General features: G+C 68.2%; 211 protein-coding genes, 1 pseudogene and 3 riboswitches (2 of these 215 only partly in view). Of the genes and pseudogenes, 126 read left to right on the plus strand and 86 right to left on the minus strand.

Annotated features, from left to right (window positions below; translation table 11 throughout):
* Both ACS5NL_RS00290 and ACS5NL_RS00295 read right to left on the minus strand, forming a co-directional pair.
* Nucleotides 1-440, minus strand: the beginning of a protein-coding gene (locus tag ACS5NL_RS00290) for a glutamine synthetase family protein (RefSeq protein WP_439351506.1). The gene continues 922 nt to the left of window position 1, outside the view; only the first 440 of its 1,362 coding nucleotides appear in the window; its start codon is at nt 438-440; its stop codon lies beyond the left edge, outside the window.
* A gap of 61 nt (nt 441-501) precedes the next feature.
* Complete coding sequence (locus ACS5NL_RS00295) at nt 502-1,302, minus strand: gamma-glutamyl-gamma-aminobutyrate hydrolase family protein (RefSeq protein WP_439351507.1); 801 nt, start codon at nt 1,300-1,302, stop codon at nt 502-504.
* Between the two features lie 114 nt (nt 1,303-1,416).
* Between ACS5NL_RS00295 and pdxR the strand changes: the two genes are divergently transcribed.
* Entirely contained in the window at nt 1,417-2,907 is a 1,491-nt protein-coding gene (gene pdxR / locus ACS5NL_RS00300; protein ID WP_439352031.1) for a MocR-like pyridoxine biosynthesis transcription factor PdxR, read from the plus strand.
* Nucleotides 2,908-2,916: 9 nt separating this feature from the next.
* On the opposite strand, the gene ACS5NL_RS00305 is transcribed toward pdxR, so the two are convergent.
* Nucleotides 2,917-3,717, minus strand: coding sequence for a helix-turn-helix transcriptional regulator (locus tag ACS5NL_RS00305; protein ID WP_439351509.1), 801 nt, complete (start codon nt 3,715-3,717; stop codon nt 2,917-2,919).
* Between the two features lie 126 nt (nt 3,718-3,843).
* On the opposite strand from ACS5NL_RS00305, the gene ACS5NL_RS00310 reads away from it, so the two are divergent.
* Together ACS5NL_RS00310 and ACS5NL_RS00315 are read left to right on the plus strand one after the other, a co-directional pair.
* Complete coding sequence (locus tag ACS5NL_RS00310) at nt 3,844-4,659, plus strand: carbon-nitrogen hydrolase family protein (RefSeq protein ID WP_439351511.1); 816 nt, start codon at nt 3,844-3,846, stop codon at nt 4,657-4,659.
* Between the two features lie 31 nt (nt 4,660-4,690).
* Nucleotides 4,691-6,019: an APC family permease gene (locus ACS5NL_RS00315; protein WP_439351513.1), complete on the plus strand. Its 1,329-nt coding sequence runs from the start codon at nt 4,691-4,693 to the stop codon at nt 6,017-6,019.
* Between the two features lie 53 nt (nt 6,020-6,072).
* On the opposite strand, the gene ACS5NL_RS00320 is transcribed toward ACS5NL_RS00315, so the two are convergent.
* The 3 genes from ACS5NL_RS00320 to ACS5NL_RS00330 all read right to left on the minus strand — a co-directional run bounded on the left by ACS5NL_RS00320 (nt 6,073) and on the right by ACS5NL_RS00330 (nt 9,416).
* Nucleotides 6,073-6,426: a hypothetical protein gene (locus tag ACS5NL_RS00320; protein ID WP_439351515.1), complete on the minus strand. Its 354-nt coding sequence runs from the start codon at nt 6,424-6,426 to the stop codon at nt 6,073-6,075.
* A gap of 208 nt (nt 6,427-6,634) precedes the next feature.
* On the minus strand, nt 6,635-8,035 hold the full coding sequence (locus ACS5NL_RS00325) for a sigma-54-dependent transcriptional regulator (protein ID WP_439351516.1): 1,401 nt from the start codon (nt 8,033-8,035) through the stop codon (nt 6,635-6,637).
* Between the two features lie 10 nt (nt 8,036-8,045).
* A complete protein-coding gene (locus ACS5NL_RS00330) occupies nt 8,046-9,416 on the minus strand; it encodes a sensor histidine kinase (RefSeq protein WP_439351518.1) in 1,371 nt (456 codons plus the stop codon).
* Between the two features lie 749 nt (nt 9,417-10,165).
* On the opposite strand from ACS5NL_RS00330, the gene ACS5NL_RS00335 reads away from it, so the two are divergent.
* On the plus strand, nt 10,166-10,447 hold the full coding sequence (locus ACS5NL_RS00335) for a PepSY domain-containing protein (RefSeq protein ID WP_439351520.1): 282 nt from the start codon (nt 10,166-10,168) through the stop codon (nt 10,445-10,447).
* A gap of 44 nt (nt 10,448-10,491) precedes the next feature.
* Nucleotides 10,492-11,154: a cytochrome b/b6 domain-containing protein gene (locus ACS5NL_RS00340; RefSeq protein WP_439351522.1), complete on the plus strand. Its 663-nt coding sequence runs from the start codon at nt 10,492-10,494 to the stop codon at nt 11,152-11,154.
* Between the two features lie 20 nt (nt 11,155-11,174).
* Here the strand turns inward: ACS5NL_RS00340 and ACS5NL_RS00345 are convergent, their stop codons facing one another.
* Both ACS5NL_RS00345 and speB read right to left on the minus strand, forming a co-directional pair.
* The gene (locus ACS5NL_RS00345) at nt 11,175-12,488 is read right to left on the minus strand and encodes an NAD(P)/FAD-dependent oxidoreductase (protein ID WP_439351524.1); all 1,314 of its coding nucleotides are present in this window, start codon (nt 12,486-12,488) and stop codon (nt 11,175-11,177) included.
* A 120-nt stretch (nt 12,489-12,608) separates the two neighbouring features.
* Nucleotides 12,609-13,526: an agmatinase gene (gene speB, locus ACS5NL_RS00350; RefSeq protein WP_439351526.1), complete on the minus strand. Its 918-nt coding sequence runs from the start codon at nt 13,524-13,526 to the stop codon at nt 12,609-12,611.
* Between the two features lie 172 nt (nt 13,527-13,698).
* Here speB and ACS5NL_RS00355 point away from each other — a divergent pair, with 172 nt between their 5' ends.
* The 3 genes from ACS5NL_RS00355 to gstA are packed head-to-tail and all read left to right on the plus strand — an operon-like array spanning nt 13,699 to nt 16,808.
* Nucleotides 13,699-14,340, plus strand: a complete 642-nt coding sequence (locus ACS5NL_RS00355) for a response regulator transcription factor (RefSeq protein WP_439351528.1) — start codon at nt 13,699-13,701, stop codon at nt 14,338-14,340.
* A gap of 6 nt (nt 14,341-14,346) precedes the next feature.
* Nucleotides 14,347-16,143 (plus strand): sensor histidine kinase, encoded by a 1,797-nt coding sequence (locus tag ACS5NL_RS00360; protein ID WP_439351530.1) that lies wholly within the window; start codon nt 14,347-14,349, stop codon nt 16,141-16,143.
* Between the two features lie 53 nt (nt 16,144-16,196).
* A complete protein-coding gene (gstA, locus tag ACS5NL_RS00365; RefSeq protein ID WP_439351532.1) occupies nt 16,197-16,808 on the plus strand; it encodes a glutathione transferase GstA in 612 nt (203 codons plus the stop codon).
* A gap of 103 nt (nt 16,809-16,911) precedes the next feature.
* Here the strand turns inward: gstA and ACS5NL_RS00370 are convergent, their stop codons facing one another.
* The 3 genes from ACS5NL_RS00370 to ACS5NL_RS00380 all read right to left on the minus strand — a co-directional run bounded on the left by ACS5NL_RS00370 (nt 16,912) and on the right by ACS5NL_RS00380 (nt 21,654).
* Nucleotides 16,912-18,489 carry an NHL repeat-containing protein gene (locus ACS5NL_RS00370; protein WP_439351534.1) on the minus strand — a complete coding sequence of 526 codons (1,578 nt, stop codon included), beginning with the start codon at nt 18,487-18,489 and terminating at the stop codon, nt 16,912-16,914.
* Nucleotides 18,490-18,661: 172 nt separating this feature from the next.
* Nucleotides 18,662-19,255 carry a hemerythrin domain-containing protein gene (locus ACS5NL_RS00375; protein ID WP_439351536.1) on the minus strand — a complete coding sequence of 198 codons (594 nt, stop codon included), beginning with the start codon at nt 19,253-19,255 and terminating at the stop codon, nt 18,662-18,664.
* A 104-nt stretch (nt 19,256-19,359) separates the two neighbouring features.
* On the minus strand, nt 19,360-21,654 hold the full coding sequence (locus ACS5NL_RS00380; RefSeq protein ID WP_439351538.1) for a heavy metal translocating P-type ATPase: 2,295 nt from the start codon (nt 21,652-21,654) through the stop codon (nt 19,360-19,362).
* A gap of 122 nt (nt 21,655-21,776) precedes the next feature.
* Between ACS5NL_RS00380 and ACS5NL_RS00385 the strand changes: the two genes are divergently transcribed.
* From ACS5NL_RS00385 to ACS5NL_RS00410, 6 genes are all read left to right on the plus strand, one after another.
* Nucleotides 21,777-21,977 carry a heavy-metal-associated domain-containing protein gene (locus tag ACS5NL_RS00385; RefSeq protein WP_439351540.1) on the plus strand — a complete coding sequence of 67 codons (201 nt, stop codon included), beginning with the start codon at nt 21,777-21,779 and terminating at the stop codon, nt 21,975-21,977.
* Nucleotides 21,974-22,411, plus strand: coding sequence for a Cu(I)-responsive transcriptional regulator (gene cueR / locus ACS5NL_RS00390; protein WP_439351542.1), 438 nt, complete (start codon nt 21,974-21,976; stop codon nt 22,409-22,411). The genes ACS5NL_RS00385 and cueR overlap by 4 nt, the downstream gene beginning before the upstream one ends.
* A gap of 164 nt (nt 22,412-22,575) precedes the next feature.
* Nucleotides 22,576-23,139 carry a Spy/CpxP family protein refolding chaperone gene (locus ACS5NL_RS00395; RefSeq protein WP_439351544.1) on the plus strand — a complete coding sequence of 188 codons (564 nt, stop codon included), beginning with the start codon at nt 22,576-22,578 and terminating at the stop codon, nt 23,137-23,139.
* A gap of 145 nt (nt 23,140-23,284) precedes the next feature.
* On the plus strand, nt 23,285-24,493 hold the full coding sequence (gene ubiM, locus ACS5NL_RS00400) for a 5-demethoxyubiquinol-8 5-hydroxylase UbiM (protein ID WP_439351546.1): 1,209 nt from the start codon (nt 23,285-23,287) through the stop codon (nt 24,491-24,493).
* Between the two features lie 223 nt (nt 24,494-24,716).
* Nucleotides 24,717-25,643: a histone deacetylase family protein gene (locus ACS5NL_RS00405; RefSeq protein WP_439351548.1), complete on the plus strand. Its 927-nt coding sequence runs from the start codon at nt 24,717-24,719 to the stop codon at nt 25,641-25,643.
* A 7-nt stretch (nt 25,644-25,650) separates the two neighbouring features.
* Nucleotides 25,651-28,329, plus strand: coding sequence for a bifunctional acetate--CoA ligase family protein/GNAT family N-acetyltransferase (locus ACS5NL_RS00410; RefSeq protein ID WP_439351549.1), 2,679 nt, complete (start codon nt 25,651-25,653; stop codon nt 28,327-28,329).
* A gap of 414 nt (nt 28,330-28,743) precedes the next feature.
* On the opposite strand, the gene ACS5NL_RS00415 is transcribed toward ACS5NL_RS00410, so the two are convergent.
* On the minus strand, nt 28,744-29,691 hold the full coding sequence (locus tag ACS5NL_RS00415; protein WP_439351551.1) for a prenyltransferase: 948 nt from the start codon (nt 29,689-29,691) through the stop codon (nt 28,744-28,746).
* A 121-nt stretch (nt 29,692-29,812) separates the two neighbouring features.
* Between ACS5NL_RS00415 and minC the strand changes: the two genes are divergently transcribed.
* The 8 genes from minC to infA all read left to right on the plus strand — a co-directional run bounded on the left by minC (nt 29,813) and on the right by infA (nt 35,522).
* Nucleotides 29,813-30,601 carry a septum site-determining protein MinC gene (gene minC / locus ACS5NL_RS00420; protein ID WP_439351553.1) on the plus strand — a complete coding sequence of 263 codons (789 nt, stop codon included), beginning with the start codon at nt 29,813-29,815 and terminating at the stop codon, nt 30,599-30,601.
* A gap of 19 nt (nt 30,602-30,620) precedes the next feature.
* A complete protein-coding gene (gene minD / locus ACS5NL_RS00425) occupies nt 30,621-31,436 on the plus strand; it encodes a septum site-determining protein MinD (protein ID WP_439351555.1) in 816 nt (271 codons plus the stop codon).
* Nucleotides 31,437-31,438: 2 nt separating this feature from the next.
* Entirely contained in the window at nt 31,439-31,699 is a 261-nt protein-coding gene (gene minE / locus ACS5NL_RS00430; protein WP_411366876.1) for a cell division topological specificity factor MinE, read from the plus strand.
* Between the two features lie 31 nt (nt 31,700-31,730).
* Nucleotides 31,731-32,171, plus strand: a complete 441-nt coding sequence (locus tag ACS5NL_RS00435; RefSeq protein ID WP_439351557.1) for an acyl-CoA thioesterase — start codon at nt 31,731-31,733, stop codon at nt 32,169-32,171.
* Nucleotides 32,172-32,275: 104 nt separating this feature from the next.
* Entirely contained in the window at nt 32,276-33,766 is a 1,491-nt protein-coding gene (locus ACS5NL_RS00440) for a M48 family metalloprotease (protein ID WP_439351559.1), read from the plus strand.
* A 4-nt stretch (nt 33,767-33,770) separates the two neighbouring features.
* Nucleotides 33,771-34,574: a hypothetical protein gene (locus tag ACS5NL_RS00445; RefSeq protein WP_439351561.1), complete on the plus strand. Its 804-nt coding sequence runs from the start codon at nt 33,771-33,773 to the stop codon at nt 34,572-34,574.
* Between the two features lie 376 nt (nt 34,575-34,950).
* Complete coding sequence (locus ACS5NL_RS00450) at nt 34,951-35,235, plus strand: hypothetical protein (protein WP_439351563.1); 285 nt, start codon at nt 34,951-34,953, stop codon at nt 35,233-35,235.
* Nucleotides 35,236-35,267: 32 nt separating this feature from the next.
* On the plus strand, nt 35,268-35,522 hold the full coding sequence (gene infA / locus ACS5NL_RS00455) for a translation initiation factor IF-1 (protein ID WP_204735405.1): 255 nt from the start codon (nt 35,268-35,270) through the stop codon (nt 35,520-35,522).
* Nucleotides 35,523-35,547: 25 nt separating this feature from the next.
* Here the strand turns inward: infA and ACS5NL_RS00460 are convergent, their stop codons facing one another.
* From ACS5NL_RS00460 to ACS5NL_RS00475, 4 genes are all read right to left on the minus strand, one after another.
* Nucleotides 35,548-36,351 (minus strand): SDR family NAD(P)-dependent oxidoreductase, encoded by an 804-nt coding sequence (locus tag ACS5NL_RS00460; RefSeq protein WP_439351565.1) that lies wholly within the window; start codon nt 36,349-36,351, stop codon nt 35,548-35,550.
* Between the two features lie 82 nt (nt 36,352-36,433).
* A complete protein-coding gene (locus tag ACS5NL_RS00465) occupies nt 36,434-37,465 on the minus strand; it encodes a patatin-like phospholipase family protein (protein ID WP_439351567.1) in 1,032 nt (343 codons plus the stop codon).
* A gap of 7 nt (nt 37,466-37,472) precedes the next feature.
* Entirely contained in the window at nt 37,473-38,570 is a 1,098-nt protein-coding gene (locus tag ACS5NL_RS00470) for a 3-deoxy-7-phosphoheptulonate synthase (RefSeq protein WP_439351569.1), read from the minus strand.
* A 113-nt stretch (nt 38,571-38,683) separates the two neighbouring features.
* Nucleotides 38,684-39,886, minus strand: a complete 1,203-nt coding sequence (locus ACS5NL_RS00475; protein ID WP_439351571.1) for a helix-turn-helix domain-containing protein — start codon at nt 39,884-39,886, stop codon at nt 38,684-38,686.
* Nucleotides 39,887-40,095: 209 nt separating this feature from the next.
* On the opposite strand from ACS5NL_RS00475, the gene ACS5NL_RS00480 reads away from it, so the two are divergent.
* Genes ACS5NL_RS00480 through ACS5NL_RS00490 form a run of 3 tightly spaced genes read left to right on the plus strand, consistent with a single transcriptional unit; the run spans nt 40,096 to nt 43,126 of the window.
* Nucleotides 40,096-41,763 carry a PQQ-dependent dehydrogenase, methanol/ethanol family gene (locus ACS5NL_RS00480; protein ID WP_439351573.1) on the plus strand — a complete coding sequence of 556 codons (1,668 nt, stop codon included), beginning with the start codon at nt 40,096-40,098 and terminating at the stop codon, nt 41,761-41,763.
* Nucleotides 41,764-41,765: 2 nt separating this feature from the next.
* Nucleotides 41,766-42,134 carry a c-type cytochrome gene (locus tag ACS5NL_RS00485; protein WP_439351575.1) on the plus strand — a complete coding sequence of 123 codons (369 nt, stop codon included), beginning with the start codon at nt 41,766-41,768 and terminating at the stop codon, nt 42,132-42,134.
* A complete protein-coding gene (locus ACS5NL_RS00490) occupies nt 42,131-43,126 on the plus strand; it encodes a substrate-binding periplasmic protein (protein ID WP_439351577.1) in 996 nt (331 codons plus the stop codon). The genes ACS5NL_RS00485 and ACS5NL_RS00490 overlap by 4 nt, the downstream gene beginning before the upstream one ends.
* Nucleotides 43,127-43,354: 228 nt before the next feature.
* Here ACS5NL_RS00490 and ACS5NL_RS00495 read toward each other — a convergent pair whose 3' ends face one another.
* The 3 genes from ACS5NL_RS00495 to ACS5NL_RS00505 are packed head-to-tail and all read right to left on the minus strand — an operon-like array spanning nt 43,355 to nt 46,796.
* Nucleotides 43,355-43,972 carry a 3'-5' exonuclease gene (locus ACS5NL_RS00495; protein WP_439351579.1) on the minus strand — a complete coding sequence of 206 codons (618 nt, stop codon included), beginning with the start codon at nt 43,970-43,972 and terminating at the stop codon, nt 43,355-43,357.
* On the minus strand, nt 43,969-46,107 hold the full coding sequence (locus ACS5NL_RS00500; protein ID WP_439351581.1) for an ATP-binding protein: 2,139 nt from the start codon (nt 46,105-46,107) through the stop codon (nt 43,969-43,971). Before ACS5NL_RS00500 ends, ACS5NL_RS00495 begins: the two co-directional genes overlap by 4 nt.
* Nucleotides 46,104-46,796 carry a response regulator transcription factor gene (locus tag ACS5NL_RS00505; RefSeq protein WP_439351583.1) on the minus strand — a complete coding sequence of 231 codons (693 nt, stop codon included), beginning with the start codon at nt 46,794-46,796 and terminating at the stop codon, nt 46,104-46,106. Before ACS5NL_RS00505 ends, ACS5NL_RS00500 begins: the two co-directional genes overlap by 4 nt.
* A gap of 164 nt (nt 46,797-46,960) precedes the next feature.
* Between ACS5NL_RS00505 and ACS5NL_RS00510 the strand changes: the two genes are divergently transcribed.
* The 10 genes from ACS5NL_RS00510 to ACS5NL_RS00555 all read left to right on the plus strand — a co-directional run bounded on the left by ACS5NL_RS00510 (nt 46,961) and on the right by ACS5NL_RS00555 (nt 56,945).
* Nucleotides 46,961-48,265: an SPFH domain-containing protein gene (locus ACS5NL_RS00510; protein ID WP_439351585.1), complete on the plus strand. Its 1,305-nt coding sequence runs from the start codon at nt 46,961-46,963 to the stop codon at nt 48,263-48,265.
* 1 nt (nt 48,266) lies between these two features.
* Nucleotides 48,267-49,793, plus strand: coding sequence for an SH3 domain-containing protein (locus ACS5NL_RS00515; protein WP_439351587.1), 1,527 nt, complete (start codon nt 48,267-48,269; stop codon nt 49,791-49,793).
* A 165-nt stretch (nt 49,794-49,958) separates the two neighbouring features.
* Nucleotides 49,959-50,059: riboswitch (guanidine-I (ykkC/yxkD leader) on the plus strand.
* Nucleotides 50,060-50,110: 51 nt separating this feature from the next.
* Nucleotides 50,111-51,154: an ABC transporter substrate-binding protein gene (locus ACS5NL_RS00520; RefSeq protein ID WP_439351589.1), complete on the plus strand. Its 1,044-nt coding sequence runs from the start codon at nt 50,111-50,113 to the stop codon at nt 51,152-51,154.
* A 15-nt stretch (nt 51,155-51,169) separates the two neighbouring features.
* Nucleotides 51,170-52,180: a fatty acid desaturase gene (locus ACS5NL_RS00525; RefSeq protein WP_439351591.1), complete on the plus strand. Its 1,011-nt coding sequence runs from the start codon at nt 51,170-51,172 to the stop codon at nt 52,178-52,180.
* Complete coding sequence (locus tag ACS5NL_RS00530) at nt 52,177-52,968, plus strand: SDR family NAD(P)-dependent oxidoreductase (protein ID WP_439351593.1); 792 nt, start codon at nt 52,177-52,179, stop codon at nt 52,966-52,968. Before ACS5NL_RS00525 ends, ACS5NL_RS00530 begins: the two co-directional genes overlap by 4 nt.
* A complete protein-coding gene (locus ACS5NL_RS00535) occupies nt 52,965-53,714 on the plus strand; it encodes an SDR family NAD(P)-dependent oxidoreductase (RefSeq protein ID WP_439351595.1) in 750 nt (249 codons plus the stop codon). The genes ACS5NL_RS00530 and ACS5NL_RS00535 overlap by 4 nt, the downstream gene beginning before the upstream one ends.
* Nucleotides 53,715-53,724: 10 nt before the next feature.
* Nucleotides 53,725-54,675, plus strand: coding sequence for a DMT family transporter (locus tag ACS5NL_RS00540; RefSeq protein ID WP_439351597.1), 951 nt, complete (start codon nt 53,725-53,727; stop codon nt 54,673-54,675).
* The gene (locus ACS5NL_RS00545) at nt 54,672-55,478 is read left to right on the plus strand and encodes a creatininase (RefSeq protein WP_439351599.1); all 807 of its coding nucleotides are present in this window, start codon (nt 54,672-54,674) and stop codon (nt 55,476-55,478) included. Before ACS5NL_RS00540 ends, ACS5NL_RS00545 begins: the two co-directional genes overlap by 4 nt.
* The gene (locus ACS5NL_RS00550) at nt 55,475-56,140 is read left to right on the plus strand and encodes a cysteine hydrolase family protein (RefSeq protein ID WP_439351601.1); all 666 of its coding nucleotides are present in this window, start codon (nt 55,475-55,477) and stop codon (nt 56,138-56,140) included. The genes ACS5NL_RS00545 and ACS5NL_RS00550 overlap by 4 nt, the downstream gene beginning before the upstream one ends.
* Before the next feature lie 61 nt (nt 56,141-56,201).
* Nucleotides 56,202-56,945 (plus strand): hypothetical protein, encoded by a 744-nt coding sequence (locus tag ACS5NL_RS00555; protein ID WP_439351603.1) that lies wholly within the window; start codon nt 56,202-56,204, stop codon nt 56,943-56,945.
* Nucleotides 56,946-57,018: 73 nt separating this feature from the next.
* Here ACS5NL_RS00555 and ACS5NL_RS00560 read toward each other — a convergent pair whose 3' ends face one another.
* The 6 genes from ACS5NL_RS00560 to ACS5NL_RS00585 all read right to left on the minus strand — a co-directional run bounded on the left by ACS5NL_RS00560 (nt 57,019) and on the right by ACS5NL_RS00585 (nt 64,807).
* Nucleotides 57,019-57,699, minus strand: coding sequence for a hypothetical protein (locus ACS5NL_RS00560; RefSeq protein ID WP_439351604.1), 681 nt, complete (start codon nt 57,697-57,699; stop codon nt 57,019-57,021).
* A gap of 63 nt (nt 57,700-57,762) precedes the next feature.
* Nucleotides 57,763-60,036 carry a hypothetical protein gene (locus tag ACS5NL_RS00565; protein ID WP_439351605.1) on the minus strand — a complete coding sequence of 758 codons (2,274 nt, stop codon included), beginning with the start codon at nt 60,034-60,036 and terminating at the stop codon, nt 57,763-57,765.
* A 123-nt stretch (nt 60,037-60,159) separates the two neighbouring features.
* Complete coding sequence (eutC, locus tag ACS5NL_RS00570) at nt 60,160-61,002, minus strand: ethanolamine ammonia-lyase subunit EutC (protein ID WP_439351607.1); 843 nt, start codon at nt 61,000-61,002, stop codon at nt 60,160-60,162.
* A gap of 61 nt (nt 61,003-61,063) precedes the next feature.
* A complete protein-coding gene (locus ACS5NL_RS00575; protein WP_439351608.1) occupies nt 61,064-62,476 on the minus strand; it encodes an ethanolamine ammonia-lyase subunit EutB in 1,413 nt (470 codons plus the stop codon).
* Nucleotides 62,477-62,488: 12 nt separating this feature from the next.
* Nucleotides 62,489-63,256, minus strand: a complete 768-nt coding sequence (locus ACS5NL_RS00580; RefSeq protein ID WP_439351610.1) for an SDR family NAD(P)-dependent oxidoreductase — start codon at nt 63,254-63,256, stop codon at nt 62,489-62,491.
* Between the two features lie 30 nt (nt 63,257-63,286).
* Nucleotides 63,287-64,807 carry an APC family permease gene (locus ACS5NL_RS00585; RefSeq protein ID WP_439351613.1) on the minus strand — a complete coding sequence of 507 codons (1,521 nt, stop codon included), beginning with the start codon at nt 64,805-64,807 and terminating at the stop codon, nt 63,287-63,289.
* 189 nt (nt 64,808-64,996) lie between these two features.
* Here ACS5NL_RS00585 and ACS5NL_RS00590 point away from each other — a divergent pair, with 189 nt between their 5' ends.
* A complete protein-coding gene (locus tag ACS5NL_RS00590; RefSeq protein ID WP_439351615.1) occupies nt 64,997-66,022 on the plus strand; it encodes a helix-turn-helix domain-containing protein in 1,026 nt (341 codons plus the stop codon).
* Between the two features lie 36 nt (nt 66,023-66,058).
* Here ACS5NL_RS00590 and tynA read toward each other — a convergent pair whose 3' ends face one another.
* Nucleotides 66,059-68,338 (minus strand): primary-amine oxidase, encoded by a 2,280-nt coding sequence (gene tynA, locus ACS5NL_RS00595; RefSeq protein WP_439351617.1) that lies wholly within the window; start codon nt 68,336-68,338, stop codon nt 66,059-66,061.
* A gap of 130 nt (nt 68,339-68,468) precedes the next feature.
* Between tynA and ACS5NL_RS00600 the strand changes: the two genes are divergently transcribed.
* Nucleotides 68,469-69,419: a helix-turn-helix domain-containing protein gene (locus ACS5NL_RS00600; RefSeq protein ID WP_439351619.1), complete on the plus strand. Its 951-nt coding sequence runs from the start codon at nt 68,469-68,471 to the stop codon at nt 69,417-69,419.
* A gap of 43 nt (nt 69,420-69,462) precedes the next feature.
* Here ACS5NL_RS00600 and ACS5NL_RS00605 read toward each other — a convergent pair whose 3' ends face one another.
* The gene (locus ACS5NL_RS00605; RefSeq protein WP_439351620.1) at nt 69,463-70,017 is read right to left on the minus strand and encodes a glycine zipper 2TM domain-containing protein; all 555 of its coding nucleotides are present in this window, start codon (nt 70,015-70,017) and stop codon (nt 69,463-69,465) included.
* A gap of 79 nt (nt 70,018-70,096) precedes the next feature.
* On the opposite strand from ACS5NL_RS00605, the gene ACS5NL_RS00610 reads away from it, so the two are divergent.
* Entirely contained in the window at nt 70,097-70,741 is a 645-nt protein-coding gene (locus ACS5NL_RS00610; protein ID WP_439351622.1) for a DUF6198 family protein, read from the plus strand.
* 18 nt (nt 70,742-70,759) lie between these two features.
* On the opposite strand, the gene ACS5NL_RS00615 is transcribed toward ACS5NL_RS00610, so the two are convergent.
* Nucleotides 70,760-70,969 (minus strand): hypothetical protein, encoded by a 210-nt coding sequence (locus ACS5NL_RS00615; RefSeq protein ID WP_439351624.1) that lies wholly within the window; start codon nt 70,967-70,969, stop codon nt 70,760-70,762.
* Between the two features lie 119 nt (nt 70,970-71,088).
* Between ACS5NL_RS00615 and ACS5NL_RS00620 the strand changes: the two genes are divergently transcribed.
* Entirely contained in the window at nt 71,089-71,802 is a 714-nt protein-coding gene (locus tag ACS5NL_RS00620) for an enoyl-CoA hydratase/isomerase family protein (protein ID WP_439351626.1), read from the plus strand.
* Between the two features lie 31 nt (nt 71,803-71,833).
* Here ACS5NL_RS00620 and ACS5NL_RS00625 read toward each other — a convergent pair whose 3' ends face one another.
* On the minus strand, nt 71,834-72,235 hold the full coding sequence (locus ACS5NL_RS00625; RefSeq protein WP_439351628.1) for an ankyrin repeat domain-containing protein: 402 nt from the start codon (nt 72,233-72,235) through the stop codon (nt 71,834-71,836).
* Nucleotides 72,236-72,579: 344 nt separating this feature from the next.
* Here ACS5NL_RS00625 and ACS5NL_RS00630 point away from each other — a divergent pair, with 344 nt between their 5' ends.
* The 9 genes from ACS5NL_RS00630 (at nt 72,580) to atzF (ending at nt 83,846) form a co-directional block, all read left to right on the plus strand.
* Entirely contained in the window at nt 72,580-73,293 is a 714-nt protein-coding gene (locus ACS5NL_RS00630; RefSeq protein WP_439351630.1) for a hypothetical protein, read from the plus strand.
* A 123-nt stretch (nt 73,294-73,416) separates the two neighbouring features.
* Nucleotides 73,417-73,818, plus strand: a complete 402-nt coding sequence (locus ACS5NL_RS00635; RefSeq protein ID WP_439351631.1) for a hypothetical protein — start codon at nt 73,417-73,419, stop codon at nt 73,816-73,818.
* A 12-nt stretch (nt 73,819-73,830) separates the two neighbouring features.
* Complete coding sequence (locus ACS5NL_RS00640) at nt 73,831-74,538, plus strand: hypothetical protein (protein WP_439351632.1); 708 nt, start codon at nt 73,831-73,833, stop codon at nt 74,536-74,538.
* 283 nt (nt 74,539-74,821) lie between these two features.
* A riboswitch (guanidine-I (ykkC/yxkD leader) is annotated at nt 74,822-74,923 on the plus strand.
* A 70-nt stretch (nt 74,924-74,993) separates the two neighbouring features.
* Entirely contained in the window at nt 74,994-75,842 is an 849-nt protein-coding gene (locus ACS5NL_RS00645; RefSeq protein ID WP_439351633.1) for an ABC transporter permease, read from the plus strand.
* A gap of 5 nt (nt 75,843-75,847) precedes the next feature.
* Complete coding sequence (locus tag ACS5NL_RS00650; RefSeq protein ID WP_411366928.1) at nt 75,848-76,708, plus strand: ABC transporter ATP-binding protein; 861 nt, start codon at nt 75,848-75,850, stop codon at nt 76,706-76,708.
* Nucleotides 76,709-76,883: 175 nt separating this feature from the next.
* Entirely contained in the window at nt 76,884-77,582 is a 699-nt protein-coding gene (locus ACS5NL_RS00655; RefSeq protein ID WP_439352032.1) for an urea amidolyase associated protein UAAP1, read from the plus strand.
* Nucleotides 77,583-77,596: 14 nt separating this feature from the next.
* On the plus strand, nt 77,597-78,265 hold the full coding sequence (locus ACS5NL_RS00660) for an urea amidolyase associated protein UAAP2 (protein WP_439351634.1): 669 nt from the start codon (nt 77,597-77,599) through the stop codon (nt 78,263-78,265).
* Between the two features lie 80 nt (nt 78,266-78,345).
* Nucleotides 78,346-81,984, plus strand: coding sequence for an urea carboxylase (gene uca, locus ACS5NL_RS00665; protein WP_439351635.1), 3,639 nt, complete (start codon nt 78,346-78,348; stop codon nt 81,982-81,984).
* A 26-nt stretch (nt 81,985-82,010) separates the two neighbouring features.
* Nucleotides 82,011-83,846, plus strand: a complete 1,836-nt coding sequence (gene atzF, locus ACS5NL_RS00670; protein WP_439351636.1) for an allophanate hydrolase — start codon at nt 82,011-82,013, stop codon at nt 83,844-83,846.
* 18 nt (nt 83,847-83,864) lie between these two features.
* Here atzF and ACS5NL_RS00675 read toward each other — a convergent pair whose 3' ends face one another.
* From ACS5NL_RS00675 to ACS5NL_RS00685, 3 genes are all read right to left on the minus strand, one after another.
* Complete coding sequence (locus ACS5NL_RS00675) at nt 83,865-84,605, minus strand: PaeR7I family type II restriction endonuclease (RefSeq protein WP_439351637.1); 741 nt, start codon at nt 84,603-84,605, stop codon at nt 83,865-83,867.
* 2 nt (nt 84,606-84,607) lie between these two features.
* The gene (locus tag ACS5NL_RS00680; RefSeq protein ID WP_439351638.1) at nt 84,608-86,338 is read right to left on the minus strand and encodes an Eco57I restriction-modification methylase domain-containing protein; all 1,731 of its coding nucleotides are present in this window, start codon (nt 86,336-86,338) and stop codon (nt 84,608-84,610) included.
* A gap of 183 nt (nt 86,339-86,521) precedes the next feature.
* On the minus strand, nt 86,522-87,490 hold the full coding sequence (locus ACS5NL_RS00685; RefSeq protein WP_439351639.1) for a helix-turn-helix transcriptional regulator: 969 nt from the start codon (nt 87,488-87,490) through the stop codon (nt 86,522-86,524).
* Between the two features lie 113 nt (nt 87,491-87,603).
* On the opposite strand from ACS5NL_RS00685, the gene ACS5NL_RS00690 reads away from it, so the two are divergent.
* The 6 genes from ACS5NL_RS00690 (at nt 87,604) to ACS5NL_RS00715 (ending at nt 91,615) form a co-directional block, all read left to right on the plus strand.
* Entirely contained in the window at nt 87,604-88,209 is a 606-nt protein-coding gene (locus ACS5NL_RS00690) for a glutathione S-transferase family protein (RefSeq protein ID WP_439351640.1), read from the plus strand.
* 94 nt (nt 88,210-88,303) lie between these two features.
* Nucleotides 88,304-89,179: an alpha/beta fold hydrolase gene (locus ACS5NL_RS00695; RefSeq protein WP_439351641.1), complete on the plus strand. Its 876-nt coding sequence runs from the start codon at nt 88,304-88,306 to the stop codon at nt 89,177-89,179.
* 18 nt (nt 89,180-89,197) lie between these two features.
* Nucleotides 89,198-89,815, plus strand: coding sequence for a YdeI/OmpD-associated family protein (locus ACS5NL_RS00700; protein ID WP_439351642.1), 618 nt, complete (start codon nt 89,198-89,200; stop codon nt 89,813-89,815).
* Between the two features lie 143 nt (nt 89,816-89,958).
* Complete coding sequence (locus ACS5NL_RS00705; RefSeq protein ID WP_439351643.1) at nt 89,959-90,471, plus strand: hypothetical protein; 513 nt, start codon at nt 89,959-89,961, stop codon at nt 90,469-90,471.
* 73 nt (nt 90,472-90,544) lie between these two features.
* A complete protein-coding gene (locus ACS5NL_RS00710) occupies nt 90,545-91,222 on the plus strand; it encodes a DUF3144 domain-containing protein (RefSeq protein ID WP_439351644.1) in 678 nt (225 codons plus the stop codon).
* Complete coding sequence (locus tag ACS5NL_RS00715; RefSeq protein ID WP_439351645.1) at nt 91,223-91,615, plus strand: hypothetical protein; 393 nt, start codon at nt 91,223-91,225, stop codon at nt 91,613-91,615. It abuts the gene before it with no gap.
* Here the strand turns inward: ACS5NL_RS00715 and ACS5NL_RS00720 are convergent.
* From ACS5NL_RS00720 to ACS5NL_RS00730, 3 genes are read right to left on the minus strand one after another with little or no spacing between them, the layout of a single operon-like run.
* On the minus strand, nt 91,612-92,319 hold the full coding sequence (locus tag ACS5NL_RS00720; RefSeq protein ID WP_439351646.1) for an ArsR/SmtB family transcription factor: 708 nt from the start codon (nt 92,317-92,319) through the stop codon (nt 91,612-91,614). The genes ACS5NL_RS00715 and ACS5NL_RS00720 overlap by 4 nt on opposite strands.
* A gap of 5 nt (nt 92,320-92,324) precedes the next feature.
* A complete protein-coding gene (locus tag ACS5NL_RS00725; RefSeq protein WP_439351647.1) occupies nt 92,325-92,669 on the minus strand; it encodes an antibiotic biosynthesis monooxygenase family protein in 345 nt (114 codons plus the stop codon).
* The gene (locus ACS5NL_RS00730) at nt 92,666-93,004 is read right to left on the minus strand and encodes an NIPSNAP family protein (RefSeq protein ID WP_439351648.1); all 339 of its coding nucleotides are present in this window, start codon (nt 93,002-93,004) and stop codon (nt 92,666-92,668) included. The genes ACS5NL_RS00725 and ACS5NL_RS00730 overlap by 4 nt, the downstream gene beginning before the upstream one ends.
* A 182-nt stretch (nt 93,005-93,186) precedes the next feature.
* Between ACS5NL_RS00730 and ACS5NL_RS00735 the strand changes: the two genes are divergently transcribed.
* From ACS5NL_RS00735 to ACS5NL_RS00745, 3 genes are all read left to right on the plus strand, one after another.
* Entirely contained in the window at nt 93,187-93,864 is a 678-nt protein-coding gene (locus ACS5NL_RS00735; protein WP_439351649.1) for a hypothetical protein, read from the plus strand.
* 56 nt (nt 93,865-93,920) lie between these two features.
* Nucleotides 93,921-94,622: a DUF4844 domain-containing protein gene (locus tag ACS5NL_RS00740; protein WP_439351650.1), complete on the plus strand. Its 702-nt coding sequence runs from the start codon at nt 93,921-93,923 to the stop codon at nt 94,620-94,622.
* A gap of 135 nt (nt 94,623-94,757) precedes the next feature.
* Nucleotides 94,758-95,735 carry a Bug family tripartite tricarboxylate transporter substrate binding protein gene (locus ACS5NL_RS00745; protein WP_439351651.1) on the plus strand — a complete coding sequence of 326 codons (978 nt, stop codon included), beginning with the start codon at nt 94,758-94,760 and terminating at the stop codon, nt 95,733-95,735.
* A 10-nt stretch (nt 95,736-95,745) separates the two neighbouring features.
* On the opposite strand, the gene ACS5NL_RS00750 is transcribed toward ACS5NL_RS00745, so the two are convergent.
* The 3 genes from ACS5NL_RS00750 to ACS5NL_RS00760 all read right to left on the minus strand — a co-directional run bounded on the left by ACS5NL_RS00750 (nt 95,746) and on the right by ACS5NL_RS00760 (nt 101,692).
* Entirely contained in the window at nt 95,746-97,125 is a 1,380-nt protein-coding gene (locus ACS5NL_RS00750; protein ID WP_439351652.1) for an SWIM zinc finger family protein, read from the minus strand.
* Between the two features lie 58 nt (nt 97,126-97,183).
* A complete protein-coding gene (locus ACS5NL_RS00755) occupies nt 97,184-99,688 on the minus strand; it encodes a hypothetical protein (RefSeq protein ID WP_439351653.1) in 2,505 nt (834 codons plus the stop codon).
* 93 nt (nt 99,689-99,781) lie between these two features.
* Nucleotides 99,782-101,692, minus strand: coding sequence for an FAD-dependent monooxygenase (locus tag ACS5NL_RS00760; protein ID WP_439351654.1), 1,911 nt, complete (start codon nt 101,690-101,692; stop codon nt 99,782-99,784).
* A 124-nt stretch (nt 101,693-101,816) separates the two neighbouring features.
* Here ACS5NL_RS00760 and ACS5NL_RS00765 point away from each other — a divergent pair, with 124 nt between their 5' ends.
* Nucleotides 101,817-102,236 (plus strand): MarR family winged helix-turn-helix transcriptional regulator, encoded by a 420-nt coding sequence (locus ACS5NL_RS00765; protein WP_439351655.1) that lies wholly within the window; start codon nt 101,817-101,819, stop codon nt 102,234-102,236.
* A 16-nt stretch (nt 102,237-102,252) separates the two neighbouring features.
* Here the strand turns inward: ACS5NL_RS00765 and ACS5NL_RS00770 are convergent, their stop codons facing one another.
* Together ACS5NL_RS00770 and rtcR are read right to left on the minus strand one after the other, a co-directional pair.
* Nucleotides 102,253-102,915, minus strand: coding sequence for an NAD(P)H-dependent oxidoreductase (locus ACS5NL_RS00770; RefSeq protein WP_439351656.1), 663 nt, complete (start codon nt 102,913-102,915; stop codon nt 102,253-102,255).
* Between the two features lie 180 nt (nt 102,916-103,095).
* Nucleotides 103,096-104,706 carry an RNA repair transcriptional activator RtcR gene (gene rtcR, locus ACS5NL_RS00775; RefSeq protein WP_439351657.1) on the minus strand — a complete coding sequence of 537 codons (1,611 nt, stop codon included), beginning with the start codon at nt 104,704-104,706 and terminating at the stop codon, nt 103,096-103,098.
* Nucleotides 104,707-105,410: 704 nt separating this feature from the next.
* Here rtcR and ACS5NL_RS00780 point away from each other — a divergent pair.
* The 5 genes from ACS5NL_RS00780 to ACS5NL_RS00800 all read left to right on the plus strand — a co-directional run bounded on the left by ACS5NL_RS00780 (nt 105,411) and on the right by ACS5NL_RS00800 (nt 111,460).
* Nucleotides 105,411-106,550 carry a slipin family protein gene (locus ACS5NL_RS00780; RefSeq protein ID WP_439351658.1) on the plus strand — a complete coding sequence of 380 codons (1,140 nt, stop codon included), beginning with the start codon at nt 105,411-105,413 and terminating at the stop codon, nt 106,548-106,550.
* A gap of 74 nt (nt 106,551-106,624) precedes the next feature.
* Entirely contained in the window at nt 106,625-107,848 is a 1,224-nt protein-coding gene (locus ACS5NL_RS00785) for an RtcB family protein (RefSeq protein ID WP_439351659.1), read from the plus strand.
* Nucleotides 107,849-107,866: 18 nt separating this feature from the next.
* Nucleotides 107,867-108,715 carry a nucleotidyltransferase domain-containing protein gene (locus ACS5NL_RS00790; RefSeq protein WP_439351660.1) on the plus strand — a complete coding sequence of 283 codons (849 nt, stop codon included), beginning with the start codon at nt 107,867-107,869 and terminating at the stop codon, nt 108,713-108,715.
* Complete coding sequence (gene rtcA / locus ACS5NL_RS00795; RefSeq protein WP_439351661.1) at nt 108,709-109,752, plus strand: RNA 3'-terminal phosphate cyclase; 1,044 nt, start codon at nt 108,709-108,711, stop codon at nt 109,750-109,752. The genes ACS5NL_RS00790 and rtcA overlap by 7 nt, the downstream gene beginning before the upstream one ends.
* Before the next feature lie 7 nt (nt 109,753-109,759).
* Entirely contained in the window at nt 109,760-111,460 is a 1,701-nt protein-coding gene (locus ACS5NL_RS00800) for an ABC1 kinase family protein (protein WP_439351662.1), read from the plus strand.
* Here ACS5NL_RS00800 and ACS5NL_RS00805 read toward each other — a convergent pair.
* On the minus strand, nt 111,457-111,681 hold the full coding sequence (locus tag ACS5NL_RS00805) for a 4Fe-4S binding protein (RefSeq protein WP_439351663.1): 225 nt from the start codon (nt 111,679-111,681) through the stop codon (nt 111,457-111,459). The two genes, ACS5NL_RS00800 and ACS5NL_RS00805, sit on opposite strands and share 4 nt — an antisense overlap.
* An 18-nt stretch (nt 111,682-111,699) precedes the next feature.
* Here ACS5NL_RS00805 and ACS5NL_RS00810 point away from each other — a divergent pair, with 18 nt between their 5' ends.
* Nucleotides 111,700-112,167 (plus strand): CoA-binding protein, encoded by a 468-nt coding sequence (locus ACS5NL_RS00810; protein WP_439351664.1) that lies wholly within the window; start codon nt 111,700-111,702, stop codon nt 112,165-112,167.
* 4 nt (nt 112,168-112,171) lie between these two features.
* Nucleotides 112,172-113,485, plus strand: a complete 1,314-nt coding sequence (locus tag ACS5NL_RS00815) for an O-acetylhomoserine aminocarboxypropyltransferase/cysteine synthase family protein (RefSeq protein ID WP_439351665.1) — start codon at nt 112,172-112,174, stop codon at nt 113,483-113,485.
* A 3-nt stretch (nt 113,486-113,488) separates the two neighbouring features.
* Here the strand turns inward: ACS5NL_RS00815 and ACS5NL_RS00820 are convergent, their stop codons facing one another.
* Nucleotides 113,489-114,205 (minus strand): NUDIX hydrolase, encoded by a 717-nt coding sequence (locus tag ACS5NL_RS00820; RefSeq protein ID WP_439351666.1) that lies wholly within the window; start codon nt 114,203-114,205, stop codon nt 113,489-113,491.
* Nucleotides 114,206-114,318: 113 nt separating this feature from the next.
* On the opposite strand from ACS5NL_RS00820, the gene ACS5NL_RS00825 reads away from it, so the two are divergent.
* From ACS5NL_RS00825 to ACS5NL_RS00855, 7 genes are read left to right on the plus strand one after another with little or no spacing between them, the layout of a single operon-like run.
* Nucleotides 114,319-115,182 carry a cysteine hydrolase family protein gene (locus ACS5NL_RS00825; protein ID WP_439351667.1) on the plus strand — a complete coding sequence of 288 codons (864 nt, stop codon included), beginning with the start codon at nt 114,319-114,321 and terminating at the stop codon, nt 115,180-115,182.
* 13 nt (nt 115,183-115,195) lie between these two features.
* A complete protein-coding gene (gene pncB / locus ACS5NL_RS00830; protein ID WP_439351668.1) occupies nt 115,196-116,392 on the plus strand; it encodes a nicotinate phosphoribosyltransferase in 1,197 nt (398 codons plus the stop codon).
* Nucleotides 116,389-118,089 carry an NAD+ synthase gene (locus tag ACS5NL_RS00835; protein ID WP_439351669.1) on the plus strand — a complete coding sequence of 567 codons (1,701 nt, stop codon included), beginning with the start codon at nt 116,389-116,391 and terminating at the stop codon, nt 118,087-118,089. Before pncB ends, ACS5NL_RS00835 begins: the two co-directional genes overlap by 4 nt.
* A 5-nt stretch (nt 118,090-118,094) precedes the next feature.
* A complete protein-coding gene (locus ACS5NL_RS00840; RefSeq protein WP_439351670.1) occupies nt 118,095-119,147 on the plus strand; it encodes a bifunctional nicotinamide-nucleotide adenylyltransferase/Nudix hydroxylase in 1,053 nt (350 codons plus the stop codon).
* A gap of 15 nt (nt 119,148-119,162) precedes the next feature.
* Nucleotides 119,163-119,783 carry a nicotinamide riboside transporter PnuC gene (gene pnuC, locus ACS5NL_RS00845; RefSeq protein ID WP_439351671.1) on the plus strand — a complete coding sequence of 207 codons (621 nt, stop codon included), beginning with the start codon at nt 119,163-119,165 and terminating at the stop codon, nt 119,781-119,783.
* Nucleotides 119,780-120,859: an AAA family ATPase gene (locus ACS5NL_RS00850; RefSeq protein WP_439351672.1), complete on the plus strand. Its 1,080-nt coding sequence runs from the start codon at nt 119,780-119,782 to the stop codon at nt 120,857-120,859. The genes pnuC and ACS5NL_RS00850 overlap by 4 nt, the downstream gene beginning before the upstream one ends.
* Nucleotides 120,856-121,719, plus strand: coding sequence for an ADP-ribosylglycohydrolase family protein (locus ACS5NL_RS00855; protein ID WP_439351673.1), 864 nt, complete (start codon nt 120,856-120,858; stop codon nt 121,717-121,719). The genes ACS5NL_RS00850 and ACS5NL_RS00855 overlap by 4 nt, the downstream gene beginning before the upstream one ends.
* 101 nt (nt 121,720-121,820) lie before the next feature.
* On the opposite strand, the gene rbp (ACS5NL_RS00860) is transcribed toward ACS5NL_RS00855, so the two are convergent.
* The 7 genes from rbp (ACS5NL_RS00860) to ACS5NL_RS00890 all read right to left on the minus strand — a co-directional run bounded on the left by rbp (ACS5NL_RS00860) (nt 121,821) and on the right by ACS5NL_RS00890 (nt 126,593).
* Entirely contained in the window at nt 121,821-122,117 is a 297-nt protein-coding gene (gene rbp / locus ACS5NL_RS00860) for an RNA-binding regulator (protein WP_439351674.1), read from the minus strand.
* A gap of 262 nt (nt 122,118-122,379) precedes the next feature.
* On the minus strand, nt 122,380-123,141 hold the full coding sequence (locus ACS5NL_RS00865) for an amino acid ABC transporter ATP-binding protein (protein WP_439351675.1): 762 nt from the start codon (nt 123,139-123,141) through the stop codon (nt 122,380-122,382).
* A complete protein-coding gene (locus tag ACS5NL_RS00870) occupies nt 123,128-123,778 on the minus strand; it encodes an amino acid ABC transporter permease (protein ID WP_439351676.1) in 651 nt (216 codons plus the stop codon). Before ACS5NL_RS00870 ends, ACS5NL_RS00865 begins: the two co-directional genes overlap by 14 nt.
* A complete protein-coding gene (locus tag ACS5NL_RS00875) occupies nt 123,771-124,448 on the minus strand; it encodes an amino acid ABC transporter permease (protein WP_439351677.1) in 678 nt (225 codons plus the stop codon). Before ACS5NL_RS00875 ends, ACS5NL_RS00870 begins: the two co-directional genes overlap by 8 nt.
* A gap of 107 nt (nt 124,449-124,555) precedes the next feature.
* The gene (locus tag ACS5NL_RS00880) at nt 124,556-125,350 is read right to left on the minus strand and encodes a transporter substrate-binding domain-containing protein (protein WP_439351678.1); all 795 of its coding nucleotides are present in this window, start codon (nt 125,348-125,350) and stop codon (nt 124,556-124,558) included.
* Nucleotides 125,347-126,072: a GntR family transcriptional regulator gene (locus ACS5NL_RS00885; RefSeq protein ID WP_439351679.1), complete on the minus strand. Its 726-nt coding sequence runs from the start codon at nt 126,070-126,072 to the stop codon at nt 125,347-125,349. The genes ACS5NL_RS00880 and ACS5NL_RS00885 overlap by 4 nt, the downstream gene beginning before the upstream one ends.
* Before the next feature lie 179 nt (nt 126,073-126,251).
* Entirely contained in the window at nt 126,252-126,593 is a 342-nt protein-coding gene (locus tag ACS5NL_RS00890; protein WP_439351680.1) for a thioredoxin domain-containing protein, read from the minus strand.
* A gap of 68 nt (nt 126,594-126,661) precedes the next feature.
* Here ACS5NL_RS00890 and ACS5NL_RS00895 point away from each other — a divergent pair, with 68 nt between their 5' ends.
* From ACS5NL_RS00895 to ACS5NL_RS00905, 3 genes are read left to right on the plus strand one after another with little or no spacing between them, the layout of a single operon-like run.
* Nucleotides 126,662-127,099 carry a PACE efflux transporter gene (locus tag ACS5NL_RS00895; protein ID WP_439351681.1) on the plus strand — a complete coding sequence of 146 codons (438 nt, stop codon included), beginning with the start codon at nt 126,662-126,664 and terminating at the stop codon, nt 127,097-127,099.
* Nucleotides 127,096-127,389, plus strand: a complete 294-nt coding sequence (locus tag ACS5NL_RS00900; protein ID WP_439351682.1) for an acylphosphatase — start codon at nt 127,096-127,098, stop codon at nt 127,387-127,389. Before ACS5NL_RS00895 ends, ACS5NL_RS00900 begins: the two co-directional genes overlap by 4 nt.
* Nucleotides 127,390-127,436: 47 nt before the next feature.
* On the plus strand, nt 127,437-128,222 hold the full coding sequence (locus tag ACS5NL_RS00905; RefSeq protein ID WP_439351683.1) for an NYN domain-containing protein: 786 nt from the start codon (nt 127,437-127,439) through the stop codon (nt 128,220-128,222).
* A 26-nt stretch (nt 128,223-128,248) separates the two neighbouring features.
* Here the strand turns inward: ACS5NL_RS00905 and gyrB are convergent, their stop codons facing one another.
* The 3 genes from gyrB to dnaA all read right to left on the minus strand — a co-directional run bounded on the left by gyrB (nt 128,249) and on the right by dnaA (nt 133,606).
* Nucleotides 128,249-130,876, minus strand: coding sequence for a DNA topoisomerase (ATP-hydrolyzing) subunit B (gene gyrB, locus ACS5NL_RS00910; RefSeq protein ID WP_439351684.1), 2,628 nt, complete (start codon nt 130,874-130,876; stop codon nt 128,249-128,251).
* An 81-nt stretch (nt 130,877-130,957) separates the two neighbouring features.
* Nucleotides 130,958-132,064 carry a DNA polymerase III subunit beta gene (gene dnaN / locus ACS5NL_RS00915; RefSeq protein WP_439351685.1) on the minus strand — a complete coding sequence of 369 codons (1,107 nt, stop codon included), beginning with the start codon at nt 132,062-132,064 and terminating at the stop codon, nt 130,958-130,960.
* Between the two features lie 132 nt (nt 132,065-132,196).
* On the minus strand, nt 132,197-133,606 hold the full coding sequence (gene dnaA, locus ACS5NL_RS00920) for a chromosomal replication initiator protein DnaA (RefSeq protein WP_439351686.1): 1,410 nt from the start codon (nt 133,604-133,606) through the stop codon (nt 132,197-132,199).
* A 279-nt stretch (nt 133,607-133,885) separates the two neighbouring features.
* Here dnaA and rpmH point away from each other — a divergent pair, with 279 nt between their 5' ends.
* From rpmH to ACS5NL_RS00955, 7 genes are all read left to right on the plus strand, one after another.
* Nucleotides 133,886-134,020 (plus strand): 50S ribosomal protein L34, encoded by a 135-nt coding sequence (rpmH, locus tag ACS5NL_RS00925; RefSeq protein ID WP_066096666.1) that lies wholly within the window; start codon nt 133,886-133,888, stop codon nt 134,018-134,020.
* Between the two features lie 71 nt (nt 134,021-134,091).
* Nucleotides 134,092-134,496, plus strand: a complete 405-nt coding sequence (locus ACS5NL_RS00930; RefSeq protein ID WP_439351687.1) for a ribonuclease P protein component — start codon at nt 134,092-134,094, stop codon at nt 134,494-134,496.
* Nucleotides 134,490-134,777, plus strand: a complete 288-nt coding sequence (yidD, locus tag ACS5NL_RS00935) for a membrane protein insertion efficiency factor YidD (RefSeq protein WP_439351688.1) — start codon at nt 134,490-134,492, stop codon at nt 134,775-134,777. The genes ACS5NL_RS00930 and yidD overlap by 7 nt, the downstream gene beginning before the upstream one ends.
* Complete coding sequence (yidC, locus tag ACS5NL_RS00940; RefSeq protein ID WP_439351689.1) at nt 134,774-136,462, plus strand: membrane protein insertase YidC; 1,689 nt, start codon at nt 134,774-134,776, stop codon at nt 136,460-136,462. Before yidD ends, yidC begins: the two co-directional genes overlap by 4 nt.
* A 173-nt stretch (nt 136,463-136,635) precedes the next feature.
* The gene (gene mnmE / locus ACS5NL_RS00945; RefSeq protein ID WP_439351690.1) at nt 136,636-138,057 is read left to right on the plus strand and encodes a tRNA uridine-5-carboxymethylaminomethyl(34) synthesis GTPase MnmE; all 1,422 of its coding nucleotides are present in this window, start codon (nt 136,636-136,638) and stop codon (nt 138,055-138,057) included.
* A 103-nt stretch (nt 138,058-138,160) separates the two neighbouring features.
* Nucleotides 138,161-138,652 carry a Crp/Fnr family transcriptional regulator gene (locus ACS5NL_RS00950; protein ID WP_439351691.1) on the plus strand — a complete coding sequence of 164 codons (492 nt, stop codon included), beginning with the start codon at nt 138,161-138,163 and terminating at the stop codon, nt 138,650-138,652.
* A 92-nt stretch (nt 138,653-138,744) separates the two neighbouring features.
* Nucleotides 138,745-139,398, plus strand: coding sequence for a hypothetical protein (locus ACS5NL_RS00955; protein WP_439351692.1), 654 nt, complete (start codon nt 138,745-138,747; stop codon nt 139,396-139,398).
* Between the two features lie 20 nt (nt 139,399-139,418).
* On the opposite strand, the gene ACS5NL_RS00960 is transcribed toward ACS5NL_RS00955, so the two are convergent.
* Complete coding sequence (locus ACS5NL_RS00960; protein ID WP_439351693.1) at nt 139,419-139,964, minus strand: adenine phosphoribosyltransferase; 546 nt, start codon at nt 139,962-139,964, stop codon at nt 139,419-139,421.
* Between the two features lie 37 nt (nt 139,965-140,001).
* Nucleotides 140,002-141,987, minus strand: coding sequence for a monovalent cation:proton antiporter family protein (locus ACS5NL_RS00965; protein ID WP_439351694.1), 1,986 nt, complete (start codon nt 141,985-141,987; stop codon nt 140,002-140,004).
* A gap of 79 nt (nt 141,988-142,066) precedes the next feature.
* Here ACS5NL_RS00965 and ACS5NL_RS00970 point away from each other — a divergent pair, with 79 nt between their 5' ends.
* From ACS5NL_RS00970 to ACS5NL_RS00985, 4 genes are read left to right on the plus strand one after another with little or no spacing between them, the layout of a single operon-like run.
* Nucleotides 142,067-143,065, plus strand: coding sequence for a KpsF/GutQ family sugar-phosphate isomerase (locus ACS5NL_RS00970; protein WP_439351695.1), 999 nt, complete (start codon nt 142,067-142,069; stop codon nt 143,063-143,065).
* A gap of 20 nt (nt 143,066-143,085) precedes the next feature.
* Nucleotides 143,086-143,652, plus strand: a complete 567-nt coding sequence (locus ACS5NL_RS00975; RefSeq protein ID WP_439351696.1) for a KdsC family phosphatase — start codon at nt 143,086-143,088, stop codon at nt 143,650-143,652.
* A gap of 2 nt (nt 143,653-143,654) precedes the next feature.
* Nucleotides 143,655-144,305 (plus strand): LPS export ABC transporter periplasmic protein LptC, encoded by a 651-nt coding sequence (gene lptC, locus ACS5NL_RS00980; protein WP_439352033.1) that lies wholly within the window; start codon nt 143,655-143,657, stop codon nt 144,303-144,305.
* Nucleotides 144,302-145,096: an SDR family oxidoreductase gene (locus ACS5NL_RS00985; protein WP_439351697.1), complete on the plus strand. Its 795-nt coding sequence runs from the start codon at nt 144,302-144,304 to the stop codon at nt 145,094-145,096. Before lptC ends, ACS5NL_RS00985 begins: the two co-directional genes overlap by 4 nt.
* A 99-nt stretch (nt 145,097-145,195) precedes the next feature.
* Here ACS5NL_RS00985 and rbp (ACS5NL_RS00990) read toward each other — a convergent pair whose 3' ends face one another.
* Entirely contained in the window at nt 145,196-145,594 is a 399-nt protein-coding gene (rbp, locus tag ACS5NL_RS00990; RefSeq protein ID WP_439351698.1) for an RNA-binding regulator, read from the minus strand.
* Between the two features lie 262 nt (nt 145,595-145,856).
* Nucleotides 145,857-145,927: riboswitch (SAM riboswitch) on the plus strand.
* 62 nt (nt 145,928-145,989) lie between these two features.
* On the opposite strand from rbp (ACS5NL_RS00990), the gene metX reads away from it, so the two are divergent.
* Together metX and metW are read left to right on the plus strand one after the other, a co-directional pair.
* Entirely contained in the window at nt 145,990-147,159 is a 1,170-nt protein-coding gene (gene metX, locus ACS5NL_RS00995) for a homoserine O-succinyltransferase MetX (RefSeq protein ID WP_439351699.1), read from the plus strand.
* The gene (metW, locus tag ACS5NL_RS01000) at nt 147,156-147,737 is read left to right on the plus strand and encodes a methionine biosynthesis protein MetW (RefSeq protein WP_439351700.1); all 582 of its coding nucleotides are present in this window, start codon (nt 147,156-147,158) and stop codon (nt 147,735-147,737) included. The genes metX and metW overlap by 4 nt, the downstream gene beginning before the upstream one ends.
* A gap of 31 nt (nt 147,738-147,768) precedes the next feature.
* Here metW and ACS5NL_RS01005 read toward each other — a convergent pair whose 3' ends face one another.
* Nucleotides 147,769-148,431, minus strand: a complete 663-nt coding sequence (locus ACS5NL_RS01005; protein WP_439351701.1) for a transglutaminase domain-containing protein — start codon at nt 148,429-148,431, stop codon at nt 147,769-147,771.
* A 224-nt stretch (nt 148,432-148,655) separates the two neighbouring features.
* Here ACS5NL_RS01005 and ACS5NL_RS01010 point away from each other — a divergent pair, with 224 nt between their 5' ends.
* The 10 genes from ACS5NL_RS01010 to ACS5NL_RS01055 all read left to right on the plus strand — a co-directional run bounded on the left by ACS5NL_RS01010 (nt 148,656) and on the right by ACS5NL_RS01055 (nt 161,104).
* Nucleotides 148,656-150,212, plus strand: coding sequence for a methyl-accepting chemotaxis protein (locus tag ACS5NL_RS01010; protein WP_439351702.1), 1,557 nt, complete (start codon nt 148,656-148,658; stop codon nt 150,210-150,212).
* A 42-nt stretch (nt 150,213-150,254) separates the two neighbouring features.
* A complete protein-coding gene (locus tag ACS5NL_RS01015; protein WP_439351703.1) occupies nt 150,255-151,997 on the plus strand; it encodes a methyl-accepting chemotaxis protein in 1,743 nt (580 codons plus the stop codon).
* A gap of 26 nt (nt 151,998-152,023) precedes the next feature.
* A complete protein-coding gene (locus ACS5NL_RS01020; RefSeq protein WP_439351704.1) occupies nt 152,024-152,560 on the plus strand; it encodes a chemotaxis protein CheW in 537 nt (178 codons plus the stop codon).
* Between the two features lie 180 nt (nt 152,561-152,740).
* Nucleotides 152,741-153,277, plus strand: coding sequence for a chemotaxis protein CheW (locus ACS5NL_RS01025; RefSeq protein WP_439351705.1), 537 nt, complete (start codon nt 152,741-152,743; stop codon nt 153,275-153,277).
* A 64-nt stretch (nt 153,278-153,341) separates the two neighbouring features.
* Nucleotides 153,342-153,800, plus strand: coding sequence for a cache domain-containing protein (locus tag ACS5NL_RS01030; RefSeq protein WP_439351706.1), 459 nt, complete (start codon nt 153,342-153,344; stop codon nt 153,798-153,800).
* 50 nt (nt 153,801-153,850) lie between these two features.
* Nucleotides 153,851-155,596 (plus strand): methyl-accepting chemotaxis protein, encoded by a 1,746-nt coding sequence (locus ACS5NL_RS01035; RefSeq protein WP_439351707.1) that lies wholly within the window; start codon nt 153,851-153,853, stop codon nt 155,594-155,596.
* Between the two features lie 22 nt (nt 155,597-155,618).
* On the plus strand, nt 155,619-157,046 hold the full coding sequence (locus tag ACS5NL_RS01040) for a methyl-accepting chemotaxis protein (protein ID WP_439351708.1): 1,428 nt from the start codon (nt 155,619-155,621) through the stop codon (nt 157,044-157,046).
* Nucleotides 157,047-157,107: 61 nt separating this feature from the next.
* Nucleotides 157,108-158,655, plus strand: a complete 1,548-nt coding sequence (locus ACS5NL_RS01045; RefSeq protein ID WP_439351709.1) for a methyl-accepting chemotaxis protein — start codon at nt 157,108-157,110, stop codon at nt 158,653-158,655.
* Nucleotides 158,656-158,745: 90 nt separating this feature from the next.
* A complete protein-coding gene (locus ACS5NL_RS01050; protein WP_439351710.1) occupies nt 158,746-160,248 on the plus strand; it encodes a M20/M25/M40 family metallo-hydrolase in 1,503 nt (500 codons plus the stop codon).
* A 4-nt stretch (nt 160,249-160,252) separates the two neighbouring features.
* Nucleotides 160,253-161,104 carry an alpha/beta hydrolase gene (locus ACS5NL_RS01055; RefSeq protein ID WP_439351711.1) on the plus strand — a complete coding sequence of 284 codons (852 nt, stop codon included), beginning with the start codon at nt 160,253-160,255 and terminating at the stop codon, nt 161,102-161,104.
* A gap of 15 nt (nt 161,105-161,119) precedes the next feature.
* Here the strand turns inward: ACS5NL_RS01055 and ACS5NL_RS01060 are convergent, their stop codons facing one another.
* Together ACS5NL_RS01060 and ACS5NL_RS01065 are read right to left on the minus strand one after the other, a co-directional pair.
* Nucleotides 161,120-161,638 carry a YidB family protein gene (locus tag ACS5NL_RS01060; RefSeq protein WP_439351712.1) on the minus strand — a complete coding sequence of 173 codons (519 nt, stop codon included), beginning with the start codon at nt 161,636-161,638 and terminating at the stop codon, nt 161,120-161,122.
* A 48-nt stretch (nt 161,639-161,686) separates the two neighbouring features.
* Nucleotides 161,687-162,862, minus strand: a complete 1,176-nt coding sequence (locus ACS5NL_RS01065) for an MFS transporter (protein WP_439351713.1) — start codon at nt 162,860-162,862, stop codon at nt 161,687-161,689.
* 145 nt (nt 162,863-163,007) lie between these two features.
* Between ACS5NL_RS01065 and ACS5NL_RS01070 the strand changes: the two genes are divergently transcribed.
* Complete coding sequence (locus ACS5NL_RS01070) at nt 163,008-163,523, plus strand: DUF4410 domain-containing protein (protein ID WP_439351714.1); 516 nt, start codon at nt 163,008-163,010, stop codon at nt 163,521-163,523.
* Between the two features lie 20 nt (nt 163,524-163,543).
* A complete protein-coding gene (locus ACS5NL_RS01075; protein WP_439351715.1) occupies nt 163,544-164,458 on the plus strand; it encodes an extracellular catalytic domain type 1 short-chain-length polyhydroxyalkanoate depolymerase in 915 nt (304 codons plus the stop codon).
* A gap of 9 nt (nt 164,459-164,467) precedes the next feature.
* On the opposite strand, the gene ACS5NL_RS01080 is transcribed toward ACS5NL_RS01075, so the two are convergent.
* Nucleotides 164,468-165,190 carry a 16S rRNA (uracil(1498)-N(3))-methyltransferase gene (locus ACS5NL_RS01080; RefSeq protein ID WP_439351716.1) on the minus strand — a complete coding sequence of 241 codons (723 nt, stop codon included), beginning with the start codon at nt 165,188-165,190 and terminating at the stop codon, nt 164,468-164,470.
* A 14-nt stretch (nt 165,191-165,204) separates the two neighbouring features.
* Complete coding sequence (locus tag ACS5NL_RS01085) at nt 165,205-166,296, minus strand: aminoglycoside phosphotransferase family protein (protein WP_439351717.1); 1,092 nt, start codon at nt 166,294-166,296, stop codon at nt 165,205-165,207.
* Nucleotides 166,297-166,485: 189 nt separating this feature from the next.
* Here ACS5NL_RS01085 and ACS5NL_RS01090 point away from each other — a divergent pair, with 189 nt between their 5' ends.
* Genes ACS5NL_RS01090 through rsmA form a run of 3 tightly spaced genes read left to right on the plus strand, consistent with a single transcriptional unit; the run spans nt 166,486 to nt 171,089 of the window.
* Nucleotides 166,486-168,933 (plus strand): LPS-assembly protein LptD, encoded by a 2,448-nt coding sequence (locus ACS5NL_RS01090; protein ID WP_439351718.1) that lies wholly within the window; start codon nt 166,486-166,488, stop codon nt 168,931-168,933.
* A complete protein-coding gene (locus tag ACS5NL_RS01095) occupies nt 168,926-170,302 on the plus strand; it encodes a peptidylprolyl isomerase (protein WP_439351719.1) in 1,377 nt (458 codons plus the stop codon). Before ACS5NL_RS01090 ends, ACS5NL_RS01095 begins: the two co-directional genes overlap by 8 nt.
* 22 nt (nt 170,303-170,324) lie before the next feature.
* Nucleotides 170,325-171,089 carry a 16S rRNA (adenine(1518)-N(6)/adenine(1519)-N(6))-dimethyltransferase RsmA gene (gene rsmA / locus ACS5NL_RS01100; protein WP_439351720.1) on the plus strand — a complete coding sequence of 255 codons (765 nt, stop codon included), beginning with the start codon at nt 170,325-170,327 and terminating at the stop codon, nt 171,087-171,089.
* Nucleotides 171,090-171,388: 299 nt separating this feature from the next.
* Here the strand turns inward: rsmA and ACS5NL_RS01105 are convergent.
* From ACS5NL_RS01105 to bfr, 5 genes and pseudogenes are all read right to left on the minus strand, one after another.
* Nucleotides 171,389-171,784, minus strand: a pseudogene (locus ACS5NL_RS01105) (barstar family protein); the annotation flags it as partial.
* A 59-nt stretch (nt 171,785-171,843) separates the two neighbouring features.
* The gene (locus ACS5NL_RS01110) at nt 171,844-172,278 is read right to left on the minus strand and encodes a guanyl-specific ribonuclease (RefSeq protein ID WP_439351721.1); all 435 of its coding nucleotides are present in this window, start codon (nt 172,276-172,278) and stop codon (nt 171,844-171,846) included.
* Between the two features lie 194 nt (nt 172,279-172,472).
* Entirely contained in the window at nt 172,473-174,788 is a 2,316-nt protein-coding gene (locus ACS5NL_RS01115; protein WP_439351722.1) for an NADP-dependent malic enzyme, read from the minus strand.
* A 202-nt stretch (nt 174,789-174,990) separates the two neighbouring features.
* Nucleotides 174,991-175,203, minus strand: a complete 213-nt coding sequence (locus ACS5NL_RS01120) for a (2Fe-2S)-binding protein (RefSeq protein WP_439351723.1) — start codon at nt 175,201-175,203, stop codon at nt 174,991-174,993.
* 114 nt (nt 175,204-175,317) lie between these two features.
* Nucleotides 175,318-175,794, minus strand: a complete 477-nt coding sequence (bfr, locus tag ACS5NL_RS01125) for a bacterioferritin (protein WP_439351724.1) — start codon at nt 175,792-175,794, stop codon at nt 175,318-175,320.
* Between the two features lie 222 nt (nt 175,795-176,016).
* Here bfr and ACS5NL_RS01130 point away from each other — a divergent pair, with 222 nt between their 5' ends.
* Both ACS5NL_RS01130 and ACS5NL_RS01135 read left to right on the plus strand, forming a co-directional pair.
* Nucleotides 176,017-176,346: a hypothetical protein gene (locus ACS5NL_RS01130; RefSeq protein WP_439351725.1), complete on the plus strand. Its 330-nt coding sequence runs from the start codon at nt 176,017-176,019 to the stop codon at nt 176,344-176,346.
* A 64-nt stretch (nt 176,347-176,410) separates the two neighbouring features.
* Nucleotides 176,411-176,848 carry a hypothetical protein gene (locus ACS5NL_RS01135; RefSeq protein WP_439351726.1) on the plus strand — a complete coding sequence of 146 codons (438 nt, stop codon included), beginning with the start codon at nt 176,411-176,413 and terminating at the stop codon, nt 176,846-176,848.
* A 15-nt stretch (nt 176,849-176,863) separates the two neighbouring features.
* On the opposite strand, the gene ACS5NL_RS01140 is transcribed toward ACS5NL_RS01135, so the two are convergent.
* The 8 genes from ACS5NL_RS01140 to ACS5NL_RS01175 form a co-directional block, all read right to left on the minus strand.
* Nucleotides 176,864-177,937 (minus strand): DUF1513 domain-containing protein, encoded by a 1,074-nt coding sequence (locus ACS5NL_RS01140; RefSeq protein WP_439351727.1) that lies wholly within the window; start codon nt 177,935-177,937, stop codon nt 176,864-176,866.
* Between the two features lie 139 nt (nt 177,938-178,076).
* Complete coding sequence (locus ACS5NL_RS01145; RefSeq protein ID WP_439351728.1) at nt 178,077-179,138, minus strand: imelysin family protein; 1,062 nt, start codon at nt 179,136-179,138, stop codon at nt 178,077-178,079.
* Between the two features lie 10 nt (nt 179,139-179,148).
* Nucleotides 179,149-180,615: a di-heme oxidoreductase family protein gene (locus tag ACS5NL_RS01150; protein WP_439351729.1), complete on the minus strand. Its 1,467-nt coding sequence runs from the start codon at nt 180,613-180,615 to the stop codon at nt 179,149-179,151.
* Nucleotides 180,616-180,776: 161 nt separating this feature from the next.
* Nucleotides 180,777-181,961 carry an imelysin family protein gene (locus tag ACS5NL_RS01155; protein WP_439351730.1) on the minus strand — a complete coding sequence of 395 codons (1,185 nt, stop codon included), beginning with the start codon at nt 181,959-181,961 and terminating at the stop codon, nt 180,777-180,779.
* A gap of 124 nt (nt 181,962-182,085) precedes the next feature.
* Entirely contained in the window at nt 182,086-183,048 is a 963-nt protein-coding gene (locus ACS5NL_RS01160; protein WP_439351731.1) for a 1-phosphofructokinase family hexose kinase, read from the minus strand.
* Nucleotides 183,049-183,093: 45 nt separating this feature from the next.
* Nucleotides 183,094-183,678, minus strand: coding sequence for an MOSC domain-containing protein (locus tag ACS5NL_RS01165; protein ID WP_439351732.1), 585 nt, complete (start codon nt 183,676-183,678; stop codon nt 183,094-183,096).
* Between the two features lie 10 nt (nt 183,679-183,688).
* Nucleotides 183,689-185,086: an aminopeptidase P N-terminal domain-containing protein gene (locus ACS5NL_RS01170; RefSeq protein ID WP_439351733.1), complete on the minus strand. Its 1,398-nt coding sequence runs from the start codon at nt 185,084-185,086 to the stop codon at nt 183,689-183,691.
* 58 nt (nt 185,087-185,144) lie between these two features.
* Nucleotides 185,145-186,086 (minus strand): hypothetical protein, encoded by a 942-nt coding sequence (locus tag ACS5NL_RS01175; RefSeq protein ID WP_439351734.1) that lies wholly within the window; start codon nt 186,084-186,086, stop codon nt 185,145-185,147.
* 262 nt (nt 186,087-186,348) lie between these two features.
* Between ACS5NL_RS01175 and ACS5NL_RS01180 the strand changes: the two genes are divergently transcribed.
* A complete protein-coding gene (locus tag ACS5NL_RS01180; RefSeq protein ID WP_439351735.1) occupies nt 186,349-186,552 on the plus strand; it encodes a hypothetical protein in 204 nt (67 codons plus the stop codon).
* A gap of 75 nt (nt 186,553-186,627) precedes the next feature.
* Here the strand turns inward: ACS5NL_RS01180 and ACS5NL_RS01185 are convergent, their stop codons facing one another.
* Nucleotides 186,628-187,329 carry a nucleotidyltransferase family protein gene (locus ACS5NL_RS01185; RefSeq protein ID WP_439351736.1) on the minus strand — a complete coding sequence of 234 codons (702 nt, stop codon included), beginning with the start codon at nt 187,327-187,329 and terminating at the stop codon, nt 186,628-186,630.
* 181 nt (nt 187,330-187,510) lie between these two features.
* On the opposite strand from ACS5NL_RS01185, the gene tkt reads away from it, so the two are divergent.
* Nucleotides 187,511-189,586, plus strand: a complete 2,076-nt coding sequence (gene tkt / locus ACS5NL_RS01190) for a transketolase (RefSeq protein WP_439351737.1) — start codon at nt 187,511-187,513, stop codon at nt 189,584-189,586.
* 42 nt (nt 189,587-189,628) lie between these two features.
* Nucleotides 189,629-190,627 carry a type I glyceraldehyde-3-phosphate dehydrogenase gene (gene gap, locus ACS5NL_RS01195; protein WP_439351738.1) on the plus strand — a complete coding sequence of 333 codons (999 nt, stop codon included), beginning with the start codon at nt 189,629-189,631 and terminating at the stop codon, nt 190,625-190,627.
* 160 nt (nt 190,628-190,787) lie between these two features.
* On the opposite strand, the gene ACS5NL_RS01200 is transcribed toward gap, so the two are convergent.
* From ACS5NL_RS01200 to ACS5NL_RS01210, 3 genes are read right to left on the minus strand one after another with little or no spacing between them, the layout of a single operon-like run.
* Complete coding sequence (locus ACS5NL_RS01200) at nt 190,788-191,486, minus strand: SPOR domain-containing protein (RefSeq protein ID WP_439351739.1); 699 nt, start codon at nt 191,484-191,486, stop codon at nt 190,788-190,790.
* Nucleotides 191,480-192,277 carry a biotin--[acetyl-CoA-carboxylase] ligase gene (locus ACS5NL_RS01205; RefSeq protein ID WP_439351740.1) on the minus strand — a complete coding sequence of 266 codons (798 nt, stop codon included), beginning with the start codon at nt 192,275-192,277 and terminating at the stop codon, nt 191,480-191,482. The genes ACS5NL_RS01200 and ACS5NL_RS01205 overlap by 7 nt, the downstream gene beginning before the upstream one ends.
* A complete protein-coding gene (locus tag ACS5NL_RS01210; RefSeq protein WP_439351741.1) occupies nt 192,274-192,771 on the minus strand; it encodes an SET domain-containing protein in 498 nt (165 codons plus the stop codon). Before ACS5NL_RS01210 ends, ACS5NL_RS01205 begins: the two co-directional genes overlap by 4 nt.
* Nucleotides 192,772-192,872: 101 nt before the next feature.
* Here ACS5NL_RS01210 and ACS5NL_RS01215 point away from each other — a divergent pair, with 101 nt between their 5' ends.
* Nucleotides 192,873-195,812 (plus strand): DNA topoisomerase III, encoded by a 2,940-nt coding sequence (locus tag ACS5NL_RS01215; RefSeq protein WP_439351742.1) that lies wholly within the window; start codon nt 192,873-192,875, stop codon nt 195,810-195,812.
* A 25-nt stretch (nt 195,813-195,837) separates the two neighbouring features.
* Nucleotides 195,838-196,488, plus strand: a complete 651-nt coding sequence (locus ACS5NL_RS01220) for a glutathione S-transferase family protein (protein ID WP_439351743.1) — start codon at nt 195,838-195,840, stop codon at nt 196,486-196,488.
* A 120-nt stretch (nt 196,489-196,608) separates the two neighbouring features.
* Here the strand turns inward: ACS5NL_RS01220 and ACS5NL_RS01225 are convergent, their stop codons facing one another.
* Genes ACS5NL_RS01225 through ACS5NL_RS01235 form a run of 3 tightly spaced genes read right to left on the minus strand, consistent with a single transcriptional unit; the run spans nt 196,609 to nt 199,232 of the window.
* A complete protein-coding gene (locus ACS5NL_RS01225; protein ID WP_439351744.1) occupies nt 196,609-198,078 on the minus strand; it encodes a sensor histidine kinase in 1,470 nt (489 codons plus the stop codon).
* 18 nt (nt 198,079-198,096) lie between these two features.
* Nucleotides 198,097-198,765, minus strand: a complete 669-nt coding sequence (locus ACS5NL_RS01230; protein ID WP_411367586.1) for a response regulator — start codon at nt 198,763-198,765, stop codon at nt 198,097-198,099.
* A gap of 44 nt (nt 198,766-198,809) precedes the next feature.
* On the minus strand, nt 198,810-199,232 hold the full coding sequence (locus ACS5NL_RS01235) for a MarR family winged helix-turn-helix transcriptional regulator (protein ID WP_439352034.1): 423 nt from the start codon (nt 199,230-199,232) through the stop codon (nt 198,810-198,812).
* Between the two features lie 206 nt (nt 199,233-199,438).
* On the opposite strand from ACS5NL_RS01235, the gene recA reads away from it, so the two are divergent.
* The gene (gene recA, locus ACS5NL_RS01240; RefSeq protein ID WP_439351745.1) at nt 199,439-200,536 is read left to right on the plus strand and encodes a recombinase RecA; all 1,098 of its coding nucleotides are present in this window, start codon (nt 199,439-199,441) and stop codon (nt 200,534-200,536) included.
* Nucleotides 200,537-200,544: 8 nt separating this feature from the next.
* Entirely contained in the window at nt 200,545-200,994 is a 450-nt protein-coding gene (gene recX, locus ACS5NL_RS01245) for a recombination regulator RecX (protein ID WP_439351746.1), read from the plus strand.
* Between the two features lie 11 nt (nt 200,995-201,005).
* Here the strand turns inward: recX and argC are convergent, their stop codons facing one another.
* On the minus strand, nt 201,006-201,929 hold the full coding sequence (argC, locus tag ACS5NL_RS01250; RefSeq protein ID WP_439351747.1) for an N-acetyl-gamma-glutamyl-phosphate reductase: 924 nt from the start codon (nt 201,927-201,929) through the stop codon (nt 201,006-201,008).
* A 186-nt stretch (nt 201,930-202,115) separates the two neighbouring features.
* Between argC and sucC the strand changes: the two genes are divergently transcribed.
* From sucC to tfpZ, 9 genes are all read left to right on the plus strand, one after another.
* Entirely contained in the window at nt 202,116-203,276 is a 1,161-nt protein-coding gene (gene sucC / locus ACS5NL_RS01255; RefSeq protein WP_439351748.1) for an ADP-forming succinate--CoA ligase subunit beta, read from the plus strand.
* Between the two features lie 16 nt (nt 203,277-203,292).
* On the plus strand, nt 203,293-204,186 hold the full coding sequence (gene sucD / locus ACS5NL_RS01260; protein ID WP_411367592.1) for a succinate--CoA ligase subunit alpha: 894 nt from the start codon (nt 203,293-203,295) through the stop codon (nt 204,184-204,186).
* A gap of 192 nt (nt 204,187-204,378) precedes the next feature.
* A complete protein-coding gene (locus ACS5NL_RS01265; protein ID WP_439351749.1) occupies nt 204,379-205,167 on the plus strand; it encodes a Stp1/IreP family PP2C-type Ser/Thr phosphatase in 789 nt (262 codons plus the stop codon).
* Nucleotides 205,168-205,206: 39 nt separating this feature from the next.
* Complete coding sequence (locus ACS5NL_RS01270) at nt 205,207-205,827, plus strand: FHA domain-containing protein (RefSeq protein ID WP_439351750.1); 621 nt, start codon at nt 205,207-205,209, stop codon at nt 205,825-205,827.
* A 55-nt stretch (nt 205,828-205,882) separates the two neighbouring features.
* Complete coding sequence (locus tag ACS5NL_RS01275) at nt 205,883-208,129, plus strand: CHASE2 domain-containing protein (RefSeq protein WP_439351751.1); 2,247 nt, start codon at nt 205,883-205,885, stop codon at nt 208,127-208,129.
* 38 nt (nt 208,130-208,167) lie between these two features.
* Nucleotides 208,168-208,971, plus strand: coding sequence for a 3',5'-cyclic-nucleotide phosphodiesterase (locus ACS5NL_RS01280; RefSeq protein ID WP_439351752.1), 804 nt, complete (start codon nt 208,168-208,170; stop codon nt 208,969-208,971).
* A gap of 184 nt (nt 208,972-209,155) precedes the next feature.
* Nucleotides 209,156-209,716, plus strand: coding sequence for a pilin (locus ACS5NL_RS01285; protein WP_439351753.1), 561 nt, complete (start codon nt 209,156-209,158; stop codon nt 209,714-209,716).
* A 404-nt stretch (nt 209,717-210,120) separates the two neighbouring features.
* Nucleotides 210,121-210,681, plus strand: coding sequence for a pilin (locus ACS5NL_RS01290; RefSeq protein WP_439351754.1), 561 nt, complete (start codon nt 210,121-210,123; stop codon nt 210,679-210,681).
* Between the two features lie 45 nt (nt 210,682-210,726).
* Entirely contained in the window at nt 210,727-211,518 is a 792-nt protein-coding gene (tfpZ, locus tag ACS5NL_RS01295; protein WP_439351755.1) for a TfpX/TfpZ family type IV pilin accessory protein, read from the plus strand.
* Nucleotides 211,519-211,526: 8 nt separating this feature from the next.
* Here the strand turns inward: tfpZ and moaC are convergent, their stop codons facing one another.
* Complete coding sequence (gene moaC, locus ACS5NL_RS01300; protein ID WP_439351756.1) at nt 211,527-212,030, minus strand: cyclic pyranopterin monophosphate synthase MoaC; 504 nt, start codon at nt 212,028-212,030, stop codon at nt 211,527-211,529.
* 61 nt (nt 212,031-212,091) lie between these two features.
* Here moaC and ACS5NL_RS01305 point away from each other — a divergent pair, with 61 nt between their 5' ends.
* Nucleotides 212,092-213,654 (plus strand): M48 family metalloprotease, encoded by a 1,563-nt coding sequence (locus ACS5NL_RS01305; RefSeq protein ID WP_439351757.1) that lies wholly within the window; start codon nt 212,092-212,094, stop codon nt 213,652-213,654.
* Here ACS5NL_RS01305 and ACS5NL_RS01310 read toward each other — a convergent pair.
* Nucleotides 213,637-213,987: a phage holin family protein gene (locus ACS5NL_RS01310; RefSeq protein WP_439351758.1), complete on the minus strand. Its 351-nt coding sequence runs from the start codon at nt 213,985-213,987 to the stop codon at nt 213,637-213,639. The genes ACS5NL_RS01305 and ACS5NL_RS01310 overlap by 18 nt on opposite strands.
* A 36-nt stretch (nt 213,988-214,023) precedes the next feature.
* Nucleotides 214,024-214,734 (minus strand): TerC family protein, encoded by a 711-nt coding sequence (locus tag ACS5NL_RS01315; RefSeq protein WP_439351759.1) that lies wholly within the window; start codon nt 214,732-214,734, stop codon nt 214,024-214,026.
* Nucleotides 214,735-215,065: 331 nt separating this feature from the next.
* Between ACS5NL_RS01315 and ACS5NL_RS01320 the strand changes: the two genes are divergently transcribed.
* Complete coding sequence (locus tag ACS5NL_RS01320; RefSeq protein ID WP_439351760.1) at nt 215,066-215,749, plus strand: TerC family protein; 684 nt, start codon at nt 215,066-215,068, stop codon at nt 215,747-215,749.
* A 45-nt stretch (nt 215,750-215,794) separates the two neighbouring features.
* Nucleotides 215,795-216,199, plus strand: a complete 405-nt coding sequence (locus ACS5NL_RS01325) for a DUF3717 domain-containing protein (protein WP_439351761.1) — start codon at nt 215,795-215,797, stop codon at nt 216,197-216,199.
* A 113-nt stretch (nt 216,200-216,312) separates the two neighbouring features.
* On the opposite strand, the gene ACS5NL_RS01330 is transcribed toward ACS5NL_RS01325, so the two are convergent.
* On the minus strand, nt 216,313-217,080 hold the full coding sequence (locus ACS5NL_RS01330) for an oxygen-binding di-iron domain-containing protein (protein WP_439351762.1): 768 nt from the start codon (nt 217,078-217,080) through the stop codon (nt 216,313-216,315).
* A gap of 265 nt (nt 217,081-217,345) precedes the next feature.
* A complete protein-coding gene (gene purB / locus ACS5NL_RS01335) occupies nt 217,346-218,761 on the minus strand; it encodes an adenylosuccinate lyase (RefSeq protein WP_439351763.1) in 1,416 nt (471 codons plus the stop codon).
* 114 nt (nt 218,762-218,875) lie between these two features.
* On the opposite strand from purB, the gene ACS5NL_RS01340 reads away from it, so the two are divergent.
* Together ACS5NL_RS01340 and ACS5NL_RS01345 are read left to right on the plus strand one after the other, a co-directional pair.
* Nucleotides 218,876-219,490, plus strand: coding sequence for a glutathione S-transferase N-terminal domain-containing protein (locus ACS5NL_RS01340; protein ID WP_439351764.1), 615 nt, complete (start codon nt 218,876-218,878; stop codon nt 219,488-219,490).
* A 104-nt stretch (nt 219,491-219,594) separates the two neighbouring features.
* Nucleotides 219,595-219,751 carry the beginning of a cyclic nucleotide-binding domain-containing protein gene (locus tag ACS5NL_RS01345; RefSeq protein ID WP_439351765.1) on the plus strand. It continues 1,043 nt past the right edge of the window, so the window shows 157 of its 1,200 coding nt (coding positions 1-157); it begins with the start codon at nt 219,595-219,597; its stop codon lies off the right edge, out of view.

Consider the following 219,751-nt stretch of genomic DNA (forward strand, 5'->3'; position numbering starts at 1 on the left):
AGGTAGAACTCCAGCTCGGGGGCGATCACCGGGTCCCAGCCCTCGGCGGCGTACAGGTCGCAGATGTGGCGCAGCACCGAGCGCGGCGCGAACGGCACCAGCTTGCCGTCGTGGTCGAAACAGTCGTGGATCACCTGCGCCGTCGGGTCGGTGGCCCAGGGCACGATGCGCACCGTGGCCGGGTCGGGGCGCAGCTGCATGTCGCGGTCGGTCGGCTCGATCACGTCGTAGTAAGGGCCGCTGGCCGGGAACTCGCCCGTCACGCCCATCGCCACGATGCCCTGCGGCAGGCGCATGCCGCGGTCTTCGGTGAACTTCTCGCGCGGCAGGATCTTGCCGCGGGCCACACCGGTCAGGTCGGGCACGAGGCACTCGACCTCGGTCACGCGGTGCTGGTTGAGCCACTGCTCCAGGTCGTTGAAGGTCTGTGGGCTGGTCATCGGCTGGTTCATAAAAAGTGTTGTCTCGTTATGGTGTCTGTGGCCTGGCCCTGTTGGCGGGTCAGGCCGGTGTGTGTCGCGACAGGTCGGCCGCCTGCAGGCGCAGGCTGCGCCGTTGGCGGCAGGCCTTGCCGAAGGCCTGGAAGATCGCGGTGTAGAACGGGTTTTCCCAGCAGCGCCACTCGGGGTGGAACTGCACGGCGTAGGCGAAGGTGCGGGCGCCCTGCACCGCCACCGCCTCGATCTGGCCGTCGGGCGCGTGGGCCAGTGCCTCCAGGCCGGGCGCGAGCCGGTTGATCCCCTGGCCGTGCAGCGAGTTGACCATCACCTCGGGGCCGCCGGCCCAGGTCTCGAACACGCTGCCCGGCGCCAGCCGGATCGGGTGGCTGGGCGCGTACTGCACGTCGAACGGCGCGGTCTTGGACTCGCGGTGGTCCATGCGGCCGGGCACCTCCTGCACCCGCTGGTGCAGCGTGCCGCCCAGGGCGACGTTGATCTCCTGGAAACCGCGGCAGATGCCCAGCAGCGGCACGCCTTCGTGCACACAGGCCTTGATCAGCGCCAGGGTGAGCGAGTCACGCACCGGGTCCAGCGGCAGGCTGGGATCGGCGACGTCTTCGTCGAAATGGGAAGGATGGACGTTGGACGGCGAGCCGGTCAGCATCACGCCGTCGACCAGCGGCAGCAGTTCCGGGATCTGCCCGGCGTCGGCCAGCGGAAACATCACCGGCTGGCACTCGGCGCCGACCTTGACCGCGCGGGCGTACTTGTCGCCCAGCAGCAGAAAAGGCATCTGGTGGCCGTGGTCCCCCATGAGGCGGTGGTCGGCCGGCAGCCAGACCATGCAAGGCGCAGTGTTCATGTAGCAACGCTCCTGACTTGATTGTGGCGAGGCAATTGGATCACAATCGGGGCCACTTAAGACAACCTCATGGTGCCATTTGACACCCGTCATGGCATCCTGTCCACCGTTCGCATGCTGTCCGAATTCCTCCTCGCCGAAATGCACCGCCTGGGCGCGCAGGATGCGCTGCCGCTGCACCGCCAGCTTTACGAGGCGCTGCGCCGCGCCATGCTCGACGGCAAGCTCGGCCCGGGCGAGCGCCTGCCCTCCAGCCGCGACCTGGCGCAGGACCTCGACCTGTCGCGCAACACGGTGGTCGCCGCCATCAACCAGCTCTCGGTCGAGGGCTACCTGGTCAGCCGGGTCGGCAGCGGCACCTATGTGAACGACAGCGTGCCGCGCAGCACGCCGGGCCGGCACCCGGGCGCCCAGGGCGCGCGCGCGCCGTCGGCCGCACCGCGCATGTCGGCCCGCGGCGAAGCGCTGGCCACCCGCTTCAGCGCCCAGGAGCTGGAGGTGCAGCCCTTCACGCCCGGCATCGCCGACTTCAGCGCCTTTCCGCTCACGCTCTGGCAGCGGCTGCAGAACAAACACTGGCGCATGACCTACCCGGACATGCTCGACTACGCGAGCTCGGGCGGCTATGCGCCGCTGCGCCGGGCGATCGCCGACTACCTGCGCGTGTTCCGCAGCGTGCAGCTCGACGCCGACCAGGTCATCGTCACCACCGGCACCCAGCAGTCGCTCGAACTCTGCGCCCGCCTGCTGGCCGACCACGGCGACACGGTCTGGGTCGAAGACCCGGCCTACTGGGGCGCGGTCAAGGCCTTCATGGCCAGCGGCCTGCACCTGCACCCGGTGCCGGTCGACGACGAGGGCATCCGGCCCAGCGCGGCCGACGACGCGAAGCCGCCGCGCCTGATCTATCTCACGCCCTCGCACCAGTACCCGACCGGCGCGGTGATGAGCCTGCCGCGGCGCCACCAGCTGCTCTCGACCGCCCGCGCGCACAACGCCTGGGTGCTCGAAGACGACTACGACAGCGAGTACCGCTTCTCCGGTCCGCCGATCAGCAGCCTCGAAGGCCTGGACAGCGACGGCCGCGTGCTCTACATGGGCACCTTCTCCAAGGTGCTCTACCCCGGCATCAAGCTGGGCTACCTGGTCGTGCCCAAGCCGCTGGTCGCGTCTTTCCGGCAGGCCCACTACGACCTCAACCGCCCGGGGCAGATGCCGCTGCAGGCCGCGCTGGCCGAGTTCATGGAAATGGGGCACTTCAGCAGCGCCCTGCGCCGCGCCCGCCAGAGCTACGGCGAGCGCCGCCAGTGCCTGCTCGAAGCGCTCAAACCGGTGCTCGCGGCACCCGGCAAGGATGGCCCTTTCATCAGCGGCGCCGAACAGGGGCTGCACCTCTGTTTGCGCCTGCCGCCGTCCGTGGACGACAAGGCGCTGGCGCAGCGCATCGCGCAGCAGGGGCTGATCGTGCGGCCGCTGTCGGCCTACTGCCTCGCGCGCCAGGACCTCAAGGGCCTGGTGATCGGCTACGGCTACGCACCGCTGGCCGGCATCGAACGCTGCGGCCCGATCCTGTCGGCCGCCGTGCGATCGCTGCCCAAGGGCTGAGGCACCGGCTCAGCGACCGGCCGCCGGCGCTTCGGCCCGGTGCGACATGAACAGCGCGAACAGCTCGCTCTGCGAGCCCACGTCCAGCTTGGCGTAGAGGTGCTTGCGGTGCACCTTCACCGTCTCGGCCGAGATGCCCAGGCGCTGCGCGATGCCCTTGGACGAATGCCCGCTGAGCATGAGGCGGGCGATCTCCAGCTCGCGGCTGGAGAGCGAGCTGTTGTTGAGCCGGAAGTCGCTGCGCGCGCCGGCCGGTGTGGCGGCCACCGGCGCGGGCGGCACCTCGCGCCGTTCGTGGCGCCAGCGCTGCGCCATCAGCGGCACCAGCCACTGGCTGACCATGGCCAGCAGGGCCAGGTCGGTGGCGGTGAAGCGGCGGTGCGCGCCCAGCGAGAGACACAGCATCGCGTCGCCGTCGACGGCGGCGTTGAACTGCACCTCGTCCTCGACGATGTTGAGGCGGAAATAGCGCTGGTAGTACTCGGTGCCCTTGAAGCGGTCGGGCGCGACGTCGTCGAGGTGGACCAGGCCGGTGCGCCGCGTCTCGCGCGCCGCGATCACGAACGGGTCAAGCAGGTACAGGCCCTGCAGGTAGTCCTCGAACAGGGTGTCGGGCGAGCCGTCGTCCTGCGCGATCTCGGCCAGCACCTGCGGCGCTCCGCTGGGCCCCAGGCGCAGCACCACCCAGCTGTCAAAGCGCACATACAGACCCAGCACCCGGGTCAGCCGCAGCCAGAAGTCGGGCTGGTCGAGCGCGACCAGCAGTCCCCCCATGGCGCGGTGCCATCCCACCTCGTCGAGCTTGACCACGCTGCATACCCCCAAATGGGTACCCCTTCGGGGGAATATTTCGAAAACTGGTGGCTCCCTACACTCTGCCGACCGGTGGCTGTCACGCTGCCGACATACAGGCCATCTTACTCAGGATCACCGCCCGTGAAGGTTCAACTCGCCCAGATTCCCGCCGACGACGGCGTCACCGCTCCCAACCTGCAGCGCGTGCTGTCGGTGATCGAACAGGCCGAGGCCGGCACCGACCTGATCGTGTTCCCCGAGACCTGCCTGATGGGCTTCCCGACCGCCGAGGAAGTGGCCGGCGTCGCCGAGCCCGACGACGGGCCGACGGTCCGCGCCATCCGCGCCGCGCTGCAGCGCAAGGGCCTGTCGGTCGCGGTCGGGTTCGCCGAGGCGCACGGTGGCCAGTGCTTCAACACCACCGCGCTGATCGCCCCCGAAGGCATCGTGCTCAAGTACCGCAAGACCCACCTCTGGGGCACCGACGTGGGCGTGTTCACACCGGGGGATCAACTGGTGACGGCGGTGTGGAACGGCGTGCGCGTGGGCATCCTGATCTGCTTTGACATCGAGTTCCCCGAGACCGCGCGCGCGCTGGCCGCGCAGGGCGCCGAACTGCTGATCGTCACCAACGGCAACATGGACCCCTACGGCCCGGTGCACCACCAGCTGATGACCGCGCGCGCCATCGAAAACCAGGTCTTCGCCGTCATGAGCAACCGCTGCGGCAGCGGGGGCGGGCTGGACTTCGCCGGCGGCAGCATGGCCATCGCCCCCGACGGCCAGGTGCTGGGTGCCCTGGCGCGCGAGGAGGGGCGGCTGACGGTCGACATCGACCTGCGCCGCATCGCCGCCAGCCGCAGCGACTACTGCTACCTGCGCCAGCGCCGCCTGCCGCTGACCGGCCAGGTGGTGGCCGGCGACGGCACGCTGACCGCGCACCAGATCCCCGTGTGATCCCTCCTTCCCCCACCAAGAAAGCACCCGCATGAGCAAACTCGACAGAACCCTGGGCCTGAGTTCGGTGGTCCTTTTCGGCCTCGCCTACATGACGCCGATCATCGTCCTGGGCACCTTCGGCATCATGGCCGACGCCACCCACGGGGTCACCGCCGGGGCCTACCTGCTGGCGCTGCTGGCCATGCTGCTCACCGCCTACAGCTACGGCGTGCTGGCGGCCGAGTTCCCCACCGCGGGCTCGGCCTACACCTACGCCCGCAAGTGCCTGAGCCCCAAGGCGGGCTTCATGGTCGGCTGGGCGGTGCTGCTGGACTACCTGTTCCTGCCCATGGTGATCTGGCTGTTCGGCGCGGTGTACCTCAACGGCGCCTTCCCCAGCGTGCCGATGGCGGTGTGGATCGTGGGCTTCATCGCCATCACCTCGGTCATCAACGTGGTCGGCATCCGCTTCGCCAACACGGTCAACTACCTGATGATGCTGGTGCAGCTGCTGGTGCTGGTGGCCTTCGTGGCGCTGGCCATCCACTACGTGATGGGCGACCCGAGCAAGCCGCTGTTCGACCTCGCGCCCTTCTACCAGCCCGGCGTCGCGCTCTCGCTGGTCACGGCCGGCGCGGCCATCGCCTGCTACTCGTTCCTCGGCTTCGACGCGGTGACCACGCTCACCGAAGAAACCGTCAACCCGACCAAGGTCATCCCGCGCGCCATCCTGCTGGTGACCCTGTTCGGCGGCGCCATCTTCGTCGCCACGGCCTACGTCGTGCAGCTGGCCCACCCGGGCTTCGCCTTCACCTCGGTCGACTCGGCGGCCAGCGAAATCGCCAAGAACATCGGCGGCGACCTGTTCGTGTCCATCTTCCTGATCGGCCTGATCATCGGCCAGTTCGCCTCCGGCCTGTCGGCCCAGGCCAGCGCCTCGCGCCTGCTCTACGCCATGGGCCGCGACGGCGTGTTGCCCAAGGGCTGGTTCGGCAAGCTGCACGCGAGCTTCCGCACCCCGGCCGGCAACATCCTGCTGTGCGGCCTGGTCGCGCTGCTGGCCCTGTTCATGGACGTGACGACCTCGGTCTCGTTCATCAACTTCGGCGCCTTCCTGGCCTTCACCAGCGTCAACCTGGCCGTGATCGCCCGCTTCTACTACCTGCGCCGCCAGGACCCCGCCCCCAACCAGTTCTTCAAGTACCTGCTGATCCCCGCGCTGGGCGCCGTGGCCGACCTGTGGCTGCTGGTCAGCCTGGACCGCCACGCGCTCTACCTGGGCCTGGGCTGGCTGGTGGTCGGCGCCGTGTACCTCGCGGTGCTCACGCGCGGCTTCCGGCAGGAACCGCCCGAGATGGACTTCTCGGAAGCGGCCTGACACCGGCCGGCGCTGCCGGGCCAGCACCGGCCCGGGCAGCGCCTGGCGGGCGATCAGGTGTGGTTGGCACCGTCGTCGCTGCCACGGCCACGGCCACCGCGGTCGTCACCGGCCGCGTCGTCGGCACCACGGCGGGCATGGTTGGCCCCATCGTCGCTGCCACGGCCACGGCCACCGCGGTCGTCACCGGCCGCGTCGTCGGCACCACGGCGGGCATGGTTGGCACCATCGTCGCTGCCACGGCCACGGCGCTGGTCGCCAGCGGCGTCGTCCGCGCCGCGCTTGGCCAGGTCGATGGTGAAGCCGGCGGAGGTGGACGACGGGGTTTGCGAAGAGGATGCGTGGGCGGCGAAACCGGCGGCGGCGAGCAGGGCGGCCAGCAGGACAGAAGTCGGACGTGCGTTCATGGTTTTCTCCTTGAGTGGGTGTGAAACATCTTGAAACGTGGGATTTTTTCCCACTAAACACACATAGCATCCTGCGTGCCAGCACCACCAATCAACTGTCAGATCGTTGATTTGAAAAGATTTTCATGAAATCTGCCGACCGGAGAGCGGGGCCGTGGATGCGGGGGAACTGGCCCGGACCGGGTCAGCCGCCCCACCCAACACCCGCTCAGGGCCGCAGCCCGAACTTGTCGATCCGGTAGCGCAGGGTGTCGCGCGAAATGCCGAGCGCGCGCGCCGCCTGGGTCACGTTCCAGCGGTTGCGTTCGAGTGCGCTGAGCAGCAGGCGCCGCTCGGTCTCGGGCAGGCTGGTCGGCAGGTTGTCGCCGGCCGGGAAGTCCAGCGCGCCGAAATCGGAGGCCGGCGCCACCGGCAGCGGCAGGTCCTCGACCTCGATCACCGGGTCGGCGCACAGGATCACGCACTGCTCGACCAGGTTGCCCAGCTCGCGCACATTGCCCGGCCAGCGGTGGCGCGACAGCGCTTCCAGCGCCTCGTCCGAGAACCGCAGCCCGCTCTTGCCGTAGCGGCGCGCCGAGCGCGCCAGGAAGGCCTGCGCCAGCAACGCCACGTCGCCGTCGCGCTCGCGCAGCGGCGGCAGCTCGATGCGCAGCATGCCCAGCCGGTAGAACAGGTCGCCGCGGAACTGGCCCGACTGCACCATGGCCTCCAGCGGCCGGTTGGTCGCGGCCAGCACACGCACGTCCACCTTCTGCTCGCGCACGCTGCCCAGCCGCCGCACCTGGTGGTCTTCCAGCAGCTTGAGCAGCTTGGCCTGGGTCGCCAGTTCGAGCTCGCCGACCTCGTCGAGGAACAGCGTGCCCCCGTCCGCCGCCTCGACCAGCCCGATGCGGCGTTCGCGCGCGTCGGTGAAGGCGCCGCGTTCGTGGCCGAACAGTTCGCTCTCGACCAGCTGCGCCGGCAGGCTGGCGCAGTTGATCTCGACAAAGGGTCCGCCCCGCCGCGGCCCCTCGAAATGCAGGGCGCGCGCCACCAGCTCCTTGCCGGTGCCGGTCTCGCCGCCGATCAGCACCGCCGGCGCGTGGCCCTCGTTCATGCGGGTCTCGGCGTCCACCAGCTGCTGCAGCCGTGCGCGCAGCTTGCGCATCGCGGCCGAGTCGCCCAGCAGCGCCGCCAGCCCCTGGGCCGCCGGTGCGTTCGAGGCACCACCGCCCGCCCGCAGGTGCCGCAGCTCCAGCGCCTGGCGCTGCTGCTGCACCGCGCGGTCGAGCACCTGCTTGAGCTGGTGCAGCGAGACCGGCTTGATGAGGTAGTCGAAGGCACCGGCCTTCATCGCTTCCACGGCGACCTGCTCGCTGCCATGGCCGGTGGCCATCACCACCGGCAGCTGCGGCTCGCGCTCGCGCATCAGCCGGAGCACCGACAGCCCGTCCTTGCCCGGCAGGTTGTGGTCCAGCACCACCGCATCGGGCCGCGCCGACTCCAGCGCCTCCAGCCCTTCCTCGCCGCTGGCCGCCGTCTGGCAGCTCAGGCCATGGCGCTCCAGGTACACCAGCATGTTGCGGGCGAGCACCGGCTCGTCTTCGACGATCAAAACGCTGTAACTCATCGGCGGGTTCTCATTCGGTCTCGGTGGATGTCGGCGGCCGCAGCGGCAGGGTCAGGATCGCCTGGGTGCCGGCACCCGGCGTGCTCTCCAGCCGCAGGCTGCCGCCCAGGCGCTCGACGGTGCGCCGCGCCAGCGGCAGGCCCACGCCGATGCCGGTGCGCTTGGTGGTGTGGAAGGGCGTGAACACCCGTGGCAGGTCGTCCGGCGCGATGCCGGTGCCGTTGTCGGCCACGGTGACCAGCAGGTGGCCGTTCTGCGGCCGCACCGACAGCCGCAGGCGTCCGCCGCGCGGCATCGCGTCCAGCGCGTTGGTGATCAGGTTGTCCAGCGCCTGCTCCAGCGCGGGCGCGTCGGCCCGGGCCTGCGGCAGGGCTGGCGGCCAGTCGCATTCCACCGTCACGCCCTGGCGGTCCATGCGGCCCGCGTGCACGCTGACCAGGTGGTTGAGCAGCGCATCGAGCTGCACCGGGCCCAGCGCCCGCCCGCCCTGCTGGGCATAGGCCAGCAGCTTGCCGATCCAGGCCTGCAGCCGGTCGACCTCGGACATGATGTCGCCGGCCAGCGCCCGTTCCGGCCCCATCGCGATCAGCTCGGCGCTGGAGCGGATCGCGCCCAGCGGATTGCGCAGCCCGTGCGCCACCGCCGAGGCCATGTCACCCACCGCGACCAGCGACTCGTTGGTGACGATGGTGCGCTGCTGCTGCGCGATCTGGCGGTCGGCCTGCATCACCAGCCAGACCATCGCCAGGTAGGTCACCAGCCCGCCCAGCAGGCAGGCCATCCAGACAAAACGCGTCATCTCGTGCACCGAGGTCAGCAGGTGCTCGGGCAGCATGTAGAGCTCGACCACGCCGACCACCTCGGTGCTGCTCTCGCGCACCGGGATGTAGACCTCGATCGCGTCGCGGGCGTTGTCGCGCAGGAAGGCGTGCTCCGGCTTGATGTAGGCCGCGGTTTCCAGCAATTCGCTCTCGACCGCCAGCGCCCCCTGCAGCGCCTCGTCCAGCTCGTGGTTGGCGCCGGCGTCGCCGCCGATGGCCTTGGCGTTGGTCGACCAGATGATCTGCCGCCGGGCATCGAACACGTTGGCGTGGCCCAGGCCGGGCATGCGCGCCAGCTCGACGAACAGCGACTCGATGCCGCTGGTGTCGTTGCGGTCGCGGAAGAAACGTTCGCCCTGGTGCATGCGCATCAGGCTGCCGACGAAGTCCTGCGCCAGCTCGGCGTTGTGGCGGATCATGCGTTCGGCCGCGTACTTGGACAGCAGCGTCGCGCTCACCAGTGCCGTCGCCACCACGCACAGCAGACTGATGGCCGCAAACCGGCGCGTCCAGTACATCGGCGTCCGGGAGAACGGGTTCTTCAGAAAAGGAAGTGCCATCGACGCTGCTCAGGCGGCCCAGGCAAGGGCCTGGGCTCGGGGCCATTCTAGGCAGGCACCGCCAGCGGGTCCCCGGGCCCCACGGCGCGGGTCATTTCCCCCACCCATTCCGTGACATGGGGCAATTGCCCCAGCCCTGCCGGGCGCCGGCCGGCAGGGCCGCATGCCCTGCGATCGGGAAAAGTCCAGGTAAATCATAGAGATGGAGCGCCTGTGGCGGTGAGGAACAGCGGTGGTGGCACAGCGATTGCAATTCCCGTTCCGCAAACGCACCCATCCAGACCCCCCATGGCACGGCACATCCCCTCGACAAGGCCCCAGGCAGGCGCTCCCGCGCGTGCCCCCGTCTTCCGTGCCGCGCCCTCGAACCTGCCAGCCCAGAAGGCCCCCGACGCCGCCACGATCCGTCGCTACCCGCGCGCCCCCGGCGTGCGCAGCGACAAAGAGACTGTCACACCCGTGCTGGCGCCGGCCCTGCATGTCCGCGACCTGCCCCCGCGCTGGTACGGCATTGGCGGCACGGGCTGAGCGCACCTGGCGGGGAAAGTGGGGCACTTCCCCCGCCCAGTGGGGGCATCGCCCCGGCGGGGCGCAGGCCGCGTCCCGGACGGCGTCCGGAATTCCTTTGAGATCAATGTGTTGCGTGATGGTCCTGGGCCCGCCAACGACTGGCACAGCGGTTGCAAAACCCTTGGGGTGACCGCCCTCGCGGCACGCATCGACCACACCTCATTCAAGGGAGTTTCACCATGAGCCACCGCACCACCCTCGTTCTCGCCGCCCTTCTGTCCGCCACGGGTGCCGCCATCGCCGGCCCGACCTGCACCGAGGAACCCCAGTCCAAATGGCTGAGCGAGGCCGAGATGACCAAACGCTTCCAGGCCCTGGGCTACAAGGACGACGTCAAGAAGCTGCACGTGTCCAAGGGCAAGTGCTGGGAAATCTACGGCACCGACAAGCAGGGCCGCAAGGTCGAGGTGTACTTCCACCCGGTCACCGGCGCCATTGCCGAAGAAAACGTCAAGAACTGAACGGCCCCGGCGGTGAAGCCGCCCCTTTCCACGGGAGTGCGACCATGACCACGAACCCCGAGCACAAAGTGCCTGTCTGGGACCTGTTTGTCCGGGTCTTCCACTGGTCGCTGGTGGCCTCGTTCGCCACCGCCTACTTCTCCACCGAGCACATCGACTGGGTGCACAAGGGCGCCGGCTACCTGGCGCTGGGGCTGATCGCGGCACGCGGCGTCTGGGGCTTCACCGCCCCCAGCCCGCACGCGCGTTTCGCCAGCTTCATGCCCACGCCGGCGCGGCTGTGGGCCTATCTGGGCCAACTCCGGCGAGGACGCGAGCCACGCCACCTCGGCCACAACCCGGCCGGCGCGGTGATGATCCTGTACCTGCTGGGGGCGACCCTGGTGATCGGCGTCACCGGCCACCTGATGACCACCGACGCCTTCTGGGGCGACGAGCTGGTGGAGACGCTGCACGTGACCACGGTGGACCTCACGCTGGTCGCCGTGATCTTGCACGTCAGCGCCAACCTCTACGAAAGCGTCCGGCACCGCGAGAACATGTTCAAGGCCATGCTCACCGGCCAGAAAAACGCGCCGGCCCAGCCGACCTCAAGCAGCGCCGCAAAAGACCGGGATTCGATGCTCGACGACTGGCCCGACTCCCAGCCCCCGGAACCGGCGCCGCGGCTCTCCCCGGCACCCGCGACCCGGCGTCCGCGCCCCTGAGCGCCGGGCGTTGACCGTACTCAACCGATCGCATCCTTCATCCGGTGCCACAGCATGCCCAGCGCCAGCGTGGGCGTGCGCAGCAGCGGACCGCCGGGAAAGCGGTGGTGCTTCAGGCGCGCGAACAGGTCGAACTGCCCGGCCTGCCCGGCCACCGCCTCGGCCACCATCTGCCCGGCCAGCCCGGTCAGCGCCACGCCGTGGCCGCTGAAGCCCTGCAGGTAATAGAGGTTGTCGCCCAGCCGCCCGAAATCGGGCGCGCGGTTCATGCTGATGTCGACGAAGCCGCCCCAGACGAACTCCACCGGCACGCCACGCAACGGCGGAAACACGTCGCCCATGCGCCGCGCCATCACGCCCTGCAGGTCCGGCGGCGTCATCGTCGTGTAGCTCACGCGGCCACCGAACAGCATGCGGTGGTCGGCGCTGAAGCGGAAGTAGTCGAGCACGAAGTTGTTGTCGCACACCGCCGTGTGGCCCGGAATCAGCCGTTCGCACAGGCCCGGGTCCAGCGGCGCCGTGCCGACGATGTAGGTGCCGACCGGCATGATGCGCGGCGCGATCTCGGGCGCGACCCGCGGGCCGAACTCGGGCAGCATGCAGTTGCCCGCCAGCACGCCGTAGCGCGCCGTGACCTGGCCCTTCGCTGTGCGCGCCACGAGCGTGTGGCCGCGGTCCAGCGCGGTCACCGGCGAATGTTCAAACATGCGCACGCCGGCCGCCTGCGCCGCGCGGGCCAGCCCCAGCGCGTACTTCAGCGGATGCAGATGGCCGGAGGTGTGCTCGCGGAACGCGGCGACGTAGCGCGGGCTGTCGACAAAGCGCGCCACATCCGCACCTTCGGCCCATTCGCAGGCCACACCACGGGCGTGGTGGTCGTCGCACTCGGCCCGCAGCGCCCGCGCCTTCTTCGGCGAGTCGGCGACGTAGGTGTAGCCGCGCTGCCAGTCGCAATGCATCCCGTGCACCGCGATGCGTTGCTCGATCAGGTTCACCGCCTCGACCGACAGGTCCCAGGCGCGCTGCGCGTCGGCCTGGCCGAGCTGGTCCTCGAACGGTCCCTGTCCGCTGGCGTAGCCGACGATGGCCTGGCCACCGTTGCGTCCGCTGGCGCCCGAGCCGATGCGGTCGGCCTCCAGCAGCACCACCTTCATGCCCCGCTGCGCCAGCTCCAGCGCCGCCGACAGGCCCGCGAAGCCGCCACCGACCACCAGCACGTCGGCCACCACCCCGCCCTGCAGCGGCGCGCAGGGCGCCGGCCGCTGCACGCTGGCCTCGTAATAGCTCTTCTGGTTGAGCGAGGTGTCGGAGTGCAGCAGCGAACGATGGAACATGGTCGGAGTGCCTGGGTCAAGAAGATCAGGGCACCCGTGGAACCGGCTTCGCCGGGCCACTGGGTGCGTCCCCTCTCCCGCAGGAGAGGGGGGTAGACGCGAAGCGGCGCAGGGGGGTGTTCACCTTTTCGCGACCTGGCCGCAGAGGTAGGTCCAGACGAAGGTGGCCGCCGCGTTGCTGGTCAGCTCGGCGTGGTCGTAGGCCGGCGCCACCTCGACGCAGTCCATGCCGACCCAGTGCAGGTCGGCCAGCTCCTCGATGAAGGTCAGCACCTGCGCGCTGGTCAGGCCGCCCGGCTCGGGCGTGCCGGTGCCGGGTGCGAACGCCGGGTCGAGCACGTCGATGTCCAGCGTGAGGTAACAGGGCCGGTCGCCGATGCGCTGGCGGATCGCCGCCAGCACCGGCACCAGCGCCGCGCCGTCCAGCCCGCGCAGCGCGCGCGCGGTGAAGATCTGCCCGCCCTGGTCGGCCACGTACTCGCGCGCCGCGCGTTCGCCGCTGGAGCGGATGCCGATCTGCACCGTGTGCTCGGCGCTGACCAGGCCTTCCTGGATCGCCTCGTAGGTCCAGGTGCCGTGGCCCGAGGGCTCGCCGAAGTGGTCGCTCCAGGTGTCGCAGTGGGCGTCGAAATGCACGCAGGCCAGGGCCTGGCCGTGGCGCGCCCTGGCGGCGCGCAGCAGCGACAGCGTGACCGAGTGGTCGCCGCCGAGGAACACGCAGTGGTGTTTCGCCATCAGCTCGGCCGCCTGCCGCTCGATGTGCGCGCGCACCTCGGGCAGCGGCGAGGCGTTGGGCAGGCGCATGTCCAGCGCGTCGCCCAGGCCGTCGACCGGCGAGACGTCGAAGAACGGGTGGAGGCCGTCGCACAGCATCAGGCTGGCGGCGCGGATCGCCTGCGGGCCGAAGCGGGCACCCGGCCGGTTGGTCACGACGCCGTCGTAGGGCACGCCGGCGATGGCAAACGGCTGGTCGGCCAGCGGTGCGCAGGCGAGGAAACGGTTGGTGTTGCTGGCAAAGGCGAAGTGACCGGTGGCCATGGTGTGACGCTCGAAAGGTGGGACGGGACCGGCCGAACCTTACGCGCAATCGGATCGGTCGATGAGACCACCTCGTGGGGGACCGGGGCGTCCATCGGCACCTCCGTCCGGTCCCCCAACCGGGGATTCCGGTGCGGCAGGACCGCGCGGATCGCCCTAAAATTGTTACGCCATGTACGACACCCGGTCTTCGCCGCTGCTCTCGCCCGACGCCGATGCGCGCGCGGTCGGCGTGCTGGTGGTCGACGACCACGACCTGATCCGGCTCGGACTGCGGGCGCTGATGGGCCAACGCGCCGACGTGCGCCTGCACGAGGCCCGCACGCTGCAGGAAGCGCTGGCGCTGTACCGCCGCGGCGACATCGACGTCGTGCTGCTGGACCTGCACCTGCCCGACGCCCATGGCCTGACCGGCCTGACCACCTTCCTGCAGCAGCATCCGCGCGCCCGGGTGGTGATCCTCTCGGGCGACAGCGACCCGCAGATGGCGCAGCGCGCGCTGGCGCAGGGCGCCAGCGCCTACCTGCCGAAGTCGGGCGACCTGCAGTGCGTGATGGACCACCTGCGCCTGGGCGGATCGCGCGGCCTGCCCCGCGACTTCGCCGACACCCTGCCGCCGCGCAGCGACGATCCCCGCTCGCAGCTGAGCCCGCGCCAGACCCAGGTGCTCGAATGGCTGCTGGCCGGGCACGCCAACCGAGACATCGCCGAACGCCTGCACATCAGCGAAGGCACGGTCAAGAACCACGTCTCGTCGCTGCTGCTGATCTTCGGCGTGCGCTCGCGGGCCGAGCTGATCAGCGTCCTTCGCTGAGCATCCATGACCGAACCCGCCGCCGCCCAGACCATCCAGGAACGGGTGATGCGCGAGCAGGTCGCCGCGCTGTACGCCACCACCAGCAGCGCCACAGCCGCCGACGTGGTGGTCTCCTGGGCCGCCGGCCTGCTGTTCTGGTGGCAGGGCCACAACACCATGGCCCTGGTGTGGCTGGGCCTGCACACCACGCAGTTGCTGCGTTATCCGTACCAGATGGCCTATTTCAAGGACCCCCAGGCGGGTGAACACAGCCCGCTGTGGGCGCGCCGGCACCGCACCGAAATGCTCTGGTACAGCGGCACCTGGGGCCTGGCGCCCTGGCTGATCCTGCCGGGCGCGGACACCTCGATGACGGCGGTGCTGGTGCTGATCGTGCTGGGCGTGACCAGCACCGGCATCCCCGCCGTGGCACCGCGCTGGGCCTCGGTGATGTGCTTCGCGCTGCCGATGGTGCTGAGCCTGTCGGCCGCGCTGCTGTGGCAGGGGGACATGGTGCACGTGTTCCTGGCCCTGAGCTGCCTGGTCTATCTCGGCGTCACGCTGCACATCGCCCGCAGCCAGCACGCGCTGCTGGCGCAGACCCTGCAATCGCGCTTCGAGAAGGAAGCGCTGGCCACCGAGCTGGAGCAGCAGGTCCGTCTGACGCGCCAGGCCAGCGAGGAGAAGACCCGTTTCCTGGCCGCGGCCAGCCACGACCTGCGCCAGCCGCTGCACGCGATCGGCCTGTTCGGTGCGTCGCTGGAGCGGGAACTGCGGGGCCATCCGACCCATCCGCAAGCCGTCTTCCTGCAGGAAGCGGTGCGCTCGGTCCACACCTCCCTGGGCGCCATGCTCGACATCTCGCGCCTGGACGCCGGCGTGGTCGCGCCGGTGCGGCAGCCGGTGGCGCTGCAGGACATCTTCCTGTCGCTGCAGCGGACCTTCGGACAACGCGCCGACGGGAAGGGGCTGACGCTGCGCATCCGCTCCAGCCCGCTGCGGGTGAACACCGATCCCCAGATGCTCGAACGCCTGCTGGGCAACCTGGTGGAGAACGCGATCAAGTACACCATCGACGGCGGTGTGCTGCTGCGCGCGCGCGAACGCGGCCAGCAGGTCTGGATCGATGTCGCCGACACCGGCATCGGCATCGACCCGGCGCTGCACGAGCAGGTGTTCCACGAGTTCTACCAGGTCGACAACCCGGCGCGCGACCGCAACCTGGGCCTGGGCATCGGCCTGTCGATCGTGCGGCGCCTGTCCCGGCTGCTGGACCATCCGGTGAGCCTGCGCTCGCAGCCCGGCAAGGGCAGCCGCTTCCGCCTGACCTTGCCCAAAGCCCCGGCCGTGCAGGCGACCGCCAGTCCGCCGGCGGTCGAGCCGGTCGCCGCACCGGCCATGCCGCGGCGCGTGCTGCTGATCGACGACGAGGCCATCGTGGCCCAGGGCCTGATGGCGCTGATGAAGACCTGGCAGATCGAACTGCTGGCGGCGGCCGACGAGGCCGAGGCGCAGGCCGCCATCGGCCGGGCCCGCGCCGATGGCCGGGCGATCGACGTGATCCTGTCGGATGTGCGCCTGGGCCAGGGCGTGGACGGGCTGTCGCTCTCGCGCCGGCTGCAGGCGGCGATGGACCCGAGACCTTCGCTGCTGATGATCACCGGCGAGACCGCACCAGACCGGTTGCGCGAACTGGAGGGTGCCGGCGTGCCGCTGCTGTTCAAGCCCGTCGATCCGGAGCACCTGCGCCGCGCCCTTGCACAGGCCGTGACGGCCCGGCCACAAGCCCCGGCGCCAGCAGAGCCTGCGGCCGCGCTCTAACATGCGCAGGCCGGCCGCCAACGGGGCGGCCGCGTTCCCTTCCGGAGACCCCCATGCTCAAGCTCTACTACTCGCCCGGCGCCTGCTCGCTCTCGCCCCACATCGTGCTGCACGAGTCCGGCCTGCCCTTCGAAGCCGTTCCCGCCCCGACCAAGACCCACCAGCTGCCCGACGGCACCGACTACTACACCATCAACCCGCTGGGTTACGTGCCGCTGCTGGTGATGCAGGATGGCCAGAAGCTGCGCGAAGGCCCGGCCATCGTCCAGTACATCGCCGACCAGGTGCCCGAGAAGAACCTCGCACCCGCCTACGGCACGCTGGGCCGCTACCGCCTGATGGAGTGGCTGACCTTCATCGGCACCGAGGTGCACAAGGGCTTCTCGCCGCTGTTCAACCCGGCCATGCCCGACGACGCCAAGGCGATCGCCAAAGAGCGTCTGCAAAGCCGCCTGAAGTGGGTCGACGGCGAACTCGCCGGCAAGCAGTACCTGCTGGGTGACACGTTCAGCGTGGCCGATGCCTACCTGTTCACCGTGACCAACTGGGCCGCCTTCGTCGCCGTGGACATCAGCGGCCTCGCGAACCTCAATGCCTACCGCGCCCGCGTCGGCGCGCGCCCCGCCGTGCAGGCTGCCCTGAAGGCCGAAGGCCTCGCCAAGTAAGCGTTGCCCCCACGCTCCGCCGCTGCGCGGGTCGCTGCCCCCCGAGGGGGCGCGAATTCAGCCCGGGGCGGCCCGGCGCTGAATTCCTCCCCTCCCACAGGGCTCAGCGGTTGAGCACCGTGACCGTGGTGCCCAGCGTGGTGCCATTGGCGGTGGCCTTGATGGTCACCGCGGTGTTGCGGCGCACGGCCAGTGTCGTGACCGTGAAGCTGGCGCTGGTCGCGCCGGCTGGCACCACCACCGTCGCCGGCACCTTGGCCGCGCTGGTGTTGCTGCTGCTGAGCTTCACGGTGACGCCCGCGGCGCTCGACACGTTCACCGTCGCGGTGGCGCTGCTGCTCTCCCACACCGGAGCGGTCACCAAAAGGGCGCTGGGCCTGGCAGGCGCCAGGACCGGCCCTGCAAAGTGCAGCAGGGGCGCGGGCGTGCCGCTGAGCACATTGGCCTCACCGGTCACGTGCACACCACCGTCGCTGGCCACCTCCAGATCGCTGCCGTTCGACGAAGCACCGGTGTAGAGGGTGCCTTCGAGCACACCGGCGCCGGTGTACTTGAGGGTCGCCATGCTCTGGCGGTAGTTCACCGTGCCGGTGGTGCTGGTCACGGGCTCGGCAGCGCGGCCGGTGAGGAACACCGAGCCGTCGATGCCCAGTGCCACCGCCGACGGGCTGCCCATCACGAAGTGCGGCACACCGAAGTCGGCCGACCACAGCGTCGCGCCAGCCGCGCTGAGCTTGACGGTGCGCCAGTTGGGCGTGATCACGGTGGCGCTGATGCCGCCGCTGCTGGGCAGATTGAACGAGCCGGTCATCACCAGGTTGCCGGTCGCATCCACCGCCGCGCGCAACGCGCTGCCGCTGGTGCTGACCGTGGTGCGCCAGAGTTCGTTGAAGGCCGGGCCGTACTTGATCGCCAGCAGGCCGCTGCCACCGCCCACGGCATACACCTCGCCGCTGCGGCCCGCCGCCAGACTCAGGCCCGCGGTGCCGGTGTTGATCACGGCCAGCGGATTGCCCAGCGCGTCGAACGCCGCCACGATGGCCTGGCCGGCGCTGTTGGAGCCGGTCACCACGGGCTGGCCCGCGCTGTTGATCACCAGCGAATCCAGGCCATTGGTCGTGGTGGCGCCGTAGCTGCGCACCCACTGGCGCACGCCGCTGGCGCTGTACTTGACCAGCTGCAGTTCGGGCCCGGTGGCGGCCGTGCCGGCCTGCACCAGGGCATAGACGTTGCCACCCGCGTCCAGCGCCAGTTCGCGCACCCGGGCCGGCGCGGTGGTCACGGCGTCCTGCCACAGCGTGTTGCCGGCCGCATCAAGCTTGGCGACCAGGGTGCCCAGCGGCAGGCCCGCCGCATCGAGCACCGCGCCACCGAGCACGATGTTGCCGGCCGCGTCGGTGACGACGTCGAACGCCCGGCTGGCCACGCCGGCACCGGTCAGGCTGCGTTGCCACAACGGCGTGCCCTGAGGACCGAGCTTGTGGACCGTGACGGGCTGGCCGATCAGGGTCGCGGCCACCACGCTGTTGCGGCCACTGTCCACGGCCAGCGCCGGGGCCACGACCTGGGCCGCGATGCTGGCGCTCCAGTCGGGCGAGAGCTGGGCCTGGGCCAGCGAAGGCAGCACAAAGGCTGCGGCGAGCGGAGCACAGCGAAGGCCCCGGATGACGGTCTGAAACATGAACGTGTCCCCCTGAAAAGATGCCGGTCGCCGACCGGCTACCGAGCGAAATCACCCAACCCGGGCGCACCGGCGGGGGATATCACCCAATCCAGCCCCGCCGATCCGCCGCACCGCACCCGCAATCACGGGTGGTGGCGTTTCCGGAGCATCTTTCAGGCCACGCCCGGCGTCACTGCCCCAGGCCGATGGGCGCCGGCGCCTTCATCACGATGCGCGTGAACAGGCGGTCGAACTGCGGATCGCGCGGGATGCGGCCGTTGAGCGGGTCCTGGTTGGTGGCAAAGGCCGCGTTCAGGGCGTGCCAGTCGTTCTCGGTCAGGTGGCGCTCGGCCTCGGGCAGGATGATGGTTTCTTCCAGCCGCATGTGTTCCTGGTAGAACTCGATGTAGCGCGTGACCTCGTCGATGAAGGCCTGGCGCCGTCCCTCGCCGAGCAGCTCCCAGCCCAGCAGCATGTGCATCAGCTCACGCACCCGCGGCTCGCCGCGCATGTGGTCGCGTTCCAGCTGGTCGATCGTCGCCATCGTGTGCGGCGCGGCCTTGACCACGCGCGGGAACAGCAGGTCCGACTCCTTGGGGTGGTGGTGCTTCTCGGGAAACTCGTCGATGTAGAACAGCATCGCCCGCAACACGTCGAAGAACCGCGCCGAGTCGTCCTGGCCACCGACCTCGGGCCCGCGCCGCACCAGCTGCATCAGCGACTGCAGCATGGCTGCCAGGGTGGCGTGTTCTTCGCGAATGACGCGCAGGGCTTCGTGGGTCATGGTGTTGTCTCCGGCAATGCGTGACCGACCGGGTGGTCGGCGAATGGTTCCGGGAATATGGCCGAGCACGGTCCATGGGGCTTTGACACAGGTCAAGCGCGCTGTCAGCGCCCCGGCTTCCAGCGCTTGAGCAGCAGCGCGTTGCTCATCACGCTGACCGAACTCATCGCCATCGCCGCGCCCGCCAGCACCGGGCTGAGGTAGCCCATCGCGGCCAGCGGAATGCCGGCCGCGTTGTAGGCGAAGGCCCAGAACAGGTTCTGCCGGATCTTGCTGACGGTGCGGCGCGAGATGTCCAGCGCCGCCTCCACCAGCAAGGGGTCGCCGCGCATCAGCGTGATGCCGGCGGCGTGCATGGCCACATCGGAGCCGCCTTCGCGCCCGCCCATCGCGATGCCCACATCGGCCGCGGCCAGCGCCGGCGCGTCGTTGACGCCGTCGCCGACCATGGCGACCGTGTGTGAGGATTCCGCACCAGAGGCTTCGCGCAGCCGCCGCACCACCGCCGCCTTGTCCCCCGGCAGCACCTCGGCGATCACCGCGCCGCCCTCGACATCCATGCCCAGCTGGCGCGCCATCGCTTCGGCCGCGCCACGGTTGTCGCCAGACACCATGAACAGGCGCAGGCCACGCTGCTTCAGCCGCGCCAGCGCCTCGCGCGTCCCCGGCTTGGCTTCGTCGCCGAACGCGAACAGCGCCAGCGGGGTCCAGGGCTGCCCCTCGCCCGCGCGGCTGGCCAGCAGCGACACGGTCGAGCCCTCGGCCTGCTGGCGTTGCACCGACAGCGACAGCGGCCCCAACGCCGCCAGCGGCAGGCCCAGCTCGTCCATCCAGCGCAGACTGCCCAGCGCCAGGGTCACGCCCCGCACCGTGCCCAACGTGCCCTTGCCGGTCACGGCCTGCACGTCCTGCGCCGCGTCGGCCGAGACCACGATGCCCTTCGAACGCGCTGCATCGAGCACCGCGATCGCCAGCGGGTGCGCGCTCTGCGCCTGCAGCGCCGCCGCGGCGCCCAGCACCGCCTGTTCGTCCGCCCCCGCGACCGCCTCCACCAGCCGCAGCCGGGGGTGGCCGATGGTCAGCGTGCCGGTCTTGTCGAAGGCCACGGTGTCGACCTTGTGCGCGACCTCCAGCGCCTCGGCGTCCTTGATCAGAATGCCGTGCTGCGCGGCCACGCCGGTGCCCGCCATGATGGCGGCCGGCGTCGCCAGGCCCAGCGCGCAGGGACAGGCGATCACCAGCACCGCCACCGCATGCAGCAGGGCCACTTCCATCGCCGCGCCCTTCCACAGCCAGATGCCCAGCGTGAACAGCGCGATCACCAGCACCACCGGCACGAACACCGCCGCCACCTGGTCGACCAGCCGCTGCACCGGCGCCTTGCCGGCCTGCGCGTCCTGCACCAGCGCGATGATGTGCGCGAGCACGCTCTGCGCCCCGACCGCCTTCACGCGGATCTCGATCGAGCCCTCGCCATTGAGCGAGCCGCCGGTGATGCGGTCGCCGGGCCGCTTGGGCACCGGCATCGCCTCGCCGGTCAGCATGGATTCGTCGGCCTGCGTCTCGCCCAGCATCACTTCGCCATCGGCCGGAAAGCGCTCGCCGGGCAGCACCCGCACGATGTCGCCCGCCAGCAGCTCGTCGGCCGGCACGTCGCTCATCTCGGTGCGCTTCACGCCATCGGGCACCAGGTGCGCGCGCTCGGGCCGCAGTGCGTGCAGGGCGCGGATCGCGTCGGTGGTCTGGCGCTTGGCCCGCGCCTCCAGCCACTTGCCCAGCAGCACCAGCGTGATCACCACCGCCGAGCCTTCGTAGTAGAGGTGCACCATCTCGCCCGGTTCGGCCTTCAGCCAGAGCCAGGTCGACAGCGCCCAGCCGGCCGTCGTGCCGATCGCCACCAGCAGCTCCATGTTGCCGGTCAGCGCCTTGAGCGCGTGCCAGCCGGCCTTGTAGAAGCGCGCGCCGAGCCAGAACTGCACCGGCGTCGCGAGCAGGAACTGCGCCCAGGCCGGCAGCATCCAGTGCTTGCCCAGCAGGTCGCCGATCATCGGCAGGGCCAGCGGCGCCGACAGCAGCGCCCCGAACACCACCGGCAGCGCGTCGACCGGAACCCCCAGCCAGCGCTCCTCGCTCACGTGGTCCATCGCATCCACCGCACGCGGCTCGTAGCCCGCGTCGCGCACCGCGCGCTTGAGCAGGGCCAGCGTGTCGGCGTCCTGCGCACCGGCCAGCGTGACGCGCGCCGATTCGGTCGCCAGGTTCACCGTCGCCTCGCGCACCCCGGGCTGCTTCTTCAGCACCTTCTCCACCCGCGTCACGCAGGAGGCGCAGGTCATTCCCCCGATGCCCAGGTCGATCTGCCGGCTGTTGTCGTTCACTTCAATCGTCGCGGTGTTCATGGGGAGAGAATAAGCTTTACCCCCATGGGAAGGTCAAGCCACAAGGTGTAATCGGGGCATCGCTTGACCTTCACACCATGTCAAGGTGCAAGATAGCGGCATCGTTTTTCAGGAGAACTTCCATGAGCCAGCAAAGCTTCACCGTGCAGGGCATGACCTGTGGCCACTGCGAACGCGCCGTGCAAACCGCCATCAAGACCCTGGACCCGCAGGCCGAGGTCAAGATCGACCGCGCGCAGAACCTGGTCGAGGTGAACACCAGCCAGCCGCGCGAGGCGGTAGCGGCAGCGATCAGTGAAGAGGGTTATCAGGTCGCGGCATGACCAGCGACACCGAGGCCGGGCTGGACACGGTCGACAGCTGGCCCGTCAACATCGGCACCGCCGCCCGGCTCTCGGGCATCTCGCCAAAGATGCTGCGCCACTACGAGTCGCTGGGCTTGCTGGGCGAGGTCTCGCGCACCGACAGCAACTACCGCCAGTACAGCCTGCCCGACGTGCACACGCTGCGTTTCATCCGCCGCGCCCGCGACATGGGCTTCGGCCTGGACGCGATCACCGAACTGGTCGGCCTCTGGCACAACCGGCGCCGCAGCAGCGCCAGCGTCAAGCGCATCGCCCAGAAACACCACGACGACCTCGGCCAGCGCATCGAAGCCCTGCAGGCCATGCAGCGCAGCCTGCACACCCTGCTGTGCCACTGCCCGGGCAACGACCGTCCCGACTGCCCGATCCTGGACGATCTGGCCCATCCTTGACCGGCATCAAACGCTGCGCTCCCTGGTCGACCGGTACCGGAACAAATCTTTACCAGACAGCATCACAAAGGCAGAAGACGGTACACACGGGGGTATGACACTTGAACCCAAGGCACCCTGGCATACCGCCCCGGTGTCCACCCCCAACCTCAAGGAGCAGCAGCATGAAACCCATCGTCAAACGCAGCCTCATCGTCGCCGCCATCCTGGCCGGCATCGCCGGTGTCTCGGCCACCGCCATCGCCCAGGGCGCCGGCCCGCAGGCCAGTGCCAACGGCCCGCGCGCCGAAGAAATGCAGAAGCGCCACACCGACCACCAGGCCAAGCTCAAGGCCGCCCTGAAGATCACCGCCGCGCAGGAAGCGGCCTGGAAGACCTTCGACGCCGCCACCACCCCCAACCCGGCGGCCATGCCGGCACCGGTGGCCCGCGAAGACTGGGCCAAGCTGACCACGCCGCAGCGCATGGAAAAGATGCAGGCCTTCCACGCCGAGCGCGACGCCGTGATGACCAAGCGCATGGACGCGGTCAAGACCTTCTACGCCGCGCTCACCCCCGAGCAGCAGAAGGTGTTCGACGCCCAGTCCTTCGGTCCGTTCGAAGGCCGTGGCATGCATGGCGGCCGCCATGGCGAACGCGGCGGACACCGCGGCATGGGTCCGATGGACGGCGCCGACGGCCACATGGGTGGCAAAGCCTGCGACGGCCCTGGCGCCAAGAAAGGCTGACCGCCTGCCCCCCTTTTTTCACTGAAGGTTCTCCTCCTCCCTCACAGCCCCGGTTCGCCGGGGCTTTTTTTGTGCCCGCACCCGGCGCCCGGCGCTTGACCTGAGTCAAGCCTGGCCGGGTGACCGGCGCTTAAGCTGCGCCGCCATGGAACTCGACCTCATCATCGTGGGCGCCGGGCCGGCTGGCCTGAGCCTGGCCCGGGCCTTGCGCGGCAGCGGCCTCAATGTCACCCTGCTGGAGCAGCAGAGCCTGGCCGCGGTGCAGAACCCGACCTTCGACGGCCGCGAAATCGCCCTCACGCAGCACAGCGCCGAGCTCATGCGCCAGCTCGGCCTCTGGCCCCTGCTGGGCGAAGCGAACATCGCACCGCTCAAGGACGCCCTGGTGCTCGACGGCGGCGTCGGCAGCACGCAGTCGCGCATGCGCATCAGCCACCACCTCAGCCCCAAGCCGGAGCTGGGCTTCCTGGTCGCCAACCACCACATCCGCCGCGCCGCCCACGAAGCGGCGATGGGCGAAGGCGACGGACCGGCCCCGACACTGCGCTGCGGCGAACAGGTCACCGGCATCCGCACCGATGCGCAGTCGGCGCGCCTGACCCTGGCCAGTGGCGAGACCCTGCAGGCCCGCCTGGTGGTGGCCGCCGACAGCCGCCACTCCAGCACCCGCCGCGCCATGGGCATCGCCGCCGACATGCACGACTACGGCCGCACCATGCTGGTCTGCAACATGACCCACCCGCAACCGCACGAAGAGACGGCCTGGGAGTGGTTCGACCACGGCCAGACCCTGGCCCTGCTGCCGATGAACCCGGACCCGGCCAGCGGCCTGCCGCGCTCCTCGGTCGTGCTGACCCTGCCGCACCAGGACATCCAGCCCCTACTAGACATGGACGAAACCGCCTTCAACCGGGCCATGACCAGCCGCTTCGGCGGCCAGCTCGGCGACATGCGCCTGACCAGCACCCGCCACGCCTACCCGCTGGTCGGTGTCTGGGCGCGCCGCCTGGTGGCGCAGCGCTTTGCCGCCGTGGGCGATGCGGCCGTGGGCATGCACCCGGTCACCGCGCACGGCTTCAACCTCGGCCTGCGCAGCATCGACACCCTGTCCAGGGCCCTGATCCAGGCCCACCAGGGCGGCCAGGACATCGCCTCGCCGCAACTGCTGGAGCGCTACCACCAGACCCACCAGCGCGCCGCCCGCGGCCTCTACATGGCCACCCACGCGGTCGCCACGCTCTACACGCGCGAACACGTGCCCGCGCGCTGGCTGCGCCGCGGCATGGTGGAACTGGGCGAACGTTTCACGCCCTTCAAGCGGGCGGTGGCGGCGTCCCTCACGGGATTGGGCTGACCCCCCCGCGCCGCCTGCGGCGTCACCCCCCAGGGGGCAACGCGTGTGGCCCGGCTGAGCCGGTTCCACCGCGTTCTGTACACAGGAACCAAGGGGTTCCTGCTTGTGCTTGTTGCGTTGCATCAAGGCAGCTGTCAGGCTTCGGGACTAGATTGACGGAAGTCAATCTGCACGGGTGCGCAGTCACCCGGCAGGCATTCGCCGCCCGAGGAGACCTTAAAAGATGCTGTCCGCCTTCATCACCCACGCCGATTGCGCCCGCCACGACATGGGCCCGCACCACCCCGAATGCCCGGAGCGCCTGGGCGCCATCAACGACTACCTGCTGGTCAAGGGCCTGCTCGACTGCATGGTGCCCTACGACGCGCCGCTGGCCACCGAAGACCAGCTCGGCCGCGCCCACGCCTCGCTCTACGTGCGCGAGATCTTCGACGCCTCGCCCAAGGAAGGCCTGCACGCCGTCGACCCGGACACCAACATGTGCCCGCACACCCTGCAGGCCGCGCTGCGCGCCGCCGGTGCCGCGGTGCAGGCGACCGACCTGGTGCTGGCCGGCGAGGTGCCGACCGCCTTCTGCTCGATCCGCCCGCCCGGCCACCACGCCGAACGCTCGGCCGCGATGGGCTTCTGTTTCTTCAACAACATCGCCGTCGGCATCCGCCACGCGCTGGACGTGCACAACCTCGAACGGGTCGCGCTGATCGACTTCGACGTCCACCACGGCAACGGCAGCGAAGACATCTTCCGCGGCGACGACCGGGTGCTGATGTGCTCGATCTTCGAGAAGGGCCTCTATCCCTTCAACGGCGAGAACGCCACCGGCCCGAACATGGTCAACGTCGGCCTGCCCAGCCGCTCGGGCAGCGACGCCTTCCGCGCCGCCGTGTCGGAGCAATGGATCCCCGCGCTCGACGCCTTCCAGCCCCAGCTGATTTACATCTCGGCCGGCTTCGACGCCCACCGCGAAGACGACATGGGCAACCTCGGCCTGGTCGAGGCCGACTACGCCTGGGTCACCCAGCAACTGCTGGGTGTGGCCAACCGGCACTGCAAAGGCCGGGTGATTTCCTGCCTGGAGGGCGGCTACGTGCTCAGCCCGCTGGCCCGCAGCGTGGGGGCCCATGTCAGGGTCCTCATCGGGGCCGATTGAAAGATATATGGACAAACACTACCTCACCCCGCTGTTCCAGCCCGAATCCATCGCCGTCTTCGCCGGCAACCACGAAGACCCGGCCAGCCAGATTGCCCACGCGCGCACCCTCTGCGCCGCGCTCACCGGGCAGCGTTTCTCCGGCACCCTCACCTTCCTCGACATCCACACCAGCGGCACGCTGGCCGATCTGGCCCAGACCCGGGCCGACCTGGCCATCATCGCGCTGCCGCCGGGCGAGGCCCTGGCCGCGCTGGAAGTCGCCGGCCGCATCAAGTGCAAGGCCGCGCTGGTGGTCGGCAGCGGCGCCAATGCCGATGTGGCGGCCGACATGCACCAGGTCGCGCGCCGCCACGGCATGCACCTGCTCGGCCCCAACAGCCTGGGCTTCCAGCGCCCGCGCATCGGCCTGAACGCCAGCGTCGCCGGCCCCATGACCACGGTCGGCCCGCTGGCCCTGGTCTCGCAGTCGGGCGCGCTGACCTCGTCCATCCTCGACTGGGCGAGCCAGAACGGGGTCGGCTTCTCGACCGTCGTCTCGCTCGGCCCCAAGACCTCGGTCGACATTGCCCAGGTGCTCGATTTCCTGGCCTCCGATGCGCAAACACACAGCATCGTCGTCTATCTGGAAGGCATCTCCAACGCCCGCCGCTTCATGAGCGCGCTGCGCGCGGCCGCCAACGCCAAGCCGGTGGTGGTGCTCAAGGCCGGCCGCAAGCCCGCCGGCAACGAGGCCGCGCAGACCCACAGCGGCGCCATCGTCGGCAGCGACGACGTGTTCGACGCCGCCCTGCGCCGCGCCGGTGCGGTGCGGGTACGTTCCTTTGTCGAGCTGTTCTCGGCCGCCAAGTGCCTCGCCTCGCGCTACCGCCCGGTCGGCAAGCGCCTGGCCGTCGTCACCAATGGCGGCGGCCCGGGCGTGCTCGCAGCCGACTGGATCAGCGAGATCGCGCTGCAACTGGGCAAGCTGGCGCCCGAAGTCCTGGCCGGTCTCAAGCCCAAGCTGCCGCCGCTGGCCTCGCTCAACGACCTGATCGACGTGTCGGAAGAAGCGACCGCCGAACACTACCGCGCCGCCATCGATGCGGCCGGCCACGACCGATCGATCGACGGCGTGCTGGTGGTGCATTCGCCCAAGGCCGGCGTCGATGCCACCGACATCGCCCGCGTGATGGCCGAGGCCAAGGCGCGCATGAACAAGCCGCTGCTGTGCTGCTGGATGGGCGACGCCTCGGTGACCGAAGCGCGCGAGGTGCTGGGCAAGGCCGCGATCCCGAGCTTCCGCACGCCCGAGGCCGCCGTCGGCGCGTTCGGCAACATCGCCAGCTTCTACCAGAACCAGCAGCTGCTGCAGCAGACGCCGCCGCCGCTCTCGACCCTGGCCAACCCGGACATCGAAGGCGCGCGCCTGATCATCGAGAACGTGCTGACCGAGCGCCGCAAGGTGCTGACCGAGATGGAATCCAAGGCCCTGCTCTCGGCCTTCCACATCCCGGTCACGCAGACCATCCTGGCGCGTTCGGCCAACGAGGCCATGATGATCGCGACCCAGCTTGGCTACCCGGTGGCGCTCAAGATCGACTCGCCCGACATCAGCCACAAGAGCGACGTCAACGGCGTGGCGCTCAACGTGATGAACGCGACCGCCGTGCGCGACGTCTACAACACCATGATCCAGGCCGTGGCCAAGCTGCAGCCCGGCGCCAAGATCAACGGCGTGACGATCCAGAAGATGGCCCAGAGCAAGCGTGGGCGCGAGCTCTGCATCGGCCTGGTGACCGACGACCCCTTCGGCCCGGTGATCGCCTTCGGCGCCGGCGGCACCATGATCGAGCTGATCGGCGACCGCGCGATGGAGCTGCCGCCGCTCAACCAGTTCCTGGCCCGCCGCCTGATCGAGCGTTCGCGCGTGGCCGACACGCTGGGCGAATGGCGCGGTGCCTCGGCCGTCGACATGGACATGCTCGAACACGTGTTGCTGCGCGTCTCGGAAATGGTCTGCGAGCTGCCCCAGCTGCGCGAGATGGACATCAATCCCATCATCGTGGACGAGAACGGCGCGGTGGCCGTGGACGCCCGCATCGTGATCGAGAGCGCGCCCGCCACGGCCCGCAACTACGCCCACCTGGCCATCCTGCCCTACCCGGCGCGCTACGAGCAAGTCTGGCCGCTGCGCGGCGGTGGCGAATACACGATCCGCCCGATCCACCCGGATGACGCCCAGATGCTGCAGGACCTGGTGCAGGGCCTGTCGGCCGAGAGCCGTTACTACCGTTTTGTCTCCAGCATGACCGAGCTGCCGCCGTCCATGCTCTCGCGCCTGACCCTGATCGACTACGACCGCGAGATGGCCCTGGTGGCCATCCACCGCGAGCGCAAGGCCGGCGAAGACGGCGAAATGGTCGAAACGGAGCGCATCGTCGGCGTTTCTCGCTACATCACCAATCCGGACAAGTCCAGCTGCGAGTTCTCGCTGGTGGTGGCCGACGACTTCAACGGCAAGGGCCTGGGCTCGCGCCTGATGCTCAGCATCATGGAAGAGGCCCGGGACAAGGGATTGGCCGAGATCGAGGGCCTGGTGCTGGCCAACAACCCCGGCATGCTCAAGCTGATGAAGGGACTGGGCTTCCACATCAAGTCTTTCGCCGAAGACCCGGACTTCAAGCTCGTGACCCACACGCTGTAAAGCCCCCTGGGCCGCTGCACGTCGTCCCCCTGTCCTGCGGGAGGGAAACGCGGCCTGCGGCCCGGCAAAGCCGTTTTCGCGGCCATTCCGGACCAGACTTTCCGGGCAGTCCCCACTTTTTCCCCGCCAAAGAGCGCCACGGACCTTCCGCTGGCGCTCTTTTTTTTATCCCCTCTCTATGTCTTCTATATCTCTATTTCAAATTGGTAGCAGTAGTAGAAGGCGCGGTTTTTTGTGGACAAGCCACTTTTCCTCAGGAAAATCATGTACTTGAATGGTCCTGAACCCTGTTTGAAGTACCCGGGTCCCAAACGCCCCGGCGCTGAACAACTTGGGATTCCGTTCCCGTCCTGTGGATAAGTAGTGGCTTGTTAAAAAGTTATCAACAGAGTTGTTGAAAAATGCCTGTGCTGGTCACCGCTGCCAGCCCATCCAGGCAAAACCTGCCGCCATGCCCAGGCCGTGCAGCAGGGTGGCGGCGACCGTGGCGGCCAGGGCGGGACGCAATTGACCCGTGGCTTGCCGGTGGCGGAACAGCCAGAACGAAGCAAACAGCGACAGCGGCAGCGAGACCAGACCCCACAGCGCCGGCATGGGCACCACCAGCCGCCACACCGACGCCACCAGCCAGCCGTGGGCACCCAGGGTCAGCGCGGTGTAGAGCGCCCAAGCGCCGGTCGGGCCCAGCTTCACCGCCAGCGTGCGCTTGCCGACCCGGGCGTCGGCCGGGGCGTCGGGCACGCCGTTGATCAGCAGCAGCGCGGCCACCATGGCGGCGAAGTTCAGCGCCACGCTGGCCGGAACCACGACAAACTGGCGCCGCTGCACGTGGTCGGCGCCCACCACCACCAGAAACCAGGCCAGCGCCACCGCCAGTTCGCCCAGTCCGCGCGCCATCAGCTGGAGCGGCGGCGCCGAATAGGCCCAGACCAGCAGCAGGCCGGCCAGCCCCAGTCCGATCACCCCGCCGCCCGCCGCCACCGCCAGCAGCAGTCCGCCGGGCACCAGCACCAGCAGCAGCGCCCTGGCCAGGTTGGCCGTCTCGCGTTCGCTCACGGTGCCGTTCTGGATCAGGCGCGAACCGCCGGTGAAGGGGTAGAGGCCGCCGGTGTTGCCGGCGTCGGCCCCGCTGCGGGCGTCGTGCACATCGTTGAGCACATTCCCGGCCGCGTGGGCCAGCACCGCCAGCAGCGTGGCGCCCAGGGCCAGCACCGCGTCGACGCCGCATCCGCCGGCCGCTGCGGTCGCCGTGCCCAGCGCACAGGCCACGACGGTCAGCAGCAGGAAGGCCGGCCGCGTCATGCGCCACCACAGTCCGGGCTGCCACCGGACCGAACGGTGGGGAGTATTTCTGGTGTCCATGGGCGCAGTGTGCCCGACACATGTGGACACCGCCTGCACCCCTTGCCGCAGCGGTCGGCTGGTACACTGCCCGCCGACCCGGCCGGAGCCTTTCCGGCCCTGCCCGTTCCCCGCCGGATTCATGTCCACCGTCCTCAGCGCCAGCGCCCCGACCACGTTTGAAATCAAGAGCGCCCACCTGCCGCTGGTGGCCCTGCTGCTCAAATCCGCCGACCTCGCCCGCCTGGGCCAGGAGCTGACCCAGCGCTACGGCGACATTCCCGACTTTTTCGACCACGACCCGCTGCTGGTCGACCTCACCCCGCTGCAATCCGGCGCCGAAGCCGGCAGCCTGGTGGACTTTCCCGCGCTGGTGTCCCTGCTGCGCCAGTTCCGGCTGCAGCCGGTGGCCGTGCGTGGCGGCGACGACGCCCAGATGGCGGCCGCCGAGCTGGCCGGCCTGATGCGCGCCGACGACGCCACCGTGCAGCGCAGCGCCGCCGCGGCCACGCCAGCGCCGCAGGCGCCGGCACCAGCCCAGACGCCAGTTGCCGCACCCGCTCCTGCCGCGACGCCGGCCGCCACGGGCGCCCTGGTGGTCGACAAGCCGCTGCGCTCGGGCCAGCAGGTCTACGCCCGCGGCCGCGACCTGGTCGTGATGGCGATGGTCAACCCCGGCGCCGAAGTGATCGCCGACGGCCACATCCACATCTACGCCCCGTTGCGCGGCAAGGCCATTGCCGGCGCCCGCGGCAACGCCGACGCCCGCATCTTCGCGATGTCCATGGACCCCGAGCTGATCTCGATCGCCGGCATCTACCGCACCAGCGAGAACCCGCTGCCGGCGGACGTGCTGGGCAAGCCGGCACAGGTGCGCCTGGTGTCCGGCCCGGATGGCGACAAACTCGTCATCGACCCCCTGAATCCCTGAAACTGAAGGAACCTGTCTCATGACCAAGATCGTTGTCGTCACCTCCGGCAAGGGCGGCGTGGGCAAAACCACGACCAGCGCCAGCTTTGCCTCCGGCCTCGCGCTGCGCGGCCACAAGACCGCCGTCATCGACTTCGACGTCGGCCTGCGCAACCTGGACCTGATCATGGGCTGCGAACGCCGTGTGGTCTATGACCTGATCAACGTGATCCACGGCGAGGCCAACCTCAACCAGGCGCTGATCAAGGACAAGGTCTGCGACAACCTGTTCGTGCTGGCCGCCAGCCAGACGCGCGACAAGGACGCGCTCACGCAGGACGGCGTCGAGAAGGTGCTGAACGACCTGTCGGCGATGGGCTTCGAATACATCGTCTGCGACTCGCCCGCCGGCATCGAAACCGGCGCGCTGATGGCCATGCACTTCGCCGACGAGGCGCTGATCGTGACCAATCCCGAGGTCTCTTCGGTGCGCGACTCCGACCGCATCCTGGGCATGCTGGGCAGCAAGACCCGCCGCGCGATCGAAGGCAAGGAGGCCATCAAGGAGCACCTGCTGATCACGCGCTACAACCCCACCCGCGTGGCCGACGGCCAGATGCTCTCGCTCGAAGACATCCAGGACATCCTGCGCATCAAGCTGATCGGCGTGATCCCCGAGAGCGAGAACGTGCTGACCGCCTCCAACCAGGGCACGCCCGCGATCCACCTCAAGGGCACCGACGTGGCCGAGGCCTACAGCGACGTGATCGACCGCTTCCTGGGCGCCGAGAAGCCGCTGCGCTTCATCGACGCCGAGAAGCCGGGCTTCTTCAAGCGCCTGTTCGGGAGCAAATGAGCATGTCGTTCCTGTCCTTCTTTCTGGGTGAGAAAAAGAAGACCGCCAGTGTTGCCAAGGAGCGGCTGCAGATCATCCTCGCGCACGAGCGCAGCGGCCGCAACGCCGCCGAGCCCGACTACCTGCCGGCCCTGCAGCGCGAGCTGGTGGCCGTGATCGGCAAGTACATCAAGATCAATCCGGACGACATCAAGGTCCAGCTGGAACGCCAGGACGATCTGGAAGTGCTGGAAGTCAAGATCGAGCTGCCCGACCGCAAGTGAACCCCGGGGCCGTCAAGGCCCCGTTTTCCGCATGGCCCGCATCCGCTTCGAGCTGCCCGAGCGCTTCGCTTTCGCGACGCAGATCCAGATCTACATCAGCCACGTCAACCAGGGCGGTCACCTGGACAACGCCCAGCTGCTGACCCTGGTGTCCGAGGCGCGGGTGCGTTTCTTCAAGTCGCTGGGCCACCGCGAGTCCGACGTCGCCGGCTGCCCCATCGTGGTGGGCGACCTGGTGGCGCAGTACAAGTCCGAAGGTTTCCATGGCGAAACCATGCGGGTGCGCATGGTCCCGCAGGACTTCAACCGCTACGGTTTCGACCTCGTCTACTGCATGGACTGCGTGGACACCGGCCGCGAGGTGGCGCGCGGCAAGATCGGCATCGTCTTCATCGACCGCGCGGCGCGCAAGCCGGCGCCAGTGCCACCGTTGTTCCTGGCACAGCTGAACGCCCTCATCCCTGTGCACTGAGACACGCTGCCGGTCCATGGTGCGGCCCGCGGTGGCGCGGCGCCGGGTGGCCTGACTATCATCCCCGGGAGTTGGGCGGCACCGGCGCCGCGCAGGAGTCCCGCATGTTCCGAACCCTCGCTTCTTCCCTGGCACTGACCGCCGCCTTGCTGGCCGGTTGCGGCAGCACCGTCGTCAATCCGGTCACCGGCCGCAGCGAGCGCACGGTGATGGACGAACCCACCGAACTGGCCGAGGGCAAGAAGGCCCACGAAGAGGTGCTCAAGGAATACGGTGCCTACCCCGATCCGAAGCTGCAGGCTTACGTCAACGAGATCGGCCAGAAGCTGGCGAAGCAGTCGCACCGGGCGAACATCCCCTGGACCTTCACCGTGCTCGACAGCCCCGAGGTCAATGCCTTCGCCCTGCCCGGTGGTTATGTCTACATCACGCGCGGCATCCTGGCCTACATGGACAGCGAGGCCGACATGGCCGGCGTGATCGGGCACGAGATCGGGCACGTCACCGCCCGCCACGGCGCCCAGCGCGCCACGCGCCAGCAGGCCGCGGGCCTGGGCGTGCTGGCCGCGACCGTGCTGGGGGCGGTGCTGGAGAGCAAGGCCGGCCTCTCGGGCGGCACCGAGATGTTCGGCCAGGCGGCGCAGGGCATGGCGGCCGGCTATGTGGCGAAGTACAGCCGCGAGCAGGAACTGCAGGCCGACACGCTGGGCGCCGAGTACCTGGCGCGCAGCCAGTACGACCCGCACAACATGGTCGACGTGATCCGCGTGCTCAAGCTGCAGGAGGCGTTCGCGGCCGATGAGGCGAAGGCCCGGGGCCTGCCGGCGCCGGAGGGGGCGAACTGGCTGTCGTCCCACCCGAGCAACGACCAGCGCCTGCAGCAGATCAGCCAGAACGCCGCGAAGTACCAGGGCAGCTACGCCTCGGACGGCGCGCAGCGCTTCCTGTCGGTGATCCAGGGCATGCGTTTCGGCGAAAGCCCCGAGCAGGGCCTGACGCGGGGCCAGAACTTCTACCACCCAGGCCTGGGCATTGCGTTGACCGCCCCGGCCGGCTGGCGCATCGAGAACGACGCCGAGGCCGTGAGTTTCGTGGCACCGCAAGGCGATGCGGCGCTGCGGGTGCTGGCGGTGCCACGCAGTGCCGGCACCGACCACGACGCGATCATCCGCGAGGGCCTCAAACCCAGCGAGGGCAAGGTCACGCGCGGCAGCATCAACGGTTTTGCCGCCAGCCACTTCGTGGGCGCACGCAAGAACGACAACGGCCAGACCCAGGCGCTGGAAGTGACCCTGGTCACCGGCCCGAAGCAGAACGCCTACCTGATGGCCTACCTCTCGGCCGATGCCGCCGCGCGCAACCGCGCCATGCCCGGCCTGATGGCCACCGAAAAATCCTTCCGTGCGATGACGGCGGCCGACCAGCAGGCCGCGCGGCCGTGGCAGATCCGCACGGCGCCCTTCCCGCGCGGGGGTTATGCCGAACTGGCGCGCCAGTCGGCGGTGTCCGACCGGCAGCTGCAGTTGCTCAACGGGACCTATGGGCGCCAGGACCCGCCGGTCGGCCAGATGGTCAAGACGGTGTTGGAGCAGTGAAGCCGTGAAGCACTCGATGATCGACCCGCAGGAACCTGGCTTCCCCCAGGACGGACCCGATCCCTACCTCTTCATGCAGCCCACCCCGCGCGCGCCGGCGGACGGGCCGCTGTTCCGCGCACGGCCCAAGGAAGGCATGAGCGGTCTGACGATCGGCCTGATCGTTGCGGCGGTGGTGATCGGCCTGTTCGCCGCCGGTCAGTGGGTGTGGGTGCGGGTGCACCAGGCGTCCCGCGCCGAACGCGAAGCGGCCCGGCCGCCGGTCCCGCTGCCGGTCCCCGTGAAGGTGCCCGAGCCGCCCGCGCCGGAAGGCGTGCGGCGCTGCGCGAACGCGGTCGGCGAGGTCACCTACACCGACCAGCCCTGCCCCAAGGGCACGCGGGAGAGCCGGGTGGACACGGCCGAGGCGCTCAAGGTCGGCGACGACCCGGGCAGCGTCACCCTTTACCGCTGCAAGGGCGCGGGCCAGTTCTGGTCCATCGTGCATTGCCAGCACCGCGGCGGTTTCGTGGTGAGCATGCACACCGTGCCGGCCAACCTGTCGCTGGCGGACCAGATCGCCTTTGCGCAGAACCGCGAGGCCCAGACCCGTCCGGGCCGGTCGGCGCCACGGGTGGTGGCGGTGGGCCCGCCCGCACCGCTCAACGCGGTCCAGCAGAAGGCGCACGACTGCCAGCGGCTGGAGCAGCAGGTTGCCGCGCTGGACACCTATGCGCGCCATGCCCTCTCGCCCGGTGAACAGGACCGGGTGCGCGGCGAACGCCAGGGCTACCGCGACCAGCAGTTCCGGCTGCGCTGCGGCCGTTGAGCCCGCCCAACCGCCGGCTGGCACAATTTTCCACATCGTGGTACATTAATAGCTTCGCCTTGGGCGACAGATCCGTTGCCGGTGCTCACGCCGTCACACACAACCCCGGCAGAGGGTGGGTCGGTCCAGCCCCTCCATCGCGAGCCCAGCCTCTCCCGCTGTTCCAGCGGCTGTCCGGCGGGGCAACCACTTTCCCTGCTGTCACACCGGACCCCTGCCGTGGGCTGGTTCCGACAAACCCCTGGGACGCCAGATGCGTCCGGGTGGCATTGATCGGTGCAGTCGGGCACCCCGGCAACTGGGGCTGCCAACGTGTTAGTCGGGCCTTGACGGGTCCGCGGTTCCGGCCGCGTTCCCTGGCCCATCGAGTTTCTAGATGATCCAGACGTTTTCCCTGTCCCCTGCACCGCAGCGGACCCTTTCTCTGACCGCTCCCCTGACCCTGGGGCGCTACCGCATCAGCGCCAGCCCGCGGGCCATGGCCGATGGCCGTTTTGCCGCCTTCGTGTCGATCGCCAGCGGCACCGGCAGTGCCTGCACCGACCGCGTGATGCGCTTTACCGAAGATTTCCCCACCCACGACGCCGCGGCGCGCTACGCCATGGCCCAGGGCATCGACTGGGTGCGCGACGCCGCGCGCGAGTCGCAATACCCGAACTGAACCGCATTCATTGACTCCAGGAGAACCACACCATGGCCAAGGAAGAACTGATCGACATGATGGGCATCGTCAACGAAGTGTTGCCCGACACCCGTTTTCGCGTCACGCTGGACAACGGTCACCAGCTGATTGCCTACTCCGCCGGCAAGATGAAGAAGAACCACATCCGCATCCTCGCGGGTGACCGGGTTTCGCTTGAACTCTCGCCCTACGACCTGACCAAGGGCCGCATCAACTTCCGCCACATCGAGGGCCGCGGCCCGATGACACCGCGCAAGCCGCGCTGAGCGGCCTTGCGCGACGGCCGCGGGCTCACATGCCCATGCCGCCGTCCACCGGCAGCCCCGCGCCCGTGATGAAGCGCGCGGCGTCGGAACACAGGAAGACCACCGCGTCGGCCATGTCGGCCACCGTGCCCAGGCGCCCCAGCGGCGTCTGCGCGACGATGGCACCGACCGCGGCCTCCGGCGTCGGGAACAGGCCGGCGCTGACAACGTCGGCCGCGAGCTTCATGCCCATGTCGGTCGGCACCAGACCCGGGTAGACACAGTTCACCCGCACCCCGTAGCCCAGCTGGCCCGCCTCCATCGCGGCCACGCGGGTCAGCCGGTCGACCGCCGACTTGGTGGCCGAATAACCGGCGATCGCCGGGAAGGCGATGGTGGCCGCGACCGAGGCCACATTGACCACCGCCCCGCCCTGGCCGGCCAGCCCGCCCGGGCGCATCGTGCGGAACGCGTGCTTGAGGCCCAGCGCCGTGCCGACGATGTTGACGTCCAGCATGCGCCGCAGGGCGTCCACTTCGATCTCCGAGACCAGCGCCGTCTCCTCGACCCCGGCGTTGTTGATCAGGATGTCGAAGCCACCGAAGACCGTGTGCGTGGCGGACACGGCGGCCAGCCAGCAGGCCTCGTCGGTCACGTCCAGCTGCACGAAGGCGGCCCTGGCCCCGGTGGCGGCCAGCGCCTTCGCGGTCTCTCGGCCGGTGTCCTCGAGGATGTCGCCGATCATCACGGCCGCGCCGGCCGAAGCCAGCGCCTGCGCCATGCCGGCGCCCAGCCCGCGCGCGCCGCCCGTGACCAGGGCCGTGCGGCCTCGCAGAATCTCGGAAGTCATTGTTGTCATCCTCCTTGGTTGATGACCGCGCGAACGGGTGTCCGACAGACCGGTCCCGCCGCCATTTTGCCGCGCCAGGTGCTCAGTAGAAAAGCGCCGCGAGGTCCACCGTGCTGTGGTGGCCGACCGCCCCATGGTGCCGGTCCAGCCACTGCCGGCCCTGTCCGCGCCCGAGTTCGAACAACATCTCGAAGAACTTCTGGCTGGCGGCGGCCTTGGTGTCGGTGCCGAGTTCGCCAAGTGTGACATCGGGTTCGATGGCGTGGAAGCGTGTCTGCGCCAGACGCCGCTCCAGCGGACCGCGGCGCCACCAGCCGATGTGGCCGATGCGCTCGCGCAGGTGGGCGAACATGCGCATCTCGCGCAGGAAGGTGGCGTTGAACGCCAGCTCCTGCATGCGGTGCTCGATGTCCTGTGCCGATTGCGGTGTGGCGGCGTAGCGCAGTGGCGTGAGCATCACCAGCAAGGTGTCGCGCGTGGCGGTTTCCAGCAGCAGGGGATAGACTGCGGGGTTGGCCGCGTAGCCGCCGTCCCAGTGTGGCTGGCCGTCGATCAGCACGCTGCGGTGCAGGCGCGGCAGGCAGGCCGAGGCCAGCACCGCGTCCAGCGACAGCTCGGCGTTGCGGAACAGGCGCAGCTTGCCGGTGTTGGCTTCCGTGGTGGCGATGAACAGCCGCACCGGCGAGCGGTGGCGCAGGCCTTCGACGTCCAGCTGCTCGCGCAGCACGTCGCGCAACGGGTTGAGGTCGAAGGGGTTGAGCTGCTCGGGCGAAAAATAGTGGGTCCACTGCAGCATCAGGCGCATGGCCGGCGCGAGCTGGTAGCCCGAGCCGTCGGCGCGCGGCACCGCCACCTCGAAGGGCAGGCTGCTGGCGATGGCGGTCCAGAAGCGGCGCAGGGCCGTGCGCGCACCTTCGCGGCCACCGTCCATCAGGCCCTGGGCCAGCACCACCGCGTTCATGGCGCCGGCGCTGGTGCCGCTGACGCCGTCGAAGGCGACCCGCCCGTCCTCCAGCAGCGCGTCGAGCACACCCCAGGTGAAGGCCCCGTGCGCGCCGCCGCCCTGCAGCGCCAGGTTGAGCGCCGGGGTGGCGGCTTGCCAGGGCAGGCGCATGGGAGCCTCAGCCGGCGCGGCGCTGCCCCACCGCGGCCGCGAGCGTTTCCAGCACCGGCACGGTCTGGTCCCAGCCGATGCAGGCGTCGGTCACGCTCACGCCGTGCTGCAGCGGCTGACCGGCCACGATGTCCTGCCGGCCCTCTTCAAGGTGGCTCTCGATCATCACGCCGGTGATGCGCGCATCGCCCGCGGCGATCTGCTGCGCCACCTCGGCGGCGACCTCGATCTGCTTGCGGTGCTGCTTGCTGCTGTTGGCGTGCGAGACGTCGATCATCACCTGCTCGCGCAGGCCGGCGGCCTGCAGCAGCTTGCATGCGGCGCTGACGTCGTCGGCGCTGTAGTTGGGTGCCTTGCCGCCGCGCAGGATCACGTGGCAGTCCTGGTTGCCGCGGGTCTCGAAGATCGCGGCCTGGCCCATCTTGGTCATCCCCATGAAGGCGTGCGAAGCCTGGGCGGCCTGGATCGCGTCGCTGGCCACCTTGAGGCCGCCGTCGGTGCCGTTCTTGAAGCCGACCGGGCAGGACAGGCCCGAAGCGAGCTGGCGGTGGCTCTGGCTCTCGGTGGTGCGGGCACCGATCGCGCCCCAGCTCACGAGGTCGCTGATGAACTGCGGGCTCAGCAGGTCCAGGAACTCGGTGCCGACCGGCAGGCCGACGGCCAGCACGTCCAGCAGCAGCTGGCGCGCCATTTCCAGACCCTCGTTGATCGCGAAGCTGCCGTCCAGGTGCGGGTCGTTGATGTAGCCCTTCCAGCCCACGGTCGTGCGTGGCTTCTCGAAGTACACGCGCATCACGACCAGCAGCTCGTCCTGCAGCGCGTCGGCCTGCGCCTTCAGGCGCCGCGCGTAGTCCATGGCCTGGTCGTGGTCGTGGATCGAGCAGGGGCCAACGACGACGATCAGCCGGTCATCCTGCCCGTGCAGCACCCGCGAGAGCGCGGCCCGGCTGGATTCGACCAGCGCCTGGGCGGCCGGCGGCGTGGGCAGCCACTCCTGCAGCAGCGCGGGCGTGATCAGCGGACGCACCGCGCCGATGCGCAGGTCGTCGACGCGGGTGGTGTCGTGGGTGGAGAGGGTGGGGGTGGTGGGGACGTGGGCGCTCATGCGCCGATTGTCGCCGCGGAGCGTGAGGGTCCGCGATCCGGCGCCGGGCAGCCCCAAGCCGGATCAGCCCCCTCGGGGGGCAGCGACCCGCACAGCGGCGGAGCGTGGGGGTCCTACTTCTTCAGATGGCGGTACACGAGGCCACGCGAGACACCGAGCTGGCGGGCCGTGCGCGCGACGTTGCCGCCGTTGGCCTGCAGCGTGTCTTCGACCAGGCGCTGCTGGGTGGCGGCGAGCGAGGTCGCTTCGGGCGGTGCGGGCGGATCGGGTTCGACCGGTGGGGCCTCTTCCGGGACCAGCGCCGGCTCGGGGGCGGGCGACCAGGCGACCGCGTGCTGCATGTCGATGCCGTCGCGCAGGCCCAGCGAGGCGCGCACCCAGATGCCCAGGCCGTTGGGCAGCTGCATGCGTTGCGCCTCCGGCTGACCGCAGAGTCCGAGCAGGCGCCGCAGGTCGGTGCCGAACAGCTCGCCGACCGGGTCGCCGCAGCGTTGCGCCGGCTGGCCCAGCAGGCTGCGGCCGGTCGCGTTGATCCACACCACATGGCCCTCGCCGTCGATGCCGGCCAGGCCTTCCATCGGCGTGCCCAGCAGCGCGGGCGCGGCCTGGAAGTGCAGCACCAGGTGCTGGTCCGACTGCGCCTGCAGCAGGCGGTTCTCGATCGAGGTCGCGTAGACGCCGACCACGGCGGCGGCATCGAAGCCGAAGCCACGCGCCTCGGTCGAGACGTCGAGCACGCCGACCAGCCGGCCGTGCACGTCGCGGATCGGCGCGGCCGCGCAGCGCAGGCCGCCGAACAGGTCGTAGAAGTGTTCGCAGCCCTGCACGGTGCAGGCCATGCCGGTCTGCACCACGATGCCCGGCGCGGTGGTGCCCAGCACGCCCTCGGCCAGGTTCACGCCCACGCGCGTCGCTGCGTCGAGCACCTTCTGCTGCGGGTCGCCCGTGCCGCGGGAGACGTGCACGATCACGCCCGCCGCGTCGGTCAGCATCAGGCGGCTGGAGGTGCCGGCCAGCGTCGCCTCGAGCTGCTGCAGGTCACCGTGCGCGGCGTCGAGCAGGCGGCGGTTGCGCGCCAGCGCCGCGCTCAGCGCGCTGCGGTGGACCGGGTCCAGCGCCGGCATCTTGTGCGCCGTGTGGCCCTGTGCGCGGCTGCGGCCCCAGGAGCGGATCACCGCCTCGCTGACCAGCCCGGCGGGGTGTGCCTGCTCCTCGAAGAAACGCTGGCGCGCCAGTGCCGCCCGCTGTTCGGGCGTCTGGAAGAAGGGCTGCGCGGGCAGGTCCTGGGTGGACAGGTTGCGGATCGGGGATCGCATGGGGACGCGTTGAAAAGAACCCGCAGCTTCGGCAGTGCCACCTTCGGCAACAAGCGGGAAAACCCGAGAGGCTGTCGCGCCCGGGTGTTCCACCGCAGAACACTTTTCCCACCGGGAAAACCCGGGCGTGATCGACGGCGCGCGAATTCCCACAATGAAAAAGGCAGGAGACCACAACGAGGGTTCCCCTCACACACAGGAGACAAGACATGAACAAGACCTCCCTCTGGCTGGGCGGCGCGGCGCTGTCGCTGCTGCTCGGCGGCGCGCAGGCGCAGACGCTGGACGACCTCAAGCGCGACAACGCGACCCCCGGCGACGTGCTCACCTACGGCATGGGCTACAACAACCAGCGCTACAGCCCGCTCAAGCAGATCAACGCGAAGAACGCCGGCAAGCTGCGCCCGGTCTGGGCCTACAGCCTGAACAACCCGCAGGGCCAGGAGTCGCAGCCCATCGTGCACAACGGCGTGATGTACGTGACCACGCACAACGCGACCATCGCGCTCGACCCCGCCACCGGCAAGCAGATCTGGAAGCAGGACATCGAGCTGCCGCAGGACGTGTTCAAGATGGCCTGCTGCGGCATCCTCAACCGCGGCGCCGCGATCTACGACGGCAAGCTGTTCCGCGCCACGCTGGACGCGCACCTGATCGCGATGGACGCCAAGACCGGCAAGCAGCTGTGGAAGAGCAAGGCCGCCGACTACGCCAACGGCCAGGCCATGACCAGCGCGCCGCTGATCGCCAACGGCGTCGTGATCACCGGCATCGCCGGCGGCGAATACGGCACGCGCGGCTTCATCGACGGCTGGGACCCGGCCACCGGCAAGCACCTGTGGAAGTTCTACACCACGGCCGCGCCCGGCGAGAAGGGTGGCGACACCTGGTCGGGCGACTCGCACGCCAAGGGCGGCGCACCGACCTGGCTGACCGGCGCCTACGACCCCGACCTCGACATCGTCTACTGGGGCACCGGCAACGGCGGTCCGTGGAACCCGAACGCGCGCCAGGGCGACAACCTCTACATCGCCTCGGTCGTGGCGATCCGGCCCAAGACCGGTGAACTCGTGTGGCACTACCAGTTCAGCCCCAACGATCCCTACGACTACGACGCCACCGAAGTGGGCATGCTGGTCGACATGAAGATCGGCGGCAAGGACCGCAAGGTGCTGGCGCAGGCCAACCGCAACGGCTTCTTCTACGTGCTCGACCGCGCCAACGGCGAACTGCTCGCGGCCAACCCGTACGTGAAGGTCAACTGGGCCGACCGCATCGACCTCAAGACCGGCCGTCCGGTGCACAGCGAGACCGACAAGAAGGCGCGCGCCGGCGAAGACGTCGAGATCTTCCCCAGCGTGCTCGGCGGCAAGAACTGGACCCCGATGTCGTGGAACCCGGCCACGGGTCTGGCCTACGCCAACACGCTCAACATCAGCTGGCCCTACCAGCTGGCCAAGCCCGAATACAAGAAGGGCGAGTGGTACCTGGGTGTCAACTTCCGCGGTGTGAACATGCCCAAGAACGAGCCGCACGGCTACCTCAGCGCGATCGACCCGCTGACCGGCAAGAGCAAGTGGCAGCTGGCCTGGCCGGGCCAGCCGAGCATGGCCGGCACGCTCTCGACCGCCGGCGACCTGGTCTTTACCGGCGCGGCCACCGGCGAGTTCATCGCCGTCGACGCGGTCAAGGGCAAGAAGCTCTACGAGTTCCAGACCAGCAGCGGCATCATCGGCCTGCCGGTGACCTTCGAGCACAAGGGCAAGCAGTACGTGACCATCGTCTCGGGTGCCGGCGGCGTCTGGGCGCTGATGGGCGACGAGCGCATGTCGCAGGTCCCTGCTGGTGGTTCCGTCTGGACGTTTGCACTGGAGTGAGCATGCGTTGGAGAGAACCTCTGGTGTGCGCGCTGGCCCTCACGGGGGCGGCGCTCGCACAGTCCAACACGGTGCCGGCCGAAGCGGTGCCGGTGCCCATGCCGCTGCCCGTGCCCTTCACCGCCGAGGCGGTGGAGAAGGGGCGCGAGCAGTTCCACCGCACCTGCGCCCAGTGCCACGGCCGCAACATGGTCAACGCCGGCACGACGGTGTACGACCTGCGCAAGTTCCCGACCGAGCAGCGCGAGCGTTTCTACAACTCGGTGACCAACGGCAAGGGCAACATGCCCTCGTTCAAGGGCGCGCTGGAGCCGGAGACGATCGAGATGCTGTGGAACTACGTCGCGACAAGAGGAGGGAAGGAACTGTGAATACCCCCCGCGCCGCCTTCGGCGTCACCCCCCTGAAGGGGGGCAGCGCCAGCGGCCCGGCGAAGCCGGTTCCGCGACGCTTCTCGACGCAGGCCCTCCGTTCAGGCGTTGCCTTCGCGTTGTCGGTGGTGTGTGCGCTGGCGAGTGCCGAGCCGCTGACCGTCTGCATGGCCGAGGACAACCCGCCGTTCTCGATGGCGCGCAAGGGCCAGGTCACGGGCTTTGATGTGAAGGTCGCCGAGGCGGTGGCGCGCGAGCTGGGGCGGGAGCTGAAGCTGGTGCCGTTCGAGCCCGAGGTCGAGAAGGAGTCGATGCTGACCCACGAGGTCAACGCGATGCTCTCGGCCGGTCTGTGCGAGCTGGCGAGCGGTTTTCCGCTGCTGGCCTCCGATCTCGGACCGCCGACGCGCGAGCGCTTCAAGACGCCGGACCATCCGGGCGCCAAGCCGCCGCGCGAGCGGCCCTGGATCACGCTGGGGACGCTGGTCTCCAGCCAGCCCTACCAGGGCACGGCGCTGGTGATCGTGCAGCGCGCCGGCGAACCGACGGTGTCGTCGCTGGGCGGGCTCAGGGGCCGCAAGATCGGTGCGGTGGCGGGCACGCTCGAAGGCACGCTGGTGGCGATGTACGGGGGCGGTGCGCTGGCGAAGGACATGGTGTCGCTGGGGCAGCGCGAGGATGTCTGGGCGGCGCTGGAGGGGGGCCGCGTCGACGCAGTGATGGTGCCGTCGGCGGCGTTCGACGCCTACCGGGTGCGCAAGCCGGGCACGGCCTTGCAGGCGGGGCCGGCGAAGCCACTGGGGATCAATCTGGGATGGGTGGCGCTGTCGTCGAAGACCGATCTGCTGGCGGTGGTGGACCGGGTGGTGGCGCGCGTGTCGGCTTCGGGCGAGCTGCCGCTGTGGGCGCGGGAGGCGGGGCTGTCGTGGCAGGCGCCTTCTTTGCCCGCGGTGACCGGGTCTTTGTCTTTGGCTGGCTTGCTTCGGGACTGAACCTCTTTCGTGTCCTTCTGGGTGCAGACCTCGCGCCAGGGTGATGTCGCCGCCCGCAGACTCCGGCCCACCTCGCACGCGCGCTGACCTGTTCGCCGCCCCTGTTTCGTGAACACCGGGTGGGAGCGCCCAACTCTGTGGCATGCGCGAATGGGGCCTGCGCCTTCGGACAGCGCCATCACCCTGTGAGCAACAGATGGCTCACCCACAAAAGCCACGAACGAACCATCAGGCGAGAGCTGCCACCTGACGCGCAAAGAACTTCGGCAGCGAAGCCTTGGTGCAAGACTGCAAGGCACAGAGAAACGCGTGGTCGGGACGCGCGACACCGTGCTTGAGCAGCAGGTCGTGCCGGATGCGACCCAGCAACTCCGTCGCCATCTCCGCATCCGCCAGCGCCCGGTGCGCCTTGCCGGTGCGCGGCAGGCCGAACCAGTCCACCAGCGAGCCCAGCTTGTGGCTCGGCGCCTCCGGATACAGCCGGCGCGACAGCAACACCGTGCAGGCAAACGGTTGCTTCGCCGGCAGGCCGCACAACGCCAACTCCGCCTGCCAGTAGCGGCGGTCGAACGACGCGTTGTGCGCCACCATCGGCGCATCGCCCACGAAGCGGGCGGCTTCGGCCATCACCTGTGCCGCCGGGGGCGCGGCCTGCACCATCGCGTTCGTGATGCCCGTCAGCTGCGTGATGAAGGCCGGGATGTAGGCGCCCGCGTTCATCAGGCTCTGGTAGCGGTCGACCACGCGGCCGCCTTCCGTCATGACGATGGCGACCTCGGTTGCGCGGTCGCCCATGCCGGGCGAGGTGCCCGTGGTTTCGAAGTCGATGACGGCAATGCGGCTCATGCGTGGGTTCTGGAGGTGGCGCGCGGCATGCGCAGCAGGAAGGCGACACCGCCCTCGGTGTTGGTGGCCATGATGGTGCCACCCATCTTGGCCATGTAGGTGCGCGCGACGAACAGGCCCTGGCCGCGGCCCTCGCCCTGCGCGCCGGCCGCGCCATCGCTCACGCCGTATTCGAAGATCTTGTCCAGCAGGTCGTCGGCAATCGCCGGGCCGGTGTTGTGGATGCGCAGCGTGGCCATGGTTTCATCGGCCGACAGTGTCAGCGTGATCGCCGAGCCTTCGGGGCGGTAGCGGTCGGCGTTGCGCAGCACGTGGGTCACCACGTCTTCCAGCGAATGCTCGTCGGCCTGCACCCAGACCGGCGCGGTGGCCCGCGTGAAGACCACGTTCGCGATGCCCGCGTAGGGCGCGTTCTCGGCCACGTGCTGCAGGAAGTTGTCGAGGTCCAGCGCGTCCACCTCGACGGTGGCCGAGGTGATGGCTTCGCTGGGCGAGGCGGTGCCGTAGAGCACCCGCACCGCCTGCTGCATGCGGTGCACATAGCGGTGGCTGGGGTCCTGCGGCTGGCCGTGCAGCACCATCAGCGACTGCAGCGGCGACATGATTTCGTGACCCACGGCGTGCCACATGTCGCGCTCCTGCTCGTTGCGCAGGTGTTCGCGCCGCACGCCCTCCTTCACCCGCTGCAGCAGTGCCGCGAGCGAGCTGGCCAGGATGCCCATCTCGTCGCGGCCGCCGAGGTCGCTCACGTCCAGCTCCCCCAGCCGCCGCTCGACCTGCGGGTCCTGCATGTTGTAGTTCAGCGCCGCCGCGCGTTTGGTCAGCAGCGCCACCGGCCGGATCAGGCCCAGCTCGATGATCAGCCAGGCCAGGAAGATCGCGGCCAGCATCGCGCCCACGTACCAGCTCATGCGGGTCGCGGTCGCGCTCAGCTGCCGGTCCACGCTGGCGAGGTCGCCGGTCAGTGTGAGCCGGTAGCGGCCGCTGGAGCTGGTGAGGGTTTCGCTGGCCTGCACCTGGGTGCGGGTGTCGGCCGAGGGCAGGCGCAGGACCAGGCGCGTGAGCCAGGGTGCGGCGACCTCGTCGCCCTGTGCCCGTCCGCGCAGCTGGGTCACCAGCCGCGCCGCATCGCCGCCCAGGCGTTCGATGCGCAGCACCTCGCCGGCCGACAGCGTGGTGGCCAGGTGCTGCAGCGAAAACGGCTGTACCGCGCCGGTGCGCGCGCTGTCGAACTGCACCACACCCTCCGGCCCGACCCACTGCAGGCGCAGCGCGGTCCGGCCCAGATCGGCCGGCGGCCAGGTGCGCGCGCTGCCCGCGAACAGCGCCTGGCGCCAGGCCTCGATCGGCACCCGCAGCGACAGCAGCGAGCGGCGCGCGCAAGCGGGCAGTGTCTGGTCGGGCTGGGCGCATCCGGGTTCCTGCCACAGCCAGCCGCGGAAGTCGCGCACCGGCAGCGAACCCTTGACCAGGGCATTGCCTGCGCCAGCAAAGCCCGTCACGCGGCCGCGCAGGCCGCCATCGCCCAGGTCGGCGGGCGCATCGCCCGGGGCCTCGAAGGGCGCTACCCATTGTTCGGTGCCGGCGGCGGTCTGCGCCTGCACGACCGCGTGGCTCACCGGCGCCAGATCCAGCGTGCCCGGCTCGCGCGCCATGGCCGGCGGCAGCACCAGATCGGCCACCAGGTACACCACGCCACCGGCGTAGGCGCTGTTGCCCACGCCCACGCAGAGCTGCCCGCCGTCGTCGGGCCAGTGCACCGCGCAGCCGCTCATCTCCACCGCCTGCCGTGCCTTGAACGGGTCGGAGTAGTCCAGCGCCGAGAACGGCAGCACCACCGGCGCCAGGCCCTTGGCCGAGGGTGCGACGGCGTCGGCGTTGATCAGGGCGAGTTGCCCGGTCGGGTGGCGCAACTGCGCCGCCATGGTCGACAGGGTCTGCCGGAAGCCGGCCTCGTAGCGCTCGCGGCTGCGCTGCTTCTCTTCCGCCAGCAGGGTCAGTGCCAGCACCACCACGGCCAGGGCCAGCAGCAGGAACACGCCGTGGAACACGATGCGCCGCCGGAACGCCGACAGCGGCAGCCGCGGCAGCGTCAGCGCCGGCAGCGAAGGCAGGTCGAGGGGACCGAACTTCATCGGCTCCAGCGGAAGCCGCGCATGGGGACGTTTTCAATCGCGTCGAAGCTCGGGTCGAGATCGCGGAAGGCGTCGCGGATCGCACTCACGTGCTTGCGCACGTTGTCGCGGTTGCGTCCGCTCTTGACCACCTCGAACAGGTCCTCGTAGCTCACGGTCTGGCCCTTGTGCTGCACCAGCACCGCCAGGATGCGCTGCGCCGTCAGCGGCAGGTTGATGCGCTGTCCGCGCCAGGTCGGGCTGCGCTGCCACAGCGGGTCCAGGCTCAGTTCGTCGTCGGCCGCCGGCGCGGGTTCGGCGCCCTTCTGGGTGCGCGCGCTGCGCAGGATGTCGAGGAAGGTTTCGACGAATTCGGCCTCGTCGAAGCTGGTCTTCTGCAGGTAGTCCCAGGCGTCCAGCGCCTTCATGATGCTGCGGTAGATCGCGGCCGGCATGGCCGAGACCACCAGCACCGGCGTGCCCTGGTGCAGCTTGTTGATGGTGTTGATGATCGCCACGCCCGCGTGCCGCTCGCGGCCCAGCTCGATGTCCAGCACCACCAGGTCGTAGCGCTCGCGCGCCAGCGCGGCTTCGGCGCTGTCGCGGTCGAACCACTGGTGGATCTCCAGCTCGGGGCGGGCGGCCTGGATCCAGCCGGCCAGCTGGTTGCTGGTCGGGCGGTCGTCCTCGATGACGGCGACTTTTTGCATGGCGCCCATTATCGAAGGCCGGCCGGCGCGGGCCCTGTGAGTTTTTCTTCCGGGGCCGGCGGTGCTTCCGCCCGGCGACCGCATTGAGACTTCCGCGCCTTCCCGGAACGATGCAGGGCATGGCGAACCCGCGGTTGGGTTGGCCAAAACCCCCGGAGAAATCCATGCTGCTGCGTCTGAAGACCCTGACCCGTTCCACCCGCCTGGCCCTGGCCCAATGGCTGCGCCGCACCCCGTCTGCCGCGTCGGTGGCGGGCGATGACATGGCCGAGACCGGAGCCGTGTTCCGTGCGCCGGGCAAACCCTTTCCGTGGCGCCCGGTGGTGCTGACCCTGGGCACGGCCGCCATCGCCGCCGGTGCCGGCTACCTGCTGATCCAGCACCCGCCGGTGCAACCGCTGGAGCCTGGCCACCTGGCGGTGCGCACCAACCAGCTCACGGGCAGCACCAGCGTCTGGCGCGAAGGCCCGGTGTGGCGCGTGCCCGGCCTGCACGAGGTGAGCGTCTGGTCGCTCAAGGACCGCACCTGGGTCGCGGCATCGATGGCCACGGCCAAGGGCGCCTCACCGGCGCAGACGGTCGAGGGCCTGTCGATCGGCATGGACCTGCGGGTGCGCTACGCGATCGACCCGGCCCGCATCGGTGGCGCGAAGGCGCTGGCCCTGCCGGCCGACATCGACAGCCAGATCGTCGAACCCGCCGTGCAGGCCACGGTCTACAAGATCGTCGCCCGCCACACGGTGCGTGAGATCTTCTCGTCGCAGCGCGCCCAGATCGAGCAGGACATCGAGGCCCAGATCCGCGAGCGCCTGCAGGCCGACGGCCTGGTGCTGCGCTCGGTCCACATCGGCCAGATCGACCTGCCCGAGGACTACCGCAAGGGCATGGAGGTGCTGCTGACCGAAGGCCTGTCGGCCGAGAAGATGCGCTACACGCTGGAACTGCGCGAGAAGCAGGTCAAGGAAAGCACGCTGACCGCCGAGGCCGAGAAAGCCAAGCGCGAGGTCGCGGCCGAGGCCGCCGCGCGCGAACAGGTGATCGCCGCCAAGGCGCAGGAAGAGGCGATGAAGCACGTGCTGCCGCTCAAGCAGCGCCAGATCGAACAGCGCCAGCTCGAAGCCGAAGCCACCCGCGTGGCCCGCGTCAAGCAGGCCGAAGGCGAAGCCCAGGCCCGCCGCATCGAGGCCACCGGCGAAGCCGAAGCGCGCCAGAAGCTGGCCGACGCCGAGGCCTACCGCCTGCGCAACATCGGCAAGGCCAACGCCGAGCAGATGGCGATGGAGGGTGCGCTGATCACCAAGCACCCGCTGCTGATCCAGAAGACCATGGCCGACCGCCTGAGCGACAAGGTGCAGGTCATCATCGCGCCGCCCAACACCAACGGCTTCATCGGCAACAACCTGCTGGGCAACGTGGCCGCGGCCCCGCAGCAGACCAGCGACACCCACACCGACACCGCGGAGCAATGACATGAGCCGTTCGATCTCCCATCACTGGGCCCGCCACCTCTGGGCCGGCACGCTGGCCATCGCGCTGGTGGGCTGTGTCTACAGCGCCCGCGCCGCGACGGTGCCCGCCCCGGCCGCCGCGGTGGGCCTGGTGACGCGCGACAAGGTCGCCCTGCGCGCCGCGCCACGCGACAGCGCCGCCAGCCAAACCCTGCTCTGGCGTGGCGAGGCGCTGGAGATCCGCGGCAGCAAAGGCGACTTCCTGCAGGTCTGGGACCACCACCGCGAGCGCGGCGGCTATGTGCGCGCCACGCAGCTGATGCGCGTGTCTACCGACGCGGCCGAGACGCCCCAGCTGCTGGCCCTGATGGCTTTCGTGAGCGAACAGCCGGGCTCGGAACCGCTGGGGCTGGCGCTGGCCGCCGCCGCCATCCAGGCCCTGCCTGCCGCCGCGCTGCAGGGGCCGCAGGGCGCCGCCGTGATGGACGCGATCGGCCGCCAGGCCGAGCGGTTGGCCGAACGCGCCAGCAGCGGCACCGGCCGGACCGACGATCCGCTGCTGACCGCGCACCTGGACGTGGCACGCCGCCATGGTGTGCAGCTGGTGTCGCGCGAACAGGATGGCCGCATGACGGTCTGCTACGACGGCGATGCGTACCGCCGCCTGCTGGCCATGCCCGCCGCCAACGCCGAACAGAAGGCGCGCGCCGCAATGGCGCTCACGCGCAGCGAATGTCTGGAGGCCCCGGCCCGCGCCGCCGACCGCGAGGCGCTGGACGAAGGCCTGGCCGACCTGCTGGCCCGTGCCGACGTGCCCGCGCTGCCGGTCCACTGGCGCGCCCGCCTCGCCACGCGCCAGGCCGAGGTCTGGAGCCGCCTCGCCTTTGCCCGCGCCCAGCGCGCCAGCACCGACACCGCGCGCAGCGCCGCCCAGCGCGCGATCGACGCCATCGGCCGTGTCGACAAGACCGAGCTGGTCGACGACGACCTGAGCCGGTTCCACGCCGCCGCCGTGCGTGTGAACGCCGTGCGCTGGGCCGCTGCGCCCGCCGCGGCCCTGACCGGTCGCCTGGCCATCACCACCCGCCGCGCCGACGACGGCCAGAGCTGCGTGAGCCTGCGCGACCCGAAGGCCAAAGCCGATGCGCCCGCACTGGCCGAGCGCTGCAGCTGGGGTCAGGTCTGGGCCGCCTCGGCCGCGCCCAACCGCGAAGGCACGGCGCTGGCGCTGGCGGTGCAGCCGGTCGATGGCTGGCGCGAGCTCTGGGTGTTCCGCAAGGACGCCAGTGGTTGGAACGTGCAGGTGCTGCCGCCGGCCGCGCTGCAGCCGGGCACGGGTTACGCCGAGTTCGCGGGCTGGGAGCCGGGTGGCCAGCGCCTGCTGGTGGCGCGTGAAGCGATCGCCGAGGGCAAGACGATCCGCCGCTTCGAGGTGGTCAACGCTGCGACCCTCACGCCCGAACGCACGGCGCTGGACGCCGAAGCCCTCGGCCCGTTCAGCCGCTGGCCCGACCCGGCCTGGAAGCGCGACTCGCTGGCGCTGCGCTGAGCCGCGGCTGTGCACCACGAGCAGGCGCGTCGGTGCACAGGGCGGCACCTCCACCCCCCGGCGCGCCACCCTTTGGTGCAAAAGCGGGGGCCGGATGCCTGGCACGCTCCATGCAATGGAGGACATCAGCATGGAGAGCGGTCTGCACACGGTGTCAGCGCTCGTGCGTAGGTCCACTAGGGTTCCGTCTGCGGCAACGCAGGGTCTGGTCCGAGAGTGGACCGGCCTCATCGCAGGCTCCACGGAGGGACAAAAGCCCGGGAGAACGACGTCAGATCGGTTCTCCTGCGCCCGTCCTTCACCCATGGAGCTTCATCATGAAACTGGCTGGTCTGTTCTCTTCTCCCGCAGCGTCTTCCTCTTCTTCTTCCCTGCTCGGCCGGCTGTGCAAGCCCGCCGTCGGTGCGGCCCTGGCGCTGGCCACCGCGACCAGCTTCGCGGCCGGTCCCACCAACATGAAGATCGCCACCGTGGTGTGGATCGGCTACGGCCCGTTCTACGTCGCCGAGTCGCTGGACCTGTTCAAGAAATACAACCTCAAGGTCTCGCTGCAGGTCTTCACCGACCCCGCGCTGATCCCGCCCGCGATCTCCTCGGGCGCGGTCGATGGCGGCATGCTGACCTACGACCAGGTGGTCGGCCAGGTCGCCGCCGGCAAGAGCATGAAGGTGGTCATGCCGATCGACTATTCCAACGGCGGTGACGCCATCGTGGCCGACGGCACGGTCAAGACGGTCAAGGACTTCAAGGGCAAGAAGATCGGCTACAACCCGCTCTCACCCAGCGACTTCCTGCTGTCCTACGCGCTCAAGGTCAACGGCCTGACCGAGAAGGACATCAGCCCGGTCAGCATGACGCCCGAAGCGGTGCCGGCCGCGATGGCCTCGGGCCAGCTGCCCGTGGGCGTGACCTACGAACCCAGCCTGTCGCAGATCCTCGGCCAGGGCGGCGGCAAGAAGTTCAAGGTGGTGTTTTCCTCCAAGGACGCGCCCGGCCTGATCGCCGACGTGCTGGTGTTCGACGACAAGGCCATCAAGGCCAAGCCGACCGAGATCAGCGGCCTCATCAAGGCCTACCTGGACGGCATGGCCTACATGAAGTCCAAGCCCGACGACGCGGCCAAGATCATCGGCAAGTTCATGGGCGTCTCCGCCAAGGAAGCCAAGGAACAGATGGGCGGCGTGTACAACATCCCGCTGGCCGAGATGCCCAAGGCCTTCCTGCCAGCCAAGGAAACCACCTCCTACTACGCCAGCGGTGAAGTGATCGGCCAGCTGCTCAAGGCCAAGGGCCAGATCACGACCCTGCCGGCGCCCGAAGCCACCTTCGACGCGTCCATCGTCAAGACCCTGGCCAAGTAAGGCGGAAGGCGCGCCATGACCGCCCTGTTCCGGCACGCCGACGGCGTGCTGCCCAACACCGTCGCGCTGGGCGTGACGGTGCTCGGCTGGCCGGCCGGCATCTGGATGCTCGGCCAGCCGTTCTGGCTGCTCAATGTGGCCGGCGTGCTGCTGGTCATGCTGACGCTGACCTGGTCGGCCTACTTCATCCACGAGTTCGCCCACCAGGCCATCTTCAAGACGCCACAGGCCAACGAGCGCTGGGGCGTGGCCATGAGCTGGATCAACGGCAGCGCCTACGCCCGCTTCGCCGACCTGCGGCGCAAGCACATGCGCCACCACGTGGAGCGCGCCGACGTGCTGACCTTCGACTTCCAGGGCCTGCTGCGGCGGCGGCCGCTGCTGCGCCACGTGGTGCTGGCGCTGGAATGGCTGCACATCCCGGCGGTGGAGTTCCTGATGCGCGGCGTCGTGATGGCGCTGCCCTTCGTGGACGAACGCAAGCGCGACGCGCGCGGCCGCATCCTCGGCGTCGCCGCGGTGCGGCTCTGTGCCTGGGCGCTGCTGGCTTGGTGGTCGCCCAAGGCGCTGCTGCTGTACGCGCTGGCCTACCTGCTGTTCGTGCACCTGCTGCGTTTTGCCGACTGTTTCCAGCACACCTACGACACCTACCCCATCCTGGACGAGGCGCCGATCCCGCAGGACAAGGTCCGCGACCGCGCCTACGAGCAGGCCAACACCTACAGCGATGTGGTCGGGCTGGATGCCAGATGGCTCAACCTGGTGTGGCTCAACTTCGGCTTCCACAACGCCCACCACGAGCGGCCCGTGGCGCCCTGGTACCAGCTGCCCGCGCTGCACCGGCAGCTCTACGCAGACCGCAGTCCGCAGGTCGTGACGGTGGGCGAGTTGCTGGGCGCCTACCACCGCCACCGCGTCGCGCGCGTGCTGTCCGAGAACTACGGCGCCGTGCTGCCGCCGGGCGCCCCGCACCGCGCCGACGGCTTCATCGGTGCCGTGGGCGTGTCCTTCCTCACCGCGGTATGACGGTCCGCTACGGCCTCGAAGGCCGCACCGTGCTCATCACCGGCGCGGCCGGCGGCATCGGCCAGGCACTCGCGCGCGGCTTCGCGGCGCAGGGTGCGCGCCTGATGCTGCTGGACCGGGAGGCGGAGCCGCTGCAGCTTCTGGTGGATCGGCTGCGCGCGCAAGGCACCGATGCGCACGCGTTGGTCTGCCAGCTGGGCGACGATCCCAGCGTCACCGCCGCCGCGACGCAGGTGGACGCGCTCTGGGGCCGGCTGGACGTGCTGGTGCACAACGCCGGCACCGAATACCCGACGCCCATCGATGATGGTGCTGCCGACGCCAACGCGCGCTGGGCCGCCCTGCTGGACAACAACGTCAGCGGCATGTGGCGACTCACGCGCGCGCTGCTGCCGTTCCTGCCGCGCGGCGCCAGCGTGATCCAACAGTCCTCGATCTGGGGCCGCATCGGCGTGGCCGGCTTCTCGGCCTACAGCGCCAGCAAACACGCCGTGGTCGGCCTCACGCGCTCGCTCGCGCTCGAACTGGGCCCGCGCGGCGTCCGCGTCAACGCGGTCTGCCCCGGCTGGGTGCGCACGGCGGCGGCGATGCGTTCGCTCGCGGCGATGGCGCTGGAGCAGGGCAGGAGCGAAGCCGAGGTCGAGCGCGAGATCCTGTCGCGCCAGGCCGTGCCGGTCATGCTCACGCCCGAAGACCTCGCCGATACCTTCCTCTTCCTGGCCAGCGACGGTTCGGCCGCGCTCACCGGCCAGTGCCTTTCGCCCAGCCACGGCGAGGTGATGCTGTGACACCGATCCTTTCACTGCAGGGCCGCACGGCCCTGGTCACCGGCGCCGCCACCGGCATCGGCCGCGCGACGGCGCTGCTGTTCGCGCAGGCCGGTGCGCGCCTGATCGTCAACCACTGGCGGCAGGCCGACGAAGCGCAGGCGCTGGTGGCGCAGATCCGCGCCGACGGTGGTGACGCGCTGGCGCATGAGGCCGACGTCAGCGACGCCGCCGCGGTGCAGGCCATGGCCAACGCCGTGGGGCCGGTGGACGTGCTGGTCAACAACGCCGGCATCATCCAGGAGAAGGCCTTTCTGGAGACCACCGAGGCCGACTGGGATCGCATGCTGGGCGTGGACCTCAAGGCGGTGTTCCTGGTCTGCCGCGCCTTCATCCCCGGCATGCTCGACAAGGGCCAGGGCGCCATCGTTAACATCGCCTCCGACCTGGGCATCCTGGGCCGCGAGCGTTATGCGCCCTACTGCGCGGCCAAGGCCGGCGTGATCGGCCTGACCAGGTCGCTGGCGCGCGAGTTCGCGCCGCAGCAGATCCGCGTCAACGCCATCGCTCCCGGGCCGGTGGCGACCGCCATGGTCTCGCTCGAACACATGAGCGCCGAGTGGGTCGAGAAGGAACTCGCGATCCCGCAGCACCGGCTCGGTGCGCCGGAGGACATCGCCGCCACCGCGCTCTTTCTCGCCAGCGAGCTGTCGGGCTTCTACACCGGCCAGGTGCTGGGACCCAACGGCGGCTCGGTGATGCCCTGAACGCAGACCCATGAGCCTCCTGCCCGCGCACCCCACCGACCGCCTCGCCACCGGCGTGCTGCTGTTCTCGGCCTCGCTCTGGGGCCTGTCCTGGATCCCGCTCAAGGGGTTCGTCGCGCAGGGCCTGTCCGGCCCGCTGATTGCGCTGTGTGCCTACGGGTCGGTCGGCGTGCTGGCGGTGTGGCTGCTCTGGCGCGACCGTGCGGCCTGGCGCGCGCAGTGGGCGCTGGTGCTGGCGCTCACGCTGGTCGGTGGCTGGGCCAACACCTCGTTCGTCAACGCGCTGATGCTGGGCGACGTGGTGCGGGTGATGTTCCTGTTCTACCTGTCGCCGGTGTGGTCGGTGCTGGGCGGCTGGCTGTTTCTGAAGGAGCGCATCCCGCCGACACGCTGGGCCGCCGTGGCCGCGGCCGTCGTGGGCCTGTGGCTGGTGCTCGGCGGGCCGGGGCTGGGTGGTGCGTATGGGGGCAGTGGCGAGGCACTGGCCTTCGGCTGGGTCGACGCGCTCTCGCTCTCGGCCGGACTGGCCTTCGCGGCCAACAACGTGATCGCGCGCGCCGCCCACGCGGTGCCGCTGCGCACCAAGACCTTCTGTGTCTTCATCGGCTGCGGCCTGCTGTCGGCGCTGGCGAGTGGCCTGACGGGGCAGTCCCTGCCCGCGGTGTCGGGCTGGGTGGTGCTGGCGCTGCTGGCCTACGGTTTTGGCTGGATGCTGCTGGCGACCGTGACCTGGCAGTACGGCGTGAGCCATCTGGAGAGCAGCCGCGCCGGCGTGATCCTGCTGGCCGAGCTGGTGGTCTCGGTGGGCACGGCGCTTGCGTTCGGTGGCGAGAGTCTGACGCCCATGGGCTGGGCCGGCGGGGCGCTGATCGCCGTCGCCGCGCTGGCCGAAGCCCTGGCCAGCCCCGCACCCGACACACCGTCCGTTTCCGTTTCTGTCACCGGAGTCCGCACGCCATGACCGCCCCCGAACCCGTGTCCAGCACCGTCTGGATGAACCAGCTCTCCTGGGTCGACTACCAGCAGCGCATCCGCAACGACCACCCGCCCGTGCTGCTGCCGGTGGGCGCGCTGGAGCAGCACGGCCCGCACCTGCCGCTGGGCACCGACGGCCTGCTGGCCAGCGCCGTCGCGGCCGACACCGCGGCGCGCGTGGGCGGCCTGGTCGCACCGACGCTGAGCTACGGCTACAAGTCGCAGCCCAAGTGCGGCGGCGGCCAACACTTCTGCGGCACCACCAGCGTCGACGCCGCCACGCTGATTGGCCAGGTGCGCGACGCGGTGCGCGAGTTTGCGCGCCACGGCGTCGACAAGCTGGTCATCGTCAACGGCCACTACGAAAACCAGTGGTTCCTGATCGAAGGCATCGACCTCGGCCTGCGCGATGCGAAGGCCGCCGACCCGGCCTGTGCGCTGCAGGTGATGCGGCTGGAGTACTGGGACTTCATGACCCCCGAGACCCTGGGCGACGTGTTCCCCGACGGCTTCCCCGGCTTCGCGCTGGAGCACGCCGCCGTGCTGGAGACGTCCATGATGCTGCACCACCACCCCGCCCTGGTGCGCATGGACCTGCTGCCCGACGACGGCCCGGCCGACTTCCCGCCCTACGACATGTACCCGCCGCGCACCGACTGGGTGCCGCCCTCGGGTGTGCTGTCCTCGGCCAAAGGCTCGGATGCGGTCAAAGGCCAGCTGCTGTCCGACGAAGTGGCGCGCCGCATGGCCGAGGCCATCACCACCGGCTTCATCCGGCCTGCAGCATGAGCGAGTTGCCCCACTTCGACCCCGCGCTGACGGCGCTGATCGTCATCGACATGCAGCGCGACTTCTGCAGCCCCGGCGGCTACGCCCAGCAGGCCGGGCTGGACATCGCGCCCATGCAGGCCGTGGTGCCGCAGGTGCAGCGCCTGCTGGCCGCCGCGCGCGCCGCCGGCCTGATGGTGGTGCACACCCGCGAAGGCCATCTGCCCGACCTGTCGGACTGCCCGCCGGCCAAGCTCGCGCGCAGCGTCGCGGCCGGCGCCCCCATCGGCAGCGCCGGGCCGCTGGGCCGGTTGCTGGTGCGCGGCGAGCAGGGCCACGACTTCGTGCCCGCGCTGCGCCCGCTGGCCAGCGAACACGTGATCGACAAACCCGGCTACGGCGCCTTCCACAAGACCACGCTGGGCCCGGTGCTGGGCGCCTTCGGCATCCGCCAGCTCATCCTCTGCGGTGTCACGGCCGAAGTCTGCGTGCACTCGACCCTGCGCGAAGCGGTCGACCGCGGCTTCGTCTGCACCACCGTGGCCGACGCCACCGCCGCCAGCCAGCCCGGGCTGCACGCGCCCGCGATGGCGATGATCGGCGTCGAGGGCGGCATCTTCGGCCGCGTCTGCAGCACCGACGAAGTGGTCGAGGCGCTGCACCAGGCGCGGGCGGTCGCATGAGCGTCGCCGGGCCGCTCCCAAGGCGCTCAGCCCCGCAGTGCGCAGCACGGAGGGCAGTCCATTGAGCAGCGTTCCGGCGCGTTACCACGGCGTGTGGGCGCGCACCCTGCTGGAGACGCCCGAAGGCCGCGACACCACGACCTGGGTGCGCTGGCTGCAGACCGGCCTGTGGCACGGCGACCTGCGGGTGCCGGCCGACGCCGACCGCCAGGCGGCGGAGGGACGCGCACTGCAGCAGGGTTTTGCCGGCACCACGCGCATCGCCCGCCCCGACCCGGCCAGGCCCGAGGTCTGCACCTGGCAACGTTGCATCGATGTCCAGCCGCCGCGCAGCACGCCCGACGAAGGACACATGGTGTTCGAGACGCCGGAGCGCGTGATCGAGACCGGCATCCACGGCCGCTACCTCGAAGTCTGGGAGCGCCTGCCCGGTTCGCTGGGCCAGCGCATCGCGCTCGCGCGGCTGGGCGCCGATGGCCAGCCCACGGCCGAACGGCTGCTGGTCGCGGGCGAGTACCTGATGCACCACCGGCCGCGCAGCGCCGCCTGGCCCGCCGACCTGAAGCCCGACGAAACCCTGGCCGAGGTGGTGCGGCGGCACCCGGAACAGGCCCAGGCACTGCTCGATGTGGACGTCGCCTTCGGCCGCTTCGAGCATGGTGTCTGGACCGTGGAACGAGCGACCTTGCCTGCGCTCGAAGGGCAGGCCGTGCCCTGCGCGCTGCACCGCCTCGATGCCCTGCACGCCCGGGTGGACCGCGGTCTGCTGGCGGGAGAGTGGCAGGTCCTCGAGTGGAGCATGTGACGCTCTCCTGCCGCGCGGCGACCTGCAGGCTGCCCTGGCCGGTGGGGGCCGGGCGCTCCGCTGGGTCGGCAGGTCAGCGCATGTCGGCCGGCGTGGCCGAGAGCGAGAGCGCGAAACGGCCGTGCACCGGGCCGGGCGCTGCGCCGAGCTGGACCAGTGCAGCCTCCGACAGCTCCGCCGACGCCAGCGCATCCAGCGCCGCCGCGTCGTAGCCCGTCACCACCAGCACCCAGTCGGCCGCCTGGTCACCGCCGCGGATCTTCTGCTCGGTGGTCTGGGCGATGGCCGGGGTTTGATGCCGCAGCAGATGGGCGCCCGCGAGGCCGGGTTGCCCGACCCATTCGGCCATGCGCGCCGCCAGCGCCGCCTGCAGCGTGTCCGCGCGACCACTGGCGGGCGAGAGCCGCACGGTCAGCGCCTGCCGCGCCACGCTCGACCCCCGGCTCTCCAGCACATGGCACTGCGTGCGCACCATGTTGCGGTGGTGCGGCATCAGCTTCGTCGACCAGGGCGAGGGCCCGTTGAGCGACGCGAGGTAGGCGGGCGAGGAAACCACCGCGTGCGCCGTCAGCTCGTACATCACGAAGATGCCCTCGCCGCCGGTCGCGCTGGTCCAGCGCGTGGCGCGCAGGAAGCCGGGGATGCCCAGGCGCTCGGGGAAGTGTTCGTGCGAATGCCAGTGTTCGAACTCGACCCGCATCTCCGGGGCCATGTCCCACCACATCGCCAGGCAGGCGTTTCCAAGAACCGACATTCCCGATCTCCGGTGGTTGCGAAGACCGGAGAATGCCAGATCCGCCGCGGGCTGGCGCCCGGGTCAACGCGAAGGCCGTCCTTCGCGGTCGGGGTCGTGGGTCGTGAAGCCGGCCGAGGCCTCACCGGTGGTGCGACCATCGGTCACCACCAGCCGCGCCTCGTGCCGGCCCGGCTTGGGCGCGTTGATCCAGACCTCGCGGCCGCGACCGACGACCTTGCCGTCCAGCTGCCACTCGAAGTGTTCGTTGTCGATGCGTTCCCCGCTGGAGCTCTGGGCGCTGCCCCACAGCCGCATCGGTGCACCGGTCTCGACGCGGGCGCCGGCGACCGGGCTCATGACCGCCACGCTGGGCGCGCGCAGCGCCAGTTGCACCGGGTCCGAATCGCGCGAGGCGGTGTCGAAGCCGTCGTGCGCGAGCACGCGGAAGATCAGCTTGCCGCTGGGCAGGGCATCGGGTGCGAGCTGCAGCTTGCCGCCCTCGATGCCGACGGCCGCACCGTTCCACGAACGACCACCGTCCTTGCTGAACTGCACCGAGCAGCTCACCGGCGCGCCGTCTGCGCCCTCGCCCTCGACCTTCCACGCCAGCGTCACGCCGCGCGCGCTGGCCTTCACCGCGACCTCACCCAGCTTCAGCGGTCGCCGCGACGCCTGGCGTTCCCAGGCCACGGTGAGCGGACGGCGCAGCTTGCCGTCGGCATCGTCCAGCGCGCCGACGTGCACGATGCGCAGGGCCTCGCCGCGACCGACGTTGGGCACCATGGCCTGGAAGCCGAAGACTGCGGGCTCGCCGCCGCCGCATCCACCACCGCAGCCGCAACCGCCTTCACCGTGTGCATCGGCCGGGATGCGCATCACCGGCGCGCTGGCGAGCACCTCGCCGTTGGCCCCCAGCAGCTCGGCCACCATCTTCGTGGGCAGGCCGGTGGCGATGGTGGACTGGGCGTCGACGCGCATCACGTGCTGCATGGTGATCGAGGCGTCGCGCTCGAAGGTGCCGATCAGGGTGATGACGGGGCGCATGCGCAGCTCCTCGATGCGGTTCTTCCAGATTTCCCAAGGCTCGGGCGCCGGGTCGGGAATGTATTCCCAGGGCCAGAGCCAGGGGTCGACCAGCTCCGGAATGCGGATGCGCGGGTACACGGAGGTCGGCGCGAAGATCGCATTGTTGGTCAGGCGCTGGTGGGTGTAGATCGAGGTCCAGCGCGGACCGCAGTAGGACATGAAGTCCTTCTGGGCCGGCGGGTGGATGCCGCCGTCGTTGATGTCCAGTCCGTACTCGCCGATCGACGCGGTGGGCGTGGCGGCCGGGTCGTAGGGCTCGTAGGCCGGGTAGGCGGCGTTGCCGGGCGTGCCGCAGGGCGCGTGGGGCAGGCCGGCGAAGTGCCCGATCTCGTGCGCCATGGTCACGCCGTTGCCGACCCCGCCCGAGGTCACGCCGTTGCTCGCGCAGCCGATCACCGGACCCATGGGCACGCCGTTGGGCAGCAGGCCGTAGTAGACGACGTCGGTGCGGTTGCCGTCGTTGGCCTTGGCGGCCGCGAGCTGTCCGTTGAGCGTGAACCAGCCGGGTGAGCAGCCGCCGGGCGCGGTCGCCGCCCCGGTGAGCGGCACCGTGAGCGTCACGGTGCCGGCGCTGGAGAACACGCCGTCGGCCTGCACCGGGAACACGGTGTGGCACCAGGCGGCCGTGGTCTGCAGGTCGCCCACGGTCGGCGCGGCGATGTTGAGGTTGCCGTTGCCGGCCGCGTTGCTGCCGTTGTAGGCCACCATCAGGCCGCGCACGCGCAGGGTCTGCAGCAGCGACACGTCGGCCTGCACGGTCTCGCTGTCCACGATGGCCGAGGTGGCGTCGTTGCTGCGCCAGATGTTGGCCTTGAACGACATGAAGCCGGCCATGTCCTCGGCGGGCACGATGAAGTTGAGCGTGGCGGTGATGGTGCCGCGTTCGCTCGCGTAGTCGGGCAGCGTCTGGGCCGTCACCGTGCCGGGGGTCTGCGGCGTCAGCGTGCCGACATCGACCCACACCGGCAGCCACCGCTTGTTGCGCATGGCGCGGATCTCCAGGTTGCCGCTGAGGCTGACCGCGCCGCCCCAGCCGGCGCGCACGTACACCCGCACCCACGCGGTCTTGTGGGCCACCAGCTGCAGCGAGTTGTCCGGCCCGCGGTCGGCGGGATCGGTCAGGTGGCGGGAGGCGCGGAAGTACTGGATGCCCTGCGTGATCTCGATGCCGAGGATGTGCGGCCCGATCAGGTACTTCTCGTGCAGTTTCAAGGCCGTCAGGTCCGACAGCAAGGCCTTGTCGAGGACGCTGGAAATGTCGATGCCCATGGTGCTCTCCTGAAAGCGGCTGGATGCCGCGGAGAGGCCATGCTAGGAACGCAGGCGACAGCGCACATCAACAAAGCAAGGGACCCGGTCCTCCATGCAATGGAGGCGCAGGCAGGGCGTGGCTCAGTGCCCCAGCAGGAAGTTGTGCGACGGGTCGCCGCCGCCGGAGGGCAGTGCCGCGTGTTCGTCGTGGTCGTCTTTCAGGCCCACGCCGCTGATCTGGCCGGTGCGCGCCGCTCCCAGCAGGTGCACCAGCTTGGCCGCCGCGGCCTCGATCGCCAGGCCCGCGGGGCGCACGTTGGAGATGCAGTTGCGGCTGGCGTCGGTCAGGCCCGGTTGCGGCGCCCAGGTCAGGTACAGGCCCATGCTGTCGGGCGAGCTCAGGCCCGGGCGTTCGCCGATCAGCACCACCACGCAGCGCGCGTGCAGGCCCGCGCCGGTTTCGTCGCCCACGGCCACGCGCGCCTGCTCGACGATGGCGACCGGGCCAAGGGTCCACGGGGTCTTTTCGCTCTGCAGCCGCGCCAGCATGGCCGCGATCAGGGGCACGGCGTTCTGGTGGATCGCCAGCGCCGAGAGGCCGTCGCCGACGACGAAGGCGAGGTCGACTGGCGCGGCGGTCCGCTGCTGCAACCGCGCGCGCGACACCTCGTCCAACCGGCGCCCGAGGTCCGGCCGCTGCAGGTAGGTCGCGCGGTCGGCGGCGGCGCTGTGCAGGTGGACCACGTCCAGGCCGAGCGCCTGCACACCCGCCGCCACGCCGTGCGCGTCGAACGGCAGGTGGACCGCGTCGCGGGCCTGCGCGTGCGCGAGCTGGAAGGCCAGGTGCGGCGCGGTGGGCTGGCTGTGGCCGGCGCGGCCGAGCGCGATGCGGGCGTCGGTGAAGCGGCGCAGCGTGCCCCAGCCGGCGGGCGTGACGTGCGGCACTTCGTCGGTCGCGATCAGCGGTTTGGCGTGATCGTTCATTGGAGAACCTCCGCTCTTCGAGCTGCGGTGCGAGCTTGCTTGGGGCGGCCCGGCGCGGCGCTCATGCCGACTCCAGCCGCGCCAGCACCGGCGCGAAGGCCTCGGGCAGCGCGCGCGCCAGGCGCGAGCCTTCGCCCGCTTCGAACACGCCCATCTTTCGCAGCCAGGCCTCGAACTCGGGCGAGGCGCGCAGGCCCAGCAGGTCGCGCAGCACCATGGCGTCGTGGAACGAGGTGCTCTGGTAGTTCAGCATGATGTCGTCCGAGCCCGGAATGCCCATGATGAAGCTGCAGCCCGCCGCGCCCAGCAGCGTCATCAGCGCGTCCATGTCGTCGCTGTCGGCCTCGGCGTGGTTGGTGTAGCAGATGTCGCAGCCCATCGGCACGCCCAGCAGCTTGCCGCAGAAGTGGTCTTCCAGCCCGGCGCGGATGATCTGCTTGCCGTCGTACAAATACTCCGGCCCGATGAAGCCGACCACCGTGTTCACCAGCAGCGGCTTGAAGTGCCGCGCCACCGCGTAGGCCCGCGCCTCGATGGTCTGCTGGTCGCAGCCGTGGTTGGCGCCGGCCGAGAGCGCGCTGCCCTGGCCGGTCTCGAAATACATCACGTTGTCGCCGCGCTGGCCGTCTTCAAAAACGCTGCCGCGTTTCAGCGACAGCGCCGCCTCGCGCGCTTCACCGAGCACACCGAGGTCGATGCCGAAGCTCTTGTTGGTGCCCTCGGTGCCGCCGATGGACTGGAACACCAGGTCGACCGGCGCGCCGCGTTCGATCGCCTGGATCGTGTTGGTCACGTGGGTGAGCACGCAGCTCTGCGTCGGGATGCCGTAGCGGCTGATCACGCCGTCGAGCATCTGCAGCAGGCGCACCACCTGCGGCACGTTGTCGGTCGCGGGGTTGATGCCGATCACCGCGTCGCCGCTGCCGTGCAGCAGGCCGTCCAGCAGGCTGGCGGCGATGCCGGAGGCGGCGTCGGTCGGGTGGTTGGGCTGCAGGCGCGTGGCCATGCGGCCCTTAAGACCGATGGTGCCGCGAAAGCGCGTGACCACGCGGCACTTGCGCGCGATCAGCGCCAGGTCCTGCAGGCGGCAGATCTTGCTCACCGCCGCCACCATCTCGGGCGTGAGCCCGGGCGCGAGCGCGGCCAGGGTCTCGCCGGTGGCGGCGTCCGACAGCAGCCAGTTGCGGAAGTCGCCCACCGTGAGCTGGGCGACCGGCGCGAAGGCCGCGGCGTCGTGCGTGTCCACGATCAGCCGCGTCACCGCGTCGGTCTCGTAGGGCACCACCGCCTCGTTCAGGAACGTGCGCAGCGGCAGCTCGGCCAGCGCCATCTGCGCCGCCATGCGTTCGGCCGCGCTGTTGGCGGCCACGCCCGCCAGCCGGTCGCCCGAGCGCAGCGGCGTGGCGCGCGCCATCAGGTCGCGCAGGTCGACGAAGGTGTGGCGCTGGGCGTTGACGGTGTGGCTGTAGGTCATGGGTCCGTGGGGTCAGACGGCGGTGAAGCCATTGTCCACAAACAGGTGCGTGCCGTTGATGAAACTCGCCTCGTCGCTGGCCAGGAACAGCGCCGCCGCGGCGACCTCTTCCGGCTCGCAGATGCGCCCCTGCGCCACCGCCAGCGCCGCCTCGGACACGTCCACGCCCAGCTTCTGCAGCGCGTCCACCTCGCGCAGGCCGTGCGGCGTGCGCACGAAGCCGGGGCAGACCGCGTTGCAGCGGATGCCGCGGTCGCGGTACTCCACCGCGATGGCCCGCGCGAACATGTGGCAGGCGCCCTTGGTGGTGTCGTACAGCACCTCCATCGGCGTGCCCGCCACGGCCGAGATCGACGAGGTGCAGACGATGGCGCCCTTGCCGCGCGCCAGCATGCCCGGCAGCACCGCGCGCGTGACGAGGTACATGCTCTTGACGTTCACCGCCATCAGCCGGTCCCACTCTTCCTCGGTGGTGTCCAGGAAGGGTTTGACCACGATGCTGCCCGCGTGGTTGAACAGCACATCGATGCGGCCGTAGTGCTTGAGCACCTCGCCCACCGCGGCCTCCACCGGCGCGGACAACGACACATCGGCCACCACGGCCAGCGCATCACCACCCGCGTCGCGGATCGCCTGCACCGTGGCTTCCGCCGCTTCGGCGTGGATGTCGAGCACCGCCACGCAGGCGCCCTCGGCCGCGAACAGCCGGGACGCCGCGCCGCCGACGCCGGTGGCGCCGCCCGAGACCAGCGCCACCTTGCCCTTGAGGCGTTCTCCCATGACGTTCTCCCTGGGTCGGTGTGGTGCCGCTCAGGCGGCCGCGTCGAGCGCCTTTTCCGCGGCGGCGATCTGCGCCTGGCGCTTGGCGACTTCGTCGCCCACCGGCGGGCCCTTGAAGCGGCGGCGTTCGAAGCCGAACCAGACCACCGCGGTCAGTGCCAGGAAGGCCAGCGTGATCTTGAGCGCGGCGTCGTTGGGCGGCTGCACGCCCAGGTAGAAGATCAGCGCCACCGACAGGGCGACCAGCACCGCCACCACCCGGTAGGCCGGGCCCATGTCCCACGGACCCATCTTGGTCCAGCGGCCACCGTAGGCAAAGAAGCCGGCCACGATGGGCATGCCGTACGACAGGAACAGGAAGATCACCGTCACCGACACGATGGTGGTGTAGGCCGGGGTGTAGAGGGTGAACAGCACCGAGATGATGGCGGCGGTCCAGATCGCGGCCACCGGGGTGCGGAAGCCCGGGTGCACGCGCTTGAGCGCCGACGAGGCCGGCAGGCCGCCGTCGCGTGCGAAGGCAAAGATCATGCGCGAGGCCGAGGTGACCGTGGCCAGGCCGCAGATGAACTGGCTGATGAAGATGCCGATGTACAGCGTCTGCTTCAGGCCGCCGGGCAGCACCGCGTCCAGCGTGGTGAAGAACACGCCCCAGCCGCTGGCGGCGGCCTTGTCCATGTCGGGAATCGCCAGCACGAAGGCCACCAGCATCAGGTAGCCGAACAGGGCCGACCACAGCACCGACGAGATGATGCCCCGGGGCACGGCGCTGGCGGCGTTCTGCGTTTCTTCGGCGGTGTGGGCCGAGGCGTCGAAGCCGGTGATGGTGTAGATCGGCAGCAGCAGACCCAGGCCGAACAGCATCAGCATGCTGTCGGTCTGCGGCCACACGTCGCCACCCACCGGGCCGCTGTAGTTCTTGAAGGTCCACAGGCGCGAGAAGTCCCAGCTCGGGGCATAGGCCAGCAGCGCGATGGTGAGCACCACCGCCACGAGGAAGATCAGGTAGCCCGACAGGTCGGTCAGCTTGGCCGTGGCCTTGATGCCCACGTGGTTGACGATGGCCTGGATCGCGGTGATGCCGATCACGAACGCCGCCTGCAGACCGAAGCTGCCTTCCAGGCCCAGCGTGGTGCCGAAGGCGCCGAGGAAGAAGTTGTAGGTGCCGACGTTGATGGCACCCAGCACGGTGACCAGGCCCAGCAGGTTGAGCCAGGCGGTGAGCCAGCCGTAGCCGCGGCCGCCCAGGATCGAGCCCCAGTGGTAGAGACCGCCCGCGGTCGGGTAGGCCGAGCCGATCTGCGCCATGCACAGTGCGAACACGAAGCTCACCCCGCAGCCGAGCAGCCAGCCGATGCCGATGGACGCACCGCCCGCGCCGCTGATGCCCTGGCCCAGCGAGTTGATGCCGCCGGACAGGATGCAGATGATGGAAAACGAGATCGCGAAATTCTGGAAGCCCTTCATGTTGCGGGCCAGCTCCTGGGCGTAGCCCATGCTGTGGAGCACTTTCAGGTCTTCGTCGTGGTGCGCGTGGGTTTCACTGGACACAGGCTTCTCCTGGGAGTTGGGTACGGGCGCATTCCAGCACCCGCGGCGTTGCGCCGCTATCCCGTTTTGGCAAGCGCGTCCCGCGCGACCTGACGGCCGGTCATTGACGCGGCCGCCGCGCGGTTTCAGCATGCGGGGCCAGCGCCGCCTGTGGCACAGCGATTGCTTTTACCGCCCATGGTCCCTGCCATGCCCCCCATTCCGGTGCAGCGCGTTCCGCTGCCCGAGTCGGCGCTCGGCCGCGCGACGGTCGCGCGCTTTGGCGACATCGACGAACAGGCCGCGGCGCTGCAGGGCTGGAACCAGCGCTACCTGCAGCTCTCGCGCGGCCGTTTTGACGGCACCGTGCAGCGCCTGCAGCTCGACGGCGTCGGCCTGTTCATCGAAGACCTGCACCAGTCGGTGCACCAGACCGGCTGGGTGCGCGACGACGTGTTCGCCATCGGTGTGCCGCTCGCGCTCGAAGGCGATGCGCGCTTCTGCGGCAGCGCCGCCAGCGGCGACACCTTGCATGTGTTCTCGGGCCACGACGGCTTCGAGTTCCTCTCTCCGCAGCGCCACGTGATGATCGGCATCGAGATGGACCGCCCGCTGTTCGAGGCCCACGTTGCCCCCGCGGCCGGTGAACACGCCGCCGCCGACCGCGCGCGCCTGCACCACGCCGACCCCGCCGTGCTCGGCGAGCTGCGCCGCTTTCTCGTCGACCTGTTCCAGAGCGCCGGCCCGATCGTCGAAGACCGCGGCAGCCACGGCCACGCGCCGCTGCGCAAGCAGGTGCGCACCCAGCTGCTCGACCGCATCGCGCTGGCCATGGCGCCGCGCGAAGCCGCGTCGTCCGCACACGCCGCGCGCGCCACCTCCGGCCAGAGTGCCCTCGTGGTGCGCGCGACCGAATACGTGGCCCAACGCCTGGGCGATCCGCCCTCGGTCGGCGAGATGTGCGAGGCCCTGGGCGTGAGCCGGCGCACGCTGCAGAGCGCGTTCCAGATCACCTGGGGCATGGGGCCGCTGGCCTGGCTCACCACCATGCGGCTGAACGCCGTGCGCCGCCGCCTCAAGAGCGCCGGCTCGGTCACCGAGGCCGCCACCGAGTTCGGCTTCTGGCACTTCGGCCATTTCTCGGGCGACTACCAGGCCCTGTTCGGCGAGTGCCCCTCGCACACGCTGCGGCGGCACCGCGGCGCGGGCGAACACCCGGTCGGCCGGCTGGCCTGACCGGGCGCGCGGCCCTGCGGTCCCGGCCAGCCACCCTCAGGGCTTGCCCTTTTTCGGTGCCGGCACCAGACCCAGCGTCGGTGTCTCGTTGAAGAAGTTCCAGGGCTTGAGCAGCACGTTGACCCACTCGGTCGGCATGATCGGCCACTCCTCGGCACGCGCCACGTGCGTGGTGCCCGTGGTCAGCCAGACCACGTTGTCGGTGTTCTCGATCGGCTGGTCGTCGGCGCTGAACTGGCCCAGGCCGGTGTCCTTGTTCGAGCGGTTCGGGAAGCGGCCTTCCGGGAAGCGCTCGTCCGTGTGGTAGCGCGTGACCCAGATCTGCTTGTCCATGAAGTTCAGGCGGTTGTAGATCCACTCGTCCTTGCCGAAGTTGGCGCCCTTGGCCACCGGGTGCGTGCCGCCGGCGTAGGGGATCAGCTGGTAGGACACGGGGTTGCCCACCTTGTTGCTCTTGCCGCCGTTGCTCAGCAGGCGGATGGTGGCGGGGTCGAACTTCTGCGCCGCCTGCTTCTCGGTCGCCACCGTGCGCTGCGCCAGCTGCATGGTGCTGGTGCGCGGGCCGCCGGCCGTGTTGGGCAGCACCACCGGGTCCATCTCGGTCAGCGAGTTGGCCTCGCCGTCCACGTCCAGGTCGAGGCGGAAGTTGTAGATGTGCTGGTGCGTGGTGCCGACGATGTTGTGGTCGATCAGCGTGCCGTACTTCGTGTCTTCGGCGGCGCTCGCGTCCTTCATGGTGCGCGCTTTCACGCCCTTGACGGCCTCGATGCCGGTGGCGCCGGCGTTGATGCCGATGGTGCCGTTCTCGGCGAACACCCAGTCGAACATGTAGTCGTAGTTGCCCACGGTGCTGATCCAGCGCACCACCAGCTCGCGGCGTTCCACGCTCACGTTGGGCTTGCCCATTTCCTGGTGCTTGTATTCCGGGCCGGCGTAGCGCTCGAACACGGCAATGGCGTTGGGAATGGCCATCGGCGCGCCGGTGAAGTCGGCAATGGTGGCGTCCAGGTAGACCGCGTTCTCCGGCGCGTCCTTGCCCGGCTCGATGCTCGAGGTCAGCGTGCCCATGCCGTACTCGCCCGAGTCCAGGTAGGCCTTGAAGTACCAGCCCACGTCGGGGTCGCCGTAGGGCACGATCATGCCGCCCAGCGTGCCCTCGTACATCACCTTGCGCTTCGTGCCGTGGTCGTTGTAGGTCACGGTCGAGAGCGCGAGCCCGGTGCGCGAGTTCAGGCCGATGTGGAAGTCCCAGTTGCGCCAGTGCAGCGTGTTGCCGGTGATGGTGTAGTTCTTGCCCTCGGGTTCGGTGATGTGCAGCGGCTTGCGCGGCGCGCTGCCCTTGCCGGCGCTGCCGTCGTAGGGCGTGGCCTTCATGGGCACGGGGATCACGCCCGCGTCCTCGATCTTGATGACCTGCTTCTTCTCCAGGTCCACCACCGCCACCAGGTTCTCGATCGGGTGCGCCCAGTAGTTGTTGTCGCCCACGTCGAGGTAGCTCACCACCTTGAGCAGGCGCTCTTCCTGTTTCAGACCGTCCTTGCCGTCGAAGTAGCCCACGGTGAGCGGCGTGGCCACCACCTTCTTCACGTCGTTGATGCCGCGCAGCGCCAGCGCTTTCGCATACTCCGGGCTGGCCTCGATGGCGGCCTGCACCGCGCCGAAGTCGTCGATCAGCACCATGCCGTGCGCGCCCTCGACCGGCTGCCACTGCGTGAGCTTCTTCGTGGCCAGGTCCACCGTGCCCTCGATCAGCTTGCGGCCGTCGAGGATCACGAACGCCGCCTGGCGCGGCGCCTGCACCGGCTTGCCCTCCAGCGCGTGCGCCCACACCTGGTCCTTCGGCGGCGCCTTGAGCACGATCTCGGTGAAGCGGTGGCCGGGCTTGAACTGGCCCGAGGCCTTGAGCACCTCCAGCGTGGTCTTGATCTCGGCCGCCGTCAGCGGGTTCAGCGGGTTGGGCTTGCGCTCGACCACGAAGGTCTTGTCCAGGCCCGACTGGAACACCTGCTGGAAGAAGTCGTGCGACACATAGGGCTTGCCCTGGCGCATCACCACCGGCACGGCCAGGCGCAGCGGCGCGCCGTTGACCTGCGCCGTCGGCGCGCCGGGCTTGACCCGCACCAGGGTGCTGTTGCGCGAGACGGTGAACAGCTGGGCGTAGGCGTCCCAGTGCACCGTGGCGTTGGCGTCTTTGGCGGCTTTTTTCAGCGGCACCATCCGGGCGCTGCCGCCGTGGGCCAGGGCCGGTGGCGCCCACAGCGTGGTGGTCGCCAGGGCAATGGCACTCAGTGCCAGGGGAAGGGAGCGGGTGGTCATGGTGGGGTTCCTCGGAAGCGGGTTCGGACAGGATCCGGACCATAGAGCGGCCCGGTACCGAGGGGTTATCCGTATTTGGCAAATTTGCGCCCGCTCCAACAATGGCGCACAACTTGCATCGGTGCGCCGCATGAACTTCGATCACTCCCACAAACGGGTGCGCGACGCCGGGGAGCAGGCCGCCAGCCTGCACGACTGGGACCAGCGTTACGAGCAGCTTTCGGCCGGGCGCTTTGAGGGCGTGGTCGACGAACTGCGCGTGGGCCCGGTGCAGGTGTTTGCCGAGCGCGCCAACCAGACCGTGATGCAGGCCGGCCGCGTCTGCGCCAACCGGGTGTCGGTCGCGCTCGTGCGCGCCGCGCAGGCGCCGGGCTGGTTCGGTGGCCACCGCCTGCAGGGCGAACAGCTCATCGGTGTCTCCGCACAGGGCGAGTTCGATCTCGTGGCCGGCGCCGACATGCAGATCCTGGCGCTGTCGGTCGATCTGACGGCCCTGCGCGAACTGGTGGCCCAGGTGGACGGCCCCGATGCCGAACTGCCCCCGGTGCCGCTGCTGCTCCATGCCTCGCGCGCCGCCTGCACCGAATACGGCCTGCTGCTCAACGCCGCCCTGGGCCTGTCGCCAGGCCAGACCGATCTCGGCGCCCACCCGGCCGCGCGCCGCATGCTCGCGCTCTCGCTCAGCGAGGCCCTGCTGCGCTGCCTGCGCTCGGGCGAGCCCGCCGGCGCGCTGCCCGCGTCGTCGGCCAGCCGGCGCCGCATCGTCGCGCGTGCGCGGCAGTACATGCAGGCCCATGCCCACGAAGTGATCGCCGTGCCCGACCTCTGCCAGGCCATCGGCACCTCGCGCCGAGCGCTGCAGTACGCGTTCGAAGAGGTGATGCAGATCAGCCCGGTGACCTACCTGCGCGCCATGCGCCTCAATCAGGTGCGCACCGAGCTGCGCCAGAACCCGCACACGCCGGTCGGCGAAGTCGCCGCGCGCTGGGGCTTCTGGCACCCCTCGCGGTTCTCGAGCGACTACCGCGCGATGTTCGGCGAGCTGCCCTCGGCGACGCGCGCCCCGCGCCAGCCGTCCTGAACCGGCTGCCCGCCGCGGCCGGCGCCTCCACCACTTCCCGGTCTCACGACCGCGCCTCCGTCGGCAGCGGCGTGACCACCACCTGGCCGTCCTTGACCGGCAGCGTGGCGCCCGGTGGGGACGCTGTGCGCGTCCGGCCCTCCTGGCCGCCCAGCCGGTAGGTCACGTCGTAGCCCACCAGCCGCTGCGACTTCTGCTGCACCGTCCTGCAGCGCTGCTCCGTGGTCGTGACCACGTCGTTTTCCTGCAGGTTCTTTGGCACTCGGTTACCGGCGTAGCCCCCGGCCACCGCGCCCGCCACCGTGGCCACCTTCTTGCCGTTGCCGCCGCCGATGTTGCTGCCCAGCAGGCCGCCGGCCACGCCACCGATCACCGTGCCCGCGATGCGGTGCTCGTCCTTCACCGGGGCTTGCCGGTGCACCTGCACGTTCTCGCAGCGCACCTGCGGCGTCGACACGGTCTGCAGGATCTCCTTCACGGTGACCACCTCGGCCACCTTCGGCTGCGCCAGCTTCTGGTACCCGGTGACCGCGCCGGCCCCGAGCACCACCATGGCGATGCCACCCACCGCCATGCCCTTGATCATCGACTTGTCCATGTGTTGTTTCCTTTCACGACGTTGCTTCCGGGGCGAAATCTAGGGCGGCCGGCCCGCCGGCGCGTGACAAACGGTGTCAATGGCACATCCCGTGCTTGTCCTGCGCATGGACCCCGTCACCGCCGTCGCTCACCCCGCCCATTCCTGGTTCGACGACACCCACGCGCTGGTCGCCGGCTCGCTGTTCGTCGCGCTGGGCATGACCATGTTCGGCCACGCCGGCCTGCTCACCGGCGGCGTCGCGGGCGTGGCCTTTCTCGCCAGCTACGCCACCGGCCAGCCCTTCGGCCTGTTTTTCTTCCTGCTGAGCCTGCCGTTCTTCGTGCTCTCGTGGTTCCGGCTCGGCCCGGCGTTCACCTTCAAGAGCTTCGGCGCCGTCGCCCTGGTGTCCGTCTGCACCACGCTGGCGCCCAAGGTGGTGCGTTTCGAGTTGCTCAACCCCTGGGTCGCCTCGGTGCTCGGCGGTTTCCTGATCGGCTTCGGCCTGCTCGCCCTGCTGCGCCACCAGGCCAGCGTGGGCGGCGTCAACATCCTCGCCCAATGGCTGCAGCAGTCCCGGGGCTTCAGCGCCGGCAAGGTGCAGATGTCGGTCGATCTGGTGGTCGTGCTGGCGGCGCTGTGGGTGCTGCCGCCACTGCAGGTCGCGCAGTCGGTGGTCGGAGCCATCGCCATCGGCGCCATCCTCGCGCTCAACCACCGGCCGGGGCGTTACCTCGGCGTCTAGGTCGCCGACGCGGCCGGTCTATGCCAACGCAATCGCGCCCGTGGACACGTAGCGTTTGAACTCGGTCAGGGGCATGGCCGCTGCGCCGTGTGTCTCTCCGTCCACCCAGCTCAGGGTGGCTTCGGTGCGGTTCAGGTCGATGTCCACAGGGCCCTGCGGGATGGGCATCATGGGCCCGTCGCCCGGGCGGAATTCCACTGTTCCTACGATGGTTGCGGTCTGAGTCATGAGGGTCTCCTTGTGATGAAGATTCATTCTGTTGGCGTCGCTGTCGCCACGGCATCGGTCGATGCGCGGTCTGGCGGTAGGAAGGGTCCTACACCGCCGCAATCCTGCTAGCCTGCGCCATGCCCTCCACACCCAAACTCCTGCTCGAATCCCAGGCCGGCGTCCTGACCCTGACGCTCAACCGCCCCGACAAGCTCAACGCCATCGACAACGAGATGGCCGAGGCCCTGCTCGACGCGCTCGGCATGGCGGCCACCGACCCCGCCGTGCGCGCCATTCGCCTGCGCGGCCACGGCCGGGCGTTCTGCGCCGGCCGCGACGTCGGCGCCGCGCCCACCGACAAAGACCTGGAACTGGTGCAGGCCGTCTCGCGCGCCATCGTCGCCCACCGCTGCCCGGTCATCGCCGCCGTGCACGGCTGGACCGTCGGCGCCGGCTTCGAATGGATGATGAACGCCGACATCGTCTTCGCCGCCACCGACACGAAGTTCAAGCTGCCCGAGGCCTCGCTCGGCGTCTTCGTCACGGGTGGTCTGGTGACCACGCTGCCCTCGGCCATCGGCCCCATGCGCGCCAAGGCGCTGACCCTGCTCGGCGAGCCGTTCGACGCGGCGCAGGCGCTGGCCTGGGGGCTGGTCTACCGCTGCGTGCCGGCGGATGAGCTCGACGCGGTGTCGCTGGCCGCGGCACGGCGTGTGGCGGACCTCAATCCCGAGGTGGCCGCGCAGTTCAAGCGGGTGCTGAACCTGATCGGGCTGGACCAGTTCGATCGCGCCGTCGACGAGGAATCGAAGGTGCAGCGCCTGCTGGGCCGCGACGGCGCGGGCGCGTGACCAGCGCCTGACGGCTTGGCCGGGCCGGCACTCAGGGCGCCGGCGGGCGCTGCTTCTTCGCGAGCCGGTCCCAGTCTTTCAGCGTCTGCAGCAGGCGGTTCTTCGCGTCGGTGTGGCTCTTGCCAAAGGTCTCGGCCAGCCGGCGGCGCAGCGCCTCGTCCGGCGGCGGTGCGCCCAGCGCCTTGAGCCGGTCGATCACCAGCATCACCACCTGAAAGCTGCCCGCACCGACCGCCATCGTCAGCGGCGTCTGCCCGTCGGCCGCCGCGTCCAGCACGTTCGCGCCGTGCTCGATCATGTGCTTGACCACCCCCGCCTTGCCGCCCGCACAGGCCCAGTGCAGCGGCACCAGCCCGCCCTCCCGCCGCGCGTTGAAGTCGGCGCCGGGCGCGAGATGCTCCGCGGCCAGGGGCCAGCCGGAGGCTTTGATCATTTGCTGGAGTTGCCAGGGGGTCATGGGAGGGCGCGTGGCGGTTGGTGTGGAATCTAGCGAGGGTATGCGATGCGAGGTGAATTCGGCATCGGGCGCGCAGTGGTGTGGAAGAACGGCCGGATGCGATCTGAAGCGGCCATTCGGCGCACTGAAAGCCCAACGAAGTCCTGATGACCGAGGGTGCCGGGTTGCGCGGGTCACATTCACATATACCGGTATATACGAAAGGCGATCATGAGTAACTTGTTGATCTGACTGAATTTTCAGGGGAACGACATGATCAAAATATCCCGTGCCATCCAGAAGTTCCCGCAGGTTCTGCGAGATACATTACGTTGGACCTCATGAAAGCAGCAGAGAGCATCGCCGAAAAGTACTTGCAGCATGTTGGGCACAAACTTGTCGAGTTCGAGCCAGATGGAAACGTTACTCCTGATTTCCTCGTGAACAAACGAATCGCGGTCGAAGTTCGAAGACTCAACCAAAATCATGAAGATGACTTCGGCAATACTAGAGGGCTTGAGGAAACTGCAATTCCGTTAGTTCAAAGGTTCGAACGGCTTTTGAAATCTCTTGGTCCATCCGTAAATGAAGAGACTTGGTTTGCCGCTATCGACTTCAGCCGACCTATGGAGCCATGGGCAATCCTTCGCCCCAAGCTTGAGGCTGTACTGAGCAGCTTCAGACTCGACCCACTACGAAAAGAACGAACTGTTCAGGTAAGTGAATCGGTCGAGCTTGATCTGATCCGTGCGAGCAAAGACCACGGATGCACATTCATACTTGGCGGCTACAGTGACGGAGACTCCGGCGGATGGGTCATGTCAGAGGTCGAAAGAAACCTCAGAATTTGCATTGCGGACAAGGAAAAAAAGGTTGCTCCCCACCGCCACAAGTACTCAGAGTGGTGGCTCCTACTTGTCGACTACATCGACTACGGAATGGAGGAGGAAGACCGAATCGTTTTCAAGGAGTCAGTTATGCCAAACATACAGCACTCCTTTGACAAGATTATCTTTGTCAATCCACTTGACTATCGCTGTGGGTTTGAAGTCTAACTTTCGGTTCAACTCGGACACCAACTCAGGCCATAGCTTCGCCATCTTCATGACCTGTGTTGGTGCCCTTTGCGCTTCGCGCCCTACGATGGTAATCTGTGCATTAAACCTCTTCAGCAAAATATGAGCGCAGCAAATATTACTATCCGAACATCCTCAGCCAATTGGTTGGCTGATCTTGCGAAGGCTTACCAATCGAGAGCAACTATCTATTTGCTTGACGACGCGAATCTCGGGGTCGATCCAATCAATCAAACTATCCTTGACATGGGGCGAAAAGCAAATTTATCTCAGCGAGAATGGATTGCTGTGCTTGTTTCTCTTGGCATTAGTTCGGCCGGTGCGTACCTGCTAGTAATGGCGATACTGGACCCTGAGCCATACAGCAAAATTGGTTTGGCTATCGGTAGCGGAGCGCTCTTAATCGCTGGTGGAGGCTTCTCGGCTATAAGAATATTGGTCGGGCACAAGCCACCAAACATAGAAATGTCTTTAAACAAGGGCTTTAAAATTTCTTTCACATAAGCTGGGAAATGAATGGCACTCATTAGCACGGACTGGACGAAAGAGCTTGAGCAAGTCAAGTCTGCAACCAGAGATATCGTAAATGACCAGATCAACCCAATGATTCAGGGGACGATCAAGCAGGCCGGTACAGAATTAAACTCTGTGGTAACAAAGGCTGGCGACCAAATTGAGGAGAGTATAAGGATACTTTCGCAAGAAGTTCATAGTCAGCGACAACTCACTCGGGACGATTTAATATATCTCATCGACTACACAGCGGAGAAACTTGGAAAAACAATCGACGACCGCATGCTGCAAGCAAAGGTAGAGGCGTCATCATTCTTTACTGAGAAAATATCCCAATTAAAGACTGAGCTAGAGGATGCGGCAGTAAAAAGCAGAAAGACACTTTACACAAATGTCGCCATATCAATTTTTGGGGCTTTGGCAATGGCGGTTGTGGGGGTGATTTATAAAAAAATATCAATAGGCGAGGTTGACATTTTTACTGCATTTCGCGTGTTGCTTCTTTCAATGGCAACGGGTACGGGTATATTCTCAATTCTCAAAGCGATAAATAATTGGATTGCACTAAGCAAAACTAAGAAGAACATTGCGGCGGTAGCAATCAACCATCTATCAGTCTTCAGACCCAATGGCACAGTAGGTCTTTTTCTTCTTGCGTTGTTACTCTTTGTTGCGTGGTACTTTGCCAGCTTTTACTCCCACGCAAAGTAGATAAAGTGGTCTAACTGTCGATTCAACGCGGACGCCAACACTGGCCATGGCTTCGCCTTTATTTATGATTACTGTCGGTGCCCAACGTGTTTCGCGCTCCGGCCCAGTTAACCTTAGCGGTGGGCGACAGAATTTCATATTCGCCGACGATAGCTCTTGGTCGGATGCCCGTCCACCAACCCCGGTGACATCCGCCTCGACCGGAGACGCACGCCCCCTGGCACCAAACCTGCTAAGCAAGGAGCACAGAGAGGCGAGTGCACCAAAACCGTGACTCGCAGCCTTGAATGACCGCTAGGGTTCCGGGTGCCGTCAGGCACTGACTGGTCCGAGAGCAGTCGGCCACGATCGTGTGGCTCCACGGAGGGACAAAAGCCCGGGAGAAGCTGGCATCCGCCTTGCGGCGTGTGCGCGAGCCTCTCTGGCCGTCGTCCCCCCGGAACAGGAGCCCGCGCATGTCCACGTCGCCCCCTTCGCTGCCGCTGGTGATTCCGCCACCGCCGCGCCGTCCGCTGTCTTCGCTCTGGACGGTGCGCGCGCCGATCAACCGGCGCGCCTACTGGGTGCTCGCGCTCACCGGCCTGATCGCGCCGCTGCTGGGCTGGGCGATGCTGGCGGCCTGGGGCGGGCTGGACCCGACCTTCCTGCCGGCGCCCGCGTCGGTACTGTCCAAGAGCTGGATCTGGCTGACCGAGAACGACCTGATGCACGACATGGGCATCAGCATCTACCGCGTGGTCGCCGGCTTCGTGCTGTCGGCGGTGTTCGCGCTGCCGCTGGGCCTGCTGATCGGCTCCTACCGCTCGGTGCAGGCGCTGCTGGAGCCGCTGACCGACTTCATCCGCTACATGCCGGCGGTGGCCTTCATTCCGCTGGTGATGCTGTGGATCGGCATCGACGAGGGCTCCAAGATCGCGATCATCTTCATTGGCACCTTTTTCCAGATGGTGCTGATGGTGGCCGAGGACGTGCGGCGCGTGCCGGCTGCGCAGGTCGAGGCCGCGCAGACCATGGGCGCCAACCGCGCCGAGCTGATCGAAAAAGTCATCCTGCCCAGCGCCAAACCCGCGCTGCTGGACACGCTGCGCATCACCATGGGCTGGGCCTGGACCTACCTGGTGGTGGCCGAGCTGGTGGCGGCGAACTCGGGCCTGGGCTACGCGATCCTGCGCGCGCAGCGCTTCCTGCAGACCGACACCATCTTCGCGGGAATCATCGTCATCGGCCTGATCGGCCTGCTGACCGACCAGGCGTTCCGCTGGCTGCACCGCCGCGCCTTTCCGTGGCTCTACCTGAAAGGCTGACCGCCATGCGCTTTCCTGCCTACGACCCGACCAAACCCAAGATCGCGATCCGCGAGCTGTTCAAGCGCTTCGACGGCGCGCCGCTGAACGCGCTGGAACACATCAACCTGGACATCCTGCCCAACGAGTTCGTCACCTTCGTCGGCGCCTCGGGCTGCGGCAAGAGCACGCTGCTGCGCACCATCGGCGGGCTGGAGACGCACACCAGCGGCGAGCTGCTGGTGGACGGCAAGCCGGTGGCCGGCCCCGACATCGACCGCGCGATGGTGTTCCAGCACTACAGCCTCTACCCCTGGATGTCGGTGCTCGACAACATCCGCTTCTGCCGCCAGCTCGCCGCGCACACGAAGAACCGCAGCTCGGCCGACGTCGAGGCCGCCTCGGGCCGCGCCGACGCGCTGCTGCGGCTGATGGGTCTGCAGGCCTCGGCCGACGCCTGGCCCAACCAGCTCTCGGGTGGCATGCAGCAGCGTGTGGCGATCGCGCGCGCGCTCATGGGCCGGCCCGGCATCCTGCTGATGGACGAGCCTTTCGGCGCGCTGGACGCGCAGACCCGCGAGGTGATGCACGACCTGATCCGCCACGTGCACAAGCTCGAACGCGCGACCATCGTCTTCGTCACCCACGACGTCGAAGAAGCGATCTACCTCGGCGGCCGCGTGGTGCTGATGGCGCCGCGCCCGGGCCGCATCGACACCGTCTACGACGTGCCCTTCGGCGACCAGCGCACGCAGGACCTCAAGCACGCGCCCGAGTTCCTCGCGCTCAAGCGCGAGATCCTCGAACGCATCCGCGAGACCTCGGGCATGAAGACCGATCTCGAACAGCTGCAACGCCTCTCCGGCCTGACCGCCGAAACCGTGTGACCACCCGCGGAGACAACCCATGAGCCCCACCAGCACCTACCCCGTCCCCGAGACGCTCAGCGACCCGTTGAGCGTGATCCCGTCCAACCCGCCGGCCGCGATGCCGGTCGACGCGCCCGCGCTGTGGCAGCGCTTTCCGCAAGCGGCGCTGGCGGGGGTGCACACCGGCCACGCGATGTGGAGCGAAGTCATGCCCGGCGGCAGCCACTGGAGCTGGCGCATGCCGCGCGGCAGCGCGATCCGCTTCGTCGCGCTCGAGGCCGGCGCCAACGTCAGCGTGGTCATGTACTCCGCCCTGGAAAAGCTCGAGCGCTACAACATGCCCGACAGCCTCAAGGCGCAGCTCACCGCGCACTACGGCAAGGGCCATGTGCTGATGAGCGACATGGGCCGCAGCATGGCCAGCGTCACGGCCGACAGCCTGGGCTGGCACGACCCGCTGGGCGCGCTGCTCGACAACGAACTGATGGACGCGAAGTACGGCCCGCTGCGCTACGAGCAGGCGCGCAACGCCATGCACCGCTCGGGCAAGGACGGGTTGCTGATCGAGATCGGCAAGTACGGCCTCACCAGGCGCGATCTGGTCGCGCCGGTCAATCTGTTCAGCAAGGTCAGCGTCGACGAACAGGGCCGCTTTCACTTCGCGAAGGACCACAGCCGCGCGGGCGACTTCGTCGAGCTGCGTTTCGACATGGACGTGATCGTCGCGGTCTCCAGCGCGCCGCACCCGCTGGACCCGTCCACCGAGTGGTCGCCGAAGAAGGTCGGCCTGCTGGCCTGGCGCTGCGGCGCCGTGCCGGCCAACGACGCCTGCCGCGCCTTCCGCCCGGAGAACGCGCGGGCCCTGCACAACAGCGACATGCTTTACCTGTGAGCGAGGAGACCGACATGAACGCCATCACCGCCACCGACATCCGCATCCAGGAAAGCGCGCTCGACCCGGCGAATGCCGTGATGAACCAGCGCCACCCCGCGGGCGAGCCCATCCTGTTTGCCGTGAACAAGGGCCAGACCCTGCGCATCGTCGACCTCGAGGGCAACCAGGCCGCCGACGTGATCTTCTACAACCGCGACGACCTGGCCGAGCACTACAGCGCCACCGACACCATGCTGCACCAGGGTGGCATCTACCTGACCACCGGCTCGGTGATCCGCAGCAACGACGCGCGCCCCATGCTCACCATCGTGGCCGACACCTGCGGCCGCCACGACACGCTCGGCGGCGCCTGCGCGGCCGAGAGCAACACCGTGCGCTACGCGCTGCAGAAGAAGTTCATGCACAGCTGCCGCGACAACTACCTGATCGCCCTGCAGCGCGCCGACATGGGCCTGACCAAGCGCGACCTGGTGCCCAACATCAACTTCTTCATGAACGTGCCGGTGACCGGCGAAGGCGGGCTGAAGTTCGACGACGGCGTGTCCGGCCCGGGCAAGTACGTGGAGATGCGCGCCGAGATGGACCTCTGGGTGCTCATCAGCAACTGCCCGCAGCTCAACAACCCCTGCAATGCCTACAACCCCACCCCGATCCAGCTCCTGGTGTGGGACCCCGCCTGACCGAACCCTTGTGAAACCGGCCAGCAGGACGGCCTGCTGCGCGACACCCCTCGGCAGGACGGCCTGCCACCGGAGAGCCCATGTTCCGCAAGGTCCTGATCGCCAACCGCGGCGCCATCGCCTGCCGCATCATCCGCACGCTCAACGCCCTGGGCGTGCAGAGCGTGGCCGTGTATTCCGAGGCCGACGCGCAGGCCCGCCATGTGCGCGAGGCACACGAGGCCTACCTGCTCGGCCCCGCGCCCGCGGCCGAGAGCTATCTGAAGGCCGAGCGCATCCTGCAGATCGCCAAGGACTGCGGCGCCGAGGCCATCCACCCCGGCTACGGCTTCCTGTCCGAGAACCCGGGCTTCGCCCAGGCCTGCGAAGACGCGGGCATTGCCTTCATCGGCCCCACGCCGGACCAGATGCGCGCCTTCGGCCTGAAGCACACGGCGCGCGACCTGGCCGAGCAGCGCGGCGTGCCGCTGTTGCCCGGCACCGGCCTGCTGGCCGATGCGGCGCAGGCCCGCGCCGAGGCGCAACGCATCGGCTACCCGGTCATGCTCAAGAGCACGGCCGGCGGCGGCGGCATCGGCATGCGCCTGGTGTGGAGCGAAGACGAACTCAGCGACGCGTTCGCATCGGTGCAGCGCCTGGCCAGCGCCAACTTCAAGGACGCCGGCCTCTTCCTGGAGAAATACGTCGAGCAGGCGCGCCACATCGAGGTGCAGGTCTTCGGCGACGGCGCGGGCACGGTGCTCGCGCTGGGCGAGCGCGACTGTTCGGTGCAGCGCCGCAACCAGAAGGTGATCGAAGAGACGCCCGCGCCGGGCCTGACGGACGCGCAGCGCGCCGAGCTGCATGCCACCGCCGTGCGGCTGGCGCAGGCGGTGAACTATCGCTCGGCCGGCACGGTGGAATTCGTCTACGACGCGTCCACCGGCCAGTTCTACTTCCTCGAAGTCAACACGCGGCTGCAGGTGGAACACGGCGTGACCGAGCAGGTCACCGGGGTCGATCTGGTCGCGTGGATGGTGCAGCTTGCGGCCGGTGACCTGCCGCCGCTGGCCGCGCTGGCGCCCACGCCGCAGGGCGCGTCCATCCAGGTGCGGCTGTACGCCGAAGACCCGGCCAAGAACTTCCAGCCCAGTGCCGGGTTGCTGACCGAGGTGGTGTTTCCCACCGACGCGCCCCACCATGCGCGTGTTGACGGCTGGGTCGAGCGCGGCACCGAGGTGCCCGCCTGGTACGACCCCATGCTGGCCAAGCTCATCGTCACCGCACCCGACCGCGAGCAGGCTTTGCAAAAGCTGGACGCAGCGCTGGCCGCCACGCGCCTGGCCGGCATCGAAACCAACCTGGGCTACCTGCGCCAGGTGGTGCGCGACCCGGTGTTCCGCGAAGGCCGGCAGGTCACGCGCTTTCTCAACAGCTTCCACTTCCGCCCTGCGACGGTGGAGGTGGTGGAGCCCGGCGTGCAGACCAGCGTGCAGGACAGGCCCGGGCGCCTGGGCCACTGGGACGTGGGCGTGCCGCCCAGCGGCCCCATGGACGCGTACGCCCACCGCATGGCCAACCGCCTGGTGGGCAACGCCGACGACGAGGCCGCGCTGGAGATCACGCTCGCCGGCCCCACGCTGCGCTTCAACGCCGACGCGGTGATCGCCGTGACCGGCGCAACGGTGAAGGTCACGCTCGATGGCGCGCCGCTGCCCCAGTGGCAAAGCCACCGCGTGGCCGCGGGCAGCGTGCTCGCCATCGGCCAGGCCGAGGCCGGTGCGCGCCTGTGCCTGGCCGTGGGCGGCGGCTTCGACGTGCCGCTGTACCTGGGCAGCCGCAGCACCTTCACGCTCGGCCAGTTCGGCGGCCACGCCGGCCGCCACCTGCGCACCGGCGACGTGCTGCACCTGGCCGCGCCCGGCGCGGGCACGGCCGGTGTAGTCGCCGCCCCCGCCTCTGTCCCGGCTTTCACCCACCACTGGGACGTGGGCGTTCTCTACGGCCCGCACGGCGCACCCGACTTCTTCACGCCCGATGACGTGGCCACCTTCTTCGCCACCGACTGGGAAGTGCACTACAACTCCAGCCGCACCGGCGTGCGCCTCATCGGCCCCAAGCCGCAGTGGGCGCGTGCCGACGGCGGCGAGGCGGGCCTGCACCCGTCCAACATCCACGACAACGCCTACGCCATCGGCGCCATCGACTTCACCGGCGACATGCCGGTCATCCTCGGCCCCGACGGCCCCAGCCTCGGCGGCTTCGTCTGCCCCGCCGTGGTGGTGGACGCCGAACTCTGGAAGCTCGGCCAGCTGCGCCCCGGCGACACGGTGCGCTTCCACCGCCTCTCGCTCGACCAGGCGCTGGACCGCAGCGCCACCGTCGAAGCCGCGCTGACCTCGCTCACGCAACCCCTGCCCGCCACGCCCGCCGACGACGCCACCGCCCACCCCACGCCCGTGGTCCACGAAGACCCGGCGCGCGAAGACGAGGCCGTGCCCGCCATGGTCGTGCGCCAGGCCGGCGACCGCTACCTGCTGGTCGAGTTCGGCCCGCTGGTGCTCGACATCGAACTGCGCCTGCGCGTGCACGTGCTCATGCAGGCGCTGCAAGCCCGAATCAAAGCCGGCACGCTGCCCGGCATCGTGGACATGACGCCCGGCATCCGTTCGCTGCAGCTGCACTTCGACCCCGCCAAGGTCTCGCGCGCCGAACTGCTGAAGGTGCTGGTGGAGGCCGAGGCCGCGCTGCCGGCGGTCGATGACATGGAAGTGCCCAGCCGCATCGTGCACCTGCCGCTGAGCTGGGACGACCCGCAGACCAGGCTGGCCATCGAGAAGTACATGCAGTCGGTGCGGCCCGACGCGCCCTGGTGCCCGAGCAACATCGAGTTCATCCGCCGCATCAACGGGCTGGACAGCATCGACGACGTGTTCAAGGTCGTGTTCGACGCCAGCTACTTGGTGCTCGGCCTGGGCGACGTCTACCTGGGCGCGCCGGTGGCCACGCCGGTGGACCCGCGCCACCGCCTGGTGACCACCAAGTACAACCCCGCGCGCACCTGGACGCCCGAGAACGCCGTCGGCATCGGCGGCGCCTACCTCTGCGTCTACGGCATGGAAGGCCCCGGCGGCTACCAGTTCGTCGGCCGCACGCTGCAGATGTGGAACCGCTGGCGCCACGGCGAGCCGGGCTCGGTGTTTCAGCAGCCCTGGCTGCTGCGCTTCTTCGACCAGATCCGCTTCGTGCCGGTGGACCAGGACGAGCTGCTGCGCATCCGCGCCGCCTTCCCGCACGGCGGCTACGCGCTGCAGATCGAAGAGACCAGCTTCAGCCTGCGCGACTACCGCCGCTTCCTGGCCGACAACGCCGCCAGCATCGGCGCCTTCAAGGCGCAGCAGCAGGCCGCCTTCGACGCCGAGCGCGAGCGCTGGGCCGCCAGCGGACAACTCAGCTACGCGGGCGACGCCGACGTGGCCGCGGCCGACGCCAGCGTCGAGCTGGACCTGCCGCCCGGCGGCCGCCCGCTGGCCAGCAGCGTGCCCGGCAGCGTGTGGAAGGTGCTCGTCAGCGAAGGCCAGCGCGTGGCCGCGGGCGACGTGCTGCTCGTCGTCGAGTCCATGAAGATGGAATTCAGCGTGCTCGCGCCACACGACGCCACCGTGCACCGCCTCATGTGCCGCGAAGGCGCGCCCGTGGCCGCCGGCCAGGACGTGCTGGTGCTCGTCACCGAAGACTGAACAGAACCAAATCAGCGGAGCCCACCATGACCACGAACCTGCAAGACCTGTCCTTCGACCTCGCCAGCCTGCGCGCCGCCTACGCCGCCGGCACCCCCGTGCGCGCCGTCATCACCGAGGCCATGCGCCGCTGCGCGACCGACGCCCACCACGCCTTCATCCACCGCCTGACCGACGCCGAGATCGAGCCCTACGTGGCGCACCTTGACGGCTTGGACCCGGCCAGCCTGCCGCTGTACGGCGTGCCCTTTGCGATCAAGGACAACATCGACCTCGCGCACATCCCCACCACCGCCGGCTGCCCCGAATACGCCTACACGCCGGGCGAGAGCGCCTTCCTCGTGCAGCAGCTCATCGCGGCCGGCGCGCTGCCGCTGGGCAAGGCCAACCTCGACCAGTTCGCCACCGGCCTCAACGGCACCCGCTCGCCCTACGGCGCGTGCCGCAACGCCTTCAATCCGGACTTCGTCTCGGGCGGCTCCAGCTCCGGCTCGGCCGTGAGCGTGGCCAATGGCTGGGTCAGTTTCTCGCTGGGCACCGACACCGCCGGCTCGGGCCGCGTGCCCGCCAGCTTCAACAACCTCATCGGTCTCAAGCCCAGCCTCGGCCTGCTCTCGGCCACCGGCGTGGTGCCGGCCTGCCGGTCGGTGGACACCGTGTCCATCTTCGCGCTCACCGCGTCGGATGCGCAGGCAGTGCTGGCCGTGGCCGCCGTGCCCGACGAAGCCGACGCCTTCAGCCGCGCCGCCAGGCCCTTCGGCGTCGACTTCTCGGCCGGCCCGTTCCGCTTCGGCGTGCCGCGCCCGCAGGACCTCAACTTCTTCGGCAACGACGCCGCCATCGCGTTGTTCGCGCAGAGCATCGAGCGCCTGCACGCCCTGGGCGGCACCGCGGTCGAGATCGACCTCACGCCCTTCCTCGACGCCGCGCGCCTGCTGTACGAAGGCCCGTGGGTGGCCGAGCGCTACGTCGCCATCAAGGACTTCATCGAAGCGCAACCCGAGGCCGTGTTCCCGCCAGTGCGCAGCATCATCGAAGGCGGCAAGGCCAAGACCGCGGCCGACGCCTTCGCTGCGAGCTACAAGCTCAAGGCGCTCAAGCGCGTGTGCGACGCGGTGTGGAACGACATCGACTGCCTGCTCACGCCGACGGCGGGAACGATCTACCGCATCGCCGACATGCAGGCCGACCCGATCCGCCTGAACAGCAACCTGGGCTACTACACCAACTTCATGAACCTGCTGGACTACGCCGCCGTCGCGGTGCCCGCCGGTTTCCAGGCCAGCGGCGACGCGCAAGGCCTGCCCTGGGGCGTGACCCTGGCCGCGCCCGCGTTCAAGGACGTGCCCCTGCTGCGCCTGGCCGACCGCTTCCACCGCGCGCAGGCGGCGCTGTCACTCGGCGCCACCACCGCGCCGCTGGCCGACACCCCCGCCATCGGCACCGGGCTGCCCAAAGGCAGCAACACCGCCGGCACCGTCAAGGTCGCGGTCTGCGGCGCGCACCTCAGCGGCCTGCCGCTCAACTGGCAACTCACCCAACGCGGCGCGCGCCTGCTCGGCGCGGTGCAGTCCGCGCCCGAATACAAGTTCTACGCCCTCGCCGGCGGCCCGGTCCAGCGGCCCGGCATGGTGCGCGTCAACGAAGGCGGCGCTGCGATCGACATGGAAGTGTGGGAACTGCCCGCCGACCACTTCGGCAGCTTCGTCGACGGCATCCCCGCCCCGCTGGGCATCGGCAAGGTCAAGCTGGCCGATGGGACGTGGGTGAGCGGGTTTGTGTGCGAGGCGGTTGGGGTGGAGGGTGGGACCGAGATCACATCGCCGGGGAGCTGGCGGGCTTGGGTGGCGAAGCAGGGGTGAGCGCAAGCCCTTACGGACTCAGGTCAGTCGCGCTGCCTCGCCCGCCACATGCCCAGCCAACGAGGTGACGAAGGTCTTGAGGCTGGTCATGTCGGACAAGGACGAGTGCTGGCCAGACTTGTTCGCGTCCCTGGGCGATGTCATGAGCGCCGCCGAGCTGTAGAGCTGCTCTTGCATCAGCCTTTGACAAAGCACGTCGTACCGTTTGAGGTACGAGGCGCCTTGGAACTCTTTGAAGACCGGAAAGTGGGGCGACTTGTCCTGAACGGCTCTTCGTGAGGCTGGCGCGTCTTCCACCAGCATCAGCCAGCCCACGAAAGGCCGGGGTTGTTTGCCGAACGCACCTTCACGGTAAGCGGTCCAGAAGTCGTGTGCTGTGCCGATGGCTTCCTCGGTCCGGTTGTTGAAGTTGTTGCCGAACGAAGGACCCACCTGGCTCTTGAGTTCGATGGCGGCGATCAGCTGGCCTTGGTGAATGACCAGCAGGTCCCAGAGTTTGGTGGGGCGAAAGTAGCCCGGCAGTGTGACCACGGCCCGCTTCTGGTGAATGTCGGCGTTCTTGAGTCCGTTGACTTTCACGAGGTCAATGACCAGATCCAGAAAACCGTCCATGTTCTTGCCGGAGGTCACTCCGGCGCGCTCGCCCTGGTCGCTCTTGCCAGAAGCCAGTTGCCGCTCCCGCGCTTCATCGCGGTTGCCCCAGAAGGCGGCCACCGCCTTCTTCGCTTTCTTCTCGTAGTTGACCAGGTTCAATGCCATCGCTATTCGCCGTTTCCTCCAAGGGCCGCAGCCTCGGCCGCTGTCAGCCCGTACAACTTGAACACCGCCCGGTTGCAGGCGGCAATGTCCAAGGCTTGCGCGGCTGCACGCAACTCCGAACGCAAGCCTTGTGGCACTTGCTCCCACTGCGGCAAGCGGATGCGGCGCAAGTACTGCGCCTGAAAACGCAAGAAGCCGCCGCGCATCTTGGTGGAGTAGCTCGCCACGAACAACCGGGTCACGCTGGAGAGCAGAACCGCCTGCAAGGTCTGCAGATCCCAGGTGGTCGACGTGATGAAGTACAGGTTGTGGTGCGGATAGAACCGGCCCTCGTCGTAAACGATCTGTGCGTCGCCCTTGATGTCCGGGATGAGCAGCTTGGGTTCTCGGGTGAGCGACTCGGTGATGCGGTCGATGGTGCGGTACCAATAGGCCGGGCCCTTCTGGGCGACGTGCCGGCTGCAAATGACGTCCTTGTGCGTTTCCAGATAGCGCTGCAGGCGCGGGTAGTCGGCCAGATCAACCAGGCCCGAGCCCAGTCCGTCTTTGAACGGGTTGACCACGCCGAAGCCTCGCCACTTCACGCGGCCGGACTGGATGTCTCGCGTCATGACCAGCGGCAGCTTGCGGTCTTCCTCGACATCAAGCTCGTTGTAGGGAGCGATGAAGACCTTGTCTGCACCCGTGGCGACGCCAATGCCGACCTTGCATCTCGCCTCTTCCAGCGTGGGGAAATCACGTTCCAGGCGCCGGAGCACCGCCATCTGGTCTGAGCTGTCGAGAATCCAGGGTTCGGAGCCAGCAGCGACGCTGGCCATCTCTCTGACAGATGTCGTCGAGGGTTCGGTCGGTGTGGCCAGCAACTCACCTGCCAATCGGGTCAAGGCTCGGGAAGAAATTTCCGGGTTGTGGGCCGTCCGTGTGATACCCGGCTTTTCGCGACCAATGATGGTGACGGCCGGGTAGGCGACCACGTCGGCGTGAAACGCCGGCGCATGGTTCATGTCCACGAACACGCGCAGATGAAAGTCCTTGGCGACCATCTCGCGCAGAGGTCCGCCGTAGCGGTTTTTCATCCAGCGGTCTGCGCAGATGAAACCCAACACGCCTCCTGTCTTGAGTGCCCGCAGGGAGCGTTCAATGAAAGGAATGTAGAGGTCGGCGCGGTCGTAAACCGTGTTGTAGCGGCTGCGGTATTCGGCCAGGAGCACCGGGGGAATCAGCTCTTGGCGGACATAGGGGGGGTTGCCGACGACCACGTCGAAGTTGCCGGGCAGGTCGGCCAGCAGGAAGTCGCCACACAGGAGCCAGTGGTCGGCCAGCGCCAGGGCGGCGCCTGAAGGAATGCCGGCGCCGGTGAGCAACTGCACCACTGCAGCAGAGGTTCGGTCGTAGGTGTGGCGATGCAGTTCAACGGCTCGGATGCATGGTCCCAGCGTGACCAGCGGTTCGCCAGTTGTGCCGACCGATTGCCATGCCTGAAGCAGCCGCTCGACCGCGGGAATCAGGAAGTCACCGTTGCCGAACGAAGGCTCCAGCAGTCGCAGCGTGTGCAGGGGCTGGTTGGCGGTGTAGCCGCACAGATCGAGGATGAAGTCGGCCACCTCGCGCCGGGTGTTCACCGCACCCCGCTCTTCGATGCCACCTGCAGATGCCAACTGCTCCACGGCCTCTGTGACAGGGCACAGGTCTAGCAGAGAAGGCTGCTTGAGTGCGATGGTGACCGAGGACATGGGGCGGATGTTTGCGGCAAAGGTGGCTCAGCAGTCTAACGCAGGCTGTACAAAAAGACAGATGTTTGTGTAGCTCATTCCAAGCTCACTTCTTCTGAATGGAGCTCGTCGCTCGACTCTTCTTCCCTTTCCGTGCCGCAGCCAGCCCTGCGCGACCAGATGCAAGTTCAGCGGGTCGGCCACTCACCCACCACCCCGCGCCAAACTCCGCCCCACCCGCTCACTCGCCCGGCGCAGCCGCTCCTTGAGCACAGGCGGCTCCAGCACATCGAACTCCACGTCCAGCGCCATGAGCCAGTAGACCAGCGAGTCCAACTGGCCCGTGCCGCAGAGCATGAGGCAGTGCGTGTCGTCGATCGCTTCCAGCGTGGCGGCCGATGGAGGGATGGTTTTCGCCATCACCTCGCGCGGCTGGTGCAGCACCACGCGCGCCTGCTCGCCCTGCTGGTGCACGCCGGCCATGGCCCCGGTGACGTAGGCGCGCAGGTCGCCCGCGGGCGGCGGGCGCGGCGCGAAGTGCGCGCCGGTGCGGGGTGTGCCCTGCACGCGGTCGATGCGAAAGGTGCGCCAGTCGTCGCGCGCCGGGTCCCAGGCCACGAGGTACCAGTGGTGGCCGGTGTGCACCAGCCCGTGCGGCTGCACCTGGCGCACGCTGGCCTGGCCGCGCAGGTCGCGGTAGCTGAAGCCCACCTGCAGCTGGTCGCGGCAGGCGGTGGCCAGGGTGGCGAGCACGCTGGCGTCGATGGTGGGCCCCATGCGCTGCACCGGCACGATGGCCGAGCGCAGCGCATGCGTGCGGCGGCGCAGGCGGGTGGGCATCACCTGTTCCAGCTTCACCAGCGCGCGCAGCGAGCTTTCTTCCACACCGCTCACGGTGCCGGCCGCGGCGATCTGCAGGGCAATGGCCACCGCCAGCGCCTCCTCGTCGTCCAGCAGCAGCGGCGGCAGCGACTGCCCCGCGCGAAACGCATAGCCGCCCGCCACGCCGCTGCTGGCGTGAATCGGGTAGCCGAGCTGGCGCAGCCGGTCGATGTCGCGCCGCAGCGTGCGCGGGTGCACCGCCAGCCGCTCGGCCAGCTCGGGGCCGGCCCAGTGGCTGCGGGTCTGCAGCAGCGAGAGGACGCGCAGCAGGCGCGAGGACGATGACAGCATGGTTGCACTCTAGCTTTTCTTGAGGGCCGAAACTGTCCGCAATAGAAACGACATTGCGGCCACGGGTTCGGCACGGTGCCGGGCCCGCCACCCACACCCCCAAGGAGCCCCTCATGTCCCAGATCGTTCTCTACTGGCACCCCATGTCCAGCGCCACCCCGGTCGCCTGCGCCCTCGCCGAACTCGGCGTGCCGCACGAGCGCGTCAAGGTCGACATCACCACCGGCGAGCAGAGCCGGCCCGACTACCTGGCCCTGAACCCCAACGGCAAGGTGCCTACCTTGACGGTGGACGGTGCGCCGATGTTCGAGGCGCTGGCGATCGAGCTGTGGCTGGGCCACACCTATGGCGTGAAGAGCGGGCTGTGGCCGGCCGGCGGCACGCCGGAGCACCTGCAGGCCATGTCGTGGAGCACCTGGTCCTACGTGACCTACGGCGCGCAGGTGTTTCGGCTGCAGGCCTCAAAAAACCTGGGCACGCCCGACGACGTGCACGGCACCGCGGCGCACCAAGCCCTGGACGAACTGCTCACCGTGCTCGACGCGCGCCTGAGCCAGAAGCCCTGGCTGCTGGGCGATGCGTACACGCTGGTCGACCTGATCGTGGCGTCGGTGATCGGCTACAGCGTCTACCTGGGTGCCCCGGTCGCCGACCACCCGACCACCAACGCCTGGCTGCAGAAGGTGCAGGCGCGTCCGGCGATGCAGATCGACGCCTGACCCGAAGTGCGGTCGGCACGGAGGTCGATCCGCGCGGCGCGCCCTGCCGTTTTCACTAGGTCGGGCCGAACGCCTGCGGGGTGAGAATGAAACGATGACCACCTCTACCTCCTCCTTCCTCTCCGACGCCGACCGCACCCCGATCGTGACCTACACCTGGGCCGACGTGGCCGGCCCACCCGCCGGCGTGGTGCAGATCGCCCACGGGCTGGCCGAGCACGGCGAACGCTACGACCGCTTTGCCCGGGCGCTCAACGCGGCCGGCTTCGTGGTCCACGCGGTCGACCACCGCGGCCACGGACGCACCGCCAATGGGCGGCTGGGTGACTTCGGCGCCGCCGGGTTCGGCGGCCTGATCGCCGACCTGACCCAGTTCGGCGCCGCGCTGCGGGCGCAGCACGGCGGCCTGCCGGTGTTTCTGTTCGCGCACTCGATGGGGTCGTTCGCCGCGCAGGCGGCCATGCTCGACCACTCCGCCACCTGGTCGGGCGTGGTGCTGTCCGGCTCGACCGCGCTGGACGCGTTCGCCGCGGCCATGGCCAACGCGCCCGCGGACGGACCGGCCGGCCTCGAAGCCTTCAACGCGGGCTTTGAACACCGCACGGGCTACGAATGGCTGTCCCGCGACCCCGCCGAGGTGGACGCCTACGTGGCGAACCCCTGGTGCGGCTGGGACGTGCCGGCCGATGTGATTCCCTCCCTGTTCGAGCCCGCGCCCCGGGTGGCGGACCCCGCGCTGCTGGCCGGCATCCGCCGCGACCTGCCGGTGCTGATCGCGTCCGGCGACGCCGACCCGCTGGCCGGTGGCGGTGCGCTGATCCAGTTGCTGGGCCAGCGCTACCGCGAGGCGGGCCTGGCCGACGTGACGGTCCGGCTGTACCCGGGCGCCCGCCACGAAATCCTGAACGAAACCAACCGCGACGAGGTGACCGCCGACATCGCAGCCTGGCTGCGCGCCCACGCAGGCTGAGCGCCGCCACTCGCTGCGATGAGCACCCGGGAACCCGACCACCAGCCGATGCCTGCTCCGCGCCTGTTCAAGAACGCGAAGGCGTTCGAGACCTGGCTGAAGAAGCACCACGCCAGCGCCGATGGCCTCTGGCTCCAGATCGCCAAACGGGGCGCGGACCAGCCCAGCGTCACCTACGCCGAAGCGGTGGAGATCGCGCTGTGCTGGGGCTGGATCGACGGACAGAAGAAAGGCCTGGACGACCAGCACTTTCTCCAGCGCTTCACGCCGCGGCGTGCGCGCAGCGTCTGGTCGAAGGTCAACGTCGAGAAGGTCGCGGCGCTCATCGCGGCCGGGCGCATGCAGGCGCCGGGCCTGGCGCAGGTGGCAGCGGCCAAGGCCGACGGCCGCTGGGCCAGGGCCTACGACGGCGCGAAAACGTCGGTGGTGCCCGACGACCTGCTGGCGGCGCTGGACGCACAGCCGCTCGCCAAGGCCTTCTTCGCCACGCTCAACGCGAGCAACCGCTACGCGGTGTTGTGGCGCATCCAGACCGCCGTGAAGCCCGAGACGCGCGCCCGCCGCATTGCGCAGCTGGTGGACATGCTGGCGCGCGGCGAGACGTTGCACATCTTCAAGCCCAAGGCCAAGGACTGAGCACAGGGGTTGACGTTCGCCCCGAACATCAACGTGTGTGGGGCAATAATCGTCAACAACAGAAACAATGCCTTTGTCCGGTGACTGAATTCAGTGTTGCTCCGGGGACAGGCGACCCGAATGCCTGAAGGGAGACGTTTTCGATGCTGAGTCTGGAAAGCGCTCGATGGCTGGAACTTGAGCACGCATTCGGCCACGCATCCGACATTCCGCCACTGCTGCGCCGGCTTCGTGATCTGCCGTCTTCCATCGGTGAGTCGGAGCCTTGGTTCTCCTTGTGGAGTGCGCTGGCCCATCAGGGCGATGTCTACTCAGCGTCGTTCGCAGCAGTTCCTCATGTCGTTGACGCTTTGGCATCGGCGCCATCGAAGGCCGACGCGTCGTTCTTTCACTTCCCTGCCTGGGTGGAAATCTGCCGCGCCAGGCAGGAGACACGGATTCCAACCGACCTTGCCGCCGACTACGTTGCGGCACTTCAGCGCCTCCCGGCGCTGGTGGCGGAAGCCACTCCTGGTCGCAATGATCTGGACTTTGCGGCCTGCGCAACGGCCGCCGTCGCCGCCGCGCTGGGGCAGCATGCAATGGCCGAGGTCATCCTCAAAATGTCGTCTCCCGAACTCGCGCTCGAGGTTCTCGGGTGGCTCGACGACCGTTGACGTCCAAGCGTCCCTTCCTCCATCCCCTTCAAGAACCCGCCGAACAACCTTCAGCGCCATACGGGAGAACACAATGGGTGTCGACCTCAACAAAGATCCCACCTTCTTTGATCGGGCGGATGCCCACATCCGGCAGGCCAACGAACACTGCGCCGACACCGGGCGAGGCAAGGTTAGCGCATCGCTGATGTACGGTTGCGCAAGGTTTCAGGCATGGAACGCCGCAACCTGGGCCAAAGATGTCGAAGACATGAAGGCCAGGCGCGATGAGACCGTCAGGTACTTTGTCGAGCAATACCAGGCCATGCTCGAGGAGAACCTCGATGACTACATCGGCAACTTCGCGCAGTACATGCAGCAAGAAGATCCGCCGAAACCCACTAGCACCATCCTTGAACGGTATGCCGCCGGCGAGCGCTCATTTGCCTCCGGTGACTTTGGCGACCAGACCCATGACCTGGCTGGCGCGACGCTGGACGACGCCGACTTCTCTGGGTGCCTCATCGTCGCGGACTTCCGTGGCGCCAGCTTGCAGCGAGTCAGCTTCAGAAACGCCAACGTCAAGACCTGCGATTTCACCGGAGCCGATCTTCAGGATGCGTCATTTGAAGGCGCTGCCATCGATGGTGCGAGGTTTGACGGAGCATCGCTTTCGGGCGCCTCATTCACGGGTGCCTCCGATCAAGGTCACATCTATGCGCCGAACGAACTACCCGATAGGTGCGATCACGGGCACATGCCCGATACCTGAATGAAAGTCCTCAACACTCCACCTCGAACCGATCAGCTCGTCACTCCGGACGGGCTGCCCGGGCATCGACTTCGTGTCGTCTTCTACGTTCTCCTTTGCGTGGCAGCTTCGCTGATTCCACCAGTCCTGGAAATTGCGAACTACCCGGCTTTGGAAAGCGAGACACTCGACTTCGTCAGGGCGCTAGGGGGATTGTTGGCACTTGCCATCCTCACACTCCCGGTTGGAATTGTTCCGATCGCTCTTTGGGTTCTGCTGGTGATGCAGGGCATTGCGACGCCATTTGAGGCCGTCGGGGCGCTGTTGCCCGTGTTTGTATTTCTCGGCTACAAGCAGTGGTTCGTTTGGATTCCCAAGCTGGCGCTTCGCCGGTCGAAAGCTGCTCCGCGCTAAGCAACAGGCGCAGATGTCTTCTGGGCAAGAACGGGCGTCAACTCGCGCTGCCCCAGCGGCGTTACCGCCACGTCCCGCCCGGCCCCTCTTCGCACCCAGCCCTGCGCCACCAGATGCAGGTACAGCCGGTCGGCCAGCTCACCCGCCAGGTGGTCGCGCCGCTCGGACCAGTCCAGGCAGGGGTAGGCGTAGCGCCTTTTCTTGCCGGGCTCGGGCGCGTCGAACCCCAGGCGTTGCAGCCAGGCGCGGCCGCTGTCGGTGAGCGTGTAGCCGCTGCTCACCGGTTGCAGTCCGTTCGCCGCCATCAGGCCGTCGAACAGCCGTGTGCCCAGCCGTCCCGCCAGGTGTCCGTAGCAGCAGCGCGCTTCGCGCAGGCGAGCACGTTCGGGCGACGAGGCCCATTGCTGTTCGTGGTCGCCGCGCTCGGCCACGACGGCCAGGGCTTCCAGCGCGTGGGCCACGTCGGCGTCGGCGAGGCGGTAGTAGCGGTGGCGGCCACGCGGCTCGCAGACCACAAAGCGCGCTTCGAGCAGCTGGGCGAGGTGGCCGCTGGCGGTGGCGGGCGTGACGGACGCGGCCTTGGCCAGCTCGCTGGCGCTGGCGCATTCGCCGCTCAGCAGGTAGGCCAGCATGCGCGAGCGCGCCGGGTCGGCGACCATGGCGGCCACGCGGGCGAGACGGGGTTCGTGCGGGTTGCGGCTCATGGCCCTCAGCGTAGCGCAGCCCGCGAGTCATCGGGCGCCTGCGCGCGCTCGTGCAGTCCGTAGTCGCGCAACACCTCAGCCACCCGCAGGCGGTAGCCCGCGAAAACCTCTGTCCGACCGGCCTGCTGCGCGGCGCGGTGGTGTTCCTGGCAGCGCCAGGCGCGCACGGCCGCTTCGTCGCGCCAGAAACTCAGCGACAGGTAGCGGCCCGGCCGGGTGAGGCTCTCGAAGCGCTCCACCGAAACGAAGCCGTCGATGGCTTCCAGCTCGGGGCGCAGGCTGGCCGCGATGTCGAGGTAACGCGGCGCAGCGCCTTCGTGCGACTCGACCTCGAAGATGACCGCGATCACGGCGCCACCTGCCGCGGCTGGTGGACGGTGCCGGCCACGTCTTCAAGCCAGCTGCGCTCCTCGCGCAGGATGAATCGCTGCGCCTGCGCCAGCTCGAAGTTGGCCCGGCCTTCGGCGTCGGCGCGCAGCACGGCGCGGTAGCGCTCGTAGGCGGCCAGGTCGTCAAAGCCGATCAGGCCCCAGGCAATGTCGTTGCTGCCCTCGTGCGGCAGGAAGTAGCCGAGCAGGTTCCCGCCGCAGCGGGGAATGATGCGACCCCAGGCTTCGGCGTAGCGGCGAAAGGCCTCGCGCTGGAAGGGGTCGATCTGGTAGCGGATGAAGCAGGTGATGGGCATGGTGTGACACGCAGAGTGGAGCAGGGTGTTCACTGTGACGCGGCCAGCTGGTCGGATGCTTTGGTGTGGGCCGAAGTGTGCGGGGCTCGCGTTGGAGGGAAAGACGCAGACGCTTCGAGTCCAGCCACCGGATACGATGCCCCCGAGGCGTTGTTCCATGCGCCAGGACATAAGGAGGGCACATGCCGGACAAGTTCACGCGCTTCGGTGAGTTTTTCATGCAGGGGCTTGTCAAGACGCTGGCCGAGGGAACGGTCGTTCAGGTTCCCCATGTTGGCGCGTGCACGGTCAGCTATGTCTCCGAGCCGCAGCTGTTGCAGTCGGGCTGGTCGATGAATGTAGACATCTCCTTCCCTGATTCGTACAGCAAGATGACCATCGGGATGTTCACGTTCGGTTCCTGCCTCATGAAGGACACCGAATCGATCACGTTACCCGCGCTGACCTATTCGAATGAAGAGGACGATGCTCGTCAGAAGGAGCATATGGACGCCTGGTACCGGTTGCTGGAGTCGCTGGAGGATGGGCTGGAATCCATGGGTTACAGCGTCGGCTCTTCGGACGGCTGCGACATATACCTGATCACGGACTACATGCCATCAGACGGCATTTCGGCACTGGCCTTGAAGCCGTCTGTCCTGAAGCCGGAACTCATTCGCTTGTGCCAGGAACTGGTGGGCCAGGAGGCGAAGTGGAACTTCTGGATTCGGCTGGGCTTTGACTTCCCGAAAGAGAAGCACAAGGGGTTTGACGAGAACATCCTTGTCTGGCCTGATCGCGTGGTGCATGACTACGATGCAGCGCGTTTGGCCAAGGAGTTTCCGGGTGAGGTGCCTGTGCTGGATCAACGCTATGTTTAGCTGGGGTGTCTTCCGCTGAAGGTGATCCTTGATCCCATTGCCTAGACACACGCACCATGTCAATTCGCGCACGCCGGCCCCTTCTCCTCATCGCCCTGCTGTGCGCAGCGTCCGTCCACGTCTGGGCCAACCCCGCAGATCATCCTTCGGCCGCAGACGAACGCCGACGGGCGCTGGACCGGTTCATCGCAAAGAAGAAGTTCGTGAGGGAGCCGTTCTATCCCGTCGACCTGGACGAAGCGGACCGCCTCCGGTACGAGTCTTTGGTGAACCAGCTGGCTCACGCGTTGCGCCGGCTGGTGCCTTCCAGGCAGACGAAGCCGGTCGTGCTGGGAATGTTCAAGCCGGTGATGAAGAAGTTTGAAACCGCCGAGGTCGAGGACCAGGATCGGTTCCTTCTCTACCTCGACGAGCTGATGGAGATTTTTGGCATCGAGAGTTCGGACGGTCTGCTGAACCAGTGGCGCCACGGTGTCGACCCGAGAGCATCCATGGAAGCACGCAACGCCCAGGCGCTTGCGGCAATGACGCCCGACCAGCGCGCGCTGCTCGATCGGCTTCAGGGCATGACGGCCGCCAATGCGGAGGCGACGCTGCGCTCCGTGCTGGGCGCGCCGCAATCCGAAACGGAGGTGCTCAAGGTGTGGACCCTGCCGGACGACCCGGCCTCCAGTCTGGGACTGTCGATCCGCGGGCACGCCGTGCAGTTCGTCTGGATGCTGCCGAACCGCTTTCTCTACGGGCGCCGGTTGCCATAGGGCGGGGTGCAGGCCTGCGCATGGCGCTGCAGTTGCCCTGCCAAGTCAGGCGCGTGTCTTGCTTCGACGCCTCTGTCCCGCCCTCGCGCGCACTGGCACGGTGCGTGTGCCTCAACCCTTTCCGGAGAGTCGATCATGGTCACCCGTCGCACCACCCTGGCCTGCGCTGCCGCCTTCGGCGCCCTGTCTTTCACCGGCCTGGCGGCCGCGCAGGGCAAGTACCCCGATCAGACCGTGAAGCTCATCGTCGCCCTGCCCGCCGGCGGCAGCGTGGACATGATCGCCCGCGCGCTGGGCCAGAAGCTGAATGCGTCGTTCGGGGTCCCGTTCATCGTGGACAACCGCGGCGGCGCATCGGGCCAGATCGGCATGCCCATGGTGGCCAAGGCCGCGCCGGACGGCTACACGCTCGCCGTGTCGCCGGCCTCGTTCCTGACCACGAACAAGAGCGTGTTCAAGACCCTGCCCTACGACCCCGAGGCGGACTTCACGCCGGTCACCCGCCTGGTCAATCAGCCCATGGTGCTGATCGTCAAGGACAAGCAGAAATACCCCACGGTGGCGGCGCTGATCGCGGCGGCCAAGGCCAAGCCGGGCAGCATCACGTTCGCGTCGTCGGGCGACGGCAGCCCGCAGCACCTGGGCGGCCTGCTGTTCGAATCGCGTGCCAAGGTCAAGATGCTGCATGTGCCCTACAAGGGCGGCGCGCTGGCCATCAACGACACGCTGGCCGGCACGGTGGACGTGATGTTCGCGGTGATGCCCGAGGCGGTGCCGCATGTGACATCGGGCAAGCTGACTGCGCTGGGCGTGATGAGTCCCACCCGTTCGCCGGTGATGCCGCAGGTGCCCACCATGGCCGAGGCGGGCGTGGCCGACATGAACCTGTCGGCCTGGATGGCGCTGCTGGCGCCCGCCAAGACGCCCCGCCCCATCGTGGACCAGCTCAACCGCGCGGTGCAGGCTGCGTTCGACCCCGAACTCAAAGCCAAGCTGGCCGAGAGCGGCATCGAGGTGGCGACCAGCTCGCCCGAGGATCTTCAGCGCCTGATCGCGCGGGACATCCAGCTGCACGCCGAGCTGGTGAAGTCGGCGGGGCTGGTGCCGCAGTGACCGGTGCGGCTCAGGGTGGGGGCGGTGGCTGGGTCGCTTCGCCGCTGAACAGCTGAACCGCCAGCGCATGTTTGCAGGGGCCGCGGCTGCCCTGGTACTTGGCCTCGAACAGGCAAGTGCATTGCAGGCGCCCGGCCACACGCCGCAGAAAGTAGCGGCCGTGTTCGCCCTGCACGGTCCAGCCGGGGCCGTCGGTGGTCACGGCGCCGCTGACCAGCAGCGCCCGGGCGCCCTCCAGCCGAGGGTAGTTGCGCTGCACGCGTTCCTCGGCGTAGGGCAGCTGGCGGTGGAAGTAGGCGGCTTCGCGCAGGTCCCAGCCGACCTGTCCGCTGGCCGCCAGCCAGGCCAGCGCGGCGTCCACGCGGCGGTGCGGCAGGCCGGTCTCGGTGGCCAGGGCCGCGGGGTCGATGTGGGCGTCCCAGGCCAGCAGCGCGGCCAGGGTCTGGGCGTCGTCGCGTTCGGCGGCGCTCAGTGCGGCCAGCACCGCGCCTTCGCCCGAGAAGCCGCGCCAGGGTTCGGGCGAGAGCATGAGGGTCAGCCGCGCGCCGGGCAGTTCGAATTCCCAGGCGCTCACGGCGGCCTGGGTCTGCGCCGTCACCTCGGGGCCGTACAGCCGCACGCGCTGCACCAGGTGTTGCAGGCGGCGCAGGGCCGTCAGCCGCGCCGTGCCGGGCAGTGCGATGGCACCCGCGCCAGGGCGCGCCGTCTGGCGCAGGCCCGCCGGGCCGGGCTGCAGCCACAGCTGGGGCCCGGCACCGCTGCCACCGGCGGTGCTGAGGCTTTGCACGAAGCGGCGCCAGGCGGGGGCGTCCAGCTCGGCGCGCAGCGCCATGCCGCGCGCGAGGCCCTGGGTTTCGGCGAGGGCGCGCACCCAGCGCTCGGGCAGCGCCACCCGGTGTTCGGTGTGGGTGCCGTGGTCGGTGCGAAAGCTCACCGCGTCGGGGCCCACGCTCAGGTGCAGTGCGTCCTGCGCGCCGATGCCGGCCAGGGCCAGCGCCAGGGGCGGGTTGATGTCGATGTTGGTGGTGCCGTAGCCCAGGGCACCCTCGTGCAGGCACTGGCCCAGCAGGTCCAGCCGCGCGTAGACGCCGTTGCAGGCCGAGAAGGCTTCGCAGCGCAGCCGGTCGCCCTGTGCGGTGACCACCGGGTCCAGCGAAGCAAAGCCGCCGGGGATGGGCTTGAAGTAGCGGGTGGACGCCACCTCCACCAGCGCGCGCAGTCCGCCCGCGGCCACATCCGGCCGCTGCACCGGCCCGGCAAAGAACACCGGATGGGCCACCAGGCCGGCCGGCGTGAGGCCCAGGGCCGTTTCCAGCACGAGCTGGCCGGCGTCCAGGCGCGATGCGGCCCGGTAGCCGGTAGGCAAAGGCGCTTCGGCCAGCGCACTCACTGGACGACCCTCCGCGCTGCGCGCTCCAGGATGAGCGCTTGGGAACGGCCCGGCGCGCTCATGTGGGCAGGTGCTCGGCCAGGCGCAGCACCTGGGCCTGCAGCTTGTTGGGGGCCCCTTTCACGCCGGCCGCGAAGGCCCGCACTTCGGGGATGGCGGTGCCGGCGGCATGGGCGGGGGCGAGCCGCGCCGCCAGTTCCACCAGGTCGGCGGTGGCGGCGGGTGGCGGGGCCATGCCCAGCGTGGCGGCCACGCCGGCGCGCACCAGCCCCCACACGGCCTGGGCTTCGCCGGCGGCCACCACCTGCGCCAGCGACGCCGCCAGACGCCCCGGCTTCACGCTGCCACAGCGCAGGCACGCGGCCAGCAGCTCGGCGGCCAGGGCGGGGTCGAAGCGGTCCTGTTGCAGCAGGGTCACCAGCCCGTCGCTGCCGGCCAGTCGCACATCGGTGTCGTTGGCGGACAGCGTGAACAGCACGGCGAGGTGCAGCGCAGGGCCGGCCGGCCCGTGGGCCGACAGCAGGTAGTGCAGGCGCCTGGCCACGGCCTTGCCTCCATCGGTGTGGCGGTCCATGCCGGCGCGCCGCACGCCGTACAGGTGGAAAGCGGCCACCGCTTCGGCGTTGTTGGGCAGCACCCAGCCGGCCCAGTCGTCGACCATGTCGAATTCGGACACGAAGGGCGCCTGGTCGGGCTCGAAACCTTCCGCCCAGCGTGTGGGTTCCTCGCCCACCTGAGGACGCACCGACGCCGCGTCCAGGGCCACGCAGACTTCCGTCCCTTCACCGGCGCTCCACTGGGCGTGTGGGCCGCGTCGCATGAAGTACGGGTCTTTTCCGCCCGAGACGGTGAGCCAGCGCGTGCGCAGTTGTGCCGTGCCGCCTGCGGCCAGAAAGTCGGCCGCCGCGCGGGCCGTGCCGCTGTCGATGGCGCGCAGTTCGGCCAGGGTGGCGGCGTCGGGCGGCTCGCAGCGCAGCAGGGCGAAGAGCAGGTCGTAGGTCCAGGTGAGCCGCCCGGTGGTGGGCAGCACCGCGAGCCGCTGCACCAGTTCGGGCGCCGCGATGGCGCCGTGCGCCCAGGTCGGGCGGGCCAGGTTGAGCATGGGCATGCCCAGCTTCAGGGCCGCCTTCAGCTCGTCGATGCGGCGCCGCGCCAGCTCCGCCAGCGGCACGGCGTCGCCGTCGAAGGCGGCTTCCGCATGCAGGCGCCGGGCGATGGCGTTGGCCGTGGCGCGATCGCCGGCGGCAAAAGCGTCCAGGGCGGCCTGCAGGGCGCGTTCGTACTGCAAGCCGTCGCGGTCCAGCCGGTAGGCACCCAGCGCCTGTTCCACCTCGGCCGGCAGGCGCGCGGGGTCGGGCACGGGCTCAAAGGGCCGTTTGGGCATGCCGGGCCTCAGGGGCGCCGACGCGGCCGCGGGGATCGGGGCGGACATGTCCGACGCGCCGTCCAGGTCTTGCAGGATGGCGGCGGCGCCGCGGGCCTTGGCCCACGCGGTTTGCGTCTCGCGCAGGCCCTTTTCCTTGCGGGCGAAAACCCGCTGGCAGGCGTCGAGGAACAGGGGATCGGGCAGGCGTTGCGTGCCATCGGCCTCGCGCAGCAACGCTTGTGCCACGGCGGCGGCCGTGGCGTTGGCGGTGCCCAGCACGTCAACCAGCAGCGGGGCCTGGCGCAGCACCAGTTCGGCCCCGGGCCGCGCGACCTGCAGCAGCCGCGCCTGCAGGCGCTGGGCACTGATCGAGTCGCCGCGGCACAGCGCGGCGACGGCACCCGTCACCAGCGCTTCCCGCTCCACGAAGCCGCTGTCCACCAGTTCGCCCACGGCGCTCAGCAGGGCATCGACGTAGTCGCCACCCTGGCACCACACCAGGTACCAGGCGACGTCGCGGTGCTCGAGGGTGGCCAGCAGCAGCTGGGCAGCACCCGGCAGCAGGCGGATGGCCGATGCCGCGTCCGTCCAGGGCACGCCGCGCCCCTGCACCGTCACGCGGCCGTCCACGCGCTCGACCGTGTAGGCCACGCTCCATTGGGCGTGGTCGTTGGGCCGCCCGGTGTGGCTCCAGGGAAGGCGCAGGAACCACTCGTGCGCCCCCATTTCGGCCAGCACCGGTGTGGCGGGCAGCGGCAGGTCGTGGGCCTGCGCGACCAGCATCAACACTTCGATGAACATCGGCCGGGGCCGCTTGGCTTCGGCCACCTGGGTGAGCAGGTCGGCGCAGAAATCGCAGCCTCGCGCGATGAGCGCCTGCGCCAGCGCGGCACGGGCCTCGGCCTTGACCGGGAAGACCAAGGTGTTGGTGTCCCAGGCGACGTTGGGGTACTCGTGTGGCACCGGGACCGCCAGGAACTTCTTCGGGTCCGGGGCCAGTGCCGCCATGGCCACCAGCGTGCGCATGCGCCGTGCATAGGGCTCTTCGGGTTCGGCCGGGTGCTTGGCCGGCGGCAGCTTGAGCTGCGCGGTCAGCCAGGTGGCTGCCGCCTTGCGCTGCTTGGCGTCCAGTGAGTCGAGGGTGGCGAGCAGGTCGGCGTAGCTCCCGTGCTCCAGCGAATCGGCGAGTTGCTGCATGGTGGGGTGAGTGTATTCACGCCCAACGCAGCAACGGTGACAGTCGGCCGGCACCGCCGGCCCCACGGGCAGGACCCCTTCGCTGTGGGCTTTTCAGCGCAGCACGCCCGCAAAGTACGCCGACAGCTCGGCACGCGCCTCCAGCGGCAGCACGTTCGCCACGTACTGGTCAGGCCGCACGACGATCAGGCAGCCCTTCTCACGATCGATCCCGCGCATGTCGTAGATGTCACCCTGCCCCTTGTGGTCCACGCAGAAGACCTTCTCGTGGTCCTGCAGGCCGAGCTGGCCGGTCCTGGGCTTGAGCAGCGAGGGCATGTGCTCGTAGGCGAGCTGGTCGAAGGTCTGCTGGAACACGGCGCGCAGGTCGATGATCGCGTCGATGTCTTCGCCCTTCCGGGTGTGCTTCACGACCGGTGAACTGGGGTCGGTCTCCAGCCAGTCGGCGAGCCGGTGGATCGCCGAGCCCGGGTTGGAGCTGTCGGCCTGGCCGGCGAAGGCGTAGATGCGCCAGCGCGCGTCGGCTTCGGCGGCGTGGCCCAGTTGCATCTGTTTCGCGTCGGACAGGCGCACCACCGGCGCCGAGTGGAAGCGGCGGCCGATCTCTTCGCCCCTGGCCAGCGCCTGGTGCGTGCCGGGCGCAAACAGGGTGGAGGTGTCGTACTTCACCGCGGTGCCGCCGGTGAATTCGAGGTTGGCCTTGAACTGGCGGATGATGCGTGGCTCTTCGCTGCCATCGCGCTCGGCTTGCGTGGTGGGCGCCGACATGATGCGTGCCCATTCGTGGTCGGTGTCGACCAGGCGCTTGGCTTCGGTCAGGCGCTCTTTCGAGTAGCTGCGCAGCAGGCTGGGGTCGGCCCGGCCCTGCAGCACGTGCACCAGCTTCCAGCCGAGGTTGAAGGTGTCCTGCATCGAGACGTTCATGCCCTGGCCCGCCTTGGGCGAGTGGGTGTGGCAGGCGTCGCCGGCGGTGAACACGCGCGGGGCGCGGTCCGAGCCTTCGGGCACGTCGTCGAACTTGTCGGTGATGCTGTGGCCGATGTCGTAGATCGACCACCAGACCACCTCTTTCACGTCGATCGAGTACGGCCGGATGATGCGGTTGGCGGCCGCGATCATGTCGTCCTGCGTGAACTTGCGGCTCGCGGCCTTCTCGCCGTCCTTGAGCTTGTCGAGCTCGACGTACATGCGGAACACGTAGCCGCCCTCGCGCGGCAGGATCAGCACATTGCCTTCGTTGGCCGACGAGATCAGGCACTTCTGGCGCACGTCGGGGAAGTCGGTGTTGGCCAGGATGTCCATCACGCCCCAGGCCTGGTGCGCGGCGTCGCCGTGCAGCTCGCCGCCGATGGCCTTGCGCACGGCCGAGTGCGCGCCGTCGCAGCCGACCACGTAGTTGGCGCGCACCGTGCGCGTGGCCCACCAGTTGATGCCGCTGGCGTCCTTGAGCGTCACCGTCACCGGGTGGTCGTCGGTGGTTTCGTCGATGGTCAGGCCCACGACCTCCCAGCTGTAATCGGGCTCCAGGCGCGAAGGCGAGTTCTTCATGACTTCGAGGAACAGCTCGTGCAGCCGCGCCTGGTTGATCAGGATGTGCGGCATCTCCGAGCTGTCGTCGGCCACGTCCTGCACCCGGCCCACGCGTTTGATGTGGTTCGGGTTGACCGGGTCGGGCATCCAGAAGTTGGTCTGGTTGACCCAGTAGGTTTCGCGCTTGACCTTGTCGGCGAAACCGAAGGCCTGGAACATCTCCATGGTGCGCGTGTTGATGCCGTCGGCCTTGCCCTTGATGATGTTGGTGGGCATGCGCTCGACGATCATGGTCTCGATCCCCGGGAACTGCGCCAGCTGCGCCGCCAGGCAGAGGCCGGCCGGGCCGGTGCCGGCGATCAGCACGTCCACCTTCTCCGGCAGCGGCTCGTTGACGCCACGGTTGCGGCGGTTGGGCGCGGCCTGCCTGACGTCGGGGTTGCCGCCGCGGAAGCCATCTTTGTAGAACTGCATGCTTGTCTCCTGGGTGGTCGGGCGCCCCGAACGATGGGTGTGTGATCAAATGATATCTATACTTACTATTCGGTGTCAATACGGTACGTATACTTATCAATCATTTGAACAACGGAGCGCGCGGATGGACTCACTCGACATGGCGGGACACCTGATCCGTCGCCTGCACCAGCAGTCGACCCAGGTGTTCGTCCAGCGCACGCAGGCGGCGGGCTTTGACCTGACGCCGATCCAGTTCGCGGCGCTCGACGCGATCCACAACCACCCGGGCACGGACCAGGCCACGGTGGCCGAACTGATCGCCTACGACCGCGCGACCATCGGCGGCGTCATCGAGCGGCTGGAGCAGAAGGGTTGGGTGGCCCGCGTCGTCAGCGAGCGCGACCGCCGGGCGCGCGAGCTGTCGCTGACCGCCGATGGCCAGCGCACGTTCAAGGCGCTGGTGCCGGTCGTGCGCAACCTGCAGGACGACATCCTGCAGTCGCTCAGCGACACAGACCGCAACCGCTTTCTCAAACTGGCCCGTCAGGCGGTCGGGCAGTAGCGGCTGCGGTCGGGGATCACTTCACCTCGGTGACGAACTGGTCGCGCGCGCGGCGCACCTTCTTGAGGTTCACCAGCCAGTCGCCCTCGGCGGCGCGGTAGCCCAGCGGCACGATGGCGACGCTGCGCAGGCCGCGCTCGCGCAGCTTCAGGATCTCGTCCAGCTTGGCCGGGTCGAAACCTTCCATCGGTGTCGCGTCGACTTCTTCAAAGGCGGCGGCGATCAGTGCGGCGCTCAGGCCGATGTAGGCCTGGCGGGCCGCGTGGTTGAAGTTCACCTCGGCATCGCGCGGGGGATAGGTCTTGAGCAGCATCTGGCGGTAGTTTTCCCAGCCCTCGTTGGTGAAGCCGCGCTCGGTGTTCACCAGGTCGAACATGTGGTTGATGCGCTCGGCCGTGTAGTTGTCCCAGGCGGCGAACACCAGCAGGTGCGAACCATCGGTGATCTGCGCCTGGTTCCAGGCGATCGGCTGGATCTGCTCGCGCACGGCCTTGCTGGTGATGACGAAGATCTCGTAGGGCTGCAGGCCGCTGGAGGTCGGTGCCAGGCGCGCGGCTTCGAGAATGCGCTCCACCTTGTCCTGCGGCACGGCCTTGGCCGGGTCCATCTTCTTGGTGGCGTAACGCCATTGCAGTTTGTCCAGCAGGACGGGGGCTTGGGGTTGCGACAGGTCGCTCATGCAGTTCTCCGGAAGGGGGAATGCCCGCACCATGCAGGCACATGGCACGATCATGCCGCAGTGCAACAAAGCGCGATGTCGCCTGTGCGGAAAGACGAAGCAGGAACGCCCATGTAACGCGGCCTCAGCGGGCGGGCGGCGGATCGGGTATATGCACACCACCCCCGGCGGCGGCACCGCTCAGCGCGACACGTCGTCCCAGCGCAGGCCATGCTTCTGCAGGTACTTGCGCAGCCGGTCCGCGTCGTTGACCACGGTGCGCTGGGTGCGCGAGCGGTGGAACAGCGTGCGGCCGGCCTCCGACAGCGTGCGCGAGGCGCGGCACACCTGCACCACGGCCGACAGCTGCAGGCGGTCGAACAGGTCGAGCTGGTCCAGGGCCTCGGCGCTCATCACGCCGGACAGGTCCACCGTCTCGGAGGCGGCCGGGTTGCCGTCTGCCTGGTTCATCTGCCAGAGCCAGCGCAGGCGCTGCAACTCGGCCTCCACCAGCGGCGCCGCGATGCGCCCGCCCACGGCCAGCGTGCACAGCCGCGTCACGCTGGCGGCCAGGTCGCGGAAGTTGCCGCTCCACAGCGCCTCGGGCGACTGCGCGAAACGCAGATAGAGTGCCTTGGCCTCGGCGTTGAAGCGCACCGCGCGGCCCAGCTCGGCGGCGCAGCGCGTCACCAGGTGGTCCACATTGGGTTCGATGTCCTCGGGCCGCTGCGCCAGTCCCGGCAGCGTGTACGACCACAGGTTGATCCGAGCGTACAGGTCCTCGCGAAAACGCCATTCGCGCACGTCCAGCCGCAGGTCGCGGTTGGTGCCCGCGATGAGCTGGAAGTCGCTGCTCACCTCGCGGTCGCTGCCCATGGGGTAGAAGCGCTTCTCTTCCACCGCCTTGAGCAGCATGGCCTGTTCGTCCAGCCCGAGCTCGCCGATCTCGTCGAGAAACAGCACCCCTCCGTGCGCCGTGCGCAGCAGGCCGGCGCGGTCGCTCACGGCGCCGGTGAACGCGCCCTTCTTGTGGCCGAACAGCGTGGACGCCGCGCCCTCGCCCTGCAGCGTGGCGCAGTTCACCTCGACGAAGTCACCCGCCACCTGGTGGCGCGACTTCTTCAACTCAAACATGCGCCGCGCCAGGTGCGACTTGCCCGCACCGGTCGGCCCGGTCAGCAGGATCGGGGCCTTCGAGCGCAGCGCCACGCGCTCGATCTCTTCGATCAGCGCGTTGAAGTGCGGGTTGCGGGTGGCGATGCCGCTCTTGAGAAAGTCGAGCGCATCGCGTTGCGCTTGCTCGAAGCGCTGTGCGAGCGTGTCGTAGCGCGACAGGTCGAGGTCGATCAGCGCATAGCTGCCCGGGCTGCCCGCTCGCTGCTTGCGCGGCGGCGAGGTCTGCAGCAGCACGCCGGGAATGTGGCGCGCTTCCGTGAGCAGGAACATGCAGATCTGCGCCACGTGCGTGCCGGTGGTGATGTGCGTCCAGTAGCGCTCCTGCTCGGGCTGGAAGGGGTACTGCTTCACCCAGTCGTAGAGCACGCCGTAGACCTCGCCGAAGTCCCAGGGGTCGGCCATCTCCAGCGGCACCAGCCGCACCTCGGTGTCGGGCGAGGCGGTTTCGATGTCCTGCTTCAGCTGGTCGGCCAGTGCCTGGTGCGGCAGGGTGTAGAGCAGCTCCAGTCGGTGCACCTGCGTGTCCTCGTGCTGCACCAGCGAGACCGTGGGTCGCCACTTCTCCCAGCGCCCCGCGCCGCGCCCGCTGTCGAGCTGGGTGCCGAGGAATCCAATGACGACGGTTTTGAGGGTCATAGCTCAAATTCTATTTCGCTAGCTTTGTGGCGCGATTGATCGATTGTCTATTGTGCAATCTCGATGTGGAAAAGAGGGAAATCCTTTTGAAATCAAAGATGTATTGGCGACAAAGCGTCTTTGGTGCGGGCTGGCACGCATCTGGCAAAGGAATGTTCACCAGACGCCAGCGTCGAACGCTCACAGGCCAGGGTTGGGACGAACGTCCGCCCTGCCGGTGCAGGAAGTCCGGAACCTTGGGGTTCTGTCGGTGCCCTGCATGCCGCACGGCGCAAACGTCGGGTAACGGTCTGGTCGTGGTGACCACCCCGCAAGGGCGTGCCTGGTTCGACCCCAGGCAGACCACCACTGGTAGCTCAGAGGTAGAGCAGTCTTGAAAGAGACCTGACGCAGGTTCGATTCCTGTCCAGCGCTCCGGCCGAAAGGCTGGAGCCTTTGAAGAAGAAGCGGTCGAAAGACCACCCGCCGAACGCGGGGCGAGGGAACACCGGTTGCGACGCAGCCCGAAGCCCACACCCCGTCAGCCGGTGGCGGCCAGTGCCAGACCCGGGCACCGCCCGCGCCCGCAGCCAGCCCGCGGCAGTCCTTCGGGGCCGCACACCAGGCGCACTGCGAGGCCCGAGGCGGTGCCCCCTGGAACCCCGTCACCGCTGTAACGGCACCCCGATGGCTGTCAACAAGAACGAATCAACGAGGAAAAGAAAATGATGAAGATCGAACGAATCACGGTGAAGAAAAGCGAACGCGCCCTGCTGCTGCGCAACGGCGATTTCGAGCGCGTGCTCGGCGCCGGTACGCACTGGCTGTTTGCCGGTCTGGACCAGCTGCGCGTGGAGAAATTTGCGCTCGACCAGCCCGTGTTTCGCCACGCCCTGGCCGACTACCTGATGGCGCAGGAGCCTGCGGTGGTGGCGGCCGAGTTCGTGCGCGTGGAACTGACCGAACACGAAGTCGGCCTGCGAAGCGAAAACGGTGTGCTGGTGGAGATCCTTCCGCCCGGTACGCGCCGCCTGTTCTGGAAGGGGCTGGTGGAAGTGACGGTGCTGGTGGTTGATCTGCTGGCCGGTGCCGAGCTGCCCGCCGCGCTGGTGGCGCGCCTGACCCAGACCCAGCTGCGCCAGCGTGCGGTGACCGGGCTGGAAGGTGTGCTGCAGGTGCAGGTGCCCGAAGGTACGAGCGCGCTGCTGAGCATCGACGGCAAGGTCGACCGGCTGCTGGCCGCGGGTGCGTACGCCTTCTGGAAGTACGGCCGCACCATCGCCGTCGAGCTGGTGGACCTGCGTCTGCAGGCGGTGGAGGTGTCGGGCCAGGACATCATGACCCGCGACAAGGTGGGCCTGCGCTTGAACCTGAGCGCGACTTACCGCTACATCGACGTGCAGCGTGCCTATGCACAACTGCAGAAGCCCGCCGACTACCTGTACCGCGAGCTGCAGTTCGCGCTGCGCGCAGCGGTGGGAACCCGCACGCTGGACGAACTGCTGGAGAACAAGACGGTGATCGACGACGTGGTGAGCGCCTTCATGTCGCCCAAGCTGGCCCTCTATGGCATTGCCATGGAGAGCGTGGGTGTGAAGGACATCGTGCTGCCCGGCGAGATGAAGACCATCCTGACCCAGGTGGTGCAGGCGGAGAAACAGGCGCAAGCCAACGTGATCCGCCGTCGTGAGGAAACGGCGGCGACCCGCTCGCTGCTCAACACCGCCAAGGTGATGGAGGACAACCCCGTGGCGCTGCGGATGAAGGAACTGGAGACGCTGGAACGCGTGGCCGAACGCATCGACAAGATTTCGGTGGTCGGTGGCCTGGACCAAGTGCTCAACGGACTGGTGAAGCTGCGTTGAATCCGTGGCTGGTAGAAAAGACTGAATCGCGGGCAACGAAGATCGTGCCAGCGCCCATCAAGGAATATGAAGACATGAACTACAACACCGAACAACCCGAAGGCGGCGTGCCCATCAAGATGTGGACCCGCGGCGTGCCTGTCGAAGACGAGGCGAAGCAGCAGCTGGCCAACACCGCGCGCCTGCCCATCGTGTTCAAGCACATCGCGGCCATGCCCGACGTGCACCTGGGGATCGGCGCCACCGTGGGCTCGGTGGTGCCGACCTTCAAGGCCATCATCCCTGCCGCGGTCGGCGTGGACATCGGTTGCGGAATGATGGCCTGCAAGACCACGCTGCGTGCCGAAGACCTGCCCGATAACCTGGGGCCGCTGCGTTCGGCGATCGAGAAGGCCGTGCCACACGGCATGACGCCGATCCGCCAGCGTGCCGGGCGCGACAAGGGCACTTGGGAGAACCCGCCTTCGCTGGTGGACCAGGCCTGGGCGACGCTCAAGGACGAGTTCGACGCGATCTGCGAGCATTACCCGCGCCTGAAGAACACCAACAACCACAAGCACCTGGGAACGCTCGGAACGGGCAACCACTTCATCGAGGTCTGCCTCGACGAAGCCGGCGCCGTCTGGTTCATGCTGCACTCGGGTTCGCGCGGGGTGGGGAATGCCATCGGCACCACCTTCATCGAACTCGCGAAGAAAGACGCCGAGCGCAACAACGTCCACCTGCCGGATCAGGACCTGGCGTACTTCGAGGAAGGTTCGCAGTACTTCGGCGACTACGTGCGTGGTGTGGGATGGGCGCAGAAGTTCGCTCGCCTGAACCGCGAGGTGATGATGAAGAACCTGGTCGCCACCGTGCGCCAGGTGATCACCAAGCCGTTCGAGACGCACGTCGAGGCGGTGAACTGCCACCACAACTACGTGCAGAAGGAAACGCACTTCGGTGAAGACGTCTTCGTGACCCGCAAGGGCGCGGTGAGCGCGAAGAAGGGCGAGCTGGGCATCATCCCCGGGAGCATGGGGGCGCGGAGCTACATCGTGCGCGGCCTCGGCAACCCCGAGAGCTTCGAGAGCTGCAGCCATGGTGCGGGCCGCGTGATGAGCCGCACCAAGGCGAAGAAGATGTTCACCGTCGAGGACCAGATCAAGGCGACCGAAGGCGTGGAGTGCCGCAAGGACGAAGCCGTGATCGACGAGATCCCGATGGCCTACAAGGACATCGACGCGGTGATGGAGGCGCAGAAGGACCTGGTGGAGGTGGTGTACACGCTCAAGCAGGTGCTGTGTGTGAAGGGATAGATGAACAAGGAACCAACCATGTCGGAACAACAAGAATTTCTCCACTCCGCCCACCCCATTGACCCCGCCATGCGCGAGCAGGTCATGGACCACCTGCGGGGCATCGAAGCGCAGCACAACGTCACCGTCCTGTTCGCCTGCGAATCCGGCAGCCGGGGCTGGGGATTTGCCTCGCCCGACAGCGACTATGACGTGCGCTTCATCTACGTGAACCGCCTGCCGTGGTACCTCACGGTGTCGCCAGGGCGCGACGTGATTGAGCTGCCGATCAGCGGCGATCTGGACATCAACGGCTGGGACCTGCGCAAGGCGCTGGGTCTGTTGCGCGAGTCCAACCCGACGTTGCTGGAATGGCTGCTCTCGCCGATCGTCTACCGAGAAGACGCCGAGGTCATGGCGCGGTTCCGCGCGCTGGCCGAACAGATGTTCTCCAACGCCAAGGGCTGGCACCACTACGCCTCCATGGCGAAGAAGAACTTTCGCGAGCATCTGCAGGCCGATGAGGTGCGCTACAAGAAGTACCTCTATGTGCTGCGACCGCTGCTGGCCGCGCGCTGGATCCGCTCGCAGCCGGGTGTGCCGCCGATGCGTTTCGCCGAACTGGCGCAGCACACGCTGGACACCACCACCGACGCCGCGCTGATCGCCGAGATCAACGCACTGTTGGCCGTGAAGATGCGTGCCGGTGAAGCCGCGACCAGCCCGCGCTGGCCAGGCATTCATGCGTTCATCGAGTCCGAACTGGCGCGCAACGCGGAGGAGCCGGTGCAGGCCCTGCCGACGAAAGGCGCTGTGCCGCTGGATGCGATGCTGTTTGACACGGTGCTCCGGTTTGATCCGGGCACTCGCCAGGAGCCGGCATGCTGACCATCGACGGCTCCACCGGCGAAGGCGGTGGCCAGATCCTGCGCACCAGCCTGTCGCTCTCGATGGTCACGGGTCAGCCTGTGACCATCGAGCGCATCCGCGCCAGGCGACCCAAGCCCGGCCTGATGCGCCAGCACCTGGCCTGTGTGCTGGCCGCGCAGGCGGTGAGCGGCGCGCAGGTGAGTGGTGCCGAGCTCGGTTCGCAGACGCTGGTGTTCGAGCCCGGTGCCCTGCGGCCCGGTGAACACAGCTTCGCCATTGGCTCGGCGGGCAGCTGCCTGCTGGTGCTGCAGACGGTGCTGCCGGCATTGATGCTGGCCGATGCGCCGAGTCGGCTCACGCTGTCGGGCGGCACGCACAACCCGCTGGCGCCCAACTTCCATTTCATCGAGCGCTCGTTCCTGCCGTTGCTGGCCCGTTTGGGGGTGAAGGTGGGCGCATCGCTGCGGCGCCATGGCTTCTATCCGGCGGGGGGTGGCGAGCTGTGGGCGAGCATCGAGCCGCCTGCAGGCGGGTTGCGTCCGTTCGATCTGCTTGAACGCGGGGCGCAGGTGGAATCGTTCGCCGAGTCGCTGGTCGCGGCCGTGCCACGCCGGGTGGCCGAGCGGGAACTGGCGTTGATTGGCGAAGCGATGGGCTGGTCGCCGGAGCAGCTGCGCGTGCCCAATGTGCGGCAGAACGAGGGCCCGGGCAACGCGCTCATGGCGACGCTCGCCCACGAGCATGTGACCGAGGTGTTCACCAGTTTCGGCGAAAAGTCGGTCAGTTCGGAGCAGGTGGCCAAGCGGCTGCTTTCCGAGGTCCGGGCGTACCAGTCGGGTACGGGTGCGGTGGGCGCCCATCTGGCCGATCAGCTGGCTCTGCCCGCGGCGCTGGCGGTGCAACACAGCGGCCGTGCGATGGTCTATACCTGCAGCGAGGTGACGGAGCACCTGCGGACCAACCTGGCGGTGATCGAGCGTTTCCTGCCGGTGCGCGCCGAGCTGTCCCAGCAAGGAGCCAGGCGTTGGTGCGTGCGGCTTTCGCCCGGCCTATGATGGCCGGATGCTGATCGAAACCCTGGGTTCGGCCCGCGACATGGGCCGTCTCAACCAGATTCTGGGTGTGCTCATCCGTCACGGCTTTGGCGACAGCGTGCGCCGGCTGGGCCTGGCGGACCGGCTGGAGCGCGCTGGCCATGCGCTGCGGTGGGACCACGCCGCCGATCTCGCGCGGCTGGAGCCGCCGGTGCAGCTGCGGCTGGCGCTGGAGGAGCTGGGTCCGACCTTCGTCAAGCTCGGCCAGATCCTCGCGGGCCGCGCCGACCTGTTCCCGCCGGAGTACATCGCCGAGTTCGAGAAGCTGCACAGCAATGTGCCCGCCCTGCCGCTGGACGAACTGCGGCCTCAGCTGCGCGAAGACCTGGGCGGTGAGCCCGAGGCGGTGTTCGCCCGCTTCGACACCGAGCCCCTGGCGGCAGCCTCGATCGCGCAGGTGCACCGCGCGCAATTGCACGATGGCACCGAGGTGGTGGTCAAGATCCGCCGGCCCGGCATCGATCGCATCATCGAGGCCGACCTGCGCCTGCTGGGTCGCCTCGCGGCGGTGGCCGAGGCCGAGCTGCCGGCGCTCAAGCCCTACCGGCCGCAGCAGCTGGTGCGTGAACTGGCGCAGTCGCTGCGCCGCGAGCTCGACCTGGCCAGCGAGTGCCGCAGCGCCGAGCGCATCGCCGCCAACATGGCCGACCTGCCCTGGATCGTGGTGCCGCGGGTGCACTGGGACTACACGCACGCGCGGGTGAACGTGCAGGACTTCGTGGCGGGCATCGCCGGGCACGACCTGGCGGAACTCGACGGACAGGGCCTGGACCGCACCCTGCTGGCGCGCCGCGGCGCCCAGGCGGTGCTCAAGCAGATCGTGCAGGACGGCCTGTTCCATGCCGACCCGCACCCGGGCAACGTGTTCTACCTGCCGGAAAACCGCATCGCCTTCATCGACTTCGGCATGGTCGGTCGGCTCTCGGCGCGCCGGCGCGAGGAGCTGCTGCAGCTGCTGATGGGGCTGGTCGAGCGCGATCCGCAGACGGTGGCCGATGTGCTGCTGGACTGGGCCGGCGACGCGCACGGCGCCAACCTCTCGTCGCTGGAAACCGAGATCGAGACTTTCGTCGACCAGTACCACGGCGCGCCGCTGGCCGATCTCAACCTGGGCCAGATGCTGGGCGATGTGACGGCGATCCTGCGCGGCCACCAGCTGGGCCTGCCGTCCGACCTGGCGCTGCTGATCAAGGCCTTCATCACGCTCGAAGGCATGGGGCGCGGCCTCGATCCGGCGTTCCACATGACCGGCGAGGCGCTGCCGCTGCTCAAGCAGGTGGTGCGGGCGCGCTACCGGCCCAGGGCCATGGCCACGCGCGCCTGGAAGACGCTGCGGCGCGCGCTGTCGGTGGCCGAGCAACTGCCCGACGATGTCACGCGGCTGCTGCGCAACGCGCGCCGCGGCAAGGTGCACGTGGGCATCGACATCGCCCACCTCAAGCGCGTGGGCGACCAGATCGACCGCGCGGCCAACCGGCTGGCGATGGCGCTGCTGATCGCGGCGCTGATCGTCGGCTCGTCCATCGTGATGACCGTGCAGGGCGGGCCGACCCTGTTCGGCCTGCCGGCCTTCGGCTTCATCGGCTTTGCCAGCGCCTTCCTCGGTGCGCTCTTCCTGCTGCGCGCGATCTGGCGCAGCAACCACGGCAAGGACCTGGGCGACGACTAAGTTGTCGCGCCGCCGCGCACCATCGCGATCGCGTCGAACGGGCACTTCACCGCGCACTTGGCGCAACCGGTGCAGCCGGGTTCGTCGTGCAGGTGCGAGAACTTCTTCCAGTGTTCGACCTCCAGCGACAGCACGTGCGGCGGGCACACGGCCACGCACCAGCCACAGCCGGTGCAGCGGGTCTTGTCGATGACAGGCAATGCCTTGCGTTCGGTCGCCATGGCGGTATTGTGGAGGGCATGCAAGACGACATCCCCACCCTGCGCCGCATCCTCGCGCGCGACCGCACCATCGCCGTGGTCGGCCTCTCGGCCGAATGGCACCGCCCCAGCTACTTCGCCGCCAAGTACATGCAGGAGCGCGGCTACCGCATCGTGCCGGTCAACCCGCGCTACCCCGAGATCCTGGGTGAGAAGAGCTACGCGCGGCTGGAGAACATTCCCTTTCCGGTCGACATGGTCGACGTGTTCCGCAAGGTCGAGGAGATTCCGGCCATCGCCCAAAGCGCGGCTGCCATCGGCGCCAGGACGCTGTGGCAGCAGCTGGGCCTGATGAGCGAGGCCGCCGACCGCATCGCGACCGAGGCGGGCCTGGACTCGGTCTGGGACCGCTGCGTGAAGATCGAACACGCGCGCCTGTTCGGCGGCCTGAACTGGGCCGGCGTCAACACCAAAGTGATCTCGGCCCAGCGGCCGAAGCAGGGCTGACCCCATGGCCGACCGCAACTTCCAGCCCGAGACCCTCGCCATCCACGCCGGCCAGATCCCCGACGCCGCCACCGGCGCGCGCGCCCTGCCGATCTACCAGACCACCAGCTTCGTGTTCGACAGCGCCGAGCACGCGGCCAGCCTGTTCAACCTGCAGACCTTCGGCAACGTCTATTCCCGCCTGTCCAACCCCACAGTGGCGGCGCTGGAAGAGCGCGTCGCCGCGCTCGAAGGCGGGCGCGCCGCGGTGGCCACGGCCAGCGGCATGGCGGCCGAGGCGCTGGCGCTGACCACGCTGCTGCAGGCCGGTGACCACGTGGTCGCGGCCGGCGCGCTCTACGGCGGCAGCGTCACCATGCTCGCGGTCAACCTGAAGAAGTTCGGCATCGAGACCACGTTCGTGGACGCGAGCGACCCCGAGGCCTTCGCCGCCGCCATCCGCCCCAACACCCGCGCGCTGTTTGCCGAGACCCTGGGCAACCCCAGCATGGTGGTGCTCGACATTGCCGCGATCGCCGACGTGGCCCACGCGCACGGCCTGCCGCTGGTGGTGGACAACACCGTGCCCAGCCCCTTCCTCTGCAATCCCATCCGGTTCGGCGCCGACATCGTGGTGCACAGCGCCACCAAGTACCTCGCGGGTCATGGCACGACGCTCGGCGGCGTGGTGGTCGAGAGCGGAGGCTTCCCGTGGGACAACGGCAAGTTCCCCGGCATGACCGAGCCCTCACCCGGTTACCACGGGGTGAAGTTCTACGAGACCTTCGGCAACTTCGGCTTCACCATGCGTTGCCGCATGGAAGGCCTGCGCGTGTTCGGTGCGGCGCTCGCGCCCACCAGCGCCTGGCAGATCCTGCAGGGTGTGGAAACGCTGCCGCTGCGCATGGAGCGCCATTGCGCCAATGCGCTGGCGGTAGCGCAGTATTTGAAAGACGACCCGCGCGTGGGCTGGGTGAACTACCCCGGCCTGAGCGACCACCCTCAGCACGCGCTCATGAAACAGCAGATGCGCGGCGCCTCGGGTCTGCTGGCATTTGGGGTGCGGCCGCGAAACGCGGCCGGGGGCGTCAACGGCGGCATGGCCGCGGGCGTGAAGTTCATCGAAAGCGCGCAGTTCATGAGCCACCTGGTCAACATCGGCGACACGCGCACCCTGATCAGCCACCCCGCCAGCACCACCCACCGCCAGCTCGACGAAGCGCAGCAGCTGGCGGCCGGTGTGCCGCCGGACATGGTGCGCATCTCGGTCGGCCTGGAGCACATCGACGACATCCTCTGGGACATCGACCAGGCGCTGGACCGCGCGGTGCGCGGCTGAAGATCACTCCCCCGACTTGAAGCTGCGCGGGAACACGGTGGCGTGCTCGCGCTCGCGCAGCCGGTAGCCCATGGCCGGGCGGCCCTGGTCGCCCGTGAGCGGGCCCGCCTCTTCCAGGTAGTTCGCGTCCAGCATGCGCTTGCGGAACGCGCTCTTGTCCAGCACCCGTCCCAGCACCACCTCGTACACCCGCTGCAGCTGCGGCAGCGTGAACGGTTCGGGCAGCAGGAAGGCCGGCAGCGAGGTGTATTCGACCTTGCTGCGCAGGCGCTCAATGGCGGCGGCGAGCAGGGTGTTGTGGTCGAAGGCCAGGCGCCGGCGCAGCGCCTGGTCGCAGGGCAGCCATTCGGTGGGCGTGCTGCCCGCGGCCTGGCGGGCGGGCTGGGGGACCAGCGCGAAGTAGGCGTGGGTGCTGGACCAGCCGCGCGGGTCGCGCCGGGCGTCGCCCCAGCTGCCCAGCTGCTCCAGGTAGGGCGAGGCCACGCCGGTCTTGGCCAGCAGCTTGCGCTGGGCACAGGCCAGCAGCGAGGCGTCCTGCTGCACATCCACGAAACCACCGGGCAGGGCCCAGCGCCCGGGGAAGGGTTCGCCCTCGTCGTCGGGCCGGCGCACCAGCAGCACGCACAGCTGTTCGTCGATGACGCTGAAGATGACCACGTCGACCGTCACCAGCGGCCGCTCGAAGTCCACATTTCTGAAAACCGCACGCGTGGGGGACATGGCTTGACACTCCGGATGTAAGTTGTACTATACAACCCGTGTAAGTTGTACAGTGCAACTTATTGGGCGGATGAAGCCCGGCGCTTCACCTACCATCGACCCAGGAGGACACCATGAACAGCCGCAGCACCCTGTTGATCATCGACCCGCAGAACGACTTCTGCGACCTGCCCGAGGGCTGGCGTGCCACCGATCCGCTGCGCGGCGCCACCGCGGCGCCCGCCCTGCCGGTGCCCGGTGCCCACGCCGACATGCTGCGCCTGGCCGCGCTGATCGACGCCGCCGGCGACGCCCTCGACCGCATCGTGGTCACGCTCGATTCGCACCAGCGTGTCGACATCGCCCACCCCACCTTCTGGCAGACCGGCGAAGGCAGGGGCGTGAATCCGTTCACCCCCATCACCGCCACCCAGGTGCGCGCGGGCGCCTACCGGCCGCGCGACGCTGCCGCCCTGCCGCGCACGCTCGCCTACCTCGACGCGCTCGAACAGGCCGGTCGCTACACGCTGATGGTCTGGCCGGTGCACTGCGAAATCGGCAGCTGGGGCCACAACGTGCACGCCGCCGTCAAGGCCGCCTACAACCGCTGGGAAGAACGACGCCTTGCGGTGGTGCAGAAAGTCACCAAGGGCGAAAACCCCTGGACCGAGCACTACAGCGCGATGCAGGCCGAGGTGCCCGACCCGAGCGACGCCGACACGCAGCTCAACACCGCGCTGATCGCCAGCCTCGACCAGGCCGACCGCATCGTCATCGCGGGCGAGGCCAGCAGCCACTGCGTCAAGGCCACCGTCGAACACCTGGCGCAGCACCTGCCCTCGCGCCGACTGGACAAGCTGGTGCTGGTCACCGACGCGATGAGTCCGGTCAGCGGTTTCGAGGCGCAAGCCCAGGCCTTCCTGGCCGACCTGCAGCGCCAGGGCGCGCGCCTGGCCACCTGCGCCGACGTCCTTTCCCTTCTTCAGGCCGACGCCTGAACCCGGAGCCACCATGGAACCCGTCATCACCAGCCTGCTGGACACCGACCTCTACAAGTTCACGATGTGGCAGACCATGCTGCACCGCCACCCGCAGACGCAGGCGGAATACCGCTTCGTCTGCCGCAACCAGCCCGCCTTCCCCCTGACGGACCTGCTGGGCGAGGTCAATGCCGAAATCGACGCCCTGTGCGCGCTCTGTTTCACCGAGGACGAGCTGCGCTACCTCGGCGGCCTGCGCTACATCAAGAGCGACTTCGTCGACTTCCTGCGCATCTTCCGCTTCCAGCGCCGCTTCATTGAGGCCAGTGCCGACGGCGACCAGCTGCGCATCGTCGCGCGGGGGCCGCAGGTGCACGTCATGGCCTTCGAGATCTTCGTGCTGGCCATCGTCAACGAGCTGTACTTCCGCCGCTTCGACCGCGCTGCGGCCCTGGCCGAAGGTCGCCGTCGGCTGGAAGCCAAGATCGCGGCCATCGAGACCTTTGCGCAGCAGCCGGCCCTGCGCCACCCCTTCGAGCTGTTCGATTTCGGCGTGCGCCGCCGCTTCTCTCGCCCCTGGCAGCGCGAGGTGGTGCAGGCCTTCAGCACGCGCCTGCCCCAGGTGTTCAAGGGCACGTCCAACGTGCGGCTGGCGGTCGACCTGGGCCTGGTGCCCATCGGCACCATGGCGCACGAGTACCTGCAGACCTACCAGGCGCTGGGCGTGCGCCTGCGCGATTCGCAAAAGGCCGCACTCGAAGACTGGGTGCAGGAGTACCGCGGCGACCTGGGCATCGCGCTGACCGACGTGGTCGGCATGGACGCCTTCCTCGCCGACTTCGACCTGTATTTCGCCAAGCTGTTCGACGGCCTGCGCCACGACTCGGGCGACCCGCTGGTCTGGGCCGACAAGGCCCTGGCCCACTACGCGAAGCTGCGCATCGACCCGCACACCAAGCGCCTGGTGTTCTCCGACGGGCTGACGGTGGAAAAGGCCATCGGCCTCTACCGCGCGCTGGGCGACCGCACCCAGCTGGGCTTTGGCATCGGCACCCACCTGACCAACGACGTCGGCCTCACGCCGCTGAACATCGTCATGAAGCTCACCAGCGCCAACGGCCAGCCGGTGGCCAAGCTGTCCGACTCGCCCGGCAAGACCCTCTGCGACGACGCCACCTTCCTGGCCTACCTGCGCCAGGTCTTCAACGTGCCCGCGGAGGCCGCATGATCACCATCACCCTGGCCCAGCTCAACGTCACCGTGGGCGACATGGACGGCAACGTGCGCAAGATGGTGGCGGCCGCCCTGCGCGCCCGCGACGACGGCGCCGAGCTGGTCGTCTTCTCCGAACTCTCGCTCACCGGCTACTACCCCGGCGACCTGCTGGACGAACCGCACTTCAGGGCGCGCGTGGACGCTGGCTTCGAAGCCCTGTTGCAGGCCTCGAGCCAGATGCCCGCGCTGCACTGGGTGATCGGCATGCCGGCGCTGCATGCCGGGCCGGGCAAGCCGCTGCGCAACGTGCTGCGCGTGGTCAAGGCCGGCGAGGTGCTGCTCGAATACGCCAAGCAGCTGCTGCCCACCTACAACATCTTCAACGAACGGCGCCACTTCGAGCCCGGCCCCGACGTGGCCAAGGTGCTGCGCATCGGCACCGCGCAGGTGGGTTTTCTGATCTGCGAAGACGGCTGGAACGACGACAGCAGCGGCTACGCCGTCAACCCGTTCGAGCGCCTGCGCGACGCCGCGCCCGACCTGGTGGTCTCGATCAACGCCAGCCCCTCCAACATCGGCAAACGCGAGCAGCGCCACCAGGTGTTCGGCGCCGCCAGCCGCCGCCACGGCCTGCCCATCCTCTACGTCAACCAGATCGGCGGCCACGACCAGCTGGTCTACGACGGCGCCTCCTTTGCGGTGGAGCCCAAGACGGGTGTGGTGTTCGAGGCGAAGCGTTTCGTCGAAGACGTGACCACGCTGCGCTTCGAGGCCAGCGGCTTTCGCGGCGCGCGCGGCGAGCCACTGCCCGCCGTGCCCGCGGCGGGCCTGCCGACCCTGGCCTTCTACCGCCAGCAGATCGTGCTGGGTCTGCGCGACTACGCGCGCCGATGTGGCTTCACGCAGGCTGTGGTGGGGTCGTCCGGCGGCATCGACTCGGCCATCACCCTCGCGCTGGCGGTGGAGGCCTTCGGGCCGGACCGTGTGGCCGCCATCACCATGCCCTCGGTGTACTCGTCAGCCGGTTCGGTGGACGACTCGCAGGCCTTGTGCGACGCGCTGGGCGTGCGCCTGCACCGCCACCCCATCGCCGACCTGGTGCAGGCCTACCGCGCGGGGTTCGAGGCGGGCTTCGGCGCGCCCCTGGAGGGCCTGGCGCTGGAGAACCTGCAGGCGCGCATCCGCGGCACCATCCTCATGGAGCACTCCAACACCTGGGGCCACCTGCTGCTGACCACCGGCAACAAGTCGGAAATGTCGGTCGGCTACTGCACGCTGTACGGCGACACCAACGGTGGCCTGGGCCTGATCGGTGACCTCTACAAGACCGAGGTGTTCGCGCTGGCCCGCCACCTCAACGACGCCGCCGGCCGCGAGCTGATCCCGCAGGCCATCATCGACAAGCCCCCGTCGGCCGAGCTCGCGCCCGACCAGAAGGACACCGACAGCCTGCCGCCCTACGAGGTGCTCGACGAGGTGCTAAAGCACCTGATCGAAGGCCACGGCCTGGCGCGCGAGGAACGTGCCGAGGTGGACGCCTTCGTGACCCAACTCGTGCAGCAGCCCGAGGGCGCGGCGCTGGTCGAGCGCGTGCGCCGTCTGGTGGCCCGCAGCGAATACAAGCGCCGCCAGGCCCCGCCCGTCATCCGCGTGCGCGCCCGCGCCTTCGGCTCCGGCCGCCAGATGCCGATCGCCGCCCAACATTTCTGAACACCATGAACACCCCCACGAACTTCACCGCCGCCGTCTGCATCGGCCGCTTCCAGGGCCTGCACCTGGGCCAGCTCGCCGTCATCCGCCGCGCCCTCGCACTGGCGCCCCGCGTGGTGGTCGTCATCGGCTCGGCCTTCCAGGCGCGCAGCGCCAAGAACCCCTTCACCTGGGTCGAGCGGGTCGAAATGATCCGCCTGGCGCTGAGCGCCGACGAGGCGACCCGCGTGGCCTTTGTGCCGGTGCGTGACCACTACGACAGCCAGCGCTGGGTGGACGCCGTGCGTGCCGGGGTGCAGGCGCAGGTCGGCGCCCTGCCGCCGGGCCAGACCGTGCTGGTCGGCCACCACAAGGACGCCACCAGCACCTACCTCGATGACTTCCCCGGCTGGATGTTCGACGACGTCGGGCGGCAAGGGGAACTGCATTCGAGCGCCGTGCGCGACGCACTCTTCAGCGCCGCCGGTCACCCGCTGGAGCCCGCGCTCGCGGCCCTGGTCAGCCAGGTGCCGCCCTCGACCGTCCACTTCCTGCGCGCCTGGGCACAGCTGCCCTGTTACACCGCGCTGGCGGCCGAATGGGCCAGCCTGCGTGCCGAAAAGGCCCTCTGGGCCGGCGCGCCGTACGCGCCGGTGTTCGTCACGGTGGACGCGCTGATCCAGTGCGCCGACCGCGTGCTGCTGATCGTGCGCGGCCGCGCGCCCGGGCAGGGGCTGCATGCCCTGCCCGGGGGCTTTCTGGAGCCGCGCGAGACGGTCTACCAGTCGGCCCTGCGCGAGCTGCACGAAGAAACCGGCCTGCACCTGCTGCCCGGTGACATCGCCCACGCGCTCAAGGGCGTGCGTGTGTTCGACCACCCCGACCGCAGCGCGCGCGGCCGCGTTATCACCCACGCCCACCACTTCGACCTGGGCGAGCGGCCCCTGCCCGAAGTGCAGGGCAGCGACGACGCGCGCTCGGCGCAGTGGGTGCCCATTGGCGACCTGGCCGGCATGGAAGACCGCTTCCACGACGACCACTTCCACATCCTCGACAGCTTCCTCGGGCTGACCGCCTGACCCCCGCCCACCGCTATGAACCTTCCCGACCACCTCACCCTGCTCGAATGGGCGGCCACCGCCACCACCGCCCTGTCCGTCTGGCTGGCCGCGCGCCGCCACATCGCCACCTGGCCCACCGGCATCGTCGGCTGCCTGCTGTACGGTGCGCTGTTCGCGTCCACCCAGCTCTACGCCGACGCCACGCTGCAAGCCTTCTTCGTTGCCACCAGCGCCATCGGCTGGTGGCAATGGCGGCGCGCCGCGCAGGCCACCACGGGGGCGACTGCAACGGCCGCGCGCGCCCCGCTGCGCCCCGCGCACTGGGCCCTGCTGCTCGGCGGCGGCGTGGCGGTCACCCTGGCCTACGGCGCCCTGCTGCTGCACTGGACCGACGCCTTCGCGCCCTTCTGGGACTCCGCCGTGCTCACCACCAGCGTGGTGGCCCAGGTGCTGCTCATGCAGGGCCGGCGCGAAACCTGGCTGTTCTGGATCGTGGTCAACACCCTGTCGGTGCCGCTGTACCTCAACCGCGGGCTCGACGTCACGGCCGGTCTCTACGCGCTGTTCTGGCTCAACGCCTGGCACGGCTGGTGGCACTGGGGCCGCCAGGCCAAGGTGGCGGTGGCAGAACAACCGTCCGCCCAGCCCGCATGACGGCCCCGGCACCACGCCACCGGCTCGGGCTGGTGGTGGGCAAGTTCTCACCCTTGCACCGCGGGCACGAACACCTCATCGCCCAGGCGCTGGCGGCCTGTGAACAGGTGGCCGTGGTGGGCTACAGCCAGCCCGAATTTCCCGGTTGTGGCCGTCTGCAGCGTGAGGCCTGGGTGGCGCGGCGGTTCCCGCGGGTCCTCAACCTGCAGGTGGACGACGCCACCGTGCGCGCGCGCTGCGCCGAACGTGCCATCGCGTGGCGCCCCATGCCCCCCAACACCGCGCCCGACGCCGAGCAGCAGGACTGGTTCGCCTGGCTGCTCGACGGCCCGCTGGCGCTGCGCCCCGACGCGATGTTCGCCAGCGAGGCCTACGTCTTCCCGACCTGCGAGCGCCTGGGCCGCCTGTGGGGGCGCGTGGTCACGCCCGTGTGTGTGGACCCGCAGCGGCGCACCAACCCCGTCAGCGCCACCCAGATCCGGCGCGACCCGCACGCGCACCGCGAACACCTGCACCCGGAGGTCTACCGCAGCTTCGTGCGCTGCGTCGTGCTGCTGGGGGGCGAATCCAGCGGCAAGACCACGCTGGCCCGGGCGCTGGCCGAGGCATTTCAGACCGCCTGGGTGCCTGAGTACGGCCGCGAACGCTGGGTCGAGCGGGATGGCCAGCTCACCCTGCAAGACCTGCTGGACATCGGCCGCATCCAGGTCGAACGCGAAGAGGCCGCGCTCGCGCACGCCAACGGCCTGCTGTTCTGCGACACCTCGCCCCTCACCACCCTGGGCTACGCCGGCTGGATGTTCGGTGCCCAGCCCGAAGCCCTGCAGGCCCTGGCGCAGCGGCCGTACGACCTGGTCGTGCTGTGCGACGCAGACATCGACTTCGTGCAGGACGGCACCCGCCAGCCCGCCGACTTCCGCACCACCCAGCAAGCCTGGTACGAACATCAGCTGGCGACGCGCCGCGACACGGTGCTGCGCGTGCGCGGCAGCGTGCCCGAGCGTGTGGACCAGGTGCGCGCGGCGCTGGTCAACCTGGATGCACCCGCCATCACCCACCATCGGGAGACCCCATGACCCCTACCTTTCTGGAACGTTGCGAAGGCTCTTTGATCGGCCTTGCCTGCGGCGACGCCGTCGGCACCACCGTCGAGTTCAGCCCCCGTGGCAGCTTCCGGCCGTTGACCGACATGGTCGGCGGCGGCCCCTTCGGGCTGCGCCCCGGACAGTGGACCGACGACACCTCCATGGCGTTGTGCTTGGCCGAAAGCCTGCTCGCGTGCCAGGGGTTCGACGCTGCCGATCAGATGGGGCGCTACCTCAACTGGTGGCGCTGGGGTTATCTCAGTGCCATGGGCAGCTGCTTCGACATCGGTAACACAGTGCGCGCTGCGCTGTACCGCTTCGAGTCCACGCGGGAACCGTTTTCCGGTTCGGAGGAACCCGACACCGCGGGCAACGGCGCGTTGATGCGGTTGACGCCTGTGGTGTTGTTTTTCCATCCAGATGTGGCCAGGGTGCAGACCTTCGCGGTTGACTCGACCCGCACCACCCATGCCGCCCCCGAGGCGATCGACTGCAGCCGTCTGCTGGCGCACGTGATTTCTCGCGCCCTGGACGGCGCCAGCAAACAGGAAATGCTCCAGGCCGATGCGCTCGCTCTGCCGTCACCCAAGGTTGCGGCGCTGGCTCGTGGGGACTACCTGGACAAGACCGAGGCGGATATTCGTGGCAGCGGATACGCGGTCGACTCGCTTGAAGCGGCGCTCTGGTGTTTTCACCAGACCGAAAGCTTCGAGGCAGCCGTGCTGCGCGCCGCTAACCTGGGTGACGATGCCGACACCACGGCCGCCATCGTCGGGCAAGTCGCGGGGGCTTACTACGGCGTGCAAGGCATTCCGTCGGCCTGGCTGGCTCGTCTGCACATCCGGGATTAGATCGGCGGCCTTGCTCGCCAGTTGGCCCGCCACACGACACGTTGACCAGGCGAAAAAAAACCGGCCCAGAGGGCCGGCTTCTTTGCGAGGAGCGTGAGGGCTTAGTAGCCGCCGCGTCCACCACGGTCGCCGTAGCCACCGCCGGTCGACTCTTTCGGGCGCGACACGTTGACGACGATGTTGCGGCCGCCGACGGACATGCCGTTCAGACCCTTGATGGCGGCTTCTGCCTGCTCGGCAGTGCCCATTTCCACGAAGCCGAAGCCCTTGGAACGGCCGCTGTCGCGGTCCATCATGACCTTGGCGGAGGCCACGTCGCCGAATTCGGCAAAGTTGTTGCGCAACGAGCTATCGTCGGCGGAATAGGGCAGGTTGCCCACGTACAGTTTGGTGCTCATGACGAGCCTTTCAGAGAGATGGCGCCGTGATCGGGACACAGCCCGGCGGCGCAGAGAGGAGCGGCATCGAGGGGATGCCGCAAGGACAGATGCTGTATGGACCGCAAGGCCGCACACGGCACGGAGACGGGCTGGGCAGACGGGAGTCTGCAAGCCTTGAGGCTTCGGTTGGCGCATGCCAGCGAACCTCGCTCACCGGCGCATCATATTCTCTTGTTGAATATAAAGATAGCTTTATATTTTCGAGGGTAAGAAAGACCGCTCAGTGAATCGACGCCAGGAACTGCTGCAGCTCGGGCGTCTTCGGCGCCGCGAACAGCTCGGCCGGCGGGCCCATCTCGTGCACCCGGCCCTGGTGCATGAAGATCACGCGGTCGCTGACCTTGCGCGCGAAGTTCATCTCGTGCGTCACCATCAGCAGCGTCATGCCCTCGTCGGCCAGCGACTCCACCACGCGCAACACCTCGCCCACCAGTTCGGGGTCGAGCGCCGAGGTGATCTCGTCGCACAGCAGCACGCTGGGCTCCATCGCCAGTGCGCGCGCGATCGCCACGCGCTGCTGCTGACCGCCCGAGAGCTGGTCGGGGTACGCGTCGAACTTCTCGCCCAGGCCCACGCGCTCCAGCAGCCGGCGCGCCTGCTGCTCGCCGGTGTCCTTCGCGGTCTTCTTCACCAGCCCGGGCGCGAGCATCACGTTGCGGCCCACGCTCAGGTGCGGGAACAGGTTGAACTGCTGGAAGATCATGCCCACGTGCTGGCGCAGCGCGCGCATGGCGGCGGCGTTGTCGTGCAGCAGCGGCTGGCTGTCGACGGTCAGCGCGCCCGACTGGAACACCTCCAGCCCGTTGATGCATCTCAGCAGCGTGCTCTTGCCCGAGCCGCTCTTGCCGATGATGGCGATCACCTCGCCGGGTTTCACCTGCAGGTCGATGCCCTTGAGCACCTCGTTGCTGCCGTAGGACTTGCGCAGCGCGCGGATGTCGACGATGGGCGCGGCGGTGGCGGTGGATTCAGCGCTGGACATTCATCTTCCTTTCAAGGGAGCGCGCGGTCAGGCTCACGGGGAAGCACAGCGCGAAATACATCAGGGCCACACAGCTGTAGACCAGGAAGGGCTGGAAGGTGGCGTTGGTGATCATGGTGCCGGCCTTGGTCAGTTCGACGAAGCCGATGACGGAGGCCAGCGCCGTGCCCTTGATCACCTGCACGAGGAAGCCCACGGAGGGTGCGATGGCGATGCGCGTGGCCTGCGGCAGCACCACGTAGCGCAGCTGCTCGGCAAAGCTCAGCGCCAGGCTCTGCGCCGCTTCCCACTGCCCCTTGGGCACGGCCGCGACGCAGCCGCGCCAGATCTCGCACAGGAAGGCGCTGGTGTAGAGCGTGAGCGCCAGCGCGGCCGAGACCCAGGCCGAGGTGTCGACGCCGAACAGCGCCAGACCGAAGTACGCGAGGAACAGCTGCATCAGCAGCGGCGTGCCCTGAAACAGTTGCACGTAGCCGGCGACGAAGCGCTGCGCCCCCGGCCAGCGCGCCATGCGCGCCACCAGCAGCAACAGGCCCACCAGTCCGCCGCCGATGAAGGCGATCAGCGAGAGCGCCACCGTCCAGCGCGCGGCCAGCAGCAGGTTGCGCAGGATGTCCCAGAGGGTGAAGTCAACCACGGGAACCTCCCTGGCCAAAGATGAAGCGCGGACCGGCCCAGTTCAGCAGCGCACGCACGCCGATCGCCAGCAGCAGGTAAATGCCGGTGGCGATGATGAAGGCCTCGAAGGCGCGGAAGTTGCGGCTCTGGATCAGGTTGGCCGCGTAGCTCAGCTCCTCGGTGGCGATCTGGCCGCACACCGCCGAGCCCAGCATCACGATGATGATCTGGCTGGTCAGCGCCGGCCACACCTTGCGCAGCGCGGGCGGCAGCACGACGTGGATGAAGGTCTGCGCCCTGGTCAGCGCCAGGCTGGCCGCCGCTTCGAACTGGCCCTTGGGCGTGGCCTCGATGCCGGCGCGCACGATCTCGGCCGCATACGCGCCGAGGTTGATCACCATCGCGATCACCGAAGCGATCTCGGGCGTGAGCTTCACCCCCGCAGCGGGCAGACCGAAGAACACGAAGAACAGCTGCACGATGAAGGGCGTGTTGCGGATCAGCTCCACATACGTGCTCACCACCCAGCGCAGCCAGGTGGGGCCGTGGCTGCGTGCCCAGGCGCAGGCCACGCCCAGCGCCACGCCCAACACGGCCGACACCGCGGTCAGCCCCAGCGTCCAGCCCACGCCGTGCAGCAGCAGCGGCCATTGCTCCAGCACGGCCGGGAAATCGAACTCGATGCGCATGTGTTCAGGTCCTTAACGATGCGGTGATGCGATTCGCCGCCGGGACGCCCCAAGGCGAATCAGCCCCCTCGGGGGGCAGCGACCCGCGTAGCGGCGGAGCGTGGGGGTTATTCAGGCAGATTGCCGGCGGGGCGGCCCAGCCACTTCTTGGCCATCGCGTCGATGTCGCCCGCCTTCTTCGCGCCGAGGATGATCTCGTTGACCTTGCTGCGCAGCGCGTCTTCGCCCTTGGCCACGCCGATGAAGTTCGGGCTGTCCTTGAGCAGCAGCTTGTATTCGGTGCCCAGCTGCGGGTTGCGCGCCATCAGGTTGCCCGCCACCGAGGCGCCGGTCGCGATCACCTGCACCTGGCCCGAGACGAAGGCCGAGACGGTGGCGTTGTTGTCCTCGAAGCGCTTGATGTCGGCCGTGGCTGGCGCGACTTTGGAGAGCTCCTGGTCTTCGATGGCGCCGCGCGTGACGCCGACCGACTTGCCGGCCAGATCGGCGAACGAGGCCAGCGGAAGCGACTTGGCCGCGAACACCGCCTGGAAGAACGGCGAGTAGGCGATGGTGAAGTCGATGACTTTCTCGCGCTCGGGGTTCTTGCCCAGCGTGGAGATGACGAGGTCGGCCTTCTTGGTCTGCAGGTAGGGGATGCGGTTGGCGCTGGTCACCGGCACCAGCTCGACCTTGGCGCCCAGCTTGGTCGCGATGTACTTGGCCATGTCCACGTCCAGGCCCTGCGGTTGCAGGTCGGTGCCGACGAAGCCGTAGGGCGGGAAGTCGGTCGGGATCGCGATCTTGATCGCCTTGGCCTTCATGACGTCGTCCAGCGCGGTCTGTGCCTGCGCAACACCAGTGATGGCGGTCAGGGCGAGGCCGGCGGAGAGGACGAGCAGGTGGCGTTTGGTGGTCTTCATAGAACAGCTCCTAGGTAGGTGGGGGAGGAAGAGGAATCGGGGTTCTCGCGCGGGCCCGACACGGGCGCCAGCGCCGCGCGCAGACCGGCCAGCGGGTCGGCCGCTGCCGTGTCCAGCCGCAGCGCCTGCTGCACATGGCCGATGTGCTGCGCCATCAACGCCTCGGCGCGCACGGTGTCGCCGGCTTCGAGCGCCTTGACGATGTCGACGTGCTCCTGGCACGAATGCGCGGCGTCGTGCGTGCTCTGGTAGAGCATCGCGATCAGCGTGGTGCGCGCGGTGAAGTCGCGCAGCGTGTCGGCCAGCAGCTGGTTGCCCAGGCACTCGGCCAGGCACACATGGAAGTCGCCCAGCAGGTAGCTGCGCCGGCCCACGTCGCTGCCCTTGAGCGCCTGCTTCTCGTCGCGGAGATGGCGCTTGAGCTTGTCCAGCTTGGCCTTGTCCATCGGTGCCGCGCTGCGGATCAGCCCGGTCTCGATCACGCGCCGCGCCTCGAAGGCCTCGCGCGCTTCGGCCTCCGAGGGCTCGACGACGAACCAGCCGCGGCGCGAGCTGACGGTGACGATGCCGCGCGCCGCCAGCTGCATCATGGCCTCACGCACCAGGGTGCGGCTGCAGTCGAACAGCATCGACAGCGCCTGCTCGCCCAGGCGCGCGCCCGGCGCGAGCTTCTGCGCCAGGATGGCTTCAACAATGCGGTCGGCGATGTCGCTGGAGGTCATGGTGGGCAAGGGTGGTTGCCGACCCCTCTTGCCAGAACCGTGCCAGCCGGTTCACAGGCCTTGTATGCAAGATGCGCGCATCAGACCGGTGCACATCGGGGCGCGGACGCGGCCGTGCGCCCCGATCCGGCCCATGGGGCCGCCCGGTTCCGGTGCTTGCGGGAAAGAAAAAGGGGCGCTCAGCCGCCCCGCGCCGCCAGCCGCTGCGCCAGCGCGACGGCTTCGGGCGTCACGCCCTGCGGTGCCGCCCCTTCGGGGCTCAGGCGCGCGATCAGGTTGTCCAGGAACGCCGGCTGCGGCGGGATCGCGCTGAGGAACAGCGCCCGGTCACCGCGCGCGATCAGCACCGTCGGGAAGGTCTCGATGTCCAGCCCGACCTCGTCCATCAGGTCGACCTCGTCCTCGATGTCCAGCCATTGCCACTGCCATTGCGGGTAGCGCGCCGCGATCGCGTCCCACTCGGGCCGCCACGCCCGGCAGGCGCTGCACCACTCGGCACACAGACAGACCACTCGCAACATCCTCGGCGCTCCTGACGTCAATCACAATCGCAGGAGCATACCGCCGAGCCCAACCCCTGTCCCATCCCATGCAAGGCATCCGCCGCAAGATCGTCTACGTCACCCTGTTCGAAGCGATCGCCATCGCCGTCACCAGCAACGGCCTGTCCGCCGGCTCGGGCGCCAGCCTGGAGCACGCCGGCGTGGCCGCGGTCGCCTCGTCCGTCATCGCCGTGGTCTGGAACCTCGCCTACAACACCGCCTTCGAGCGCTGGGAGTCGCGCCAGACCGTGCGCGGCCGCAGCTTCCGCCGCCGCGCCGCCCACGCCATCGGCTTCGAACTCGGCCTGAGCGTCCTCCTGGTGCCGCTGTTCATCTGGTGGCTGCAGATCGGCCTGGGGCAAGCGCTGCTGCTCGACGTCGGTCTCTCGCTCTTTTTCCTCGTCTACGCCTTCCTGTTCAACCTCGCCTTCGATACCGTGTTCGGCCTGCCCGCCTCTGCCCTTCCCCTGCCTGAACAGCCATGAGCACCCAGCCCGTCATCACCCGCCACCTGCGCATCACCGGCCGCGTGCAAGGCGTCGGCTACCGCTGGAACATGGCGCGGCAGGCGACCACGCTGGGGTTGAGCGGCTGGGTGCGCAACCGGGTGGATGGGAGCGTGGAAGCCCTTGTCTGTGGACCGGGAGATGCGGTGCAGGCGCTGATCGATTGGGCATGGAGAGGGCCGGAGATGGCGCGGGTGGACGGGGTGATGGTGACGGAGGTGGAGGGCGGTGAGGTGCTCGAAGGGTTTGAGCAGCGGGAGACGGTGTAGGCCGTTGTCCCCGCATAAGATGCGCCCATGTCAAAGGGGAGCACAACGTGATCGTTTTCCTGATCGATGCAGACAACCTGAGTTCCCCCGCCTGGGTGAACGAAGCCATCACCGCCATTGAGGCCACCGAGGGCCCTGTCGCTGTCCGGCGGGCATACGGCAGCGCGGAAAACCTCAAAGGCCTGGCCGAATCGCTGCGCGACTGGGCCATCCGCCCTTTTCTGAACGTCTACCTCACCAAGAACACCACGGACATGGCGCTCGCGGTGGATGCGATGGAACTGGCGTGTCAGCAACCGCAGCCGACGACGCTGGTGATCGGCTCGGGAGATGCAGACTTCGTGCCCCTGGTCGTGCGGCTTCGCGAACGGGGTATCAAGGTCCTGTGTGCGTCGGAGTACGGCAAGATGGCGCCAGAAGCCGTGAAGGCGTACGACAAAGTCATCTATGTGGGCCGTGAGACGGCGGCAACGGGATCCACCGATGCCGCCAAGTCCGCCAAACCCAGAGCGGCAGCCAAGGCGGCGGCGTCCTCCAGCAAGAAGGCGCCCAAAGCTGCGACGAAAAAGGCACCTGCGGAAAAGAAGATCGTCACAAAAAAGCAGGCGGCAACGACCAACAAAGTCACGCCAGAGGGCGTCCTGGAGGCGGTGCCGTCATTGCGTACGGGTGAATGGTTCTCTCTCGGAGAGGCGGCCAAAGCGCTGCACGACAAAGAACTGCTTGGCAGGAATTCGTCCAGTGCCAAGCTGTTTGGCAAGTTTCCGCACCACTTTGAGCTGAAGCCGGCGAAGCAACCGAACCACGTCCGGTTCCTCCTGCCGTCAGCCTGAAATCACGCAGAAACCCTGCGTGATCATTACACGTCGATGTTGCCCGCCCGCAAGGCGTTGGTTTCGATGAACTCCCGCCGCGGCTCCACCTCATCCCCCATCAGCATCGTGAACACGCGGTCGGCTTCGATTGCGTCGTCGATTTGCACGCGCAGCAGGCGGCGCACGGTCGGGTCCATGGTGGTTTCCCACAGCTGCTCGGGGTTCATTTCGCCCAAGCCTTTGTAGCGCTGGCGGCTGGTGGTGCGTTCGGCTTCACTGATGAGCCACTGCATGGCCTGGCGGAAGTCGCCGACCTTTTCTTCCTTCTGCTTGTCGCCTTCGCCGCGTTGCGCCTTGGCGCCGTCGCCGAGCAGGCCGCGGAAGGTGTCGGCCGCGGTCGCGAGGGCCGCGTAGTCGGCGCCGTGCACGAAGTCCTGCGTGAGGATGCTGCTCTTGATGTTGCCGTGGTGGCGGCGGCTGATGCGCAGCACCGGCTTGTCGGTGCGCACGTCGAACTCGCCGGCCACTTCGGGCGGCACGCCGGTGGTGCTCAGCTCGGCCAGCTTGGCCTGCATGGCCACGGCGCTGGCTTCGGCGTCTTCCACGGTGTCGAGCTTGACGCTCACGCCGTCGGCGATCGCGCGCAGGGCTTCGGCGTCCATGAAGTTGGAGAGGCGGTCGATCACGCGCTCGGCGACCTGGTGCTTGCGCGCCAGCTCGGCCAGGGTGTCGCTTTCGAGCACGGTGTTGGCCGCGCCGCCGGTCTGCACCTTGGCGCCGTGCAGCGCGATGCGCAGCAGGAACTGGTCCAGCGCGGGCGCGTCTTTCAGGTACAGCTCTTCCTTGCCGTTCTTCACCTTGTACAGCGGCGGCTGCGCAATGTAGATGTGGCCGCGCTCGACCAGTTCGGGCATCTGGCGGTAGAAGAAGGTCAGCAGCAGGGTGCGGATGTGGGCGCCGTCGACGTCGGCGTCGGTCATGATGATGATGCGGTGGTAGCGCAACTTGGCGACGTCGAAGTCGTCCTTGCCGTCACCGTTGGCGCCTTCGCCGCCGGCCTTGCCGATGCCGGTGCCCAGCGCGGTGATGAGGGTCAGGATTTCGTTGGAGGTGAGCAGCTTCTCGTAGCGCGCCTTCTCCACGTTCAGGATCTTGCCGCGCAGCGGCAGGATCGCCTGGAACTTGCGGTCGCGGCCCTGCTTGGCGGAGCCACCGGCGGAGTCGCCCTCGACGATGTAGATCTCGCACAGCGCCGGGTCTTTCTCCTGGCAGTCGGCCAGTTTGCCGGGCAGGCCCATGCCGTCGAGCACGCCTTTGCGGCGCGTCATTTCGCGCGCCTTGCGGGCGGCTTCTCGGGCGCGGGCGGCCTCGACGATCTTGCCGCAGATGATCTTGGCGTCGTTGGGCTTTTCCTGCAGGTAGTCGGTCAGCAGGCGGGCCACCACGTCTTCCACCGGGCCGCGCACTTCGCTGGAGACCAGCTTGTCCTTGGTCTGGCTGGAGAACTTGGGCTCTGGCACCTTGACCGACAGCACGCAGCACAGGCCTTCGCGCATGTCGTCGCCGGTGACCTCGACCTTGGCCTTCTTGGCGAAGTCGTTCTCTTCGATGTACTTGTTGATGACGCGGGTCATCGCGGCGCGCAGGCCGGTCAGGTGGGTGCCGCCGTCGCGCTGCGGGATGTTGTTGGTGAAGCAGAGCACCTGCTCGTTGTAGCCGCTGTTCCACTGCATCGCGACTTCAACACCGATGTTGGTGCCCTGGTCGCTGGTGCGGTCGCCCAGCGCGTGGAAGCAGTTGGGGTGCAGGACCTGTTTGCCCTTGTTGATGAACTCGACGAAGCCCTTGACGCCGCCGGCACCGGAGAAGTCGTCTTCCTTGCCGCTGCGCTCGTCCTTCAGGCGGATGCGCACGCCGTTGTTCAGGAACGAGAGCTCGCGCAGGCGCTTGGCCAGGATGTCGTAGTGGAAGTCGTTGTTCTCTTTGAAGATCTCGGTGTCGGGCAGGAAGTGAACTTCCGTGCCGCGCTTCTCGGTCGCGCCCGTGACCTTCATCGGCGAGACTTCGACGCCGTCGCGCATCTCGAGCAGGCGGTTCTGCACGAAGCCGCGCGCGAACTCGATCTGGTGCACCTGGCCTTCGCGGCGCACGACCAGGCGCAGCCACACGGACAGCGCGTTCACGCAGGACACGCCCACGCCGTGCAGGCCGCCCGAGACCTTGTACGAGTTCTGGTTGAACTTGCCGCCGGCGTGCAGCTCGGTCAGCGCGATTTCGGCGGCCGAGCGCTTGGGCTCGTGCTTGTCGTCCATCTTCACGCCGGTCGGGATGCCGCGGCCGTTGTCGGTGACGCTGATCGAGTTGTCGGTGTGGATGGTGACGACGATGTCGTCGCAGTGGCCGGCCAGGGCTTCGTCGATGGAGTTGTCGACCACCTCGAACACCAGGTGGTGCAGACCGGTGCCGTCGGAGGTGTCGCCGATGTACATGCCCGGGCGCTTGCGCACCGCTTCCAGGCCTTCCAGGATCTGGATCGCGCCTTCGCCATAACCCTCGCTCGCGCCGGCCTGGTGGGCGTCGATCTTGGGCTGGAAATTGGAGCTGTCGGCCCCTGCTTCACCGGTGTGGACGGCATCGGAACCGGGTTCTGCGGGCTTGTTGGCTTCGGACATGGTGAATTTCTCTGACTTCTAGAAACGCCAAACCCGCTGGTCAGCGGGTTGGTCTGCAAGGTGGCTGCGGGGAATGACGGATCAGATCCGCATCGGCATCACCACGTATTTGAACGCGTTGTCGTCCGGGTTGGTGACCAGTGCCGAGCTGTTGCCGTCGGCCAGTTCGATGCGGACCATTTCCTGCGTCATGTTCTGCAGCGCGTCGATCAGGTAGGTGACGTTGAAGCCGATCTCGATGGCGTCACCGCCGTAGTCGATGTCGAGTTCGTCGACCGCCTCTTCCTGCTCGGCGTTGCTGGAGGCGACGCGCAGCGTGCCCGGCTCGACGTTCAGGCGCACGCCCTTGAACTTCTCGCTGGTCATGATCGCGGTGCGCTGCAGGCTGGCCAGCAGCGGCTGGCGGCCCAGCGTGACGATGTTCTTGTGGTTCTTGGGAATCACGCGGTTGTAGTCGGGGAACTTGCCCTCGACCAGCTTGGTGACGAACTCCATGCCGTCGAAGCTGAACTTGGCCTGGTTGGCGGCGAACTGCATCTCGATCGCGCCTTCCTTGTCGGACAGCAGGCGCTGCAGTTCCAGCACGGTCTTGCGCGGCAGGATGACTTCCTGCTTGGGCACTTCCACGTCCAGTTCGGCGCTGGCGAACGCCAGGCGGTGGCCGTCGGTGGCGACCAGCGAGAGCTTCTTGCCTTCGGCCACGAACAGGATGCCGTTGAGGTAGTAGCGGATGTCGTGCACCGCCATCGCGAACGACACTTGCGACAGCAGGCTCTTGAGGGTCTTCTGCGGCACGGCGAACACCGGGCCGAAGCTGGCCGATTCCTGCACCAGCGGGAAGTCTTCGGGCGGCATGCTCTGCAGCGTGAAGCGGCTCTTGCCGCCCTTGAGCACTGTCTTCCCGCCGGTGTGTTCCAGGCTCACGGTCTGGTCGGCCGGCATGGTGCGCAGGATGTCGATCAGCTTGCGCGCGCCCAGCGTGGTGGCGAAGCTGCCGTCATCGCCGTCGAGGGCGGCTGTGGTGCGGATCTGGATTTCCAGGTCGCTGGTGGTCAGCTGGACCTGCGAGCCGGTCTTGCGCAGCAGCACGTTGGCGAGGATGGGCAGTGTGTGGCGGCGCTCGACGATGCCGGCGACCGACTGCAGCGCAGCCAGCACATTGGACTGGGAAGACTTCAAAACGATCATGTCAGACTCTTTCGTCACTGGTTGACTGGCGCTCTCCGGTGGCGCTCTCCTCGGGCGTTCCTCGCAGCCCCCTCGAAACCCAAAACTTGGCTATTTTCACCTGTTTTTACAGACTGTCCCGACCGCCCCTGCTCAGCCTTTCAGGGTCTGCTCCAGCACATGCAGCTGCTGGTTCAGTTCGGTGTTGGTCTGGCGCTCGGCGGCGATCTTGCGCACCGCGTGCAGCACGGTCGTGTGGTCCCGGCCGCCGAACAGCTCGCCGATCTCCGGCAGGCTCTTCTGGGTCAGCTCCTTGGCCAGGAACATGGCGATCTGGCGCGGGCGGGCGATGCTGGCCGGGCGCTTCTTCGAATACATGTCCGCGACCTTGATCTTGTAGTAGTCGGCCACGGTCTTCTGGATGTTCTCGACCGAGATCTGCCGGTTCTGGATCGACAGCAGGTCTTTCAGGGCGTCGCGCGCCAGCTGGATCGAGATGTCCTTCTGGTTGAAGCGGCTGTAGGCCAGGATCTTGCGCAGCGCGCCTTCGAGCTCGCGCACGTTGGAGCGCACGTTCTTGGCCACGAAGAACGCGACTTCCTCGGGCATCACGGCGTTCTCGGCGATCGCCTTGTTGATCAGGATCGCCACCCGCATTTCCAGCTCGGGCGGCTCGATGGCCACCGTCAACCCGGAGTCGAAGCGCGAGACCAGGCGCTCGTGGATGTCGGCCAGGCCCTTGGGATAGGTGTCGCTGGTCAGCACGATGTGGCTCTTGCGGGCCAGCAGCGCCTCGAAGGCGTTGAAGAATTCTTCCTGCGTGCGTTCCTTGTTGGCGAAGAACTGCACGTCGTCGATCAGCAGAAGATCGAGCGAGTGGTAACGCTGCTTGAACTCGTCGAAAGTCTTGCGCTGGTAGGACTTGACCACATCCGAAACGAACTGCTCGGCGTGGATGTACAGAACCTTGGCCTGCGGCTTGTCGGCCAGCAGCTGGTTGCCGATCGCATGGACCAGGTGGGTCTTGCCCAGACCGACGCCGCCGTAGATGAACAGCGGGTTGTAGAGCTGGCCCAGACTGCCCGCGACGTGCATGGCGGCGGCACGCGCCATGCGGTTGGCCGAGCCCTCGACCAGGGTCGCAAAGGTCAGCGCGGGGTTCAGGCGGTTGCGCGGGCCGTTGTGGGCCGACGGCTCGGCCGGCGCCACATCGGGCAGTTCGGCCAGCACCTGTTCTTGCACCGTGCGCGCGGAAGGTGTTGATCGAATCTGGGTTTCGCGCGGAGCGAGCGCTAACTCAAGAACAACTGGCGTACCTTGCAGGCTCTCCAGCAGGGCGGTGATGCGGGCGGCGTACTGGGCCCGGATCCAGTCCATCTTGAACCGGTTGGCCACCGCCAGCGTCACCCGCGAGCTGTCCGGTGCCACCACGGCGGACAGTGGACGGATCCAGGTGTTGAACTGCTGCTCGGGGATTTCCTGCGCCAGGCGGTCGACGCAGGCGGACCACAACCCGGAGGGGTCGGCGGCGGAGGCAGAAGGGGGGAGTTGGCCCTCGATCATGAATACGGGAGGAAGATTTTTCTTGTGGACAAACGGCTCGGGGCTGGCGGCCATTGTAGTCCGGGCGCCAAGTTATCCACACCCTTGGGGCGACTGTTACAAGTTGCGACGAGGTGCGGTCGTCCGCCTTGCAATCGGCAAGAACAAGTGGGCCAACTCCAGGTCCAGAGCCGCTGGTTTGGGATGGTGCTTGCCGTCCGATGGGTTTCTCAGCGATAATTGCGGGTTTCCCTCTAACTTGAACAGCCCTGGCTTTGTCCGGGCCGCACTGCCATGGCAATGAAACGCACCTACCAGCCTTCGAAGATCAAGCGCGCCCGTACCCACGGCTTCCTCGTGCGCATGAAGACCCGCGGTGGCCGCGCCGTCATCAACGCACGCCGCGCCAAGGGCCGCAAGCGCCTGGCCGTCTGAGTCTGCTTGCGCCCGCTGCGCATGTCAGCCGGGCCCACGCACTCCAGCGCGCCTGTGACCCCGGTCGTCTGATGCAACGCATCCGGACCCGGATCCAGTTCCAGGCCGTCATGGCGGGCGCCATCGTGGCCAAGACACCTCATTTCGCCCTGCACCGTCTGGCTTTGCCGGCTCCGGAGCAGGGCCGTTTGCTTTTCCCGGCCCAGGACACCTGGATCGGGGTGGTGCTGCCCAAGCGCTGGGCACGTCGCGCCGTCACGCGCAACGCCATCCGCCGCCAGACTTACGAAGCCGCCCGCGCCGCCGCCGATGGTTTGCCTCAGGCGGCTCTGGTGGTGCGTCTTCGCAGCGAGTTCAGCCGCAAGCAGTTCGTGAGCGCCACGTCCGACGTTCTCAAGCAGGCGGTGCGCGCCGAACTGGTCCAGTTGCTGGGCCGGGTCACCGCGCGAACCACGCCGGAGGTGGCCGCATGCTGAGCGACTGGCCGCGCCAGGCCCTGATCGGGCTGGTCAAGGGCTACCGACTGGTGCTCAGTCCCTGGCTGGGCGGCAGCTGCCGCTTCGAGCCGACCTGCTCGGTGTACGCGCTGGGAGCCTTGCAGCGCCACGGGGCGCTCGCCGGTGGCTACCTGATGCTGCGCCGCATTGGCCGTTGTGGCCCGTGGTGCGAGGGTGGTTGCGACCCGGTGCCCGAGGTGGCGCCGTCGCTGTTCTCTCACCTGATTCCTGTTTCCTCAGAAAAGAAGAACCCGTCATGAACGACATCCGCCGTTCCATCCTCTGGGTGGTTTTTGGTTTTTCGATGGTCCTGATCTGGGACAAATGGCAGATCCACAACGGCAAGGCACCGACCTTCTTCCCGTCGTCCTCCGTGACTGCTCCGGCGGCCAAGAGCTCCGCGCCGGCCACGACCGTGCCCGCCGCCAGTGCCGCCGCGCCAGCCACCACGGCGGCTGCCGCTGGACAGCCCGCGGCCGGCGTGCCCGCGCCTGCGGCCGTGCGCCATGAAGTCACCACCGACGTCTTCAAGCTGAGCTTCAACAGCGAAGGTGGGTCGCTGATCGGCGCCACGCTGCTCAAACACGCCAGCAAGGAACTGGGCACGGCGCCCATCGAGCTGCTGGCCCAGAACGACAAGCACATCTACGTTGCGCAGACCGGCCTGATCGGCGGCAGCTACCCGACGCACAAGACGCCCATGACCCTGGTGTCGGGTCCGACGGCGCTGGCCGATGGCCAGAACGAGCTGCAGGTGAAGTTCGAATCGGCCGACGTCGGCGGCGTCAAGCTGGTCAAGACCTACACGCTGCAACGCGGCAGCTACACCATCGGCGTCAGCCACGAGGTGGTGAACACCGGCGCCGCGCCCGTGACGCCGCAGCTGTATGTGCAGCTGGTGCGCGACGGCAACACGACCGACAGCCAGACGCCCTTCTATTCCACCTTCACCGGTCCGGCGGTCTACACCCCGGCCCAGAAGTACCAGAAGGTCGAGTTCAAGAAGATCGATGACGGCAAGGTCGACATCGAGAAGACCGCCGCCAATGGCTACGTGGCCATGGTGCAGCACTACTTCGCCTCGGCCTGGATCCTGGCCGACGGCGCTGCGCGCGAGAACTTCGTGCGCAAGGTCGACAGCCTGTATTCCGTCGGTGCCATCACGACGCTGCCGGCGGTGGCCCCGGGCCAGAGCCAGAAGATCGATGCGCGCCTGTTCGTCGGTCCGCAGGACGAGCACGTGCTCGAAGTCACGACCCCCGGCCTGGAGCTGGTCAAGGACTACGGCTGGCTGACCATCATCGCCAAGCCGCTGTACATGCTGCTGTCGAAGATCCACGGCTTCGTGTCCAACTGGGGCTGGTCCATCGTGCTGCTGGTGGTGCTGCTCAAGGCCGCGTTCTACTGGCTCAACGCCAGCGCCTACCGCTCGATGGCCAAGATGAAGGCGATCAACCCGCGCATCACCGAGATGCGCGAGCGCCTCAAGAGCAATCCCCAGCTGATGCAGCAGGAGATGATGAAGATCTACCGCGAGGAGAAGGTCAACCCGCTGGGTGGCTGCTTCCCGATCCTGATCCAGATTCCCGTGTTCATCGCGCTGTACTGGGTGCTGCTGTCGTCGGTCGAGATGCGCAACGCGCCCTGGATCGGCTGGATCCACGACCTCTCGACCAAGGACCCGCTGTACATCCTGCCGGTCGTGATGACGCTCACCACCATCGTGCAGACCGCCCTGAACCCGCTGCCGCCCGATCCGATGCAGGCCAAGATGATGTGGATCATGCCGCTGATGTTCTCGGTCATGTTCTTCGCCTTCCCGGCCGGCCTGGTGCTGTACTGGATCACCAACAACACGCTGACCATCCTGCAGCAGGCTTTCATCAACCACCGGATGGGCGTGCCGCTGAAGATCACGAACCCGCTGACGCTCTTTAAGAAATAACCCCAGAAACCGCCCCCCTGCGCCGCTGCGCGGCTTCCCCCCCCCGGGGGAACAATGCGAGCGGCCCAGCAAAGCCGGTTCCGCCGCATTCTTGGTGGCGGCCACTCTCTCAGCAAGGGCCTGCATTTGCAGGCCCTTGCTGTTTCTGAAACCCCTTGCCGCAGAATCCGACCATGCTTGCCGCTTCCCGTGACCCCATCGCCGCCATCGCCACCGCGCCCGGTCGTGGAGCGGTGGGCATCGTGCGGGTGTCGGGCCAGGGGCTGGCGCCGTTCGTGCAGGCCTTGCTCGGCCGCTCGCTCAAGCCGCGCGAGGCGACCTACCTGCCGTTTCCCGATGCGGCGAGCCAGCCCATCGACCATGGCCTGGCGCTGTGGTTTCCGGGGCCGCATTCCTACACCGGCGAAGACGTGCTGGAACTGCAGGGCCACGGCGGGCCGGTGGTGCTGCAGTTGCTGCTGGCACGCTGTCTGGAGGTGGCGCAGGTTGTCGGAGAACACGGTCAGCCGCTGCTGCGTGGCCTGCGTCCGGCGCGCGCGGGCGAATTCACCGAGCGGGCCTTTCTCAACGACAAGCTGGACCTGGCCCAGGCCGAGGCGGTCGCCGACCTGATCGATGCCAGCACCGAGGCCGCCGCACGCAGCGCCAGCCGCTCGCTGGCGGGGGTGTTCTCCGGCCGCATCCACACGCTGCGCGACGCCCTGATCCACCTGCGCATGCTGGTCGAAGCGACGCTGGATTTTCCCGAGGAAGAAATCGACTTCCTGCAGAAAGCCGACGCCGCCGGGCAGCTCAGGCGTCTGCGCGACGGCCATGCGGCGGTGCTGGGCGAGGCGCGCCAGGGCGCCCTGCTGCGCGACGGCCTGAACGTGGTGATTGCGGGACAGCCCAACGCCGGCAAGAGCTCGCTGCTCAACGCCCTGGCCGGCGCCGAGCTGGCCATCGTCACGCCGATCGCTGGCACCACGCGCGACGTGGTGCAGCAGACCATCCAGATCGAGGGCGTGCCGCTGCACGTGATCGACACCGCCGGACTGCGCGAAGGCGCCGACGTGGACGAGGTGGAAAAGATCGGCATCGAGCGTGCCTGGGGTCAGATCCGGCAGGCCGATGCCGTGCTGTTCCTGCACGACCTCTCGCGTTGCGACCGTCCGGACTACCAGGCCGCCGATGCCGCCATCGCGGTGAGCCTGCCCGCCGGGGTGACCGTGCTGCAGGTCTGGAACAAGCTCGACCAGTGCATCGAGGGCGCGCGCGCTGCGCTCGACGCCTCGCTGGCCGACGGTGGTCTGGCGATTTCTGCCAAGCAGGGCGAAGGGCTGGAGACCCTGCGCCAGCGGCTGCTGGCGCTGGCCGGCTGGCAGCACGCGGGCGACGGTCTGTTCATGGCGCGGGAGCGGCACCTGCAGGCACTGCGCCGGGTGGGGGAACACCTGTCGCAGGCCGACGCCTTGCTGGCCGGGCAAGCCGACCACCTGGATCTGCTGGCCGAGGAACTGCGGCTCGCGCAGCAGGCGCTGGGCGAGATCACCGGCGAGTTCAGCGCCGACGACCTGCTGGGCGAAATCTTCTCGCGATTCTGTATCGGAAAGTGACTGGCGGCGCCGCTGATGCGCTCTGGCGCACCGTCCGGACCGCAGATGTAAGCAGAGGTTAGCGCCGCTTGTGCGGCAGGGGGGCAGGCCGTAAGGTCCGTCCATGAACGCCGCCCTGCCCGCCGCCGCGCGCTTTGATGTCATGGACCTGGCCCAGGCCATGCGTTCGAGCAGTGCGCTCGACGCCGTGCCCCTGAACCTGACGGATGCGCAGTGGAGCGTGCTGGGGGACTACCTGCAACCGGTGTCACTGGGACAGGGACAGACGCTGATCGAACAGGGCGTGAAGGACCGGACGGTCTACTTTGTCGAGAGCGGCAGCCTGACCGTGCACTACGAAGACCACAAGGAACGCATGCGCATCGCCATGGTGAATGCCGGCTCGCTGCTGGGCGAGGGCGCGTTTTTCAGTCATCTGCCGCGCAGCGCTTCGGTGATGGCGGGCAGCCACAGCCGGCTCTGGTGCCTGACCCCGCTGCGCTTTCGCGAACTGTCGCAGCGGCATCCGGCGATCGCCCTGGACCTGTGCGTGGCCATGTCGGCGGTGATGGCGCGGCGCATGTACCACCGGCCCAAGCGGATGGCGGTGACTTGAGATCTGTGGTTCGTCCGTCAAACGGTTGTTTTGGCAGACAAAACCGGTCAATTTGCGGTTCCCAAATTTCTGACTGAAGGCATACTGCGCGCATGTCACTGCTTCGCTGGCTGCAAGCCAAGAAAACCGACTCCGCGACCAACGGCAACCGGGCCAAACCCCGTCGCTCGTTCGGTCAGACCACGCTGCCGCTGATTTCACCGCGCCGCGGCCGCCGCATCCTGCGGCGGGAGCAGCTGTATTCGGTGGTGCGCGAGTCGCTGATCCGCGCTGGCGTGCTCTCGTCCAGCTACGAGTTCAAGGTGCTGGCGCTGGACTCGACCGGTGACGGCTTTCTCGTGCTGATCAGCCTGTCTCTGCCGGCCAACGTCATGCCCGACGAATACCTGCTGGAAATCGAGCGCTGGATCCAGGGCAGCGCCCGTTCGCGCCATTCGATGACGGTGCAGGCGGTCTACTGGCGGCGCGAGGCGGTGCACGACCAGCGTGGCATCGCGCTCAAGGCGTCGGTGGCGGCGCAGACCCGCCGCGAGGCTGCGGTGCCGGTGGCGCCGGTTGCCGAAGTGCCGGTCGGGCGGGTGCAGCCGCTGGCAGACGATGAAGTGGCCGCCTTTCGCCAGGCGCTCCAGTCGCCGGCGCTGCCGGTGCACCGCATGGAGTCTCCCGCCGCCGAACGCCAGAAGAACGAGGCCGACGTCCACAGCGGTTTCTCCGAACTGAGCGAAACCCAGTACGGCAAGCTCTGAGCAGACCGGTGCAGCGCTGGTCAGTGGCCGGCGAAATGCACCAGGGTGAACAGGGGCAGTCCGGAGCCGCGCAGTTTCTCTGAGCCGCCCAGCTCGGGCAGATCGACGATCGCCGCGCCCTCCGTGACTTCGGCCCCCAGCTTTTCCAGCAGCCGCCGCCCGGCCATCATGGTGCCGCCGGTGGCGATCAGGTCGTCGATCAGCAGCACGCGATCACCCGCTTTCACCGCATCGGTGTGCAGCTCGACCGTGGCGCTGCCGTATTCCAGCTCGTAAGTTTCTTCCACCGTGGTGAACGGCAGCTTGCCCTTCTTGCGGATCGGCACGAAGCCCACGCCCAGCTCATAGGCCAGCACCGAGCCGATGATGAAACCGCGCGCGTCCAGGCCGGCGACCACGGTCGGCTTGAGCGCCGGGTCCATGTAGCGGTGCACGAAGGTGTCGATCAGCACCCGGAAGACCTTGGGGTCCTGCAGCAGCGGCGTGATGTCGCGGAACTGCACGCCCGGTGCGGGCCAGTCGGGAACGGTGCGGATGTGAGACCGGAGGTAGGCGTTGGTGTCCATGCGCGGATTATCTGCGCCAGGCCACGGTGTCCGGCGCTCAGCCGCCCAGCAGCTTGCCTTCGGCCAGCGCCAGCGCCGGCGCCTTGCCGCTGAGCACCAGGGTGTCGCCGCCTTCGAGCACGGTGTCGTCGTCGAACGGCGCGTTGCGGCCGTTGGCGCGGCGCAGGCTGGCCACGCGCACCCCCATGGCGTCGAGCGCGACGCTGCCCAGCGTGCGTCCCACCTTGCGTCCGCCCGGCGGGATCGTCACCGTCGACAGCCGTTCGTTCTCTGCCTCCTCCACGCTGTCGTCGTCGGCGCCGTGGAAATAGCCCTTGAGCAGGTTGTAGCGCGCATCGCGCTGGTCCTGCACCACGCGGATCACGCGCCGCATCGGCACCCCCACCAGCGCCAGCGCATGGCTGGCCAGCATCAGGCTGGCTTCGATCGCCTCGGGCACCACCTCGGTCGCGCCGGCGGCGCGCAGCTTGGCATCGTCCAGGTCGTCGATGGTGCGCACCACCACCGGCACCTGAGGCGCGTGTTCGTGCGCGTGGTGCAGCACCTTGAGCGCGCTGGCAACCTCGATGTACGTGATGACCACGGCGCTGGCGCGGTGCAGGCCGGCCGCCATCAGGGCCTGCAGCCGGGCCGCGTCGCCGAACACCACCGAATGCCCGGCGGCGGCGGCCTGGCGCACGCGGTCTGGGTCGAGGTCCAGCGCCATGTAGGGAATGCCCTCGGCTTCCAGCAGCCGCGCCAGGTTCTGGCCGCAGCGCCCGTAGCCACAGATGATCACGTGCTTGTCGGCATTGATCGACTTGCGCGCGATGCTGGTCATCTGCACCGACTGCATCAGCCAGTCGCTGCCGACCACGCGGGTCACGACGTCGTTCGAATACAGGACGATGAACGGCGTGGCCAGCATCGAGATCACCATCGAGGCCAGCACCGGGTTGAACAGCGCCGGCGGCACCAGCTCATGCTGACCGGCCAGCGTCAGCAGCACCAGACCGAACTCGCCCGCCTGGCACAGGTACAGGCCGGTGCGCAGCGCGGTGCCCATGGGGGCACCGAAGGCGCGCGTCAGGCCGGTGATCATGGCGACCTTGAAGGCCAGCGACAGGGTGAGCAGCAGCAACACCAGCGGCCAGCGCTCGATCACCAGGCGCCAGTCCAGCATCATGCCGATGGTGATGAAGAACAGGCCCAGCAACACATCGTGGAAGGGCCGGATGTCGGTTTCCACCTGGTGCTTGTATTCCGTCTCCGAGATCAGCATGCCCGCCACGAAGGCGCCCAGCGCCAGCGACAGCCCCGCGTGCTCCGTCAGCCAGGCCAGGCCCAGCGTGATCAGCAGCAGGTTGAGCATGAACAGCTCGTCGCTCTTGCGCCGCGCGACCAGGGTCAGCCACCAGCGCATCAGGCGCTGGCCGCCCGTCAGCAGGATGCCCAGCAGCACCGCGGCCTTGAGCATCGCCACGCCCAGCGCCTTGAACAGCTCGTCCGGGGGAGAACCCAGCGCCGGGATCAGCACCAGCAGCGGCACCACGGCCAGATCCTGGAACAGCAGGATGCCGACCACCCGCTTGCCGTGCTCGGACTCCAGCTCCAGCCGCTCGGCCACCATCTTGACGACGATCGCGGTGCTGCTCATGGCCATGATGCCTCCCAGGGCCAGCGCCATCTGCCATTCCACCTTCCACCAGCGCGGCAGCACCCAGCCCAGGGCCAGCGACGCCAGCGTGGTCAGCGTGACCGTGAGCACCACCTGCGAAAGGCCCAGCCCGAACACGTGGCGGCGCATGGCGCGCAGCTTGGGCAGGCTGAACTCCAGCCCGATCACGAACATCAGGAACACCACACCGAACTCGGCCAGGTGACGCAGGCCGGCCGAGTCGTGGGCCAGCGCCAGCGCGTTCGGGCCGATCAGCACACCGACCACCAGGTAGCCCAGCATCGGCGGCAGCTTGAGCATGCGGCAACCCACCACACCAAGCACGGCGGCCAGCAGGTAGAGCAGCGTGATGTCCAGCGAATTCATGGTTCGATGGTAATGGCAGCCCCCAGGTTGCGCGGCTGTGCGAATGCATGCCGTGCAGGCCGACGGCGATAATCCCGGGATGAGCAAGGCAATTCCTTTCGAGACCGCTCGCGTGCTCGCCATGGCGCGCGAGACGCTGCAGATCGAGGCCGAGGCGGTGACGGCGCTGGCCGGGCGCCTGGACGAACGCTTCACCGAGGCGGTGCATTGCCTGCTGGGCTGCAAGGGCCGTGTGGTCGTCACCGGCATGGGCAAGAGCGGTCACATCGGCCGCAAGCTGGCGGCCACCCTGGCCTCGACCGGCACGCCGGCCATGTTCGTGCACCCGGCCGAAGCCAGCCACGGCGACCTGGGCATGATCACGCCCGTCGACATCGTGCTGGGCATCAGCAACAGCGGCGAGAGCGACGAGCTCAGCGCGATCCTGCCGCTGATCAAGCGCATGGGCGTGCCGCTGATCGCGTTCACCGGTCGCCCCGATTCGACCCTGGCGCGCCACGCCGATGTGGTGCTCGATACCGCCGTGGCCAAGGAAGCCTGCCCGCACAACCTGGCGCCCACCGCGAGCACCACCGCGCAGCTGGCGCTGGGCGACGCGCTGGCGGTGGCCCTGCTGGACGCGCGGGGCTTCAAGGCCGACGACTTCGCGCGCTCCCACCCGGGCGGTTCGCTGGGCCGCAAGCTGCTGACGCACGTCAGCGACGTGATGCGCAGCGGTGACGGCGTGCCCTGCGTGGGCCGGGGCGCTTCGCTGATGGAACTGATGCGGGAGATGAGCGCCAAGGGACTGGGCATGAGCGCCGTGGTCGATGAAGACCGGCGGGTGCTGGGCGTGTTCACCGACGGCGACCTGCGCCGGCTGATCGAGAAATCCGGCAGCAGCACCGACCTGCGCGCCCTCGGCGCCCAGGAAGTGATGCATGCCAACCCGCGCACCGTGAGCGCCGAGGCGCTGGCGGTCGAGGCGGCCGACCTGATGGAGGCCAGCCGGATCACCAGTGTGCTGGTGGTCGACGGAACCGGCGCGCTCGTGGGCGCTCTCAACAGCAACGACCTGATGCGGGCGAAAGTCATCTGACCACCCGTTACGATTGCCCCATGTCTGCCGATCTGCCGCCCCTGCGCCCTGCGCTGAACTTCGACCCCGAGCTGTTGCTGCGGGCGCAGCCGGTGCGCGTCGTGTTTTTCGACGTCGACGGGGTGCTGACCGATGGCGGGCTCTATTTCAGTGAAGGCGGCGAGACCCTCAAACGGTTCCACACGCTGGACGGGCACGGCATCAAGCAGCTGCAGCGCGCCGGCATCACACCGGCCGTGGTGAGCGGGCGCGACTCACTGGCCCTGCGGGCGCGTCTGGGCGCACTGGGTGTGGCCCACACGCGCTTCGGCACCGAAGACAAGCGGCCCGCCGCCGAAGCCATCCTCGCCGAACTGGGACTGGACTGGTCGCAGGCGGCGGCCATGGGCGACGACTGGCCGGACCTGCCGATGCTGCGGCGCGCGGCGCTGGCCTGCGTGCCGCCGTCGGCGCACCCGGAAGTGCTGGCGGTGGCGCACCATGTGACCCGTGCCCTGCCTGGCGCCGGGGCCGTGCGCGAACTGTGTGACCTGCTGCTGGTGGCGCAGGGGGTGTATGCGGCCCAGCTGGCGGAGGCCGCACGGTGAACATGGCGGTTGCGATGGACACCCCCGCGTCGCGGCAAGGCCTGCGCCGCCGCCTCGCGCGCTGGTGGGACCGCCTGTCCATCTACCTGCCGGTGTTGCTGATGCTGTTGATGGCCCTGGCGTCCTACTGGCTGCTGCGCGCCACGCCCGAGCCTGAGACACCGGGTCCGGCGCCCGAGGTCACGCACGAGCCGGACTATTTCATGCGCCGTTTCTCGGTCAAGGTGTTCGAGCCCGGTGGTGCGCTCAAGACCGAGCTCTATGGCTCCGAGGCCCGCCACCACCCCGACACCGGCACCATGGTGGTGGATGCGGCGCGCATCCGTTCGTTCGGGCCGCAGCGGCAGCTGTCCACCGCCACCGCGCGCCAGATCACCAGCAACGACGCCGGGACCGAATTCCTGCTCGAAGGCGACGCGGCGGTCGTGCGTCAGGCCAGCCGCGGGCTGCACGGCGAACTGCTGCCGCGGATCGAATTCCACGGTGAGCAGTTGCGCGTGGTCACCGATCCGGAACACATTTCGTCCGAGAAGCCGGTGGTGCTGGTGCGCGGGCAGGACCAGATCACCGCCGACACGCTCGACTACCACGGCGATGCCCGCGTGGCCGAGCTCACCGGGCGGGTCAAGGCCGCGTTCGCACCACGCCCATGAGTGCGACCGCGCCCCTGCTGTTCGTCACCGGCGCCTCCAGCGGCATCGGACAGGCGCTGGCGCTGCGTTTTGCGCAGGCCGGCTGGCGCCTGGCTCTGGTGGCGCGCCGCAATGAGGAACTGCAGGCCTGGGCCGATGCCCAGGGCTGGGATGCACAGCGTTGTCGGGTCTACCGCGCCGACGTGGCCGACATCGACAGCATCGTGGCGGCCGGTCAGCGCTGCCTTTCGGAGATGGGCGTGCCGGACGTGGTGGTGGCCAATGCGGGTGTGAGCATCGGCATGGACACGGCCGAGCGGGGCGACCTCGACGTGCTGGCCAGGACCCTGGCGACCAACAACACCGGGCTGGCCGCCACCTTCCATCCTTTCGTCGAGGCCATGTGCGTGCGGGGCTCCGGCCGGCTGGTGGGCATTGCCAGCGTGGCCGCGATCCGGGGCTTGCCCGGGCACGGGGCCTATTGCGCGAGCAAGGCGGCGGTCGTGGCGTACTGCGAGAGCCTGCGGGGCGAGTTGCGCAGCAGCGGGGTGCGTGTGGTGACCCTGTTGCCCGGTTATGTCGACACGCCGTTGACCCGGCAGAACCGGTACAGGATGCCCTTTCTCATGACCCCGGAGGCGTTCGCGGCGCGCGCTTTCGAGGCCATCGTGGTGGGCACCAGCTACCGCGTCATTCCCTGGCAGATGGGCGTGGTGGCCAAGTTGCTGCGTCTGCTGCCCAACCCGCTGTACGACAGGCTGCTGGCGGGCCGGCCACGCAAACACCGGCAGGGCGAAGGCCGCGCCACCTGACCCGCGACCGGCGTTTGTCGCTCGGCACCAAAGCAAAAGCCCCTCGGAGAGGGGCTTTTTGGTGTCCGGCTGCAAAGCCGGACCAGAGCGGGCAAGGGCTTAGTAGCCGCCGCGACCGCCGCCGCCTTCGCGACGACCGCCGTTGCCGTAGGGGCTGCGGAAACCGCCGTCGCTGCCACCGCCGCCGCCGAAACCGCCTTCACGACGGCCACCACCGAAGCCACCACCGCCGGTGCGGGGGGGACGGGGTTCCATCGGACGGGCTTCGTTGACCACCAGGCTGCGACCGCCCAGGGACTGGCCGTTCATGCCGGAAATGGCGGCTTGTGCTTCTGCATCGCTGCCCATTTCGACAAAGCCGAAACCCTTGGAACGACCGGTGTCGCGCTCCATCATGACCTTGGCGCTGTTGACAGAGCCGAAGGCGCTGAAAGACTGTTGCAGGTCTTCGTCGCGCACGGTGTAGGGCAGGTTGCCCACATACAGTTTGTTGCCCATGGTTGGGACTCCTAGTGACACTGAGAAAAATAGCGATGGAGCCCCGGCAGCAAACAAACCTGTAGCACGCGAAACCAACCGATCACTTGATTTGCAGGCGTTCTGGACGCCTGCCGGTTCATTATGCGCCGTTTGCCAGATTGCGAGTGACTTTTTTGGGGAGGCGTCAAGCCTTCCTGCGCGGCGGTGCGCATTAGCAACACTGGGAATGACCGTTGCGGGCCGCCGTTTCCCGGTTTCCCGCCAGCGGCTTCCCTCTATACTGTGCCCCAGCGCCGATTTGTCCGGATTGCGGGCGCTTTACAAATACCGCTAAAGGGGGGACTCCCGGTCTCGCACCTTGCGGCACCGGGATTTCTGTTTTTGGGGCCTTGCCCGCCCCGAGGTGTACCACCGTGATCGTCACGCCACGAACCCATCGCTTCGACGAGCCCCTGCCGCTCAGGAGCGGCGCGGTCCTGCCAGCCTATGAGCTGGTTTATGAAACCTACGGCACGCTCAATGCCGACCGCTCCAACGCGGTCCTGATCTGCCACGCGCTCAACGCCAGCCACCACGTGGCCGGCTGGCACGCCGACGACCACGGCCAGCCGCAGGCCCGCAGCGAAGGCTGGTGGCACAACATGATCGGTCCGGGCAAGGCGGTCGACACCGACCGCTGGTTCGTGATCGGCGTCAACAACCTCGGTTCCTGCTTTGGCAGCACCGGCCCGACCCATACCAACCCGGCCACCGGCCAGCCCTGGGGGGCCGACTTTCCGGTGGTGACGGTGGAAGACTGGGTCGAGGCACAGGCCCGGCTGCTGGACGCGCTGGGCATCCAGACGCTGGCAGCGGTCATGGGCGGCAGCCTGGGTGGCATGCAGACCCTGAGCTGGACGCTGCAATACCCCGACCGCGTGCGCCACGCCGTGGTGGTGGCCAGCGCGCCCAACCTCACGGCCGAGAACATCGCCTTCAACGAGGTGGCACGCCGCGCCATCGTGACCGATCCGGACTTCCACGGCGGCCACTACCTGCGCGAAGGCACGTTGCCGCGCCGCGGCCTGCGCATCGCCCGCATGATCGGCCACATCACCTATCTGAGCGACGATGTGATGAACGAGAAGTTCGGTCGAACCTTGCGTTCGGCCGACGGCGAGGACCCGTCTGCCGCCGCCGAACTGGCCTACCGCTACTCCACTCAGGATGTGGAGTTCCAGATCGAGAGCTACCTGCGCTACCAGGGTGACAAGTTCAGCGAGTACTTCGACGCCAACACCTATCTGCTGATCACCCGCGCGCTGGATTATTTCGACCCGGCACGCGAACACGACGGCAACCTGAGTGCCGCGCTGGCGCGTGCCAAGGCCAGGTTCCTGCTGGTGAGTTTCACCACCGACTGGCGTTTCTCGCCCGCGCGCAGCCGCGAGATCGTCAAGGCCCTGCTGGAGAACCGGCGCGATGTGAGCTATGCCGAGATCGACGCCCCGCACGGGCACGACGCCTTCCTGCTCGACGACCCGCGCTACCACGCGGCGGTGCGGACCTATTTCGAACAGACCGTGGCCGGAGGTGTGCAATGAGCGACCACCTGTTGCTGGAATCCATTGCCCGCCTTGTGCCGCCCGGTTCGCGCGTGCTCGACTTGGGCTGCGGCGACGGCGCGCTGCTGGCGCACCTGCAGAAGACCCGCCAGTGCGTCGGCTACGGTGTCGAGATCGACGACGCCAAGGTGCATGCCTGCATCCGCCGCGGCGTCAACGTGCTGCAGCTCAACCTCGAAGACGGGCTGAACATGTTCGGCGACAACGCCTTCGACGTGGTGCTGCAGATCGACACGCTGCAGCACCTGCGCAATGCCGAGACCATGTTGCGCGAGACCGCGCGTGTGGGCCGCATCGGCATCGTGGCGTTCCCCAACTTCGCCCACTGGCCGAACCGGCTGGCGGTGCTGCAAGGCCGCATGCCGGTCACCAAGCGCCTGCCCTACCAGTGGTACGACACGCCCAACATCCGCGTCGGCACCTTCGCCGACTTCGAGGTGCTGGCGCGCAGCTGCGGCCTGACCCTGGACGACGGCTTCGGCCTGCAGGAAGGCCGGGAAGTCCGCTGGCTGCCCAACCTGCTGGCCAGCACCGCGGTGTTCAAGTTCTCCAGCTGATCCGCCGGCCGGCCAGCCGGCACGGCATCGTTCAGCGCGGGTTTTCCTGCTGGGCGTCGCGCGCGAAGTCGGCGTCGCCCGCCTCGGGCGTCCAGAACGGGTAGACCTCGGCGAAGCTGGCGCGGATCGCCTCCAGCGGCAGATCGTCGAACTGCCCGCGCTCGTTCACGTATTCCATGTGCCGCTGCCCCGCTTGGTCGAACGGGTGGTAGAGCGAGTCGTGCACGCCGTCGAATTCCAGCGGCAGCAGGCCGAACTTCTCGCACAGCGACAGGTTGAAGGCCGGCGTCGCCTTGCGCCAGGCGCCGTCGAGCCAGAGCGCGGTGTAGCCGTGCCAGACAAAGACGTCGGTCTTCATGGTCTGGCGCAGGCGCTCGGTCGAGAGGTGGTTGCGCACGTCGGCAAAGCCCAGCCGCGCCGGGATGCCGGCCGCGCGCGCCACCGCCGCCAGCAGCACCGCCTTGGGCACGCACCAGCCGTGACCCTGTGCCAGCGCGGTGCTGGCCCGCATGCCCCGGGGTGACAGGTCGATGCGGTAGGGGTCGTAGCGCAGGCCGTCGCGCACCGCGAGATAGAGCGAGACCGCGCGCTCGCGGTCGGAAGTCCCGTGCGCGTGCTGCGCGGCGAAGGCGCGCACGGCTGGATGGTCGCTGTCGATGGCGGGGGTCGGCGTGAGGGCGGTCTGCAAGTCCATGCTGCCGTTGTAACAGAGCCCGGCGCGGGCCGCCGATGCCTGCGCGACGTCCCCTCCGGCGTCCGGCGGTCATGCCAAAGCACTCATTTGCGCCCCGAAGGCGCGGCAATTTCCGGCTTCAGAGTCGGATGGAAACGCCGATAGTGCGGAAAGGCCCGCTCCGTTTCCTGTCGGTGGGCCCTGACCGCACGCGTGCGTGCCACTCAAAGATCCATAGGAAACCCATGGTCAAGAACTTCAGCTTTGGTATTTCGGCCCGGCTTCTGGCGCTGAACATCGGCGTGTCGATCGCCCTCGCGGCGGCAGCGGCGTTTGCCTTTGTCAACCTGCGCACGGTCACCGACCTGGCCAAACGGACCGAGTCGGTGCGCGTGCCGCAGCTCGAAGCGATGGCCGATGTCGAACTCGCGATCACCCGCGTGTCGCTGCAGCTGCGCCACGCCATCCTGGCGCGCACGCCCGAAGAGCGGGACGCGGCGCTGGCCGACATCCAGGTCAAGCGCGCCCACATCGTCGACACCTCTTCCCGCTACGAGAAGCTGCTGTTCTCGGAAAAGGGCAAGGCCCAGTACGCCGCCATTCCGCCGGTGCTGGCGAAGTTCTGGACGGTGGGTGAGGCCAATGTGCAGCTGATCAAGGCTGGCAAAAAGGATGAGGCGTTCGCCTTCCTCGTGGACCACACGATTCCGGCCCGCAACGACCTGCTCAAGCTGCTGGACGAAGGGGTGAAATACCAGGAAGGTGCCCTGACCGGCGAGATCCAGGAGATCGAAGGCCGGACCACCACCACCTCGACCGCGCTGATGGTGATCGTGGGCAGCATCGTGTTGACCATGATGGGCTTTTCGGTCTGGGTCGGGCGCTCGCTGCGCCGCCGTGTCTCGGTGTCCCAGGCGGTGGCCGAGCGGGTGCGCGACGGTGACCTGACCGGATCGCGCACCGACGTCGGCAGCGACGAGTTCTCGCCGCTGCTGATCGCGCTCAACGACATGCAGTCCGCCCTCTCCCGCGTGGTGGCCGATGTGCGCCAGGGGGCCAACAGCGTGTCCACCGCCAGCGCCGAAATCGCGCAGGGCAACGCCGACCTGTCGGGCCGCACCGAGCAGCAGGCCTCGGCGCTGGAGCAGACCTCCTCGTCCATGGAGCAGCTCGGGTCGACCGCGCGCCAGAACGCGGACAACGCGCGCACCGCCAGCCAGCTGGCCGCCAGCGCCAGCGGTGTGGCGGTCCAGGGCGGCGAGGTGGTCGGCCAGGTGGTGCAGACCATGAAGGACATCAACGAAAGCAGCCGCAAGATCAACGACATCATCGGCGTGATCGACGGCATCGCGTTCCAGACCAACATCCTGGCGCTCAACGCCGCGGTCGAGGCCGCGCGCGCCGGTGAGCAGGGCCGGGGCTTTGCGGTGGTGGCCGGCGAGGTGCGCAGCCTGGCGCAGCGCAGCGCCGAAGCGGCCAAGGAAATCAAGGGCCTGATCAACGCCAGCGTCGAGCGGGTCGAACAAGGCACGGCGCTGGTCGACCAGGCTGGCTCGACCATGCAGGAGATCGTGCAATCGATCCAGCGCGTGACCGACATCGTGGGCGAGATCAGCAGCGCCAGCAACGAGCAGAACGCCGGGGTCGGCCTGGTGAGCGACGCGGTGACGCAGATGGACCAGTCCACCCAGCAGAACGCGGCGCTGGTCGAGCAGAGCGCGGCGGCTGCCGCCAGCCTGCAGCAGCAGGCGCAGCACCTGGTGCAGGCGGTCAGCGTGTTCAAGCTGGGCACCCACCACTGAGCCTTTGCGGCCACCCCATCCCCCACGAGCAGAGAGAGACCCATGAACCACTTCCAACTGCGCATCGGCGGGCGACTGGCCGCTGCCTTCGGCCTGGTGCTGACGCTCACCCTGGCGTTTGGCCTGCTGGGCATCAACCGCATGTCCGCGCTGAACGACGCGGCGGGCGAGATCGACGACAACTGGCTTCCCAGCGTGCGCTCGGCCGGCGTGATCAACACCTTGCTTTCCGACTACCGCGTCTACGAGTTCGACCACGTCATGTCCAAGGCCGACCAGGACAAGGACGAGGCCGACAAGGACCTCAAGAGAACCGGCGACGCGCTGAACGCCGAAATCAAGACCTATGAAAAACTGATCTCTTCGCCCGAGGAGCGCAAGCAGTTCGAGCGCTTCCAGACGGCCTTGGCGGCCTTTCTGGTCGAACACGAACAGGTGCTGAAGCTCTCGCGCAACAACAGCACCGACCAGGCCTTTGCGGTGATGGACGGCACTTCGCGCAAGGCGCTGGACGAGGCCTCGGACGCCCTCGACGCCATCATCAAGCTCAACAACGATGGGGCTTCGGTCGCCAGCAAGCACGGTGACGAGGTCTACGCACTGACGCGCCTGCTCATCGGCGGCTTCCTGGCCGTGGTGCTGGCGCTGGGCGTGGTGCTGGCCTGGCTGATCACCCGCTCGATCACCCGGCCGCTGGCCCAGGCGGTGGACCTGGTCAAGCACATCGCCGACGGCGACCTGACGCAGACCATCACCGTCACGCGCCGGGACGAAACGGGGGACCTGCTGGGGGCGATGCAGGTCATGCAGCAGTCGCTGCTGCGCGTGGTGACCGATGTGCGCCAGGGCGCCGAAGGCGTGGCCACGGCCAGCGCCCAGATTGCCCAGGGCAACCAGGACCTGTCCAGCCGCACCGAGCAGCAGGCCTCGGCGCTGGAAGAGACCTCGGCTTCGATGGAAGAGATGGGTTCGACCGCGCAGCAGAACGCCGACAACGCCCGCACGGCCAGTCAGCTGGCCCAGAGCGCCAGCAGCGTGGCGGTGCAGGGTGGCAACGTGGTCAACCAGGTGGTGCAAACCATGAAGGACATCAACGACAGCAGCCGCAAGATCAGCGACATCATCGGCACCATCGACGGCATCGCGTTCCAGACCAACATCCTGGCGCTGAACGCCGCGGTGGAAGCAGCCCGTGCCGGCGAGCAGGGCCGCGGCTTCGCGGTGGTGGCCGGCGAGGTGCGCAACCTGGCGCAGCGCAGCGCCGAGGCGGCCAAGGAAATCAAGGGCCTGATCAACGCCAGCGTGGAGCGGGTCGAGCAGGGCTCCGCCCTGGTCGATCAGGCCGGCAGCACGATGCAGGAAGTGGTGCAGTCGATCCAGCGCGTGACCGACATCGTGGGCGAGATCAGCAGCGCCAGCGTGGAGCAGAACGCGGGCGTGGGTCAGGTCAGCGAAGCCGTGAGCAACATGGACCAGGCGACGCAGCAGAACGCGGCGCTGGTCGAAGAGAGCGCCTCGGCCGCCGCCAGCCTCAGCCAGCAGGCCGAGCAGCTGGTGCGCGCCGTCTCGGCGTTCCGCCTCAGCCACCACGCCACCACGGCCACCGCCCCGGTGGCCCACCGGCCCGCCGCCGCCCGGCCAGGCCTGCCCGCTCCCGTGGTCCGGGCGGCCGTGGCGCCCGCTCCGCTCAAGCCGGTGAAACCGGCCGCCGCCGCCCCGTTGCCCGCCCCCAAACCGGTGCCGGTCACCGGTGCCGGCGGCAACGACGAGTGGGAAAGCTTCTGAAACCCTTATTCACCCAGGACAGCACCATGGACATGCAACACAACAAGGCCGGTTTCGGCCGTCCGGACCAGGCCCGCTCGTCGGGCGCTCTTGCGGCGGCCAGCGCCAGCGAATTCCTCACCTTCCGCCTGGGCGCGGAGGAGTACGGCATCGACATTCTGCGGGTGCAGGAGATCCGCTCCTACGAGGAGCCCACGCGCATTGCGAACGCCCCGCACTTCATCAAGGGCGTGGTGAACCTGCGCGGGGTGATCGTGCCGGTGGTGGACCTGCGCATCAAGCTGGGCTGCGAGAAGGTGGAATACAACGGTTTCACGGTGGTGATCGTGCTGAACGTGCACGGCCGGGTGGTGGGCGCGGTGGTGGACTCGGTCTCGGACGTGATGGAGCTGGCCAGTGACCTGATCAAGCCGGCGCCGGAGATGAACACCACGATGGACACGGGCTTCATCACGGGCATCGCCAGCGTGGGCGAACGCATGCTGATCCTGATGGACATCGAGGCGCTGATGAGCAGTGCCGACATGGGCCTGATCGACCCCGGCTCACAGAGCCTGCAGTGATGCGCAGCCGTCCCCGGACGGCAACCACGCACAGAGCCGCCTTCGGGCGGCTTTTTTGTGCGCTGATCGCGCCGTACCGCGGCTTCTGCGGCGGGTTTCAGCCTCTTTTTCCTGCTTCAGGTTGAGACGGTTCGGCCGATAGTCCATACACCCCCCTCTGGCTTTTTAGGAAGAGACAACATGGACATGCAACACGGCAGCGGAGGCCTCGGCCGCCCGGACCAGAACCGCTCGTCGGGCGCTCTTGCGGCGGCCAGCGCCAGCGAATTCCTCACCTTCCGCCTGGGCGCGGAGGAATACGGCATCGACATCCTGCGGGTGCAGGAGATCCGCTCGTACGAAGAGCCCACGCGCATTGCCAACGCGCCCTCGTTCATCAAGGGCGTGGTGAACCTGCGCGGGGTGATCGTGCCGGTGGTGGACCTGCGCATCAAGCTGGGCTGCGAGAAGGTGGAATACAACGGTTTCACGGTGGTGATCGTGCTGAACGTGCACGGTCGCGTGGTGGGTGCGGTGGTGGACTCGGTCTCGGACGTGATGGAGCTGGCCAGCGACCTGATCAAGCCGGCGCCGGAGATGAACACCACGATGGACGTGAGCTTCATCACGGGCATCGCCAGCGTGGGCGAACGCATGCTGATCCTGATGGACATCGAGGCGCTGATGAGCAGCGCCGACATGGGCCTGATCGATCCCGGCTCGCAGAGCCTGCAGTGACCCGGTGCCGAGCACCTGTCTCCCCCCTTCCCCCATTTCAACCCCCACCCCCCGGAGCACTCCCATGAACCTGACCCGCCCACTGATCTCTGTCTGCGCCGCCGCCGCCCTGCTGGGCGCTTCGTTCCACGCCCTGGCCGACGCCAAGCCCGACGACGCGACCGCGATGGTCAAGAAAGGGGTGGCCTTCATCAAGGCCAACGGCAAGGACAAGGGCTACGCCGAAATCAGCAGCAAGACCAGCCAGTTCAAGAAGGAAGACCTGTACCTCGTGGTCTACGGCCTGGACGGCACGGTGTTCGCCCACGGCGCCAACGAAAAGATGATCGGCAAGAACCTGATCGACCTCAAGGACATCGACGGCAAGCCCTTCGTCAAGGAGCGCGTCGAGATGGCCAAGACCAAGGCCAGCTTCTGGCAGGACTACAAGTTCACCAACCCCGAAAGCAAGAAGGTCGAGCCCAAGTCGATGTATTGCGAGAAGCTGGACGAGACCGTCGTCTGCGGCGGCATCTACAAGTAATCCGCGCCGCCCCCTGCCCGTCCTGTTCACTTTTCTCGTTGGGATTCCCCATGAAACTGGGTCACAAGCTCCTTCTCGCGCCGGTGATCACCGCGCTGGCCGTCCTGGCCGTCGGTCAGGTGGATTCCTTCCTGCTCAGCCGGGCCAGCCAGTCGGGCAGCGAGGCCTTCCGGGAACACATGGAAGAAGTGGGGACGCTGACCACGCTGCAGGGGGGCGTCAACGGCGTGCACGTCGACGTCTACCGCATGATGACCATCATCGGTTCGCTCGATGAAGCGGCCATCGAGGGCCGGCGCAAGGACCTGCAGGCCCGCATCGCCACCCTGAAAGGCACGCTGGACAAACAGATCGCCCAGGAGCCCGAAGGCACGGACATCCGCAAGGCCCTGGTGGATTCGCGCGCCCAGCTCGACCAGTACGTCAAGAGCGCGGACTCTGCCGTCGATCTGGCGTCGGTCGATCCCAACACCGGGGTCGCCGCCATGCAGGGCGCGGATGACACCTACCGGCGCCTGACCGACACCCTGAACAAGACGGGCGCTGCCCTGATGTCGCACGCCTCGGCGGACGCCACCGCGCAGGGCGCGGCCGCGCAGCGCAACCACTGGCTGTTCAGCTTGCTGTCCGTGCTGGCGGCGGCGGTGGTGGTCACGCTGTCCTGGCTGGCGCTGCGCAAGGTGGCGGGGGCGCTGGAACAGGCCTCGAAGGTGGCGCGCAGCGTGGCCGCCGGCGACCTCACCCAGCGGGTCGACACCGACCGCGACGACGAGCTGGGCGAACTGCTCAAGGCGCTCGCCGCGATGAAGGACTCGCTGCTCAGGACCGTGGCCCAGGTGCGCAGCGCCAGCGACAACATCGGCACCGCCAGCGCCCAGATCGCCTCGGGCAACCAGGACTTGTCCGCCCGCACCGAACAGACCGCCAGCAGCCTGCAGCAGACGGCCGCCAGCATGGAAGAACTGACCAGCACCGTGCGCCAGAGCGCCGACGCCGCGCGCCAGGCCAACCAGCTCGCCGCCAGCGCTTCGGAGATTGCGGTGCGCGGTGGCCAGGTGGTGAACCAGGTGGTCCACACCATGGAAGAGATCAACCACTCGTCCAAGAAGATCAGCGACATCATCGGCACCATCGACGGCATCGCGTTCCAGACCAACATCCTGGCGCTCAACGCCGCGGTGGAAGCTGCGCGGGCGGGTGAACAGGGCCGCGGCTTCGCGGTGGTGGCTGCCGAGGTGCGCAACCTGGCACAACGCAGCGCCGAGGCCGCGCGCGAGATCAAGGGCCTGATCGGCAGCAGCGTCGACAAGGTCGAGGAAGGCAGCCGCCTGGTGGGCGACGCCGGCCAGACCATGGGAGAGATCGTCGCCAGCGTGCAGCGCGTGACCGACATCATCGGCGAGATCACGGCCGCCTCGGGCGAACAGAGCGACGGCATCGGTCAGGTCAATGTGGCGGTCACGCAGCTGGACCAGATGACGCAGCAGAACGCCGCGCTGGTCGAAGAGAGCGCGGCCGCGGCCGAGAGCCTGAAAGACCAGGCCACGCGCCTGTCGCAGGTGGTCCAGGTGTTCCGCATCGACGGCACGGCCCCGGTCGCCCTGTCGAAGTCCGCTCCGTCGCCGGTGCGCGCCGCGCCCGCCAGGGCCGCCAGCGCGCCGCTGCCCGCGCCACGCCCGCCGGCCCCCAGACCCGTCGCCGCCGAACCCCGGCCGCTGCCGGTCGCGTCGGCGCACATCCCCAAGCCCCAGACCGTGGCCAGCGGCAGCGCCGAAGGCGACTGGGAAAGTTTCTGAACGCCTTCCGCCGGAGTACCGCATGAACACCCTGAATTCCCGCCAGCCGTCCGCCGGCGCCACTTCGCCCGCCCTGCTGGGCGACCAGGTGATGCTGGTCGCCATCCTGCTGAGTGCCGTCGCCGCCGTGGCGGTCGGCTTTGTCTATTACGAACCGGTGCTGGCCATGGCCGGAGCGGCCGTGGCGGCCGCGCTCGGCGTGGGCGTGTACCTGAGCCTGCGCGGCACGCTGGCCTCGCGCCTGGTGCTGGCGCTGACCCAGGTCGCCATGGTGGCCTTGCATATCCAGCTGGCGCACGGTGAGCTGGAATTCCACTTCGGCGTCTTCGTGACCCTCGCGTTGCTGCTGGTCTATCTCGACTGGCGCCCGATCGTGTTCGCGGCCGCCCTGTTCGCGGTGCACCACGTGCTGTTCGACCGCCTGCAGGCCGCCGGTTTCGGCTTCTACTGCGCGACCGAGGCCAATTTCGCCCGCATCGTGCTGCACGCCACCTATGTGGTGATCCAGACCGGGCTGGAGGTGGTGCTGGCCATCCAGCTGGGCCGCACGGCCCGCGAAGGGGTCGAGCTCTCGCGCCTGGTCGCCGCGGTGGACCAGCCCGACGGCATCGCGCTGGACACCAGCGCCCTGACGGTGAAGACACCGCGCGCCCTGGCGCTGCAATCGACCCTGCAGCGCATGCAGGTGGTGGTCGCTTCGGTGCAGGGTTCCGCGGTGCAGGTCGAGGCCGCCAGCCGCGAGATCGCCGCCGGCAACCACGACCTGTCCGGCCGCACCGAGCAGGCCGCCAGCAGCCTGCAGGAAACCGCGGCCAGCATGGAAGAGATCAACAGCACGATTCGCCAGAGCGCCGACGCGGCGCGCCAGGCCAGCCAGATGGCGCAGGCCAACGCCGAGGTCGCGGCGCGCGGCGGCGCCGTGGTGGGCCAGGTGGTGGCGACGATGCAGGAGATCCACCACAGCAGCCAGAAGATCAACGACATCATCGGGACCATCGACGGCATCGCGTTCCAGACCAACATCCTGGCGCTCAACGCCGCGGTGGAGGCCGCGCGGGCGGGCGAACAGGGCCGTGGTTTCGCGGTGGTCGCGGCCGAGGTGCGCAACCTGGCGCAACGCAGCGCCGAGGCCGCGCGCGAGATCAAGGGCCTGATCGGCAGCAGCGTCGACAAGGTCGAGGCGGGCACGCGCCTGGTCGGCGAAGCCGGCAGCACGATCGGCGAAGTGGTGGCCAATGCCCAGCGCGTGGCCGACATCATTGCCGAGATCACGGCGGCCACCAGCGAACAGTCCGGTGGCGTCGGCCAGGTGCACACCGCGATCAACCAGCTGGACCAGATGACGCAGCAGAACGCCGCGCTGGTCGAAGAAAGCAGTGCCGCCGCGCAGTCGCTGCAGGACCAGGCCCTGCGGCTTTCCCAGGCGGTGCAGGTCTTCCGGGCTTCCTGACCGTTTCGTTCCAGAGCAATCCAACACTATTTCGGGCTTCATCATGTGGATCGGTTCCTTGATGCGTCGGTTTTCCATCCGGGTTCGGATGATCAGTGCCATCGCCGTTGTGCTCAGTCTGCTGTTCATGGTCGGCGGCGCCGGCTTCTGGGGCATGAAGCAGCTGGAGAGACTCAACCACCAGCTCTCCGACCACGCGTTCCAGGAGACCGTGACGCTCTCGAAGCTGCGGCAGGCCATGGCCGACCTCAGCCGCTACGAGAAGGACATGGTGATCCAGTACGAGTCGCCCGAGCAGCTCTCGCTGGCCAGCATGTACTGGGAAAAGACCCGCACCGAGATCTCGCGCCTGTCGACCGAGTTGCAGCAGGGCGAAGAAGACGAGGACAACCCCGTGCTGCGGGGCATGGAAAGCAAGCTCAAGGAATATTCGGCGGCGGTCGAGCCGGTGGTGGGCAACATCAAGAAGGGCAGCTACGACAGCGCCACGGTGGCCAACCGCATGCTGGAACGCGCCCATGAACGCTACGGCGCCATGCTGGCCGACCTCAAGAAGGTCGAGGCCATCATCGCGAGCGAAGCCGCCTCGGTGATGACCGAGGAGATCGAGACCAGCCGGCAGACCATGCTGTGGTTCGGCCTGGCGGTCGCCCTGTCGGTGCTGGTGGTGGTGCCGACCACGCTGGCGAACATGCAGAGCATCTGCCGCCCGCTCGACCAGGCCCAGCAGGTCGCCATGGCGATCGCCCAGGGCGACCTGACCCGCGACATTCCGGTCCAGGGCCAGGACGAGCTCACCCGCCTGATGCAGGCGCTGGGCGGCATGCAGGGCGCGCTCGCGCGCATCGTCAGCGAAGTGCGCCAATCCACCGACCGCATCGGCCTGTCCAGCTCGGAGATCGCCTCGGGCAACCAGGACCTGTCGCTGCGCACCGAGCAGACGGCGGGCAACCTGCAGCAGACCGCCAGCAGCATCGAACAGATCAACAGCACGGTGCAGCAGAGCGCCGAGTCGGCCCGCCAGGCCAGCGCGATGGCGCAGGCCAACGCCGAGGTCGCCGCGCGCGGCGGCCAGGTGGTCAACGAGGTGGTGGCCACGATGGAAGAGATCAACCACCGCAGCCAGAAGATCAGCGACATCATCGGCGTGATCGACGGCATCGCGTTCCAGACCAACATCCTGGCGCTGAACGCCGCGGTGGAAGCGGCCCGCGCCGGCGAACAGGGCCGCGGCTTCGCGGTGGTGGCCGGCGAGGTGCGCAGCCTGGCGCAGCGCAGCGCCGAGGCGGCCAAGGAAATCAAGGGCCTGATCGGTGCCAGCGTCGAGAAGGTCGAGGCCGGCACGCGCCAGGTGGCCGAGGCCGGCTCCACCATTGGCGAGATCGTGGCGAACGCCCAGAAGATCTCGGCCCTGATCAACGACATCACCTCGGCCGCCAACGAACAGAGCCAGGGCATTGGCCAGGTCAATGGCGCCGTCGGACAACTCGACCAGATGACACAGCAGAACGCGGCCCTGGTGGAAGAAAGTGCGGCGGCGGCCCAGAGCCTGAAGGACCAGGCCGAAAAACTGGCCGGCGTGGTCGCGACATTCCGCCTGTCGGCCTGAGGTTTTTGCGGCGGCAGCAGGCCGCCGTGATCCGCAGCGGTCTGCCTATACTGGCTGCCTTTCGCGCCCTTTCGCGCGTCGAGGACCGCCATGAACGCCCGTCTTCCCGCCTCTGCCCTGCCCCTGGAGCCACAGGCTCTCCAGACCCACGTCGACACCGCTTGGCGCGAGCGCATCGTGCCCGAGCTGGTGCGCTACATCGAAGTGCCGGCCAAGTCGCCGATGTTCGACCCCGACTGGGCCGCGCACGGCCTGCTGGACCGCGTGCTGACCTCGGCCGCCGACTGGGTGCGCGCCCAGCAGGTGCCCGGGCTGCAGCTGGAGATCCTGCGCCTGAACGACGCGCAGGGCCGTCCGCGCACCCCGGTGATGTTCTTCGAGCTGCCCGCGAGCGAAGGCAAGGACGGCACGCCCGCGCCTGCGTCGGGCCAGACCGTGCTGATGTACGGCCACATGGACAAGCAGCCCGAGTTCAGCGGCTGGCGCAGCGACCTCGGCCCCTGGACCCCCAAGATCGACGACGGCAAGCTCTACGGCCGTGGTGGCGCCGACGACGGTTACGCGGTCTACGCCAGCATCGCCGCCATCCAGGCGCTCAAGGCCCAGGGCGTGGCGCATCCGCGCATCGTCGGCCTGATCGAAACCTCGGAAGAAAGCGGCTCGGCCGACCTGCTGCCCTATGTGGACGCGCTGCGCGCGCGGCTGGGTGATGTGGGTCTGGTGATCTGCCTGGACAGCGGCGCCGGCAACTACGACCAGCTCTGGCTGACCACCAGCCTGCGCGGCATGGCCAGCGGCGTGCTCAAGGTCGAGATCCTCACCGAAGGCATCCACTCGGGTGACGCGTCCGGCCTGGTGCCGTCGAGCTTCCGCATCATGCGGCAGGTGCTCGACCGGCTGGAAGACAGCGGCACCGGCCGCCTGCTGCCCGCCAGCTTCCATTGCGAAGTGCCCCCCGAGCGGCTGGCGCAGGCGCAGGCCACGGCCGGCATCCTCGGCGACGAGCTGTACAAGCGCTTTCCCTGGGCGCACCACGACTGCGGCGGCTCGACCGTGTTCGCCCTGCCGACCACCACCGACCCGGTCGAGGCCCTGCTGGCGCGCACCTGGCGCCCGACGCTGAGCGTGACCGGTGCCGAGGGCTTTCCGGACATCGCCAACGCCGGCAACGTGCTGCGGCCGTACACCGCGTTCAAGCTCAGCCTGCGCCTGCCGCCGCTGGTCGAGGCCGCGCCGGCGGTGCAGCGGCTCAAGGCGCTGCTGGAAGACAACGCGCCCTACCAGGCCAAGGTCACCTTCGAAGGCCTGAGCTCGGCCACCGGCTGGAACGCGCCGGCCACCACGCCCTGGTTCGAGTCGGCGCTGCAAGACGCCTCGCAGGCCCACTACGGCGCGGCCTGCGCCACCATCGGCCAGGGCGGCACCATCCCGCTGATGAACATGCTCAGCCTGGGTTTCCCGACCGCGCAGATGATGGTCTGCGGCGTGCTCGGCCCGCGCAGCAACGCGCATGGCCCCAACGAGTTCCTGCACCTGGACTACGCGCGCCGTCTGACGGCCTCGGTGGCCCAGGTGATCGCCCGCATGCCCTGAGCCGATGTCCGATTCCACGCAAGCCCCCTTCACCCTGCGCGACGGACTGAATGTCGCGATCTACGACTGGCCGCTGCCGATGCGCCAGCGGCCGCGCGCCGCGGTGCTGATCGTGCACGGGCTGGGCGAACACGCCTGGCGCTACGACACCGTGGCGGAGCGGCTCAACGAGTGGGGATTCTTCGTGCGGGCCTACGACCAGCGCGGCCACGGCGAGTCGGGCGGCCAGCGGGGCGTGCTGCCCGACGACGACGCCCTGCTGGACGACCTGGAGGAAATGGTCGACGACACGCGCCGCCACGTCTGCCAGGCCTGGGCCTGTCCGCTGATCCTGCTGGGGCACAGCATGGGCGGTCTGGTGGCCGCGACCTTCGTGCAGCGCCATGTGGCGCCGGTCGATGCGCTGGTGCTGTCGTCACCGGCGCTGGACGCCGGCATGACGGCGTTCCAGAAGCGGCTGACGCGGCTGCTCTACCGCTGGGCACCCGACCTGACCGTGTCCAACGGGCTGGATGCCAGCGGCATCTCGCACGACCCGGCGCAGGTCGAGGCCTACCGCAGCGACAAGCTGGTGCACGACCGCATCTCGGCGCGGCTGGCGCAGTTCATCGACGGCAACGGCCCCCGCGTGGTGGCCGCCGCGCCGACCTGGGCGGTGCCCACGCTGCTGATGTACGCGGGCGCCGACCGGCTGGTGAAGCCCGAAGGCAGCCGCGCCTTTGCCGCGGTGGCGCCGTCGGCCCTGGTGCGCAGCCGCTGCTTCGACGGCCTGTTCCACGAGATCTTCAACGAGTCGGACCCGTCGCCGGTCTACGCCGAACTGCGCGCCTGGCTCAACGATCAGGCACCGGCCTGACCGTCGTCCACCGGCTCAGCGCTTGCCCAGCAGGCCGCCGAGCATGCCGACCAGGTCACCGGCGTCCAGACCCGGCTGGCCGCCGCCCTGACCACCGCCACCGAGCAAGGCGCCGAGCGCACCCATGCCGTTGTCGGCGGGCAGCTGGCCCTGCGGCGTGAGCTGGTCGATCAGGCCGGGCAGCAGGTCGGCCATGGTGCCGGCGGCCTGCTGGTGGTTGCCGCCGAGCTGGCCGGCGATCATGCCCATCAGGTCCGGGCCGAGCGCGCTGCCCAGGGCATCGGCCGACACCGGGTGGTTGGCGCCGGTGCCGACCCACGACGCGGCGGCGTCACCCAGACCGCCCTGCTGCAGCTTGGCCAGGATGCCCGAGAGGCCACCGCTTTGGTTCATCAGCATGCCGACGATGCCCATCAGGACCTGCGGGTCGATGCCGCCCAACCCGCCCTGCCCGCCCTGGGCCTGTGCCTGGTTCGACTGACCCCCGAACGCCGCGTTGGCGGCCGCGCCCACCAGTGAATCCAACAGTCCCATGTGTGTACTCCTTGAAATGCAGAACATCCGGCGCCGACCGGCACCGGTTCAGCCGGGATTGTGGGTGCGCCGACGCACCGCGGCAAGCCACAGCAAGGCCACGCCGGTGAGGGCGACAGGCACCAGCGAGCCCAGGTTCAGCATGGCCCAGCCCTGGGTCGTCACGAGGGCGCCGGAGGCAAACGAGGTGACCGCCATGGTGGCGAACACGCAGAAATTGATGGCGGCCTGCGCCCGGTCTTTTTCCTCAGGTCTGTAGGCCTGCAGCGACAGAGTGGTGCTGCCGGTGAACAGGAAATTCCAGCCGACCCCCAGCAGGAACAGCGCGATCAGGAACTGGTGCAGGTCCACGCCGGTCAGCGCGATCGCGATGCAGGCGGCGTTCAGCAGCACACCCACGCCCATGATGGGCAGCACGCCGAAGCGCTTGATCAGGTGGCCGGTGAAGAAGCCGGGCGCGAACATGCCGATCACGTGCCACTCCAGCACCAGGGCCGCGTCGTCGAAGCCGAAGCCGCAGACCTGCATCGCCAGCGGCGTCGCCGCCATCAGCAGGTTCATCACGCCATAGCCCAGCGCGGCGCCGGCGGTGGCGACGATGAAGGCCGGCTGTTGCATGATCTGCGCCAGTGGCCGGCCGGTGTCGGCGCTGGCCTTCTTCGGCGGCAGGGGCGGGAACTGCATGAAGGCGATCACCGCCAGCGACAGCAGCGCCAGCACGGCGAGCGCGAGGTAGGCGCCCGCGAACGGCACTTCGGTCAGGTTGCGCGTGCGCGCCGCCAGGTTGGGCCCCAGCACCGCACCCACCAGGCCACCGGCCAGCACCAGCGACACCGCCTTTTCACGGTAGTCCGGCGCGGCCAGTTCGGCGGCGGCGAAGCGGTAGAGCTGGCCGTTGGCGCTGTAGTAGCCGGCGATCACGGTGGCACCCACCAGCAGCCAGAAGTTCTTGTCGAAGGCCGCCCAGGCGCACAGCAGGGCGGAGCCCAGCGCGACCAGCAGGCCGATCTGGAACGAACCCTTGCGGCCGAAGGCGCTTTGCGTGCGGGCGACCAGCGGCGTCGACAGCGCGCCGCCCACCACATAGCCCATCACCGGCAGCGTGGCCATCCAGCCCAGCGGTGCCAGCGACAGGCCGACCAGGCCGTTGATCGCGATCAGGACCACGTTGTTGGTCAGGAAGAGGCCTTGCGCGGCGGCCAGCAGCCAGAGGTTCTTGTTCATGGGGTGCCGTTTATACAGAGGCCGGTATTTCGGAAAGCTGGCTGTACGATGTTGCCGCCCCGATCGGAGGGCTTTGTACAACCCAGGAGGAAATGTGATTGCAGCTTGTTCGCGCCGCACCGGCGCCCTGATTCTGTTGGCGTTCATGACGGCTGGCCCGTCGTTTTCCGCGATGGCCGCCGACGCCAAGAAGGAAGAGGCACCCCGCAAATACACCCAGGCCTTTGTGACCGAGATCGCCGTCAAGCTGCTGGACAGCGAGCCCGACGGCAAGCGCCTCGAGGACAAGAAGACCATGGAAATGAAGCTGCCGCTGTCGGTGCGCAAGAAGCTGCAGGACGAAGGCCTGACGGTGGCCGATGCAGATCCGGGCAAACAGGCGGGCGGTGTGCGGTTGAAGATCGCGATGGACTACGACCCGGGCAACCGGGCGCTGCGCTGGGTGGGCGGCATGTTCGGCGCGGGCAAGGGCACGGTATCAGTGAGGGTCGATGCGGTGGACGCCGAGACCGGCCAGGCGGTGGCGACCGAGGAGTACAGCGACTCCAAGCGCATGGGCGGTGCAGGTGGTGACTTCTATGGCTTCGCTGCGGACGCGGTGGACGAGGCGCTGGAAAACCTCGCCGAAAAATTGGCGGCCATTCCGAAGCCAGCCAACTGAGGCGGACCAGGGAGACACCGATGCCGACGCGCTGGCGGAGCTTCTGCTGCCTGATGTTCGCCGCGTGGCTGGCCTGGCCGGCATGGGCGCAGCCCCTCGCGCCTGGCAGCCACGAGCTGTCGCTCGAGCACGCCGGTCGGCCGCGTGGCTTCATCGTGCATGTGCCGGCCTCATACCGGGCTGGCACGCCGGTGCCGCTGGTGCTCGCACTGCACGGCGGTGGCGGCAGCATGCACACCATGTCGCGCGACGCGCTCTACGGCCTGGTGGCGCAGTCCGAGCAGAGCGGCTGGGTGGTGGTGTTTCCCAATGGCGACAGCCGCTGGCCCGGCGGGAGGCTGGCGACCTGGAACGCGGGACTGTGCTGCGGCCTGGCGCGCGATCGAGGCAGCGACGATGTGGGCTTCCTGCGTGCGGTGGTGGCCGAGGTGCAGCGGCGGGTGGACATCGATTCGCGGCGCGTGTTCGCGACCGGCATGTCCAACGGCGGCATGATGAGTTACCGCCTGGCCTGCGAGGCCCCCGACGTGTTCCGCGCGATCGCGGCGGTCGCGGGCACCGATGGTGCCGAACCCTGCCAGCCGGGCCGGCCGGTGCCGGTGTTCCACATCCACGCCCGAGACGACGACCGGGTGCTGTTTCTTGGTGGCGCCGGCAGCGCCTCCGACACGCATGCCGATTTCGTGTCGGTGGACGCGACGCTCGACAAATGGGCGCGGCTCGATCGCTGCACGGGGCCGGCGCGGACCGTGCTTGATCGCCCGGGAGTGCATTGCGAGCTGCGCACCACGTGTCAGGACGGCGTGGAGGTCCGGGTCTGCGTCACCGACACCGGCGGGCACTCCTGGCCGGGTGGACGCAAGGCCCTTGGTGGCAAGGGTTCGTCGGCGCTGGACGCGACGGCCGAGATCTGGGCGTTTTTCGCCCGCCAGTGAGCGCCGGGGTCAGGACAGCGCCTGCACCAGCGCCGCCAGCGCCGCGGTTTCCGCCCGCAGCACGCGCGCGCCCAGCGTCACCGGCAGGAAACCCGCCGCCCGGGCCGTGGCGTCTTCCTGCGGCGACAGGCCGCCCTCGGGTCCGCTGAGGAACAGCACCGCCGTGTCGGCCGCGGTGTCGCGCAGCACCTCGGCCAGCGGGCGCGAACCTTCGGCGAGCGAGAGCACGCAGCGCAGCGGGGCCACGCCGCCGCTGTCGCGCAGCCAGGCGCCCAGGTCGGCCACCGGCTGCACCGCCGGCACGCGGTTGCCGCCGCACTGTTCGCAGGCGGCCACCGCCACCGATTGCCAGTGGTCGCGCTTCTTCTGCGCACGTTCGCCGTTCAGCCGCAGCACGCTGTGGGCGGTGTGCAGTGGCTGCAGGCTGGCCACGCCGAGTTCGGCCGCCTTCTCCACCAGCCAGTCCATGCGCTCGTTGGCCGGCATGCCCATGGCCAGGTGCACGGCGCGGACGGGCTCGCGTTCGACCGCTTCGAACTGGTCCACGCGCACCGCCACGTCGCTGCGGCCCATGCGCAGCACGGTGGCCTGCCACTGCCCGCCCTCGCCGTTGAACAGCGTGATCGCATCTCCCGGCTGGTGCCGCAGCACCTGCACGTGGCGGGCGGCGGCGGCCGGCAGGTCCAGCTCGGCGCCAGCGCTCAGGGGGACGGGGCAGTGAAAACGGGGCATGGGAGACGGTGCCTTCAGACGCGACCGAAGGCGTAGCCCGAGGCGGCCTCGAGGCCTTCGACCTTGTCGATGAGCTGCAGCAGCGGGCCCAGTTCGCGGTAGCGGTGGGCCGTGCTGCGGATGTAGTGGATGAAGCGCGGCGTGTCGGCCAGGTACCTGGGCTTGCCGTCGCGCAGCGTCAGCCGGGCGAAGATGCCGGCGACCTTGAGGTGGCGCTGCAGGCCCATCCACTCGACCGCGCGGTAGAAGGCGCCGAAGTCGCTGTGCCAGTCCTCGAAGTCCATCAGCCCGGCCTTGCGCGCCTTTTCCCAGTAGCGGATCGTGATGTCGATGACGAAGTCTTCTTCCCAGGTCAGGAAGGCGTCGCGCATCAGGCTGGCGATGTCGTAGGTGATCGGGCCGTGCACCGCGTCCTGGAAATCGAGCACACCCAGCTGCTGCGCCGGGGTCGACCCGGGCTGCGCCGGGATCATCAGGTTGCGCGGCATGAAGTCGCGGTGCACGTGCACCGTGGGCGCTGCCAGGCAGCGCTTGACGATGCTGTCAAAGGCCTTGCCCAGGGTTTCGGCGTCCTTGCCTTCCAGCGTGGTCTGGCGGTGTTGCGCGAGGTACCAGTCGGGGAAGAGTTGCAGCTCGCGGCGCAGCAGCGGTTCGTCGTAGGGCGGCAGTTCCCCCGGCTTGGACGCCAGCTGCCAGGCCAGCAGCGTGTCCACCGCCTGCAGGTAGCGCGCGTGGTTGGCCTGCGGGTTCGTCGCGTCGATCTGCTCCATCATGGTCTGCGTGCCCAGGTCGGGCAGCAGCATGAAGCCCTGCGGTTCGTCCCAGGCCAGGATCTCGGGCACCAGCAGGCCGGCGGCTTGCATCAGTCCGGCCACATGCACGAAGGGCCGGCAGTTCTCCTTGTCGGGCGGCGCGTCCATGACGATGCGGCTGCCACCCTCCACGGTGTCCACCCGCAGGTAGCGGCGGAAGCTGGCATCGGCCGAGGCCGGCCGCAGGGTGCCGGGACGCAGGCCTTGTGCGGTCGACAGGCCCTGCAGCCAGGAATTGAACGCGGTTTCGCGCGCGGGGTCGGCCCAGGAGACGGAAGGGGTGGTGGATGTCATGGCGCGGGGGGTCGGGAGGCTCTCGTGCGCGCTGGCGGGCCGGGCAGGAGGCATAGGATAATGGCCGCAGATTCTACAAATCCACTGTCCACGGGCCGCTGTGCGCGGACAGTCCGTGACCCGCCGACGCTTCGACGGCTGGTCGAGTGCCAACAGCAAACAGAGACGGCCGCCTTGCACCACACCGCCTTGAACACCGCCCACGACGCCCCGCAAACACCCGCCCGCAGGCACCGGGCGGCGCGCTCTCTGCAATTGCAGCCCACCCCGATGACCCACGCGGTGCGGGCAGCGCTGGCGGTGATCGCCCTGGGGGCCGGTGCGGCACCCGTCTGGGCGCAGTCTGGCACCACCGCCGACACGGCCGGCATCCGGCTCAAATCCGGTGCGTCCCTGGAACAGCAGTTGCCGCCCAATGCCAACAAGGTGCTGCCGGTGTTCGTCCAGGGCAACAACGTGCAGGGCGAGCTCGATGGCGTGACCGTGATCGAAGGCGGCGCCGAACTGCGCCAGAACGGCACGGTGCTCAAGGCCGACCGCATCGAACACAACCGCGGCACCTCGGACACGAAGGCGTCCGGCAACGTGCTGCTCAACCGCCAGGGGGACCGCTTCACCGGCCCCGAGATGCAGCTCAACCTGGACTCGTCCAAGGGCTTTTTCGACAAGCCGCAATACGAGCTGCTCAACCAGGGCAAGGGCGATGCCAGCCGCATCAATTTCGTCGATCGCCAGCACTCGGTGGTCGAGGATGGCCGCTACTCGACCTGCCCCCGCGTCCCGGGACAGGACTGGATGCCCGCCTGGCTGGTGCGCGCCGCCTCGATCGACATCGACCGCGCCGAAGACGTCGGCACGGCGCACTGGGGTGTGCTGGAGTTCCAGGGGGTGCCGATCCTGACGGCGCCCTACCTGAGCTTCCCGCTCTCCGACAAGCGCAAGAGCGGGGCGCTGGCGCCCACCATCGGCCTGAGCACCCAGGACGGCTTCGAGCTGACCACGCCTTACTACTTCAATCTGGCGCCGAACTACGACGCGACCTTCATCCCGACGATCATGACCAAACGGGGTGTCGATCTGGGCGGGGAGTTCCGGTACATGCAGCCCACCCATTCGGGCGAGCTGAAGGTGGGCTACATGCCGTCCGACAAGTTGCGTGACCGCGACCGCTGGGCTTATGCGCTGGGCTACAACCAGAGCCTGATCCAGGGCTTCGCCGGCGGCAGCGATCTGGGCCTGTCGGTGGGGCTCAACCGGGTGGGCGACAGCAACTACTGGCGCGATTTCCCGCGCAGCGTCACGTCGCTGACCTCGCGGCTGCTGTCCAGTGGTGCGGGGCTGAGCTGGTCGCACAGCGGCTGGAACTTCAATGCCGGCGCCAACCGCTGGCAGACCCTGCAGGACGTCGACTCGGTGATCACGCCGCCCTACGACCAGTCCGGTTTCGGTGCCAGCTTCGCCCGCGAGAACATGACCTGGCTCGGCGTGCCGGGCTGGGACCTCGGGTTCGAAAGCAGCGTGACACGCTTCCAGCGTTCGGCGCTGGCCAGCGCCAAGCTGGACAAATCGGCCGGCAACCGGGCGCTGGTGGTGGCCGACCTGTCGCGCCGCTGGCAGACGCCGGGCTGGTACGTGCAGCCTCGGGCGCGCCTGAACCTGGCCCAGTACCGCACCGACTCGGCCATCGCCGGCGGACCCACGGTGACCGCCTCGCGCAGCATCCCGACGCTCAGCGTCGACAGTGGCCTGGTGTTCGAACGCGACACCTCCTGGTTCGGGCGCGACTATGTGCAGACCCTGGAACCCCGGGCGTTCGCGACCTGGACGCCCTACCGCGACCAGAGCGCCCTGCCCAACTACGACGCGGGTGCACCCGACTTCAGCCTGGCGAGCCTGTTCTCCGAAAACGCGTTCACCGGCTACGACCGCGTCAGCGACACGCGCGCGGTCACCCTGGGACTGAGCTCCCGCCTGATCAACCCCGCCACGGGTGCCGAGGTGGTGCGCGTCGGTGTGGCGCAGCGCGCCCTGCTGGCCGACCAGAAGGTGACCCTGCCCGGCGGCACGGCGGTGACCGATCGCATGGGCGACATGCTGCTGTCGGCGCGGGTGCAGTGGGACCCGCTCTGGTCGATCGACAGCAATGTCCAGTACAACGTCAAGAGCAAGGAATCGTCGCGCACCACCATCGGCGGACGCTACACCCCGGGCCCGTACAAGGTGCTGAGCGCCGCCTACCGGATCCAGAAGGGCGTGAGCGAACAGCTGGACCTGGGCTGGCAGTGGCCGCTGGCGGCGGTGTTCGGATCGACGCCGGCCTACCAGCGCGGACAGGCCCTGGGCCCCGGTCGCTGGTACAGCGTCGGCCGCCTGAACTACAACCTGCCGGACCGCAAGGTCATCGACCTGATTGCTGGCTTCGAATACGACGCCGGCTGCTGGATCGGCCGCATCGTGGCCGAACAGCTGGCGGTCAACACCTCCAACGCCAACAAGCGCATCCTGTTCCAGCTCGAACTCAATGGTTTCGGGCGGCTGGGTGCCAGCTCGCTGCGCAGCCTCCAGAGCCATGTGCCCAAGTACCAGTACCTGCGTGAAGAAGTCGTCAAGCCCAACCGGTTCCAGCAATATGACTGACCGTCGCCTCCCTCTGCGGCGCACCCTGCCGGTCGGGCTGGCGGTGTCCCTGCTGATGGCGGGGGCCGGTGTGCCCGTGCAGGCACAGTCGCTCAAGCCGGCGGCCGGGTTGCAGCGCGCCGCAGCGCCGGCCGCCACCCGCACCGTCGACTACATCGTGGCCCTGGTCAACTCGGAGCCGGTCACGAATTTCGATGTGCGCCAGCGCCTGCTGCGCCTGGAGCAGCAGGCCTCGGCCCAGGGCAAGGCGCTGCCGGCGCGCGACGAACTCGTCAAGCAGGTGCTGGAGCAGCTCATCGTCGAGCGGGCGCTGATCCAGCAGGCCACGGAACAGGGCATCAAGGTCGACGAAGCCACGGTGGGGCAGGCCGAACAGAACATTGCCGCGCAGAACCAGCTCTCTGTCGAGGAGTTCCGCCGCCGCGTGGTTTCCGAAGGTCTCGACCCCAACAAGCTGCGCAACGACCTGCGCAACCAGGTGCTGCTGCAGCGCCTGCGCGACCGCGAGATCAATGCGCGGGTCAGCGTCAGCGAGGCGGAAATTGATGCCTACATCCGCGAACGGCAGAACGCCAGCGTGGGCGCGCTCGAACTCAACCTGGGCCACGTGCTGATCCAGGTGCCCGAGAACGCCAGTGCCGATCAGGTGCGCGAACTGCAGGCCAAGGCCGAGGGCGTCGCGCAACGGCTGCGCGCGGGCGCCGATCTGGCCGCACAGGCGCGCGAGTTTTCGCAAGGCGCCGAAGCCGCCGGCGGTGGTCTGATGGGCATGCGCCCGGTCGCGCGCTTGCCCGAGCTGTTTGTGCAGGCCACGCAATCCCTGCCGGTCGGCGGTGTGGCCGGTCCGGTGCGCAGCGCCGCCGGATTCCATGTGCTCAAGGTGGTGGAGAAGCAGCAGGCACCGGTGCCCGAGCTGAGCGTCACGCAAAGCCGCGCCCGCCACATCCTGCTGCGTCCCGGCGTGCGCCTGAGCCAGGACGAAGCGATCGCCCGCCTGACGGGCTATCGCCAGCAGATCGCGAGTGGCCAGGCCACCTTCGAGGCGCTGGCCGCGCAGTTCAGCAACGATGGCTCGGCCCGCCAGGGCGGTGATCTGGGCTGGGTGTCACCCGGACAGTTCGTGCCGGAGTTCGAGCAGGTGATGAACGCCCTGCGTCCTGGCGAGATGTCGCAACCGGTCGTGTCGCGTTTCGGTGTCCACCTGATCCGGCTGGAAGAACGGCGCCAGGCCGTGCTCAGCGAGCGCGAGCAGCGCGAGATCGCGCGCGATCTGGTGCGCGAGCAGAAGGCCGACGACGCCGTGAGTGCGTGGACCGACGAAGTGCGCGGGCGCGCGTTCGTCGAGTACCGCGAGGCGCCGCAGCCTTGAGCGGGCAACCGCGGTCCGGCGCATGAAGCACGTCGCGCGCAAGCGCTTTGGCCAGCACTTCCTGAGCGATGCGTCCATCATCGACGCGATCGTGGACGCGATCGCGCCGCTACCGGGGCAACCCATGGTCGAGATCGGTCCTGGCCTGGCGGCGCTCACGCAGCCCTTGGTGGAGCGCGTGGGGCGGTTGTGCGTGATCGAGCTCGACCGGGACCTGGCGGCCCGGCTGCGTGGGCACGGACAGCTCGATGTGGTCGAGTCCGATGTGTTGCGGGTGGACTTTTCCGATCTGGCGACCCGCTGGCCGGGCCAGAAGATCCGGGTGGTCGGCAACCTGCCTTACAACATCTCCAGTCCCATCCTGTTCCACCTGCTGGACCACGTGGCGGTGGTGCAGGACCAGCACTTCATGCTGCAGAAGGAAGTGATCGACCGCATGGTGGCCTCTCCCGCGACCGCCGACTACGGCCGGCTGTCGGTGATGCTGCAGTGGCGCTATGCGATGGAGAACGTGCTGTTCGTGCCGCCCGAGAGCTTCGATCCGCCGCCGCGGGTCGACAGCGCGGTGGTGCGCATGGTGCCGCTGGCGCAGCCTCCGGCCATCGACTTCAAGACCTATGGCGATCTGGTGCAGACGGCCTTCAGCCAGCGCCGCAAGATCCTGCGCAATACCCTGGGCAAGTGGCTGGAAGCGCGGGGGTTTTCCGGCGAGTTCGATCTGCAGCGCCGTGCCGAAGAAGTGCCGGTGGCCGAGTACGTGGCCTTGGCACAATCCGTCCAGTCATAGCCTCGTGCGCGCACGCAGGCATGAAAAAAGCCGCTGCGATGCAGCGGCTTTTTCTTGTCCAGAACACCGCGGAACTGGCTTTGCCAGGCCACAGGTGTTGCCCCCTGGTGGGGGGGTGACGCGCCCTCAGGCGCGGCGCGGGGGGCGTCCTGTTACGCCGCAGCCAGCCAGTAGCCCGCGTTGAACGGGCTGCTCATGCGCAGCGCCATCGGGCTCACGTCCAGGATCTTGTCGGTCGGCATCGGCTCTTCGTTCTCGACCTCGATCGGCTCTTCGCCCTTGGGGGCGCGGGCGACGGAGAACGAATAGAAGCAGCGGAACGGAATCTTGCGGTCGCTCCAGTAGTCGGCGGTGTCGCGGAAGATGTCCAGCAGCTGCTCGCGCGCTTCCTTGTCGAACTTGGCGTGCGCCGGGATGTGTTCGAGCACGACGATGAAGCCGGTCTGCGGGCCCGACTTGTGCACGAGGTCGGTCATGCAGTCGTAGAGCGCGTCGAAGTTCTTGCCGAAATGCGGCGGCAGCGTGTACTGCGCAGCGATCAGTTCGAGCACGTCCTGCTTGCTCTGGGCCTTGGCCAGATTGGCGTACAGGAAGTGGTGACCCAGCTGCTCGGCGGCGGCCTGCAGGTCTTTCACGCCGAAGGCGCGGATCGACTGAACGATGTTGGTGCGAACGTTACGAAGTGGCGTATCCATCTCCGCGTCTCTTTCTAAGGTCAAAGTTGAAAACCCAAATTCATCGACATCACCGCGGGTCACTGCACGATCAGCCGGAAGCTGGTGTAGTGGTCCTCGGTGTAATAACACGCGTCCGGTGAGCGGGGCCGCTGGCCACCACACACGATCCGCTTGCCCCCCCGGTGACTCAACCCCGGCGTGGGCACCGTGTATTCCCGGTAATAACCCCGTCTCTGGTTCGGGAGCTGTCGCTCGTAATTGCCGAACACCGTGCCGTCTTTCCCGAACCGGAACGGACCGCCTTGGCGAATCTGCTCCATGACTTCCTGGCCTTGCGGTGGCAGGCCGGTGAGGGCCACGGACGCGACCGCAGAACCGGGCAGGGACGAGGGTGAAGGGGTTCGGGCTTGCACCAATATGGTGCTAAGAGAAGCCGCCAGGACCGCCACGGCGGCCAGTCCGGAGACCAACCCGACGCGACGGGTTGTTGCCCGGATCGGTTGCAGACCCATCTGAATCCCTGTTTTCCTCAAGCCAACCATCCGCCAGAAAGCCGCCAAAACCACTTCAGCGGCACCATCAAACGGGTGGGTTTACCCTGAATATCAAGCCGGTAGTGTGCCTGATGCGCTGCAAAAAAGCAAGTTGCTGCTGATTAATTAAGCAGGGATATTGCGGGGCAATTGTGAGGAATAGTTAGTGCTTGCTAAGCGGCAGGTGCTTGCCTGTGCACGTTGGCTTCGGCCACGGTCAAGGCCGTCATGTTCACAATGCGGCGCACGGTGGCGCTGGCCGTGAGAATATGCACAGGTTTTCCCACACCCAGCAGCATCGGGCCGATGGCGATGTTGCCACCGGCGGCGGTCTTGAGCAGGTTGTAGGCGATGTTGGCGGCGTCGATGTTGGGGCAGACCAGCAGGTTGGCGTCACCACGCAGGGTGGTGCGGGGCATCATCGCCGTGCGGGCCTCGGCGTCCAGTGCCACATCGCCGTGCATTTCGCCGTCGACTTCCAGCCACGGTGCATTCGTTTGCAGCAGCGCCAGGGTCTGGCGCATCTTGACCGCGCTGGGCTGTTCGGACGAGCCAAAGTTGCTGTGCGACAGCAGCGCGGCCTTGGGCGTGATGCCGAAGCGCATCATCTTGCGCGCCGCCATGACGGTGATTTCGGCCAACTGTTCGGCGGTCGGATCGTAGTTGACGTGGGTGTCGACCAGGAACACCTGACGGCCGGGCAGCATCAGCGCGTTCATCGCGGCGTAGCAGGTGGCGCCCTCGCGCTTGCCGATCACCTGGTCGATGTAGGTGAGGTGCAGCGGGTTGGTGCCCCAGGTGCCGCAGATCATGCCGTCGACGTCGCCGCGGCGCACCAGCATCGCGCCGATCAGCGACAGGCGGCGGCGCATCTCGATTTTGGCCAGCTGCTCGGTCACGCCCTTGCGTTCCATCAGCTGGTGGTAGGTCTGCCAGAGTTCGCGGTAGCGATCGTCCTGTTCGACGTTGACCACGTCGTAGTCCAGGCCTTCCTTCAGGCGCAGGCCGAATTTCTCGATGCGTTGCGCGATCACCGGCGGGCGACCGATCAGCGTCGGGCGAGCCAGGTTTTCGTCGACCACGATCTGGCAGGCGCGCAGCACGCGTTCTTCCTCGCCCTCGGCGTAGGCGATGCGTTTCTTCACAGCCGTGCGTGCGGCGGCGTAGATCGGTTTCATGATCGTGCCGGAGGCGAACACGAAGCTCTGCAGGCGCTGGCGGTAGGCCTCCATGTCGGTCACCGGACGCAGCGCCACGCCGCTGTCCGCCGCCGCCTGCGCAACGGCGGGCGCGATCTTCATCATCAGCCGTGGGTCGAACGGCTTGGGAATCAGGTACTCGGGGCCGAAGGCCAGCTTTTCACCGGCATAGGCGGCGGCCACGACTTCGCTCTGCTCGGCCTGCGCCAGCTCGGCGATCGCGTGCACCGCGGCGATCTCCATCTCGTCGGTGATGGTGGTCGCGCCCGAGTCGAGCGCGCCGCGGAAGATGTAGGGGAAACACAGGACGTTGTTGACCTGGTTCGGGTAGTCGGTGCGGCCGGTGGCCATGATGGCGTCGTCGCGCACCGCCTTCACGTCTTCGGGCGCAATCTCGGGGTTGGGGTTGGCCAGCGCGAAGATGAGTGGCTTGGCGGCCATCTTGGCGACCATGTCCTTCTTGAGCACGCCGCCAGCCGACAGGCCCAGGAACACGTCGGCACCAGCGATCACGTCGGTCAGCGTGCGCTGCCCGGTCTTCTGTGCGAACTGGATCTTGTCCTCGTCCATCAGCTCGGTGCGGCCTTCGTAGACCACGCCCGCGAGGTCGGTCACCCAGATGTTCTCGCGCGGCAGGCCCAGCTTGACCAGCAGGCCCAGGCAGGCCAGGGCCGCGGCGCCGGCGCCCGAGGTCACCAGCTTGACCTGCTTGATGTCCTTGCCCACGACCTTCAGGCCGTTCATCAGCGCCGCGCCGACCACGATGGCGGTGCCATGCTGGTCGTCGTGGAAGACCGGGATCTTCATGCGCTCGCGCAGCTTGCGTTCGACGTAGAAACAGTCGGGCGCCTTGATGTCTTCGAGGTTGATGCCGCCGAAGGTGGGTTCGAGGGCGGCGATGATCTCGACCAGCTTGTCGGGGTCTTTCTCGTTGATCTCGATGTCGAACACATCGATGCCCGAGAACTTCTTGAACAGCACGCCCTTGCCTTCCATCACCGGCTTGGCGGCCAGCGGGCCGATGTCGCCCAGGCCCAGCACGGCGGTGCCGTTGGTGATCACGGCGACCAGGTTGCCGCGGCTGGTGTACTTGAAGGCGTTGTTGGGGTCGGCGACGATTTCTTCGCAGGGGGCGGCCACGCCGGGCGAGTAGGCCAGCGCCAGATCGCGCTGGTTGGTCAGCTGCTTGGTGGCCGCGATCGCCACTTTGCCGGGGGTGGGCTTCTCGTGGTATTCGAGGGCGGCGGCGCGCAGCTCGGCGCGCTTGTTCTGTGCTTGTTCGGTGCTCATTCGGCTGTCTCCGGCTATTGAATTCTGCAATGCGAAAGGCGATTGCGCATTCTAAATCGCGAGGGCGCGAATGCCCATCGCTTTTTCCGAACCGTCGGTTCGGGCGCTTTTGACATTCTGGGCAGGAATGCGCGCCGCGCAAGCTCGGTTTTCCACAGTGAAAAGCCGCCCGAAGGCGGCCAGGGAAGTGCTTTGCCTGGTTTCAGGCCGCGACCGGAGCCTCGTCCTGGCGTTGCAGGTGGGCTGTGGGGTGGGAGGGCCGGCACTGGGCCCAGACCGCGCGGGCACTGGACTCGCATTGTCCGCACTGCATGCCCACACCCATGTCGATCTGGATGTCGTCAAAGCTCGCACCACAGCGCGCCGCCTGGGCGATGGTTTTGTCGTTCACGCGGCGGCAGACACAGACGATCATGGAAGAGCCAATGGTGGGTGGGTAGTTGTTAAATGATAATGGATCGCATTCATAAAGGCAAAAAAAGCCCGTGGCGGGACACGGGCTTTTGGGGCGGGTGGCGGAACGGGGCGATCAGCTGGCCTCACCCATCTGGCTCTGCAGGTAGTTCTGGATGCCGACCTTGTCGATGAGTTCGAGCTGGGTTTCGAGGAAGTCGATGTGTTCCTCGGTGTCGTCCAGGATCTTCATCAACAGGTCGCGCGAGACGAAGTCGCGCACCGACTCGCAATACGCCACGCCGTCCTTGATGGTGGCTTGTGCGCCGCGTTCCAGGGCCAGGTCGCTGCCCAGCATCTCCGGCACGTTCTCGCCGATGTTCAGCTTGCCCAGGTCCTGCAGGTTGGGCAGGCCGTCGAGCATGAAGATGCGGTCCATCAGCCAGTCGGCGTGCTTCATCTCGCCGATGGATTCCGAGTATTCCTTCTTGGCCAGCTTGTCCAGGCCCCAATGCTTGAGCATGCGGTAGTGCACGAAGTACTGGTTGATGGCGGTCAGCTCGTTCTTGAGCTGGGCCTGCAGGTGGCCGATGGCCTGTGGATCGCCTTGCATGGGGAACTCCTTTCGAAAAACATGTCGAGCCGGGACCGCATTGTGGTCCTGCAATGTGGCCACCACAAACGGCACCAAGGCTTGACCTTGCTCCGTCTTGTCAAATGAGAATTATTCTCATAAACTGTCTCCACATTTGACGCCAGCCAGCCTCCAGGGGGTCTGCCCGACCCGCCGCCCCGCCAGCCAGCGATGGAACCATCCCACCCATGGAGGCCCGCCTTGATCCCCCCCACCTGCCCGACCGATGCCTGCTGCGACGAAGAATATGTGCTGCCCTCGGTGGACGCGCTCATGGCCGGTACGCTGGCCCTGATGACGGGCTACGCGCAAGCCCCAGCAGACGGAGCGCACCGGCCCCTGATGGGCAGGAAGCTGGTGTCCAACCTGTTTTTCCTGGCCCAGCACCCGCAGGTGTCGCCCGCGATGCGCTGCATGCTGGGCAACCTGCGCACCCGCTGGCTGCAAGCGCTGGAAGCCGACGGGCCGCCGGTTCGCCGGGAGCCGACGCCGGCCGCTTCGCTGCACGAGGCGCACGGCACACTGCAGTGATCCGGCCCATGCTGTCTTCTTTGCAAGGAGTGCGCGATGTCAGCGATTCACAGGGAGAGAGGTCATGAGCACCACGGTGCGATGGCGGGGCCTGGCCCGGCCGGAACTGGTGACCGAGTTGTCGGCGGAACACGGTGTGCTGGTGCGGCAGCTGGCGCAGTTGCAGCAGCGCGTCGGCGAACAACTGCAGGCCAGCGCCCGCCATGCTTCCCGCCTGGAGGCGGAGAACCTGCGCTTGCGGGCCGCGCTGATCCGGATGAAGACCTCGGTCGCCTGGAACCTGCGGGGCGCGGCCATGCAGTCTCCCCCACCGCCCAAGCGGCGGGCGGTGGACCCAGTCGCGGCGCCCGGGCTGGAGGCCGCCCACGCGGTCATCTGCCAGACCGGCTGTGCCGGACACGCCCACCCCTGGCTGGAGGCCGACGGGCAGTGCCGGCGCACCGGGCGATCCTGCGAACTGACCAGTGGCGTGGAGGCCGCGGCGGACACCCCGGACGCCTGACGCGGCCGGTCCGGTTCAGCCCGGCACCGGCACCCAGTGGTTGTCGATCTGCAGTGCCGTGGCGGGACGGTCCAACGGGGCCAGCACCGGCGGGGCCTCGCCCTGGCCGACGAGCACGCCGGCCGCGCCACTGAGCCACCAGCGGTCATCGCGGCTGGCCAATGCGTAGGCCTCGCGGTGGGCCAGCGCGCCGCGCCACCGGCCCCGCGCGTCGAACAGCGCCAGCTGGTTCACGCGCGGGCAGCTGACCGCGAAACCGCCCCCGGCGGCGGACGGCAGGGCGCAGAGGTCGCCGCCGTAGCCCGCCATGGCTGGCTGGCCATCGGCGGCGCGCAACGTGCGGCCGTCCCAGACCGCGAGCACCGGTGCCCCGGCCTTGGCCTGCGGGTCCGGGTGGCTGGCCGGGTGTTCGGCCTGCAGCGCGATGCCCAGCGTGCCCGAGACCGGGTCGAAGGCCAGGTGGCGGATGCTCAGGTAGGGGTCGGGCAAGCGCCACTGGCCCAGCAGCGCACCAGTGCCGGGGTGCAGCGCGACCAGCGACGCATCCATGCGCCCGATTTCGCGTTTGCTGCGCCCGGTCTCGGGCAACGTCGGGATGCCGCCGTTGGCCACCATCAAGGTGCCCGCGGGCAGCTCGCCGACCGCCTGCGGCAGCGCCAGCAGCTGGTGCGGGTCCATGCCGTGCGTGGCCCATTCGGCGGTCTTCTCCAGCGTGCGGGCGTCGCGCACGCCCAGCCGTCCTTGCGCGGAATCGAGGTCGGTCTCGGTGGTCCAGAGCGTGGCACCGCCGTCGCGGGCGATCACGTGGCCGTTGAAGCGACGGTCTTCACCGATCCAGTGCCATTGCGCCTGGCCGGTGCGCGGGTGCCAGCGCAGCAGCCAGTCGCCCGGGCGCCGCGCCACGGCCAGCACCGAACCGCCCGCCTCGGCCCACAGGCCGTGCGCGCGCGTCGGCACCGGCAGCGACCGCTGCACCGACCACGACGCATCGCCGAACGACAGCAGGCCGATGTGTTGTTCAGCGCTGCTCTGCCAGGCGGCGAGCAGGGTGGCGTCGGTGCGGGCTGCGCGCGCCGAAGGCCACAGCACCGCACCCACACCCAACAGACACAGCTGCCGGCGAGAGAGGCTTTCATCCAGCGGCCACCGCGGAACCGGCTTCGCCGGGCCGCCAGTGGCGTCCCCCCCCAGGGGGGAAGACGCCGAAGGTGGCGCAGGGGGGCGCCTTCTAGTCTCCATCCGCATCGGAGAAACCCAGCGGCACGTCCAGCGCCGCCGCGACTTCCGCCTGGAACAGCGTGGTCACGCCCTTGAGCGTTTTCGACAGCGCCAACAGCTGCGCGTCGCTGGCCCTGGCCGGCAGCGCGGCCAAGGTGGCATCGGCGCGGTCCAGTGCCTGGCCCCAGCGTTGCGCGAGGGCGATCTGGCCCTTGCCCATGAGCAATGCCTCGATGGGGATCAGACCCTGTCCGGGCTGTGGCGGTTGCCGGACCTGTTCGGGCCGCAGGCGGGCCTGGGCCTTCAGCGCCTGCCATTGCGCGCGCCACTCGGCGGCGTTGTCGGCGGCCGCCAGGCGGGCGAACTCGGGCGGCTGGCCTTTGCCAGCGGTGCGTGCCTTCTGCACAGGCTGCTCGATGTGGACCCAGCGCAGCCGTTCCAGGCCACCCAGCCACTGGTTGATCCACTCGGCGAACGCGCTGCGGGCGGCCTCTTCGTCGCTGGTCCAGTCGCGCGAGGCAAGCTGCTCGAAGCCACTGCGCAGGGCCTTGGCCTCGGCTTCGATGCCTTCGGCCAGCAGCACGAGATAGGGGCAATGGGCCGGCGAGGGCCTGGCGGTCAGCAGCTGTTCCAGCGCCGGAAAACCCTTGGCCGGCGTGCCGATGGACTCCATGTCGGCCAGCGTCGTCGGCGCGCGCTCCAGCGCCTTGGCCAGCAGGGCCGGACGGGCGGGCCAGAAGTCGATCTGCCGCTGCGAGCGCCGCTCGATCACCGGGCCCAGTGCGGGGCTGGACAGCGCCTGCCAGGACAGCAGGGCCTGGCGCCAGGCGTCTTTCAGGACGGCTGGCGAGGCCGGCCCGGCGCAGTGCTGCCGGGCCGCGGCGGTCAGGGCCCTGGCCTGTGTTTCAAAGTCGCGCGCCAGCGGCAACTGGTGGGCGTACAGACCCTGCAGCGCGTCCTCACCGCTGTAGTAGGGGAAGGCGAGCGCGCCGCCGGTCTGCGCGTGCAGGCCGGTGGCGGGCCAGGCGGCCATGGCCAGCAGGCCGGCCAGGGTGTGGCGTCGGTGGATCATGACCGGGTCCTCACAACGAGTTGACGAAGGCGACCAGCGCATCGCGGTCCCGCTTCGTGAACTGCAGCACCTGATCCCTGGCGCCCTGCGCCTCGCCGCCGTGCCACAGCACGGCTTCGAGCACGCCATTGGCGCGGCCGTCGTGCAGCAGGCGCTGGTGGCCGTTCACGTCCCGGAACAGGCCCACGCCCCACAGCGGCGGCGTCTTCCACTGCCGGCCGCTGGCGAGGAAGTCGGGCCGGCCGTCGGCCAGGCCCTCGCCCATGTCGTGCAACAGCAGGTCGGTGTAGGGCCAGATGCGCTGGCTGGCCACCTTGGGGCTGGTCAGGCGCGGGAACGGCGGTTCGCCGGTGGTGTAGCTCGGGCGGTGGCAGGCGGCGCACTGGGCCTGGGCGAACAGCGCCTGGCCGCGTTGCACCTGCGGGTCGTTCACCTGGCGGCGCGCGGCCGGGGCCAGCGTGGCGGCGTAGAACACCACGTCGCCCAGGGTCTGGTCGTCGATCTCGGGCACCTGGGCGCTGGCCTGCGAGGCCGGCATCAGCCCGTCGCGGCCGCTGCGCTGGCCGCCGCCGTGCGGCGCGGCCAGGCAGTCCTTCTGCGCGGGCGTGCAGGCTTCGCGCCCGTTGACGCTGCTGGTGATGCCCATGTCGCCCAGGAAGGCGCCCGCGCTCTGGTGCGCCAGGCTGCCGGTGTTGGCCTTCCAGCCAAAGCGGCCGATCACTTCCTTCTGCGCGAAGGCGTCCCAGACGCGGTTGGGCTGGCCCTTGACGGGGCCGGGCGCGGCGGCCTGGTCGCGCGCGTTGGCCAGGATCTCGCTCTCGGGAATCGCTTCGAGCAGGCCCAGGCCGGCCATGTGCGGCGCGATGCGCGGGCTGACCATCACGTCCTTCGCCATCGGGCCGTAGCCGAGGTCGGTGAAGCGGTACTGCGGCTGCTGCAGCGTGTAGCGCGAGCCGTCGGCGAAGCGGCCGTGAACGGGGGTGCCGTGGATGCGCACCGTGCCCTCGGGCTTCACGCCCTGGATGCCGGCGTTGTTGAACTGGTCGCCGTAGGTGGGCTCGGGCACCACGCCGTCGTGCGGCGCGGGCGTGCCGGGCACCGACAGGCGGAACAGCAGTGCGACGGTGTTGTCGGGCTCGGGGCCCAGCGTCTTCTTCCAGTCGGGTGGCGCGCCGCGGCCGTCCATCACGTGGCAGCCGGCGCAGGAGCGGGCGATGAAGTGCGGGCCCAGGCCGTCGCGCGCCGTGGTGGACGCGGGCGCTTCGACCCAGTTGCGCTTGAAGAAGGAATTGCCGACCACGAAGCGGGTGCGCTCGGCGTCGTCCAGGTTGGCCAGCGGGAACGAGAAGGCGTTCCTGCCGGTGGCGTAGACAGTGGTGGCGCCGCCGGTCTTTTCACCCAGCGGGTCCGGGTCGGTGTCGGCGCTGGCGTGGCCGATCAGCAGGAGCGCCGCCGCCCCGAAGGCAACGGCTCCCATGGCTGGCGCAAGGCGCGTGGCTTTGGGAAAAGGGGGCATGGTGAAAGGCGTGTTGGGGGAGAGGGGGTGTCGGTCGTGGATGCCGTGGAACCGGCTTTGCCGGGCCGCAGGCATCGCCCCCTTGAGGGGGTGACGCGCCGCCGGCGCGGCGCGGGGGTGGGTCAAGGCTCCACGAGGGTCAGCTTGGCGATGCCCACGGCCGACGCCGATTCGACCAGCAGCTTGGACTGGGCGACCAGGCTGGCCACGGTCTTCTCGATCACCGGGCGGCCGGCCGAGCCCTTGACGATGGCGCGGTCGAACGGCGCCGGGATCGCTTCGGCGCCCTTGACGGAGTCGGCGATCTGCGCGGTGGCCTTCTCGGCCAGGGCCGGATTCTTCACCGCCACGAGATCGCGCAGGCCGGGCCCCTCGACCTTGCTGCCATCGCGGCGGGTGTACTGGCCCAGCCACACGTTCTGGATGCCGCGGGCGTTGTTGGTGATGTCGCGGTGCGTGTTGTCCGAGAAGCAGGAGTGTTCGTCTTCCTGGTCCTGCGAGTTCAGCGCCACTTCCATGCGTTCGCCCGAGAGTTCGCCGCGCGAGAGCGAGCCCAGGCCGACGATGATCTTGCGCACCGACTCCTTGCCGCCCTGCTCGAACTTCGCGCGGTAGTTCTTCGCGCCGGGTTCCCAGGCCTTGGACACCGCACCCAGGTCGTCGACCAGCAACGCGGTGGCCACGGTCAGGTACTGGGCACGGCGCTCGGCATTCTGGCCCTTGCCCACCACGTAGTCGTCGAACGGGCGGTTGCCCGGACCGGTCTCGCTCTGGTCCTGGCCCCACAGCAGGAACTCGATGGCGTGCCAGCCGGCGCTGATGTTCTCTTCGCCGCCGCGCTCGTTGGCCTTGGCCAGCGCGGCCTTGGTGATCTTGAACTTGGCGTTGTTGACCATGCCGGCCTGGGGCTTGCCGGTCACGTAGTCCACATAGGCCTCGTCCAGCGGCCAGGCGTTGAGCCGGCCCTCGGGACCCTTGTCGTCGTCGATCGGGCCGCCGTAGAAGCGGAAGGCCTCGGTCTGGCCGTAGAACTCGCGGGCGTCCAGCCAGGCCTTGCGGGCCTTGTCCAGTCCTTCGGCCGAGGGGGCCTTGACGAAGCTGTCGATCGCCGACTGCAGGTCCCGGGCGGCGGCCAGGGTGTCGCTGTAGCTGGCGTGGACCAGGGCGGCGTAGTGGCGGGCCACGGCGGCGTGATCGACCGCCGCGGTCGCCACGGCCGGCGCCGCGGTGGCGGCCCGGGCCGGCAGTCCGGCCATGGCGAGAGAGGACAGGGCCAGCGCGGCGGCGGCCAGGGCGTGCGGTTTCATGGCGGGATCGCTCCTAAAAAACAAATGAGAACGATTCCGATTCTATGCGTAAGTCGGGGTGGCTTCCGGACGGGCCTCCACCGGTGTCTGGCGAGAAGCCCGGTCGGCGCTCTGGCGTCGGAGGTCAGGCGCCGACGCGCGTGACCCGGACCTGTTCCCGCAGACGCCGCATGTCTTCCGGGTGCGCCAGGCTGGTGCCGGCGTTGAGCAGGGCGGCCGAGCCGGCCGCCACGCCCCAGGCGAAGGCCTGGTCCAGCGGCATGCCAAGCTGCCAGGCCCAGACCAGGCCGCCCACAAAGCTGTCGCCCGCGCCGACGGCACTGGCCACCGGCATGTCCAGCGGTGGCGCGGACCACATGGCGTCGCGTGTCACCAGCAGCGCGCCCTGGTGGCCCAGGGTCAGTGCCACGATCTCGGCCTTGCCCTCGTTCACCAGGCGGCGCGCGCCAGCCTGCCACTGCGCCGGCGTCTCCAGCGTCTCGCCGGTGAGTTCACCCAGTTCCTTGAGGTTGGGCTTGAACAGGAACACGCCTTCGACCAGCGCCGCCGAGAGCGCCGGCCCCGAGGCGTCGACCACCAGCCTGGCACCGCGCTGGCGGCACAGCCGCGCCAGCCGCGCGTAGAAGTCGGTGGGCACGCCGGGCGGCAGACTGCCGCTGGCGACCAGCAGCGCAGGGAATTCGGTCAGGCCTTCGAGGTAGGTCAGGCAGGCCATCCACTCGGCCTCGCTCAGGTGCGGGCCGGGCATCACGAAGCGGAACTCGGCGCCGGTGCTGTGTTCGTGCACGGTGAAGCTCACCCGGGTCTCGTCGGCGATCGGCAGGAACACGCTGTCCAGCCCCTCATCGCGCATGCGCTGCTCCAGCCAGTGGCCCGAGGGGCCGCCGGTGGGGCACAGCGCCACGCAGCGCCCGCCCAGGCGCGTGAGCACGCGCGCCACGTTGATGCCGCCACCGCCGGCGTCGTGCAGCGTGTCGCCGCAGCGCAGCTTGTGCGTGGGCACGACGTTTTCGGTTTCGGTCGCGAGATCGACCGACGGATTCATGGTCAGGCAGAGGACGCTGGGAAGGGGGGCGGTGGTGCTCATGCGCAGGTTTTTACCGCATCGCCGCGCCCGCGACCTTGCCCGGGCTCAACGGATGTGTTTGACCCGCCGGGCCATGAAGGCCTCGGCCACGGTCATCCCCCGAGAGCCGGGGCGCACCGTGACGGCCACGCCGGCGTGCACCGTGCCGGGTTGCACCACCGCGAGGTACCAGCCGCTGCAGCGGCCCTCGACCATGCGCCGACCCGCGTCCGGCAGGCCGGTGACGGCATTGAACTTGAAGCAGGGCTCGCGCGGCGCGGTCACGCGCAGCACCAGATCACCGAGCACCCACTGGTCGCCGATCCAGACCTCGTGTTCCAGCAGGCCCTCCACGCTCAGGTTCTCGCCCACGAAACCGAACGGCAGCGGCTCGTCGAACAGCGTGACGCCGGCTTCGCGGCGCCAGCGCTGCCAGGTCGGCAGGTGCTCGACCGGGTAGGCGTAGACCGCCTTGTCCAGGCCGCCGTGCACCGACAGGTCGGCCTGCTCGTCGCCATCGAGCCCCAGCCGCCCGACCGCGACCGGCCCGGTCACCGGTGTCTTGCCGATCGCCGACAGCACGCGCCGGCCACCCACCATGAGCGGCCGCGCGAGACCGGTCTGGACGCTGACGACACGTGGCGCGGTCATGGCACGGACCTCAGCCGCGCATCAGCGCTTCGATCTCGTCGGCCTTGACCGGCACGTCGCGGGTGATGAGTTCGCAGCCCGTCTCGGTGACGATGGCGTCGTCCTCGATGCGGATGCCGATGTTCCAGAACTGCTCGGGCACGCCTTCGCCGGGTCGCACATAGAGGCCGGGTTCGATGGTCAGCGCCATGCCCGGGCGCAGGATGCGGCTGGGCCGGTCCTTGATGACTTCGCCCGAGAGCGGGTCCTTGCGTTCGCTGACCTTGCCCACTTCGGTTGGCTCCACGTAGCTGCCGCAGTCGTGCACGTCCATGCCCAGCCAGTGGCCGGTGCGGTGCATGTAGAACGGGAAGTAGCTGCGGTTGGCGATCACGTCCTGCGCGCTGCCGACCTTGTTTTTGTCGAGCAGGCCGACATCCAGCAGGCCCTGCGCCAGCACGGCCACGGTGGCTTCGTGCGGGTCGGTGAAGCGCGCGCCGGCTTTGGTGGCGGCCACCGCGGCGTCCTGCGAGGCCAGCACCAGGTCGTAGAGCGTGCGCTGCGGGCCGGTGAAGCGGCCGTTGGCCGGGAAGGTGCGGGTGATGTCGCTGGCGTAGCCGTCGAGCTCGCAGCCGGCGTCGATCAGCACCAGCTCGCCGTCGCGGATGGGCGCGGCGTCGGCGCGGTAGTGCAGCACGCAGGCGTTGGCCCCGGCGGCGACGATGCTGCCGTAGGCCGGGTACTGCGAGCCGTGCTGGCGGAACTCGTGCAGCAGCTCGGCGTCCAGGTGGTACTCGCGCACGTCCTGCCCGGCGCGCAGCATGGCGGCGCTGCGCTGCATGGCGCGGACGTGGGCGCGGGCACTGATCTGCGAGGCGCGGCGCATCACGTCCTGCTCGTGGGCGTCCTTGATCAGGCGCATCTCGTCCAGCGGGCCGCACAGGTCGCGCTGCTGCTCGGGGCAGATGGCGCCGTAGCGCACGCGGGCGCGCACCGGTTCGAGCCAGCCGTTGATCCGCCCGTCCAGGCCCTTGTGGGTCGCGAACGGGTACCAGACCACGCTGCGGTTTTCCAGCAGCCTGGGCAGGCGCTGGTCCAACTCGGTGACCGGGAACGCGGCCTGCACGCCGAGCGCGTCCGGCGCCGCGGCCGGGCCCAGGCGGATGCCGTCCCAGACTTCGCGCTCGGCGTCTTTCGGGTTGCAGAACAGCGTGGCCTCACCCTCGGCGGTGAGCACCAGCCAGGCGTTGGGCTCGGTGAAACCGGTCAGGTAGTAGAAGTAGCTGTCGTGCCGGAACAGGAAGTCGCTGTCGCGGTTGCGCTGCTGCTCGGGCGCGGTGGGCACGATGGCGATGCCGCCGGGGGTGAGCTGCGCGGCCAGGCGGGCGCGGCGTTGGGCGTAGAGCGAGGAGGTCGGAGCGGTGGTCATGGAGACATTGTCGGGCGGTCCGGCCCGTCCGTGGTTCGCGGGGGATTTTTCGGCGGCGTCACAGCGCCATCAGCTGCCGCTGCACATCGATTCGCAGCGTGACGACGCGGCGCATGCGTGGGGCCTGGATCGACAGCGTCAGCTTGGGGTTGTCGAAATCGCGCAGCAGCGGAGGGCGCGGCGCGTGGAAATAGCGCTCGACGTTGTCGCAGAGTTCGCGCGTGGCGGCCTGGCCGAGATCGTCTTCCGAGGCGCAGGGCTGGATCAGGCAGGGCGCGTGGGTGAATCCCATCTGTCGCAGCGCCAGGGCGCGGTGGTGGCCGTTGTTGATCGCCACGCGGCCGTTGTAGCGCACGCCGTTGAGCAGGTTGGCGCTGAAGCCCACGCTGAGCGCGACCACCGCCTGGGGATGACCCATCACATCGGCCTGCCGCACGTCGACCGGGTCGAGCACCTGGGCGTCGAGGAAGCGCATGTCGTGCGCGTCCGCGACAAAGGTGAATTCGCGTCCGCTTCGGCTGGCCAGCCGGAAGCTGGCGGCCGGTGGCTTCAGGGGCAGGCAGAGTTCGGCCAGCGCCTTGGGGCCGAGCGGCAGGGGATGGCTGGCGACGATGCGGTCGACCACGGCCTGCGTCATCGAATGCTGGGAGATCACCAGCTTGTCGAGTTCGACCAGTCCGAACGCGACGGGCACGGTGTCGAAGGTGCGGCACACCCCTGGCAGCCCGACCAGCCGGGCCAGGTGCCGGTCCATGGCTTTGGGCAGGGGGCGGATGTCGGCTCCGTCGGCCGCGCCCGCTTCCGCGCCGGCCAGGCGCTCGTATTCCCGCGCAGCGCTTCTCCAGCGATCGGACAGCTGTGTGCGACCGGGGGGCCTGCCCAGTCCTTCCAGCGAGGCGGCCAGATTCAGCAGTTCCGGCAGCGGCTGGGCGCCGAGCAGCAGCCGCTCCTCGGTGGCGTCGGGCGAAATCGGGGCGGGTCGTCTGCGCTGGGTGGCCATGGTGTGTGGGGTCGTGGTCTCATCCGATTCTCGGAGATCGGACGGTCTGGGCGGACGCATGGGGAGTAACCCATGCTTACATTTCATTCGGGCGGGCCGTGAACAAAGTCGCGGAGCCGGGTGGCCTTTCAATCGAAATGCTTACAAGACTTTCTACACTGCGGGCCCAGAGTCCTCTGCCGCAACGGGTCCTCGGCCCGTTTGTGTTGACCAGGCGATTCTTTCCCGCGACGGAAGTCGCCAACACGAACGGAGAAGCATCATGCGCGTCCTGAAACTGGAAGAAATGTTGAACGTCAGCGGCGGTTGTGGCCGTCGCCAGTCGGCGAAGCGGAGCGGCTGCGGTGGCAAGTCCAGCGGCAAGAGCTCTGGCAAGGGTTGCCACAAGTCCAGCGGCAAAGACTCTGGCAAGGATTCGGGCAAGGGTTCCGGCTGCACGCCGCCTCCGGTGAATAGCGTTCCCTGAGTTGCGCCGGATTCCGGTGACACCAGTCCATGGGGCCCTTCGGGGCCCCATGTTTTTGGGCGCGGGAAACCCGCGTCAGCCCTGTTGCAACTCGGCCAGCCGCTCGGGCGTGCCCACGTCGGTCCAGGGGCCGGTGTAGATTTCCGCGCTCACCAGCCCCGCGTCCATGGCCTTGCGCAGCAGCGGCGCCAGGGGCACGGCGGTGCCCTGGGGGTTGCCCGGCACCACGTCGCACCAGGGCTGCTCGAACAGCGCGCGGCGGTACAGACCGATGGTGCTGTAGGTGTGTTTCTGCTCCGCGTGGTTCAGCGCCAGACCATCGGCTGACAGGCCGAAATCGCCCTGGGGGTTGTGCGCCGGGTTGGGCACCAGCCACAGGTGGGCCAGCCGGTCGCTGGCGATGAAGCGGTCCACGCTCTCCTGGCCGAACACGAAACCGGGCGCATACACGTCGCCGGCCAGCACCCAGAACACCTCCCCCAGCAGGGGCAACGCGCGCGAAATGCCGCCGGCGGTTTCCAGCGCATAGCCGAAGTCCTGGCCTTCGTGCGAGAACTGGACCTCTGCGCCCGGGTGCTGCTGCGGCCAGTCGGCGAAACGTTCGCCGATCTGTTCGCCGAGCCAGGCGGTGTTGATCACCAGCCGGTCGAAGCCGCCGCGCGCGAGTGCCTCCAGCGACCACTGCATCAGCGGCTTGCCGCGCAGTGGCAGCAGCGGTTTGGGCGTGGTGTCCGTCAGCGGGCGCATGCGCATGCCCCGGCCGGCGGCCAGGATCATTGCGGGGATCGGAGTGTGGGCGTGGGAAACCATGTGGGTGGGCGAACGTGCAGGTCGCCGCGCGCATTATGGTCCGCCGCGCCCGGCCCCACACGGTGCGCCCCGGGTGGCCGGAGCGGGGCCGATAAAATCCACGGTTTCGGCCCGCGCCGCTCCTTCCGCCCTCCCCCTCCCCTCCGCCATGTCCGACGCCACCCCCACCACCGCACCCGCCCCCGTCTCCACCGTGAGCGCCCAGACCCAGGCCAACGCGATCCGCGCGCTCGCCATGGACGCGGTGCAGGCCGCCAACTCCGGCCACCCCGGCGCGCCCATGGGCATGGCCGACATGGCCGTCGCGCTGTGGGGCCGCCACCTGCGCCACAACCCCACCAACCCCGCCTGGGCCAACCGCGACCGCTTCGTGCTGTCCAACGGCCACGGCTCCATGCTGATCTACGCGCTGCTGCACTTGACCGGCTACAAGCTGCCGATCGGCGAACTCAAGAACTTCCGCCAGCTCGGCAGCAAGACCGCCGGCCACCCCGAGGTCGGCCACACGCCCGGCGTGGAAACCACCACCGGCCCGCTGGGCCAGGGCATCACCAACGCGGTGGGCATGGCGCTGGCCGAGAAGCTGCTGGCCAGCGAGTTCAACCGCGACGGTCACACCATCGTGGACCACAACACCTTCGTCTTCATGGGCGACGGCTGCCTGATGGAAGGCATCAGCCACGAGGCCGTGGCCCTGGCCGGCGCCTGGAAGCTCAACAAGCTGGTCGCCCTGTACGACGACAACGGCATCTCCATCGACGGCCAGGTCGCGCCCTGGTTCATCGACGACACCCCCAAGCGTTTTGAAGCCTGCGGCTGGAATGTGATCCGCGCCGTCGACGGCCACGACGCCGACGCCGTGAGCGCCGCGATCGCCGCCGCCAAGAACAGCGCCGACAAGCCCACCCTGATCTGCTGCAAGACCAGCATCGGCAAGGGCAGCCCGAACCGCGCCAACACCGCCAAGGCCCACGGCGAGCCGCTGGGCGCCGAAGAAATCAAGCTCACCCGCGAAGCCCTGGGCTGGAGCCACGAGCCCTTCAAGATTCCCAAGGACGTGTACGCCGCCTGGGACGCCAAGGACGCCGGCAAGACCGCCGAAGCCGCCTGGAACACACAGTTCGCCGCCTACAAGGCCGCTTTCCCCGAACTGGCCAAGGAATTCGTGCGCCGCATGAAGGGCGAGCTGCCCAAGTCGTTCAACCAGGTGGCCGTCAACGCCGCCGTCGAAGCCCACACCAAGGCCGAGACCGTGGCCAGCCGCAAGGCCAGCCAGATCGCGCTGGAGCATTTCACGGCGGCCCTGCCCGAGCTGCTGGGCGGCTCGGCCGACCTGACCGGCTCCAACCTGACCAACACCAAGTCCACGCCCAACCTGCGCTTTGATCTGGCCGGCAACGTGGTCAAGACCGAGGCTGGCCAGGGCGGCCGCCACATCAACTACGGCGTGCGCGAATTCGGCATGGCCGCGATCATGAACGGCGTGGCCCTGCACGGCGGTTTCATCCCCTATGGCGGCACCTTCCTCACCTTCAGCGACTACAGCCGCAACGCCATTCGCATGGCTGCGCTGATGAAGCAGCGCGTGATCCACGTCTTCACGCACGACTCCATCGGCCTGGGTGAAGACGGTCCGACCCACCAGTCGATCGAACACGTCGCCAGCCTGCGCCTGATCCCCAACCTGGACGTCTGGCGTCCGGGCGACACGGCCGAAACCGCCGTGGCTTGGGCCGTGGCCCTGCAGACCGTCAACCGCCCCAGCGCCCTGTGCCTGTCGCGCCAGAACCTGCCCTACGCGCCCAAGGCCGACCTGGCCGACATCAGCAAGGGCGGCTACGTGCTGTCCGAGCCGGCCGACGTGGGCCTGAAGAAGAAGGCCCAGGCGGTGATCATCGCCACCGGTTCCGAAGTGCAGCTGGCGCTCAAGGCGCAGGAACTGCTGGCCAAGGAACACAAGATCGCCGTGCGCGTGGTCTCGGTGCCCAGCACCAGCGTGTTCGACCGCCAGAGCGCCGACTACAAGGCCGCCGTGCTGCCCAAGGGCCTGCCGCGCGTGGCCGTCGAGATGGGTTCCACCGACGGCTGGTGGAAGTACGGTGTGTCGGCCGTGGTCGGCATCGACACCTACGGCGAATCGGCGCCGGCGCCGGTGCTGTTCAAGCACTTCGGCTTCACCCCCGAGAACGTGGCCGACACGGTGCGGTCCGTGCTGGCGAAGTAATCAGGTTTCGGTTTTTTTCATCCATCCACAGGAGCAGAAGACATGGCTATCAAAGTCGGTATCAATGGTTTTGGCCGCATCGGCCGCAACGTGCTGCGCAGCGCGATCCAGAACTTCCCGGACATCGAGATCGTTGCCATCAACGACCTGCTCGAACCCGACTACCTGGCCTACATGCTGCAGTACGACAGCGTGCACGGCCGCTTCAAGGGCACCGTTTCGGTCGAGGGCAACACCCTGGTTGTCAACGGCAAGAAGATCCGCCTGACCGCCGAGAAGGACCCGACGGCCCTGAAGTGGAACGAAGTCGGCGCCGACATCGTGATCGAATCCACCGGTATCTTCCTGGACAAGGCCGGCGGCGAGAAGCACCTGGCCGCGGGCGCCAAGAAGGTCATCTTCTCCGCCCCGTCCAAGGACGACACCCCGATGTTCGTCTTCGGCGTCAACGACAAGACCTACGCCGGCCAGGCCATCATCTCCAACGCCTCCTGCACCACCAACTGCCTGGCCCCCGTGGCCAAGGTGCTGCACGACAAGTGGGGCATCAAGCGCGGCCTGATGACCACCGTGCACGCGGCGACCGCCACCCAGAAGACCGTGGACGGCCCGTCCAACAAGGACTGGCGCGGCGGCCGCGGCATCCTGGAAAACATCATCCCGTCCTCCACCGGCGCCGCCAAGGCCGTGGGCGTGGTGATCCCCGAGCTGAACAAGAAGCTGACCGGCATGTCCTTCCGCGTGCCGACCTCCGACGTGTCGGTGGTCGACCTGACGGTGGAGCTCAACAGCGAAGCCACCTACGAAGAGATCAAGGCCGAGATGAAGGCGCAGAGCCAGGGCGCCTTGAAGGGCGTGCTGGGCTACACCGAAGACAAGGTGGTGGCCACCGACTTCCGCGGCGAGACCTGCACCTCGGTGTTCGACGCCGACGCCGGCATCGCGCTGGACAAGACCTTCGTGAAGGTCGTGAGCTGGTACGACAACGAGTGGGGCTACTCCAACAAGTGCCTGGAGATGGTCCGCGTCGTCGCGAAGTAAGGACCACCCCCGCGCCGCGCCTGCGGCGCGTCACCCCCTCCAGGGGGCATCACGTGCGGCCCGGCAAAGCCGGTTCCGCCGTGATTGCTGGACCAGACACCTTGCGCCGGTTCCTCGGCGCCCTGGAAGTTAAAAGCCGCTGTTTTCACAGCGGCTTTTTTTATTCGCAGGGCTGTAGCTTCTTGCCGGCCAAGGCGTCGCCCAGCCCTTCGACGCTGCTGCGCTGCTCGTCGGTGATGGCGGGCAGGCGCAGGGTCATCGACACGACCTCGGGGCGCTCGACGGCGGCGCGGGCGCTGCGCACGCCCTTCTTGGCCACGTCCTTGAGCGCCTGCTGCACCGCTTCCTCGCTGGAGAAGGTGCCCAGCGCCAGCCCCGGGCCGGTCGAGGGCAGGCTGACCTCGCGGAACTCGATCTTGAGCTCGCGCAGCTCGGCCTTCTTCTTCTGCATCTGTTCGTCGTTGTAGCGGCCCATGTAGACCACCCAGCGGCCCGAGCTGCGGGACTCGCTGAGCTGCCACTGGTCGGTCGCCAGGCCGGTGCCGGCGAGCGCGACGCGCAAGGCGTCGGCCTGGGGCAGGGTGAAGCCGCCCGCCTGCCAGCAGGCCTGGGCCGGCGCCGCCGCGACCGCCGGGGCCTGGGGGGCTGCGGCGGCCTCTGCTGGAGCCGGGGCGGGGCTGGCCTTGTCTTCGCGCGCGCCGTTGAGCAGCCGCAGCGTCTGCGGCTCGATCTGGGCCTTCAGGCGCTCGGGTTCGTGCTGCTGCGCCGGTGCCAGTCCCAGACCCGCCAGCGAGCCCCGGCTCCAGGCGAAAAACGCCAGATTGCCCACCAGCAGGGCGATGGCCAGCATTCTCAGCATGGGCGCACGCTCACTTCCGCGCTGTGGACGGCCCGCAGCCCTTGGGCGGTCTGCACGCGCAGCGCGCCCTGCGCATCGACGCCGTCGGCCTGGCCGTCGCTGCCGTCGGACAGCCGCACCGGGCGGCCGCGCAGCGCGTCACGGGCGGCGAAGCGGTCTGCAAAGGGCGCGAAACCGCCGACACCGAAGTGCAGCACGTCGCGCACCAGGGCGGGTGCCACCAGGGCCAGCGCTTCGCCGGCGGTGACACCCATGCGGACTTCCGAGAGGCCGGCGGGTGGCATGGGCGCCATCGCGCCCGCAGCGGCGCCGGTGGCGACCACGCCGGCGTCCGGCCGGGCGATGTTGATGCCCACCCCGATCACCACGGTGCGCGGCGCCGAGGCGCCTTCGCCGCTGCCGGCCGTCTCGACCAGGATGCCGCCGAGCTTGCGTTCCTGCAGCCACAGGTCGTTGGGCCACTTCAGCCGCACGTCCGGGTGCAGGCTCTCGGCCAGGCTCACACCCACCGCCAGCGACAGACCCGACCAGTCGGCCGGCGCCAGCGGCAGCGCCAGCGAGAAGGTCAGCGACTGGCCCGGCCTGCTGTGCCAGCCCTTGCCCATGCGGCCGCGGCCGGCGGTCTGTTCTTCGGTGACCAGCAGCACCGGATCGACCAGTCCGTCGCGGGCGCGGCGCATCAGTTCGCTGCTGGTCGAATCGATGCTGGGCACCACCTCGACGGTGAAGGTCGGCAGCGTCGGCACGACCGCCTGCCAGATGGATTCGACGTGGGCGAGCAGGTCGGTCATCCGAGCTTCGTGGCTTTGCCACCGCGCTTGGGGGCGAGCAGGGTGCCACGGCAGTTCTTCGAGCCGCACCAGCAGGGGTACTGCGCCTTGAGCTTGGGCGTGTAGGGCTCGTCGATCACCAGCCCGTAGTCGTAGAACAGCTCTTCGCCGGCGGCGATGTTGCGCAGCGTGCGGATGAAGACGCGGCCGTCGTCGGTCTCGGCCTCGCAGTTCGGGTCGCAGCTGTGGTTGATCCAGCGTGAGGAGTTGCCGCCGTACTTCGCGTCGATCACGTGTTCCTCATCGACGTGGAAGTAGAAGGTGTGGTTCGGGTCGGTGGGGTCGTGCGGGTGGCGGCGCAGCGCCTCGTCCCAGGTGATGACCTCACCCACGTACTCGATCACTGTTTCACCCTCGGCCAGGTCGACCAGGGCATACACGCCCTTGCCGTGGACGCCCGAGCGGCGGGTCTGGATGCGGCGGGCGGGAGCGGTCTGGCGGGCTGGTTTCGACACGGGTGGAAATTTTGGTAAGGTTGTTTCATGCAGGTGCGCGCGTGTGTGTGCGTACCCATGCACGTGCGCGTGTACACGCGCGTGAAGCCCAAATTGTAGAGATGAACAAAACACTGGTCATTGCCGAGAAGCCATCCGTGGCCCAAGACATCGTGCGAGCGCTCACCCCCGTGGCGGGCAAGTTCGAGAAACACGATGACCACTTCGAGAACGACAGCTATGTCGTGACCTCCGCCGTGGGCCACCTGGTCGAGATCGCCGCGCCCGAGCAGTTCGACGTCAAGCGCGGCAAGTGGAGCTTCGCCCACCTGCCGGTGCTGCCGCCCTATTTCGAGCTCAAGCCCATCGACAAGACCAAGTCGCGCCTGTCGGCGGTGGTCAAGCTGGCCAAGCGCAAGGACGTGACGAAACTGATCAACGCCTGTGACGCGGGCCGCGAGGGGGAGCTGATCTTCCGCCTGATCGAGCAGTACGCCGGCGGCCTCAAGGGCGGGCAGTACCAGAGCCTGGGCAAGCCGGTGCAGCGCCTGTGGCTGCAGTCGATGACGCCGGCCGCCATCCGCGACGGCTTCGAGCACCTGCGCAGCGACCAGCAGATGCAGGGCCTGGCCGACGCCGCCCGAAGCCGCTCCGAGGCCGACTGGATGGTCGGCATCAACGGCACGCGCGCCATGACGGCGTTCAACTCGCGCGACGGCGGCTTCTTCCTCACCACCGTGGGCCGGGTGCAGACGCCCACGCTGTCTATCGTGGTCGAGCGCGAAGAACAGATCCGCGCCCACCGCAGCCGCGACTACTGGGAAATCCACGCGTCCTTCCTGGCCGAGGCCGGCGAGTACCCGGGCAAGTGGTTCGACCCCACGTTCAAGAAACCCACCGGTGACGATGCCGACGCCGACCTGCGCGCCGACCGCCTGTGGAACCAGCGGGAGGCGCTGGCGATTGTCGAGGCGGTGCGTGGCAAGGCCGCCAGCGTCACCGAAGAGAGCAAACCCACCACCCAGGCCAGCGGCCTGCTGTACGACCTGACGAGCCTGCAGCGCGAGGCCAACGGCCGCTTCGGCTTCTCGGCCAAGACCACGCTGCAGCTGGCGCAGAGCCTGTACGAGCGCCACAAGGCCCTGACCTACCCGCGGACCGATTCGCGCGCCCTGCCCGAGGACTACCTGGGCACCGTGAAGCAGACCTTCGAGATGCTGGCCAACAGCGGCATGAAGCACCTGGCGCCGCACGCGCTCACGGCGCTCAACAACAACTACATCAAGCCCACCAAACGGGTCTTCGACAACAGCAAGGTCTCGGACCACTTTGCCATCATCCCGACGCTGCAGGCGCCCAGTGGCCTCTCCGAAGCCGAACAGAAGCTGTACGACCTGGTCGTGCGCCGCTTCCTGGCGGTGTTCTTCCCCAGTGCCGAGTTCATGGTGACCACGCGCATCAGCAAGGTGCTCAACCACCACTTCAAGACCGAAGGCAAGGTGCTGGTCAAGCCGGGCTGGATGGCGGTCTACGGCAAGGAAGCGGCCGAAGACGTCGAAGGCGCGAAAGAGGGCGACAAGGGCCAGAACCTGGTGCCGGTGCGCGAGGGCGAGACCGTGCGCACCGAAACGGTCGATGCCAAGGGCCTGAAGACCAAGCCGCCAGCGCGCTATTCGGAAGCCACGCTGCTGGGCGCCATGGAAGGCGCGGGCAAGCTGATCGACGACGACGAGCTGCGCGAGGCCATGCAGGAGAAGGGCCTGGGCACGCCAGCGACGCGGGCGGCCACCATCGAAGGCCTGCTGACCGAGAAGTACATGCTGCGCGAAGGCCGCGAGATCATCCCGACCGCCAAGGCCTTCCAGCTCATGACGCTGCTGCGCGGGCTGGAAGTGGAAGAACTCTCCAAGGCCGAGCTGACGGGCGAGTGGGAATACAAGCTGGCGCAGATGGAGCACGGCAAGCTCAGCCGCAGCGCCTTCATGGCCGAGATCGCGCAGATGACCGAGCGCATGGTCAAGAAGGCCAAGGAATACGACCGCGACACCATTCCCGGCAACTACGCGACGCTGGAGACGCCCTGCCCCAACTGCGGTGGCGTGGTGAAGGAAAACTACCGCCGCTACGGCTGCACCGGCGCCGACGGCAATGGCGAGGGCTGCGGCTTCTCGTTCGGCAAGTCGCCCGCCGGCCGCACTTTCGAGCCGGAAGAGGCCGAACAGCTGCTGATGACCAAGAAGATCGGTCCGCTGGAGGGTTTCCGCTCCAAGGCGGGCTGGCCTTTCGTGGCCGAGATCGTCATCAAGTTCAGCGAAGAAGACCAGAACTGGAAGCTCGAATTCGATTTCGGCGACGACAAGAAGAACGAAGAGACCGGCGAGATCGTCGACTTCAGCGGCAGCGAGTCGCTCGGCGCCTGTCCCAAGTGCGGCGGCGCGGTGCACGAACACGGTGCCAACTATGTCTGCGAGAAGTCGGTGCCCACCATGGCGCAGGCCACGCCGAGCTGCGACTTCAAGAGCGGCAAGATCATCCTGCAGCAGCCGGTGGCGCGCGAGCAGATGAGCAAGCTGCTGGAAACCGGCAAGACCGACCTGCTGGACAAGTTCGTGTCGATGCGCACGCGCCGCGCCTTCAAGGCCTTCCTGGCCTGGGACAAGGAAGCGGGCAAGGTGAACTTCGAGTTCGAGCCGCGCACCAGCAAGTTCCCGCCGCGCAAGACGGCGGCCGGCGCGCCGGCCAAGGCCGCACCCGCGAAGAAGGCCGCTGCTGCCAAGAAGGCGCCGGCCGCCAAGAAAGCCGCCGCACCCAAGGCCCCGCGCAAGACCACCGCCGCCAGCGGCAAGCAGCCCAGCGCCGCGCTGGCCGCGGTGATCGGCAGCGAGGCCGTGTCGCGTCCGGAAGCGACGAAAAAGCTGTGGGACTACATCAAGGCCCAGGGCCTGCAGGACGCGGCCGACAAGCGCAAGGTCAATGCGGACGCCAAGCTGGAACCCGTGTTCGGCAAGCCGCAGGTGACCATGTTCGAAATCGCCGGGGTGCTGGGCAAGCACCTGAGCTGAAACCACAAGACAGGAGACACGACCCATGAGCCTCCAACTTTTCTTCGCCCCCGGCGCCTGCTCCTTCGTGCCACACAGCATGCTGGAGCTGTCCGGCGTGGCGTTCGAGCCGGTGCTGGTCAAGCTGCACAAGGGCGAGCAGCGCAGCCCCGAATACCTGGCCATGAACCCGCGCGGCCAGGTGCCGGTGCTGGTCGACGACGGCGAGGTCATCACCCAGATCGTGGCGATCCTGCTGCACCTGGACGCCAAGCTGCCGCAGGCCGGCATCCTGCCCACGTCGGGCATGGCGCGCACGCGGGCGTTGTCCACGCTGGCCTGGATGAACAACACGGTGCACCCGACCTTCACCCATGTGTTCATGCCGCAGAAGTTCACCGACGACGAGGCCGCGCAGAAGGCCATCCGCGCGTTCGCGGCGAGCAGCTACCGCGGTCTGCTGGGCGAGATCGAGGCGATGGCGGTCAAGGCCGCTCCCTGGATGTGTGGCGACCGGCCCACGGCGCTGGACGCCTATGCCCTGACCCTGCTGCGCTGGGGCGGCATCGCCGGTGTCGATCCGGCCTCCATGCCCGCGACCTGGGACCTGGCCCAGCGCTTTGCCGCCCTGCCGGCGGTGGCCCGCGTCATCGAACGCGAGCGCCTGCAGCTCAACGTCTACCAGCCGGCCGCCTGAGCGCGACCCGCGCCGCGGCAGAGCGCGGGGGCAACGGGCCAGCCGCCGGGCCGCTCCCAAGGCAGGCCCAGCCCCCTCGGGAGGCAGCGACCCGCGCAGCGGCGGAGCGTGGGGGCAGGTCTACTCGTTGGTGGGCCGGCGCGGCGCGAAGCGGATCGAGACCTGCAGACCGCGCCGGGCGTGCTCCGGGTGCGCGTCTTCCATCATCACCACCGCACCGTGCTGCTGCGCGATCTCGTGCACGATCGCCAGCCCCAGGCCCGAGCCGTCGACGTTGGTGCCCAGTGCGCGGTAGAACGGCTGCAGCACCAGTTCGCGCTCGTTCTCCGGAATGCCGGGGCCGTTGTCTTCCACCTGCAGGATCTGCACGCCGCTGAAGCGGTCGAACAGCACGCGGGCGGTCACCACGCCGCCCTGGCCGCTGTAGTTGATCGCGTTGTCGACCAGGTTGCGCGTCATTTCCTGCAGCAGCGTCGGGTTGCCGTCCATCAGACAGATGGCGGGCATCTCGTCGGGGCCCTCGTAGCCGAGATCGGTGCCGTGTTCCAGCGCGCGCGGCACCGAGTCGCGCACCACGTCGGTCACCAGTTGCGCCAGATCGATCTGCGCGGTGGGCAGGGCGCGGCCCGTGGTTTCGGCGCGGGCCAGCGCCAGCAGCTGGTTGACGGTGTGGGTGGCGCGCTTGCTTGAGCGCGCGATCTGCTGCAGCGAGCTGCGGATGTCCTGCGGATTGGATTCGCGCTGCGCGAGTTCCGCCTGCATGCGCAGGCCCGCCAGCGGGGTCTTGAGCTGGTGCGCCGCATCCGCCAGGAAGCGCTTCTGGGTGGTCAGCGATACCTTCAGGCGGGTCAGCAGGTCGTTGATCGACGACACCAGCGGCGCGACCTCCTGCGGAATGAACGATTCCTCGATCGGGCTCAGGTCGTCGGGCTTGCGGGCGCGGATCTTCTGCTCCAGCTCCGACAGCGGCCGGATGCCGCGCACCAGCGCCAGCCAGACCAGCAGCACCGCCAGCGGCAGGATCACGAACTGCGGGACCATCACGCCCTTGATGATTTCGGTCGCCAGCGTCGAGCGCTTGCCCTTGGTCTCGGCCACCTGCATCAGCACCAGATGGTTCGGGTCGCGGTGCCGCTCCAGCCAGGTGTAGGCCACGCGCACCGCATCGCCGTGCACCACGTCGTCGCGCAGCATGACGCGGCCGGCGGTCGGCACGTCGCTGTCCGAGGGGGTGGGGAAGTCCGGCTCGCCGCTGAGCACGCCCTGGCGCGGGTCCAGCAGCTGGTAGAACACCAGGTCGCTGTCGTCGGCTCGCAGCAGGTCGCGCGCCTGCGGCGTGAGGTTGAAGCTGACCTTGTCGTCCTTGCTCACGACGAACTGGGTCAGGGCCTGCAGGTTGAACTCCAGCGCGCGGTCAAACGGCTTGCTGGCGATGCCCTGTGCGACGAACCAGGTCAGCGCCAGCGACAGCGGCCACAGCAGCAGCAGCGGCGTGAGCATCCAGTCCAGGATCTCGCCGAACAGGCTGCGCTGTTCGCGCTGGAACAGGCCGAAGGTGATGCGCTCGCTGTCGTGCTTCTCGTCGGCCATGTCGGTGGCAGAGGGGCCTCAGATCTTTTCGAGGCAGTAGCCCAGGCCGCGCACCGTGGCGATGCGGATCGGGCCCTTCTCGATCTTCTTGCGCAGGCGGTGGATATAGACCTCGATGGCGTTGTTGCTCACCTCTTCGCCCCACTCGCACAGCCGCTCGACCAGCTGGTCCTTGCTGACCAGCCGCCCGGCGCGCTGCAGCAGCACCTCCAGCAGGCCCAGTTCGCGCGCCGAGAGTTCGACCATCTTGCCGTCGATGGTGGCCACGCGGCCGGCCTGGTCGTACACCAGCGGACCGTGCTTGATGGTGGAGCTGGCGCCGCCCATGCCGCGGCGCGTCAGGGCGCGCACGCGCGCCTCGAGTTCCTGCAGCGAGAACGGCTTGGCCATGTAGTCGTCGGCGCCGTAGTCCAGGCCCTTGACGCGCTCTTCGATGCTGTCGGCGGCGGTCAGGATCAGCACCGGCAATGTGGAGCCACGTGAGCGCAGGCGCTTGAGCACTTCCAGCCCGTGCAGCTTGGGCAGGCCCAGGTCCAGGATCAGCAGGTCGAACTCGTTGTTGGTCATCAGGGCCGCGTCGGCCTCGCTGCCGGTGGCCACGTGGTCGACCGCGGCGCCGGCCGCCCGCAGGCTGCGCAACAGGCCATCGGCGAGGACCTGGTCGTCTTCGGCAATCAGGATGCGCATGCTTGTCTCCTAACGTGTTCTTGGTTCATTGTAGGTGGCGCGTCTCATCTTGAAGCATACGCTTCCAGGCCCAGTGCCACGACGGTCGCGACGTCGTCGCCGACCATCGTGCGGAACTCCGCTTCGGTGCGCGCCACCGCCTGCCGGAAGGCCTCCAGCCACAGCAGGCCGGTGTCGGTGAAGACGATGCGGCGTGCCCGCGCGTCCAGCGGATCGGGCTCGCGCCGCACCAGATCCCAGGCCTCGCACTGCGTCACGAGATCGCCCATGGCCTGCTTGCTCATGCCGGCGCTGGCCGCCAGCTCGGTCAGGCGCGAACCCTTGAGAGCGAGGTGGCGCGTGATGTGGATGTGGGCGGCGCCGATCTGCTCGCGCGCCGCCAGGTTGGACAGCGCCAGCGGCACGTTGGCGTCGTGCGCCATCAGGAACAGCACGCGCTCGTCGAAACGGCGCAGCGCCTGGCCCATCAGCCGGCCCAGATGGCCAGAGCGCCAGCGGTCGTCGGGGTGGGATGGCGGGTGGTTTTCGGTCACGCCAAATGGTAAGGCAAACTGACCATATTTTGGATTGTCAAAAAGGTATTGCTGGATAAACTCCTGTTCAAGCATCCAGCCTGTATACAAATCCACAGTCTGAAAGCCAGTACCCACTCTCACACACAGGAGCACTGAACATGGACGCAGCTGTCAACACCGAAAAAGCCAAGGCCCTGCAGGCCGCCCTCGCCCAGATCGAAAAGCAGTTCGGCAAGGGCACCATCATGCGCCTGGGCGAAGGCGAGGTGATCGAAGACATCCAGGTCGTGTCCACCGGTTCGCTGGGGCTGGACATCGCGCTGGGCGTCGGCGGCCTGCCGCGCGGCCGCGTGATCGAGATCTACGGCCCGGAGTCCTCAGGCAAGACCACGCTGACCTTGCAGGTCATCGCCGAGATGCAGCGCCTGGCCGGCACCTGCGCCTTCGTCGACGCCGAACACGCGCTGGACGTGCAGTACGCGCAGAAGCTGGGCGTGAACCTGCAGGAGCTGCTGATCAGCCAGCCCGACACCGGTGAACAGGCGCTGGAAATCGTGGACTCGCTGGTGCGCTCCGGCGCCGTCGATCTGGTGGTGGTGGACTCGGTGGCGGCGCTCACGCCCAAGGCCGAAATCGAAGGCGAGATGGGCGACTCGCTGCCCGGCCTGCAGGCCCGCCTGATGAGCCAGGCCCTGCGCAAGCTCACCGCGACGATCAAGAAGACCAACTGCACCGTCATCTTCATCAACCAGATCCGCATGAAGATCGGCGTGATGTTCGGCAGCCCCGAAACCACCACCGGCGGCAACGCGCTGAAGTTCTACGCCTCAGTCCGCCTGGACATCCGCCGCACCGGCACCATCAAGAAGGGCGAAGAGGCGATCGGCAACGAGACCAAGGTCAAGGTGGTGAAGAACAAGGTGGCGCCTCCGTTCAAGACGGCCGAGTTCGACATCCTGTTCGGCGAAGGCATCAGCCGCGAAGGCGAGATCCTGGACCTGGGCGTGGTGCATCGCGTGATTGAAAAGTCCGGCGCCTGGTACGCCTACAACGGCGAGAAGATCGGCCAGGGCCGCGACAACGCGCGCGAGTTCCTCAAGGAGAACCCCGAGTTGCGCGTCGAGATCGAGAACAAGGTGCGCGACGAGCTGGGTGTGCCGCTGCTGCCGGTCGACGCATCGGCCCAGGAGGCCGCCGCACCGGCCGCCAAGGGCAAGAAGGCCAAGGCAGCCGCCGAAGCCGAGGCCGCTGAATAAGCCTGGCGGTGGGCTTCGACAAGATCTCGCTCAAGGGTCGCGCGCTGCGGCTGCTGGCCGGGCGGGAGCACTCCCGCGCCGAGCTGGAGAAGAAGCTGGCGCCCCATGAGGAGGAGTCGGGTGAACTGCAGCGGTCGCTGGACGAGCTGCAGGCCAAGGGCTTCATCAGCGATCAGCGGGTGGTCGAGTCGGTGATCCACCGGCGCGCTGCCCGGCTGGGCGTGGGCCGTGTGAAACAGGAACTGCAGGCCAAGGGCATCAGCGCAGATGCCATGGCCGAGGCGCTGGATCGATTGCGTGGCACCGAGGTGCAGCGCGCCCGCGAAGTCTGGCGCAAGAAGTTCGGCGAGGCGGCGGCCGATGCGGCCGGCCGCGCGAAGCAGATGCGTTTCCTGGCCGCGCGCGGCTTCGGCGCCGAGGCGATCCGCCGCGTGGTCAGCGGCGGCGAAGACGACTGAAACGCCCGGGGTTACAGCCCCAGCATCAGCTGCAGGTTCTGCACGGCGGCGCCGCTGGCACCCTTGCCCAGGTTGTCCAGGCGCGCGATCACGACGGCGTGGCGGTGCGCCTCGTTGGCGAACACGCGCAGTTCCAGCTGGTTCGTGTCGTTCAGCGCGGTGGCGTCCAGCTTCCCGTCGGCGGTGGCAGGCAACACGCTGACCCAGCCACCCTGGGCGGCGCTGGCTGCGTAGTGCGCCACCAGGGTGTCGTGCAGGTCGCCGGCTTTGGGCTTTCCGGGCAGATCGTCCAGGTGCAGCGGCAACTGCACCAGCATGCCCTGGCGGAAGTTGCCCACCGCGGGAATGAAGATGGGGCGGCGCGACAGGCCGGTGTAGCGCTGGATTTCAGGAATGTGCTTGTGCGCCAGACCCAGCGCGTAGGCTTCGTGCAGCGGTGCGGTGCCGGCTTCGTAGGCCTCGATCATGGTGCGGCCACCACCCGAGTAACCGCTGACCGACGGCAGCGACACGGGGAAGTCTTTGGGCAGCAGGCCGGCCTCGACCAGCGGTCGCAGGATCGCGATGGCACCGGTGGCGTAACACCCCGGGTTGGCGACACGGTCGGCCTTCTGCACCGCCTCGCGCTGGCCGGCGCTCAGTTCGGGAAAGCCATACGCCCAGGCGTCGTTGCAGCGGTGGGCGGTCGAGGCGTCGATGATGCGCGGCTTGCGGCCGGGCAGGGTGTCGATCATGGCGACCGACTCGATGGCCGCGTCGTCGTGCAGGCACAGGATCACGAGATCGGCCTCGGCCATCAGCGCCTTTTTGGCCTCGGGGTCCTTGCGGCGCTCGGGAGCGATGCTCAGCAGCTCGATGGCCGGCATCGGCTGCAGCCGTTCGCGGATCTGCAAGCCCGTGGTGCCGGCTTCGCCGTCGATGAAGATCTTGGCCATGGCGTGGTCCTGTGTTGTCAGTTGGGATTCAGCGACCGGATCCTATAATTATGCATTATGTAAGCGGTCGCTCACCTGTTTGGTGCGTCGCAACATGATACAGTCGTCGGTTGCCGTGTCCACAAGCCCGCGCACCGGCTGTGCCTTTAGGCCGGATCGAACAACCCCCAGTCCGAGAGAGACCTCATGAAGATTCACGAGTACCAAGGCAAGGAAATCTTGCGTCAGTTTGGTGTGCCGGTTCCGCGCGGAATTCCCGCGTTCACGGTGCAGGAAGCCGTTGAAGCCGCGCAAAAGCTTGGTGGACCGGTCTGGGTGGTGAAGGCCCAGATCCACGCCGGTGGCCGTGGCAAGGGCGGCGGCGTGAAGGTCGCCAAGTCGATCGACGACGTGAAGGCGCGTGCCTCGGAAATCCTGGGCATGCAGCTCAAGACCCACCAGACCGGCCCCGAAGGCCAGAAGGTCCGTCGCCTGTACATCGAAGACGGCGCCGACATCAAGAATGAACTGTATGTGTCGCTGGTGACCGACCGCGCCACGCAGAAGGTGGCCCTGATCGCGTCGAGCGAAGGCGGCATGGACATCGAGGAAGTGGCGCACTCCACGCCCGAGAAGATCGTCACCGAGATGATCGACCCGCTGGCTGGCATCACCGAAGCGCAGTCCCGCAAGGTCGCGGCCGCCATTGGCCTGACCGGCGCCTCCGTGGACCAGGCGGTGGACATCTTCGCCAAGATCTACAAGTGCTACATGGACACCGACGCGTCCCTGGTCGAGATCAACCCGCTGAACTGTGACTCCAAGGGCAACCTGATGGCCCTGGACGCGAAGTTCAACTTCGATTCCAACGCCCTGTTCCGCCACCCCGAGATCGTGGCCTTCCGCGATCTGGACGAAGAAGACCCGGCCGAAATCGAAGCCTCGAAGTTCGACCTGGCTTACATCAGCCTGGACGGCAACATCGGCTGCCTGGTGAACGGTGCCGGCCTGGCCATGGCCACCATGGACACCATCAAGCTGTTCGGCGGCGAGCCGGCCAACTTCCTGGACGTGGGCGGCGGCGCCACCGCCGAGAAGGTCACCGAAGCCTTCAAGATCATGCTCAAGAACACCAAGGTCAAGGGCATCCTGGTCAACATCTTCGGCGGCATCATGAAGTGCGACACCATCGCCACCGGCGTGATCACCGCCTGCAAGGCGACCAACCTCAGCGTGCCGCTGGTGGTGCGCATGAAGGGCACCAACGAAGAGCTGGGCAAGAAGCTGCTGGCCGAATCCGGCCTGCCGATCATCGCCGCCGACACCATGGCCGAAGCCGCGACCAAGATCGTCGCCGCCGTCAAATAAGCCCGGAGAAGAAACCATGTCGATCTACATCAACAAAGACACCAAGGTCATCACCCAGGGCATCACGGGCAAGACCGGTCAGTTCCACACCGAGAAGTGCCAGGAATACGCGAACGGCAAGAACTGCTTCGTGGCCGGTGTGAACCCGAAGAAGGCCGGCGAGTCGATCTTCAACATCCCGATCTACTCGACCGTCAAGGAAGCCGCCCAGCAGACCGGCGCCACCGTGTCTGTGATCTACGTGCCGCCCGCGGGTGCCGCTGCCGCGATCTGGGAAGCCGTCGAGGCCGACCTGGACCTGGCCGTCTGCATCACCGAAGGCATCCCGGTCAAGGACATGCTGGAAGTGCGCAACAAGATGAAGGCCAAAGAAGCCGCTGGCGGCAAGAAGACGCTGCTGCTGGGCCCGAACTGCCCCGGCCTGATCACGCCCGACGAAATCAAGATCGGCATCATGCCCGGTCACATCCACCGCAAGGGCCGCATCGGCGTCGTGTCCCGTTCGGGCACGCTGACCTATGAAGCCGTGGCCATGCTGACCGAAGTCGGCCTGGGCCAGTCCAGCGCCGTCGGCATCGGTGGCGACCCGATCAATGGCCTGAAGCACATCGACGTGATGAAGGCCTTCAACGACGATCCCGACACCGACGCCGTGATCATGATCGGTGAAATCGGTGGCCCGGACGAAGCCGAAGCCGCCCAGTGGTGCAAGGCCAACATGAAGAAGCCCATCGTCGGCTTCATCGCTGGCGTGACCGCGCCTCCCGGCAAGCGCATGGGCCACGCCGGCGCGCTGATCTCCGGTGGTGCCGACACCGCCGATGCCAAGCTCGCGATCATGGAAGAGTGTGGTTTCATCATCACGCGCAACCCGTCCGAACTGGGCAAGCTGCTCAAGGCGCAACTCTGAGGCAGGTTTCCTCTCTGCAGAGAATGAACAAAGGCAACGCTCGCGTTGCCTTTGTTTTTTGAGGGACAGGCCGCTTCTGCCCGGCCCGACGGGAATATCCGCCGGGAGTGGACCGGGACTGTCCCGATCCGTGACAAATGTCGCGACCGATGGCCACCCTCAACCCTGTTTCAGGCTATAAAACCGGTCTACATGATTTTCGAGTACTACAGCCAGACGGACCCCGGGTTGATTCGCGAGAACAACGAAGACTCGGTGTCGCTCGACCCCGCCAATCAAGTGGTGGTGTTGGCCGACGGCATGGGTGGGTACAACGCAGGCGAGGTGGCCAGCGCCATGGCCACCAGCTTCATCCACACGGAACTGGGCCGCTGGATGAGCGAAGGCGGGCAGGAAGCGCCGGTGCGCGAACTGAAGCGGGCGATGGAAATCTGCGTCGACAACGCCAACCGCTCCATCTTCAACGCGGCCAATTCCAATCCGCTGTACGCGGGCATGGGAACCACCCTGGTCATGGGCGTGTTCCAGGGAACCAGGGCCATGATCGGCCACGTCGGGGATTCGCGCTGCTACCGGTTGCGCGGAAACACCCTGCAGCAGATCACCCGGGACCATTCTCTGTTGCAGGAACAAATCGATGCGGGACTGATTTCGCTCGAACAGGCCCAGTTTGCAACACACAAGAACCTGGTGACCCGCGCCCTGGGTGTGGAAGACACCGTCTTGCTTGAAGTCAACGAGTTCCGGGTGGAGGACGGTGATCTGTACCTGTTCTGTTCCGACGGATTGAGCGACATGGTGCCGGATCCCCGAATTGCCGCGATTCTCATGGAGGGCGCGCCACTGGAGCAGATCGGGCGGACGCTGGTCGAGGACGCCAATGGCTGTGGTGGGCGCGATAATATTTCGGTGATACTGGCATTGGCCCGGGCCAAGCCGGTCCGCAGGGGGTTGTTGTCGCGTATGCTCGGGCAGCAGTAATCATTTAGTTTTGTTTCCAAGGTTCCACAGGAGTCGGCCATGCCGAAAATGATCGTTTCCATCGATGGCGTTGTCATCAAGGAGGTGCAGCTCACGAAAGACCGCACCACCCTGGGCCGTCGTCCTTACAACGACATCGTGATCGACAACCTGGCCGTCAGTGGTGAGCATGCGGTGATGCAGATGTCGGGCGCCGAGGTGTTTCTGGAAGACCTCAACAGCACCAATGGCACCTACGTGAATGGCAAGGCCATCAAGAAGCAGCAGTTGCAGAACGGGGACACGGTCGAGATCGGCAAGTACAAGATCAAGTTCGTGCACGATGGTGCTGCCGATGCGCATGAAAAGACGACAGTGATCAATTCCGGCTCGGTCGTCGGTGCCGAATCCGCCGTGGTGGGCAACGCCGCGATTCGCGTGATGTCGGGTGCGGCCGCTGGCCGTGAAGTGCCTCTGGTGAAGGTGGTCACGACCATCGGCAAGCCCGGGGTGGCGGTGGCTGCGATCACGCGCCGGCCGCACGGCTATGTGGTGGCGCTGGTCGAAGGGGCCGTCAAGCCCACCATCAACGGTTCGGCCCTGACCACCGAGGCCGTGAACCTGCACGACGGCGACCTGATCGAGCTGGCCGGCACGCAGATGCAGTTCGTGCAGTCCTGATCGGCTTCACCCGCGGGCGCGCTGACCGGGTGCCTGCATCTTTCCGCGATCTTTCATGCAGGTGCTGAGCAGACACGGCCCCCGTGTGGCCGTCACGCTGCTGCCCCTGCTGTTTGCCGTGCTGCACGTGGTCGGCGTGCTGCCTCTGGGCATCCTGCAGCGCCTGGACGACATCATCTACGACGCGCGCCTGCGCTGGACCATGCCGGCGTCCCTGGACCCGCGGATCGTGATCGTCGATGTGGACGAAAAAAGCCTGTCCGAGATCGGACAGTGGCCCTGGCCGAGGGACCGCATGGCGCAGCTGGTCGACCAGCTGTTCGAGCAGCAAGGCGTGGCGCTGGTGGGCTTCGACACCGTGTTTGCCGAAGCGGACCGGAGCACGGGGCTGCCGCAGCTGGAGCGGCTGGCCCGCCAGGAGCTGCGTGAGCTGCCGGGATTTGCCGATCGGCTGAACCGGTTGCGGCCCCAGCTGGACCACGACCAGCGGTTGGCCGGCGCCTTGCGCGGACGACCCGTGGCCATGGGCTACTACTTTTCCAGCGAGCCCCAGGCGCGCGCCACCGGGCAGCTGCCTGCGCCGGTCTGGCGCCGGGAGGATCTGGGCGGGCACGACATCCAGGCCTTGCACTGGACCGGGCACGGCGCCAACATTGCTCCATTGGCCCAGGCAGCACCCGTGGCCGGATTCTTCAACACCGTGCCGGGCAGCGATGGCGTGGTCCGGTCCCTGCCCCTGCTGGCCGAATACCAGGGTGCTTACTACGAGTCGCTGGCCCTGGCCATGTACCGGCTGTGGATGGGGCTGCCGGCGGTCGAACCCGGATTTCCGGCGGGCGCCGGTGCCGGGGGCGGGAGCAGGACCCTGGAGAGTCTGGTGTTGCGCTCGGGCAAGGCGAGCCAGAAGATTCCGGTCGACGACCACCTGACGGCGCTGCTGCCGTTTCGCGGGCCGGGTGGGCCGCAAGGCGGGTCGTTCCGGTATGTGCCGGCCGCCGACGTGCTGTCCGGGCGCCTGCCCAAGGGCGAACTGACGGGGCGGATGGTGCTGATCGGCACCACGGCGCCGGGCCTGCTGGACCTGCGGGCGACGCCGGTGGGGGAGGCCTATCCGGGCGTGGAGACCCATGCCAACCTGATCTCGGGTCTGCTGGACCGGCGCCTGACCACCAGACCCGATTACGCCGCCGGTTACGAAGCGGTGGTGATGCTGCTGACCGGGCTGGTGCTGGCGCTGGGGTTGCCGCTGCTCAGTGCGGCGCGGGCCGTGGCGCTGAGCGTCGGGGTGATCGGTGCGGTGATCGGCCTCAACACCTGGCTGTATGTGGCCCACGGGTTGGCGCTGCCGATGGCCAGCACCCTGGTGATGGCGGGGCTGGCCTTTGTGGTGAACATGAGTTATGGCTACCTGGTCGAGAGTCGGGCCAAGCGCGAGCTGGCGCAGCTGTTTGGCACCTATGTCCCGCCCGAGCTGGTCGACGAGATGGTCAAGGACCCGGACCGCTACAGCATGACCGCCACGACGCGGGAACTGACGGTGATGTTCTGTGACATGCGCGGGTTCACTGCCAGTGCGGAAGCGATGTCGCCCACGCAGTTGCAAGAGCTGCTCAACATGGTGTTCAGCCGCCTGACCCATGTGATCCGCAGCCACCGCGGCACGATCGACAAATACATGGGCGACTGCGTGATGGCTTTCTGGGGGGCGCCGGTCGACACGGCCGAACACGCCACGCTGGCGGTGCGTGCCGCGCTGGAGATGTCGCAGGAGATCGAGCGGATCAATGCCGAGCGCCGGCAGGCCGGCCTGCCCGACATCGCGGTCGGCATCGGTCTGAACACCGGCGAAATGTGTGTCGGGGACATGGGCTCGGACGTGCGCCGCAGCTACACCGTGGTCGGCGACGCGGTCAACCTGGGCTCGCGGCTGGAGGGGCTGTCCAGGCACTATGGCGTGACGATCGTCGCCAGCGAGAGCACCCGCCGCGAGGCCCCCGGTTTTGTCTGGCAGGAGCTGGATCTGGTGCGCGTCAAAGGCAAGCTGCAGGCGGTGGCGATCCACACGCCGCTGGCAACCGGATTGCCGGACGACACACTGGCGCAAGAGCTGCACCTGTGGCAACTGGTGCGCAAGGCCTGGAGGGCGCGCGACTGGGCCGTCTGTGAAGCACGGCTGGAGGAGCTACAGGCGAGAAATGCCAAAAAAGTCCTTTACCGGCTGTGCGCCGAACGGGTAGGCTCCATGAAGCAGTCTCCGCTGCCCCCGGACTGGGACGGTGCGAATTCGTTCGATACCAAATAGCGGGCAGACGCCTCTCAGACCAACCGACGGGAACATTGATGCGGGTACGTGTGCTGGGTTGCTCAGGCGCCATTGCCCATGGCTGCCGGACCACCTCCTTTCTGATGGACGACGACGTCCTGATCGATGCCGGCACGGGCGTCGGAGACCTCAGTCTGGAGGAGATGGCCCGGATCGACCATGTCCTGCTGACCCATTCCCACCTGGACCACGTGGCCAGCCTGCCGCTGATGCTGGATGCGGTGGCCGCCCAGCGGCTGGCCGCCGGGGCGCCGCCACTGACGGTGCATGCCCTGCCCGGCACCATTTCGGCCTTGCAGATCCATGTGTTCAACAACCTCATCTGGCCCGACTTCGCCGCCATTCCCAGTGTCGAGACCCCGTTGATGCGCTTCGTGCCGATCACGGTGGGGGAGCAGTTGCTGGTGGGGGGCAAGCGCGTGGAGGTGCTGCCCGCGGTGCACACCGTGCCGGCGGTCGGCTACGCCGTGGACAGCCCCAGCGGCCACTGGGTGTTCAGTGGGGATACCGAGCGCAATCCGGCGTTCTGGCAGCGGATCAACCGCATCGATGTCGCGCTGCTCATCATCGAGACGGCGTTCAGCGACCGGGAAAAAGCGCTGGCCCAGCGCAGCCTGCACCTGGCCCCGAGCTCCCTGGCCGAAGAGCTGGACCAGATCGACCGCGAGCGACGCTTCCCGATCTACATCACCCACACCAAGCCGGCCGAAACCGGCCTGATCATGGACGAGATCCAGCGGTTCGACGAGGCGCCGAACCGCGCCGGCGACGTGCGCCACGACATCCGCTGGCTGAGCGCCGGGCAGACCTTCGAGCTTTGACAATTTTTGTTCGCTAGGGCAAGGGCGACAAAAATTGTCAGTGACTGGCGGTCACGCAGGACACAAATCGTCACTGGCTGCTGGCTAAGCGTGAAAAAGCGCCCGGAAAGTCGTGCAATTCCACTTGGCACGCTCTCTGCTCTTCAAGGTCATCACCAACCCACAAACCCCTCAAGGAGTTTTCATGAAGCGTTCCCTGCAAAAAGGTTTCACCCTGATCGAACTGATGATCGTGGTGGCCATCATCGGTATCCTGGCTGCCGTTGCGCTGCCGGCTTATCAGGACTACACGATCCGTGCCCGCGTGACGGAAGGTCTGACCATCGCTGCCGATGCACAAGCGCGTATCAAGACCGAAGGCGCTGCTGCTACGGCCGACCTCCAGAACGTGACAACTCAGTGGAATGCACAAGCTGGTGGCAACGGTGCTTTCAGCAAGATGGTGACCTCGGTGCTGATGGATGCAGCCAACCCTACTGGCATGATCACCGTTACCTATACTCCCGCTACTGTCGGTCTGGCCGCCGGTGCTAACACTCTCACCTTGACGCCGTACATCCGCGGTACGACTGCTGCAGGTGCCGCCACCACGCTGCAACTGCAGGCTGCCCAAGCTGCGGGGGTCACCGGGACGATTGATTGGTCGTGCGCAAGTACCGCCAACACCTACGGCGCCGGTCAGGGCATGGCTGCATTGGCTGCTGGTACGCTGTTGGCAAAGTACGCTCCCGCCAACTGCCGCTGAGCAACTGCTGGGGTTTAAAAAGGCGCCTTCGGGCGCCTTTTTGCTTTGGAGAATCTGCGTGCAAGATTGCTGGCTGACCAGCTTGACTATCTCGAGCTTGAACTCTTGACTGAATGTCCTTCTTCTCTCCATGAGCCACCTCCGGTTTCATCTTCCGCCTTAACAAGATGTCTTTGAAACCTGCAGCAGCCCAGTGGTTTAGGTCCTCAAGGGACTTCGCTTCAACGCGAATCTGTGCGGAGGGCGACAAAAATTGTCAGTGACGAGCAGCGGCACAGGACACAAATCGTCACTGGTGGGCAATAAAGCGTGAAAAAGCACGCAAAAAACAGAGTTTATCGGCTTGGCACGCTCCCTGCTGATGAGTACACGTCCTCAACCCACAAACCCCTCAAGGAGTTTTCATGAAGCGTTCCCTGCAAAAAGGTTTCACCCTGATCGAACTGATGATCGTGGTGGCCATCATCGGTATCCTGGCTGCCGTTGCGCTGCCGGCTTATCAGGACTACACGATCCGTGCCCGCGTGACGGAAGGTCTGACCATTGCTGCCGATGCACAAGCGCGTATCAAGACCGAAGGCGCTGCTGCTACGGCCGACTTGGTAAATGTGAGGACCCAGTGGAATGCACAAGCTGGTGGCAACGGTGCTTTCAGCAAGATGGTGACCTCGGTGCTGATGGATGCAGCCAACCCTACTGGCATGATCACCGTTACCTATACTCCCGCTACTGTCGGTCTGGCCGCCGGTGCTAACACTCTCACCTTGACGCCGTACATCCGCGGTACGACTGCTGCAGGTGCCGCCACCACGCTGCAACTGCAGGCTGCCCAAGCTGCGGGGGTCACCGGGACGATTGATTGGTCGTGCGCAAGTACCGCCAACACCTACGGCGCCGGTCAGGGCATGGCTGCATTGGCTGCTGGTACGCTGTTGGCAAAGTACGCTCCCGCCAACTGCCGCTGAGCAACTGCTGGGGTTTAAAAAGGCGCCTTCGGGCGCCTTTTTGTTATGAGCAATGTCGCCAGAAAACAGCTTTACACCATGGACGGATTGAGGGATCGGTTTCGTGCCTCTGGCATTCATCTTGGCATCAGTTTGATTGTCGGACTGCTTGTTGCCGGTTGGGTGTTTGTTGTTTTATATCCTTACCCGTTCCGGGAGATATCCGGGGGGGGGCACCTATTCAGCGTTCTCGTCGGAGTCGACGTTGTTGTAGGACCTTTGTTGACTTGGCTGGTGTTTAACCGACGCAAACCGATTGAGGAGCTTCGTCGCGATTTGATCGTAGTTGCGGGCATTCAATTGGTGGCGTTGACCTACGGCCTGTGGTCGATGTATCAGGCGCGCCCGGTGTATTTGGTGCATGAGGTAGATCGTTTCGTGGTGATTACCTCTGCGGATATTGAGGCGACTGACCTGAGGGAAGCAGATGTGGAGTTTCAGACTGTACCAAACGTGGGCATCCGAACGATCGGTTTAAGGGAGGCTAAGAATCCAGGGGAAAAACTAAAGGCCACTGAACTGGCGATCGCCGGCAAGGACCTGTCATTGCAGCCGAGGTTTTGGCAAACTCTGTCGGAACAGAATCGCGAAGCGATTCGACGAAGAGCTCAACCGTTGGAAGTGCTCCGATCTCATAGTGAAGATGTGCGCCAGCTGGTAGATCAATGGATCGCTGATCGCGCCGGTCGTGCTTCCGACTATCTGACCTTCCCTTTGGTATCTCGGGCGCACTATTGGACCGTAGTTCTCGACAAGGACTTGAACATGGTCGGGTACCTTCCAATCGACCCGTTCTAAGCGGTGGGTCAGGTCGCGACGAAATGACCCGACTTCCCACCCCGCTTCTCCATCAACCGCACCCCGCCGATCGTCATTGCGCGGTCGACCGCCTTGCACATGTCGTAGATCGTGAGCAGGGCGACGCTGCAGGCGGTCAGGGCTTCCATCTCCACACCCGTCTGACCGGTGCACTCGGCGGTCGCGCGGCACAGCACGCTGCTGGTCGCTTCGTCCACCTCGAACTCGACCGCCACCCGCGTGAGCGCGATCGGGTGGCACAGCGGGATCAGGTCGCTGGTCTTCTTGGCGCCCTGGATGCCGGCAATGCGGGCAATGCCCAGCACGTCGCCTTTCTTGGCCGTTCCGCTCTGGATCAGCGCCAGTGTCGACGGCAGCATCTCAATCCGGCCTTCGGCGACCGCGACCCGGTGGGTGCTGGCCTTGGCCGAAACATCGACCATGTGGGCCTGGCCCTGGGCGTCGAAATGGGTCAGGGGACTGGTCATCGTGGTCTTGGGTGTGTCGGTCATGGCGATGCAACTTTGCGTGGACTTTACGGAAACCACTGGGGCTTGGCGGCATCATACGGGGATGACTTTCCGCTTCCGTCCGGGCAGTAGCCCTTCCTGGCCGCGGCCGTTGGCCTGGCTGATGGCCGCATCGGTGTTGCTGGCTCCCTGTCCGGTGTCGTGGGCCCAGAACGCGGCCCTGCCCTCGCTGGGCGATGTGAGCGGCATGTCGATCTCCGCCGAGCGGCGGCTGGGCGACAGCATCGCGCGCGACATCTTCCGCGACCCGGACTACCTGGACGACCCGGTGCTGGTCGACTATCTCAACGTGCTGTGGCAGCCCTTGCTGGGCGCGGCGCGGGCGCGGGGCGACATTCCTCCCGAGCTGTCGGACCGGCTCGCCTGGCAACTGCTGATTTCCAGAGACAAGCGCGTCAACGCCTTTGCATTGCCCGGCGGTTACATGGGGGTGCAGCTGGGCCTGATCGCGGTCACCGAGACCGCGCCCGAGCTGGCCAGCGTGATGGCGCACGAACTCAGCCACGTGTCGCAGCGCCACATCGCCCGCATGTTGTCGAAGCAGGACCAGATGGCGCCCTGGCTGATGGGCGCGATGATCCTGGGCGTGCTGGCGGCGCGGTCGAATGTCGATGTGGCCAACGCCGCGATCGCCGGCAGCCAGGCGGTCGCGATCCAGAACCAGCTCAACTTCTCGCGCGACATGGAGCGCGAAGCCGACCGAGTCGGGTTCGGTGTGCTCACCGGCGCCGGTTTCGAGGGACAGGGCTTCGTGAGCATGTTCGACAAGCTGCAGCAGGCCGCGCGCCTGAACGACGACGGCTCCTTCCCGTACCTGCGCAGCCACCCGCTGACCAGCGAGCGGGTCGCCGACATGCATGCCCGCATTCCCCTGGCACCGGCCGCGCCCAGCGGCCCACGTGTCGGCGCCCCGGTGGTTTCCAGTGTGGCGCCGCCCAAGGAGCTGCATCAGCTGATGGCGGCACGGGCCCGTGTCCTGTCGGAAAACGGCCCGGACCGTCAGCGTGCTTGGGCCCAGGCGGCCCAGGCGCCGCAGGCCAGTGCGCCGGCCCTGTACGCAGCCGCGTTGTCGGCGCACCGGCTGGGCCAGGCGGCGCAGGCCCTGGCACTGGCCAGACGTGGGCGCGCGGCTGCCCCGGCACCGACCCAGGCGACCTGGGATTTGCTGCAACTCGAAATCCTGGCCGCACCGGGCGCCAAGGGGCTGGCCGACGGCGCGCTGGGCCCGTTGCGGGATCAGGCGCTGGCGGGCAGCACGCGCGCCGATCTGCTGCTGGGAGCGGAGGCCGCCTTGCGGACGCAGACCGCCCTGCCCGCGGTGGCGTCCCGTCTCCAGGACTGGCTGGTGACGCGGCCCAAGGATGCGGCGGCTTGGCAGGTGCTCTCGCGGGTCCAGGCGGCGCTGGGGCAGCGGTTGCGGTCGGTGCGTTCCGACGCGGAGGCGCACGCGGCGCAGCTGGATTTCGGTGGCGCGGCCGAACGCTTCCGTGCGGCCCAGATGCTCCCGGCGGCCGACCGCAGCGCCGACGCCATGGAGCTGGCGATCATCGACGTGCGCCGGCGCGAGGTGGAAGCCCTGCAGCGCGATTCAGCGCGACAGGAGTGATTTCACCGCCGCGTCGACCATCAGCATGATGGCCGAGTAGATCAGCGAACCCAGCAGCGCGGCTCCGAACCCGTTGACGTGGAAGCCGTCGAGCATGCTGGCGGCCGCCCAGAACAGCAGGGCGTTGATCACGAACAGGAACAGGCCCAGCGTGATGATGGTGACCGGCAACGTCAGGATCACGAGGATTGGCCGCAGCACCATGTTGAACAGCCCGATCACGAACGCCGCGATCAGGGCCGACGTGAAGTTCTGCACCTGCACCCCGGGGTACAGGTAGGCCACCAGGAGCAGGGCGCAGGCGGCGAGCAGCCAGGTCAGGATGGTTTTCATGGGACCAGCATAGCACCGGTCCCATGGCTTTGTCCTTCAGACGGGAGCCGCAGGATCGCTGTCGGCGTGGCGGCGGTTGCGCCACCATCCGGCGGCCAGCACCCCCGCAATGCACAGGCCGATCACCACCCAGTACAAGGCATTGGTGGCCGGTTCCGTGCCGGTGGTGTGGAAGGTGTCGAACACCAGCTTCTCGTTGACGATCATGCTGCCGGCGGTGAACGCCAGTACCGCGGCACCGATGTACATGATGGACGGGAAGCGCTCGACCAGCTTGAGCACGACGGTGCTGCCGAACACCACGATGGGGACGCTCACCAGCAGGCCGATGACCACGAGGTCAAACGATCCATGGGCCGCACCCGCCACGCCCAGAACGTTGTCGATGCCCATGATCGCATCGGCCACCACGATGGTCTTCATTGCGCCCCAGAAGGTGGTGGCGCCCGGGCCATGGTCGTCCCCGCCTTCGTCGTCCGCGATCAGCTTGTAGGCAATCCAGAGCAGCGCCACGCCACCAACCAGCATCAGACCCGGGATCTTGAGCAGCCAGACCACGCCGATGGTCATGATGGAGCGCACGACGATCGCACCTACCGTACCCCAGATGATGGCCTTCTTCTGCAGGGCGGGAGGCAGGCTGCGGGCGGCCAGAGCGATGACGATGGCGTTGTCGCCTGCCAGCACGAGGTCGATGAGGATGATGGCGAGCAGCGCCGACCACCAGGCGGTGGACAGGAATTCCATGGGGAGGCTCCAGATGGGTGAGTATCTGAAGGTCTTGCCCAGCCCACCGGTCTGGTGGGCCCAGCGCGCCGGGCTCCTTGAACGGAACCGTATTGACGACACGCTGTTCGGCGCCATCCTGTCGCAGGGTGGACAGGACGCGCTTGGGACTACTCCCCTTCCGCGAACCTCTGATTCTAGGGCGCCGACATTCCCATGCAGACTGAAGGTTCTTCAGTGGTCGTACGCGGTATCCCGCATGGGACTTCCGGACCAGGCTGTTTACACTGACGCGCTTTCGGCCCGGCTTTTTGCCAGGCTCCCGAACACGACATTTCGCTCGGAGACTCGCTTGGACTTCTTTTCTAACCCGCAGTTCTGGCTGGGCCTGGGCCAGATCATCTGGATCAATATCATCCTTTCGGGCGACAACGCGGTCGTGATCGCGTTGGCAGCCCGTGGTCTGGAGCCCCGACAGCAGAAACAGGCGATCTTCTGGGGCACGGCCGCTGCCGTGGTCCTGCGGGTGGTGCTGACCATCGTGGCCGTCAAACTCATGCAACTGCCGTGGCTGCAGCTGGTCGGTGGCATTCTGTTGCTGTGGATCGGCGTGCAACTGCTCAACGATGGTGGCGACGGCGAAGAGGAAGGCCAGACCCACAGTGGCCTGATCCCTGCCATCCGGACGATCCTGGTGGCCGATCTGGTGATGAGTCTGGACAACGTGATCGGTGTGGCCGCTGCCGCCAACGGCAACATGGCGCTGCTGGTGATCGGTCTGGCGATTGCGATCCCGATCGTGATCTTCGGCAGCACGCTCATGATCAAGGTCATGGGCCGCTACCCGGTCATCGTCACCTTCGGCGCGGCGCTGATCGGCTGGGTGGGCGGTGAAACCATGGTGTCCGACAAGATGGTCGAACCGATGGTGCCTCACCATTCGGTGGCGTTCTATGCGGCAGCGGCGGCCGGCGCGGTGCTGGTCGTGGCCATGGGCAAGTTCCTCCAGGGCCGCAAGGCCGTGTCTGCCGCCTGACCATCCGCGGCCGGCAAGGGCCGCAGGTCATAAGATCGGCGCCCCATGACCGGCATCCACATCACCGACATCGAAGCCGCGATCAACCACTGGCGCGAGCGGGTGCCGTCGGTGGACGGCGTGGCGCTGGCGCCCGAGGTCCATGCGCTGGCGCAGGTGTATGCATTGCTGGTTTTCCACGGGCAGACCGAGGCCGACGAGGCGTCGCTGCCGGCCGCAGCGCGGCGCGCCTGGCTGGCCTGGTTCGAGACCACCCCGGACACGCCCTGCATCGCGATCTGCTCCACCAGCCAGGGTGACGAGGTGTGCAAGGGCTGCGGCCGCAGCTTCCACGAGGTGCAGCACTGGACGGGCATGAGTCCCGCCGAAAAACGCAGGGTCTGGCGCCGCATCACCCTCGCCGGTGATGCCTGGCGCTTCAACCGCTACGCCGAGCGCGCGGTCGAATAGCGACCCGCAGAGGTGCGGGCTCCGGATTCAGCGCCGGGCCGCCCCAAGCTGAATCAGCCCCCTCGGGGGGCAGCGACCATGCTCAGCGGTGGAGCGTGGGGGCCCCAGCTCTCTCAGGCAGGGATCGTGTAGTTGGCCTGCGTGACGTTGTCGATGCCGCAGGTCAGGTCCCCGATCCAGCCGATGAACTCCTTGACGGCGTCGCCAGCCAGCGGCGCGCCGTGCTGCGGCACGATCATCTTGATCGGCAGATCCCGCACCATGTTCGCCCACAGGCGCAGCACCTTCTGCGACACCATGTAGCGCCGGTGGAAGGCCTCCATGCGGTGCAGGTGCGGCGCCAGGCTGGTGATCGGCTTGGCCGCGTCGCCCGAGGTGCCCAGCGACACGCCGAGGTCGCCGGAGAACAGGATCCTGCTCACCGGGTCCCAGAACTGGAAGTTGCCTTCGGCGTGCATGAAGTGCGCCGGCAGCGCCACGAGCTCGCTGCGGCCGAGCTTGATCCGCATGCCGGGGTCGGGGATGCCGACGATGCGCCCGGCCGTCTTGCCGGGCTTGCAGAAGTGCGGCGCGAAACGCTCCCACAGCTTGGAGATGTACAGCGTGGCCTGGGTGCTGGTCATCCAGCGGTCCAGCGAGGCAATGATGTCCGGATCGGCGTGCGACGCCAGGATCTCGGTGAGCTTGTTGGGCGGGAAGTAGCGGCCGATGGTCAGCAGCAGTTCGTTGAACGCCATGTTGCCGCCCGGATCGATCACCGCACCCTGATCGCCATCGATCACCAGGAACTGGTTGGCCTGCACGGCTTCGCCGCCCTCGTCGCTGAGGTGCGCGAACATCAGGCACACATGCCCTTGGTGGTTGTACAGCTCGATGGCCATGGTTTTGTGTTCTCCAACGAAAAGCGGGCCAAAGGCCCGCCAAAGAAAGGATCGCCTCTTGCGGGCGGTCTCAGGGGCGCCACTGTAGAGGCGAAGTCTCTGTCTCGATTTGAGGCAGATCAAGCCACGCAAGCACTATGCCCAATTCCCCGGCGCCTGCATCGCGGGAAAACCAGTCCTTCCCCCCATTTGTGGATGGTGGACCCCGCGCCACACACCGAAGTGGTGCGCACCGGCCCTGCCCCGCAGGGCATCGGGCGGTGGCTCAGGCGCGGCGGGCGAGTTCGGCGGCCTTGCCGACGTAGCTGCCCGGCGTCATCGCCAGCAACCGGTCCTTCTCGGCCTGGGGAATCTCCAGGCTGCGGATCAGGGTGTGCAGGGCTTCGGCCGTCACGGTCTTGCCGCGCGTGACTTCCTTGAGCTTCTCGTAGGCGCCCTGCACGCCAAAGCGGCGCATCACGGTCTGGATCGGCTCGGCCAGCACTTCCCACGAGGCGTTCAGGTCGTCGGCCAGCGCTTCCTGGTTGAGTTCGAGCTTGTTCAGGCCGGTCATCAGCGAGCTGTAGGCCAGCACGGCGTAGCCCATGGCCACGCCCATGTTGCGCAGCACGGTCGAGTCCGTCAGGTCGCGCTGCCAGCGGCTGACCGGCAGCTTCTCGGACAGGTGCTTGAGCAGTGCGTTGGCCAGGCCCAGGTTGCCTTCGGCGTTCTCGAAGTCGATCGGGTTGACCTTGTGCGGCATGGTCGAAGAGCCGATTTCGCCGGCCTTGAGCCGCTGCTTGAAGTAACCCAGGCTCACATAGCCCCAGATGTCGCGCGAGAGGTCGACCAGGATGGTGTTGGTGCGCGCGATGGCGTCGAACAGCTCGGCCATGTAGTCGTGCGGCTCGATCTGGATCGAGTACGGCTGGAAGGTCAGGCCCAGGCCCAGCGGCTCGGCGGTCTCGATGACCTTCTTGCTGAAGGCTTCCCAGTCGAAGTCGGGCCAGGCGGACAGGTGGGCGTTGTAGTTGCCGACCGCGCCGTTCATCTTGCCCATGAGCTTCACGGCCGCGATGCGTTCGCGCGCGCCGGACAGGCGCACCACCACATTGGCCAGTTCCTTGCCGACCGTGGTCGGGCTGGCGGTCTGGCCGTGGGTGCGACTGAGCATGGGCACGTCGGCGAACTGGTGCGCCATCTCGCGCAGCCGCACGATCACCTGGTCCAGCGCGGGCAGCAGCACGGCGTCGCGCCCGCCCTTGAGCTGCAGGGCGTGGCTGGTGTTGTTGATGTCTTCGCTGGTGCAGGCGAAGTGCACGAATTCGGCGGCCTTTTCCAGCTCGGGGCGGGCGTCGAACCTGGACTTGATCCAGTACTCGACGGCCTTGACGTCGTGGTTGGTGGTCTTCTCGATGTCCTTGATCGCGACCGCGTCGGCCTCGGAAAAGTTCTTCACCAGGTCCATCAGGTAGGTGCGTGCGCCGGGCGAGAGCGGCGGGAATTCGTCGAAACCGGCGTCGGACAGGGCGATGAACCAGGCGATCTCGACCTGCACGCGGCGGTGCATGTAGCCCTGTTCGCTCATGAAGGGCCGCAGTGGCGCCAGCTTGCCGGCGTAGCGGCCGTCCAGCGGAGAAAGGGCGGAAACGGGCGTGAGGGTGCCCGCGGCGGAGGGGGTGGCAGTGGTGGTCGATCGCATCCCTCGGATTGTAGAAGGCGGGGGTGGCGCCGGGATGACCGCTGGCCGTTCAGCACGGGAGGGCATCTGGCTCGCTAAAATGGCCGGCCCAGGGACTCCCACGCTTTTTCATTCATGAAACTCATCGGCGCCACCACCAGCCCTTACGTCCGCAAGGTCCGCGTCGTCATGGCCGAGAAAAAGCTCGACTACCAGTTCGTGCCGGAAGACGTCTGGTCGGCCGACACGACGATCGCCACCTCCAACCCGCTGGGCAAGGTGCCCTGCCTGATCATGGAGGGCGGCGAAGCGGTGTTCGATTCGCGCGTGATCGTCGAATACCTCGACACGCTCTCGCCCGTGGGCAAGCTGATTCCGCCGTCCGGCCGCGAGCGCGCCGAGGTCAAGACCTGGGAAGCGCTGGCCGACGGCGTGATGGACGCCGCCATCCTGGCGCGCCTGGAAGCGACCTGGCCCGGCCGCACCGAAGAGCAGCGCAGCCAGGCCTGGATCGACCGCCAGCTCGGCAAGGTCGACGCCGCGCTGGTGGCGATGGCCCGTGGCCTGGCCGACAAGCCCTTCTGCTCGGGCATCCACCTGAGTCTGTCCGACGTCGCGGTCGGTTGCGCGCTGGGGTACCTGAGCTTCCGCTTCCCGCAGCTGGAGTGGCGCACCACGCACCCCAACCTGGCCCGCCTGGCCGACAAGCTGGCGCTGCGCCAGAGCTTCGCCGACAGCCGTCCGGGCTGATCCGCGCGCCCTCCGGGCGTTTTCCCCTCAAGTTGTCGCCAACACTGCCGATGCAAGGATCGGGGCGGTGTGTTCTGTCGCTGCCCGTGCGCAAAGCCGACACCATGAACACCGCCACCACCGTCCGTCCCCTGCCATTGCCCATGCCCTTCGGGCCCGACGAAGGCTTCACCCAGCAGCGTTTCTACGCGGGCGACGTGCTCTACACCGAGGGCATGCCGGGGCACCACCTGTATGTGATCAAGGACGGGTCGGTGGACA

Origin of the sequence: Hydrogenophaga sedimenti (genome assembly GCF_051857515.1) — a bacterium.
In the GTDB taxonomy this organism is placed as follows: domain Bacteria; phylum Pseudomonadota; class Gammaproteobacteria; order Burkholderiales; family Burkholderiaceae_C; genus Hydrogenophaga.

Excerpts from the sequence above, each read along its gene's own strand:
- ACS5NL_RS00510 (WP_439351585.1), top strand. The coding sequence starts at position 46,961 with ATGCTGCTGCGTCTGAAGACCCTGACCCGTTCCACCCGCCTGGCCCTG.
- ACS5NL_RS01175 (WP_439351734.1), bottom strand. The coding sequence starts at position 186,086 with ATGGCCACCCAGCGCAGACGACCCGCCCCGATTTCGCCCGACGCCACC.
- ACS5NL_RS00530 (WP_439351593.1), top strand. The coding sequence starts at position 52,177 with ATGACGGTCCGCTACGGCCTCGAAGGCCGCACCGTGCTCATCACCGGC.
- ACS5NL_RS00780 (WP_439351658.1), top strand. The coding sequence starts at position 105,411 with ATGATGAAGATCGAACGAATCACGGTGAAGAAAAGCGAACGCGCCCTG.
- ACS5NL_RS01315 (WP_439351759.1), bottom strand. The coding sequence starts at position 214,734 with ATGGAATTCCTGTCCACCGCCTGGTGGTCGGCGCTGCTCGCCATCATC.
- rtcA (WP_439351661.1), top strand. The coding sequence starts at position 108,709 with ATGCTGACCATCGACGGCTCCACCGGCGAAGGCGGTGGCCAGATCCTG.
- rbp (WP_439351698.1), bottom strand. The coding sequence starts at position 145,594 with ATGGGCAACAAACTGTATGTGGGCAACCTGCCCTACACCGTGCGCGAC.
- ACS5NL_RS00495 (WP_439351579.1), bottom strand. The coding sequence starts at position 43,972 with ATGAGCCGCATTGCCGTCATCGACTTCGAAACCACGGGCACCTCGCCC.
- sucD (WP_411367592.1), top strand. The coding sequence starts at position 203,293 with ATGTCGATCTACATCAACAAAGACACCAAGGTCATCACCCAGGGCATC.
- ACS5NL_RS01080 (WP_439351716.1), bottom strand. The coding sequence starts at position 165,190 with ATGCCCCGTTTTCACTGCCCCGTCCCCCTGAGCGCTGGCGCCGAGCTG.
- ACS5NL_RS00790 (WP_439351660.1), top strand. The coding sequence starts at position 107,867 with ATGTCGGAACAACAAGAATTTCTCCACTCCGCCCACCCCATTGACCCC.
- ACS5NL_RS01070 (WP_439351714.1), top strand. The coding sequence starts at position 163,008 with ATGACGGCTGGCCCGTCGTTTTCCGCGATGGCCGCCGACGCCAAGAAG.
- ACS5NL_RS00605 (WP_439351620.1), bottom strand. The coding sequence starts at position 70,017 with ATGGACAAGTCGATGATCAAGGGCATGGCGGTGGGTGGCATCGCCATG.
- atzF (WP_439351636.1), top strand. The coding sequence starts at position 82,011 with ATGACCACGAACCTGCAAGACCTGTCCTTCGACCTCGCCAGCCTGCGC.
- ACS5NL_RS00380 (WP_439351538.1), bottom strand. The coding sequence starts at position 21,654 with ATGAACACCGCGACGATTGAAGTGAACGACAACAGCCGGCAGATCGAC.
- ACS5NL_RS00520 (WP_439351589.1), top strand. The coding sequence starts at position 50,111 with ATGAAACTGGCTGGTCTGTTCTCTTCTCCCGCAGCGTCTTCCTCTTCT.
- ACS5NL_RS00590 (WP_439351615.1), top strand. The coding sequence starts at position 64,997 with ATGCCCCCCATTCCGGTGCAGCGCGTTCCGCTGCCCGAGTCGGCGCTC.
- ACS5NL_RS00620 (WP_439351626.1), top strand. The coding sequence starts at position 71,089 with ATGCCCTCCACACCCAAACTCCTGCTCGAATCCCAGGCCGGCGTCCTG.
- ACS5NL_RS00360 (WP_439351530.1), top strand. The coding sequence starts at position 14,347 with ATGACCGAACCCGCCGCCGCCCAGACCATCCAGGAACGGGTGATGCGC.
- ACS5NL_RS01220 (WP_439351743.1), top strand. The coding sequence starts at position 195,838 with ATGAGCCTCCAACTTTTCTTCGCCCCCGGCGCCTGCTCCTTCGTGCCA.
- ACS5NL_RS00785 (WP_439351659.1), top strand. The coding sequence starts at position 106,625 with ATGAACTACAACACCGAACAACCCGAAGGCGGCGTGCCCATCAAGATG.
- ACS5NL_RS00315 (WP_439351513.1), top strand. The coding sequence starts at position 4,691 with ATGAGCAAACTCGACAGAACCCTGGGCCTGAGTTCGGTGGTCCTTTTC.
- ACS5NL_RS00950 (WP_439351691.1), top strand. The coding sequence starts at position 138,161 with ATGAACGCCGCCCTGCCCGCCGCCGCGCGCTTTGATGTCATGGACCTG.
- ACS5NL_RS01145 (WP_439351728.1), bottom strand. The coding sequence starts at position 179,138 with ATGATCCACCGACGCCACACCCTGGCCGGCCTGCTGGCCATGGCCGCC.
- ACS5NL_RS00810 (WP_439351664.1), top strand. The coding sequence starts at position 111,700 with ATGCAAGACGACATCCCCACCCTGCGCCGCATCCTCGCGCGCGACCGC.
- ACS5NL_RS00985 (WP_439351697.1), top strand. The coding sequence starts at position 144,302 with ATGAGTGCGACCGCGCCCCTGCTGTTCGTCACCGGCGCCTCCAGCGGC.
- ACS5NL_RS00475 (WP_439351571.1), bottom strand. The coding sequence starts at position 39,886 with ATGCGATCCCCGATCCGCAACCTGTCCACCCAGGACCTGCCCGCGCAG.
- ACS5NL_RS00660 (WP_439351634.1), top strand. The coding sequence starts at position 77,597 with ATGAACGCCATCACCGCCACCGACATCCGCATCCAGGAAAGCGCGCTC.
- dnaA (WP_439351686.1), bottom strand. The coding sequence starts at position 133,606 with ATGATCGAGGGCCAACTCCCCCCTTCTGCCTCCGCCGCCGACCCCTCC.
- infA (WP_204735405.1), top strand. The coding sequence starts at position 35,268 with ATGGCCAAGGAAGAACTGATCGACATGATGGGCATCGTCAACGAAGTG.
- ACS5NL_RS00580 (WP_439351610.1), bottom strand. The coding sequence starts at position 63,256 with ATGGGAGAACGCCTCAAGGGCAAGGTGGCGCTGGTCTCGGGCGGCGCC.
- ACS5NL_RS01185 (WP_439351736.1), bottom strand. The coding sequence starts at position 187,329 with ATGATCCTGGCCGCCGGCCGGGGCATGCGCATGCGCCCGCTGACGGAC.
- ACS5NL_RS00840 (WP_439351670.1), top strand. The coding sequence starts at position 118,095 with ATGAACACCCCCACGAACTTCACCGCCGCCGTCTGCATCGGCCGCTTC.
- ACS5NL_RS00340 (WP_439351522.1), top strand. The coding sequence starts at position 10,492 with ATGACCACGAACCCCGAGCACAAAGTGCCTGTCTGGGACCTGTTTGTC.
- ACS5NL_RS00655 (WP_439352032.1), top strand. The coding sequence starts at position 76,884 with ATGTGGAGCGAAGTCATGCCCGGCGGCAGCCACTGGAGCTGGCGCATG.
- ACS5NL_RS00765 (WP_439351655.1), top strand. The coding sequence starts at position 101,817 with ATGGACTCACTCGACATGGCGGGACACCTGATCCGTCGCCTGCACCAG.
- ACS5NL_RS00700 (WP_439351642.1), top strand. The coding sequence starts at position 89,198 with ATGAGCACCCGGGAACCCGACCACCAGCCGATGCCTGCTCCGCGCCTG.
- ACS5NL_RS00525 (WP_439351591.1), top strand. The coding sequence starts at position 51,170 with ATGACCGCCCTGTTCCGGCACGCCGACGGCGTGCTGCCCAACACCGTC.
- ACS5NL_RS01010 (WP_439351702.1), top strand. The coding sequence starts at position 148,656 with ATGGTCAAGAACTTCAGCTTTGGTATTTCGGCCCGGCTTCTGGCGCTG.
- ACS5NL_RS00740 (WP_439351650.1), top strand. The coding sequence starts at position 93,921 with ATGTCAATTCGCGCACGCCGGCCCCTTCTCCTCATCGCCCTGCTGTGC.
- ACS5NL_RS01035 (WP_439351707.1), top strand. The coding sequence starts at position 153,851 with ATGAAACTGGGTCACAAGCTCCTTCTCGCGCCGGTGATCACCGCGCTG.
- purB (WP_439351763.1), bottom strand. The coding sequence starts at position 218,761 with ATGCGATCGACCACCACTGCCACCCCCTCCGCCGCGGGCACCCTCACG.
- ACS5NL_RS01290 (WP_439351754.1), top strand. The coding sequence starts at position 210,121 with ATGAAGCGTTCCCTGCAAAAAGGTTTCACCCTGATCGAACTGATGATC.
- ACS5NL_RS00450 (WP_439351563.1), top strand. The coding sequence starts at position 34,951 with ATGATCCAGACGTTTTCCCTGTCCCCTGCACCGCAGCGGACCCTTTCT.
- ACS5NL_RS00710 (WP_439351644.1), top strand. The coding sequence starts at position 90,545 with ATGGGTGTCGACCTCAACAAAGATCCCACCTTCTTTGATCGGGCGGAT.
- ACS5NL_RS01170 (WP_439351733.1), bottom strand. The coding sequence starts at position 185,086 with ATGACCACCGCTCCGACCTCCTCGCTCTACGCCCAACGCCGCGCCCGC.
- ACS5NL_RS00640 (WP_439351632.1), top strand. The coding sequence starts at position 73,831 with ATGGCACTCATTAGCACGGACTGGACGAAAGAGCTTGAGCAAGTCAAG.
- ACS5NL_RS00970 (WP_439351695.1), top strand. The coding sequence starts at position 142,067 with ATGAGCAAGGCAATTCCTTTCGAGACCGCTCGCGTGCTCGCCATGGCG.
- ACS5NL_RS00850 (WP_439351672.1), top strand. The coding sequence starts at position 119,780 with ATGACGGCCCCGGCACCACGCCACCGGCTCGGGCTGGTGGTGGGCAAG.
- ACS5NL_RS01085 (WP_439351717.1), bottom strand. The coding sequence starts at position 166,296 with ATGACATCCACCACCCCTTCCGTCTCCTGGGCCGACCCCGCGCGCGAA.
- ACS5NL_RS01095 (WP_439351719.1), top strand. The coding sequence starts at position 168,926 with ATGACTGACCGTCGCCTCCCTCTGCGGCGCACCCTGCCGGTCGGGCTG.
- ACS5NL_RS01030 (WP_439351706.1), top strand. The coding sequence starts at position 153,342 with ATGAACCTGACCCGCCCACTGATCTCTGTCTGCGCCGCCGCCGCCCTG.
- ACS5NL_RS01285 (WP_439351753.1), top strand. The coding sequence starts at position 209,156 with ATGAAGCGTTCCCTGCAAAAAGGTTTCACCCTGATCGAACTGATGATC.
- ACS5NL_RS00680 (WP_439351638.1), bottom strand. The coding sequence starts at position 86,338 with ATGTCCTCGGTCACCATCGCACTCAAGCAGCCTTCTCTGCTAGACCTG.
- ACS5NL_RS00730 (WP_439351648.1), bottom strand. The coding sequence starts at position 93,004 with ATGCCCATCACCTGCTTCATCCGCTACCAGATCGACCCCTTCCAGCGC.
- ACS5NL_RS00395 (WP_439351544.1), top strand. The coding sequence starts at position 22,576 with ATGAAACCCATCGTCAAACGCAGCCTCATCGTCGCCGCCATCCTGGCC.
- ACS5NL_RS01180 (WP_439351735.1), top strand. The coding sequence starts at position 186,349 with ATGCGCGTCCTGAAACTGGAAGAAATGTTGAACGTCAGCGGCGGTTGT.
- ACS5NL_RS00485 (WP_439351575.1), top strand. The coding sequence starts at position 41,766 with ATGCGTTGGAGAGAACCTCTGGTGTGCGCGCTGGCCCTCACGGGGGCG.
- moaC (WP_439351756.1), bottom strand. The coding sequence starts at position 212,030 with ATGACCGACACACCCAAGACCACGATGACCAGTCCCCTGACCCATTTC.
- ACS5NL_RS00705 (WP_439351643.1), top strand. The coding sequence starts at position 89,959 with ATGCTGAGTCTGGAAAGCGCTCGATGGCTGGAACTTGAGCACGCATTC.
- ACS5NL_RS00435 (WP_439351557.1), top strand. The coding sequence starts at position 31,731 with ATGGCCCGCATCCGCTTCGAGCTGCCCGAGCGCTTCGCTTTCGCGACG.
- ACS5NL_RS00955 (WP_439351692.1), top strand. The coding sequence starts at position 138,745 with ATGTCACTGCTTCGCTGGCTGCAAGCCAAGAAAACCGACTCCGCGACC.
- ACS5NL_RS00615 (WP_439351624.1), bottom strand. The coding sequence starts at position 70,969 with ATGACTCAGACCGCAACCATCGTAGGAACAGTGGAATTCCGCCCGGGC.
- ACS5NL_RS00650 (WP_411366928.1), top strand. The coding sequence starts at position 75,848 with ATGCGCTTTCCTGCCTACGACCCGACCAAACCCAAGATCGCGATCCGC.
- yidD (WP_439351688.1), top strand. The coding sequence starts at position 134,490 with ATGCTGAGCGACTGGCCGCGCCAGGCCCTGATCGGGCTGGTCAAGGGC.
- rbp (WP_439351674.1), bottom strand. The coding sequence starts at position 122,117 with ATGAGCACCAAACTGTACGTGGGCAACCTGCCCTATTCCGCCGACGAT.
- ACS5NL_RS01160 (WP_439351731.1), bottom strand. The coding sequence starts at position 183,048 with ATGAGCACCACCGCCCCCCTTCCCAGCGTCCTCTGCCTGACCATGAAT.
- ACS5NL_RS00890 (WP_439351680.1), bottom strand. The coding sequence starts at position 126,593 with ATGTTGCGAGTGGTCTGTCTGTGTGCCGAGTGGTGCAGCGCCTGCCGG.
- ACS5NL_RS01110 (WP_439351721.1), bottom strand. The coding sequence starts at position 172,278 with ATGGGTCTGCAACCGATCCGGGCAACAACCCGTCGCGTCGGGTTGGTC.
- ACS5NL_RS00465 (WP_439351567.1), bottom strand. The coding sequence starts at position 37,465 with ATGCGCCTGCCCTGGCAAGCCGCCACCCCGGCGCTCAACCTGGCGCTG.
- ACS5NL_RS01135 (WP_439351726.1), top strand. The coding sequence starts at position 176,411 with ATGAGCACCACGGTGCGATGGCGGGGCCTGGCCCGGCCGGAACTGGTG.
- ACS5NL_RS01340 (WP_439351764.1), top strand. The coding sequence starts at position 218,876 with ATGAAACTCATCGGCGCCACCACCAGCCCTTACGTCCGCAAGGTCCGC.
- ACS5NL_RS00755 (WP_439351653.1), bottom strand. The coding sequence starts at position 99,688 with ATGCAGCAACTCGCCGATTCGCTGGAGCACGGGAGCTACGCCGACCTG.
- ACS5NL_RS01115 (WP_439351722.1), bottom strand. The coding sequence starts at position 174,788 with ATGAGCACCGAACAAGCACAGAACAAGCGCGCCGAGCTGCGCGCCGCC.
- ACS5NL_RS00415 (WP_439351551.1), bottom strand. The coding sequence starts at position 29,691 with ATGGACACCAGAAATACTCCCCACCGTTCGGTCCGGTGGCAGCCCGGA.
- ACS5NL_RS00880 (WP_439351678.1), bottom strand. The coding sequence starts at position 125,350 with ATGAAGACCACCAAACGCCACCTGCTCGTCCTCTCCGCCGGCCTCGCC.
- ACS5NL_RS01215 (WP_439351742.1), top strand. The coding sequence starts at position 192,873 with ATGAACAAAACACTGGTCATTGCCGAGAAGCCATCCGTGGCCCAAGAC.
- ACS5NL_RS00375 (WP_439351536.1), bottom strand. The coding sequence starts at position 19,255 with ATGACCCACGAAGCCCTGCGCGTCATTCGCGAAGAACACGCCACCCTG.
- uca (WP_439351635.1), top strand. The coding sequence starts at position 78,346 with ATGTTCCGCAAGGTCCTGATCGCCAACCGCGGCGCCATCGCCTGCCGC.
- ACS5NL_RS00470 (WP_439351569.1), bottom strand. The coding sequence starts at position 38,570 with ATGAGCGCCCACGTCCCCACCACCCCCACCCTCTCCACCCACGACACC.
- ACS5NL_RS00460 (WP_439351565.1), bottom strand. The coding sequence starts at position 36,351 with ATGACTTCCGAGATTCTGCGAGGCCGCACGGCCCTGGTCACGGGCGGC.
- gstA (WP_439351532.1), top strand. The coding sequence starts at position 16,197 with ATGCTCAAGCTCTACTACTCGCCCGGCGCCTGCTCGCTCTCGCCCCAC.
- ACS5NL_RS00835 (WP_439351669.1), top strand. The coding sequence starts at position 116,389 with ATGATCACCATCACCCTGGCCCAGCTCAACGTCACCGTGGGCGACATG.
- ACS5NL_RS01205 (WP_439351740.1), bottom strand. The coding sequence starts at position 192,277 with ATGACCGACCTGCTCGCCCACGTCGAATCCATCTGGCAGGCGGTCGTG.
- ACS5NL_RS00515 (WP_439351587.1), top strand. The coding sequence starts at position 48,267 with ATGAGCCGTTCGATCTCCCATCACTGGGCCCGCCACCTCTGGGCCGGC.
- metW (WP_439351700.1), top strand. The coding sequence starts at position 147,156 with ATGAGCGACCACCTGTTGCTGGAATCCATTGCCCGCCTTGTGCCGCCC.
- ACS5NL_RS01055 (WP_439351711.1), top strand. The coding sequence starts at position 160,253 with ATGTCCGATTCCACGCAAGCCCCCTTCACCCTGCGCGACGGACTGAAT.
- ACS5NL_RS00805 (WP_439351663.1), bottom strand. The coding sequence starts at position 111,681 with ATGGCGACCGAACGCAAGGCATTGCCTGTCATCGACAAGACCCGCTGC.
- ACS5NL_RS00960 (WP_439351693.1), bottom strand. The coding sequence starts at position 139,964 with ATGGACACCAACGCCTACCTCCGGTCTCACATCCGCACCGTTCCCGAC.
- ACS5NL_RS00540 (WP_439351597.1), top strand. The coding sequence starts at position 53,725 with ATGAGCCTCCTGCCCGCGCACCCCACCGACCGCCTCGCCACCGGCGTG.
- bfr (WP_439351724.1), bottom strand. The coding sequence starts at position 175,794 with ATGCAAGGCGATCCACAGGCCATCGGCCACCTGCAGGCCCAGCTCAAG.
- ACS5NL_RS01045 (WP_439351709.1), top strand. The coding sequence starts at position 157,108 with ATGCGTCGGTTTTCCATCCGGGTTCGGATGATCAGTGCCATCGCCGTT.
- ACS5NL_RS00480 (WP_439351573.1), top strand. The coding sequence starts at position 40,096 with ATGAACAAGACCTCCCTCTGGCTGGGCGGCGCGGCGCTGTCGCTGCTG.
- ACS5NL_RS00630 (WP_439351630.1), top strand. The coding sequence starts at position 72,580 with ATGAAAGCAGCAGAGAGCATCGCCGAAAAGTACTTGCAGCATGTTGGG.
- ACS5NL_RS01060 (WP_439351712.1), bottom strand. The coding sequence starts at position 161,638 with ATGGGACTGTTGGATTCACTGGTGGGCGCGGCCGCCAACGCGGCGTTC.
- ACS5NL_RS00820 (WP_439351666.1), bottom strand. The coding sequence starts at position 114,205 with ATGTCCCCCACGCGTGCGGTTTTCAGAAATGTGGACTTCGAGCGGCCG.
- ACS5NL_RS00645 (WP_439351633.1), top strand. The coding sequence starts at position 74,994 with ATGTCCACGTCGCCCCCTTCGCTGCCGCTGGTGATTCCGCCACCGCCG.
- ACS5NL_RS00330 (WP_439351518.1), bottom strand. The coding sequence starts at position 9,416 with ATGGCACTTCCTTTTCTGAAGAACCCGTTCTCCCGGACGCCGATGTAC.
- ACS5NL_RS00575 (WP_439351608.1), bottom strand. The coding sequence starts at position 62,476 with ATGACCTACAGCCACACCGTCAACGCCCAGCGCCACACCTTCGTCGAC.
- ACS5NL_RS00545 (WP_439351599.1), top strand. The coding sequence starts at position 54,672 with ATGACCGCCCCCGAACCCGTGTCCAGCACCGTCTGGATGAACCAGCTC.
- minD (WP_439351555.1), top strand. The coding sequence starts at position 30,621 with ATGACCAAGATCGTTGTCGTCACCTCCGGCAAGGGCGGCGTGGGCAAA.
- ACS5NL_RS00635 (WP_439351631.1), top strand. The coding sequence starts at position 73,417 with ATGAGCGCAGCAAATATTACTATCCGAACATCCTCAGCCAATTGGTTG.
- ACS5NL_RS01075 (WP_439351715.1), top strand. The coding sequence starts at position 163,544 with ATGCCGACGCGCTGGCGGAGCTTCTGCTGCCTGATGTTCGCCGCGTGG.
- ACS5NL_RS00355 (WP_439351528.1), top strand. The coding sequence starts at position 13,699 with ATGTACGACACCCGGTCTTCGCCGCTGCTCTCGCCCGACGCCGATGCG.
- rtcR (WP_439351657.1), bottom strand. The coding sequence starts at position 104,706 with ATGACCCTCAAAACCGTCGTCATTGGATTCCTCGGCACCCAGCTCGAC.
- ACS5NL_RS00745 (WP_439351651.1), top strand. The coding sequence starts at position 94,758 with ATGGTCACCCGTCGCACCACCCTGGCCTGCGCTGCCGCCTTCGGCGCC.
- ACS5NL_RS00625 (WP_439351628.1), bottom strand. The coding sequence starts at position 72,235 with ATGATCAAAGCCTCCGGCTGGCCCCTGGCCGCGGAGCATCTCGCGCCC.
- ACS5NL_RS00895 (WP_439351681.1), top strand. The coding sequence starts at position 126,662 with ATGCAAGGCATCCGCCGCAAGATCGTCTACGTCACCCTGTTCGAAGCG.
- ACS5NL_RS00345 (WP_439351524.1), bottom strand. The coding sequence starts at position 12,488 with ATGTTCCATCGTTCGCTGCTGCACTCCGACACCTCGCTCAACCAGAAG.
- gap (WP_439351738.1), top strand. The coding sequence starts at position 189,629 with ATGGCTATCAAAGTCGGTATCAATGGTTTTGGCCGCATCGGCCGCAAC.
- pdxR (WP_439352031.1), top strand. The coding sequence starts at position 1,417 with ATGCTGTCCGAATTCCTCCTCGCCGAAATGCACCGCCTGGGCGCGCAG.
- gyrB (WP_439351684.1), bottom strand. The coding sequence starts at position 130,876 with ATGTCCGAAGCCAACAAGCCCGCAGAACCCGGTTCCGATGCCGTCCAC.
- ACS5NL_RS00930 (WP_439351687.1), top strand. The coding sequence starts at position 134,092 with ATGCAACGCATCCGGACCCGGATCCAGTTCCAGGCCGTCATGGCGGGC.
- ACS5NL_RS00885 (WP_439351679.1), bottom strand. The coding sequence starts at position 126,072 with ATGACCTCCAGCGACATCGCCGACCGCATTGTTGAAGCCATCCTGGCG.
- rsmA (WP_439351720.1), top strand. The coding sequence starts at position 170,325 with ATGAAGCACGTCGCGCGCAAGCGCTTTGGCCAGCACTTCCTGAGCGAT.
- ACS5NL_RS00855 (WP_439351673.1), top strand. The coding sequence starts at position 120,856 with ATGACCCCTACCTTTCTGGAACGTTGCGAAGGCTCTTTGATCGGCCTT.
- rpmH (WP_066096666.1), top strand. The coding sequence starts at position 133,886 with ATGAAACGCACCTACCAGCCTTCGAAGATCAAGCGCGCCCGTACCCAC.
- sucC (WP_439351748.1), top strand. The coding sequence starts at position 202,116 with ATGAAGATTCACGAGTACCAAGGCAAGGAAATCTTGCGTCAGTTTGGT.
- ACS5NL_RS01225 (WP_439351744.1), bottom strand. The coding sequence starts at position 198,078 with ATGGCCGACGAGAAGCACGACAGCGAGCGCATCACCTTCGGCCTGTTC.
- pnuC (WP_439351671.1), top strand. The coding sequence starts at position 119,163 with ATGAACCTTCCCGACCACCTCACCCTGCTCGAATGGGCGGCCACCGCC.
- ACS5NL_RS01265 (WP_439351749.1), top strand. The coding sequence starts at position 204,379 with ATGATTTTCGAGTACTACAGCCAGACGGACCCCGGGTTGATTCGCGAG.
- ACS5NL_RS00565 (WP_439351605.1), bottom strand. The coding sequence starts at position 60,036 with ATGGGCATCGACATTTCCAGCGTCCTCGACAAGGCCTTGCTGTCGGAC.
- ACS5NL_RS01065 (WP_439351713.1), bottom strand. The coding sequence starts at position 162,862 with ATGAACAAGAACCTCTGGCTGCTGGCCGCCGCGCAAGGCCTCTTCCTG.
- ACS5NL_RS00320 (WP_439351515.1), bottom strand. The coding sequence starts at position 6,426 with ATGAACGCACGTCCGACTTCTGTCCTGCTGGCCGCCCTGCTCGCCGCC.
- ACS5NL_RS01120 (WP_439351723.1), bottom strand. The coding sequence starts at position 175,203 with ATGATCGTCTGTGTCTGCCGCCGCGTGAACGACAAAACCATCGCCCAG.
- ACS5NL_RS00685 (WP_439351639.1), bottom strand. The coding sequence starts at position 87,490 with ATGCTGTCATCGTCCTCGCGCCTGCTGCGCGTCCTCTCGCTGCTGCAG.
- ACS5NL_RS01020 (WP_439351704.1), top strand. The coding sequence starts at position 152,024 with ATGGACATGCAACACAACAAGGCCGGTTTCGGCCGTCCGGACCAGGCC.
- ACS5NL_RS01230 (WP_411367586.1), bottom strand. The coding sequence starts at position 198,765 with ATGCGCATCCTGATTGCCGAAGACGACCAGGTCCTCGCCGATGGCCTG.
- ACS5NL_RS00975 (WP_439351696.1), top strand. The coding sequence starts at position 143,086 with ATGTCTGCCGATCTGCCGCCCCTGCGCCCTGCGCTGAACTTCGACCCC.
- ACS5NL_RS00385 (WP_439351540.1), top strand. The coding sequence starts at position 21,777 with ATGAGCCAGCAAAGCTTCACCGTGCAGGGCATGACCTGTGGCCACTGC.
- ACS5NL_RS00335 (WP_439351520.1), top strand. The coding sequence starts at position 10,166 with ATGAGCCACCGCACCACCCTCGTTCTCGCCGCCCTTCTGTCCGCCACG.
- ACS5NL_RS00505 (WP_439351583.1), bottom strand. The coding sequence starts at position 46,796 with ATGCAAAAAGTCGCCGTCATCGAGGACGACCGCCCGACCAGCAACCAG.
- ACS5NL_RS00325 (WP_439351516.1), bottom strand. The coding sequence starts at position 8,035 with ATGAGTTACAGCGTTTTGATCGTCGAAGACGAGCCGGTGCTCGCCCGC.
- ACS5NL_RS00410 (WP_439351549.1), top strand. The coding sequence starts at position 25,651 with ATGGACAAACACTACCTCACCCCGCTGTTCCAGCCCGAATCCATCGCC.
- ACS5NL_RS01150 (WP_439351729.1), bottom strand. The coding sequence starts at position 180,615 with ATGGGAGCCGTTGCCTTCGGGGCGGCGGCGCTCCTGCTGATCGGCCAC.
- ACS5NL_RS00500 (WP_439351581.1), bottom strand. The coding sequence starts at position 46,107 with ATGAAGTTCGGTCCCCTCGACCTGCCTTCGCTGCCGGCGCTGACGCTG.
- ACS5NL_RS00735 (WP_439351649.1), top strand. The coding sequence starts at position 93,187 with ATGCCGGACAAGTTCACGCGCTTCGGTGAGTTTTTCATGCAGGGGCTT.
- ACS5NL_RS01025 (WP_439351705.1), top strand. The coding sequence starts at position 152,741 with ATGGACATGCAACACGGCAGCGGAGGCCTCGGCCGCCCGGACCAGAAC.
- mnmE (WP_439351690.1), top strand. The coding sequence starts at position 136,636 with ATGCTTGCCGCTTCCCGTGACCCCATCGCCGCCATCGCCACCGCGCCC.
- ACS5NL_RS00760 (WP_439351654.1), bottom strand. The coding sequence starts at position 101,692 with ATGCAGTTCTACAAAGATGGCTTCCGCGGCGGCAACCCCGACGTCAGG.
- ACS5NL_RS00815 (WP_439351665.1), top strand. The coding sequence starts at position 112,172 with ATGGCCGACCGCAACTTCCAGCCCGAGACCCTCGCCATCCACGCCGGC.
- yidC (WP_439351689.1), top strand. The coding sequence starts at position 134,774 with ATGAACGACATCCGCCGTTCCATCCTCTGGGTGGTTTTTGGTTTTTCG.
- ACS5NL_RS00825 (WP_439351667.1), top strand. The coding sequence starts at position 114,319 with ATGAACAGCCGCAGCACCCTGTTGATCATCGACCCGCAGAACGACTTC.
- ACS5NL_RS00690 (WP_439351640.1), top strand. The coding sequence starts at position 87,604 with ATGTCCCAGATCGTTCTCTACTGGCACCCCATGTCCAGCGCCACCCCG.
- ACS5NL_RS00695 (WP_439351641.1), top strand. The coding sequence starts at position 88,304 with ATGACCACCTCTACCTCCTCCTTCCTCTCCGACGCCGACCGCACCCCG.
- ACS5NL_RS01165 (WP_439351732.1), bottom strand. The coding sequence starts at position 183,678 with ATGACCGCGCCACGTGTCGTCAGCGTCCAGACCGGTCTCGCGCGGCCG.
- ACS5NL_RS01325 (WP_439351761.1), top strand. The coding sequence starts at position 215,795 with ATGACCGGCATCCACATCACCGACATCGAAGCCGCGATCAACCACTGG.
- ACS5NL_RS00800 (WP_439351662.1), top strand. The coding sequence starts at position 109,760 with ATGCTGATCGAAACCCTGGGTTCGGCCCGCGACATGGGCCGTCTCAAC.
- ACS5NL_RS00610 (WP_439351622.1), top strand. The coding sequence starts at position 70,097 with ATGGCACATCCCGTGCTTGTCCTGCGCATGGACCCCGTCACCGCCGTC.
- ACS5NL_RS00440 (WP_439351559.1), top strand. The coding sequence starts at position 32,276 with ATGTTCCGAACCCTCGCTTCTTCCCTGGCACTGACCGCCGCCTTGCTG.
- pncB (WP_439351668.1), top strand. The coding sequence starts at position 115,196 with ATGGAACCCGTCATCACCAGCCTGCTGGACACCGACCTCTACAAGTTC.
- ACS5NL_RS00965 (WP_439351694.1), bottom strand. The coding sequence starts at position 141,987 with ATGAATTCGCTGGACATCACGCTGCTCTACCTGCTGGCCGCCGTGCTT.
- ACS5NL_RS00295 (WP_439351507.1), bottom strand. The coding sequence starts at position 1,302 with ATGAACACTGCGCCTTGCATGGTCTGGCTGCCGGCCGACCACCGCCTC.
- tynA (WP_439351617.1), bottom strand. The coding sequence starts at position 68,338 with ATGACCACCCGCTCCCTTCCCCTGGCACTGAGTGCCATTGCCCTGGCG.
- recA (WP_439351745.1), top strand. The coding sequence starts at position 199,439 with ATGGACGCAGCTGTCAACACCGAAAAAGCCAAGGCCCTGCAGGCCGCC.
- ACS5NL_RS01235 (WP_439352034.1), bottom strand. The coding sequence starts at position 199,232 with ATGGGCCAGGCGCTGCGCCGTTTCGACGAGCGCGTGCTGTTCCTGATG.
- ubiM (WP_439351546.1), top strand. The coding sequence starts at position 23,285 with ATGGAACTCGACCTCATCATCGTGGGCGCCGGGCCGGCTGGCCTGAGC.
- ACS5NL_RS01270 (WP_439351750.1), top strand. The coding sequence starts at position 205,207 with ATGCCGAAAATGATCGTTTCCATCGATGGCGTTGTCATCAAGGAGGTG.
- minC (WP_439351553.1), top strand. The coding sequence starts at position 29,813 with ATGTCCACCGTCCTCAGCGCCAGCGCCCCGACCACGTTTGAAATCAAG.
- lptC (WP_439352033.1), top strand. The coding sequence starts at position 143,655 with ATGGCGGTTGCGATGGACACCCCCGCGTCGCGGCAAGGCCTGCGCCGC.
- ACS5NL_RS01200 (WP_439351739.1), bottom strand. The coding sequence starts at position 191,486 with ATGCTGAGAATGCTGGCCATCGCCCTGCTGGTGGGCAATCTGGCGTTT.
- ACS5NL_RS01310 (WP_439351758.1), bottom strand. The coding sequence starts at position 213,987 with ATGAAAACCATCCTGACCTGGCTGCTCGCCGCCTGCGCCCTGCTCCTG.
- ACS5NL_RS00865 (WP_439351675.1), bottom strand. The coding sequence starts at position 123,141 with ATGTCCAGCGCTGAATCCACCGCCACCGCCGCGCCCATCGTCGACATC.
- argC (WP_439351747.1), bottom strand. The coding sequence starts at position 201,929 with ATGGCCAAGATCTTCATCGACGGCGAAGCCGGCACCACGGGCTTGCAG.
- dnaN (WP_439351685.1), bottom strand. The coding sequence starts at position 132,064 with ATGATCGTTTTGAAGTCTTCCCAGTCCAATGTGCTGGCTGCGCTGCAG.
- ACS5NL_RS00550 (WP_439351601.1), top strand. The coding sequence starts at position 55,475 with ATGAGCGAGTTGCCCCACTTCGACCCCGCGCTGACGGCGCTGATCGTC.
- tkt (WP_439351737.1), top strand. The coding sequence starts at position 187,511 with ATGTCCGACGCCACCCCCACCACCGCACCCGCCCCCGTCTCCACCGTG.
- ACS5NL_RS00715 (WP_439351645.1), top strand. The coding sequence starts at position 91,223 with ATGAAAGTCCTCAACACTCCACCTCGAACCGATCAGCTCGTCACTCCG.
- tfpZ (WP_439351755.1), top strand. The coding sequence starts at position 210,727 with ATGAGCAATGTCGCCAGAAAACAGCTTTACACCATGGACGGATTGAGG.
- ACS5NL_RS01040 (WP_439351708.1), top strand. The coding sequence starts at position 155,619 with ATGAACACCCTGAATTCCCGCCAGCCGTCCGCCGGCGCCACTTCGCCC.
- ACS5NL_RS00770 (WP_439351656.1), bottom strand. The coding sequence starts at position 102,915 with ATGAGCGACCTGTCGCAACCCCAAGCCCCCGTCCTGCTGGACAAACTG.
- ACS5NL_RS00600 (WP_439351619.1), top strand. The coding sequence starts at position 68,469 with ATGAACTTCGATCACTCCCACAAACGGGTGCGCGACGCCGGGGAGCAG.
- cueR (WP_439351542.1), top strand. The coding sequence starts at position 21,974 with ATGACCAGCGACACCGAGGCCGGGCTGGACACGGTCGACAGCTGGCCC.
- ACS5NL_RS00560 (WP_439351604.1), bottom strand. The coding sequence starts at position 57,699 with ATGTCGGTTCTTGGAAACGCCTGCCTGGCGATGTGGTGGGACATGGCC.
- ACS5NL_RS00370 (WP_439351534.1), bottom strand. The coding sequence starts at position 18,489 with ATGTTTCAGACCGTCATCCGGGGCCTTCGCTGTGCTCCGCTCGCCGCA.
- ACS5NL_RS00900 (WP_439351682.1), top strand. The coding sequence starts at position 127,096 with ATGAGCACCCAGCCCGTCATCACCCGCCACCTGCGCATCACCGGCCGC.
- minE (WP_411366876.1), top strand. The coding sequence starts at position 31,439 with ATGTCGTTCCTGTCCTTCTTTCTGGGTGAGAAAAAGAAGACCGCCAGT.
- ACS5NL_RS01275 (WP_439351751.1), top strand. The coding sequence starts at position 205,883 with ATGCAGGTGCTGAGCAGACACGGCCCCCGTGTGGCCGTCACGCTGCTG.
- ACS5NL_RS00720 (WP_439351646.1), bottom strand. The coding sequence starts at position 92,319 with ATGAGCCGCAACCCGCACGAACCCCGTCTCGCCCGCGTGGCCGCCATG.
- ACS5NL_RS00675 (WP_439351637.1), bottom strand. The coding sequence starts at position 84,605 with ATGGCATTGAACCTGGTCAACTACGAGAAGAAAGCGAAGAAGGCGGTG.
- ACS5NL_RS01155 (WP_439351730.1), bottom strand. The coding sequence starts at position 181,961 with ATGAAACCGCACGCCCTGGCCGCCGCCGCGCTGGCCCTGTCCTCTCTC.
- ACS5NL_RS01280 (WP_439351752.1), top strand. The coding sequence starts at position 208,168 with ATGCGGGTACGTGTGCTGGGTTGCTCAGGCGCCATTGCCCATGGCTGC.
- eutC (WP_439351607.1), bottom strand. The coding sequence starts at position 61,002 with ATGAACGATCACGCCAAACCGCTGATCGCGACCGACGAAGTGCCGCAC.
- speB (WP_439351526.1), bottom strand. The coding sequence starts at position 13,526 with ATGGCCACCGGTCACTTCGCCTTTGCCAGCAACACCAACCGTTTCCTC.
- ACS5NL_RS00405 (WP_439351548.1), top strand. The coding sequence starts at position 24,717 with ATGCTGTCCGCCTTCATCACCCACGCCGATTGCGCCCGCCACGACATG.
- ACS5NL_RS00875 (WP_439351677.1), bottom strand. The coding sequence starts at position 124,448 with ATGCGCATCGAGTTCGATTTCCCGGCCGTGCTGGAGCAATGGCCGCTG.
- ACS5NL_RS01330 (WP_439351762.1), bottom strand. The coding sequence starts at position 217,080 with ATGGCCATCGAGCTGTACAACCACCAAGGGCATGTGTGCCTGATGTTC.
- ACS5NL_RS01005 (WP_439351701.1), bottom strand. The coding sequence starts at position 148,431 with ATGGACTTGCAGACCGCCCTCACGCCGACCCCCGCCATCGACAGCGAC.
- ACS5NL_RS01305 (WP_439351757.1), top strand. The coding sequence starts at position 212,092 with ATGACTTTCCGCTTCCGTCCGGGCAGTAGCCCTTCCTGGCCGCGGCCG.
- ACS5NL_RS01050 (WP_439351710.1), top strand. The coding sequence starts at position 158,746 with ATGAACGCCCGTCTTCCCGCCTCTGCCCTGCCCCTGGAGCCACAGGCT.
- ACS5NL_RS01015 (WP_439351703.1), top strand. The coding sequence starts at position 150,255 with ATGAACCACTTCCAACTGCGCATCGGCGGGCGACTGGCCGCTGCCTTC.